Here is a 228215-nt window from a genome sequence, read left to right on the forward strand (position 1 = left end):
CGAGCTGGCGAAGCTCAAACAGTGGCATATTGAGTACTATCAGGACGAACCGTCGTTCTTCAACATGGTGCTCGATAGCCTGACCGGTTCTGTACGCGCAGCGCTGCCAGCCGCGATTCAGGCCGCCCTTCCGGCCCCGCTGGCTACGGCGGCAAATGCAGTGAAAGCGGAGAGCGACAAGCTTGCGGTCTTTAACGATCCGCAAAACCGCTATGCAATTTGCCTGACCTGCGCCAATATACGTTAATCCTTATCCCCTCCGAATGGAGGGGATTTTCTTTATGTCATAGCCTGATACCATGCAAAAGAAATCAATCTACGTTGCCTACACCGGCGGTACCATCGGTATGCAACGCTCCGAACACGGTTACATTCCTGTCTCTGGTCACCTGCAGCGCCAGCTGGCGCTGATGCCTGAATTCCATCGCCCGGAGATGCCCTCCTTCACCATTCACGAATACGCGCCGCTGATGGACTCTTCGGACATGACGCCGGAAGACTGGCAGCATATCGCCGACGATATTAAGGCCCATTACGACGAGTACGACGGTTTCGTGATCCTGCACGGCACCGACACTATGGCGTTCACCGCCTCGGCTCTCTCCTTCATGCTGGAGAACCTGGGCAAGCCGGTGATCGTGACCGGTTCGCAAATCCCGCTCGCGGAGCTGCGCTCTGACGGGCAGATCAACCTGCTGAACGCACTGTACGTGGCAGCAAACTACCCGATCAACGAAGTGACGCTGTTTTTCAACAACCGTCTGTTCCGGGGCAACCGCACCACTAAAGCCCACGCCGACGGCTTTGATGCCTTTGCCTCCCCTAACCTGCCGCCGCTGCTGGAGGCCGGGATCCATATCCGCCGCCTCAATACCCCAGCGGCCCCTCACGGCGAGGGTGAGCTGATCGTTCATCCGATTACCCCACAGCCGATTGGTGTGGTCACCATCTACCCGGGAATTTCCGCCGAAGTGGTGCGTAACTTCCTGCGCCAGCCGGTGAAAGCGCTGATCCTGCGCTCCTATGGCGTCGGCAATGCGCCTCAGAACGGTGAGTTTCTCCAGGAACTGGCGCAGGCCAGCCAGCGCGGCATTCTGGTGATTAATCTAACCCAGTGTATGTCTGGCAAGGTGAATATGGGCGGCTATGCCACCGGTAACGCGCTGGCGCATGCCGGGGTGATTGGCGGTGCCGACATGACCGTTGAGGCGACGCTGACTAAGCTTCACTATCTGTTAAGTCAGGATCTCGACGTGGAAGAGATGCGCATCGCGATGCAGCAGAACCTGCGCGGCGAGCTGACGCAGGATGATTAAGGAGTGACCATGAGCCATCGTGCATTGTTGCTGGTTGATCTACAAAACGATTTTTGCGCCGGCGGCGCGCTTGCCGTACCGGAAGGTGATAGCACTATCGATGTGGCAAATCAGCTTATCGGCTGGTGCAAGGCGCGCGGCGATGCGGTAGTGGCAAGCCAGGACTGGCACCCTGCCGATCACGGTAGTTTCGCCAGCCAGCATCAGGCAGAGCCCTACTCACAGGGTGTGCTGGACGGGCTGCCGCAAACCTGGTGGCCGGATCACTGCGTGCAGCACAGCGAAGGTGCCGCACTGCATCCGCTGTTGCAGCACCAGGCGATTGATGCGGTATTTACCAAAGGCGAGCATCGTAATATCGATAGCTATAGCGCGTTTTTCGACAACGGTCATCGGCAGAAAACCGGGCTCGATGAATGGCTTCGCCACCATGAAATCCGCGAACTGCTGGTGTCCGGTCTCGCCACGGACTACTGCGTGAAGTTTACCGTGCTCGACGCCCTGAAACTCGGATACGCGGTGAACGTCATCACCGACGGCTGCCGTGGAGTCAACATTGACCCGCAGGACAGCACCAGAGCGTTTATGGAAATGGCCGCCGCTGGCGCCACGTTATACACAGTGGCGGACTGGCTGGAGACACAGCAATAACGCATTACCTGATGGCGGCGGCATCGTCATCAGGTACTTTTCCCCCCACGCTTGAAATATCCTCAAGCGAAACCATCCGCGTTTCGATACCAAAGACAAACAGCACCAGCGAGCAGAGCAACAGCAACACACCCAGCACAATGAACACGGTGACAGAACCGTACCGCGTCAGCAGTACCGCCACGCCATAGGGAGTAAACGCTGCGACAATACGCCCTACCGCGTTGACGAAGCCAGATCCCCGCAACCGCAGATGGGTGGGCCACAGTTCCGGCACATAAACCGCAGATGCAAAGCAGACATACATATACAGGAAAAAAATCATTACCAGCCCGTAGGTCAGAATGGCCCACTCGGCGGTCTGAATCGCGTAGAAGTAACCCAGTATCGCAATAATTGCCAATATCGACGAACCGAATAATCTCCGGGGGAAGTAGTCAATAATCAGTGCGGCAACAAAGATCCCAACCGGTGCGCCAATCATGATAACGGCAGTCATTATGATTGACCGCGCGACATCAATACCTGAGTTCACAAAAATCGTTGGGATCCAGACGGTAATGGTATAGAGCGAGATATTCATGGCGATCAGTACCGTAATTGCCACCAGCGTCCGCCTGAGCATCTGCCCCTGAAATAACTGCCAAAAAGAGCCATTCTCTTCACACCCTGAACGCCTCCCATGCAATACGGATAACGGTGGCAGCGTCATGTTTTTCTCTTTTTCTATCTGAGTTTCAACATCTCGTAGGTGCTGCTCAGCGGCCCCATGATAGCCCTTGCTCGCCAGCCAGCGTGGAGACTCAATGAAGTATTTTCCCGACAGATACCAGGCTAAAAGAATGCCAGCCCCTCCGAGTAAAAACATCATCCGCCAGCTAAAATGCGCAATCACCACCACGCCAATCAACGCCGACAGCAAAGGAGACCAGTTGCCCACAAAAGAGAGCCGGGCAGACCATTTCCCCCGGACTCTGGCAGGAATAAATTCAGTAAACGAAGCGTAACCCACCATGATAAGTGCCCCCATTCCCGTCCCCATCAGGCAGCGGAAGAAAATGAGCCAGTACATATCAGGGACAAACGCTGCGGCAGCGGCGGCAATGCCGACAATCAGCAGGTTGATACGAAACGCTCGGCGTCTGCCGAAATAATCACCAATAAAACCGCCCGCCAGGGAACCGATGAAATAACCAAACATCAACGCCGAGGTAAAAGCGGCATTGAGAAAATTATTTGACCATCCGATGCTCACTAGTTTTGCCACCACCACATTGCCGGAATAGCTGAGAAACCCGGTCAGTAGTAGGCTAAAACTGATAATACCGAAAATACGATAATGAAAGCGGGCTAAGGGTAATTGATCCAGTCTGCTGCCAATATTGTCGTGATGTTCCATCTGGATGCCTCAAAGACTCCGGTCTCCCGATAAGAGAGAAAGAGCATAATGTAGAGTTTTTAAATAATGACTATCGCGGTAAATTTAATTTACCGCGTCATCTATCATCATGTTATTTAACATCACCAGTGAGGAACAAACGCGTAGCCGTCATTAATAAACAAGCTGGATGCTATTATTTTTGCAATATGCGATCCATTCTGCACTGGGTGCTTTATTCGTTATAATGTAATTAATATGGCTTAAATCAATTAACTGGACAAAGGCTTTACGATCAAACTTAGAATGATCGACCAGCAAGGCGACTTCTGTTGCCTGAGCGATCATGGTCTTCTTGATTTCAGCTTCCGCCTCATTCGAGTCAAGCGCCCCACTGTCTCTGTCCAGACCTTTACAGCTCATCACCATGATGTCCACATGGTATCGACTAATGATCTCTTTGGTGATGCGTCCCTGCAAAGAGAGAGTACTTTTGTTTAACTCGCCGCCGGTGGAAACAACATTAATCTCCGACAAAGCGAGCTCGTGAAAAGCTTCGGCTGAATTCGTTAATAAAGTGAGATCGCCTCGCTCCTTCAGCAGTTTTAGTAATTCCATTGCCGTACTACTGGAGTCTGCGGCCATAGTGGTTTTATTTTTAATCAATGGCAACGCATTACGGGCAATCGTCTGTTTCTCTTCATAGAACGATTTCGCCCTCTTATAAAAATGAATATTTTCAGACAGCACGGTATTATTTAATACCGCACCACCATAAGTACGGGTCAAAAATCCTTCATCTTCGAGTTTTTCCAGGTCGCGGCGAATCGTCTCTTCAGTTACCTGAAAAATTGAGCTCAAATTTGAGACAACCACTTTCTTGTCATTGGCAACCATTTGTTTAATTGCCTGAATTCTGTCTTTTGCCGCCACAATTACACCTCTGTTCCCTTCAACATCATGATAAGTTCTCAGTATCTCACAGGCTATGTTTATCTTCAAAAGAACACGTCTGAATCACAGATTTTCATGTGTTTTACACAGAAACAGAGGTGATGATTACTGCCGTTATACGTGGTCCAGAGCCTCAGCCATTCTTCTCATCATTAACGCATCTTCATCCGTTAATGCGATGCTCAAGGCCTGCACATTTTCGCGAACCTGCTCTGGCGCTGTTGCCCCACTGAGGATAGAAATCAAATCGCTTTGTTTCAAAATCCACGCCAGCGCCAGTCCTGGAACCGTAGTGCGGTATTTGTCGCAAAGCGGCCGCCACTGCTCAAGCATGTCGATAACCCGCAGCATATTGTCACGCTGGAACCAAACCTTATTCGCCCGCGCCCCGCCCGGCACATAGTCACGAGCAATTGTGCCGGTTAATAATCCCTGCTCCAGCGGCGAGTAAACCTGAACAACAATCCCGTGCTCGCGGCACAATGGCAGAAGATCGCTTTCCAGCGCCCGGTCAAGGATGCTGTATTTCGCCTGCACGATATCCAGTTCACCATGCTTAAGATACTCACGGATATGGCTGGCATCGACGTTCGCCGCACCAATCGCACGAATTTTACCTTCGGCCTTCAGCGCATTAAGCGTTTCCATAGTTTCGGATATCGGCGTGAAGAACGGGGGAACGGATTGCCAGTGCGTCATGTAAATATCAATACAATCAATATTCAAACGCTGCAGACTTGTTTCAACCTCTTCACGAACAGAATCCGCAGAAAGGTTTTTATACAACTGGCGGTCGCCGACTTTATTGAACAGGCTGCCTTCTCGCTCCCAGACAATCCCACATTTAGTTTCTACTACCATCTCATCACGGGGTAGTTGTTTTAGCGCCTGCCCGACAATGGTTTCACTATTGCCAAAATTATATCCCGGCGCGGTATCAATCAGGTTAATGCCGCAGCGATGTGCTTCGACAATGGTATCGATGCAAATCTGCAGGTCGAGATCGCCATTCCATGCCGGACCGCCGCCAATGGCCCAGGTGCCCAGCCCCATACGGGAAAGTTTGATATCCGTACTACCTAAAGGAATCATATTCATCTGACGTTATTACCCTTCATATTCTTCAAGAAGTTGTTCCACCAGCATTCTATTCTTCACGCCCGTGGTCGCCCCCACGCTGAGTACCGATATCGCGGCGGTGACGTTGGCAAACAGCGCACAGTCACGCAATGTTTTCCCTTCAAGCAGCGCGGAGATAAATCCCGAGGCGAAGTTGTCGCCAGCACCGATGGTGTCGATGGCGGTAATCCCTGATACCGCAGGCACAGCCATGCGCGTCTCATGATTTTTGATAAAGCAGCCTTGCTTACCAGTTTTAATCACCACCGTTTTGACGCCGCACTGAAGAAAGCTATCGGCAATTTCATCGAGCGATGTTTTCCCGGTGAGTTGCTTTGCCTCTTCAAAGTTAGGAAACAGATAATCGACATAGCTCAGTGCTTCGCGAATATCCTCCAGCGTTTCATTCAGCCGCGGCTTTATCATGTCGGCGCAAATAATCAGCTGCTGCGCCCTGGCCCGCGCAAAGATTTCAGTTAATGCTTTACCGTCGAGTAAAGGGCTATTAAAAATGCTCGCCAACGAGAGCAATTTCACCTGCGAGAAACGGCTGAAATCAATATCATTAATATTCAACCGCCACAGGCTACCATTGCGATTGGTCACAAAAGTACGCTCTCCATCCGCGGTAACCAGCCCGACATTAATTGAGGTATCAATATCAGGGTCCTGTTTTATGCTGCGGATATCGATACTCTCTTTGCGGCAGTGTTCAAGAATAAAATGTCCTGCGGCATCATCACCCACTCGACTCATTAATGCAGTACGATGCCCCAGCCGGGAAATAATTGTTGCTTCGTTGATGGCATCCCCACCGGTGGTCATGGCAATTCTTTCCAGGGGATAAGAGTCTACATCAAAAATATTCTTACTGACCGGCTGCAAGGGAATATCGACTATTGCCGCACCGATGCAGAGAACCTCAATATCATCCATATTGTCATTCCGCTTTGCCGTCTGAGCCGAAAAGTTTGATTTTTTCCAGCGCACGCGCTTTGACCGCTTTACGCACCTCACGCTGCAAGTGCAGGAAAGGTTGATCCTGGTTCTCATCAACCGCCACCATCGCCGCCTGGCACAGTTCGGTATGAATATTGATTTTCGCTATGCCGAGCGAAATGGCAGTTTTAATATCGGCATCGCTGATACCAGAAGCTCCATGCAGAACTAGCGGTACGGACACGGCTTCACGTACCCGCTTCACCACGTCAAAATTCAGTTTCGGCTCCGAGGTATAAACACCATGCTGGTTGCCGATAGCGACCGCCAGCGAGTCGCAGCCGGTACGTTCAACAAATTCGGCTGCCTGGTCCGGATCGGTATAGTGATATCCCGCCAGCGCCTCTTCGTATACGGTTTCATTCCCTACGTGCCCCAGCTCAGCCTCTACTGGGATCCCCAGCGGATGGAAGAAATCGACCGCTTCTTTGGTCAGGCGAATGTTCTCTTCGAAGTCTGAAGCCGAGGCATCACGCATCAACGAGTTCATACCATGTGTCCATGCATTATGGATAATTTCCATGCTACGCCCGTGATCCCAGTGAGTAATAACGGGTACTGAAGCTCTCTCTGCCATTGAGACCATCATATGTGAAAAGTCTTCAAAGGAAGTATTACCAACAAAGCCGGTACCAAAGGAAATAATCACTGGCGATTTGGCCTCTTCTGCCGCATCAATAACCCCCATCAGCATTTCTGCATTCCACACGTTAAAGTGCGCAATCGCATAATGCTTGTTCTGAGCATCATTTTCCCAGTATTTAATATCTGCCAGCATGTTCTTTCTCCCGTTTCAATTAACCAACAATTTTAATAACGCCTTTAATAATGTCGCGTTTGTTATTTACTGACTCATCAAATGCGCGTTGCACTTCTTCGTAATCGTAAATATGCGTGACCATCGACTTCACATCGAATCGACCCGAGGAGATGGCCTCAATAGTAACCGGGTAGCGATTGGCGTAGCGGAAAACGGTCTGAATTGACACTTCGCGATTAATTTTGAGGAAATTAATCGCCGAATCTCCCGGCACGGTACCTACAATCATAATTTTGCCGCCACGCATCACCAGGTACGGCGCCTGTTTTACGGTGACAGCAGATCCTGCCGTTTCGAAGACAATATCAGCCCCCATCTCACCAGAGAACTGCAGACAACTCTCCTGAGTATCTTCTGTTGCGCCGTTGATAACGGTAGTTGCCCCAAGTTTCTCTGCCATGGCCAGGCGCTTTTCCAGCACATCCACAACGGCAATCTCGGTGGCTCCCAGACACTGGCACGCCTGCAGCGTCATCAGGCCAATACAGCCCGCTCCCAGGATGACGATTTTCTTACCCGGTTTTACTTCCGCGAGCATAGCGGCATGCATCCCAACGGCCGCAGGTTCGACCAACGCACCTTCCATGGTGTCCATGTTGTCCGGTAGCTTGTAAGTAAAGCTCTCCGGGTGGCACAGGTAGTGGGTTAATGCACCGCGGTAATTCGGCTGCGTCGCCATAAAATCAACATCCGGGCAGATGTTGTATTTCCCCTCCAGGCAGTACCGACAGTGGCCGCAAGGTACGCCAGGCTCGATATTCACTCTGTCACCCGCTTTGAACTTCGTCACCAGGCGCCCTGTCGCTACGACCGTCCCCGCACATTCATGCCCCAGGCCTATCTCCTGGTCAGGATCTTTCGGTGGAATAAACGGCCCGGACTCGAAGCCGTGAACATCAGAACCACAGATACCAACATATTCGACTTTAATTAATACTTCATGATCCTGCGGCACCGGAATATCAGCAGCGATGATATTCATGGTCCCCGGCGTTTTTAATATCGCTTTTGAGTTTTTCATTCTCTTTTCCATCAATATTATTTAGTGATTGCGGTATCAATACTTAAACTCTCGACTGAAACTCCTTTTGTTTCTATGCCGATAGTCGCGATCGCGACGGCGACAATTATCGAAACCACACCTAACAGGATGAACACGCCGGTTACGCCGTAGCTGTTAAGTAACACGGCGACGGCATAGGGAGCGGCAATACCGCTAATTCGGCCTACCGCGTTTGCCAGCCCTGAGCCCCGAAGTTTCGCTTCTGTCGGCCAGATCTCCGGCACATACACCGCCGAGGCATAGCAAACGTACATGTAAACGAAAGTAATAAGGAAAAAGCCAATCAGAGTAATAAGCAGCATGCTGGTCTGCAGTGAGTAGATATATCCCAGTACAGCAATGAGTATTAATAAACCAACCCCCATTGTTTTTCGCTGAATTTTATCCATCACCAGCATCGCAATAAATATGCCAAACGGTGCACCAAACATACTCATGGTGTTTAAGACGATGGAGTCTTTCAGGTTTATTCCCTGAGTCATAAAGATGGTCGGCAACCAGTTAATTAAGGTGTATTGCACCACATTCATGGCAATCAGCACGCAGGAACCCAAAATGACGCGCTTCAATAAAACCCCGGTGAGTAAGGCGGAATATGGAACGCTGCGCGGCGGCGTTTTGTCCTCTTCAGCCACCACAGGTGGTAGCGGTTTGCCGGTCTGGCGCATTACGCCCTCTTCGATAGCCCGCATGACCTTTTCAGCTTCCTGGTAACGCCCACGAGACTCCAGCCAACGTGGAGACTCCGGGAACCAGCGCCAGGCGAAGACAGTGGCAATGAGGGACAGTACGGCCGGGATCAGCAATTGCACGCGCCAGTTCCAGTCCGCGCTGAGTAACGGCGTTAATCCCATCGCAATCAGCGAGCACAGCGGATACGACCAGTTACCGATAAACGACACCCGACTCGACCAGGTTCCCCGATTTCTGCCCGGAACATACTCCGTAAATCCGGCAAAAAGGGTCACCAGTAGGGCCCCCAGGCCAACTCCCATCACAAACCGGCAGGCGATAAGGAAGGTCATATCCGGCGAGAATGCCCCAACGACCATGGCGGCGATGTGGATCCCCTCAAAAAGGATAAAAGCGTTTCGTCGCCCGGTAATATCGCCAATAATGCCGCCGACCAGGGCACCAAGAAACATCCCTGCGGTGGTTAACGCCGAGAAGGTGGCGGTCGCCGAATTATCTGCCCAACCCAGATCTTTAAGCTGCGCAAGAATTAACCCACCAACGGCGTTACTCCAGCAGACAAGTAATCCAAAGGCGACAATGGCAAACATTGATGAATGCCAGCGGCAATCCGGCAGACGATCCAGCCGGGCGCCACAGTGCGGTTTTGTTATCTGTTCCATGCTAACCACCCTGAGTGTCGAGGCTTACTCATCGAAGTCGTAGGTCATAATGACTTTGATAGCGCTTTTATCGGCCATGGCGTCAAAACCTTCCCGCCACTGCGACAAGCCAATACGGTGGGTAATCATCGGCTTCACGGTAATCGCACCGCTAGCGAGCAGGCGAATCGCATTGCGCCATGAGGTTGCGTCGTAGGCCATATGGCCAATAATGCTTTTGTTCCATGCGGTAATATCATTGATTGAGAAATCAAGTGGTTTGAAGCCCATCCCCACTCGCACCACTTCACCGTTCGGGCGCAACATCTCGATAGACTGTTTGAGTGCAATGTTGGCTCCTGAGCATTCGATAACCAGACCCAGATTGTCTTTGCCGCAGATCTCCTGGCAGCGCGCGACAACATCCTCGGTGGATCCGTTGATAACCGCGGTTGCACCCAGCGCTTTGGCTATCGGGAAACGCACCCGAACATCTTCCTCCAGGCCAACCATCACAATATTCACAGCGCCCATGATGCGGGCCATCTGGACGCTAAACAGTCCCAACGGTCCTGTACCAATCACAACCACATCCTGACCTGGTAAAAATTTGGATTGCTGCGCGATAGATTTGTAGGCGTTACAGATAGGATCCAGAACGGCGGCCTCTTCATAGTCGATACCTTCCGGGATCTCCCATAGCGCATGGCGATGAATATTAAGGATTTCGCCAGGAACCAGACAATACTTCGAGAACCCACCGCCCCAGGTGTTATTATCCAACCCCAGATTCACTTTTTCTGTACAACACAGAAAATCGCCCTGCTCACAAGCGGGACAAACGCCACAAACATGCCCCGTGTTATCGGACACCACTCGTTGACCAACGGTCCAGTGTTTGACCTTTTCCCCGACCTGGACGATACGCCCGGCAAACTCATGACCACGAATTGAGTTAAACTGGTCGGAACCGTTATCTACCTCGTAGTGCTTCATGTCCGCACCGCAGATAGCTGCGGCTTTCACTTCAATCACTACATCCTCCGGGCCACAAACCGGTACCGGAACGTCAATCAGTTTGTAGCCACCAAAGGCCTTACCAAATCTCGCCAGTGCTTTCATTACGACTTCCTGTGTGTAGTTTTGCATCAATGGCGCTCATCATTATCCATACTATTTTTGAGGTCAACACAAAATCTTTAAAACACAGATTTTAGATCTTCTTTTCACAACGCAGATCACAATTAGCGTGTTTTGGCTGGATCCGATGTTGTTGGCTTTAACGAAGACGCCGTGAACACCTTCGCAGTTTTCCTCTGCTGAAGGTGCTAGCTTCATCTGGTTGTTATTTCGCCACGTTATAACCGTGGCCTGTTTTTATTCATGTCAAAGAGGAAAAAGAATGAAACTATTGCCAGTTGTGGCAGCTTTACCCCTGCTCTGCGCTTCCGGCGCGTTCGCAACATCTCTTATGTCAGTCGGTTATTTCAACGGTGGTGGCGACGTCACGGCCGGGCCGGGTGGCGATATCAATAAGCTCGACGTTCGTCAGATAACCCATCTCAACTACTCTTTTGGCCTTATCTACAACGACGAAGCCGGGGAGACGAACTCCGCGCTTAAAGATCCGGCAAAACGGCATCAGATCTGGCTGTCGCCGAAGGTGATGGACGATCTGCAAAAGATCCCGGCACTGCGTAAGCAAAACCCGAATCTGAAAGTGCTGCTATCGGTGGGGGGCTGGGGCGCTCGCGGCTTCTCCGGTGCGGCGGATAACAAAGAGAGCCGCGCGGTCTTTATCCGCTCGGTGCAGGAAATCATCAATCGTTACGGTCTGGACGGTATCGATCTCGACTGGGAGTATCCGGTAAACGGCGCCTGGGGTCTGGTGGATAAACAACCGGCAGACCGCGATAACTTTACCGCGCTGCTGAAAGAGCTGCGCCAGGCGCTGGGAGCGAAAAAACTGGTGACCATCGCCGTGGGGGCAAATGCGGAAAGTCCGAAAAGCTGGGTGGATGTGAAAGCGATCGCCCCGCTGCTGAACTATATCAACCTGATGACCTACGACATGGCCTACGGGACGCAGTACTTCAACTCCAACCTGTATGACTCCACCCACTGGCCGACGGTAGCGCCAGCGGATAAGTACAGCACCGACTTCGTGGTGAATAACTACCTCGCCGCCGGGCTTAAGCCTTCGCAGATGAACCTGGGTATCGGTTTTTATGGCCGGGTTCCGAAACGCGCCGTGGAACCGGGCATTGACTGGAGCAAATCGGATGCGCAAAACAACCCGGTGACGAAGCCCTACTTTGGCCCGGCTGAAAAAGCGCTGTTCACTTCCCTTGGCTACGACCTCGATAAAGATACCTACGTGAAGTACAACGATATCGTCAGCAAATTGCTGAACGATCCGCACAAACGCTTTACCGAGCACTGGGACGACCAGGCGAAGGTGCCGTGGCTGTCGGTGAAATCAGCCAGCGGCGAGCCGCTGTTTGCCCTCTCATACGAAAACCCGCGCTCGGTGGATCTCAAAGCACAGTACATCAAGGAGAAGGGATTAGCCGGGGCGATGTTCTGGGAATATGGTGCCGACGATCATAACCAGCTGGCAAAGCAGCTCGCGACGTCGCTTGGGATTAAACACTAACGACGAGTATCAGCCCCTCTCCCACAGGAGAGGGGTATACGTCACTGCATTTTAAGCGTTGCGATAGGCTTCGGCACGATGCCGAAATCCTCTTTCAGCTGTTGCTTACTCTTCATCACCATCTGACCCTGGGTGTCGATAGTCATGTGCTGTGCGTCGCTGTTGTTGCGCGCCTGCCACAGCATCACCAGCTGTAAACTGTTCTCTTTCTGGGCGGGCGTCAGCGCCACGCCGTCCGGCCATTTACCCAGTTCAACCGCTGTCACCAGCCGCTGATACACTTCCGGCGTCATGCCATTTATCATTTCATCAACATTCATCACAGCCCACTCCGGTGGAATAATTTGCTGAATCGTTTTTTCAACCTTTGGTTTGCTCACCGTTCTGGTCGTCGGTGAAGCTCATTGAGGCAGAGTTAACGCAGTAACGCTCGCCGGTAGGCTGCGGACCATCGGGGAATACATGCCCCAGATGCGCATCACAATTGCCGCAGCGAATTTCTGTGCGCTGCATCCCGTGCGAGTAGTCATTGAGATAGCGGATAGCCTCTTCGCTCACCGGCTCGTAGAAGCTGGGCCAGCCGCAGCCTGAGTCGTACTTGCTCTGCGCATTGAACAGCGGCGCATCGCACACCAGACAGTGGTATACCCCGTCGCGTTTGTTGTGCAGCAGACGGCCGGTAAACGGCGGTTCAGTCCCGTGCTTTTGCGTCACGTAGAACTGCATTTCGGTGAGATTTTTTTGCAGTTCTTCAGGGTTATTTTGCTTTGTCATGCCTTCGCATCTCGCTGTAAAAAACCGACATTCTCTGCGGTCGATTCTAACAAATAATTAACACCGGGGCGTAGACTTTTGTTCTAAACTTACTCGTTGCGAATACGCAGTCGGTCATTTGTGATTTAACTCACGTTTTTATCCAAATTGCTCTTTAAAATTCCGTGCGCAGCCCCCATATGCTTGCAAGCCCATAGGAAGAGTGAGGCGAGTCAGTCGGACAAAGGTTGTCCATTAGGATTGATTTGTCGCAATGATTGACACGATTCCGCTTGACGCTGCGTAAGGTTTTTGTAATTTTACAGGCAACCTTTTATTCACTAACAAATAGCTGGTGGAATATATGACTATCAAAGTAGGTATCAACGGTTTTGGCCGTATCGGTCGCATTGTTTTCCGTGCTGCTCAGGAACGTTCTGACATCGAGATCGTTGCAATCAACGACCTGTTAGACGCTGACTACATGGCATACATGCTGAAATATGACTCCACTCACGGCCGTTTCAACGGTACCGTTGAAGTGAAAGACGGTCATCTGATCGTAAACGGTAAAAAAATCCGTGTTACCGCTGAGCGCGATCCGGCTAACCTGAAGTGGAACGAAGCGGGCGTTGACATCGTTGCTGAAGCAACTGGTCTGTTCCTGACTGACGAAACCGCTCGTAAGCACATCACTGCTGGCGCGAAAAAAGTCGTTCTGACTGGCCCGTCCAAAGACGACACCCCGATGTTCGTTAAAGGTGCCAACTTTGAGAAATACGCTGGCCAGGACATCGTTTCCAACGCATCCTGCACCACCAACTGCCTGGCTCCGCTGGCTAAAGTTATCAACGACAACTTCGGCATCATCGAAGGTCTGATGACCACCGTTCACGCAACCACCGCAACTCAGAAAACCGTTGATGGCCCGTCTCACAAAGACTGGCGCGGCGGCCGCGGCGCAGCTCAGAACATCATCCCGTCCTCTACCGGTGCTGCTAAAGCAGTAGGTAAAGTACTGCCAGAACTGAACGGCAAACTGACCGGTATGGCGTTCCGCGTTCCAACTCCGAACGTATCCGTTGTTGACCTGACCGTTCGTCTGGAAAAAGCAGCGTCTTACGAAGAAATCAAGAAAGCTATCAAAGCCGCTTCTGAAGGCGCAATGAAAGGCGTTCTGGGTTACACCGAAGACGACGTTGTATCTACCGATTTCAACGGCGAAGTTTGCACTTCCGTATTCGATGCTAAAGCAGGTATCGCACTGAACGACAACTTCGTGAAACTGGTTTCCTGGTACGACAACGAAACTGGCTACTCCAACAAAGTTCTGGACCTGATCGCTCACATCTCCAAATAAGTTGAGATGAACGATTAAGACAAAAAGGCGACCTCGGTCGCCTTTTTTTATACCTGACGAAGGATTGCACCATGATTAACAAAATTTTTGCTCTCCCGGTTGTTGAACAGCTTACCCCTGTACTTTCCCGCCGCCAGCTCGACGAGCTGGAGCTGATTGTAGTTGATCATCCGCAGGTGAAAGCCTCGCTTGCCCTGCAGGGTGCTCACCTGCTCTCCTGGAAACCAGCCGGTGAAGAAGAAGTGCTGTGGCTTAGCAACAACACCGCGTTCAAAGATGGTGTGGCGATTCGCGGCGGTGTGCCTGTCTGCTGGCCATGGTTTGGTCCGGCGGCGCAACAGGGTCTGCCAGCGCACGGCTTTGCCCGCAACCTGCCATGGGTACTGAAAGCCCACAATGAAGACGAGAATGGCGTAGCGCTGACTTTTGAGCTGCAGACCACCGAGGCAAGCCGCAAACTGTGGCCACACGATTTCACCCTCTACGCCCGCTTCAAGCTGGGTAAAACGTGTGAAATTGAGCTCGAAGCGCACGGCGAGTTCGAAACCACCTCGGCCCTGCACACCTATTTCAACGTTGGCGACATTGCGTCCGTGAAAGTGAGCGGCCTGGGCTCCCGCTATATTGATAAAGTGAATAATGCCGAAGAAGGCAAACTGGCTGACGGCGTACAGACCTTCCCGGATCGTACCGACCGCGTATACCTTGATGCAGAAGGGTGCAGCGTGATCCACGATGGGGCACTAAAACGGGGCATCGAAGTCACCCATCACCATAACAGCGATGTGGTAGGCTGGAACCCGGGCCCGGCGCTGTCGGTGAGCATGGGCGATATGCCGGATGATGGTTATAAAACCTTCGTGTGCGTTGAGACGGCCTGCGTCAGCGTACCGCAGAAAGCCAGAGAAGAGAAAGCCTCACGCCTGGGTCAAACCATTCGCGTGAATAAATAACCGTAAACAGAAGCGACCAGCCGGAGTGCCCGGCTGGTATAGAACCATCAGAAGGTGTAGGTGATCCCGGTAGAAACCAGGCCGCTCCACGAAGTGGATACCATTGGGCTGTCGGTTACTTCACTGGTCAGACGGGTATAGCGCGCTGCGCCATAGATGCTCCAGTCACCCGCAAAGCGGTAGTTCGCAGACAGTTCCAGGTACGGCGACCAGCTGCTGTTCGGGTTATAGCGATCAAGGCCACTGCGGCGCGATTCGTCGCCAGAAATCCCGTAGTAGTAGTCATTCTGGTTTTCACTGCTCCACTCGATACCAATACCCGGCGTCAGGGTGAATGCGCCGTTGGTGTAGCGATAAAGCCACGCGGTATCCCAGGTGATGCCGTTGCTGTTGCCGAGCGTGTCACCGGCAAGCGTGGTACGCAGGAAGCCATATGGCGTGTTGTGGACGTAAGAGAGCCCCGCCATCATGGTGGATTTACGGCGATCGAGCTGGCGCAGCTGATTGTTATCGCTGTCACCCGGCTTAAAGTACATGGGTGACCAGTAAGCGGTAATCGACAGCTTGTCAGACTGGTCGTTCCACAGATAGTAACCACCGCCAAAACCACGGAACCAGAAATCATCGCTTTCGTAGCTGATGACCGGAACCGGATAAACATCGGCACTGTACTGCTTATAAGGACTTTCGAAAACCGCTACCCCGGCACCCAGGGTAAATTTCCCCTCTGCATGCGCTGCGGTGGCTGACGTCGCGATGAGCACACCCAGTGCTAATAACTTAAATTTATTCACAATCCATTATCCCGTTATCTGTTACAAGCGGCAGAAGTGTAACGCCCTGACACTCGTACCTCAAATTCTTTACCCGTCATTACATTATTTAACTTCTTAAAATCTCAGTTTCAAATGACATCCTGCTGACAGTTCAATGACTGCTGGATGAATGCAGGTGCTATCGCACAAATTGTCATGAACTATTTTTGGATGAGTTATTGATATGTCATTGAAATTAGTTTTTTGCAGCATGCAAGTTTCGCAATTGCCATCTACGCTTAAATTCAGAAGGTGTAATCGCCGGGCACGTTATCTCTGGTTTGAGCACAACCTGGCACATGGGTTGCTGGTTGTGACCAGGGCGAACGACAGCACAGCGCCGTGTACCCCTTCCGGGAGCCTACATTATTCATAGAACGGCTCTTAACATGTGCTAAAAAACGAAAGGACGGCATGCCATGAATATATTCGATCACTATCGCCAGCGTTATGAAGCTGCCAAGGACGAAGAGTTCACACTGCAGGAGTTTCTTACCATTTGTCGGCAAGATCGCAGTGCCTATGCCAACGCGGCAGAGCGTCTATTGACCGCAATTGGTGATCCAGTGATGGTCGATACCGCCACCGAGCCACGGCTGTCCCGTCTCTTTTCGAACCGGGTGGTCGCACGCTACCCGGCGTTTGAAGAATTCTATGGCATGGAAGATGCCATCGAACAGATTGTTTCTTACCTCAAGCATGCTGCACAGGGTCTTGAAGAGAAGAAACAGATCCTTTATCTGCTGGGTCCGGTAGGTGGCGGTAAGTCATCGCTGGCTGAACGCCTGAAATCGCTGATGCAGCTCGTGCCGATTTATGTTCTGAGCGCCAACGGCGAGCGCAGCCCGGTGAATGACCACCCGCTGTGCCTGTTTAACCCGCAGGAAGATGCGCAGATCCTCGATAAGGAATTTGGCATCCCCCACCGCTACCTCGGCACCATTATGTCTCCGTGGGCGGCGAAGCGCCTGCATGATTTTGGCGGCGACATTACCAAATTCCGCGTCGTGAAGGTGTGGCCATCGATTCTTGAACAGATTGCCATCGCCAAAACCGAGCCCGGTGATGAGAACAACCAGGATATCTCTGCGCTGGTCGGTAAGGTTGATATCCGTAAACTGGAGCACTATGCGCAGAACGACCCGGATGCCTACGGCTATTCCGGCGCCCTGTGCCGCTCTAACCAGGGGATCATGGAGTTCGTCGAGATGTTTAAAGCGCCAATTAAGGTGCTGCATCCGCTGCTGACCGCAACCCAGGAAGGCAACTACAACGGGACCGAGGGGATCTCTGCCCTGCCGTTCAACGGGATCATTCTTGCTCACTCGAACGAATCTGAGTGGGTCACCTTCCGTAACAACAAAAACAACGAGGCCTTCCTCGACCGTGTTTATATCGTCAAGGTGCCGTACTGCCTGCGTATCTCGGAAGAGATCAAAATCTACGAGAAACTGCTTAACCACAGTGAGCTGACCCATGCTCCGTGCGCCCCGGGGACGCTGGAAACGCTGTCGCGTTTCTCCATCCTCTCGCGCCTGAAAGAGCCGGAAAACTCGAGCATCTACTCGAAAATGCGCGTCTATGACGGTGAGAGCCTGAAAGATACCGACCCGAAAGCCAAATCGTACCAGGAGTACCGTGATTATGCGGGCGTCGATGAGGGCATGAACGGTCTGTCCACGCGTTTCGCCTTTAAAATCCTCTCCCGCGTGTTCAACTTTGACCACGCCGAAGTGGCGGCAAACCCGGTGCACCTGTTCTATGTGCTGGAGCAGCAAATCGAGCGTGAGCAGTTCCCGCAGGAGCAGGCGGAACGTTATCTTGAGTTCCTGAAAGGCTATCTGATCCCGAAATACGCCGAGTTCATCGGCAAAGAGATCCAGACCGCTTACCTGGAATCCTACTCCGAGTACGGGCAGAACATTTTCGATCGTTATGTCACCTACGCGGATTTCTGGATCCAGGATCAGGAGTATCGCGATCCGGATACCGGACAACTGTTCGATCGCGAATCGTTGAATGCTGAACTGGAGAAAATTGAGAAGCCGGCCGGGATCAGTAACCCGAAAGACTTCCGTAACGAAATCGTCAACTTCGTGCTGCGCGCCAGAGCGCATAACAGCGGCCGTAACCCGAACTGGACCAGCTACGAAAAACTGCGCACGGTCATTGAGAAGAAAATGTTCTCCAATACCGAAGAGCTGTTGCCGGTGATTTCATTCAATGCCAAAACCTCAACCGATGAGCAGAAAAAGCACGACGACTTTGTCGACAGGATGATGGAGAAAGGTTACACCCGCAAACAGGTGCGCCTGCTGTGCGAATGGTATCTCCGCGTGCGTAAATCATCATAACCGTAGCGCCCGGCGGCATAACACCGCCGGGCCTACAGCAGCAACGAGCCTGTAGGCCGGATTCGCGGAGCGCCATCCGGCATAACTGTGCAGCGTAAGGTTGGCAAATGCAGTACGGGAGGGGCATATGACCTGGTTCATAGACCGGCGCCTGAACGGTAAAAATAAAAGCGCGGTAAACCGCCAGCGCTTTCTGCGTCGCTACAAAGCGCAGATAAAACAGTCGATCTCTGAGGCCATTAACAAGCGCTCGGTGACCGACATCGACAGCGGCGAGTCCGTTTCTATTCCGACGGACGACATCAGCGAACCGATGTTTCATCAGGGGCGTGGCGGGCTGCGCCATCGCGTTCATCCCGGCAACGACCATTTTGTACAAAACGACCGTATCGAACGCCCTCAGGGAGGCGGCGGTGGCGGCGGGAGTGGACAAGGCCAGGCCAGCGCCGATGGCGAAGGTCAGGATGAGTTCGTCTTTCAGATATCCAAAGACGAGTATCTGGATCTGCTGTTTGAGGATTTGGCGTTACCTAATCTTCGCAAGAACCAGCACCGTCAGCTCAACGAGTTTAAAACTCACCGTGCGGGATTCACCGCCAACGGTGTTCCGGCCAACATCAGCGTAGTACGTTCGCTGCAGAATTCGCTCGCCCGCCGTACCGCGATGACTGCCGGTAAACGCCGTGCACTGCATGAGCTGGAAGCCAGTCTTGAGATCGTCAGTCAAAGTGAACCGGCGCAACTGCTGGAAGAGGAGCGTCTGCGTAAAGAGATTGCTGAGCTGCGCGCCAAAATCGAGCGAGTGCCATTTATTGACACCTTCGATCTGCGTTACAAGAACTACGAAAAACGGCCAGAGCCCTCCAGCCAGGCGGTGATGTTCTGCCTGATGGACGTCTCCGGCTCAATGGATCAGGCCACCAAAGACATGGCGAAACGCTTTTATATCCTGCTGTATCTCTTCCTCAGCAGAACCTATAAGAACGTAGAAGTGGTCTATATCCGCCACCACACTCAGGCGAAAGAAGTCGATGAACATGAGTTCTTCTATTCGCAGGAAACCGGTGGGACCATCGTCTCCAGCGCCCTGAAGCTGATGGACGAGGTAGTGAAAGAACGCTACGACCCGGCGCAGTGGAATATCTACGCCGCCCAGGCGTCTGATGGTGACAACTGGGCCGATGATTCACCGCTGTGTCATGAAATTCTGGCGAAGAAACTGCTGCCGGTTGTGCGGTACTACAGCTATATCGAAATCACCCGCCGGGCGCACCAGACCCTGTGGCGGGAGTATGAACACCTGCAGGCAACATTTGACAACTTTGCCATGCAGCATATCCGCGATCAGGACGATATCTACCCGGTATTCCGCGAGCTGTTCCACAAGCAGGGTGCAGAAAAATAACACCTTCATCGCTGCCTTTCCCCAGGGCAGCGATGTTGTTCCCACCGCTTTCCTGCAGTAGAGTAACGGCGACTATCTTCCCACCGTCATTCAATGACCGTTCGTTATCCCTACGAGGAGGAACACGTGTCCGAAATTACAGACCGCAATATTCATGAGCAACTCGTCGCCCTGCTGGAACAGGAAGGCGCACGCTTTCGCGTGGTTGAACATGAAGCGGTAGGAAAATGTGAAGCCGTTTCTGAAATTCGCGGTACCGCACTGGGTCAGGGCGCGAAAGCACTGGTCTGCAAAGTGAAGGGAAACGGTGTGAGCCAGCATGTGCTGGCCATTCTGGCAGGAGATTTACAGGCAGATCTGGGCAAGCTCGCGAAACAGGAAGGCGGATTACGCGCGTCGCTGGCAAGCCCGGTAGAAGTGGATACCCTCACCGCCTGCGTGTTTGGCGCCATCCCCCCGTTCAGCTTTCACCCACAGCTGAAGCTGGTTGCCGATCCCCTGCTCTTCAGCCGCTTTGATGAAATAGCTTTCAACGCCGGGCTGCTGGAGAAATCGGTTATCATGAACACCGCCGACTACCTGCGTATCGCAAAGCCGGAACTGGTCGAGTTTCACCGCGTGGACAGCTAACCGTCCATTCTCTCCAGAACAAGAACCGACATGACGAGGATCATCACAATGCCCAGAAACACGGCCGTGATGGTCACCGTTTCTACCCACATTGTATCGTTCATGTCACACGCTCCGCACCTGATGCCGTCACGGTTAATTTTCATACAATAAAATGACAACATCATGACAGCATAGTGTTTTTTTACTGCAGCGAGTTCATTTTTCCGGCAAAGTAAGCAGGCTTACTATTTTGCAAGGAAATTCAGAATGTTCGACACCACGTTACTCATTCTTCTGGGACTTGCCGCGCTGGGATTTATTAGCCACAACACCACCGTGGCAGTCTCTATCCTGGTGCTGATTATTATCCGCGTCACTCCGCTGAACACGTTCTTTCCGTGGGTGGAAAAGCAGGGATTATCAATAGGGATAATCATCCTGACTATCGGCGTGATGGCCCCCATTGCCAGCGGTACGCTTCCCCCCTCCACGTTGCTGCACTCTTTCGCTAACTGGAAGTCACTGGTGGCTATCGCCATTGGCGTGTTCGTCTCGTGGCTTGGCGGCCGCGGCGTCACGCTGATGAGCTCTCAGCCGCATCTGGTGGCGGGGTTGCTGGTAGGAACCGTGCTGGGCGTGGCGCTGTTCCGCGGCGTTCCGGTGGGGCCGTTAATTGCCGCGGGGCTGGTCTCCCTGGTGGTCGGCAAAACCTGACTGTTGGTTGAGCTCACTAATCCAGGCTTTTGGCGTCTGCCCGACGGCTTTCCTGAACATGGTAATAAATGCCGTGGTCGAGTCGTAGCCCAGGGCATGCGCCGCCTGCTGCACCGTCTGCCCGCGAATAAGCAGCTGCATCGCAAGGATCACCTGTAGCTGGTGCCGCCAGCGGCGAAAGCTCATCCCGGTCTCTTTCACCACCAGACGGGCCAGATTGCGTTCGCTCATGGCAAACCGGTCTGCCCACTGCGTCAGCGTTTGTCCGTTGCCCGGCTCGCTGGCCATGGTATCGACCATCTGGCGAATTTTTGGGTGCGTGGAGACCGGTAGCTGCAGGTGCTCCTGCGGCTGCCGGGGCAGCTCGTCGAACAGCACGCTGATAAGCCGCCCCGTTTCGGGACTATGCAGCGCCTTACCGCGGCGCTCTGCAAGCGTCAGGATAAGCTCCCGCACCAGCGGCTGGATTTTGAGCGTACAGCAGTGCGCAGGCATCTGTGCCGCATGCGGCTCGATAAACAAAAAACAGACGCGTCCGCCCGGTGTCGCCCGGTTGCTGTGGGGCATTAGCCCCGGCACCCATAGGGCAAAATGCGGAGGTACCACCCACATCGCGTTTTCCACTTCGCAGGTCAGTGCGCCGTGCAGCACCAGAATCAGCTGCCCCTTGCGGTGCTGATGCACCGGGATCACCTGCTCATCTGCCTGCACCTGAATATGAAACGCCACGGCCGCATCATGCTGGCTATCAGCGTCGTAACCATCGAGCCCGAGTCCGTGCATCATCTTGTCCGAATTTAGCGATTATTTGTCATTTTAGCTTGATTTAAACAGAGGTGAAAACCGCTATTGTGTCGCCACTGTTATGGAGAAGAAAAATGCGTACTGTCGTTTCTACATCAGGTCGCCAGAACCTGATGCTTATTATTGGCATTCTGGCTATCGCTGCCACCCTGCGGGTGGCGTTCACCGGCGCGGCTCCCCTTCTGGACAGCATTCGTGCCGATTATGGTTTAACCACCGCACAGACGGGATTACTGACCACTCTGCCACTGCTGGCATTTGCGCTGGTGTCGCCGCTTGCAGCGGGCGTTGCCCGCCGCTTCGGTATAGAACGCTGCCTGCTGGCGGCTATGCTGCTGATATGCGCCGGTATCGCTCTGCGCTCGCTGCCATCGCCGGTTTGGCTGTATAGCGGTACGGCGGTAATTGGCTGCGGTATCGCCATCGGTAACGTCCTGCTGCCGGGTTTAATCAAGCGCAACTATGCGCACAGCGTGGCGAAGATGACCGGCGCCTACTCGGTGACCATGGGCGGTGCGGCGGCGCTTGGCTCAGCGCTGATGGTGCCCCTGGCGCTAAACGGCTTCGGCTGGCGCGGTGCTTTGCTGATGCTGATTGTCTTCCCGCTGCTGGCGTTTCTGCTGTGGCTGCCGCAGTGGCGGCAACATGCCGCCGCGCCGCTCACCAACTCGGGGGCGCTACACAGCAAAGGCATCTGGCGCTCGGCGCTCGCCTGGCAGGTTACGCTGTTTCTCGGCATCAACTCGCTGGTTTACTACGTGATTGTCGGCTGGTTGCCAGCAATCCTGATAAGCCAGGGTTACAGCGAGGCGCAGGCAGGTTCTCTGCATGGTCTGCTGCAGCTGGCCACCGCGGCGCCAGGTATTGCGATTCCGCTGGTGCTGCATAAGCTTCGCGATCAGCGCGGGATAGCCATTCTGGTGTCGCTGATGTGCGTCCTGAGCGCCTTCGGATTCTGGCTGGTGCCCTCTCAGGCTCTGCTGTGGACGCTTATCTACGGCTTTGGCTCGGGCGCGACAATTATTCTCGGGCTGACGTTCATTAGCCTGCGCACCCATTCTGCCCATCAGGCAGCCGCGCTTTCGGGCATGGCGCAGTCGGTGGGGTATCTGCTGGCCGCCGGTGGGCCGCCGTTAATGGGGAAAATTCACGATCTGACCGGTGACTGGCACATACCGCTGATGATTATCGCCGTCATTGCCCTGCTGATGGCGGTCTTCGGCGCCCTCGCCGGGCGTGACCGGGCCATTCACCCCCGTTAATCCCTTCTGCCCGCCGCGAGCTTTCCCGGCGGGCATTCACGGTTACTGGCGGGCGGCGTGTAAAAACGCCTGGACCAGCGGTGCCGGACGCCCCGCCAGCGCGTTGCGCTCGTGCTGGAACAGCGTGGCAACAAAGAACGGATGCGTCGTCAGCTCAACGGCGCGGATCTCCCCCTCATCATCCCAGCCGGTCACCCGCAGCGGCTGATTATCGAGCTCGGCGGCAAACAGCGGTGAAATACCGTAGTTGCAGTGGTACCCCTCCTGAATGCTGTCACGGCCATAGCTGCGATGAATCAGCGTGTTGGCGCGCAGCTCGATGGTGTCTGATGTCTCCACCAGCGAACAGGTCAGCGGTGCAATCACCATCCGCCCTTCGTGGTCGGTTTCCGCATGGGCCGCATCCTCCCAGCCCATCACATTACGGGCATATTCAATAATCGCGTGCTGAAAACCGCCGCAGGTGCCCAGAAACGGGATGGCGTTCTCACGCGCATAGCGAATCGCCGTCAACGCCCCTTCCACACTCTGATACGGGCTTGCCGGTACCAGCCAGATGGCGTCGTAACCGACCAGGTTATCTTCACTCTGAATTTCCTGCGTCATCAGCCAGTCGTAATCGGCGTCAAGCCCCAGCACGGCAGCGGCATCATCGATAGCAAGCGGGATCGCCTGATGGGCGAGAACTTCAGCGTTGTAGTCGCCAACGAGGGCGATGCGAAGAGCGGATTTGGGTGTCACATTTTCCATGAGGGGATCCTTATGCCTGACAATTTTTTCGGACAACATAAGGAACCTCAGACTAGCGGTCTTTGCGCAGAATAACAATACCTGGTAAACAGGGGGTATTCGGCTGTTAACTCTTTGACCATTGGCCTATGCTGGAGGCTGGAATGAGGAAAAAGGGAGACACCATGATCCAGTGTAAACGCGTGTATGACGACGCCTGCGAAGCCGATGGCTATCGGGTGCTGGTTGACAGGCTCTGGCCGCGTGGCGTGAAGAAAGAGGCGTTGCAGTACGATGAGTGGTGCAAAGACCTGACCCCGTCGGCGGAGTTGCGTAAAGCGTTTCACGGTGAAGTTATCGATTTTGCCAGCTTCTGCCAGCACTACCGGGAGGAACTTAATCAGCAGCGCGGCGAGGGTCTTCGCTTAGCGACGATTGCCCGGGAAAAGGGCCTGACCCTGCTGTATGCCGCTAAAAACACCCAGCAAAACCACGCGCTGGTGCTGGCAGACTGGTTAGCACACCTCGAGTGATCGCATCGCTTCAGGCTGCGCGTCCGGTATCAGCGGCATCAGATACTCCGGACGCACAAAAGCAAAACCGTGCTGGCCGTCAGTTGCGCGAACGTTTCCCGTTACCAGCCATAGGGCACGCGGCGCCTGCGCCGGTAATTCCGTCATGACGCCGTTAACCGGGTTCAGCACCCTTTCGCCCGGCTGGCACAGCGCAAACAGCTCAACCGATTTGCCAATATTTGCGCGTCCGGAAACGGTACGCGCACCAATTATCATCGCCGTGGCTCCCGGCTTTAGCTGGAACATACTTCTCCCGAACGCGCCTCTGAATCTAAGAAAATTCTGAACGAGAAGTGTATCGCAGGAGCCGATGGAAGTCACTTAGGTTGCGGGTGATCGCGACGCCACAGCGCCCACTCATCGAGGGTTTCACCGCCCGGCAGTTTACAGTCGCTGCGCACCCCTTGCGGCGTCTGTACCGGTACCAGCGTACCGCCCTTCTGTTGGCAGTAAACCGATGCCGGGTTCGCCATACCGATATTCGGCGGCGGCGGTGCATCCTGCATTACCGGCTTCGGTGAAGACGGCGCGCAGCCTGCCAGTATCAGCGGCAGTAAAAGGTAGATATATTTCATTGCAACTCCTGTGTCATTATTCGGTACCTGCATAATCAGATAACCAGGGTTCTGTCGACCGTTCGCAGCGTCGTTTCTCTGTGGGCGATAATCACCCGGGTAATGTTCAGGCGTTTTATCGCGCCGTTCACATACCGTTCGCTGTCGGTATCCAGGGAACTGGTGGCTTCGTCCATAAACAAAATGCCAGGCTTGCGGTACAGTGCGCGAGCAATAAAAATACGCTGCTTTTGTCCACCGGACAGCCCTTCCCCCAGTTCGCCAATCAGGGTTTCATACCCCATTGGCATCTTCATGATAACATCATGAATATAACTGGCTTTAGCGCACTCTATCATCCAGTCTTCATCAACATCCTCGGTGAAGCTACAAATATTCTCCCTGATTGAACCTGAAAATAATCGGTCGTCCTGCATCACGCAGGCAATCATTTTGTGATAGTTATTGATGCCCAGTTGACGAATGTCGGTACCATCCACCAGCACTTTACCGCAGTCCGGTTCAAACAAACCGCAGAGAACTTTGAGTAAGGTCGTTTTCCCGGCTCCCGATGCACCGCTGATGGCAACGCTTTCCCCTCGGGCGATAGACATCGTTAACCCACTGAACACAGGTGCTGACTGACTGTCGTAGCGGAAGCTCAGATCAGAAATATCCAGTGATACTGGCTGCATGGTTGCGGCTATCATAAGGTCTGGTTTGTTCGTCTCTTTCTCGTGAAGGGCAATATCCGCAATACGTTCGTTATGCAGGCTCATCATCCGTAACTGCAAAAGGAAGTTGGTCAGAGAGGTTACCCTGTCGGAGAACTGGCTTCGGAAAGCGGCAAATGCGACAAACATACCGATGGTCATTTGATTGTCGATAACCAGACTGGTACCGAGCCATAGAATAGCCACCTGATCGCAGGCGATGACAAAAGTATTAATTCCGCCAAACAGCAAATCCATTTTTGTTAGCTTAATGGCCGAGTTGATAGTATCAATATTCAGGTTAAGCCAGTGACATCCGCGCCGCTCAGCCATTCCCTGCATCTTTATCGTCGCAATTCCGTACAACGTCTCCATAAAATAAGAGCTGGCTCGTGCACCGCGGACCAATGTTTCTTCTGATAACTGCCGGTAATATCCATAAGTCACCAGACGCAACAGCACATATATTGCGGTAAACCCCAGCACCACCCAGGAAAGGTATCCGCCATAAAGCACCATCATGATTAGCACACCAGGCACCATAATGCTGTCCATGATGGCGCCTGGTACGCTCGTGGTAAAAGTTGTGCGCAATGTGTCGAGTGAACCAAAGCGTGACTGGATATCGCCAAGTTTGCGCCGTTCGAAATAGCTAAGGGGAAGTCTCAACAGATGGTTAAATAAGCCGGATTGCCATTGCACATCAATCAATGTTCCCATCACTAACGATGACCAGGCCCGGAGCACACCGGTAGCTGCACGAAGCAGAATAAAAAACATCAGCCCGGCACAGATGAGCGACAGCAGTCCTCGATCCCCTGCGGGAATGGCGTGGTCCATGACCAGCTGCGTTCCAACTGGCATCACCAGATTGATAGTTTCAATCACCACTGACAGACAGAAGATTTTCGCCAGCGTACTTTTAATGCCATAAATACTGTTGAAGAGCGTACGCAGGCTAAGGCGGTTATTCACCTTTTCAGCGGTAAACTCACTGCCTGGCCATACTTCAAGCGCCACACCGGTAAAATAGCGCCCCATCTCTTGCTGGCACACCTGTCGCCGGCCACGGGCCGGATCGTGCAGGATAAAGTGATTTCTTTTTATCCCCACCAGCACCACAAAATGATTAAAGTCCCAGTGAAGAATACACGGCGTTTTTAGCGCGCTAAGTTCGTGCAACTCGAGTGATAGCGCCCGGGTTGCCATACCAAGCTCCTCGGCAATCCCCTTCATGCCTGCAAGATTAGCGCCGCGTGCCGAGAGATTGAACTGCCGCCGCAGCGAGATTAAATCAATATTCTTGCCATAGTGCCCACACACCATCGCCAGGCAGGCAAGGCCGCATTCTGCCGCCTCGGTCTGGTGAATCACCGGCATCCGCGGTCGCCAGTGCATATCCAGCTGGCTTACCATGTTTCTGAATCTTCCGTTAATCATTGAGCGGACCTGTAGCGCTGTGTTTCATGTCGTAGAAGGGAGAAAGCATCCACTGGTATATTTTCCGTTTCTCGAGAAAGAGTGTGCTTTTCGCCTTCATACCATTTTCCAGTGGTAGCGATTTTCCAGCGTATACAATGGATTGCTGCTCCGGCTTTACAATGACTTTGTACCAGGGGACTGAGGCATCGAGCGTATTTTTGGGGGCTCCGTGATAGGTGAGCATTTCCTGTGTGGAAGCCGGCGTTCGGGTCACGGTGGTCACTGTTGCCTGAAATTGACCGAATTTCTCCGCCGGGAACGCTTCGTAGCGGAGATTAACGCGGTCACCCGACTTCAGGTATGGCACCACATCATTTGGCACCCAGAGGATCAGATAGTAATTCTCGATATTCTTCGGGATTACCTGCAAAAGACTGTCACCGGGATTTACCATCTGCCCGATGGTCACGCTCATGGAATCGATTCTCCCATCCGACAATGCGCGAACCACAATTTCGCCGCCAACGTCGGTCTCCACCAGCTCTTTTTGTAATTCGTAGCGCTGCAGCTCCATCTGATAAATCCGGTTATCAAAATCCGCGGCCTGGGTCTGGATCTGGCTTTCCAGGCTGGTTAACTGCAGAGCGTTTTGTTCATTTTGCCCACTTAACCCAAGCAGGTTGTTCTGCTGCTGGTAATACAAGGCAACCTGATTCGTTAGCTGATCTTTGTTGATAAGCCCCCGCGCCTGGTAATGCCGGTAATTTTCCATATTGCTTTGCATAATGTTGATGCCTTCCTGTGCCCGGCGAATAATATCCGAGGAGCGCTGGAAGGCTTCACTGTATTGCAAACGTTGCTTTTCCAGAGAGTCGAGGGTTATTTTTTTGCTTTCTTCCAGCCGCTGGATGATGTTATCAACGCGAACCAGTTGGCTCTCAATATCTCTGCGCTGATTTTCGCTCACTACGCCGCTACGCGTACTTTTACTGACATCAATCTGATAGACAGGCTCTCCTTTGTGGATCATCTGCCCTTCGTGAACGAACTGATTCACTACAAAGCCCTGAACTCCTGAGTAAATATTCACCGCCCGCGGCCAGGTCGTAACCTCACCCACCACATTCACCCGGCGGGTATAAGTTCCTTCGATGATAAACAGCAGGAACGCAGCGATAAAAAGCAGGCTACCGGTAGCGACCGTCCAAAATGGAATTCCCGGCAGCAATATTGCTCGCCCTCGCCATTTCATTTTCCTGTTGGCAATAGCATCCTTACGAAACAAAATAGAGTCCCTTGAAGATTGAATATTTATCGAATAAAGGTCATGACACGTTTATTACGGCTCAGCCAGTGCACGTTGCCTTCTCCCCATGGGCGAAGTTCGATAAAACGGCGTAATGCTTCTCGCCCATAACCCGGAAAGCAGCAAAAATCGAGGATCCAGATCCTACCGTCTTCATTCCATTCTGAAGGATGTAACCTGAATTCGGGGTCGTTAAGTAATCGCTCCTCGGTATCGGGTCCAGGATATGCCCAGGTGATATATGCCAGCGGCAGCCCGCGCGCATCGAAGAGAAATTTAATCTGCTGATGTTGAATGGCATATTCTGTCCATTGCTGGATGGTCAGTACCGGATAAAGGCTGTAATGACGGTTATGGAGCATACAACTGACCGCGAAACCAAGCTGCTCCTGCGCTGACCAGAGGCCATTGCCCCTGACCGTTTCACGTAACGGTGATTTCATGGTATTAACCTACCAGCTGAGAGCAGTAGTGAGCGGATGGCAGTGTGCCGAGTGCCTCTTTGGCCCAGGTCAACATCCTGGTACCCATGTCAGAAAAGGCCTGCTGCAGATATTCAGGGGAGTCGCCATATTCATCAATCAGGCTGGTAATCTCTGCAAAAAGACGTGCTTTCGCCATCGAATCACGCGGCTGTAAGCGGCATCGCACCTGCTGTTCCATCGACTGAAGAAATGACGCAGTGTTGCTTTCCCGAACCTTCCCAGCCTGGTGAAGCCAGTGGATCCCCCCGCTAAAGCATTGCAACGCTTCCTGATAATATCCCTCGCGATGCCAGTGTTCGCGCGGGGCAGCAGTTTCGTTCCGAAGGCCACGAATGAGCGCCACTGCGGCATGTTGCAACGGCGAATCCCCTTTTTCGCTGCATCCCGGCTTCCTGAGCCTGGCTGATAGCATTAGAAAGCCATGAACAAGCTGTTTCAGAGGAGGCGTAACAACCGCCCCGGTCAGTGGGATACCCAGCTGCTCCAGATAACCGTGATAGCAGGCTTCTTCGAAAGTCGTACGGAAAACCTCCGTAACCTGCCGTTGTGCCTGCTCTGTGAAACCAGTGTCAAAAAGATATTTCCCAAGATAGAGGCAAAGATCGCAGAGCCCCTGCAGTAGCACCGCAGGCTCTTTCTCAAGCTCGGTTATCCTGAGCCGATAGCCAAAATCGTCGGGATAGTCTCCCGGAAATAAACTGCTTAACCCATTAAAATCCATCAGCCTGCCGTCCATCGCCAGGTTTGAGGGGGACGTGGTCAGCCGGAGATAGCGGGTTCGACAATAGGCCATCTGCCAGGCCTCCCGTCGGGCCAGCTCGCATAGCCCTTCCAGGCAGCGCTGCTGCTGACTAACACGACCTGCGTCTCGGGCACCTTGCTCTGGTCCAGGCAAGTAGTCAGGTAATTTTTGGATGACGGCGCTTACCCGCCGGGCATCGTGCAGCAAACGGCTGGCGAACTCCGGCTGCGGCCGGAAATAAGGAGCCCTTTCAAAATGAGCCGGACGAACAACCGGGTCGCGTACAAGCAGAGCGCGCCGGGACGCACCATCGGTACGATCCCAGGCCTCAGAAGTGTACAGGTCAGTGAGCAGGACTGCCCTCGCCCGCACAGCCCCATAGGGTAGGAGTCGGGATAATACTTCCCCCCACAAGGCTTCATAAACCGCATGGATTGCGCCGAGCGCACCATTGGAATGGCGCCCATCCGTTCCCTGACCTACCAGTGGATTAGCACCAATCCCTTTAACCTGATAGCAACCATCAAAACCACACCTGGCGCCACCCCCGTTTCGCTGGATCCCACTACCGCCATACCGTTCAGCAAAGAACGTTTTACCTGGCGCAAAACATGTTGAGTCAATCACATAGCTGCATGCATGCTGCATCGCCTGCGAGTCTTCAACATCCGGAGCGCACCATATCAATGATGAAGACACCGGATGTGCCATAAAAGGTACGAGATTTTCTTTTAGCTTATAAAGTGAATGTTCATGACTCATCTGCTATGCCCCGGAGTTCACAGACAGCCACTAGCAATATCGACAATACGATATACAAAGCCTTCATATATTCTGCCGCTGTTGTCCATTTATATTAAGAAACTCACCCTGCGTGAAGGGTTAAAACATAGATAATGAATATTCCAGCATAGTGGCAGTGATGATTAATGCTAAAAGCGTTGCCGGCGCAATAGTCTGAAGGTCGTTCCCGGTATCTACCGAGGGGGGCGTAAATTCCATCTTACGTGGCTCCATTTAAAAGAGAATGATTGCTATTTACTTTTAATTACAAAGCTGACATAGTAGACACATAAAGTCAAATGTTAACTAAAGCTAATACAATCAAAGAATGGCTTGCATACGCTAAATACCCAACCGCAGCCGAATAGTGCTGCAAGAGAATAGCTAACGCCATGATTTAACGAACTACCATTAATGGTAGTGGAGACAGGGAGGTATATAATGAGTTGTGATAAAAATCACAAAAAAGGAATAATCATAAATTTTACTAAAGTCATCATTCTTCCCCTGCCGACAGGCTGTTGCCCTGTCACGCATATTTTTTCATGGTAACGCTTCGCCACTATCCGTGATAGCCATGATCAAAACTACCCGGTTTTTACTGTTATTTGATTGTTTCATTTAAAGCTGAGGAATAATGAAAGCCACTCTGAGTATTTTAATTGTTTTTATTGTCGCACTCGCTGTTGGCATGGCAGGAGACTACTTCGAAGTTAACCGCTACATCAAATATGTACTGATGATCGCGGCTATCATCGTGACGCAAAAACTGTTACGGAAATAACGTCACAGTTGGCATGACAATAGTTAAAAATCACTTATCATTGGAGGATAAATATGCGTAATCTGACAGAGAATGAGTATTCCTTTATCAGCGGCGGAGGGTCGGACAAGGGGAGCTTCGGCGTCTCTAAAGAGACCTTTGGCGGCGCTATCGGGGGTGCCATCGGCGGTGCGGTGGGCGGGATCCCCGGCGCAGCGATCGGTACTATTGCGGGAGCGGCTATTGCCAACGGCTCCCGCGGAACCGGCAGCGTTGGCCCCTCAGGCATTCCTTGGGGTGGTTCTAATGGTGGCGGCGTAATGTGGGGAGGCAGCTCCAGCTCCAGCGCAGGATCTGGCAGCTAATCGTCTCTCACCCGACGAATAAAAAATCCCACAGCAGACCCATTTCTATGGGCCTGCTGAGCTCCCTGCACTGCCGCCAGGCAATTTCGCTTAAATCTCCATGATTTCTTCATTTTAACTGCACTATTTCTGCTTAGAGTGGCTCTCGTTCTCTCTGACCAGGGAACACATCATTCCATAATCAATGAGTTTTCCCCGCCTCCCCCGGCGGGGCTTTTTTTGTCACAAATTTCAGAGCTTGCCCACACTCAGAATGTAGGAAATTTGTGACATTCATGTTTTACTATAACTATGCAGTCTACAGTTTCAGCAACACGTACACTGGCAGGTAGCCGTACGTGGGAGTTATAGCGGTAATGTCCGATCATATTCTTGCCCGCGTTTCTCAAACGCTATCAACGGAACAGTCTCTGGAAAGTCTGGTGCGTCAGCTTCTGGAGATGCTGGCGATGGTCACCGATATGGAGTCCACCTACCTGACCCGCATTGATGAGGGGATGGAGTTCCAGCATGTACTGTTTGCCCGCAACAGCGGTGATATGCAGATCCCGGAAGGGTTGTCAGTACCGTGGGATAAATCACTGTGTAAACGGGCTTTCGACGATCGTTGTTTCTTCTCCGATGATGTTGATACCCGCTGGCACGACTGCGAAGCAGCCCAGGCACTGGGTATTAAAACGTTCTTCAGCACCCCCATTCATCTGACCGACGGCTCGTTGTACGGTACCCTTTGCGCCACCAGCTCAGAACGCCATTCGATTACGCTTCGCGGCGATCACGTGCTGCACCTGTTTGCCGGGATGATTGCCAGACATATCGAACGAGAGTCGCTGGTCAAGCAGCTGCGCGAGGCGAACGCCGCCCTCACAGCCCACTCCTATACCGACGAGCTGACCAGCCTGCCAAACCGTCGTGCGCTGTTTGAGCATCTCCCTACCCTGTTCTCGCTGGCTCGCCATCTTAAACGTCACCTGTATATCGCCTTTATCGATCTCGATAACTTCAAAGCGATTAACGACCTTTATGGTCATCAGGCCGGCGATGAGTTTCTGCGCCAGGTAAGTACGAGGCTTACCGCTTGCTGTTGCGAAAACGACATTCTGGCACGTCTTGGCGGCGATGAGTTTCTCTTCGCCAGCCTCTGCGCTGAAACGCCGCATGATCTGGCTCAGTTCTGTGAAACCCTGCGTGAGCGCATTCGCGGGGAGTACCAGCTCACTCGCTTAAAATTTGACTATCCCGGTGCCAGCATTGGTCTGGTGGATATCGATCCAAATGAATCCAGCGCCGACGACGCGGTACGCGCGGCGGATGACGCCATGTATCTGGATAAAAAAAATCGCCGTCAGATGCACTTTTCAGCCGCCTCAAAGTGACATTTTCGGTATGATAAGCGCCGCGTTTTACACAAAGGATTAAAACAATGCGATTAGGCGTGATTTTTCCGGTAGCTATTTTTATTGCCGCCGTAGTCTTTCTGGCGTGGTTCTTTATCGGTGGCTACGCTGCCCCCGGTGGCGCGTAATGCGTAAAACGACCATTATCATGCTCATCGTGGCAGTGATTGCGGTGGCAGGCTCACAGCTGGGCTGGTGGTAGCGGCCTTTCGTCGCTGCTTCATACGATACATATCGGCATCGGCCTGCTGTATCGCGGCATCCAGATTATTGCCCTCACAAGGGGCAATCCCCCAGGATACCGACAGATGGATCCGCTGCTGATTCATGATGAACTCATAAGCCGCAATCTGTTCTGCCACCCGCTGGGCAATTCGCGCCACCTGAGCTTCATTGCTACTGCTCAGGATCACAAACTCATCCCCCCCGGATCGAATAACAATGTCTTTCGCCGTTCTGACATTCGTCATCAGGCACAGGGCTATGACCTGTAGGGCCTTGTCCCCCACGCTGTGACCCCAGGTGTCGTTGATCGCCTTAAACTGATTACAGTCAAAAAGCACCACCGCGTTAAAATGCATCTCGCGGCGATAAATCACTTCCAGAATTTTGCGCGTATAGCAGCCGGTCAGTTGATCTGTATAAAGCCGGGTATCGCCGTCATTAAGCTGCCCACGAATAATCCGGTACAGCCCCCACAACAGCAGCGGTGCCAGCAGGACCACTATCCATGCCAGCGGATCGTAGATGGCGAACAGGTAGAGCGGCAGCCCGTATCGAAATTCGTATTTCGCCGACAACGGCTCAACCTGTAGCGGGCTTAGCGCCTGACAACTTTTCGTCAGGCATAAGCTGGCACCGGTTTTGCGCTCCACCAGTTCAACGATTAACCCGGTGGGTAATTTCTGATTAAACGCATTGTTCAGCGAAGTGACCAGTTCGGGCCGGGAATGATCGTAAATCAGATAAGCCACAATCTGATTGCTGATATCCCCTTTCGACAGGTCGTAAATATAGCTGACGACGCTGTAAGCACGCTCCCCGGTGATCTTGTCCTGATACAGATCCGTTGAGCTGCGCGATTTACTGATCGCGTCTTTTTGCAGTAAACGGTCATAAAAACTTTCCGGGGCCGGGAAAAACGTCTGTGCCGAATTCGCCATCATGGAATCGGAGAACTGAAAACGCACCGAATCCTCAGGCGAGAACCAGTAAAACCAGGAAGCATCGCGGGCAATGATGTAACGCTGAGGATCATAAGAGCCGGGGTTTAACGCATTAATCTTATAACGGATAAATTCTGCCGCCGTGTACAGGCACAGCGCATCCCGACTCTGCTCGCGGGAGATAAGCGTTCCGAATGCAGGATTCAGATTCGCCGGGTCGCCGTTGATAGCCCAGGCCGAGCCCCCGCGAGGCAGATATTGCGCAGGGCTTGCACACTCACCGGTGGACTGAATCTGATGAAAACGCACGCCGGTCGCATCGGCAATCAGCTCGTTATCGTTAAATACGCGGGTCATTTCACTCACCAGCGTATTCATGCCGTCGTTCAGGTCGACAAGGCGTTTCTGATGAACAAAAACAACCCACAGTGCGGTAAAAAGGAAGGTAATCATTGCCGAAATCAGCAATGCCTGGCGGGATCTCAGGCTGTCCTGAACAATTCTCATTCATGCACCACTGGCAGCGTCGACACATTAAAACGTATCACACTTTCGCAGTTTTAGCTTTTCAGGCAGTTGTTTTAACAGCGTTTTTGATGCGGATTTTTAAGCAATGGAGAAGAGGCAGCCCGCGCAGAGCTGCCCTTATATTCAGGCTTTACCGTGTTTTTGCTCATCGCTGCCAAGCAGGATGAAACCAAACGGAATAGAAATAAGAATGGTAAAAACAACACTGTAAATGAAGACCATGGCACCCTGCAGGGCGAACATGCCGGTGGTCCATTCTGAATACGGCAGATTATACTCTCTGACCACACCACCAAAGGTGGCGCGCCCGACAACCGCAACGGCGGCAATAAAGGCAATGGCTACAACGCATAAAAAACGTTTGCCGTTCCTGGTCTGCAATTTTTCCCGGATCATCGCTCCTCCTTCCTCTTCGACTGGCGATAGGGTATTCCGCGGCTATTTGTAACATTAATGCAAAAGATTTTGAAGGCTTAATGTTAAACCTTGCGACAACAGGAACATGCTGTTGCCCCGAAGGCATAGGCTGTGATAGCGTAACTCCATGAACATAAATCCTGTTGTGTCCGTTTTCGCTAACACATACTGGTGGCTGCCTTTCTCAGGCGGCTGAAATCGTTCATCTCTTTTTCATTAAGCCGCCGGAAGGCGGCTTAATATTCACATCGTCCTCCGGCGTCAGCAATTTTCCACTTCGGAGGCACCATGAGTACTGATTCACAACCACAAACCATTCTGACCGGCGACCGCCCTACCGGCGCGCTGCATCTGGGACACTACGTAGGTTCTTTACAGCAGCGTGTGGCGCTCCAGCATCACCATCGGCAGTTCGTGTTGATAGCCGATCTTCAGGGACTCACCGACAACGGTAGCGATCCGGCAAAAATTGCCCGCAACATTCCGCAGGTGATGGCCGATTATCTGGCGGTGGGTCTTGACCCGGAAAAAACCACATTCTGCCTGCAATCCGCGCTCCCGGCGCTGGCCGAACTTACCATGCTGTATATGAATATCGTCACCGTTTCCCGCGTGGAGCGTAATCCGACGGTCAAAAACGAGATTGCCCAAAAAGGTTTTTCCCGTTCACTCCCGGTGGGATTTATGGTTTACCCCATCAGCCAGGCTGCCGATATTACCGCCTTCAACGCCACGCTGGTGCCTGTCGGAGGTGACCAACTGCCGATGATTGAACAAACCAATGAAATAGTGCACAAGATGAACAGCCTGCTTGGGAAACCGCTGCTTCACTCGTGCCAGGCGCTGACAGGCAGCACCGACCGCCTCCCCGGCATTGACGGACAGGCGAAAATGTCTAAATCGCTGGGTAATACGCTGTTACTCTCCGCCAGCGACGAAGAGATATGTCGTGCAGTGCACGCGATGTATACCGATCCTGGGCATCTGCGGGTTAGCGATCCCGGCAAAGTGGAAGGCAACGTGGTGTTCAGCTGGTTAGATGCTTTTCATCCGGACAAGTCTCTTGTCGCTGAGATGAAAGCGCATTATCAACGCGGCGGGCTGGGCGACCGGTTGTGCAAAAAAGAGCTGGAAGCGTGTCTGATTGCGTTGTTAACCCCTGTTCGCGAGCGCCGGGCTACCCTGATAGCCGAGCCAGACTATCTGATGCAGACGCTCAAAGCGGGAACGCAGCGCGCACGGGAAGTCACGCAACGAACCGTAGATACGCTGAAGCGCGAACTGGGATTACCGATAATGGGTTAAAGTACTTTTATTTGTCATACAAATAAAACATAATAACTGCCGACATTCGATGTAAACATTTTTGAGTTCGCCTGCTGCGTGACGTAGCAGGCTTTTTTTTGCCTCTGACTAGCGGCTGACGCTCTGGATCTCATCAATATATTCGCCAGCAAAACTACAGCTACTGATACCGGTGAGGATAGAGCCCTGGCACTGGGCATCCCGCGAGCCAGTTACGATGGTACTGGATGATTCAGTTGCCGCAGGCGGGAGCTCCCGTGCCTGCACGGCTAAAGGATCCGGCATGAAGACATCACTGTTCACGTTCATCAGCATTAAAGCGAGCCCCACAAGGGAAAAGACAATGCCCGGCATGGAGCGTTTGAGGATCAGTCGGCGGTTATTACCCCAGGCAGTAATAATATTAGGCTCGCCATCGAACAGCCCCTTCACCAGCAGACGATAACCAAACCACAAACACAGCATGGCTGGCAGAAAAATAATCGCCTGATAAGCAATCCAGATAGTTACCATGCTGTCCATAAGCCACCCCCGCATTGAGATCAGTGTGATTATATGGCGCGGGCGCAAGAGACTGATTGATACGAAATAGTGAAAAAAAAACGCCGTTTTCCTCAGGAATACGGCGTAGCAACAACGGCGGGTCACCCGTTTGTATGAAAGCGTCCCGGGCCCACAAACAGCCTGTGGGATTACCCTTTACGGATCTGGATCCGCCAGCAGGCATCACCGGTCTGTTCAAATTCGGTGACCTGGTGCCCACATTCAGCGGCCCAGCGAGGTAGATTTTCGGTGGCCTGCCCGCAGTCATAATCAATGACCAGCACATCACCGCTTGTCATTAACGCCATCTGTTTTTTGGCCTCCACCAGAGGAAAAGGACAGAGTTTCCCGCGAGTATCGAGTTCTATTGTTTTCATCGCATTATCCATTATTGACGGTATTGAGGTTCATCGGACGTATCAGCGTGAAATAGCTGATAAACCAGCTCCCCACGAAAATGGCAGGAATAAATACCCATCCCTGCCACGAAAACCAGGCGGTGTTAACCAGCGTGTTGCCAAGCATGCAGCCACCGGCAAGGCCGCTGCCGACGCCCATCAGCAGACCACCCGCGAGGCTTTTCACTGCCGTCAGGTGTCCCGGATAGCGGAACTTAAGCTCCCGGCTACCGGCTGCGGCCAGTAATGCTCCCAGCACGATACCCATCAGCAAATACCCGGCCCAGCCGAAGAAGCCGCTTTTGCCCTCAAAGATGAGCGAAAAGAGCTGCGCGCTTGGTCCGCTGATTCCGAGGCCTCCCGGCCTGCCCGACGCCAGGCTCGAGACCCAGGCGAGCAGCGCCACTACGCCAATCAGCGCCGCCGAAACAAAAGGATGCCAGCGTGCCTCAAACAACAGATGGGCCATTCCGGTTCTTCTCGCCTTGAGTTTCGCTACCGGCAGCGCCGGTTTGTTAAGATGTCGCCATGCGAGGTACAGCGTTAACAGGCACAAAGCCAGCGCTGCGAGCCAGGGAGCAATATGCAGGGTATCGGTAATAGCACCGGTTTCGGTGCGATAATCTTTGAGGGGTTTAATCAGTGGTTTGACGGCGGTATGCCGTATGAACCAGCTTGAAATGATAAAGCCGACCACGGCAAGCAGACTGCCCGCGAGCCCTTCCGCCGCCCGGTAGTAGGCTCCCGTCGAGCAGGAACCCGCAAAACTCATTCCCGCCCCGAACAATACGCCACCAACCACCGTTGCCAGCCAAAAGAACGGCCCCGTCGGCAGCGCCGCTAAACCCTGTGGAACAAAAATGAGGAGACCTGCACTTTGAATCGAGATGGCGATAAGTATGGCGATCACCATCCGGTAGTCTTTGAAGAGATAAACATCGCGTAGCCCACCTGCCATGCAGAAACGGCCACGTTGCATGATAAAACCAAGTAAAAAACCCAAGATCAGACCTGTCATCGGGATATTCCTTTTTACATAAGGGACTGAAACGTAACACAATGGCCGCTGGAAAAATTTGGCCGAGAGCAAAAAATAGGGTTTTAAAACAAAAAACCCGCCGTAGCGGGTTTTCAGTGAATAAGTGAGTTTTGTCGATCCTGCGCTGTCGCGAGTGTCAGACATAAAAAAAAACCGCCCGCGGGCGGTTAACGGCTATGCTCTCAGCATCTGTTCGAGATTGGGCGGGAAAGGCACACCCGGCTGCTGTTTAAGCTTGTTAAGCTTATCGAGGATAAACCTTCTGTCCTCGTTGCTGCCGTTTTGGTAGTACGGTTTAACCACGTTCAGGATCTGGTTCGCAGTGACAGAAGAACTGACGCCAGCGCCAGCCTCACTTTTTCTCATTGCATCACAGATCAGCGTCTCAATATCATGCTGCATTGAATGAAGATCCCTGTCATGAACGACGAAGTGTCGCTCATTGGTTATATGTCCTATCACAAAAATGGTCAACACCACCCCAGTCGGGGCACAAGAAATACGGGTAGCAAATACCACTTGACAACTGATTCTGGGTTCCCCGGGACGGGGCCGGAGATAAGTAACAAAATCAAACAATATTGCGAGGATTTTCTTAGCAAACATGCTTAGAATCGGCCTGTCGCCTTTATTTATTAACCGGGTATAAGAGCATATTGTGATCATTGTCTCCGTTCTTAAAGTCAGCAAAGAATTCACTCCCAGACATGCACAATGGCTCCATAAACAGCTCAAGGGCGTCCGCTCCGTTTGTCTGACTAACGCAGGGAACATTCCTGGGGTTAATACCATACCATTATTGCATGACTGGCCAGGATGGTGGTCTAAGCTGGAATTATTCAACCCTGAGCATCCTGATATCGGTAAAGAAGATTTACTGTATATTGATATTGATACCGTCATAACGGGTGATGTCAGTACATTATGTCACCTTCAGGAAATGACGATGTTGAGTGACTTCTCCTGTAAAGACCCGAGCGAAGCGCCGCCTGCATCCGGGCTCATGTTTATTCCGGCAAAAGAAAAGCATAAAGCATGGGAAGCATTTACCCGGAATTCACAAGAGATTATCTCTCGTCCCCGAACGCCCCCTTTCCATGGCGATCAAGGATTTATTGGCGAAGTCTATCCTGATGCACAGCGTTTCCAGCTGTTATTCCCGGGTAAAATTTTGAGCTATAAAGCCGATATCGCCAATAAAACGATGTTCTGCCACGACCCAGATTTATATCGGGGTGATAATAGCGGGCGTCTTCCGACTGAAGCACTGATTGTCTGTTTTCATGGTTACCCACGACCATGGAAAACGGGTTTAAAATGGATACCGGAATTTTCTAAACTGCAAACGGCGAAAATAAAATTTCGCGTAATGAAAAAGAAACTCGCAGCGGTGCTGAGAAAAAAATAGCTTAGCTTGCTTTAAACACGACGCCGCTGTCTACTTTTTCAAATATGTCATTGTCGATGGCACTTTCCAGAGACAAGTTTTTCACGGTGATGTTTTTGCTTTTCATGATATTACTGGCATGTCTGAAAGCAGGAATAACAACCGATGAGACTTTGTCTGGTAACGTAGTTGGTTGCTTATCGTTATCCGTCTCATAAAATCTTGGCATATGGAAGTTGCTCATATCAAGACCGGCTATATATAAACATTCAAAACCGAGATATGCGATGACCTGTAACGCCCAATACACTACCGTCTCCGCATCGAATACCCCAAGACGGATATCCTTACTAAAAGCGACACATTTGTTGTGCTCGAAAAATGCGACGCCATCATGTTCCCCGTAATACTCGTAGAGATATTGCCGTTCTATTTTTGAGTGATAAATCTTACAGGTAGCATCCTCAACAATAGAGAACTGGCATCTAACGGCACTCATAGAAAATCTGTCAATAATCTTCGCCACACCATGCATGGTAGTGAATAGAATCAATCCATTATCACTAATGATATCAAAAACAATATCATCCCGATTATCAATAAACCCCATATCGACTATCAAATAGAAACGAAAATCTACTTTCTCATTCAAAAAGTAGGCGCCGTTCACCCCGATAGCGGGCATGTCGGGGATGCTGTCAAAGCATAGTTTGCTCACTGACGGCCCCGTTGCCACCAGCAAAGCATCTCCGGTACAGGTTCCACGAAACACGCTCAGAGGAATAATCGGTATTGATTCTTTTTTATAGCATAAGGATGCTATCTCCCCACTTTCTGCGCGTGAGATCTTCACATGTGGCCATAAACTCTCGTTATGTCGATAACTCCGGGGATGGGTGTATCGGTATAACTGCTTAAAAAAAGAGCTCACATCGCGACTCCAGCCATTTTATATTATGGTTTGTATAATACCTTCTGATGTGCCCTGCATCGATGCTAAATAACTAACTAAAACAATTCATAATCCTTAGTTACAAAATACCTCCCTTAACCAATGAAATGCGTGTCCTAAAACGGGAAAACTGTCGAATCAATCACAAAACGAATACTTTGATTTATTATCATAATTTTTAGTGATAAATGCATCTTCCATCAATGTTTGAAATTGTCAGGTTGTAAACTTTCGTATCATATAATAATTTTTGGCATAAGACGTTTGTAAATCTGCTGTGTTCAGTGCATATTCCCTCTCGTTTCAACAAGCAGTATTTAGCGAGGGTTAACATGAGTGATATTATCTTAAGCATCATAATTTCGACACATAATCATGACCAGTATATTTACTCATCCTTAAACTCCGCATTGAAACAATGTGATGAAAGAATGGAGATTATCATTATTGATAATAACTCCTCCGACGGCACAATCCATGAGATACAAAGAGCACTCAAAAACAATAAAGGCAGCATTATAAAATTAACGGCCATTAATAAAGCATCAAGCACGGCCAAAATAAGAAATATTGGAATAGACAATGCCTCAGGAAAGTACCTGACTTTTCTTAACGGTGATGATTTGTGGCTTGATAACTTTATTGAAGTTATCATGCCTATTATGGAGCATGATGCTCCTGATCTGATTGATTTTGACTATATCAATTTTCGTAGTGAAGATACTGGATTACCTGCGCGAGCCTATATAACAGATTTACAGCAGAGCATCCATCATAATAACCCATTTATCTTACACCAACGCGTTGGCCATCCGCACAGGAATATATGGGGTCGAGTATTCAGAAAAGAAATGCTCGACAACTATCAAATGCATTCAGCAAACAGTTATGAAGATGTATTCCTTATCCTTTGGATATATCTAAAGTCCTGCAACACGATATCAATTAATTTTTCATTGTATTTGCACAGACTCAGTGAAAGTGACATCAAGCAAATAAGTCATATTGATACGATAACAATACTGACAGAGGCTATTGAGTATACGATGCGTGAGTTTGAATCACATAAAAACCATGTGGTCAGAGAGAAATTGCTAAGATTACTAATAGCCACCTATTTTATGGAAATCAAATCCGCACATAAAGAAATCAACGGATTTTATAACTATAATCCAAAAACATGTGACATTATTAAAAAATCATCAACCCTGGTCACGCATAACGAAGCTACACTCCCCCTTCGCCTGCACATGAAATATCCTGAGCTAGTGAAAACAACATCTGGTTTATTAAAATTATTAAAGATGCGGCATCGCTGATGATTTATTCTACTAACTGCGTTTTTCGTGGTGTAAACCGCTGCACATTGCCGCCGCCAATGCGTTAAATGCTGCACAGTGGTAACAATCAATAGAAAAATCCTTTCAACAACTCTAAAATCAATCGCTAATACTTAGTCAGAATCGTACACATCTCACAAGTGACAAGCCGCACTCAGAGCGCAATAATTACCCAATAACCCACACATGATGTCTGGGATAACTTATAGGGTTTGTTCGTGCTTAAAAACTTCTCTCGTCTTCGGATGGCTACGTTGTATACGGCCATGGGTTTATCTATTGTTTTTGCTGTCGTGTGGTTGGCATTACCGGGTATTGAGCTCAATGGCAGCTCACTTGATGCTATTCATCCTAAATGGGGTTTGTGGGGCGTATTTGTCATTCTGCTTTTTAAGCTGGACTGGGTGTGTGACAGGTTGGTCGCCGCACAGCAGAAAATTGATCAGTTGATAAAAGAACAATAGGTTCCTGCCAGCTAATTCCTTTCATTTCAGAAGCAAGCATAGCCATCGAAACTACACGCTGCTTACGGCTTATCATCAGGCTTATGGCAGACGGCTTCAATATTGTGGCCGTCAGGACCAATGACAAACGCAGCATAGTAGTGCTGATGGTATGCCGGGCGATAGCCAGGCTTACCATTGTCTGTTCCTCCCGCGGAAATTGCCGCACGCCAGAAATCATCCACCTGCTGATGGCTTTCAGCCACAAAGGCCAGATGCAGGTGTGCTGGTTTTTCGTCGCTGAGAAACAAACAAAGTGAAACATCACCCGCCGAACTGAGTTCGATACCATAAGAAGGATCACCTTCGGAAACAACGCTGATGCCCAACGGCGACAGTGAATTGATATAAAACTGCTTGCTGGCTTCGTAGTCACTGACACCCAGCTTTACATGATCAAACATACGCGCCCTCACGTGAATGCTACAGACGTGGTGGACCTCACGTTGAAATCACACCGCTTCGAAATCATTCTGCCCTGTCATTTTGGCAACGCTCAGACACCGCTAATGGCGAGGCAAGTCAAAGAATAATAGACGCATTATGGAAAATTCGTCACAGAGGGTTCAGGTGAGACTTTACTATATTCATCAAGAATATTTTCGAGTGTTCTGTGCGCCTGATTGGCTTCAACCGCGTTAGTCTGGTCAGACTTTAGCATAACGATCAATGCCTTCCATAGCGCCCATGACCGCGCCCGCGCCCATGTCCCGGGCTCGGGTGACAGCACATCGTGGAACACTTTCCTGCTATCAGAATCGAATAATGTCCAGGCAATAACGAGATCGCATGCAGGATCGCCAATACATAGTTGGCCAAAATCAATAACAGCATCCAGTCTATTATTGTTAACTAACAAGTTCCCTGCACTTATATCGCCATGAACCCAAACCGGCTGCCCCTCCCAGGGTTGAGAGCAGCCCAATTTCCATATTTCTGTTACCAGATTCGCATCGACCCTGTCTTTTAATGCTATGACCGCCTGCATTGTTTCAGAATCGTATACCGTGACAGGGCCGCCACGATAGAAGTTTTGGGGCCCTGCAGCAGGTCCCCCCTTTGGATCAATGGCCTGGAATGCAATAAGAAAATTTGCTAAATCTTTAGCAAGAATCTGGAGGTCTAATTCAGGCGAAGAGGCGACGGTTTCTCCCTCTATCCAGCGATAAATTGACCATTTCCAGGGATAATTCTCATCCGGCATCCCCATTGCCAAAGGGACAGGTATTTTGTTAGGTACCTGTGACGCAAGCTTTGGCAGCCACTTCTGCTCTTTCTCCACTTGATTCGCATAGTGTGCCGCACTCGGTAAACGCACGAGCATATCGGCGCCTAAATGGAAAGTCCTATTATCCCACCCACTCTTATCTACCGGACGAACAACGAGGTTTCGCCACTGTGGAAACTGGCTCGAGATAAGTTGGCAAACAAGCTTATGATTAATATCCATTTTGTCATATTCCAGATTGAACACTATTACATCAATTACCTTGAATTTTATTCCCGCTATCATAAACCATACGACAGGTTATTAACTCAAAACCCCAAGAATTAAACGGTATTTTAAAGCAGTGCCTGTCCGGCAAGATGACCGATTCCCATCGATAAAAGCATTGCCATGGTGCTCCAGAAAGTAATTCTGATAATCGCCCTGACGGGAGAGGCTTTGCTCACAACCGAAGATATATAGCCAAGTACAGCCAGTGAAACTAGTGTGGAAAGGATAATCAACAAAAGAACCAGTTTTGCAGGAGCCAGCCATGCAACGAGTAAAGGTAGCACCGCGCCGGCAGAGAAACTCAGTGCCGAAAAGATAGCCGCCTGCAGGGGTTGTGCCGAATTTGTCCCCGTTAGCCCCAGCTCTTCCCGGGCATGAGCGTCCAGGGCATCTTTCGCCATAAGCTGCTCAGCCACCTGCCGGGCAAGCGCTGGCTCCAGTCCACGTTGCATATAAAGTGAAGTCAGCTCACGCACTTCTCCCTGATAATCTGTTTCCAGTTCCCTCTTTTCCTGCGCGAGTGAAGCGCTTTCGGTATCAGCCTGAGATGAGACTGAAACATATTCCCCGGTTGCCATCGACATCGCGCCAGCAACGAGTCCGGCAACGCCTGCAAGTAACACACCCGAAGGGCCAGTATTCGCAGACGCAACGCCGAGTACAAGGCTCGCTGTCGACACAATACCGTCATTCGCCCCCAGCACGGCGGCTCTAAGCCACCCCACTCTTTCAATGCTGTGTCGTTCAAGATGCATGTTTTTATTTCCTTATGAGAATTAAGTCTATTTATTAATAGAACCTTAACGTCTCACCTGTAAACATACCGCGTGAAAGGAAGGAACATTTCTGAGGGAGATTTTGCTAACTCATTGTGATGACAGTGAATAAGAGAATAAAAAAACGGGAACCAACTGGTTCCCGTTCTTGTTTAACCCAGAATCTGGATTACATGTTTTCGATGATCGCGTCGCCAAACTCTGAACATTTCAGCAGCTTAGCGCCTTCCATCAGGCGTTCGAAATCGTAGGTTACGGTTTTCGCGTTGATGGCGCCGCTCATACCTTTAACGATGAGGTCAGCCGCTTCGGTCCAGCCCATGTGACGCAGCAGTAGATATTGACTCGTGAGGATTATCTTTCATACCTGACTGACGAAGCCGATCGATACATCGCCTACGACTCAGAGCCGATCGGTTGTTACAACGTTGCCCTGGCACCAAAGTTCTGATCCTGAGTAAACGTGACGAGCGGCTGCATATTGACCCTGAGTTCTGGGGGTATGCTCCAGGTTGGTGGGACAAGCCCGCTTTGATAAACGCATGAGTCGAAACCGCGGCAACAAGCCGCATGTTTAAACCGCTTTGGCAGCATGGCCGCGCTATTTGTTTTGCCGATTGCTGGTTTGAGTAGAAGAAGGAAGGCGACAAAAAACAGCCCTACTTCATATACCGAGCCGACGGTAGAGCTAATGGGCAGAAACCCCAGCGTCAGCCTCGCGAAGGATACTGATGATCTGTTCGTCGGAAAAACGCTTCTTCATGGGGATGTCCTCATGTGGCTTATGAAGACATTACTAACATTGCGGTGTATTAATCAACGGGGAGCAGGTCAGCAGGACGCCCACGAAGTAGCCGCCCGGGGCATATGAAGGCTGGGATGATTCGCAGGAAACAAAAAGCGCCCATAGGACGCTTCGCTCTTTAAAAGTGACGAACTAAAAGGACACTATTTAACCGCTATTTCTTTCTTAGCTATTGAGAAACTACTGAAGAGAAACAGGCAAACAAAAAGAAGCAGTCCTGATATTAAAAAACCCACATAAGCCTGCTGTACTTCAGCAACACTTTTTACCGAACCATGCCCTACAGTTAGATTGTCGTACAAAAGCGCACAAAACGTGCCCAATATTATATAACACAGGACTTCAAATGTTTTGGACAACCATGGGATATAGAGATTTGCCCCTACATCTAAAACAATCCTATTAGGCCTTATATATGAAAGCGCCCATATAGTGCAACTCATAAAAAACCATAGCCCAATAGTTAATAGCATTGGCATATCATGCGATTCGAAATTAAGTTTACCTAGCAGGAATGCATAAAAAATCACGCCTATTGTAGAGTAAATTGAACTAGACATGATGTTTCGCAGGCCGTTGTAATACCGCTCATTACTTTCAAATGGTATTTCTATTTTTTGTTTTCGCAACCAGAGCTCCTTAATTAAAATTTAGATTAAAATCCGGCTTAACTTAAAAACTGTAGATTATTGAAACAATTCAACACTTACATAATCACAAATAAATGTCTATCAAATGATGAATGTTACCGTTTTACTAAGCTCCTAACACCACGTATTTACTGAAAAGATACCCCAAATTTCAATCACCATCGGTTGAGGTATTTGTACACTCAAAATTTAGTGCCGTGCAGGGTGCAATAACATGGAGAAACTAATGATGACTAACCAGACAGCTTTTGCAGTAATGCAACCACGCATGACCAAGGATCAACTGCTTGATGCTGCCCGTAAGACCGCCCCACTTCTGCCAGTGGCTTCTTAATGTCTGATTAATGAACTGGCCAACCGCTTCGACGTAACCAGTGCTGCGCTGTGTAAATCAATGGAACAGCGTAAAACGCTGGCTACAGAGAATGCTCAGATGCTTCGCTTGCTGACTGATGTCAGTGAAAACCACGGTGAGTTCATTGGTGAAGCGGACGAGTACCTATACGCATCAGTGCCGATAGATTGCATGTCCGAAATTAACACGTACGTTTTCCGCGATGTGAATGCTGAAAATCCATTTATCGCAACGGATCGCTTCGTTGCCGAGATGAAAGCTCAGGGTGTGGACATGGCTATCGAGCACTTAACCAGTAAATTCATAGCCACAGGAAATATTGGCGTCCCACTTATGTCACTGGAGTGGTTGGCTAAGCAGCTACGCGAGGCGATAGAGGAACTAAAAAAGTAGATCGCTGAGAGGTCTGTGTTGAAGGCGCTCGTGGCGGGTATGGGACATGTATCTATAATTTTTAAGTCCGGGTGCAGCCGGGCCGTATGGTGATCAACCATGCTTCAGATGTTAGCCCTTGAAGAATGGCGAGCAGAGAAATACCGGAGCAATCCACCAAGTATGGAGACATTGCGCTGGTATGCGAAGCAAAGCATGTTCACCCCACCAGCTCGTAAAGAAGGACGATTCTGGCGAGTTAGAGAGGATGCCGAGTTAACCGAAAATATTGCTCAACCAGTGATCTGCAAGTCAGACTCACCTACACTTCAGAGGATATTATCTGATGGCTGCCAGACCACGTAAAAACAACGTTAGCATTCCTAACCTTTACCCGCTGTACAGCCGAAAGGTTAATAAAATTTATTAGCGTTACAAACACCCTGTTACCGGAAAATTTCATTCCTTGGGTACAGATGAGAAAGAAGCCATGGAAATCGCTACTGAGGCTAATTCTCGCCTTGCAGAGCAACGAACCCGCCAAATTCCGGCGGTTAGCGATCGTATAGCTACTAACAAGGACAAAGCAATAACGGCGAGTACATGGCTTGATCGTTACTGGAACATTCAGGAAGAAATGTTTGCATCTGGTGATATAAAGCTGAACACGTTTAAGCAGAAAGCAAAACCTGCTGCATTGCTGAGAGAGCGTGTAGGCATGAAGCCACTTCCTTCAGTAAACGTTCGCGACATTGCAGTAATTCAGGAAGAATATGTTTCCGCAGGCCAGGCGCGAATGGCTCAGGTTATCTGTTCAGTTCTGATCGACGTGTTCAAAGAAGCGCAGCATTATGGCGAAGTCCCTCCTGGTTATAATCCGGCCCTTGCGACCAAGCAACCACGGCGCCGTATCGAACGCCAGCGTCTTAACCTTGAGGAATGGCAGAAGATCTTCGACATTGCTGATGCTAATCAAAGGTACATGGGGAACGCAATGCTACTTGCTCTTGTTACAGGTCAGCGTCTTGGTGACATTTCGGACATGAAGTTCAGCGATATATGGGACGATCATCTGCATATTGAGCAGGAGAAAACGGGAAGTAAAATTGCGATCCCTCTATCTCTCAGACTAAATGCCATTAATTGGAGTCTGCGGGATGTTGTAGCTCGGTACCGTGATTATGCAGTAAGTCCTAACCTAGTTCACTTCTTCCAGGCTACTTCGCAAGCGGAACGTGGTGCACAGGTAAAATCCAACACCCTCACTACAAACTTCAGCAAGGCACGTGATAAAGCAGAGATCAATTGGGGGGATGGAACACCAGCTACATTCCACGAACAGCGTTCCTTGGCGGAACGCCTTTATGAGGTTCAAGGTGTATATACCCAGAAATTACTGGGACATAAATCACCGAATCAGACAGCTTGATACCATCATGACCGAGGGAAAGGATGGACAACCATTGTAATTTAGTTAAAAAAGCACTTATGCTTCATCTCGAGATTGACATGAATAATTTCACTCTGACAATAACTATCGGATTTAGAAATTTCGATATTGTTAATTTAAGCGGAACACACTATGAAAGATAAAAATTTACTACACACGGATGTTGTAAGACAGCATACGGTTCCTAAATTCCTCCTTCAAAACTTTATCATACACAATGAGAAACGGAAAAAAGACGGGCAAGTATTTTCATTCAATAAGCAATCTCGTAGAATTATGAAAATGAGCATTAACGATGCAACAGTTCATAAAAAATTTTACAATCTTCACGAGCATCCAACTATAGTAAGCATTGAGTCATTACTGGCTATTTATGAAACCAAAGCTGGTTCAGTAATTAAAAATATTATATCGACCAAGGACGTTAATACACTATCAAAAGAAGAACGGAAATATTTATCAAGGTTTGTTGCAGTACAATATCTTCGTTCCCGAGGTGAGTATGAAAATCAGAAACATATAGCTCAGGAATTATACTCCAAGTTAACATCAAGGGGCTTGACTAACGATAAACTGGAAAATTATTTTGATGAAGGTAGCTTCGAAAAAAATAGTAAAGGTAACTTTCTAAGTCAGATTGTAAATTGTGATTTAGAAACAGCCATAATTAATGAAAAAGATTGGATACTGTTCGAAACAACAGTAGATAATCCATTCTTCATATCTGACAACCCAGTTACGATGTACAACGACACTAACTTCAAAGATAGGAGCAATACTGGGATAGCGTTAGTTGGAGTACAGATTTACCTCCCATTATCACCAACATTAACAATTGCCATGGTTTGCCCATCCTTAAAAAAACCGTTACTTGATGAGCGAGATTTCATTTATAAATGTATTACGAACAAAATTGGTGGCAGTGATTTAAATATCTTTGATAGATTAGACTTCTTGAAATCCATTCTGGATACACGACTAGTAAAAATCGAAGATTGGCGGCTAAATCACTTGAATAATTTACAGCTCTGGCGAGCTGAGCAATTCATATTCAGTCAGAAGGATGATTTTGAAAGGATAAAAATTCTTGTTGATGATCATGCAGAATTGTCACGTGGCCCCCGTTCTGTTGTCATCTGAGTAACGATAAGTGTTTAGCCAAAAAGAATAGGTTTTTGATAATTTATTTTGATAACCGTTAGCAAGCTAAAATAAATCAACGGGAGTGTTGACCTCCCGTTGATTTTTTAACAATTACCGCAATTACATGTTTTCGATGATAGCGTCGCCAAACTCTGAACATTTCAGCAGTTTAGCGCCTTCCATCAGACGTTCGAAATCGTAGGTCACGGTTTTCGCGTTGATGGCGCCGCTCATGCCTTTAACGATGAGGTCTGCCGCTTCGGTCCAGCCCATGTGACGCAGCATTAGATTTGAGACCAGAGCATAACTAATTGACTCAATTGCACTTAAACTATTTTTTAGCTATTGAAAGTCCGTTTTCATCGCTCAGCTAACATCATGAATTTCAAAAATTATTTTTGAGTTTTGATAACCACTTTTTCCAGAAAAACACGCTTCTGGACTGGTTTTCGAGACCGCCCGCATTATTCAATAAATCAGCCATTTAGCCGTTTTACTTGGAATAAATGGTTAAAAACCATACACGAAAAATCAATAATATACGTTGAATTTTCGATGAATATTCCAAGGGTTTTTCAGTGTCTACATAACCGGACAGTCATCGAATTCAGCTGAACGGGTATCGTTGATGCTGTAGGTCACGACACCAAAAACACCATCGTCATCGCCTTCTGGTAATGGCTGACGAACTGCTGGATTATCCAGGCTTTCAAGACAGCGAAGTGGTGAAAGACGCAGTCGTTTTAAAACAAACTCCCCGGCAAGCGAGCACACCACAATCGAACCATCAAAGGCTGTTGCTGCGCGATCTACAACCAGTAAAGCGCCCTGCAGTATTCCAGCACGCCAGTACGTTTGTCCTGAGCGCATGAAGAACGTGGCCGCCGGTCGATGGATAAGTTCCTGATCAAGAGAAATTGAACGCTCGATGTAATCTGCAGCTGGTGATTGAAACGCCATCTTACAACCCCCCGTTTGGGTTAAACACCATGAAGATCCTGCTCTCCCCTTCCTGTTGTGAAATATCCCTGAATGTACACACGCTCGCTTCAATCCACTGATTTGCCTGTCTCAGTGAGTAGTTCCAGTTTCGTTTTGCCAGTTCCTCGACAAAACGCTCAGTGGTCACCGTCTGACGTCCGTTAGGTTCCCGCTCAATAGCTGCACGGAATGCGGTCTCGATTTCATAGTAACGCGGCATGGGATGCTCTCCACATTAACTGTATGTATATACAGCATGACTATCTTGTGATCGATTCAAGCTACCGCCCTGATGGATGGCTATTGCCTTACCTTAAAAATGGGGTAATCACCTAACAAGGAAGGAGAAAAAAATCCAAGATTTAATGCTAATATTTTCCGGGTTGCCTATGGCATGAACACCTAGCAACTGCCGCAGCCCTTTCTTGCATACGAAGGGCTGCGGCTTTTAACTCCCTGGCTGAGACGGCATAGTTTCCACGACTGGATCATCCTGTTTAACTAAAGACTTAATTTCCGCGATGCGCTTACGGCATGCTGTCGGATCATCAAGAGCTAACTCAACCAAGCTGAAAAGCTCCTTAATCGCCTCGGTGTGGTACGCCGCAGAAACGCCAGTGGTGTCCAGGTACTTAAAGTCTGTAATCACCTCGCCGTCGCTGAACTCGCGATCACCATAGGTTTTGATTGCCTCCGGACACCACAGCTCAACGTCCTGGGCGATAAGACCAACGGCACGCCCACCATCTTTAATGTCATAGGCCATACCGCGAAAACTCAGCACTGCTGATAACGGATTCTCTACAGTGACCAGCTTTGATTTGTGTCGAATATCAGAACCATTAATCCACTGGCCACCGGAGGCGTTACCGTCATTATTGAAATTCCACTCTTTAGATGCCCCGGTGCTGGAACCATTAAAATAGATGCCATAGGAGATAGTCCCATAGCCAGCGTTACGTTTAACCCCCACCAGCCAGCCGTCGGCATACCACTGATAAAGCGTATAGTTAGCGTAGCCTCCAGATTGCGGATTTTCTGCTGTGATGATAACAACATCATTACTGTTGGAACCATCTGGCCTGGAGGGGTCTCTGAATCCCTTGACCCTGACAGCCTTCATGCCGTTTAACGAGGTAATCCCCGTAAAATCAAAATTCCCCGACGCTGTTCCGCCTGACTTATCCAGTTTTTTACTTAACTCTGAAGCGTCTGCTTTTTTCGCCAGTTCCGTTGCATCAGCCTTTTTCGACAACGCATCGTTTACGTCTTGTGTATTCGCCTTCCCATTCAGCGCAGTGGTCAGATACATCCAGCTCGGGCCGGAATATTTCGAACCGTCCGGAAGGGTCACGGTGATGTTGCCAGCGGCACTGAATACCTGCTGCCAGTTCTGCTTATCATAGTTCAGGCCACGCAGCGCCTCTGCGCTCTGTGCCACCAGCGCAGCGGTGACCATGTTCAGCGCCACGCGAGGAATCGCGGACCAGGCTGCACCGGTCTGTGACGGTCCGGTGAAGTTACTGACCAGCGTCAGAGCATTATTGCTGTCGACCAACTTCACCGGCAGCGTATAGGGGATACCGCCAACGGTGACCAGAATAAAGTCCCCTCCCGCCAGCTCCGTGGAAAATGTGGTTCCCTGCCCCGCTACTGAGGCCGAATTATTTGTCAGGGTTAACGTTCCTGCAGACATGATCACTCCTGCTCTCAGGCAATAAAAAACCCCGCCGGAGCAGGGTTTATCTGTGGATATGGATACGATTGATGCGAATGAATCAGTAAAAGTTGGATATCAGTGGGAGAGGAATTGCTGTGGTCGTGTTTTTATACATAGGGTATTTATCCGGCCAGTTAGAATGGAGGGTTGAATTTAGCGCCCGAACGCTGTTGCCGATCCTCTCAATGCCCTTCACCCGGACATTACAATAACCACCGCCAATCGTCGTCTGTACGCCAGTCGATGCCAGAGCAACCATATTGTTGCCGATATCGGTGTACCCGTCGGAGACGTTCCAGTTTCCGCTGATAATGAACGGTTTTCGTGACGTCGAGAATGTACACTGACCGGAAGCATTGAAGAAGTTCAGACCGGTACCGGGAACCGGCGGCGACTGCTGGAAAATCGCAATCCTCAGATTGATATTTGCCGGGTTGTTGGCGTTGTTATCCATCGGATAGTAAGCATGAATCTGGCCACCGTCATAGTAAACCGCCACGTTCGCGGCATTCCATGTTGCAAATATGAGTCCCTGTGCCGGAGGCGTCACCGAGCCGTTCACGTTAATATCCCCGGAGTAAACACACGTCATTACGTTGGCGTTTGATCTGATTGACGCAAAGTCCGTTGAGTTTTCGATGAGAAGGCCAACGTTATTGCCAGCCGACGCCGCCGGGAGCATTTCAAAGATGTAGGAACGATAGGTCACCGTTCGTCGATCAGTGGTTTCGCTAAGAAATCTCAGCGTGCCGTCTCCGTTATCAACAAACCCGCTCATTGCCCACCAGTAAGGAAGATACGTCCCCCCCACCCATGATACGACCACCGGCGTCAACGGGATAACAAACACCTGAGAACCCGGCGTTTTGTTGATACTCACCGTGTCGTAGGCGATGACTTCATTAGTGGCACCGGAGTAAGACGGGCAGCGCATACCGGCGACAATATGCATTGGCCGCCCGTCATTGAGGTCAATAAGTAATCCTGCTGGCATAAATCCTCTTGTTTACCAGACGCCAAGAACAATCCTTCCTCCGCCCGGCAGAGCAAGGTTGAAGCCATTCCCGTTAATGGTGACGCCTGCACCGGCGTTGGTTAGGCCGAATTTACCGTCTACGGCGTACAGGCTCCCCCTTGCCACAATATTATTGAATTCAGAGTTACCACCTTTATCTACCCGCCATCCAGCAGAACCAGCCACATAGTTATTCGACTGAATAAAATTCCCGATTTTGGCATTGGTGATCGTGCCATCCTGGATAAAGGCAGAACTCATGAAGACCTGGCCGTTGATGACAGCAAACGGTGAGTACTGTGTATCACCGCTGCCGCTCATCAGCACAAACTGGTTAGCATTGAACCCGACGCGGGTGACGACGGGTTTCCCGGCCTCGGCCAGCACCGCAATACTCATCCCGGCGTTGTACATTATGCCGTTAATGCGCACGCCTGCTTTCAGAGTATGAATAGCCGTAACGCCAGTGGCATCCACCGTGGCGGTCAGCTTGTCTTCCAGCGTGGCGGTCACGTCCTCGATTTGCGCCTGTACCGTCGTTGACAGCTCGGCCAGCGCTTTATCAACCTCCGCGACGGTGGTTTTAACCACCAGAATATCTGCCCTGACCTCGCCATACTGCTGGTACTGGTGTTCAACGGTCCCGTGGTTGGCCAGCGCGTTCTGCAGGATCCCTTCAATGTTGGTATCGATATCGCCCGTCAGGCGGTCACCGTCAGCCGACGTCAGGAAGTCATCAGCCAGATCGCCCAGGTAATCATCCGCGTTATCGTTCGCCATGCCCCGGATCCAGTCTGTGAAACCAGACTCGTTGCCCGACTTATCGACCAGCTGCGCGCGGTACCAGAACTCCTGCCCCGCTTTCAGCCCGAACTGGATGTACTCGGATGAGGGATAAGGAACGTCGCTGAGCAGCATAGGGGATGAAAAATCCGCGTTCGCCGAATACTGGATCTCCGTTTTCAGCGTGTCACCGGTGTTCGCCGGGAAATCCCAGTTCAGGCGGATCCCCCAGTTAATGCCGGTCGTGGCAAAGCCTACCGGTTTCGGCGGATTACCCACCTTGCCCGTCAGCGTTTTTTCCGGTGAGTATCCCCAGCCGCTGGAAATCTCCGCCGCGTTTATCGCCCGCACCCGCACCAGATATCGTCCAGAGTAAATTGATGGCACCTCAAACGACGTGGTGGAGCTGCGCGGCACGTTTACCCAGTTGCCGTCATTGCGGCGCCACTGCGCCTCGTAGGAGATGGCGTTCGCCGCGCTGTCCCAGGTCACCCGCATCGTTTCTAAGCTCATCCCCTGACTGATGACGGAATAGCTGTCGATAACGATATTCGCCGGAGCCAGCTGGCTGCCGGGCGGCACAACCGAAATCGGCCGCTGGTCGATAATGGCGCCGGTATCAATGCGGGCGTATTTATCGGGATCGTGAAACGCCCCGGAAATGGTAAAAGTCGCGTCGCCGTTATCCGTCACGCTGATCACCCGATACTGCTGCGCGTACAGCTCATCGGACTCCACCACCCAGACACATTCTGATTCCGGCGTTTCCGTGTAGGTGGTCGTCAGCGTGACCTTCTCGCCGTTCACTGCCTGAATCGTCCGGCTCTGCGCGGCGCCGGAGGGCAGATTGACAATCAGCCTGTCCCCGGGCTTCGCATCTGCCACCCGGTCAAGCTCGATCACCCTGCCATTCACGGCGTGGATACGGCCGCCGGTGACCTTCCCGGAGAGCATTTCATCCGCCACGGCGATGATGTAGCCCGGCTGCGGGATATTGCCATCGAGCCCCACGGAGAACGTCACCACCCGGTCCTTGTTGTTGGTGAAAATACCCCAGCGCCCTTTGCGGTTCGCCTCGGACTGCCGGGTGCAGCCGATGGCGGTCACCTCAAGCTGGTTAAACCCAAAGCGTGCCACCAGCGGCTGCTCAAATACCGGCTCCATCGCATCCGCATAGGCGTTACCCGGATCTGACCAGGACACCAGCGCCGTGGTATAGCGCGTTTTTGTGGTGCTGCTGGAATAGGTAAATTTCCCGTCGACGGCGTTGGCGCGGGTGTAGCTGTAATCGATATCCCGCGGCATATCCGCAAGACATACAATTTGATCGCCGCCCCAGTAGGTCATCCCCCGGAATATTGCGGCGAAGTCGCGCAGTACGGTGTAGGCATCGTTCCGGCTCTGCACGTAGACGTTGCAGATATAGCGCGGCTCCGTACCGCTGCCGCCACGGCCGTCGGGTACCAGTTGATCACAATACTGCGCCACCTGATAAAGCGACCATTTGTCGATGTTAGCGGCCGTAAGGCGATTACCCAGGCCAAACCGATCGCTGATAACCAGATCGTAAAAAACCCACGCCGGGTTATCCGTCCACGCCCATTTAAACGCGCCGGTCCAGGTTCCGGAGTAGGTACGCGTCTCCGGGTCGTAGGTATCAGGAACGCGGATCACCCGACCGCGCGGCTCGCAGGATATCTGCGGGATGGAGCCATTAAACTGACTCGAGTCAAACTCAATGTAGAGCAGCGCGGTATTGGGATAACGTAATTTGGCGTCAATCACCTCGGTATAGCTTTCCAGAGTCATCCGATCGCCAATCTTCGCGCTGTTGGCGTCCTGCGTGAGTTTACGAAGACGAAGGGTCCAGGTGCTGGCCGCCTGCGGCAAATCAATACGGTGGCTGCGCTCATAGCCCGAGGTCGTTTTGCCGGTCACGCTGGTGTTCAGCACCTGCAGCCACGTCCCGCCGTCCGTCTGCAGGTCGATGGCGTAGTTCACCGAGTACCCGACCAGATCGCCGTCGTCCTGCTGGTTGAACAGCTGCGGCCACTTGATACGCAGCCGCACCGCGGATATCTGCGTATTGGTATAGGTATGGGTCCAGGCGGTACTGCTCTTAATTTCGGTGCCCACGCTGATTTCGTTTTCAGAACCCGGTATCCCCTGGATGTATGTCTGAGCCTGCGTACCGGCACGAAACTCCCACGCTACCCCACTGAAATTTTGAGAGCCGTCGGCATTCTCCAGCGGGGTGCCATCCAGATAAATATCCTTACCCGTCAGACCACCGCTTAACTCTCCCTCAGCCAGGGCAATCAGCAGTTTTGCTTTGGCAATCGACTGCAGGTCGTCGGGTTGTTCAGTAGGTGTGCGGGCGCTGGAGCCACCGCCCTTGTTTCCTTTGATATCGCTGGTCATATTTCACCCATAAAAAAACCACCCGAAGGTGGCTATGGCGATAGATGAGAAGATTATTGCTGGTCTTCGACGTAGATCCCGGCGGAAATAATTGCACCACCGATGCGCCGCTTACCGTAAAGCAGAGGTACCGGATAACCCTGCGCTGCGGTGTTTGTTACTCCACCGAACGCGTAGGATGCGCGGTTATCGGAATCTTGCTTACTGGAAAGACCGGCTGGTTGTGGAGAAAGCATCTGGATTACGCCGCCAGCCATAAGAGCAACACCAGGGGCAACTAAGGCCAAACTTGCACCACCAGTAAATCCAGACAATGCATAACCTGCAACTACTAAAACAGCACCCAAAATAGTTTGCAGCAACCCTGCTTTTTTACTTCCAATAATCAAAGGGACTATACGAATGACTTCACCAGTGACGGGGAACCCTAAATCATCTTCACCTATGTTTTTCTTTCCCTTGAAAACGGCATAAGTTAAACCTCGCCGCTGGCTGGATATCATGTATTTTTCGAACCCCTGGACTGTCGCAGCTAAAGCTCTGGTTGCTTCATACGTTTTACTGATTAAACGATGATGGACTTTTCCAAATAATTTACCAAGTTCCCCACCAAGCTCGATACGAGTCATAATTTCTTTCATACAATCTCCAAATAAAAAACCTCCCGAAGGAGGCTCTTTTAAGTTGAATAATTACATTGTTGTTGGTCGTATATCCAACCCTGAATTTGTATCACCTGTAATTCTAAACCTCTGTGTTTCATTAGCATTCAAATCGGTTGATGTCTCTTTAAGTGGTTGCCCTACCTTAAAACCACACAATCCTTTCCCTTGAGAATCACCAGAAATTCCAAGAATATGTCTCCCAGCATCAACCTTTATACTCACTGTTTCACCAGTATCAATTCTGGCATATGGTTTCCCATCAACAGTCAATTCGACGAAACAACCACCACCAGCAAACCAACCATTATCTCTAGTAACTGTGATTGTTGAGCTACCATTTCCAGAATATAGGATTCGCTCAGCTGGTACGGGATGTGCGTTTTGCGTCGTAACAGCCTGAGTTGAACAACCAACTAACACAATTACCCCTAAAGCCAGAAATATTGTTTTCATATTCCATTCCCTTTGTCGATTTATCACAAAGGTTAGCACAGAGATTTATACCGTAGAACCTTCATTGTTCTTTCCTGCCAGTAGCCACCATATGGCACTCGCTGGCTCAGGTACCCGTACAAATGGTGGAGCAGCATATTTCCATCCAGCAGGATCCCGGCGTGGTTCCACTTGTTCGCCTGCACCTGCATGATGACCATATCCCCTGTCTGCGGTGGTCCGCTAAACTCACGAAATCCGCAGTCATACCAGCAGTCCTGGTAAAAATTATCCGCATAGTTGTCTTCCCACCAGGGATAATCAACCCGGTAATCGGTCAGCTCGATACCATGAGTTTGCCGGAAATAGCTCATAATAAGCCCCCAGCAGTCGAAATGGCCGAGGACAAACGGACGCTCCAGCAGCGGTAGCTCGCCGCGCGGCTGTATCGTTCGCAGGTCGCCATCCGGCCAGCTGACGATATGCCAGGGTAAGAGCGTCGCATCACATTGCGCCCTGTCCAGTTCGCTGGGCTGCGTGGTGGCGTCAGGGTGGCTGTGAGCGATGGCTGTCACCGTGCCCCAGTCCTCCGCCGCGGCGTAATCTTCCGGCGACAGGTGAAAATGTTCCGTCGGCGTGGCCGCCAGATTCCGGCACGGGAAATAACGCTCTACCCGGCTTTTCTGCGCCACCACGCCGCAGCACTCGCGGGGATACTCAGCGGCGGCGTGGGCCAGCATAGCTTCAATCGTTTTCTGCCGCATGTCAGCTCCTGATTAACGACGTTCCCGGGAATCCACCAAACGGCAGATCGTTGTTTTCCCCGTGTCGGAGTTTGCACGCCGTCAGCGTGCCGTTGCACTCATCGAGCGACGGATCGTCTACGGGATTATTGTGTTTATCGAAATAGCGCGTTCCGGCATAGTCGCACCCGTCGCCGGAGCGGTATTTGTTCCGAATACACCAGGTGCAAAGAGAGTGCAGCTGCCGCGTGGGGATCATCAGCCCCTGCAGGTCCATCGGGCTGGAAAGCGTGAACTCAACCACCTCGTTGGTTTCCGCGCTTTTTGAGTCGATGTAGAACACCTTCAGTTTTTCCTGCGTCGGGTCTGCAGAAGGATTGCCCGCGGGAAAGTTTTGCGCATCCAGATACTGCGCCAGCGTATCGTGAATGGTGACCTTCGCCTGCAGCAGGTCATCGTAGGCCAGACACAGCGCCGTGATGGAGCTGTCCAGGTTTGCGACCGACAGCTTTGGCTGGGCGCTGGTACCGTCGGTTGACGTTTCGATCCCTTCAATCTGGCAGGGCCAGGCCTTATATTCCCGTCCCTGCCACCAGATGGATTTTGCGGGCAGCTTCATCTCATCGCCGCCCGCTGCCGCAATCTCCTCCGGCGTATGAGCAATATTATGCGCGTGAAAATGCAGCACGTCGCCGACGCCGAAGCCGGTGCCATCCACATCAAAAAGCCGGACGCTGTTGCCCGTCTCCAGCTTCTGATAATCACTATTAAGACTCATGGTGCGAATGCCTGTTCAAACGTGGCGGTGACGGTTTCCACCTTTTTGCTGTTCGTAACGCGCTGCAGGCTGTCAGCCTCAACGCGCCACAGCGCCAGCTCACCGCCGGGTGGGGTAAAGGTAAAAGATTTCGTTTTATGCCTGCGCAGGAAAGCGTAAATATCCCTGGCCGTATCCGGGTTGCCGGTAAACGAAAACGCGTAGTTCAGCTCTTCGTCGTGCAACCCCGACCCGCTCACCTGCTTGTATCCGTCGCCAAACCCGGCCGCTCTGACGGTATCCTTACTCTTCAGCGTCGGCTGGCTGGCGGCCTGAATACGCCAGGGAAAATGCTCTATCGCCATCGGTTACCTCTGCTTGTTGGCGTTCCAGATAATGCCGCCCGGCCGGACTTCTTTGGCGATACCGTCGCGGATGGAGCTGTCGATCACCTTCTGATAGGCTTTCACCAGGGCATCGCCGCTCCCCTGCTGTTTCGTATCACCGGACTGCCCGGTGGTGACCGAAACGGGCGCGTAGACGTTAACCCCCATGGGTGAAGTCAGCGCGCTACCGCCGCCGACCAGACCACCCGTCGCATAGCCACGCATCACCCGGTACAGGTTGGCCACGCCGATCCGGCTGGTTGACTCTTTGGTGAACACGAACTCGCCGCGATGCACTATCCCTGCGGGCTCATATTTTCCACCGTGCCCGGTAAAGCCACCGACGTCGTATCCCTTAGGACGAAAAGACGGCACGCCGAAGGACTGCCCCGAAGAGGGCGTTTTAATGTCACCGCTGACCCACCCCATGGCTTGCTGTACCGCATAGGCCACCAGCAACTGGTTAATCACCTCGACGATCATTTTCAGGATCGAGCTGGTGAAATCTTTGAAACTGGATTTTCCGGTGGTCATCAGGCTGGTCAGCTGTCCTGCCAGACCGCTGAAGGTCGCCTGCGAAATCTGCTGGACGGAGGTAAACACGTTCGTCGCCGAATCCTGATATTCCGCCCAGCCCTGCTTCGCCCCCGCCAGCCAGTTAGCGCGCAGCGCATCTTCCGCTTCATAGGTCGCCCGCTGCGCGTCCAGCACCTTCTGCTGCGCCTGCGGGTTGGTGGCATAGGTTTCGCGCAGGCGCTGCAGCGTGGCTTCCCGCCCGGCCTCACGACCGGAAACGCCTTCCGCCTGTGCCTGCAGCCCTGCCCGCGCGGCGCGCTGCTGCTGTTCAAACTTCACCGCCTGATCCGCCAGACCGTTCAGCTTCTGCTGGAGGGCAATCTTGTCGCCCATATCCGCCAGCTGCCGTTTGTACTCCAGCGTTTCATCCTTGTGTGCCAGCAGCGATTTTTCCTGTACTGACAGCTGGCGACGTCTGGAGGCCTCTTCCAGCACCGCATACTGGTTTTCGGTCTGCCAGAGGTCCTTTCGCTGCTGGCTGATAACGTCGTTAACGCTGGTATGCTGCTGCAGGGTTTTCAGCTGCGCCTGCAGCGTCAGCAGCTCAGACTGCGCCTTCTCTTCGGCCCGGTCCCCGGCGGGTGTGGTGTAGGCTTTCGCTTTTGCCGTTTTTGGGTCTTTATAGAGTTTTTCTATTCCAGACTTGGCTTTATCTATATCCTCTTTCGTCCATAGCGTTGCTTTCCCCGCCTTTGCAGCTTTTGCATTATCAGCAATAGCTTTATTCAGCTCCTTTTGCGCTACAGCTCTTTTTTCTGCTGCTGTCGTTCCGGCATCCAGATATTGATTAAGTAGACTCTGAGCCTTAACGCCTTTCTCATTAATTTCATTAGAACGAGCCTGAGCTTCTGCATATCCATCCTGTGATTTTTTGACAAACTCCAGCTCTTTCTTCTGACTAATTAACTTCTGCAGGCCGCGCTCAAATAAATCGCTTTTACCTGATTTTTCCCTGTCAGCATAAATTTGGGCAATCGTTGCGTTTACCTGATCCAGCTGAGACTGCTCCGTCATGGGCCTGCCAACATTCATGGCTGCATCCCAGAACGCTTTCCAGCGATTTGTTGCGGATCGAATAGCACTTTCTATCAGGCCGAGATTATCCAGAACCTGCTGGCTTCGCAGTTGTTCAGCTTTTCCGTAAGCATCAGCAGCAACCTGACCTGCTGCCTCTTTGTCTCCACGCCGTTCAAGCGCTGAAATGTACTCAAACTGTGATGCGGTAAGATAATGAAGCTGCTTATTCAGTTCTTCAGAGGCTTTAGTGGGAGAGTCGTACAGCTTTTCAAAGTTACTTATCGTCTTTTCGACACTCTGCCCCGTTGCCTTCTCCATCGCGGCTGCTGCACGAGTCACCATTTCTATCTGGGAGCTCGTGAACTTACCCGAACCTACAACCTGCGCCAGCGCACCGGCCGCATCGTGTTGTGTTACTCCTTTACCGGAAATATGACGCGCCAGCTCATTGAGCTGTGATGTGGTTCTTCCGGCATAATTACCGGTGAGGATCAGCTGTTTATTGAACTCCTCTGATTCCTTACTGCCTTCATACCACGCCTTACCCAACCCATAAATGGCCGCTGTAATCCCACCGACAAGCCCTGCCATACCCAGCCCGCGCAGCGTCATCAGCTGGTCAATCCACCCGGCGCGATTGGCCAGCGTGATACCAGAGCCGCGCAGAGCACCAAAGTTACCTCTTGCAACTTCGCCAACCAGGATACCAATCTCACGACGCGCCGCGGCGCTCTGCAGGCCCAGTCCGTGGGTGGCAACTTTGGCGGCTTCAAGTTTACGGATATACACCTCAGCCGCATCGCTGGCGCCAACCTGCGCCGCTTTGATGCGCAGCAGCTCGGTACCGGAGAGTTTCTGCTCGGTAACCTGCTGCTTTAGCTGCTGAAGAAATCGCGCACGCGCTACGGCCGATTTTTCCTCAACGACCTGCAGCTCCTTCTGCCTGGCCGTCGTCCGGGAAATCAGCGCCAGATAATCCTGCTGCGTGATGTTCCCCTGTGCCCGGGCGGCCCTGAACCTTGCCTGTACGTTCGTCAGGGACTGCGTTTCACCGTTCAGCTGGCGCACGCCGTCTATCTGGCGAAAGAAGGAGGCGGCAAGCTCATCCTGCCGCTGCGCCAGCGCGGCTGAATGGCTGCCGTTCTCCTGCAGACGCTGGCTCAGCTCGGCAACCCGTCGATGTGTCTCATCGACCGACTTCGACACGCTCTGCCAGTCCTTCGTCAACCCTTCCGCCGCGGCGGCCTGGCGGGATTTCATCTCAGTCGCGGCGGCGGCACCCGCATCGCCCACGCTTTTTAGTGCAGCACTCTGACCTGCGGCGGCACGCTGCATTCGCGTCTGAGCCTTATCAGACTCGTCGGCCATGCCGGTCAGCTGGTTCTTGATGCGGGCAATCTGCTCACTAAACGTGGAGCCATCAACGTCGAGGTTAATGACAAGGTCGCTAATCTGCTGGGCCATACCTGACGCCTCCTGTTATTCCCTCCGCTGCGGTCATCAGCGCTTCATCGTTCGGCTCCTCATCCGCAATGCGTTCCCCGGAGGGCGACAGCAGGCTGAAATGTGCCGGGGTCAGTTCCGGATCCCGGAAAAAGAGGGAGTTGATTGAATAGAGCAGCCCGGAGAAATGTGCGTCGAGCTGCGCGTCCTGAAATAAATGCGACTGATAAAAAAGATGCCAGTCGCCGAGCTCCGTTGAGGACATACCAGCCAGCATGGCGCGCCAGTCGGATCGCCCGAACTCGCGCGCCAGCTTCAGGACAAAATCACGCTCGCTGGTCAGGGCTTTTCCGCCGTGACGGGCTCATCGCTGGACGCGTCGGTGGCATCTTCTTCACTTTTCCCGTCATCAGGATCCGACACCGGCGGGAGCATGCCGGAGAGCAGCTTGATCTGCATTTCCGCCTTGCCTATCGCTTCCGCAGGCCACTCCATCATCACCTGCTGGTGCAGCTCATCGACCGTCGGACCGGTTTTATCGTTGTGCCACAGCGACTGGGCAATAACATACGCACCGGCGCTGATGCTTATCCCTACCAGCCGGGCCGTCATTTCCTGATCGCTCAGGTTTTCACGGTCGTTATCCAGCGCTTTTTCCTCGCGCGCCAGAAACTCCAGAAACTCAATGCGCTGGAGCGCCGACAGCTCAAACACGGTTACGGACTCACCGTTGAAGGTGAAAGGCTCTTTTTTCAGAAACATCGGGGGCTCCTCAGGATGCGGTCACGGTGACTTTGCAGGTGGCGATAAAATTGCCGTCGCTGGTCATGACGACGATATCCGCAGATCCCGCCGCCACGCCGATGACCGTAAGAGTGTTACCGCTGGCGGTCACCGTCGCTTTACTGCCGTCAGAGGTGGCAACACGGAACGAAGGATCGGAGGCGCTGGCAGGGCTAACGGTCACCTTAAGCGTGGTCGTCGCGCTGACCGCCACGCTTGCTGTGGTTTTGTCCAGCGTCACTCCCGTTACGCCGATAGCCGGGCTGCCGCTCTCCTCCGCCAGCTCAGGCTTGCCGGTGTTGGTGATTTTTGCCGTGCGGGTGATCACCTCTTTTGCCGGAATGGCCTTACCCAGGCTGCTGCACCACCCGCGGAACACATCAACGGTGCCGTTCGGGTATTTGATTTTATAAAAACGGACTGACCCGTCGTTGAACCAGACGACCAGGTCTTTCTGGCCCTGCTCTCCCGGCTTCCAGGCGAGCGTCAGGGAGGTATCACCGGCGGACTTTGCCCCCTGCGCGGTGGCGTTCCAGTCGGCATCTTCATCGTCCAGATAGGTGTCGTCGTAGGATTCCGCCGTCATTTCGCCCGGCGTCAGCTCCTTAATTTTTGCCAGACGGTTCCAGTCGGTGTCTGAAAGCGGATTAGCGAATCCATCACCGGAGCCGGTATAAAGCCAGAGTGTGGTTCCGGCCCCTTTTACGGGAGCCAGCGGATTTGGTGTTGGCATAGTCAGTTCCTTACATTGAATAAGTGAGGGTGTATGTCAGGTCAACGGAGCCCCACGTGGCCATCTCATCGTCACGCTGATAGTCATAGCCCTGCGGGAATATGGCTTCAATAAGCGCATCAAGGCCGGGGATCGCCGTCATTGCCGGATAAATCTTGTCTTCCATCCAGCTATCCAGCGCGCTGTCCGGGTTTGAGGCTTTGAGGAAAACTTCGACGTGAAGCACGGCCTGCCACGCATCTTCATCCAGCGTGGCGCCGGTGTATTCGGCATCAGAGAGATACACCGCCACCGCGGGCAGATCGTGCTCCTCCAGAAAGACGGGGCGTCCGTCGAACCAGGTCACTGAGTCCGTAATGTCAGATTTCAGTTTCGCCAGCACGGCGGCACGAATGGCGCTGTGTTTGTTCATCGCTTCAGGTGGATCCTCAGTTGGTTTTTCAGCGCGGCGGAAAGCTCTTTTGGCATGTCGCTCTGGATCAGGTTTTTCGACAGGGTGGTAAACGCCTCCGTCAGCGGCGCATCAAGCGGCACCTTCACCACATCGATGGGATAGCGGGCCCGCCCCACGCGCCGCATCACCTGCCAGCGACCGTTAGCCAGCTGCTGAATAAAGGCGTTGCGAAACGTGTACGGCCCCACTTTCAGGACGCTGCCCTGCCCGTGCTTTGCCCCCTTACGGCGGGACAGACGGACGCGGGCGGTGCCCAGCTTGATGGCGGGCAGGTTACCGCGGTTAATTTTGATGGAGGCGATCAGCCGGTCATGCCGGGCCTTGCGCAACCGGGATCGCTGGCGGACCAGCCGGACCGGGAGTCCCTTTTTCCGGTTATCGTCCACCGTCGCCTCCTTCGCCACCTTCCGGCTGCCCTGGGTAATGGTTCGCCCGGCCACCCGGTTCAGCGCTTTAGCCGTTGCGTCAGGAACAATCATCCGGCTCAGGCTGTTAAGATTCTGGATGGCCCTTTCGAGCCCTTTAACGGACATCTTCCCTCCCCCTATTCAAGGTGGATCCGGGGTTTACCGTTGAAACGGTCAAAACGGGTCACGGAAAACGACTCACCGCCGTAATCAACGCTGTCATTACGACGCGGCTGATACGATCCGGAGAAGACCACCAGCGAGGTACCGGTCCCGCTTAAGGGCCCCATGTCCTCGAGCAGCTCCGCCGGGACCACGTCATATTCCAGGCCGTTGATGGTGGCCGTTTTCCCCATTCGCTTTACGGTGGCCGCATCCATGCGGGCCGCCAGACGGTCAAAGGGATTAGGCATTAATTTTCACTTCAACGACGGTATCGCCGGTTCCGGCGTTCTCCCAGGCAACACCCGCCGGGACCGCATCCGTTTTATCGAGCTGGATATTTCCCGCCTTAATGAATACCGGGGTGCCCGCCGCAATATCATCAGCGGCCAGCTTGGGCAGCAGGAATACGCCGGTCGCGAAACCATCCCCCACGGCGCCCGCCGGAATATCCGTGATGGCCACCGCGACCCTCGCGCCGACGACGACGGGAACGCCGCTTTTTACAGCGTCCTTCCCGGTATTGCTGACGGAAATGGTGTTTCCGTTCTGTACAAAATTTTTAGCCATAACATGCTCCAGTCAGCCCCCTGCGGGGCTGATTTCAGATATAAAAAAAGCCCTGACGGGCGGGAGGAAACAGCGTCGGGCGATTACTGCCCCGAGGATTTGGCCAGGCCGCGGTAATCCAGCGGCGCCACGCCCGCATCGATGCGCACCTTGGTCGCGATGCCGTCGGTGTTGAAACCTTCCTGCTGGTCGATGTACGGCGTATCAATGCCGTTCAGGTAGGCCACCTCGATGGTGTCGGTCCCTTTTGCGGCGGCCAGATACCAGGCTTTAGCATCAGCCTCGTCCAGTCGAGGATCCGAGATAACCTCGGCGAAGTTCTGGATCGGGTTATTGATACCGGAGTTGATATCCGCCCCTTTGACGCTGGCAGACTTGATGGTCTGGTTAGCCAGCGTTTCCAGACCAACCGGCACCAGCATGTAGGCCGGACGGATATTCAGCGAACGCTCGCCCTCTTTCTGCAGGCGCATCATCTTGCGGGCATCGTCGATGCTGGCCACCGAAATAGCGCCGCTGCCCAGGTTCTTGTGGTCGGCATGGAACAGCGGCTTGCCGTCGGACAGTTTCGTGTTTTTGGTCAGAATGGCATAAACCAGATCGCCGATGGTCGCTTTGGCCGCGCTGCCCATTTTCATCGGCACGTCGGTCAGCTGGTTCAGGTCGTCGTTGATGATCGCCTGGCGGGTGATGGAGAAGATTTCGCCGTAGGTGGCCAGCGCAATAGTTTCGCCCTTATCGCCGGTGGTCACGTACTTGTACTCTGCGCCCTCACGGACCTTACGCAGCGAAGGGAAGACGCCCATACCGACGCGGTGCGCCGTTTTAAAGTCAGAAAGCTGGCCTTTTTTAGTCCACTGCTCGAAGGTCTCCGCCGCTTCATCCCAGCCCTGCAGCAGCGATTTATTCGCCACGTCCAGCAGGATATTGCCGAAGTCAGAGGTGCTGTGGGTCAGCGCCAGCCCCACCATCTGCATCGGGTTATAGCTGGACACGCCAATACCGCGCTCGGTCAGCGCCATGCGGGCATACTCGCGCAGCGTCATCCCATTGTAGATATTATCGTTTTCCCGCGACTCAAATCCGGCGCGCGCCATCAGCGCCTGGCGAATACCGTCACCGACGAAGTTACCGTTTCCGGCGTAAATGTGCGAATCGGTGGTTTTATTCGACGGTGTGGCATTTTTTCCCAGCGCAGCCAGTAATTCATCTTTAGCCTGAGAGACAGAACATTCTGGATCCGCAATGCATTTATTCTGCAGCTCATGATGCTTGCCGCCGAACATCGCAAAGAGATCGTTAATGGCATTCACGCGGTTCTTTTGCTCGGCAAGCACCTGAGCACGGATAGTCGCCTCATCTGATACTGCCGTCGTGATTGCCTGCGGCTGCGGTTGTTGCGGTTCGCGCGGGGTGGTGGTTCGCTTCGATGCCAGGGAAAACGCATCCCCCTCGCCGTCGATATCCTCGGGGAAACGATCGTAGTCGGTGAGCGCCACGCTTTTGTAATCCGACGATGACATGATGTTGACGGACGGCCAGCCAAGCTTCAGATAGTTACCGGCGCGGAAAGTGCGGTCATGGACGTTGTTATCGTTCCGCCGCGGGCTGAGCCGTGTTTTCACCTCAGAGCTGCTGCGGAATGTACGATCCAGACGCTTTTTCGAATGCTCGCGCGCCTTTTCCTCTGAGACCTGAATTACCAGCATATCTGCCGGATCGCAGACGATGTTATAGACAATCCAGCCGTCGATAAGAGCGATGGTTTTACCCGTTCGCGCCGGACCAACAAACACCACGGCATCATACTGGCGCGATGCCAGGCAGTTCATCGGCTCGATAACATAGGGAGCCAGATCCGGGTCCCACGGTACTGAGTTGCCCGCGCCCATCGGGACACGCATATAAGCGCTGACCGCATCGGCCACGTCCATTCGTCGCGGCGCGCGAAGGATGCCGGAAACATCCCGGCGAATACCGCATGCAGATGCACGCTTTGCCATCACTCCTCCTCGGTATCGGCCTCCTCTTGTTCGGCGTCCTGGACTTTCTGCGCCATCTGGTCACGTAAATCGTCAATGACGGTCTGGACGCGCGACACCGCCGCCGGTGGCAGCGCGCAGTCGCGTTCGAGAATGTCAGGAAGGGTTTCAAGCACCATGACGACGGCTTTCGCCATCAGTGAAAACTCTCTTGCGACCTCATCTGCAGGTATAAGCTGGCCGGTGTCCTGTTCGAACTTAAGCCGCTCATTCTCAGCCTTCCAGTGCGCCAGCCTGTCGGATGGCGGCATGTCTTCAAGGTTGGTGGAAACCGTAGGGATCATCAGTTCGGTCAGGATATCGGTGATGAGGTAGAGCTTGAGTTTGCTGTTGCTGCCCGCTGCGGGTTCGATATTTTTAAGCCTGGCGGCTACCGTTTGCCGGTGTACGTCGGTGATAGCCGCCAGCTGGTTGATATTCAGTTTGAGAGAGGCGATTTCCTGGTCCATGATGGTGAACACTTTTTAAACGATTAGACATCTTTGAAAAATGGCCCTCATAAAAAACAAAGACCTACCCACATGATGATGATGACCATGGATCCGAAAAACTAGCCGATTCCCGCGAGCCCGCCGCCCCGTGGTAGGCCACCCCGCCGGGAGTACCTTTTGATAATGGTTATCAATCTTAGATCTCCATTTATGTATCACTATCAGATGACTCCAGACCGCGTAAGAAAGCATCTCCTGAGAAAACATGTACAAATAGTAAAAAAAAACCCCGCGTAGCGGGGCTCAGGTCTTAGCAAATCAAAGCTACTGACTCAATAGTGTTTCTTTGCTGCTTCTTCTATATTTTCTGCCGAGAGCTCTCGGTCAGTTGCTACATATATAATTCTATGATCACCTGTCAGCGACGGAAATCCTGCAGACATGATTTGGAGACTCGTAGTCTCACCGCCAGGATATGTCCTGGAAATTGTGGTTGCATCCATCGCAACGGAAACCACTACGCTAGGTTCTGCGTTAAAAAAAACAATAACCTTTTTCATTTGTGTTCCTGGTCTGCAGGTTGCTGATGTCCGGAAGCACCAAAATGAATATCAACAATAATTATCTATAAAAACATGCTACTTGCGAAAATCGACAGGAAGTTGCCCTGATTTAATGTACAAAGCAGCATTATCAAATGAGATCATTGAGGATTTACAAAAAATGCACTTGGCTCCGAATGGATTGCTATCAGAAATATCAAAGTGCGACGTTCTGTACTGCGAACCATGACAGCAAGGGCAACGGAAATGAATATGTGATGTAATAATAATGTCCTTAGAGTACAACAACGCTTACAGCTGACGGTCCTTTAGGGCCTTCCTGAACGATAAACTCAACTTGTTGTGTTTCATAAAGAGTTCGAAACTCATCGTTTTGGATCGCACTAAAATGCACAAAAACGTCCTTTCCGCCATCTGCGGGAGTGATAAACCCAAACCCTTTAGCATGGTTAAACCATTTAACCTGCCCTATATTTTTTACAGTCATTAGAATACCTTTTAAACTAGCCGCATAGGCAACATGGTCTGAAACAAAAACTTATCAGATTAAAGAGAATACCCAAGAGGAGATCAAAAGATACAAGAGATGAGAATTGCTTAGGATAAATTCAGTGCCAAACCGACAACTCATTAACGCATGATTAACCATACTAAGCAAGCATTAACTACACCTCAGTCGAGTTTATTGTTAGGTTACATTTTGACATTGAAAACTTTAAAAATAGTAGCGAGCAATTTTTGTTTTCCATGCAATGCTGCACATGACCTTTAATCGCTTTAACCCCTGAGAAACACTGGGTATTTTGACTCAAGGATGAGTCATCTTAGTGCCTAAAAATAGTTTACAAACAGACTATTTATTTCTTTCTCTGTTCAATCTTGCGGATTCCCGCCAATTGATTATTCCCTTTCTCTAACTCCCCCAGCAACGGCTTTATCCAGAGAACTGCCTGGCAGTAAGTCAGCCCTGTGGCGGGAATGGAACGATCATCGGTTTTGTCAGGTCTGTTGGTATCGGGGGGCATTTCGCGGGAACGTAAACGGTACGCGTATTCGAGCAGCCCACCAGCGACATCAGCAGGAACAGGCAGATCACATGTTTTTTCACGGCGAAGAATCTCTCTGTATTCGATCACAGTCCTGTCCGTACCTACATCAATGAGCGAGTTAAGCTGTCTGGTGTGATCGGATACCTGGTTAAACAGATTAAAGTTGAATGCCTGGGTAGCGATAACCTCTCCCTGTAGCGCGTTATTGCTACGCAGGATTTGATTATCGCTTTCAGAAGCAGCAAGGTCAGCGCGGCTGAAAGCCAGCTGCACGCACAATAAGGCGATAACACCGGCAGTGATACCGACCGCGACCGCTTTTGTTTTACCGATCACTGGTCTATCCCCCAGCACGTCAGCGCGCTTTCCTGGTCACGTCGTGACACTTGCCCGTAACAGTTATTGGAACGAATACGGCAGTCTTTCCCGCCGTCTTTTATCCACCAGCGAATGGCCTCACATGCTCCCTTTGTGTCACCGGTATTCATGCGCTTGTAGAACGTTGAAGGAAAGCATTTACCCGGGCCGATGTTATAGGGGCAAAATGACGCAATCCCCGCTTTCTGTGGTTCAGTTAGTGGCACTTTGATATTGCGGTCTACCCACGCCAGCGCTTTGTCGCGCTCAATAGCATTCACCTGGTCGCATTTGGCCTGCGTCAGCTTCATGCCCTGAACCACCGGTTTTCCGTCCACCAGCGTGGCTCCACGGCAAATGGTCCAGGTCCCTCCTCCATCCTGGTAAGCCTTATGGCTATTACCTTCCTTCTCGTCCAGAAACTGATCGAGAATAACCGGAGCGGAAGCACCAGCGAGAATTAGGCCAATCACTGCGGCGCTGAGCTTACTTCTCTGTCCCGTAGACATTGCCATTCAGCCTGTCCTCCCTCTCCTTGCGACGGTAATACCAGTTCACTGCGCAGGTGATGACGGTGCAGGCAATACCGACAATAATCGCCCAGTCACTCAGACTGAGCCCTGCTATTTTGTCGGCCAACATCCACGATGCCTCTTTTGTTGTGTCGGCATACGCCTTGGCTGAAAGTCCGCACCCCGTCAACGTTGTGCCCGTTCCATATGAGAGTCTGCTGTAAATAGTGCTCATTCTGGTCATAGCCTCACCTCCGAAAGCTCGGATGGCGTTGTTAAAGTCATAAAAAAAGACCCTTATAGGGTCTTTTTACGAAGGATTTTATTTATGGTGGAAATTAACGAAGTTCGTTTTAACTCATCCCTGACAACTCTATCGAGCTTAATGATAATTCCTTCTGCCTGTTTCTCATCAAGTCCGATATCAAATCCCTTTTCTATGCTTAGACTTTTCCATAGACAGATTTAGCCAACGAAAATCTTTCCTGTTGGACTGAGACATGAAAGGTTGCGAAAATACCCCTCCCCAGATACGACAAAACCCGCCAATAGCAGGTTTTATATATCTGAATGTTAGGTACTTTCTAAGTCCGCCTGACCTCTTACGCACTTTATTTTTCCGAGCAGGATTAGCCTCTGCTCTGAACTACTTCGTGCAGCAATCATGCACCTTACCACAAAAGCCAACATACTTTTCCCTGGGGGATATGAGAAAACATGCTGGCCTACTGTGTTGAACATCATCCCAGTAAAGTAACCCAGTACTGGCAATCCGTATCACTCACTTCTGTCAATCTGGCTACTCAGGAAAACCGTCATCGTTATCGCAAATGGACAGAGGTCAGTATAATTTACTCAGCTACAACAACGTTTCCCGCTGCCGGGCCTTTAGGACCGCTCTCAATAGAGAACTGGACTTTCTGACCTTCAAACAGGGTCCGGAAGTTATCGCTCTGAATAGCAGAAAAGTGCACAAATACATCTTTGCTGCCATCTGTTGGGGAGATAAAACCAAAGCCTTTATCAGCGTTAAACCATTTTACTAAACCAGTCATTTTATTAAACATATCATAATTCCTTAATTTGAGCCGCAATGGCAATATGGTCTGCGTTACAGAAAATACTTAGTACTTAATGGAGAGGCTCAAAAGGAGGAATATTCGAAATAACGCCTGGTGATGAGGACTGCTTTAGTAAACTACTTTGTATGTGGTCTGTTTTTCAAACCTAGGAAGCCATTAACGCATGGCTAAAATAATTAAGCAACAATTATTTTAGCCGTCTGGCAGCCTCTGCCGCTAAAAATTAATAAATCTGGCTTTATTGTCATTCATACGTATAGTATGGCCCCGTTATCACCATGAAGGAAATTGTTTGTCCCGTAAAATGACAGGTATTGTCAAATCGTTTGACAGAAAAAGCGGAAAAGGTTTTATCACCCCATCCGATGGCAGAAAGGACGTCCTGGTCCACGTTTCAGCCGTTAGTCCCAATGAATCAAAAACACTAATCCCCGGTATCCGAGTAGAGTTCTGTCGCATCAATGGTCTCAGAGGTCCTACCGCGGCTAACGTCTACCTCTCTTAGTTTCAGCACGCTAACATCATCAGGAGTCCGTAATGTCAGTTCGTAAAGCCGTTAAAACTCGCCAGAATTACTTGGTTAAATGCACCTGCCCTAAGTGTTCTAATCTGTCCGAGCATAGTTTTTCACGCGTACAAAAAGGGTTAAATCTTATCTGCCCTTCCTGCAGTACCCTTTTTCAGTCCAACAGTAAACCAAACACTTAAAATTAATAATCATCCCCGCTTTCGGGGATAGGTTCAGATTCCAGAACAGACTATTAACAAAACACCGTCTCAGATAAATATAACATCGCTTTCAAGGCCGTATTCTCACTGCGGTCAGGTTATTCACCCGAAAACGACCTGCCACATAGGTAGGACTCATCGTAGCTCCATCATATCCATGGGTAATACGTGCCTGCAATGACGATGCCAAGGGAAAGGAAACCAAGGCATTACAGCAGTAATGTCAATACTATGGTTTAGTTATTACAGTGGCTCTTGTAGGGGCCCGCTTATCACCTCAACCTCACCATTGTTGCAGAGATCATCACCTCGCGTGACGTACCAGGCACCGATGATAGTTTTACCGGAATCCAAATCATGGATAACCTCCGGGACGTAGTAAGCAATCTGCCTTCCGCCGTTGTACTGAATCCAGTAATACCCTTCTCTCATAGATACCTCTCATTCATCATTTGAATGAGTATAGGCAGGTGAGATTTAAATGGGTTTAGAAAAACTTAATTCAGTGTTAAGTGGTTTTGTGGGCATCTGGAGCGGTCAGCGGGAATCGAACCCGCATCATCAGCTTGGAAGGCTGAGGTAATAGCCATTATACGATGACCGCAATTGGCGTGTGGTGCCGGGTGCCTCCCAGTGGTTTATGCAAATCAACATAATCCGCGCTGCACGATCTGATCGAGAACTGATTTAAACGCCCTGCCGCATAGGCAGGATTCACCACCTGCTCATAGTAGAAAATACGGTGAACGTATGCAATTCACAAAAAACAAGGGTCGTGATGAGTGTATGGTGCCGACTACCGGAATCGAACTGGTGACCTACTGATTACAAGTCAGTTGCTCTACCTACTGAGCTAAGTCGGCATTGGTCCGCCACCGGGGCCTCGAACCTCGTACTACAACACTGTGGTTGCCGCTCTTCCTGATGAGCTAGTGGCGGTTGCTGGCCCTTGCTGGACTTGAACCAGCGACCGGGGGATTATGAGTCGCCGCTCTAACCAACTGAGCTAAAGGGCCAAGGAGCGAATAATACATAACCGAAACTAACCATGCAAACCCAAAGGACTTTTAGGTCAGCTCATTTTTGCGTGGCAAGGTTGGTTGACGCTCAAAAATACAATACGGCGATATGACAGGGGTACTGATGCAATGCATCTTCGCGAATACCCCTGTCGTATCGCCGGAAAGCAAAAACCCCGCACTGGCGGGGCTCTCGAATATATTAGATTGTCGCTTTTTGTCGCTGCCGAGTGGCGCAGCTCTGCCAAGCATGAACGGATTATCTGATTTTTTGGGTAGATTTCAATAGTAAAGACGGAAAACAGCATTTTTTGTTCATTTACAATCATCAATCGCTTTATGTGCAGATAAAAACACCTTCGCCCTGAATATCTCCAGGCACCATTTCACCCTTTCTCTTGCCTTTTGCGGCGTCAGCCAGGGCGCTATCTGCTGCAGGTCACGCGTCAGAACAGATATCTGTTTTCTCGTGGTGTAGTAATTCATCCCAATTACATATACCGGGTCATCTGAGGTAAAAGCATCCAGCACGCACTGCTCAACAAAATCTACATCATCATCATGCATTGCTGCGTCGATTAGGCTGACGGGAGCCTTCGGCCAGAGAATAGCGTGTGCCCGGTTCAATGCCTGCTGCCCTCTGAAACCTTCCTTGCGCGCCTGCTCAATGGCGACAGTAAATTTCTCCAGGGCCTTGTCTGACCAGTGCATACCTTTAAGCATCTTCCAACAAGCATGGCTTCTCGGCACTTTAGGCGTTGTTTCACCTCGAACTCCGTCCCCCCAAACAGTAAGCAACGATTTGATCCAGCCAGACTGAATACTGGTCAACGGTGTAAACCTTCCCAGATAACTTTTGCGAGGTGCCGCAGCGGCCTTTTCCATGGCAGAACGTTGGATTCTTTTTTGACGTGGTGTCATTGCTCTCTCCTTATGCCAGCACGCCAAGCGCAAAGGCCCGGTCCAGCACTTGAATGATTAATACCGGTTGCGGACCGAACTCTTTTCAAACTTGACCGGATCTCGGTGTAACTGGTCATGGTGTTTCCGACACAGTGGGAGGGTGAAAATGTCGTGGGCTTTGGTCCCCATGCCACCCTGCCCCCAGCCGATGAGGTGATGGGGATCATCAGAGAGCTGTCCGCAGCACACGCAAGGTTGCGTCTTAACCCATTGCAGAAATGATTTGTTTTCCCAGCGAATACGCTTTGGACGCGCAAAAAATGTTGCTGGCGACTCCGGATCAACGGTGACAGCAACTACCACTTTTTCGAGAGGGCTGTCCTGCCATTCCTTTTCAATGCTGTACCCCTCCAGCCTGTCAACCAGAATGCTGGTGGCCGGGACCGATGGCACAATGTCACTATCCCGATAAACTGACTTAAATGGCTCACAGGGTAACAGCAGCGCCTTTTCTGCCATGCTCTCGGTGATAGCATCAGCAATGCCGGAATAAACCGCCCACCAGCAAAGCTCAGCCAGTGATAGCTCACGATCCTTATCGAATCGCAGACGCATCAGAACAGTGTCGATGATCCAGTCGACTACATTACGCCTGGCCATGTCAGAGAGTTGCGCGGTGGTCTGCTCACGCAGCTGGTTCTCGCAATGCCAGCACAGCATCATCGCGCCAGGCGGATGACGCATGGTCACCAGCTCTTTGTGGTGATAGTCAGAATATGGATACTGGCAGCTGGTCACATTACGCTCAAGCCAGCTTTCAAGGGCGGGAATGCCACCAGCCGCGTTGATCACACGTTCATCGGTAAAGAATTTATTCAACGTGCTATCGGTGGCCAGCGGCTGTCGGGCATCAGGAATACGTCCGGATGGTAAGTGCGCCATGTTTGACGGAGCTTCTTCCACCAGCACCCGTCCCTGAGCAAAAACACTCATAAGCCCGTTGCCGGGCTTCAGCAGAACAACCCCCATCTGCCTTGCGATTTCTGGTCTCAGGAGTAAGCGCACGGGCATGCCTCCCGGATGATGATCTGCCCGGTCTGTCCCCAGACTTTCGACACACGCCCGTCCCAGATATGGCTATCCTCACCGAAAATAGCATCCAACAATGCCTTTTCCAGATTGTCTTTGTCGGGCTTGCTCTGGTGCGGTTTCCCGTCATATTCAGCGCGCTTTTTCTTGCTCCAGCTCTGCGGCATAGGAAGTACAAAAATGACGTGGTAACCACTGGCCGGCAGCGTGATTTTATGCAGCCGGACTTCATCGCAAAACGCCCTATACCTAAGGACCCCCGGACGCTTTTTCCACTTATCAGCCCGAGTCTGGCGTGGTTTACCCAACGGCGTGATGCTGTAGACCGTCATGCCTGCCCCCAACAACGTTGCTGCCACCGCTTATCCTGCCGCGGTGCTTTCCTGTACTCCGGGAGGTAAGCGCTCACCGTCCAGTGGATAAAGTCGGCATCAAGGCTTTTCTCTGTCCGGACGTTCTTCTCTCGATAACGTTCCAGCAGCTCTTCGGCCTGTTCAGTTGTGAGTCTTTCATGCAGGAACCAGCTTCGTTTCATCGCTGTTCCTCTGTCATTCCAAGGAAAGCCAGTGCGCGCTGTTTTGCCCCGGTATGTCATCCACCAGCTCTCTGAGCGTTAACATCGCCTGCGCGGGTTCGCATCTGTTATTGATGGATATGCCTCGCGAGGCACCAGGGGTAAGGGTTATGTACTTTTTCCGTTGCAAAGCTCGAAGATGCTCAGATACGGCATTGGGCGATGAGATGCCGAGCAGATCTGCCAGCTCCTGCACCGTTGGAGGGTAGCCATGCTGACCGATAAAGCGCTCAAGGAGGCTTAACGTTTCACGCTGGCGGGATGATAGTGGTTGTCTGTCTTTGGGATACGACAACGGGCCAGCGCTCTGTTGCAAGCTGCCGACCAGAAGTGTTTCGTTTTTACTTTTTCGTGTTCGCGCCATGGTTTCTCTCCGTGGCGCAGCAGGTGTAGGTTGTTCAGGCCTACGAGGGGAGTGTAACAGAATTCATGGTAACCCGGTAACCAGCCTTTTCAAGCATCTGTGTGAAGAGAGTTGGCGTACCTACAATCTCATCATCCTGCAACGGCACAAACGAAGCTTCATCACCCCGTCGGTACATCAAAGCACGGTCGCTTTCAGGAAATGAACTCAGTCTGGCGACGATAACCCCATCGTGGCATCTGATGACTGCATAACCTTTCGTCAATTTTTGTTCTTTTTTATCCACTTCAAATCCCCTTTTAAAACCCGATTCACATGGTTGCATTGACGATTTAAAGCAACCAGCTATTTGCCATTTCACAGGTATCCAGAAGGTTCTATTCAACGGCATTCTTATCGTTTATCTATACAGACAGCGGTTAGACTGCTCCCTACAACGCGGATCTCATGAGGCTAGCATCTGGATTCAGCACATAAGACATCTCAGGCACTTTTTTATCCAAATAGGCATCAATTTCTACAAGAAAGTACCCTTTATGAACTATAGATAGTACCGCCTTCATGAACCTCCCAAGAACAATAATACTGTATATAAAAACAGCATTATTCCTTCTCCACTAACTGATTGCAATCTGTTTAATGACCCCATTTGCTAACCACACCTATCTGAAATGATTAGAAAACTAGGTCTTTCGAGTTTTAACTTCTCGACTACCCAAAGATTATGCTCATCAACAGGTTAGTTATCATCAGTAACAGTGTTTAAAAACCCAATGATAAGCAGGTATTTTTAGTAAAAAGGGCCAATTTTTATATTTTTATGCCTAAAAGGGTAAGAAATTATAAAAAACTCAAGGTAATATACAGCCATTACTATTTATTAAATCAGCAAGGCCACTAAGCAATGAGTAAAAAGACGCTATCCGAAATGTTGGAATGGATTGAGGAGAGAATCGTATCGAATATCACGATCGATGACCTGACTCAATTTACCGGATATTCTCGTCGTTTTATTCATGACATATTTCGTCGTTATTTAGACATATCTCCAGGACAGTATATTAAGCAAAGGAAGCTGTGTATGGCAGCAAACTTGTTTAAACTTACATCGCAAAGTGGGTGTCAAATTGCGCTAGAGCTTGGATTTAGCTCCCAGCAATCTCTCTGTCGAGAGTTTAAAAAAGCTTTTGGAGTAACTCCTGGAGAGTATAGAAAAAGAGAGTACTGGGATACTTCCCAGTTATTGCCACCAGTTAAAGCAACAGAAAGCTTCAATGGATTTATTTCCAAAGCAGAAGTTGTCAACCTGCTAGATATTATTCTTGAGGGTTTTGAAACATCTCATGTCGAAGCGTTGCCATATAAAGCTACTAATCGCCAACAGCCTCGGGGGAAAAACATCTTAAAAAAAATCAAAGAAAAAAAACAGAGCGTATATGTTGCATCAGAGTATAAAAAAACAAATAACAATACCAATATGGTCCATGTTGTCACATTTACAGGAGTGAGATTCAATTTCGGGAATACTCAACAAATTGAAAGAAGAAAGATAATTAGTGGCGGTGTATTTGCAAAGTTTATGTTTTGTGGCGACTGGGAAGCATACCAACGCCTTCCTGATTACATATACAGATTAAAACTTACAGAAGCAAACCTGGTAAGACGAGATGGCCCTGATATAGAGTTATTTAAATTTAACAAGAAAGAAGTTGTTTGTGAAGATTATGTCGAGTGTTCTTATTACGTACCGATAATATCATCAAACTGAATCCATTGCAGTCTATAGATGGAGAATAGGCTCAATAATTTCAGTTTACTACCACTCCCAATAAAAGGATTTTTAATAAATGAACCATAAGGTTTTTATAACATTAATTGGCATCACGTTAAGCAATTATTCATTTGCAAAAAATATCACAGAAGATGCAAACCTACGTAACAATAGTCATTGCGAAAACAAACAGTTAATATCCATAAGTGAGAAGCCATTGCTATCACCTCAGAAGGAAGAAAACACAGCCAAAGAAACAGGTGCAGATAAGGTATTTGTGGCAAAAATTAGGGAATTTGTTTCTTCCACGAACGGAGGTTTTCTCGCAACTCGGGCTGATGGTCAAGCACTAATATTGTATAAAGGAAAAGGAAAGTCATCAATAATCATCCAAGTACTAGGGTCTTTGCGAAAGGATGATAGCGGAAAATCATTAGTAACAGCTATTAGTGAAGACATGAACACAATCATTGGCCTAAGCCAGCATGATGGTAATCGTAACGATTATATACCATTCATGGTCAACCGTAACCCAGATGGTACTTATGGGAAAATGGTACCTCTAGAGGCTACAACCTCTTCGGGTAATTTGCTTATAGAAACCCCATAAAGGACAATATTATTAGAACATGACTTTACCCAGCGAAATGGAAAAAATAACTTTAGTTGTTACTGCCATTAGTAAAAACCAGCGAGTAATTATTGGTAAAAAACGTCATGGCAATATTAATCTTGAGCATGTAGTTATAATACGCAACTCAGATGGCTCATTTGGTGAGTTACTCCCACTTATCACAGATATTAATGAAGATGAACTGGATGATAAGATGGAATACTTGATAATAGATATAGGATTCCTTAGTGATGGCTTGAATCCAAATACCTGATGATACTCGCGAGTTATGCATCATACCATTATTTTATTCAGATAATTCATCATATCATCAATCTTTACCAAAAGAAAACCTCAACTCCTTAATAAAACATAACGTCTTCTATAAAACCAAAATCACTGGATTTTCAACAAAATGGAAAAAAAACTTCTTACATTATTGATAGGTGCTGTGCTGAGTAACCAATCAATAGCAAAACAAAACACCACTGAAAACAACAAAAACTATTCCACAAGTCACATATTAGTATCTATTGAGGATGTCTCATCCCCTTGGTTGTTAGATGGTGACTCTTCAGCCATAACGGGATTAGCATATCCAAACTACTGGAGCAGCCCTAACAATTTAATTATTGCTGGCAACCTAAACAAACGAGCTTCTGTTATTTACCTAGGTAGTGATGGCACTCTTCACAAACAGGATTTAGGCACTTTACGTAGCGATAATAGTGGTGAATCAAATGTTTCAGCTATTAGTAATGACGGTACGACAATTGTTGGTTCAAGTGATCATGACAATTCCCGCCTCAAAACAGGTTATGTCTCCTTACGTAACGCCGATGGTTCATATGGAAAAATGACTCCCCTCGGGTCATTGACCTCAGGGGGGCCAGGAGTCAATCCTTATGCTGTATCGAGCTCTGGAAATTTAATAGTAGGTAGCGGATTTTCTAGACAAGGAGTCGAGCACTTAGGTGACTATATCAATCATGCATTTTATTCTTTCAGAAATGATGACGGTAGTTATCAGGCTCCTCAAGAGGTAGCAGGGTTTGGCGGGTTCACTGGGGAGAGAAGTTCAACTGCTTACGGCGTTGGGAAGTTAGTGTTCGGAGGTAGTAATGAATTTTTGGTAGGGGGAATGAATCACTTGATGGAGAAAGACTCAAAGGAGCAAGCTTTTATTGCTTACAAGATAAAAGATAAAAATGAGTTCTATCATGCATACAGTCTTGGATCTCTTATAGGTTCCTCAGGATGGTCTGAAGCCAGAGGAACTGATGGTTCGAGTGCAATCGTTGGTGCTTCTGATAACATCAGAGGAGGAAAGAGTGCCTTTGTTTCTTTGTTACAAGCAACAATTAAAGAGAACTCTATGTCTTCTAACCCTAATGGAATGGATGATTCAGGTAATTCTTATAAGTGGCACATGATTGATCTTGGCACTGCCAAGATCAATAATACAGGATCATCTACTGCTCTTGCTATTTCACCAGATGCAGAAGTCATTGTTGGTGAAAGTGCAAATGATAAAACAACAGAAAACCAGGCCTTCTTCACTTATAGAATTGGGGTTAAGGATAGGATTGCTGATTTTGAAACAAAAGACTTCTCCAAGCCTGTAACTCTTGGAAGTCTTAAAAGTGATGGTGGCGGATGGTCTACAGCAACATCTATTACTCGGAGTGTCGACGGTTTTATCGTTGGTGGGCAGTCAGATACAGACTCTGGTAATAAACACTCATTTCTAGTCAGGCTCAAGGCCAATGACTATTTTGAGCCGCTCCCCCCTCCTGTTGTGGAAAGCACGGATACAGTACCCCCATTAATTCCGGATCCGCCTGCACCTGAGCCAGTTCCGCCTGCACCTGAGCCAGTTCCGCCTGTGCCTGAGCCAGTTCCGCCTGTGCCTGAGCCAGTTCCGCCTGCGCCTGAGCCAGTTCCGCCTGTGCCTGAGCCAGTTCCGCCTGCGCCTGAGCCAGTTCCGCCTGCGCCTGAGCCAGTTCCGCCTGCGCCTGAGCCAGTTCCGCCTGCGCCTGAGCCAGTTCCGCCTGCGCCTGCGCCTGACGTCACGCCATCAAAACTGGTCGATATCGATAATACGTTCAACTCTATAGAGAAAAACGCTAAAAATTTAAATACCCTTTTATCACTTAAGCAATATCAGCTGCGTGATTTAATGGACAGAGACTGCTCATCTGAGTTTGGTAATTATTGTGTTGGTGTGGGTTCATACTTCAATAATGTCGGACATACTGACTCAACAGGGGCGTGGGCAACATTTGCGTATAAACCCACCCCAAAATTCAGAGCTGGCATCTCAATTGACAGCAACATTAATGAACAGAATAAGTATGGATATGACCTGCAAAACAGAAAACCTACGGTAGGCGTTTTTGCTGTATACAGCCCTTCCGATGATTTTAGCTTAAGACTTTCTGCTGCATATGGTAATGACAAGTATGAAGTTACCCGGAAGGGATTCAGTAACATCGAGAATGGGAAAGGCACTTCCCGTATGGAATCCTTCGCACTTGGACTTTCTGGAAAGTACGTGCTTCTTGAGTCTAAAAACTATGATCTGAGTATTCTCAGTGGTGTTAACTATACTTCAATTAAAAGTTCAGGGTATAAAGAAAGTGCTGATCTCGACTTCCCTCTGGAGTATGGGAAAGTTGACTTAAACACAACTACCATCCATGCAGGGTTAAAAACCAGCTACATAATAAATGATTCAGTAATAATGGGTTTAAAAACATCTATTGAGCAAAATCTGAACTACAAGCAGGATAGCTATTCTGCATCGAATAAATATCTTGGTTCATATATCAACAATGATGTTGACGCAACAAAGACTAGATTAAGTGCTAGACCTTACCTGAATATCTCTTTTAACAAGCAACATTCTTTGCATGCTGACCTGTCATGGGAGAGGAGTCGTGTAGGTGGTGGCAGTGATTTAAATACAAGTCTGAACTATAATTATAATTTCTGACAAATAACGAAGCGCAGTTTTTCTGCGCTTCGTTATTCCTTTCACCCCAACCATCATCGTTTTAACAAAGCTATTTTACGCAATCCTTCCCTTCCTCAAGCATTCTTCACGACGCTGTACAATACGCTGTACCTCAAGGGAATTAGCCGCAAGGCTTAGGATATCGGTGTAAACTGTTGCGGCCCGGCGCCAAAGTCCTCGCGACTCCAGCTCTTTAGCAATGCGCTCGGCGTTCTGTAGCTGTTCCGGATCCTGCTTTTCCAGCATGTACGGCAACACCACATCGGGGATATTGGCGCCCGGCGCCACGGTGTAGGTATATTGCGTACCATTGTGATTCCGGATAACACGCCCGCTGGTTGCCAGCTTGCGCAGAAGGTTTCCTGCAGAGCTGGAAGTAATATCCAGCGCCTCGCAAATATCCTGCAGCACACAGCCCGGCGTATGGCGTACAACTACCGCCACCTGGTCTATCTGATTAATACGTTCATTGGTCATTGGTCAAAACTCGCTGTTGTTACTTCACAACCCGTAAATGGGTCACATTCTTTCGGTAACTACCCCAGGTGAAATTCACCCATATACCGCCATCCATCGTCAGGCGATCCATTACTCGCTCGCCGAGAGTTTTTGTTAATTCCTGGTGATTCAGGTTTGTAAGCACCCCCACTGGTTTCAGTGCCGCCAAGCGGCGATCTATAATCTGGTTTAGTAAAACCCACTCTCCGCGAGTCTCCCGCTGTACACCGACCTCATCGAGCACCAGAAGGTCAACACGGCATAAATCATCCAGCAACGCAGCCTCTGACTTGCCCCCGTCATAGCACTCACGAATTCGTAGCATCAGGTCAGGAACTGTTACCACCAGAACGCTGTGCCCTTGCTGCAGCAAGTAGTTTCCTACCGCCGCCGCGAGGTGATTTTTCCCGGTACCGCATCCGCCACTGAACACGAAGCTGGCAAAGCCACTACCGAAGTTATGCGCATAGCTTTTGGCGAGAGAAAGCGCCTGTTTCTGACCATCATTACCGACCTGGTAACTGGCAAAAGTACAATTCCGGTGAAGATCACAGATCCCGGAGCGCCCGAGAATTTTTTGGGAACGGGTCAGTCGGTTCTCTTTTTCGACTTCCTCAGCACGCTTCATGCCCTCGGTTCGCTGCCATTCCATCAATTCAGCGGCGTTGTTGAATCTCGGCTGAACACCAGGTGGCATAAGTTTCTGTAGACGACTAAACAGGTCTATCGTTGATTTCACGGTTACCCCCTGAACCCTGGCGGGATCGTTGTATCAGGTTGAGATATCCCTAATGCGGATGGCTTGCGCGAAGCAGAGGTCTGCTGGCGTGAACGCGAAGTTCTCAAGCTTTGTGCGAAAGTTTGTTCCCACTGCTGCTGGTGTTTAACCTTCCCTTCGCAGCTCCAGTAGTCACGGAACTGCTGGAGCTCTTCGGCGGTGTATCCAGGCTCGTCACCAAGATTTATTCCCCAAAGTGCGGCCTGGCGTGAGAAATCAGTTCCAGGCAACCAGTCGGTGGTAATCTGAAATTTTCCAATCGGAGTAAAACTATCCAGTTCTGGACAAGCTCCTGAAGCCTTTTCAGTTTCCTCACGTGTATCTCTCTCTGGGTTTATATCTTCTCTTCTCTTCTCTTCTCTGGTCCGCTTTTTGTCCGCATCAGATGCGGACGATTTGCGCGCATTTCGCTTTCTGTCAGCTTCTTGTGCCCGTCGTTTTGCTGACTGCCCGTTGTGCTCTGAAAACCTTGGCATACATAGACATGTGCCATTTTCTTCAAGCCAGCCGACAGCAATCATTGCCTGCGAAAACCCATCAAATCCGATCATGTCGTTAAGGGTTTTTGACGTGTATCCATCAAGCTCACCATCTACAGAATGAGCATCAAACAGACACCATGTCGCATGCAGTGCGCCAACGACGCGCAACCTGTCCGCATCCAATGCGGACGCGATGCGGACGACTTTCGGATGCGTGTGCAAATCAGCTCGCATCTTGATCCAGTCTCCAGCCATTACAGGTCTCCCGCTGCGGGTGATTTATTGGTCATTGGTCAAAACTCGATTAAAAACACTGTGGCGCCACGGCACCGACACTTGCCAGAAGCGGCCCTGCAACATCTGCGGGCAACAGATTAAACAGTGCAATAGCAGCCTCACGGATCTCTTTTTCCAGATTTTGCAGCGGCGCTCCGAGCAACTTTGCCTGGTGTGCTTCGCTGCACTCCTTCACCGCGCTTGCCACCAGCTCAACGTCTGATTTTTCACTCATCCTCCAGCCATGTTTCTGAGCAATTTTTAGAGGCATAGCCTCCACAATTGCTGGCGCCAGCTGCATGACGTAGGCGGTGTATTTGTCCGAGAACGTTTCGTTCTTCAGATATCGGAACAGGTTCTGTTTATTAACCGTGATCCCACGCCCGCCCACCGCACTCCATTTCTCAGCCACCAGCAGAGCTATTTGCTCCTGGGCCTGACCGGGTAAACTGGTTTCCCATTCGCGAACGGCATCATGGAGGACACGACGACGCATAGAATCACGTCGACGCGGTACATTCTGATTTTGTGATTTCATAGGGACAGACATTCTCTGGCTAAACTTGTCCGTAACTATTGATTGCATAATTAACAATCCTTCTGCGGCATACCGTCTGTAGGGTTTGGGTACAAATCAGGACGCAACTCGTGAGGAGTTATTCTCCAATCCAGGGCCCTACATGCATTGAGTACCTCAGTGCTGGCGACCTGGGTACGAAACCAGACAGATACTGTTTGAGAGTTTTTACCTATGCGGCGGGCCAGCTCTGACTGACTACCACAAAGCGCGATTATTTTTTTTTGGGTGTTTTCGTTCATTGTTTCTCCCTATTTACGAATCATATATTTGATAAATAATTTGTCAGTGTCAAGAAACTTAATCAGTCACAACTGAAAAGAAACTTTGTATGCTTGCGGATAGGTTTGATTTGGATACGAATATGAACTTCGAAGAAAGACTGTTAAGGGCTCTTGAGGAAGCTGGCATATCTCAATCTGAGTTAGGCCGCAGAGTTGGCGTGAATTCACAGACGGTTAGCAACTGGTGCAATACAGGTAACTTTCCTCGTAAGGAAAAACTTGCATTATTCCCGCAAGCCCTTGGAAAACCTCTCTATTGGTTCTTCATGACAGATGAAGAAGAAGAGTTTCTCCAAACAATAACTGATAGCAAAACAGTCTTAAGTGAAAAGCAGGCTGCTTTACTAGAAGTGTTTGATCAGCTTCCAGACGTAGAGCAAACACGTTTTATACAGCAGGCACGTACCCGGCTGGATGAGCTCGATGAGTTTATGGCCGAGTTCATAAGTAAAAGAAAAATAGAACCGCCCACAGAAAACGACTGATACTAGAAAAAAAGCCGCTTAAAGCGGCTTTTTTTTCGTCCTCAAGATGCCACCACAACTCCCCAAAAAGAAATCACTGATATAAAATATGTCAAATACGAGTTGACCAATGACATATTTATTTGTAGCCTGATTTTAGAAAATCAGTCATCCAGGCAGGACGCCCACGAAGTAGCTGCCGGCGGCATACGAAACACCGGATGAGATGACCAGTCAGCAATGCGCAGCAGGTTTAAACGTTCAGGCAGCCTGCCTTTAAGGGCAAAACGAGGATCAAACCATGACCGATTTCGCACGCAAACCAGCGCGATGCCAGGCCGTACACCTTCCCTTTTTCTGGGTTATTGTACGCCGCATCTGTTACATCCTGGCCCAGAAGGGCAACCCGGCTGCCGACCAACAGCCTGTACAGTTTTAATCGAGTTTTGAGCAATGGCCGGTACGGCCTGGGAAGGTATTCATGGAATTTGGAATGAAGCGAGTGATGGCATCCGTTCAGGCTGTTGCTGTCCTGAATCGAATTTATGACGGCGCACCCGTGTCGCTGACAACTATCAGTAAAGAATCGAAGTTATCCACGTCATATCTTGAGCAGATCTTTAAAAAGCTGCGCACCGGAAACGTCGCTATCTCTCAGCGCGGCCCTGGCGGTGGATATACACCGCGTGAGGGTGATATTTCGGTATCAGATGTAATCCGTGCCGTGAGCAGAATGCCTGAAAACAGAACGTTTGAACCTGTACTTACAGCGCTTGAAACTGTCCTGGTGAAACAGCTGGCATGACCCCATAAAGCACAAAACCCGCGCAAGGCGGGTTAAGTACCCGGTTAGCCGACCAAAGCCTTCCGGAATCGAGTTTTGAACAATGACCACTACCCGTAGGGAGCTATCAAAGTCCCGGGTATCTTACAGCCTAAAGGAACCCGAACGCAATGAACAACTATGCGTATCTCATTAAAGCCAAAGCGAAATCAACTGATGCCAAAAGCCAGTTTTGCCAGTTCCCTGCAAAATCAGATTCACGTGCAGAACGAGAAATTCTGAATATTCTGGAAGATGCTGGTATTCAGGTGGGCCGCGGTGCCGACCACCAACTGCCAATCCGAACCAATTTTCCTGTATTCGATGATCTACCTGAAGATGGCGTGCTGGACGCCACTTGGTGTGACCGTTACGAGCTTGGCGGTGTGGACGGTTTAACCTGGCAAAAAATAGTTGTAGCCGAAGCAGCACCAGCACCAGCATCTACCGTACTGGACACAACCGCACAACCTGCAGATGATTCTGCACCACTACCAGCCACAATAGAACAGCCGCTGCCTTCTGCCAACGAGGACGAAGACCTTGTTATCGATCCCGACGATGATGATCGCACAGAGTACCCAGTAGCGCAGATGACATTCAGCCGTCGCCTGCTCTCACAATTTATTTGTGACTCCACCGCACATCATATTAATCAGGCGCAGCGTGTTCAGGTTATCGAATTATCTATAGATACCGACAACCACTACGTTCAGAATTTATTGCTGACCACCAGAAATATTCCTGAGCTGGAAAATCTCACCACCGCACTGCTGTGGAAATATACCAACGCAGTTAAAACAGTATTTGACCCAGCGTTACGACATGAGCTGACACGAGTAATTCAATTCTCAAAACTTTGGCTCGCAACAGAACACCCAGATCGCGGGATACTCGTTCGTGAGTGGGCGAAGGGAAATCGTATTACATCTGTTATGCGTACCCCAAGTGGTGCTGATGCTGGCGGCTACAACAATACCGATCGCCTGACTCCGCAAACAAAAATCGGGCTGGAGTATGAAATTTCGCTCGGACTGCTAGCTCGCGAGCACGAATTTGATATTTATAACGTCCCTTTCGAGATTGACGCTCAGGCCAGCGCCATGATGAACCGAGTCGATAATCACGAGTTTCTGGCTACCTGTTCGCTTTTCACCTCTATGCCAGGTGGTCTCGATTATTCCCGTGCCTGTAACATCGCCACGGTCAAAACCACACCCGAAGGACTCTGGAAGGATCCACCTCGCCATCGCGAGCACCTGAACCGTGTAATGACGGAAACAGACCACGCACACCCTGATCAGCTTATTGTTGATATTGCCTGCGGGTGTTCCTCTTCGCCTATGCCAATGACTTCAAAAGAACCCCAGCCATCCGAAGAAGAAATCAACAAACAACTGGCTGCCGAGCGTGGTGAACCTGTTCCAGGTATCAGTGACTCAAACGATCCCAATTGGATACATGAGGACCTAACCAAGATGCCTCCGGCACATGGAGAAACAGAGGAGTCAGGAAATGTCAGCGCTGATGTAGAAGACGATAAGCCAAGGAAGAAGACATATGACGATTTGCGGAACGACCTGCACGAAGCGATAGCATCCATTAAACCGAAAAATCCCCCTATTCCGGAGACCACCAGCGATGTGCAGATGGAAGAGACTGGCAACATCGAGGACAAGGCTACAGCACCGATACCAGAAAGCCCGGCAACAGATCTGCCAGTTGAAAGCGATGCTTCAGCTGTTGAGCAAGCAACTGTCCTGAATACCGGTACCAGTCACCATAATAATGATGCCGAAGAGTGCCAGGACTTCCCGCATTTGATGGTTGACGTCGAATCATTGGGGAATAACCCGGATGCTCCCATCGTATCCATCGGCGCTGTGTTCTTTAACCCATCAGTTGGTGCATACGGCCCAGAGTTCTACAAAGTAATCAGCCTCGAGTCGGCAATGGCCTCAGGAGGTATCACGGATGCCAGCACAATTATCTGGTGGCTAAAGCAATCATCTGAAGCGCGATCGGCAATTGTCGTGGACGACGCTATCCCGTTGGATGATGCCCTGCTGCAGTTAAACGACTTTATCAGCGAAAACACTACCAGCGGCGATTTATCAGTTCAGGTATGGGGTAACGGCGCAACGTTCGACAACGTACTAATGCGGCGCTCCTACAAGCGCAGTGGAATCACCTGCCCTTGGAAAATCGTTAATGACCGTGATGTGAGAACCATAGTGGAGCTGGGTAATGCTGTCGGTATCGATCCTCGCTATTCCATCCCGTTCGAAGGTGACATGCATAACGCACTGGCAGATGCACGCCATCAGGCTAAGTACGTATCGGCAATCTGGCAGCGGCTGACTGCAAACTGATTTTTGAAAATCAACATATGGCCCAGTAATGGGCCAAGATGAGGTAATTTCAATGCTTCAGATGTTAACCCTTGAGGAATGGGCTGCAGATAAATACCGCAGTAATCCTCCAAGTCTGAATACTTTACGTCGATACGCTAAAGAGAGCATGTTCACTCCCCCAGCCACTAAAGAAGGACGATATTGGCGGGTCAGAGAAGATGCTGAGATTACAGGTAATTTGACCAAACCCGTAATGAAGAAATCTGATTCACCAATGTTACAAAGGATATTGTCTGATGGCTGCTCGTCCACGTAAAAACAAGGTAAAAGTACCTAACCTCTATCCACTCTACAGTCGGAAGGTCAATAAAGTTTATTGGCGGTACAAGCACCCTGTAACGGGAAAATTTCACGCTCTTGGAACTAATGAGGAAGAGGCTACTGCTATAGCAATTGAAGCTAACGCTCGGTTTGCTGAACAAAGGTCGCGACAGCTGCTTGCATTAAGCGATCGGATCGCCACCAGTAAAGGTAAGGCAATTACTACAACAACATGGCTCGATCGGTACTGGAAGATTCAGGAGGAACGCTTAACAGCTGGTGATATAAAGCAGAATACCTTTAAACAGAAGGCTAAACCCATCGCACTGCTAAAAGAACGAGTTGGAATGAAGCAGATCTCATCAGTCGACGTTCGAGACATAGCAGTGATTCTTGAAGAGTATATTACTGCAGGCCAGCCAAGGATGGCACAGGTTATCAGGTCGGTGTTAATCGATGTGTTCAAGGAAGCTCAGCACTATGGTGAAGTGCTCCCCGGATACAACCCAGCACTTGCTACTAAGCAACCCAGACTCAAGATCACCAGGCAGCGACTCAATCTGGAAGAATGGCAGAAGATTTTCGATATTGCTGACACCAATCACCAGTACATGGGTAATGCAATGCTGCTCGCTCTTGTTACTGGCCAGCGCCTGGGAGACATTTCAAATATGAAATTCAGCGATATCTGGGATGATCAGTTGCATATCGTGCAGGAAAAAACAGGAAGTAAGATTGCGATTCCCCTTTCGCTTCGACTGGACGCCATTAACTTGAGCCTGCGCGATGTAGTCACCCGCTGCCGGGACTATGTAGTTAGCCCTTATCTGATCCATTATTTCCGCTCAACATCCCAGGCTGAGCGTGGCGCTAAGGTAAGCTCGAATACACTCACCACTAACTTCAGTAAAGCACGCGACAAAGCAGAGATTGATTGGGGTGGTGATGGTACCCCAGCAAGCTTCCACGAGCAGCGCTCTTTGGCAGAACGTCTTTATAAGGATCAAGGAATCAACACCCAGAAACTACTGGGGCATAAATCACCAAACCAGACAGCTCGTTATCATGATAATCGGGGTAAGGATTGGATCAGAGTAGCTGTCGAAAAATGAAGCAAACTAGCACCGCCCTCTAAAGTAAAAGGCACCCTTCTGACGACAAAGTGAATAACTGGCTTCCGGCACCTAACGGCAACTTGTCTGTACAAGGCGCTATTTATCAATGGTATATATAATGAACGCTACTCGCTTACAGCTGACCCTACACCTACTTGCCCCTAAGGAGATAGATTCTTAACTAAATGGTTTTAACAACCCCATTTGTGTTAATGATTTAATTAATGTTGTTTTATCAACCAAAGCGCCCCATGCAATGAATATGAGAAGAACAATATGTGCACTAAATAATTTAAGAAAACTCCGTGACATTTCGAAGAAACAAACAACTACAGTTTCTAAAAGTGTTACTAAAAAGAGTACACCCAAACATAGGCTCATCACTAATTCATACGATCTTGTCGTTTCTGCTAGATCTGTCATAGCTGATGAAAACGGTACTAAAGCCAGACCCATAGGAACAAACAATTCTGGGAAGTGAGGTAAATCCCCTACACCATTTGTGATTCTTGCCAGCAATTTATACTGTATGAATCTTTGTTTGAAAGTAATGAAAAGGACAACGCTTGTGATCAGCACATTAAGAAACGCCCTGCAGCGAACCACAAATGCATCCTCGGTCATATTGGTGAATGTCGATAATAAGTGACAAAAAAGGTAAAGTCCTAGCCATAGGATAATTAACAAAAAGAAAAAAACATTACGATATTCATAAATTCTTTGCCATGTAAGCCGATCTTCTTTTGAGCAATCCATCGCATCTTCCTCAGTTAATTATGTATTGATCAAGTTGGTATCTTCAGATTAACCACAGTATTATGGCATAAAAATCATTTTTCACTAGCTTTGAAATTCCACTTATTATTAATAATCCACGTCAACATGCAGAATGAGTACTATGGCATAACTATCTTTGAAGCAATACCCGGTTACCAACTATTAGGTGTGAGCGCGTCTAATAAGCTCAAAACTGAGCGAACAAAAACGACGTTCCTAGTGGGGTTTTGATAACTTATTTTGATAAAATTTTGATAACCGTTCGAATCCTAATAATAAAAAACGGGAACCAACTGGTTCCCGTTCTTATTTAACCCAGTAACTGGATTACATGTTTTCGATGATCGCGTCGCCAAACTCTGAACATTTCAGCAGTTTAGCGCCTTCCATCAGACGTTCGAAATCGTAGGTCACGGTCTTCGCGTTGATGGCACCGCTCATGCCTTTAACGATGAGGTCAGCCGCTTCGGTCCAGCCCATGTGACGCAGCATCATTTCAGCAGAGAGGATAACGGAACCCGGGTTCACTTTATCCTGGCCTGCGTACTTCGGTGCAGTCCCGTGGGTGGCTTCGAACAGTGCGCATTCGTCACCGATGTTGGCACCCGGAGCGATACCGATACCGCCAACCTGCGCCGCCAGGGCGTCAGAGATGTAGTCACCGTTAAGGTTCATACAGGCGATAACGTCGTATTCAGCCGGACGCAGCAGGATCTGCTGCAGGAAGGCATCAGCGATAACGTCTTTGATGATGATCTCTTTGCCGGTTTTCGGGTTCTTCACTTTCTGCCACGGACCGCCGTCAATCAACTCGCCACCGAATTCGGTACGGGCCAGTTCGTAGCCCCAGTCTTTGAACGCACCTTCGGTGAACTTCATGATATTACCCTTGTGTACCAGGGTTACAGAATCACGGTTGTTGTCGATAGCGTACTGGATAGCCGCGCGTACCAGGCGTTTGGTACCTTCTTCTGAACACGGCTTGATGCCGATGCCGCAATGTTCCGGGAAGCGGATTTTCTTCACGCCCATCTCTTCGCGCAGGAACTTGATGACTTTTTCTGCATCAGCGGAGTCAGCTTTCCATTCAATACCGGCGTAGATGTCTTCAGAGTTTTCGCGGAAGATAACCATGTCGGTCAGCTCCGGGTGTTTAACCGGGCTCGGAGTACCGTCGTAGTAACGTACCGGACGCAGGCAGACGTACAGATCCAGCTCCTGGCGCAGGGCAACGTTCAGGGAACGAATGCCGCCGCCGACCGGAGTGGTCAGAGGGCCTTTGATGGCAACACGATATTCACGAATCAGATCGAGCGTTTCAGCAGGCAGCCAGACGTCCTGGCCGTAAACGTGGGTGGATTTCTCACCGGTGTAAATTTCCATCCAGGAAATTTTACGCTCACCTTTGTAGGCTTTTTCAACAGCGGCATCAACCACTTTCAGCATCGGGGGGGTAACGTCAACGCCGATACCATCGCCTTCAATGAACGGGATAATCGGGTTGTGAGGGACGTTCAGTTTGCCGTTTTGCAGGGTGATCTTTTGGCCTTCCGCCGGAACTACTACTTTGCTTTCCATTAACCTCTCCTTCGAGCGCTTCTGGGTTTGCTCTTCCTTTCCACACTGCGGGCGCGAATCAGTTTGAGCAATATAATTTTTTGTTAATGATTTGTAATGAGCGGGTCAATACTACCTGAATGTTGACCGCCATGAAAGGCATTCGTAATTAGGCTATAATGCGGCAATTGACAACGTCTGAAAATACCATGCAGAAAACTTCTAATAGAAATCACCGGGTTGAGCGATTCAGCTCACGACAAAACACTAAAGCGCGTAAACCAACCCAGCCCCGCCGCGTTATTCTGTTCAATAAACCCTACGATGTGCTGCCGCAGTTTACCGATGAAGCAGGACGCAGCACGCTGAAGGATTTTATCCCCGTTCAGGGGGTGTATGCGGCCGGTCGCCTGGACCGTGATAGTGAAGGCCTGCTGGTGTTAACCAACGATGGCGCACTGCAGGCACAGCTCACCCAGCCGGGCAAGCGCACGGGGAAAATTTACTACGTGCAGGTGGAAGGTGAACCCAGCGCTGAGGCGATAGCGGCGCTGCGTAACGGCGTGACGCTGAACGATGGCCCCACCCTGCCTGCTGGGGTTGAGGCAGTAGCGGAGCCCGAATGGCTATGGCCGCGCAACCCGCCTATTCGCGAGCGTAAATCCATTCCCACCGGTTGGTTAAAAATCACCCTTTATGAGGGCCGTAACCGTCAGGTCAGACGCATGACGGCACACGTTGGTCTTCCAACCCTGCGCCTCATTCGTTACGCAATGGGCGGTTATACCCTTGATGATCTCGCCAACGGTGAATGGCGGGATGCCTGACTAAGGAGCCAGAATGTTCAAGCCGCACGTTACCGTTGCCTGCGTGGTTCACGCCGAAGGCAAATTCCTCGTGGTGGAGGAGACCATTAACGGCAAAGCGCTGTGGAACCAGCCTGCCGGGCACCTGGAGGCGGACGAAACCCTGCTGCAGGCCGCCAGTCGCGAACTGTGGGAAGAGACCGGGATCCGCGCTACGCCGCAGCATTTTATTCGTATGCACCAGTGGCTGGCCCCCGATCACACGCCCTTTCTGCGCTTTCTGTTTGCCATCGATCTTAACGAAACGTGCGCGACTGAACCGCACGACAGCGATATCGACCGCTGCCTGTGGCTCACCGCGGAGGAGATCCTGAACGCCAAAAACCTGCGTTCCGCGCTGGTTGCCGAAAGTATTCGCTGCTGGCAGAGCGGCGAGCGGCACCCGCTGTCGCTTGTCGGTGAATTTAACTGGCCATTCACAGAGGGTGTCAAGCCCGGGACTGCGTGATAGAATACGCCGCCTTAAAGTTTAATGTCGTGAGTATTCCATGTCAGATAACAGCCAGAAAAAAGTAATCGTCGGCATGTCCGGCGGTGTCGATTCCTCCGTTTCCGCCTACCTGTTACAACAACAGGGCTATAAGGTGGAGGGCCTGTTCATGAAGAACTGGGAGGAAGATGACGGCGAGGAATACTGCACCGCAGCGGCGGATCTGGCCGACGCTCAGGCCGTTTGCGATAAGCTCGGCATTGAACTGCACACCGTCAACTTTGCTGCAGAATACTGGGATAACGTGTTCGAGCTGTTCCTTGCGGAATATAAAGCCGGACGCACGCCAAACCCGGATATTCTGTGCAACAAAGAAATCAAATTTAAAGCCTTCCTGGAATTTGCCGCAGAAGATCTGGGTGCCGACTACATCGCCACCGGCCACTACGTGCGCCGCGCCGATGTTGACGGCAAAAGCCAGCTGCTGCGCGGCCTTGATGGCAACAAAGACCAGAGCTATTTCCTCTACACCCTGAGCCATGAGCAGATTGCCCAGAGCCTGTTCCCGGTGGGTGAGCTGGAAAAACCTGAGGTCCGTAAAATCGCCGAAGCACTCGACCTCATCACCGCGAAGAAAAAAGATTCTACCGGTATCTGCTTCATCGGTGAGCGTAAATTCCGTGAATTCCTTGGCCGCTACCTGCCGGCGCAGCCGGGTAAAATCCTGACCGTTGATGGTGAAGAGATTGGCCAGCACCAGGGCCTGATGTACCACACCCTCGGTCAGCGTAAAGGGCTCGGCATCGGTGGCACCAAAGAAGGTAGCGAAGATCCGTGGTACGTGGTCGATAAGGACGTTGAAAACAACATCCTTATCGTTGCCCAGGGTCACGAGCACCCGCGTCTGATGTCCGTAGGACTGATTGCCCAACAGCTGCACTGGGTCAACCGCGAGCCGCTGACCGGCACACTGCGCTGCACCGTGAAAACCCGCTACCGCCAGACCGATATTCCGTGCACCGTCACCGCCATCGACGATGAGCGTATCGAAGTACGGTTTGACGAGCCGGTTGCGGCAGTAACGCCGGGACAGTCTGCGGTCTTTTACAGCGGTGAAGTCTGCCTTGGCGGCGGTATTATTGAACAACGTTTGCCGCTGCCGGTTTAATGCGTTTATTGCACACGAGCTAAGGAGTTTGCGTGGCCAAAAATTATTATGACATCACGCTGGCGCTGGCCGGGATCTGCCAGTCCGCCCGACTCGTACAACAGCTCGCGCATCAGGGGCATTGCGACAGCGATGCCCTGCACGTTTCGCTGAACAGCGTCATCGATCTGAACCCTTCTTCCACCCTCGGCGTGTTTGGCGGCAGCGAAGCCAACCTGCGCCTGGGTCTGGAAACCCTGCTCGCCGTGCTGAACGCCAGCAGCCGCCAGGGACTGAACGCCGAACTCACACGTTATACCCTAAGCATGATGGTGCTGGAGCGTAAACTTGCCGCCGCGAAAGGCGCGATGGATACCCTCGGCAACCGCATCGGTGGGCTACAGCGCCAGCTCGACCATTTTGATTTACAATCTGAAACGCTGCTGAGCGCCATGGCGGGCATTTACGTCGACGTCATCAGCCCGCTTGGTCCGCGTATTCAGGTTACCGGCTCCCCTGCGGTACTGCAAAGTCCTCAGGTTCAGGCCAAAGTTCGTGCTGCACTGCTGGCAGGCATTCGCGCCGCCGTACTGTGGCAGCAGGTTGGCGGTGGCCGCCTGCAACTGATGTTCTCTCGTAGTCGCCTGACCACCCAGGCCAAACACATTCTCGCTCATTTAACCCCGGAGTTGTGATTTATGGAATTATCCTCACTGACCGCCGTTTCCCCTGTCGATGGACGCTACGGCGATAAAGTCAGCGCGCTGCGCGGGATCTTCAGCGAATACGGTTTGCTGAAATTCCGTGTACAGGTTGAAGTACGCTGGCTGCAAAAACTGGCCGCGCACGCAGCGATCAAGGAAGTTCCTGCTTTTGCTGCCGACGCAAACGGTTACCTCGATACTATCGTCGCCAACTTTAATGAAGAAGATGCCGCTCGCATTAAGACCATCGAGCGCACCACCAACCACGACGTGAAAGCGGTTGAGTACTTCCTCAAAGAGAAAGTGGCAGCGATCCCGGAACTGCACGCGGTGTCTGAATTCATCCACTTCGCCTGCACCTCCGAAGACATCAACAACCTCTCCCACGCGCTGATGCTGAAAACCGCCCGCGATGAAGTGGTGCTGCCATACTGGCGCAAGCTCATCGACGCGGTGAAAGATCTCGCGGTGCAGTACCGTGATATCCCGCTGCTCTCCCGTACCCACGGCCAGCCGGCAACCCCATCCACCATGGGTAAAGAGATGGCGAACGTCGCATACCGTATGGAGCGTCAGTACCGTCAGCTGAACCAGGTGGAGATCCTCGGCAAAATCAACGGTGCCGTGGGTAACTATAACGCCCACATCGCCGCGTACCCGGAAGTTGACTGGCACCAGTTCAGCGAAGAGTTTGTATCTTCTCTCGGTATTCAATGGAACCCGTACACCACTCAGATTGAGCCGCACGACTATATCGCAGAGCTGTTCGACTGCATCGCCCGTTTCAACACCATCCTCATCGATTTCGATCGTGACGTCTGGGGCTACGTGGCGCTGAACCACTTCAAGCAAAAAACCGTGGCGGGCGAAATCGGCTCCTCCACCATGCCGCATAAAGTGAACCCGATTGACTTCGAAAACTCCGAAGGCAACCTGGGCCTGGCTAACGCCGTACTGCAGCACCTGGCGAGCAAACTGCCGGTCTCCCGCTGGCAGCGTGACCTGACCGACTCCACCGTGCTGCGTAACCTCGGCGTGGGTATTGGCTATGCGCTCATCGCGTATCAGTCCACCCTGAAAGGCGTAAGTAAGCTCGAAGTGAACCGCGATCGTCTGCTGGCAGAACTCGACAGCAACTGGGAAGTCCTGGCTGAGCCAATTCAGACCGTGATGCGCCGCTACGGCATTGAGAAGCCGTATGAAAAACTGAAAGAACTGACCCGCGGCAAGCGCGTGGATGCCGAAGGCATGAAGCAGTTCATCGACAGCCTGGCGCTGCCGGAAGAAGAAAAAACCCGTCTGAAGGCGATGACCCCGGCTAACTACCTGGGCCGTGCTATTCAGATGGTTGACGATCTGAAGTAAGCTTCTCTCCCCTCTCTGCGCCCGCGCAGAGAGGTTTTCCCCCGGTTTAATAAATGTTTATCTCCGAAATCCCATAATGAGCGTTAAACTAGTCTCATCATAATGTAGTGAGGAACAGACTATGCGCGTACTCGTTGTTGAAGATAATGCTCTGTTACGTCATCACCTGAAAGTACAGCTCCAGGAAATGGGGCATCAGGTCGATGCGGCAGAGGATGCCAGGGAAGCAGATTATTATCTGGGCGAGCATGTTCCTGATATCGCGCTGGTTGACCTCGGCTTACCCGATGAAGACGGTCTTTCGCTTATCCGTCGTTGGCGCAGCCATGACATTTCACTGCCGGTGCTGGTGCTGACCGCGCGTGAAGGCTGGCAGGATAAGGTTGAAGTGCTGAGCGCAGGCGCTGACGACTACGTGACTAAACCGTTCCATATTGAAGAAGTTGCTGCCCGAATGCAGGCGCTGATGCGCCGTAACAGCGGCCTGGCCTCTCAGGTTATCTCGATGCCACCGTTCCAGGTGGATCTTTCGCGCCGCGAGCTCTCCATCAGCGATGAAGTAATTAAGCTTACCGCGTTTGAATACACCATCATGGAAACGCTTATCCGCAACAGCGGCAAAGTGGTCAGCAAAGACTCGCTGATGCTGCAGCTGTATCCGGATGCTGAGCTGCGTGAGAGTCATACGATTGATGTGCTGATGGGACGCCTGCGTAAAAAAATTCAGGCACAGTATCCGCATGACGTGATCACGACAGTCCGCGGTCAGGGCTACTTATTCGAACTTCGCTGATGAAAAGAATTACCCGGCACTTCCTGCCGCTCTCGCTACGGATCCGCTTTTTACTCGCCACCGCCGCCGTTGTTCTGGTGCTGTCGCTGGCCTATGGCGTAGTCGCCCTGGTGGGCTACAGCGTCAGCTTCGATAAAACCACCTTCCGCCTGCTGCGTGGAGAGAGCAACCTGTTCTACACCCTTGCCAAATCAGAGAACGGGAAAATCAGCGTCGAAATGCCGGAGGGCCTCAACCAGCAAAGCCCGACGATGGCGCTCATCTATAACCATCAGGGGAAACTGCTCTGGCAACAGCGCGATGTGCCGTGGCTGACGCAGCGTATTCGTCCCGACTGGCTCAACGAGAATGGCTTCCACGAAATTGAAGCCGATATGGACTCCAGTAGCATGCTGATGCGTAACGATCACAAGGTCCAGCAGCGGTTGAGTGAGTTTCGTGCCGACAACGAAGACTCCGAGATGACCCACTCGGTGGCGGTCAATATTTACCCCGCCAGGGGCAATATGCCGGATCTGACCATCGTGGTGGTCGATACCATTCCCGTCGAGCTTAAACGCTCGTACATGGTGTGGAGCTGGTTTATCTATGTGCTCGCCGCCAATTTACTGCTGGTTATTCCGCTCCTGTGGATAGCCGCCTGGTGGAGTCTGCGCCCTATCGAATCGCTGGCGGGCGAAGTCCGCGAGCTGGAAGAGCATCACCGCGAACAGCTCAACCCGGAAACCACCCGCGAGCTGACAAGCCTGGTGCGTAACCTCAACCGCCTGCTGAAAAGCGAGCGCGAGCGCTACGACAAATATCGCACCACCCTCACCGACCTGACGCACAGCCTGAAAACACCGCTGGCGGTGCTGCAAAGCACGCTGCGCTCTATGCGCAGCGAGAAGCTCAGCGTGACCGACGCAGAGCCGATTATGCTTGAGCAAATTAGCCGTATTTCGCAGCAGATTGGCTACTATCTCCATCGCGCCAGCATGCGCGGCGGCAGTGCACTGCTGAGCCGGGAACTGCACCCGGTTGCCTCGCTGCTCGATAACCTGACCTCCGCGCTGAACAAGGTTTATCAGCGTAAAGGGGTGAACATCTCTCTCGATATTTCGCCTGAGATTAGCTTTGTCGGTGAGCAGAACGACTTCATGGAAGTGATGGGTAACGTACTCGATAACGCCTGTAAGTACTGCCTTGAATTCGTCGAGGTTTCCGCCCGCCAGACCGACGAACATCTGCATATCATCGTTGAAGACGATGGCCCAGGGATCCCACAAAGTAAACGCAGACTGGTGTTCGATCGCGGTCAGCGGGCGGATACTCTGCGTCCAGGGCAAGGCGTTGGCCTCTCCGTCGCCCGCGAAATTGTCGATCAGTATGAAGGGAAAATACTCGCCGGAGATAGCCTGCTCGGCGGTGCCCGAATGGAGGTGATTTTCGGGCGTCAACAGGTTGACAGCAAAGACGGTGCGTCCTGAGAGAAATTCGCCGGGACTGCATCGTTATCAAACGGATTCCGTTATAATCCGTGTAGAACCTGCCTGCGAGAAATACTATGGACTACCATCTCACACTTAACTGGCCCGAATTCATCGAACGCTACTGGCAAAAACGCCCGGTCGTGTTGAAACGGGGCATCAATAATTTCGTCGACCCTATCAGCCCTGACGAGCTTGCCGGGCTGGCAATGGAAAACGAAGTCGACAGTCGGCTGGTCAGCCACCTCGACGGTAAATGGCAGGTCAGCCATGGGCCGTTCGACAGCTACGATCACCTTGGCGAAAGCAACTGGTCGCTGCTGGTCCAGGCGGTGAACAACTGGCACGAACCCACGGCCGCGCTGATGCGCCCGTTCCGCGCGCTGCCGGACTGGCGCATGGACGATCTGATGATCTCCTTCTCCGTCCCCGGCGGCGGCGTTGGCCCGCACCTCGATCAGTATGACGTGTTTATTATTCAGGGTACCGGCCGCCGTCGCTGGCGCGTAGGTGAAAAGATCCCGATGAAGCAGCACTGCCCGCATCCGGACCTCCTGCAGGTAGACCCGTTTGATGCCATCATCGATGAAGAGATGGAACCAGGCGATATCCTCTATATTCCGCCAGGCTTCCCGCACGAAGGCTATTCGCTGGAAAACTCGCTGAACTACTCGGTGGGTTTCCGTGCGCCAAACGGGCGTGAACTCATCAGCGGCTTTGCCGATTATGTGCTGCAGCGCGAACTGGGTAGCCTGCGTTATACCGATCCCGACGTCCCCTCCCGCGAGCATCCGGCCGATATCCTGCCCGTCGAGCGTGACCGTCTGCGGGCGATGATGGTTGATCTGATGAATCAGCCGGAGCACTTTGACCAGTGGCTTGGCGAGTTTATCACCCAGTCTCGCCACGAGCTGGACATCTCTCCGCCGGAGCCGCCGTATCAGCCGGATGAAATCTACGATGCGCTGCAACAGGGCGATAAACTGGTTCGTCTGGGTGGCCTGCGCGTCGTGCGTATTGGTGAAGAGGTGTACGTCAACGGCGAGAAGGTTGACTCCCCGCACCGTCCGGCCCTCGCCGCGCTCGCCAGCCATATCGTGCTGACTCATGAGCACTTCGGCGCTGCGCTTGAAGACGCACCGTTCCTCGCGATGCTGGCCGCGCTGGTCAACAGCGGGTACTGGTTCTTCGAGGACTAAGTTCTAAAAAATCCTGCAAAAGGATCGTAGGCCGGGTAAGGCGTAGTCCTACCCGGCAGTGTTGCCTGATGCGCTACGCTTATCAGGCCTACGGAGTTATGTCGGCTCGCCAGCATTCATCTCAATAACATCCCCACCCCAGTCCCGCTGATACAATCCGGAGCGGACATCACGATGAAAACTGGAAAAGGGCCAATCTTGTACACGTTGCACCCAACCATGTTTGACCGGGTTAAAGTAGGTGTAATCCACGTGACGACGGTAATCGGTTTCATCACAAATGGTATGCTCCCAGAACCGCGGTTGCCAGAGCCCACCGACGCCCAACGAACGGGTAAACGACTTTTTAATTTCTCGCCAACGACCTGAGTAATCACTTTCAGTTGGCGGCAGCGTCCGGATACAGTGCATATGTTCAGGCAGAACAACCCAGGCATCAATGGTGAACGGCATCCGTTGCATCACAGTTTTGACGCAAAGCCGTAGGGTCTGGATGTTGTGGGTAAGCAATTCGGTTTGACGGTTTTTCAGGTTGACGGTGAAAAACCAGGTTCCACCGTTAATGTAAGAACGACGATAGTCAGACACGAAGCAGATCCTTTGCTGTTCTGCCCGGTGCGCTGCGCTTACCGGGCCTACCGTTTTGTAGGCCGGATAAGCGCAGCGCATCCGGCACGGGCGAACAACTTATCCCTTCGCCGTTAGCTGCGCGATACGCACAATAACCTGCACCGCTTTCTCCATCCCTTCGAGCGTGACGAACTCATGCTTGCCATGATAGTTGTAGCCACCGGTAAACAGATTCGGGCACGGCAGGCCCATGAAGGAGAGCTGCGCGCCGTCGGTACCACCGCGAATCGGCTTCAACTGCGGCTCGATGTCGCAATCCTGCATCGCCTTGCGGGCGATTTCCAGGATATGCGGATGCTCCATCACCTTCTCGCGCATGTTGTAGTAGCTGTCTTCGATAACCAGCTCGATGTAGCAATCCGGGTGCAGACCTTTACCTACCTTCTTCGCAATCTCCATCATCTTGCGCTTACGGGCTTCAAACTTTTTACGGTCGAAGTCACGAATGATGTAGTGCATTTCAGCGCGATCGACGGTGCCCTTCATGTTCGCCAGGTGGTAGAAGCCCTCGTAGCCTTCGGTGGTTTCCGGCGTCTCATCGGCCGGGATTTCGGCATGAATACGGCTGGCAAGCGTCAGCGCGTTCACCATTACCCCTTTGGCAGTACCTGGGTGCACATTGTTACCCACGATTTTGATGGTCACTGATGCCGCGTTGAAGTTCTCATACTCAAGCTCACCCACGCCGCCGCCGTCGACGGTATAGGCCCACTTCGCGCCAAAGGCGGCAACGTCAAAATGCTTCGCCCCTTTTCCCACTTCTTCATCGGGCGTAAACGCCACGCGGATATCACCGTGTGGGATGTTTTTCTCTTTCAGGGTGGCAAGCGCGGTCATTATCTCAGCCACGCCGGCTTTATCATCAGCGCCGAGCAGCGTTTTGCCGTCGGTGGTGATGAGCGTCTGGCCCAGCAGCTGATGCAGAACCGGGAACATCACCGGTGACAGTACTTCATCACCGATACCGAGGGCGATATCTCCCCCACGATAGTTTTCCACAATCTGCGGATTGACGTTTTTACCGCTGAAATCGGGTGCGGTATCCACATGCGAAATGAATCCGATGGCCGGGATATTGCCTGCCGTATTGGCCGGCATAGTCCCCATCACGGTCCCTTTTTCGCTCAGAGTGACGTTAACCAGCCCCATCTCTTCAAGCTGTTCTTTGAGCAAACGTAACAGTTTCCACTGCCCCTCGGTGCTCGGTACCTGACGGACGCCAGGCTTCGACTGCGTATCCAGAGAAACATAGTGCAAAAAACGCTCAAGTAATTTATCCATGTAGTCACCCCCACTAATTGTGCAAACATTATCAGGAAGCACGAAAACACAAATATTGCGTCAGGTCACTTTTACCCCGCAGATACCCATTTTTTTTCACCCCCCGACCTGCTGAAATAAAGGTAGCTTATCAATACGTAACAAGGATTGGCGATTGCAGCGGTTTGCCGTAGAATGTCCGCCCTCATTAAGATTCACCAAGGTGGTCAACCACAAACCCCGCACCGGTCGCGTTCCGCTGCGTTTACATGGGACAGAGTAAAAAATTGAATACACAACCGCGTTCGCTTTCACCGTTGGTGCAACTGGCGGGGATAAGCAAAAGCTTTGATGGTAAAACGGTCATCTCCGATCTCAATTTGACCATCAAAAATGGTGAGTTTCTCACCCTGCTTGGCCCTTCTGGCTGCGGTAAAACCACCGTTCTTCGCCTGATTGCCGGACTGGAAAACGTCGACACTGGCCGGATCCATCTTGAAGACCATGACATCACCGATGTCCCCGCTGAAGACCGGCATGTCAATACCGTGTTTCAGAGCTACGCGCTGTTCCCCCATATGACGGTCTTTGAAAACGTCGCCTTCGGCCTGCGGATGCAGAAAACGCCGGAAGCGGAGCTGACACCCCGCGTGAACGACGCGCTGCGAATGGTTCAGCTCGAAGAGTTTGCTCAGCGCAAGCCGCACCAGCTCTCCGGCGGCCAACAGCAGCGCGTCGCCATCGCCCGCGCCGTCGTCAATAAGCCGCGCCTGCTGCTGCTCGATGAATCCCTCTCGGCCCTCGATTACAAACTGCGTAAGCAGATGCAGAACGAACTTAAAGCGCTGCAACGTAAGCTCGGCATTACTTTCGTGTTCGTTACCCACGATCAGGAAGAAGCGTTAACCATGTCGGATCGCATCGTGGTAATGCGTGATGGTCGCATTGAGCAGGACGGAACGCCGCGCGAAATCTATGAAGAGCCGAAGAACCTGTTCGTGGCAAGCTTCATTGGTGAGATCAATATTTTTACCGCCACGGTGATTGAACGCATCGACGAGAAGCGGGTTCGCGCTAACGTCGAAGGTCGTGAAGGTAATATCTACGTCGACTTCGCGGTTCAGCCAGGCCAGACGCTGAACGTACTGCTGCGCCCGGAAGATTTGCGCGTAGATGAAATCAACGACGATAAGCCTTTTGAAGGGCTGGTCGGCTATGTGCGCGAACGTAACTACAAGGGCATGACCCTTGAGTCGGTGGTCGAGCTTGAAAACGGCAAGATGGTGATGGTCAGTGAGTTCTTCAACGAAGACGACCCTGACTTTGACCACTCTCTGGACCAGAAAATGGCCATCAAATGGGTCGAAAGCTGGGAGGTTGTGCTGGCCGATGAAGAACACCAGTAAATTTCAAAAGGTGGTGATTGCCACCATTGTCGCCTGGCTGGTGCTGTTCGTCTTTCTGCCCAACCTGATGATCATCGTCACCAGTTTCCTGACCCGCGATGACGCAAGCTTCGTCAAGATGGTGTTTACACTTGATAACTATGCGCGTCTGATGGATCCGCTCTATTTTCAGGTGCTGCTGCATTCCCTGAACATGGCGGTGATCGCTACGCTCGCCTGTCTGCTGCTGGGCTATCCGTTTGCCTGGTTCCTGGCCCGCCTGCCGAAAAAGGTGCGCCCGCTGCTGCTGTTTTTGCTGATTGTTCCTTTCTGGACCAACTCACTTATTCGTATCTACGGTCTGAAGATATTCCTCAGTACCAAAGGGTACCTGAATGAGTTTCTGCTCTGGCTTGGGGTTATTGATACACCGATACGTATTATGTACACCCCCGGGGCCGTCATTATTGGCCTGGTCTATATCCTGCTGCCGTTTATGGTGATGCCGCTGTACTCCAGTATTGAGAAGCTGGATAAACCGCTGCTGGAAGCCGCGCGGGATCTCGGTGCCAATAAAATGCAGACGTTTATCCGCATCATCATTCCACTGACTATGCCGGGCATTGTCGCGGGCTGTCTGCTGGTGATGCTGCCGGCGATGGGGCTGTTCTACGTCTCGGATCTGATGGGCGGTGCGAAAAACCTGCTTATCGGTAACGTGATTAAGAGTCAGTTCCTCAATATCCGCGACTGGCCGTTCGGCGCCGCCACCAGCATTACGCTGACGGTGGTGATGGGATTAATGCTGCTGGTGTACTGGCGCGCATCTCGCCTGCTGAATAAAAAGGTGTCCGAAATAGATAGCTAAATTATCCCAGTCGATATAATAAGCAAGGCTAAATTAATATTTAGCCTTGCTTACCAATGGGACAAAGAAAATAATTTAATCCCCTGTTATACAATCAATATATCCCGCAAGAATATATCCCCTAACCTGCTTACAAAATAAACATTTTTGCCTGATGGATAATTAATCAAGGCGGAATAATACTCATCAATGGCGGATATTCTCTGCCGTCCTACACCAGCTGTGCTTGTTTCCAAAATCATCTGATTTATCCCGGAGGTAAGCCGTGAAAAAACATCAAACCTACGATCAGTTCGAAGTTCTGCCCTATCCCAGCAGCCTGCGTACCGGCTGGCTTCCATCCCGTGAAAGTAACGCCTGGCAGGCCTTCCATGAACAAATAGCTGAGCGTATTGCCAGTGCCACAGGAGGTTTCTCTCCGGTGGTACAGGATTTACTTAATTTCCTGAAAAACGATCCTATTGCCACCTGGCTCATGCAGGACGCTTGTCGGCAGAATCTTACAATGCTCAATACGCAGGGGCTGGATACTGATGGCGTACCACTGCCACGTATTTCGGATGCGGAATACTTCGCCGCCGTCTGTAATACGCTGCTCACCTGGTGGCCGCGCTTTATTAATAACGATCTGGTTGGTCTGCCATTTTCCGCCTTTACCGTCGGTATTGATCCAACGCTTTCAGGCTCCGCGCTGTTTGGTTTGCCGCAATTTAATGCCAAAATGCGGGCCGTACTCAATGAATGGCACAAATATCTGGGTACGCCGGCGTCTGGTGCTGGTTTCAGCGTGGACGGCCAGCAGTGGCTCTCACCCGATGCCAAAAAAATGTACCAGTTCGATTTGTGGAAAAAAGACAGCGAGAAGCTCCCCTACTGGACCTCGTGGAACTCCTTCTTCACCCGGCAGTTTAAAGATCCGGCTCAAGCACGACCGGTTGCTGCCCCATCCTCTAACCAGATAGTCAATTGCCCCAACGATGGCTCACTCTTCCGTTGGGACTGGAATGTAGCTAAAAACGATACCTTCTGGTTCAAGGACATGAACTACTCCCTGAAGGATATTCTGAGCTCAGCCGATCCGAAGCAGCAGGCGGTTATCGACAAATATGGCCTGGTGGATATGTTTACCGGCGGGTACATCTTCCAGACCTACCTCAACCCCTATAACTTCCACCGCTGGTGGGTGCCGGTGAACGGTGAAGTTCTCTTCGATCCGATTGCTGTTCCGGGGGCGTTCTTCAACAAGTTGGTGCTGCCAGATTTTGGCGGCGCAACCACGGCCTCGCTCCCCTATCTCTGCGAGGTCAACGCGCGCGGGATTATCGTCTTCAAAACCCCCGACTACGGCTACGTCTGCTGCATTCCGCTCGGCATGAGCGAGGTCTCAACCATCGCGTTTGACCCGGCGATGAAGCAAGGCGCGAAGGTGAAAAAAGGCCAGGAAATGGGCATGTTCAACTACGGCGGTTCCTCCTTCGCCATCATCTACCAGAACCTTCCCAACAAGCAGCTGGTGTTTATGAACGACCAGGGCCAGCACTTCCCGCAGCGCCCAGTTCTGCCCACCAGCAGCGCAGGTACCGGCGGTATTGTCACCAACATTGGCGCGCAGATTGGCGTCTGGTATTCACGCTGAGCGAAAATGGGGCAACCGCATGTGTACAACCATGATCTTTACCCGGAGCGCCTGTGCGGATGGCGCTATGCGCGTTACGCATTCCGATGACAACGAGCTGTCTGACCAGAGGCTTATCTATGTGCCAGCACAGGACCATCCGCCGGGGGCAGAACGCGGCGTGGTCGACGGCAGCGCTGACCCTTACCCGCGACTGGTGAGTTATGCCAGAGGGCCAAATTATGCACTGCCGGGCTATCCTGAAACGCCGCTCATTGGTCTGATCCCGCAGGTCGCGCATACCTGGGCCTATTATGACGGTAGCTACGGGGTGATGAACGAGCACAACCTGATGTTTGGTGAATGCACCAACGGCGCGAAATTCCAGCCGAACCACGTCTCGCAGGAGGAGGCTTCCCGGGAAGGGAAGCAGTGCCGCCTGTTTTACAGCGCCGAACTGTCGCGCATTGCGCTGGAGCGCTGCACCCGTGCGCGAGAGGCCGTTGAGCTGATGGGCAGCCTTATTGACGAATACGGCTATTTCTCCACCGGAGAAACGCTGCTGGTGGGGGATGAAAACGAGGCCTGGGTCTTTGAAATGTGTGCGCTTCCGGACGAAAAATATCACTCTGCCTGGGCCGCACAGCGCGTCCCCGACGGCGAGGTATTCGTCGCCGCCAACGAATTTCGCATTCGGGTACTGGAGAAGGGCAATCCCGATCAGCTATGGTCGCCATTACTGGAGCCGGGGGTGGAAAAAATCGGCTGGTGGAAACCTGCCGACGGTCCTCTCGACTGGCTGCCCACGGTGAGCGAGGGGGAGTATTCTCACCCCTATTACTCACTGCGGCGCGTGTGGCGGGTATTCGATCGGGTAAATCCGGATCTGGCACTCAGCCCATGGGTCAACGGGAAAGGCTACACCACCGACTATCCGTTCTCTATTCCTCCCTCCCGACCGCTTTCGCGGCACGATATTTTCAGTCTCTATCGCGATCACTATGAAGGTACCGAGTTTGACCTGACGCAGGGCATTGCCGCCGGGCCCTATGGCGATCCGAACCGCTTTATTGGCCCTTACGACGGCGCGCAGAATAATATCTCCAGCGAAGTTCTGTATGGCGCCTGGGAGCGCGCCATCTCTATCTTCTATCAGGGATATATTTCAGTGTGCGAAGTCCGCCCCACGGCGCCGGATTTGACGAAAGGTGTCTGCTGGTTTGGCCCGGACGTAGCTTATACCACCTGCTTTACCCCTTTTCCGGCCAAAATGACAGATTTGCCGAAAAGCTATCAGACCGGGGACCCGCAGGTTTTCAGCCGGGACGTTGCCTGGTGGGCGTTCGACTTTGTCGCCAACTGGGCGCGACTCAACTACCAACGGATGTGCAAGGTGGATATTCGCCCTCTTCAACAACAGCTTGAGGCCCAGGGTGAAGCGGTACTTGCCGCCTGGGAGGCCGACGCGGCATCCGGGAAGCTTGATGTGAACGGTTTAACCCGCCTGGCCGCTGCAGAAGCAGGTAACGTGGTCACGCAGTGGTGGCAGCTTGCCGACCGATTAATCGCCAAGTATTCCGACGGTTACGTTAACGGCACGCCGGAAAAACCGCAGAACCCGGCGCCGGTGGCTGTCGGTTACTCATCAGACTGGCTAGGGAAAACCAACTACGCCCAGGGACCGGTCAGCTACGCCATGCATTTCAGGAACAATGAGTAGGTTGTGAGGCGGTAAACGTGAAAAAAGGCGCCTTCTGGCGTCTTTTTCTTATGTGCGACATCGGCTTCTCCAGGAGGGTCAGAGGATATTCCGCTTGTAAAAATGGGATTTTTGGTCCCGTTTACCCGGCATTTTGTTGTAAAATGCGCGGCCTGAACATCAACGGCGGATTTTCTTTGTTTTCCGTGTGGTGAAAAGTTTTGGAGATATTTTGGAGAAAAGCAAAAAATTGAAGTATTTCAGCACTCTAAAACTGAATTCTCAGCTTCGTTACCAGGCGGTACTGGCATGATCGGTCGCCTGCTTCGCGGCAGCTTCATGACTGCCATTTACGCCTACCTGTATATCCCGATCATCATTCTGATCGTTAACTCCTTTAACAGCTCGCGTTTTGGTATCAACTGGCAGGGATTTTCCACCCAGTGGTACAGCCTGCTGATGAACAACGACAGTCTGCTACAGGCGGCACAGCACTCGCTGACCATGGCGGTGTTCTCCGCCACTTTTGCCACGCTAATTGGTTCACTCACCGCCGTGGCGCTGTATCGGTACCGTTTCCGCGGTAAACCGTTCGTCAGCGGCATGCTGTTTGTGGTGATGATGTCACCGGACATCGTCATGGCAATCTCTCTGCTGGTGCTGTTTATGCTGCTGGGTGTACAGCTCGGCTTCTGGTCGCTGCTGTTCTCGCATATCACCTTCTGCCTGCCGTTTGTGGTAGTTACCGTCTACTCTCGCCTGAAAGGTTTTGACGTGCGTATGCTGGAAGCGGCGAAGGATTTAGGTGCCAGCGAGCTCACTATCCTGCGTAAAATCATTCTGCCGTTGGCAATGCCCGCCGTTGCCGCCGGGTGGTTACTGAGCTTTACCCTGTCGATGGACGACGTGGTGGTCTCCTCGTTCGTCACCGGCCCGGGTTATGAAATTCTGCCATTGAAGATTTACTCGATGGTGAAAGTCGGCGTCTCGCCTGAGGTGAACGCGCTGGCGACTATTCTGTTGGTGTTATCGCTGGTGATGGTTATCCTCAGCCAGCTTATTGCACGTGATAAAACTCAGGGGACGTTAAAATGAAAAAATGGTCACGCCACCTGCTCGCGGCGGGTGCTCTTGCCTTCGGCATGAACGCAGCGCACGCGGACGACAGCAAAACGCTCTACTTCTACAACTGGACGGAGTATGTACCGCCTGGATTGCTGGAGCAGTTCACCAAAGAGACCGGCATTAAGGTCATTTATTCGACCTACGAGTCGAATGAAACCATGTATGCCAAACTCAAAACCTATAAAGAAGGCGCCTACGATCTGGTGGTTCCGTCCACCTACTACGTCGCCAAAATGCGCAAAGAAGGCATGCTGCAGCAGATCGATAAAACGAAGTTGACCAACTTCCATAACCTCGATCCCGCAATGCTGAACAAATCGTTCGATCCTAACAACGACTACTCGATCCCTTACATCTGGGGTGCGACGGCGATTGGCGTCAACAGCGATGCGATTGACCCGAAGACCGTGACCAGCTGGGCTGATCTGTGGAAGCCGGAATACAAAGGTAGCCTGCTGCTGACCGACGACGCCCGTGAAGTGTTCCAGATGGCGCTGCGTAAGCTCGGTTACTCCGGCAATACGACTGACCCGAAAGAAATTGAAGCAGCGTATAACGAGTTGAAAAAACTGATGCCAAACGTGGCGGCGTTCAACTCTGATAACCCGGCTAACCCGTATATGGAAGGGGAAGTAAATCTGGGGATGGTGTGGAACGGTTCAGCGTTTGTGGCCCGTCAGGCCGGCACACCGCTGGAGATCGTCTGGCCGAAAGAAGGTGGCATCTTCTGGATGGATAGCCTCGCTATCCCGGCCAACGCGAAGAACGTTGATGGCGCCCTGAAGCTGATTAACTTCCTGCTGCGCCCGGAAGTGGCAAAACAGGTAGCAGAAACCATTGGCTACCCAACGCCGAACCTGGCAGCGCGCAAGCTCCTGAGCCCGCAGGTTGCCAACGACAAGTCACTGTATCCGGATGCGGACACCGTTAAGAAAGGTGAATGGCAGGACGACGTCGGCGATGCCAGCCGTCTTTATGAAGAGTATTACCAGAAGCTGAAAGCCGGTCGGTAATAAAAAACGGAGCCTGCGGGCTCCGTTTTTTTTATCATAAGCCTTTCAGAAGTTTATCAACAAACTCCGGTACGACCTGGCTTGCCAGTCCATAGTGCTTTTCTTCGAACTCGCTGCCCACCTGGCTTGGCTCAAGGTTGAGTTCAACCGTATGCGCCCCGTGCAGTTTTGCCTCATGAACAAACCCGGCCGCCGGATACACGTGCCCCGAGGTGCCGATGGCGATAAACACATCCGCCATTGCCAGCGCGCTGTAGATGTCATCCATCCCCAGCGGCATTTCGCCAAACCACACCACGTGCGGACGCAGCGGTGCCGGAAACTGGCAGCAATGGCATTTGTCTTCCGCCGTGACGTCACCCGTCCATTCCAGCACCTGACCGCTCCAGGAGCAGCGCACCTTCAGCAGTTCCCCGTGCATATGAATAATATGCTGGTTCCCTGCCCGTTCGTGCAGATTATCGATGTTCTGGGTGATCAGCAAGAAACGGGAGCCCAGCGCCGCTTCCAGACGCGCCAGCGCCTGGTGAGCCGCATTAGGCACTATCTCTGGCTGCTGGAGCTCTGCGCGGCGTGCGTTGTAAAACGCCTGCACCAGCGCCGGATCGCGCGCAAACCCCTCGGGGGTAGCGACATCCTCAACCCGATGTTCTTCCCACAGGCCGTCTGCCGCCCGAAAGGTACGAATGCCTGACTCCGCCGAAATTCCGGCACCGGTCAGGACCACCACTCTCGGTTTCTCTACTGCTTCCGGTACCATGCTGTCTCTGAAGAAAATCCGCTGACGCAGGCGATCGCGCAGCCGACGTTTGTTAAGGCGAAAGCGAGTGAGTCGATGTAAACGGCGCGACTGCATAACAACCCCTGTCTTAGTCGGTAAGATGGAGGAACGCGGCACCGCGCATTCCTCCCGCATCCCCATGACGCGCCTGCTCTATGCGCGGCACGCGGGCGACGGGTAACAGATGGCGCGGCAACCGCGCCGCCAGCCCGTCGGTTATGGCACTAAAGTTAGACAATCCACCGCCAATCACCAGTAAATCAGGATCGACAATGGTCAGAATATTGCCAAGACACACGGCAAGCAAATCAAGATAGCGTTCTACGTGCTCCTGCGCGCAGGCATCGCCCTGCGACCACAGGGCCACAATCTCAGGTGAGGTTAACGGCTGCTGGTAGTAGTGCTCATACAGCCAGGCAAAACCACGGCCAGAGAGGTAGTTTTCAATACAGCCGAGCTGACCGCAGCCACAGCGGGTTAACGGGAAATCACGCCCGACCACCTCCAGTGCATCCACCGGCAGACGAATGTGGCCGAACTCCCCGGTAATGTAGCTATGCCCGGTTATCGATTTACCGTGATGCACAATACCGCCACCGACGCCGGTGCCCAGAATAAGTCCCATCACCAGCGGATACTGGGTGAACTCGTCGTCCCAGGCTTCGGAAAGCGCAAAACAGTTGGCGTCGTTGTCGAGCCGCACGTCGCGGTCCAGCCGTTTGCTTAAGTCGGCGCGCAGCGGGCGACCGCTGGCGGCAGGTACGTTAGCGGCATACAGGGTACCATCTGCCGTTTCCGGCATGCCGGGAATACCAATCCCGACGGAGCCCTTCACACCGAACTGCGCGTCGGCTTCGGCCACAAGGCCAGCTACCACATTCAGAAAGGATTCATAGCTGTCTTTTGGGGTGGCGATGCGTTTTTCCCACTGCAATCGCCGCTGCCCGTCAAATACACCCAGCGCTATCTTGCTACCGCCAATGTCAAATCCGTAGAACATGGTTCATTCCTCTTGTTGACCCTGGCGGTAACCCGCCGGATCATGACAAATTACTGGCCACTTAGCACCCTCGCCGGGTCAATTCGGCTGGCGCGGCGGGCGGGATACCAGCTTGCCAGCAGACTCAGCAACAGTGCCGTTACCAGCACATAAATGACGTCCAGCCAGTGCAGCTCGGACGGCAGAAAATCAATAAAGTAAATATCGCCAGACAGGAACTGGTGTCCGGTCAGCTTCTGAATGCCGTTGATAATTGAGGTCAGATTCAGGGCGCAAATCACACCGATGGCCACGCCTATCAGGCTGCCCAGCAGCCCGGCTAATAAACCATACCACACGAAAATCGCGCGGATCAGGCCATCCTTCGCCCCGAGCGTACGCAACACCGCAATATCGCCGCTCTTGTCTTTTACCGCCATCACCAGCGTTGAAACGATGTTAAAGCAGGCGACGCCAATCACCAGCACCATCGCCAGATACATGATGGCGCGGATCATCTGGATGTCGCGATACATATAGCCATAGGTGCCTATCCAGCTCTTGATATAGACATAGCTGTTGGTCACCTCGCCGGCATCACGCACCAGTTTGGCGGCGTTAAACACGTCGTTGACCTTAATCGCGATACCGGTGACGCTGCTGCCCATCTCCAGATACTGCTGCGCGTCTGCGAGCGGTACCATGGCATAGCTGTGATCGAGCTGGCCACTCAGTTGCAGAATGCCAGTCACGTGCAGACGCACGCGCTTTGGCTGCAGAAGTTTGTGGTCTGAGTCGGCGTTCGGGATCATGATGGAAACCCAGTCACCCTGCTTCACCTTGAGGGAGTCCGCCACCCCTTTACCCAGGATTATCTGCTGCTCACCGGCCTTGAAGCTGGCCCAGGCGTTATTCAGTACGAACGACGGCAAAGCGCTGAGATGACTCTCCTGAGCGGGATCCACGCCCTTCACCTGAATAGCGCGCATGTTACTGCCGCTCTCAATCAGCCCGGTGAAGTTGATATAAGGCGCGGCAGCCTCGATCCCCTTCACCTTCTCGACTTTCTCAAGCGCCGTATTCCAGTTGTTCCACGGCTGGTTCACCGGCTCGATTTCACCGTGTGGCACCACCGCCAGAACGCGGTTGTTCAGTTCACGCTCGAAACCGTTCATGGCGCTGAGGCCCACAATCAGCACCGCGACACCGAGGGCAATACCGACGGTAGAAATCACCGAGATAAGCGACACCATGCCGCTGCGGCGACGCCCTCGGCTAAAGCGTAGGCCAATCAGTAACGATAACGGGGAGGCCATTACAGAGCTCCCATCAGGGTCGTTTCTTCCGTCAGGCGACCGTCGCGCATTTCCAGTTGACGGTTCATGCGTTTCGCCAGCTGAAGGTCGTGCGTCACCACCAGGAATGCGGTGCCCTGCGAAACGTTCAGTTCACCCAGCAGCTGGAAGATGCTGTCGGCGTTGCGGGCATCGAGGTTACCGGTCGGCTCATCCGCCAGGACCAGACGGGGGTTATTGACCAGCGCGCGGGCAATCGCCACACGCTGGCGCTCGCCGCCGGAGAGCTCCGACGGGCGATGATGAGCGCGATGCCCAAGCCCCACCGCCTGCAGCATCTCCAGCGCGCGCTTTTCAATTTCTGCCGGTTTTTTCTTGCCAATCAGCAGCGGCATCGCCACGTTTTCCTGGGCGGTAAAGTCCGGCAGCAGATGGTGGAACTGGTAGATAAACCCGAGATCGCGGTTACGCAGCTCGGCCTTCGCCGCGGATGAGAGCTGGCTCAGCGGCTGACCGCTAAAAATGACATCGCCAGAGGTCGGGGTATCAAGACCGCCCAGCAGGTGCAGCAGGGTACTTTTCCCCGAGCCGGAGCTGCCGACGATCGCCATCATCTCGCCTTCTTTCACGCTGAAGCTCACGTTGTGCAGTACGTCAGTCTGGACACTGCCTTCCTGATAGCGTTTGCACAGGTTGTCGCATTGCAACAGGATCTTATTCATAACGTAAAGCCTCAGCGGGTTGTGTGGCGGCAGCGCGCCATGAAGGATACAGCGTAGAAAGTAAAGCCAGCACCATAGCAATCAGCGCAATCAGCACCACCTGTAGCGGCTCAATTGCCACAGGCAGCGCCGCACCGTCAAGGAAGGCACCGATTATCGGCATCAGGTTGTTCAACTGGCTGGCAAGCAATGCTCCCAGCACCGCGCCGAGCAGCGCGCCGATGATCCCGGCACTTGCGCCCTGCACCATAAACACCATCATAATTTGTCGCGGCGTCAGCCCCTGGGTTTGCAGGATAGCGACTTCCCCCTGCTTCTCCATGACCATCAGACCCAGCGAGGTAATGATATTGAAGGCTGCCACGGCGACGATAAGGCTCAGCAGCAGCCCCATCATATTCTTCTCCATCCGCACGGCCTGGAACAGTTCGCCTTTACGCTCGCGCCAGTCCTGCCATTTGGTTCCCGCCGGCAGTTTTTGCTCGCTCAGGGTATCGACCTGCAGCGGCTTGTCGAGCCACAGGCGCCAGCCGGTGATGTTACCAATGGGGTAGCGCAGCAGGCGGGAAGCATCCTGAATATTCACCAGCATCTGGTAGCCATCGACTTCGCTATTGGCGGCGAAAGTCCCGATAACGGTAAACAGACGCTGGCTCGGTACGCGGCCCATCGGGGTAAACTGGCTGGCAGACGGCACCATCACGCGGATTTCGTCACCACGGTTCACGCCGAGTTGCCCGGCCAGTTGCTCGCCAAGAATAACGTTGTATTTACCCGGCTCCAGCGCGGTTTGCTTCACGTTCACCAGAAACGGCGTCAACGGATCTTTCTGTGCAGGATCAATGCCAAGCATTACCCCAACCGCCACGCTGCGGGCACTTTGCAGCACCACATCGCCGGTGGAGAGCGGGGCCACGCGCGTGACACCCTGTAACTTAACTTCGCTTGCCGGCAGCTGCTGTGGATTCAAGGAACCCTGCTCCGCGCTCAGCACCGCCTGCGGCATCAGCCCCAGAATGTTGTTTTGCAGCTCGCGTTCAAAACCGTTCATCACCGACAGCACGGTCACCAGCGCCATCACGCCAAGCGTGATGCCGATAGTCGACAGCCAGGAGACAAAGCGACCGAAGCGGTCCGCTGCGCGCCCACGCATGTAGCGCAGGCCAATGAATAAAGCGACAGGTTGGTACATGTAATCCGTCTGGTTACTGATTTAGAAGCACGAGTATATAAGCGAAAGCGCAGAGCGTAAATGCGAGAAGTCAGATAGCCACCCACTGATACTTATCTGAAAATGAACCAAATACAGAACGTTACTGGTTACATCACCGGCATGACGCGTCAGGATCGGCCATTCGTTTATGGTAATAAAAGGCGCTTAGCGTGATGAAGCAAAAAGCATTATGGATTAATCAAATCAAGGGGCTATGTATCTGCCTGGTGGTCGTCTACCACTCGGTGATCACTTTCTATCCCCACCTCAGCGGCTTTCAGCACCCGTGGTCCCAGACGCTCTCTAAGTGCTGGGTTTATTTCAATTTGTATCTGGCGCCGTTTCGTATGCCGGTCTTTTTCTTTATCTCTGGTTTTCTGATCCGCCGCTACATCGATGACGTCTCATGGCGCGATTGCTATCGCAAGCGTATCTGGGCGATTGCCTATGTTCTGCTGCTCTGGGGCGTGCTGCAGTGGCTGGCGTTAAGCCACCTCAATCTGTGGCTGGCACCGGAACGTGAACTGAGCAACAGCAGCAACGCCGCCTATGCCGGCAGCGTTGGGCAGTTCCTCTACGGCATGCTGACCGCCGGCACCAGCCTGTGGTATCTGTACGCACTGGTGGTCTACTTTACGCTCTGCAAGCTCACCAGCCGCTTTAAACTGCCCATGCTGCTGGCGCTGGCCCTGCTCAGTATCGCCATTAACTTTATCCCGACCCCATGGTGGGGGATGAACAGCGTCCTGCGCAATGTTATCTATTACGCGCTCGGTTCGTGGTACGGCGCTGCGCTGATGGAGTGGATGAAAGGCTTCAATATTCGTCGCTACTGGCTCCCACTCGCCGCGTTTGCCGCCGTGGCAGTCGTCACCTGGCTTGCCCGCACGCCGCTGTTTTTATCGCTGCTGTCGATTTTCATCATCATGAAGCTGTTTTATGCCGTCAGCCGCCGTGTCGAATCCCGGGAAAATAGCCTGCTGAACGTGGTCGGCTCGAACACCCTCGCCATTTACACCACTCATCGTATTGTGGTGGAGGCACTCAGTCTGCTGATGCTGGGCTATCTGGCGGAAGGCATGCACAGCGGAGCCTTTGAGCTGGCGGTGCTGCTGGTCTATCCGTTTGCCAGCCTGGGGCTGTGTATCCTGCTGGGGCTGGTGGCACGAACCCTTTCGCAGAAAGTCTCCGGCGATCTCTTTTTCACCCCTCCTTCGCGAAGGTTGGCGAATGCCTGACGATCGGGGATAATATGCAGCATTGAATATCAGCGATTTGCCCCCATTACTGGGGGCTAGTCCTTAAGAGATACCGATGCCCTTTATGCCTGAAAAACAACGATACGCCCTGCCCGTCAAAGCAGGCGAGCAGCGTCTTCTGGGTGAACTCACCGGTGCGGCCTGCGCCACAGAAGTTGCCGAAATCATTGAACGTCACAGCGGTCCGGTGGTGCTGATTGCCCCCGATATGCAAAATGCACTTCGCCTGCACGACGAAATCAGGCAGTTTACCGATCAGATGGTGGAGAATCTGGCAGACTGGGAAACCCTCCCCTACGACAGCTTCTCTCCGCATCAGGAAATCATCTCTTCCCGTCTGTCTACGCTCTATCGTCTGCCCACCATGCAGCGCGGTGTGCTAATTGTCCCGGTGAGCACGCTGATGCAGCGCGTCTGCCCGCACAGCTTCCTGCACGGTCATGCGCTGGTAATGAAAAAAGGGCAGCGTCTCTCGCGCGACGCCCTGCGGGATCAGCTTGAAGGTGCAGGCTATCGCCATGTCGATCAGGTGATGGCTCACGGCGAGTATGCCACCCGTGGTGCACTGCTCGACCTCTATCCGATGGGAAGCGAACAACCCTACCGTCTCGATTTCTTTGACGATGAAATAGACAGCCTGCGGTTGTTTGACGTCGATTCACAGCGCACGCTGGAAGAGGTCGACGCCATTAACCTGTTACCCGCGCATGAGTTCCCGACCGACAAGGCCGCCATCGAACTGTTCCGAAGCTCATGGCGCGATCGCTTCGACGTAAAACGCGAAGCCGAGCATATTTATCAGCAGGTGAGCAAAGGCACCCTGCCCGCCGGGATTGAGTACTGGCAGCCGCTGTTCTTCAGCGAGCCGTTACCCCCGCTCTTTAGCTACTTCCCGGCCAATACGCTGCTGGTCAGCACCGGCGATCCTGAAGCCAGCGCCGAGCGCTTCCAGAATGAAGCCCAGGCGCGCTTTGAAAACCGTGGCGTTGACCCGATGCGCCCGCTGCTGCCGCCAGAGCTGCTGTGGCTGCGCACCGATGCCCTGTTCAGCGAGCTGAAAAAATGGCCGCGCGTCCAGCTCAAAACCGAGCATCTGCCTGCGAAAGCCGCCAACCAGAACCTGGGCTACCAGAAGCTGCCGGATCTCGCGGTGCAGGCACAGCAAAAAGCCCCGCTCGACAGCCTGCGCCAGTTCCTTGAGTCATTCAGCGGCCCGGTGATTTTCTCGGTAGAGAGCGAAGGTCGTCGTGAGGCGCTCGGTGAGCTGTTGGCGCGCATTAAGCTCGCCCCGAAACGCATTCTGCGGCTCGAAGAGGCCACCGGCAACGGGCGCTACCTGCTGCTGGGCTCCGCCGAGCATGGCTACATCGATACCCAACGCCAGCGGGCGCTTATCTGCGAAAGCGACCTGCTGGGCGAACGCGTGGCGCGTCGTCGTCAGGACAGCCGCCGTACCATCAACCCGGATACCCTGATCCGTAACCTGGCCGAGCTGCACACTGGACAGCCGGTGGTGCATCTGGAGCACGGCGTCGGGCGCTATGCCGGGCTGACCACGTTAGAAGCGGGCGGTATCAAGGGTGAGTATCTGATGCTGACCTACGCCGGCGATGCCAAACTGTACGTGCCGGTGTCGTCGCTGCACCTGATAAGCCGCTACGCCGGTGGCGCGGAAGACAACGCGCCGCTGCACAAACTTGGCAGCGACGCCTGGTCGCGGGCGCGGCAGAAAGCCGCCGAGAAAGTGCGTGACGTTGCCGCCGAGCTGCTCGACATCTATGCCCAACGCGCCGCCAAAACCGGTTTTGGCTTTAAGCACGATCGCGAACAGTACCAGCTTTTCTGCGACAGCTTCCCGTTTGAAACCACCCCGGATCAGGCCCAGGCCATTAACGCCGTGCTGAGCGACATGTGTCAGCCGCTGGCGATGGACAGACTGGTCTGTGGCGATGTGGGCTTCGGTAAAACCGAAGTGGCGATGCGCGCCGCCTTCCTCGCCGTGGAAAACAACAAACAGGTGGCAGTACTGGTGCCCACGACCCTGCTGGCACAGCAGCACTTTGACAACTTCCGTGACCGCTTCGCCAACTGGCCGGTGCGCATCGAAATGCTGTCGCGTTTTCGCAGTGCAAAAGAGCAAACCCAGATTCTGGAGCAGGCGTCCGTTGGCAAAATCGATATTCTGATTGGTACCCACAAACTCCTGCAAAGCGACGTGAAGTGGAAAGATCTCGGCCTGCTGATTGTCGACGAAGAGCACCGCTTCGGCGTGCGCCATAAAGAGCGTATTAAAGCGATGCGTTCTGACGTGGATATCCTGACTCTCACCGCCACGCCAATTCCGCGAACCCTCAATATGGCGATGAGTGGTATGCGTGACCTTTCCATCATTGCTACGCCACCGGCGCGTCGTCTGGCGGTAAAAACCTTTGTTCGCGAGTACGACAATCTGGTAGTACGCGAGGCCATTCTGCGTGAAGTGCTGCGCGGTGGTCAGGTCTATTACCTGTTCAACGATGTGGAAAACATCCAGAAAGCGGCGGACCGGCTGGCCGAACTGGTGCCAGAGGCGCGAATTGCCATCGGTCACGGCCAGATGCGCGAACGCGAGCTGGAGCGGGTGATGAACGATTTCCACCACCAGCGTTTCAACGTACTGGTGTGTACCACCATCATTGAAACCGGGATCGACATCCCTACCGCCAACACCATTATCATCGAGCGTGCCGACCACTTCGGTTTGGCGCAGCTCCACCAGCTGCGCGGACGCGTGGGCCGTTCGCACCACCAGGCCTACGCCTGGCTGCTGACCCCGCATCCGAAAGCGATGACCACCGATGCGCAAAAACGTCTTGAGGCCATTGCCTCACTGGAAGATTTAGGCGCCGGTTTTGCTCTCGCGACCCATGACCTTGAAATTCGCGGAGCCGGGGAACTGCTCGGCGAAGATCAAAGTGGTTCCATGGAGACCATCGGCTTCTCGCTGTATATGGAACTGCTCGAAAACGCCGTTGACGCACTGAAGGCGGGACGCGAGCCGTCGCTCGAAGATCTCACCAGCCAGCAAACTGAAGTGGAACTGCGTATGCCGTCGCTGCTGCCGGACGACTTCATTCCGGACGTTAACACCCGTCTGTCGTTTTATAAGCGCATCGCCAGCGCCAAAAGTGAGAACGAGCTGGAAGAGATAAAAGTGGAGCTTATCGATCGCTTCGGCCTGCTGCCGGATGCTGCGCGCAATCTGCTCGACATCGCCCACTTGCGCCAACAGGCGCAGAAGCTTGGGATCCGTAAGCTCGAAGGTAACGAAAAAGGCGGCGTGATTGAGTTCAACGAGAAGAACCACGTCAACCCGGCGTGGCTGATTGGCCTGCTGCAGAAACAGCCGCAGCATTTCCGCCTCGATGGCCCGACGCGTCTTAAATTTATTCAGGAACTTGCTGAACGTAAAACCCGCATGGACTGGGTGCGCCAGTTCATGCGGCAGTTAGAAGAAAACGCCATCGCCTGACCCCTGCCCGGCGGCCATCCGCCGCCGGGTAGCGTTTCGCGCAATACTTTACAAACTCTTTGCAATCCCTCGAAACATAAAGACACGTGCTGACGCCATAATGGTGCTTTAACTTTAATCACCGCATGGATATTCAGTGATGATCAATATTTCGCGTTATTCGCGCTGGTTTAGCGGATTTGCGCTCGCCGCAACCGTGGCGCTCGCACTTCCTGCGCAGGCGAACACCTGGCCTCTCCCCCCTTCCGGCAGCCGTCTGGTCGGTGAAAACCGCATTCATGTCGTCGAGAATAACGGCGGCTCACTGGAGTCCATCGCCAAGAAATACAACGTAGGATTCCTTGCCCTGCTGCAGGCGAACCCGGGCGTTGACCCTTACGTCCCCCGTGCCGGGAGCGTGCTGACCATTCCGCTGCAAACGATCCTTCCCGACGAGCCGCGTCAGGGTATCGTTATTAACCTCGCGGAGCTGCGTCTGTACTACTACCCGCCGGGGAAAAATGAGGTCACCGTTTACCCGATTGGTATCGGCCAGCTGGGTGGCGACACGTTGACACCAACGATGGTGACAACGGTCTCTGACAAACGCGCCAACCCAACCTGGACGCCAACCGCCAACATCCGTGCCCGTTATAAAGCCCAGGGCATTGACCTGCCGGTGGTTGTGCCGGCCGGGCCGGACAACCCGATGGGCCACCATGCCATTCGCCTGGCAGCGTTCGGCGGCGTGTATCTGCTGCACGGTACCAACGCCGATTTCGGCATCGGTATGCGCGTAAGCTCCGGCTGTATCCGCCTGCGCGACGGCGATATCGAGACGTTATTCCGCGTTATTCAGCCGGGCACTAAGGTCAACATCATCAACACCCCGATTAAGGCCACAATAGAGCCCGGCGGTGAACGCCTGGTTGAAGTGCACCAGCCGCTGTCAAAACAGATTAATGACGATCCGCAGGTGCTGCCTATCACCCTCAACGGCGGGATGCAGCAATTTAAGGACAGCCCGCAGACCAACGCCGAGGTCATGAGCAAAGTGATGGAAGCACGTTCCGGCATGCCGGTTAACGTCACGCGTCATGCGGTGGCCACTGCGCAGCAAATGTAATCCTGATCTTAAGCCATGAAAAAAGCCCCGCTTCACTGAAGCGGGGCTTTTCCCGTTTTATAGCAGTGGCAGTGCTATAGCATAAACAACGGGTAAAACTTATTTGTAGATAACCGCAGTCCCGTGCAGGTTGTTAGGACCGGTTACAGAGGTAATACGGAACGATTTTGCGCCCATCGCGTCAGCCTGCTGTGCCAGCTGATCTTCCAGAGAACCCAGGTTAGTCCCGGCAGTGGCGGAAATAGTACCCACTTTATGTTGGTCAGCCGGAGTAGACTGAACTTCCACCGCAGCGAAGCTTGCGAATGACAGTGAACTCAGAACAGCAGCAGCGATAAGAGTTTTAACGTTTTTCATGATTTTATGACCTGTGCAGATGAATTTATTGGGTCGTTATGATTAACTTAACGATCGATAGACAAATCATAATGTGATCTACATCACACGTCAATATTATTTTATAACGATCGTTATAATAAATAAATTATCTATAATTTTCATGAGGATATGTTTTTATTTTTTTATGCAAAACAGCGCTGGTGACTGTTAAGAAATATTTTTATAATGGTCTCTCACCACACCACCCACGAGGTACAACGGCACCATGACAACTGACGTTCAAAGTTGCACAAAAAAAAGCCGTGGCCGTCCGAAAGTGTTCGACAGGGAAGCGGCGCTCGACAAGGCCATGACACTCTTCTGGCAGCACGGCTATGAAGCCACATCGCTTGCCGATCTGGTTGAAGCGACCGGAGCGAAAGCCCCGACGCTGTACGCCGAATTTGTAAATAAAGAAGGGTTATTCCGCGCAGTACTCGACCGCTACATTTCGCGCTTTGCCGCGAAGCATGAAGCGCAGCTGTTTTGCGAAGAAAAATCGGTTGAACTGGCGTTGAGAGATTACTTCACCGCCGTCGCCACCTGCTTTAGCAGCAAAGAGACGCCAGCGGGCTGTTTTATGATTAACACCTCCGCGTCACTGGCAGCTTCCTCAAATGAGATTGCCAGAACGCTGAAATCGCGCCATGCGATGCAGGAGCAGACGCTGCAGCAGTTCCTGACCCAACGTCAGCAGCGTGGAGAGATCCCGGCTGAAAAGGATATCAATGCCCTGGCGCAGTTCCTGAGCTGTATTCTGCAGGGGATGTCTATCAGCGCGCGTGAAGGTGCAAGCCTTGAGGTATTGATGCAAATCACCAACACCACCCTGCGCCTGTGGCCGGAAATGCTGAAGCTCTGAGTATAAAAAAAGCCCCTCAGCCTGAGCGATTGAGGGGCTAAATATAAGAAAACTACTTTTTTAGACTTTGTTATTCAGAACCAGCTGACCATTCCCATCGAGCGGAATTTGCGTGCCAGGATCTTTATCCATACGGATTTTCCCCTGCTGGTCGCCAATCTTGTAGGTCACATCGTAACCCAGCATTTTTTCTGACTTGTCATATACCGTCTTGCAGCGCTGCTGCGTCGTGGTATAGGTGTCGTTGTCCTGCATCGCGCCCTGCACCTGGTTACCGGCATATCCGCCACCCAGTGCACCGACTACGGTTGCAACATCACGACCACGACCACCGCCGAACTGGTGACCAATCACCCCACCCGCCACGGCACCCAGCACAGAGCCGGCGATACGGTTCTCATCCTGCACCGGGCGACGATGGGTCACCGCTACGTTGCGGCACTCCTGGCGCGGCGTTTTCACGGTTTCTTTAATCGGTTTTGATGAAACTACCTGTGCGTACTGCGGACCACGTTCAAAAACGTTCAGACTGGCAACGGCGGCCACGCCCAACGCGGCTGCTACGCCAATCCCTATACCCGCTAACATTGATTTATTCACGGGAGTTCCTCCTTCTGTTGCTGTTATAAACAATTTTGCAGGCAGAAGTGGGGACAGGCAAATCAGACAGGGGATGAAAAGTGCGGGATCGTCCGGCAAATCGCGCTGATTCGGAAGACTCTTAAGCGATAACGCCATTAATCCGACGGATATGCTGCGAAGAAGCGGACCCGGGAAATCCCGGATCCGCCCTGAGAGGTCAAACTTAGTGCAGTTTCAGACGCGGACGGATCACACGGTTGATACTGCCAACCAGCATCATCAGGCCGGTTTTGAAGTAGCCATGCAGCGCAATCTGGTGCATACGGTACAAAGAGATGTACACCATACGCGCGATACGCCCTTCCACCATCATCGAGCCGCGCATCAGGTTACCCATCAGGCTACCAACGGTGGAGTAGTTAGAGAGCGATACCAGAGAGCCGTGGTCTTTATATGCATACGGCTTCAGTGCTTTGCCCTTCATCTGCGCCAGAATATTGTTCAGCGCGCAGGTCGCCATCTGGTGGGCTGCCTGAGCACGCGGAGGCACAAAACCGCCTTCCGGACGCGCGCAGGAGGCGCAGTCGCCGATGGCGTAAATATCCGCATCGCGGGTGGTCTGCAGCGTTGGCTCCACCACCAGCTGGTTGATACGGTTGGTCTCAAGACCGCCTATCTCTTTCATGAAGTCTGGCGCTTTGATCCCTGCCGCCCAGACCATCAGATCCGCTTTGATGTATTCGCCGTCTTTGGTATGCAGACCGCCTTCGTCGGCGCTGGTCACCATGGTCTGAGTCAGTACGCGAACGCCCATTTTGGTGAGTTCGTTATGCGCTGCGCCGGAAATACGCGGCGGCAGTGCAGGTAAAATACGTTCCCCGGCTTCCACCAGCGTGACGTTCAGCGCTTCGTTGGTCAGCCCTTTGTAACCGTAGCTGTGCAGCTGTTTTACCGCGTTATGCAGTTCAGCAGACAGCTCGACGCCGGTCGCCCCACCGCCAACGATGGCAATATTCACTTTGCCGTTGGCCCCCAGATTACTGGAGTGTTTCAGGAACAGATTCAGCATTTCCTGGTGGAAACGGCGCGCCTGATGCGGGTTATCGAGGAAGATGCAGTTCTCTTTCACGCCCGGGGTGTTGAAATCGTTTGAGGTACTGCCCAGCGCCATCACCAGCGTGTCGTACGGCAGCTTACGCTCCGGTACCAGCAGCTCACCTTTACTGTCGCGGATCTCTGCCAGGGTGATCGTTTTGCTTTCGCGGTTGATGTCCATCACGGAACCCAGCTGGAACTGGAAGTGATGGTTGCGCGCATGCGCCAGATAGCTTAACGCGTCTACACCTTCGTCCAGTGAACCGGTTGCCACTTCATGCAGCAATGGTTTCCACAGATGACTGTGGTTGCGATCTACCAGCGTAATCTTCGCCTTTTTGCCACGGCCGAGCTTTCTTCCCAGTTGGGTAGCAAGCTCCAGTCCACCAGCACCGCCGCCGACAATCACTATTTTTTTCAATGGCGTAGTCACGTGACCCCCTCAAAATATTAACCAATTGTTAATTAAAAGTTATTAAAATAGCCTTTAATTAACAACAAGTTACCTACGCGAAACCATTCAGCAGCACGGAGAATAACACGCCAGGTGCATTGGTCATACCAAAATTGATGTGAATCAAGTTTTACCGCTGCAAAGTTGAGCAAGTATAGCGTTTTGAGGGAGAAAACGAGGGCCCGGCAGATGACGTCTACCGGGCGGAGGGCCTGTCAGCCCAGGGTTTTGAAGGCTTTAATGCGTTGCAGGTGCGGCGAGATATTCTTGAATTTATGGGTCTGCTCTTCGTCCCAGATTATCTCGTAGTAGTGATGCAGCAGTTCTGCCGAACGTTGGCTGTTGAGCGCTTCATCCTGACGGGAGAGGATCACCAGGCAGCGATCACGATTTTTCTCGCGAAAGTTGTTCACGCACTTGGTGGCAATATCCGCATACTCTTCCGGACGATCGATTTTGCCTTCCATATTTTCATTCGGGTACAGGTTTGGGTTAAACATCACCTGGCGAATGTCACAGAGAAAACCGATGCGTTCTGCCCAATAGCCGCCTAAGCCAACGCCGCAGATCAACGGGCGATCGTCCACGTTAAGCTGGAGCATTTTGTCGACTTCTTTCAGAAGGTGTTGCATATCATGCTTAGGATGGCGCGTGCTGTAGCTTATCAGGCGCACATCCGGGTCGATAAACTGCAGTTGCAGCACTTTCTCATGATTGCCCGGGCTGTTTGAATCAAAACCGTGTAAATAAATAATCATCACGTCCTCACAACACTTCCGATCCCGATGCGGGAGAATTAACGATCCGCTTTTTGCTCCTGCCAGCGTTCGTGCAGCTGCTCCAGCTGAGCGTTGACCGTCTTCCAGCGCGCTGACTCCATGAGCGTCTGACGCGTCAATGAACCGCTATGATACAATTTCGTAACACGCTCAGCTTTGATCGGCGACAGATTATCCAGCACACTCACGGCACCTTTACGATTATTGCAGACCAGAATCATATCGCAACCTGCGTCCAGCGATGCCTGGCCACGCTCAGCGTAGCTGCCCATAATCGCCGCCCCTTCCATCGACAAGTCGTCAGAGAAAATCACACCGTTAAAGCCCAGCTCTCCACGCAGCACCGTTTTCAGCCAGTGGGCTGAACCGCTGGCCGGACGTGGGTCAACGTCGCTGTAAATAACGTGCGCCGGCATGATGGCATCAAGACGATGCTCGTCGACCAGGGTGCGGAAGACCGACATATCTTTGGCGCGAATTTCTGCCTCAGGCCGCGGGTCGCGAGGGGTCTCTTTGTGCGAATCCGCCGTTACCGCACCGTGCCCAGGGAAATGTTTCCCGGTGGTTTTCATCCCCGCCTGGTGCATACCGTCAATCACCTGACGTGCCATTGCCAGCGCCTTAGCCGGGTCTGCATGGTATGAGCGCTCACCAATTGCGGCGCTGATATGGCCGACGTCAAGCACCGGTGCAAAGCTGATATCAATATCCATGGCAATCATCTCGCTTGCCATCAGCCAGCCCGCCTCGTGAGCGAGCTTGCCACCCTCTTCCATTCCAAGCAGTGCGGCAAACGACTGGGCCGCCGGTAAACGGGTAAACCCTTCGCGGAAACGCTGTACGCGTCCGCCTTCCTGATCAACCGCCACCACCAGCCGGTGGTGTGAGGCAGCACGGATCTGGCGGACCAGCTCACGCAGCTGCTCGGGGTCATGATAGTTGCGGGCAAACAGAATCAGGCCGCCTACCAGCGGATGCGCCAGGATCTCGCGCTCTTCCGCATCCAGTTCATAGCCTTCCACATCCAACATTACTGGACCCACACTGACCTCTCTTATCCATTTTTCTTAAGCTGGCACCAGGTTTCATTGGCCAGCGTGATAAATTGTTGTTCGCCGGTTTGCTGCCAGCGGCATTCGAACCAGCCGGCCATCAGCATCAGCACCCAGGGGCGCCAGCGCCGTACCTGCAGCCACAAACCGTCAACGTCCATTTTTGCCTGCCGGGCGTATTCGTTCACCAGACTTTGGCGTTGGGCTTCGTCTTCCAGCCAGACGGCTGCGAGCTCAAGCGCCACGTCGCCGTCCCCGGCGTACTCCCAGTCAATCAAACGCAGCCCGTTTTGGGTGTGCACCAGATTTCCGGCATGAATATCCATGTGCAGCGGCGCAAGGCGCAACGGCACCGGCTCGCCATGACGGGAAAGCCTCTGTAGCCGGGAGAGCCAGAACGGCGTGCGCCGTGACGGTGAACTGTGCTGCCAGTACCGTTGCAGCAAGGGCGTTAGCGCTATCCGCCAGCCAAACCGCGGCTGCTGATGCAGATAATACAGCAATGCTGCCAGTTTACGCTCTTCCGGCAGCTCGGTTTTCATTTCGCCGTCGATGTAGTCCACCGCCATCCAGCCCGGCGTGTAAAAACGCGGCGGCGGGGCCAGGTCGACAGGAAGCTGATTGAGGGCATGATACTGCCTGAGAAAGTGCGATTCAGCGTCGTGGGGATCGTGATGCTGGCGCAGCACCAGACGTTGTGCGCCGTTTTCAATGATGCAGCTGCTGCCGCTGAGCCCGGTTACGGTGAGCTCTGCGGCAGGCTGATAGTCGGGGAAATAGCGTGACAGTACTTCGTCACGCGTCAGTTTACTGTTGTTGAACCGCACCTTTGCCCGACCAGATAATCTCGCCAGTCTGGACCAGCATCAGTTGCATTTGCAGCAGCGGTGAATTGACGTTACCGGTAGCGCTGGAGTACAGCACAAACTGTGCCCCCACGTTGCGGGCAATACCCATCGCTTTGCTGCGGGAACCCAGGCTGTCCTGCGGAGAAAGACCCAGCTGTTGTTTCGCAACGGCAAGCTGCTGTGAAGAAACCAGGGTGAACTTACCGTTGCCTGCCAGCGCATTGCGCAGCGCCGTGGTGGCCTCGCCCGCGTTCAGAGAGCCGTTAGTACGATTGTTCACGCTGTCGACCAGCAGAATGCTTCCGGCGGTAACCCCTTCAGACTGCAGCATCTTGCCCACCATCGGCTGCACGGCGCCGTTCCAGTCATAATGACGAACGCGCGGCGCGGGCTGGCTGGTTTGATCCGGCGTTTCAATCGGACCTGGCTGTTGCGGAACGGTCGGTACCGTAGGAACCGTCGGCACCGGCTGCGGCTGCGCCGGTTGCTCGGTACCCGGTTTTGCCTCTTCGACCGGAGCCGGTTGTTCTCGTTGCCCCACACACCCTGACAGGAAGACTGCCAGAGCCGCGAGTAACGCATAACGACTCAATTTAAGCATTGCGGTTTACCCCTTAAGATAAAGATAAAGTCGGACCTTATGGGCACCCAGGCTGTTTGCCGTACCGTACAGCGTGACCGAACTGTTTGCCGGTACGGTTACGCTACGCGGGGCTTCCAGCGGATGCATTTCCAGTCCTCTGGCGTCATACCAGTAAAAACGATAATAAAGCGTGACCGGGACGCGACGTTCGTTGAACAGAACGGATGACGCCGTCGCCTGAATTTCTGAGGTAGTCAGTTCCGGTTTTTCTGCGCTGATCCCCGCCGCCAGGACGTTCGATTCCATCACCAGCGTTTGCTGTTCGCCGAACGGAATTTCCGGGTGTGAACCACAGCCCGCCAGCACCAGCGCCGCCAGTAAAAGGGTAAAACGCCCTGCTCGCATCTTAGTGTTCCTTGTGTGCCAGCATCGGACCTAAAGGACGACCGCCCAGCAGGTGCATATGGATATGATAGACCTCCTGACCGCCATGGCGATTACAGTTGACGATCAGACGGTAGCCATCCTGCGCAATGCCTTCCTGCTCTGCGATTTTTGCCGCCACGGTGAGCATGCGGCCCAGCGCCAGCTCGTGCTCGGCGGTCACGTCGTTGACGGTCGGGATCAGGATGTTAGGGATTATCAGAATGTGGGTCGGTGCCTGGGGAGAGATATCACGAAATGCGGTAACCAGTTCGTCCTGATAAACAATATCCGAGGGGATTTCGCGACGGATGATTTTGCTGAAAATCGTTTCTTCTGCCATGACCCATTCCTTTTCTAATTTCTTTTTACCGTACGGTAAGTTGTGCACAGAATTCAACGTAAGAGTATGAGCGACTACCCCCCTGCGTTTCAACCCACTTACCGCATTTCTTATCCGTGCCGACCGCAAACGTAAAAAAGGCAGCCATTCGGCTGCCTTAGTCTCCCCACACTATCTTGCTTAGTGGTTGCGGATGTACTCATCCATTTCGGTTTTCAGGTTATCGGATTTAGTCCCGAAAATTGCCTGAACGCCAGAACCTGCAACCACCACGCCCGCCGCACCCAGTTTCTTCAGGCCAGCCTGATCCACTTTCGCCACATCGGCAACGCTTACGCGCAGACGAGTGATACATGCGTCGAGGTTAGTGATGTTCTCTTTACCACCGAACGCTGCCACCAGGGACGGCGCCATTTCGCTGGTCGCGCCCGCTTTGGTGTCTTCGGTCGCATCTTCACGACCCGGCGTTTTCAGGTCCAGCGCTTTGATAAGCACGCGGAAGATGGTGTAGTAAACCACGGCATAGCACGCACCGACGATCGGGAACAGCCACAGTTTGCTGCTGTTACCGGACAGCACGATGAAGTCGATCAGGCCGTGAGAGAAGGACGTACCGTCACGCATACCCAGCAGAATACAGATTGGGAATGCCAGACCTGCCAGAATCGCGTGGATGATGTACAGGATCGGTGCCACGAACATGAAGGAGAATTCGATTGGCTCGGTGATACCGGTCAGGAACGAGGTCAGCGCTGCGGAGATCATGATCCCGCCCACTTTCGCGCGGTTTTCCGGTTTTGCAGAGTGCCAGATAGCAATCGCTGCAGCCGGCAGACCGTACATTTTGAACAGGAAGCCGCCAGACAGTTTACCTGCAGTCGGGTCACCCGCCATGTAACGTGGGATATCGCCGTGGAATACCTGACCTGCGGCGTTGGTGTATTCACCAATCTGCATCTGGAAAGGAACGTTCCAGATGTGGTGCAGACCAAACGGTACCAGGCAGCGTTCAATGAAGCCGTAGATACCGAACGCGACAACCGGGTTCTGGTATGCAGCCCACTGAGAGAAGGTCTGGATAGCGGTACCAATCGGTGGCCAGATGAAGGACAGGATCACACCCGTGAAGATTGCCGCCAGACCTGAGATGATCGGTACAAAGCGCTTGCCCGCGAAGAAGCCCAGGTATTCTGGCAGCTTAATGCGATAGAAGCGGTTGAACATGTAGGCTGCGATGGCACCAGAGATGATACCGCCGAGAACACCGGTATCAGCCAGGTGCTTTGCAGCGATCTCTTCTGCAGGTAAATGCAGTACCAGCGGTGCGACAACCGCCATGGTTTTCACCATGATGCCATAGGCAACCACGGCTGCCAGCGCAGAAACGCCGTCGTTATTGGTAAAGCCAAGTGCGACACCAATAGCGAAGATAAGCGGCATGTTAGCAAAAACAGAACCGCCCGCTTCTGCCATCACGTGGGAAACCACGGTTGGCAGCCAGCTGAAGTTTGCAGAACCGACGCCCAGCAGGATACCTGCGATAGGCAGTACGGATACTGGCAGCATCAGCGATTTACCGACCTTCTGCAGGTTAGCAAATGCATTCTTAAACATAATTGAGAGTGCTCCTGAGTATTTAGATCTTTTTTTACGTTTTCACGCATTGGCGAGGGGGGAGAACCCCGCCGTGGACAGGACATCTAAGCGCCCTTTATTTATTACACAGAGTAAAATAAATCAGTTTCCGTTTGTTTGACGGCTATCACGTTTCAATCAGCAACTAGCGAGAAACTTGCGTTTCTTTACATAAGTGGTGTCAATTTGTTTCAAAAAGACCATTCACCGCCACTTATGTGGCGGGGAACTGTACTCGGTTTGAGTATTAATTACGAGCTTTAAAATAAGCTGCGAAATCAGGCGTCTTGCAGGCGGGAGGGGTTGATATGGAACAGGCGGGCGAAGTTTTCGGTGGTCTGCTGCGCCAGCTGTTCAACCGATACACCTTTCAGAACGGCCATATACTCAGCAACATCCCGCGTCATTGCAGGCTGGTTCTCTTTACCGCGATGCGGCACCGGCGCCAGGTACGGGGAGTCCGTTTCCACCAGGATCCTGTCGAGCGGTACATAGCGCGCGGCATCACGCAATTGTTCCGCATTACGGAAGGTCACAATGCCGGAAAAAGAGATATAAAACCCAAGATCCAGCAGTTTACCCGCCGTTTCTTTGTCCTCTGTGAAACAGTGTAGTACGCCGCCACAATCCGTCACCTTTTCTTCCCGCAGGATAGCCAGCGTATCTTCACGGGCGTCACGGGTATGCACGATCACCGGCTTGTTAAGCTCGCGACCAATGCGGATGTGATGACGGAAGGACTCCTGCTGCTGCGCTTTAGTTTCCGGGGTGTAAAAATAGTCCAGCCCGGTTTCGCCCAGGGCAACGACGCCCTCTTCTGCCGCCACGCGGCGCAGATCTTCCACGGCGTAGGTTTCATCCTGATTCAGCGGATGAACCCCGCAGGAAAAGACGACGTTATCGCGAACGCCAACCAGCTCGCGCATGCTCCGGTAGCCAGGAAGCGTAGTCGCAACGGCAAGACAGAATTTCACATCGCGGGCGGCGGCTTTTGCCAGCACGTCATCGACGTTTTTATGCAGGGATTGATAATCCAGGCCATCGAGATGGCAGTGTGAGTCGACTAAAAACATTGAGCTCTCTCTCAGAAGTGAGATACGGGAAGCGGTGTTCCCGGTTGCAGGTAGTGCTCCCAGCGCAGCAGGCGCTCGGTCAGCATCAGTTCCCGGTTAAGTCCGGTTACGCTAAGAAGCTGCTCGCGGCACTCGCAGGCGTCGTGAGCGATGGCCTGAAGCCGGGCGGCAGACCACGTGCGGGCCAGCCTTTCGCACAGCGTCCAGGCGTCCACGTTGGTCACGATGGTGATTCGCTGTTGGATTTTCAGCGCATCGAGTAACAGCGTCGCGAACCAGTGCAGGCGCATGGTCGCATCGTCATGATTGAGGGCCGGTAGCAGCGATAGCCAGTCATGGCTGTTAAGCGCCGCATCAAGCTGCTGACACAGTTGCTGACGAGCGCTCCAGTGCTGTTGCAGTAACTCCAGCGCCGCCGCTGGGGCGCTGGCGCTCAGACGCAGCGCAGTGAGGATCGCATCATGTGACACCGTCACTTCCCGTTCAAGCCAGCTCGCCGCCCAGTTTTCAGCGGGTGGTGCCAGATGATGTAACCGGCAACGGCTTCTTAATGTTGCCAGTAAACGCTCCGGCTCTTCACAGGCGAGGAAGAACCAGGTGTTCTCCGGCGGCTCCTCCAGCGTTTTAAGCAGCGCATTGGCCGCCGCATCGGTAAGCCAGGCGGCATTGCCTATCCAGACAACCTTCGCCCCGCCGAGACGGGCGTGTTCATATAGCTTTTCCGTGACGCTGCGCACGGCATCAATGCCCAGCGAGCTTTTGCCCTTCTCCGGCAGCAGATGATAATAGTCAGGATGCGTTCCCGCCTGCATCAGCTGACAGCTGTGGCACTGGCCGCAGCTTTTATGACCGTCCGGCTGGCGGCACATCAGCCAGCGAGTCAGCGCATAGATAAGCGCATCTTCCCCCATTCCGGGCAGCGCCTGAACCAGTAACGCATGGTGTCCACGACCGGCCTGATAGCTGGTAATCAGCTGCTCAAAGTGCGGACGTAACCACGGATACCATTTCATGCGCGCTGCTCCTCCACCCAAAGGGTGACGGTATCGCGAATATCCTGCATTACTTTTTCCAGCGGCTGGGTCGCGTCGATGGTGCGAATGCTGTTGTCCTGCGCGGCAAGCTCAAGGTAACGGGCGCGGGTACGGTTGAAGAAGTCCAGCGACTCCTGTTCAATGCGATCCAGATCGCCACGCGCCCGGGCACGTTTGAGACCCACTTCTGGCGTCACGTCGAGATACAGGGTCAGGTTTGGGCGAAAATCCCCCAGCACGGCGTCGCGCAGGGTGGCAAGCATATGCTGGTCGATACCCCGTCCGCCGCCCTGATAGGCCTGAGTCGAGAGGTCGTGGCGATCGCCAATAACCCACTGGCCGTTGGCCAGCGCCGGTTTGATGACGGTTTCGACCAGCTGTACGCGCGCGGCGTAAAACATCAGGACTTCGGCCTTATCGCTAATCACTTCATCGCCCACCGAGCGGATGTCGAGCACCAGGCTGCGCAACTTCTCGGCCAGAATGGTGCCGCCCGGCTCACGGGTGAATACCAGATCGCGAATACCCAGCTGCTCAAGCGTCGCCACGACCGTATCACGTGCCGTAGTTTTACCTGCCCCTTCCAGTCCCTCGATGACGATGTAGTTACTGCCCATTTTTTTCCTTAAGTACTTTCAGGTAATCCTGCACTGACCGGTTATGGCTGGCGAGATTGGTGTTAAACGTGTGGCCGCCTTTACCGTCAGCCACAAAATAAAGATACGGCGTCTTCGCCGGATGCGCTGCCGCGTTCAATGAGGCCTCGCCTGGCGTGGCGATAGGTCCTGGCGGCAGCCCGGTTATCGAATAGGTATTGTACTTCGTCGGCGTTTCCAGATCCTTGCGCGACAGCTTGCCATTATAGCTTGTCCCCATGCCGTAAATCACGGTGGGATCGGTCTGCAGACGCATGCCGATGCGCAGGCGGTTAATAAACACCGACGCAACCCGGTCACGTTCGCTGGCAACGGCGGTCTCTTTTTCAATGATCGACGCCATCGCGACCAGCTGGTTTTGGTCCTGATATGGCAGGTTATCCATCCGCCCTTCCCAGGCCTGGTCTACCGCTTTGACCATCTTCTGGTGCGCGCGTTTGAGGATCGCCACATCGCTGGTGTTGGCGGTATACATCCAGGTATCAGGCCAGAACCAGCCTTCCACCCAGTCAGGATGTTCAAGCTTCAGCGCTTGCGCAACCGTCGCATAGCTGTCGTCTTTCAGGGTGTGCTTAATGTAAGGCGCTTCTCTCAGCTGCTTCAGATAATCACTAAGACGCATACCCTCGACAAAGCGCAGCGGGAACTGAGCTTCTTTACCGCTGGCCAGCAGTTGCAGCATGTCGCGCACGGTCATCTCAGGCGTAAAACGGTAGGTCCCGGCCTTGAAATGCGACAGATCTGGTTCAATACGCAGCAGCCACTGGAACACGCGCGGACGGTTAATAACCTTATCCTGATACAGCTGTTCACCCAGCGCCATGCGCCCGGTGCCCGCTTTAAGGGTAAAAATCGTCTCTTCTTTAATCAGTATCGGACTGTCCGCCAGTTTGCGAACCTTCCACATCCCCACGCCTGCGGCAATCGCCAGGACCAGCAGCACTAACAGGACGAAACGTAACATTTTTTTCATGACTAAACGGATGACTCACAACGTGGGGCCAAAAATTCAAACAGTTCATGCGACAGATAGCGAACGTCACCAAACGTATTCACCGGAACAATGGGCATCAATGCATTGCAGATACAGACCTCATCTGCCTGCCTGACCGCCTCAATACGTGCATGAACTTCGACAACGCGGTAACGACTTTGTGCCAGCAGCGCCAGACAATGCTGACGCATGATACCGTTAACGCCCGCCTGATCGAGACGCGGCGTAAATACCGTATCGCCCGCTCGCCAGAACACATTAGCGGCACAGCATTCCGTAACCCACCCGTCGCTGTCAAGAACCAGCGCTTCGTCGGCGTCCGTCTGTTCAAGATGCGCGCGGATCAACACCTGCTCAAGACGATTGAGATGCTTAAGACCTGCTAGTAGCGGATTGCGGCCAACCTGCACCGGGCTTAACGCAAGCGTAATCCCCTCCTCCTGCCAGCGGGAATAGTGCGCAGGTGCCGGAGAGGTAGACAGAATACGGGAAGGTAACAGACACGAGGATGGGCTGTAGCCCCGCCCACCGCTGCCGCGGGTAATAATGACTTTGAGCACGCCATCACGCTGGTGTAACGCCAGTTCGCGCATCTCCTGACGCAGAATTGCGTTATCGGTGAAGGGGATCATGAGCGCACGGCAGGTGTTCTCCAGTCGCTGCAAATGCATTTCGAGGAATTCGACGCTGCCGTTGTGGATCTTCGCGGTGGTAAAGCAGCCGTCGCCGAACTGAACGGCGCGATCGTTTGCCGCAAGAGAGTCCTGTTCCGTACCATTAATCAAGAACATAGGGGCTCCTTATCTCTGGTCTTTTAGTCTGGCAGCAGGCAGAACGCCTGACAAGAGGAATACGCCTAAAGAAAAAGGCCTGCAGAGCAGGCCTTTTTGCATTTCGGACGTCGACTCAGATCTTTTTGAAGATCAGGGAGCCGTTAGTACCGCCAAAGCCGAAGGAGTTACACAGGGTGTACTCCATACCGCTCACCTGACGCGCTTCGTGCGGAACGAAATCCAGGTCACAACCTTCATCCGGGTTATCCAGGTTGATGGTTGGCGGAACGGCCTGGTCACGCAGCGCAAGGATAGAGTAGATAGACTCTACTGCACCCGCAGCACCCAGCAGGTGGCCGGTCATGGATTTGGTGGAGCTGACCATCACACGGCTCGCGTATTCACCAAAGATAGACTTCACGGCCTGCGCTTCGGCTTTATCGCCTGCGTTGGTAGAAGTACCGTGGGCGTTGACGTAGCCAATCTGGCTTACGGCAATACCGGCATCGCGAATGGCGTTAGCCATCGCCAGCGCTGCACCCGCACCGTCTTCCGGCGGTGACGTCATATGGTAAGCATCGCTGCTCATACCAAAGCCGACAACTTCAGCATAAATTTTGGCACCGCGTTTTTTCGCGTGCTCGTACTCTTCCAGTACGATCATGCCCGCACCGTCACCCAGCACGAAACCATCACGGTCTTTATCCCACGGGCGGCTTGCGGCCTGCGGGTTGTCGTTACGGGTAGAGAGCGCACGCGCTGCACCGAAACCGCCGACACCCAGTGGGGTACTGGCTTTTTCCGCACCGCCCGCGACCATAGCATCCGCATCGCCGTACGCGATGATACGCGCGGCATGGCCGATGTTATGCACGCCAGAAGTACAGGCAGTCGCGATCGAAATGCTTGGGCCACGGAGGCCGAACATGATGGTCAGGTGACCTGCCACCATGTTAACAATCGTGGACGGAACGAAGAACGGGCTGATCTTACGCGGGCCGCCATTCATCAGAGATGTATGGTTTTCCTCGATCAGGCCAAGGCCGCCAATCCCGGAGCCGATAGCAGCGCCAATACGGGTTGCGTTCTCTTCCGTAATTTCAAGTCCAGAATCCTGCATGGCCTGAATGCCAGCGACAATTCCATATTGAATGAAGGCATCCATCTTGCGCTGTTCTTTGCGCGAAATGAACTCTTCACAGTTAAAATCCTTTACTAAGCCAGCAAATTTCGTTGCATAGGCGCTAGTATCGAAATGGTCGATTAGGCTGATGCCGCTCTGACCGGCAAGGAGAGCTTTCCAGGTGGACTCTACGGTATTGCCGACAGGAGACAACATGCCAAGTCCGGTCACAACTACACGACGCTTAGACACGTTTGTCCTCCAGGGAGGGATTGATAATGAGATTCGTGGGACTAAAAAAGATAAAACTCAGGCGGTCGAATGACCGCCTGGAGATGTTCACTTACGCCTGGTGGCCGTTGATGTAATCAATGGCAGCCTGAACGGTGGTGATTTTCTCAGCTTCTTCGTCCGGAATCTCAGTATCAAACTCTTCTTCCAGAGCCATTACCAGCTCAACGGTGTCAAGAGAATCAGCGCCCAGGTCTTCAACGAAGGAAGCATTGTTGGTAACTTCTTCCTGCTTAACGCCCAGCTGCTCGCCGATAATTTTCTTAACGCGTTCTTCGATAGTGCTCATACTCTTAAATTTCCTATCAAAACTCGCTTTCGCGATGGTTTTCGTAGTGTATAAAATGTTGAAAAATTTGCAACTAAATCCCGGCAGGTCTTACCACGATTTTACGCTATTTTGCGGGTGTTTGCCCTAATAACGCAAATTATTTTGCACGATTTCGTCCTGAGAACCGCACGAGATGCGCGGTTCCTGAGCGTTTTGTGCAAATCGCGATCAAACCATGTACATCCCGCCGTTGACGTGCAGAGTCTCACCAGAGATGTAACCCGCTTCGTCAGAAGCTAAGAATGCAACCGCGCTGGCGATTTCTTTTGCGTCGCCGAGGCGACCCGCAGGAACTTGCGCCAGAATACCCGCACGCTGCTCGTCAGAGAGCGCACGCGTCATGTCCGTTTCAATAAAGCCCGGAGCAACAACGTTCACCGTAATACCGCGGGACGCAACTTCACGCGCCAGCGACTTACTGAAACCGATAAGGCCCGCTTTTGCCGCAGCATAGTTGGCCTGACCAGCATTTCCCATGGTACCAACCACGGAACCAATAGTGATAATACGACCGTGACGCTTTTTCATCATAGCGCGCATTACCGCTTTTGACAGACGGAAAACAGATGACAGGTTGGTTTCGAGAATGTCGTTCCACTCGTCATCTTTCATTCGCATTAACAGGTTATCACGAGTAATCCCGGCATTATTGACCAGAATGTCGACTTCGCCAAACTCTGCACGAATATTTTCCAGCACAGATTCGATAGATGCAGGATCGGTCACATTCAGCATCAGACCTTTACCGTTAGCACCCAGGTATTCGCTGATGGCTTTCGCGCCGCTTTCACTGGTGGCAGTACCGATGACTTTCGCGCCACGAGCGACGAGAGTTTCAGCGATTGCACGGCCAATACCGCGACTTGCACCGGTAACCAGCGCGATTTTTCCTTCAAAACTCATGATATCCTCTTTTAACTCTCAAGCGCCGCGGTCATCGCCGCCGGCTCATTAATAGCCGACGCCGTCAGGGTGTCAACAATACGTTTTGTCAGACCGGTGAGAACTTTACCTGGTCCAACTTCGTACAGGTGTTCAACACCCTGCGCCGCCATGAATTCCACGCTCTTCGTCCACTGGACCGGGCTATACAGCTGGCGGACCAGGGCGTCACGAATGGCGTCAGCAGACGTTTCACACTTCACGTCAACGTTGTTGACTACCGCGATTTGCGGCGCATTAAAGGTCAGTTTCTGCAACTCAACGGCCAGTTTCTCTGCGGCAGGTTTCATCAGCGCACAGTGAGACGGTACGCTGACCGGCAGCGGCAGCGCACGCTTAGCGCCCGCGGCTTTACAGGCAGCGCCTGCACGTTCAACGGCTTCTTTATGACCCGCGATAACCACCTGGCCCGGCGAGTTGAAGTTGACCGGTGAAACCACCTGCCCTTCAGCCGCTTCTTCACAGGCTTTCGCAATAGAAGCATCATCAAGACCGATGATGGCGGACATGCCGCCGGTGCCTTCCGGAACCGCTTCCTGCATGAACTTACCGCGCAGCTCAACGAGGCGCACGGCATCAGCAAAATCAATAACGCCTGCACATACCAGAGCAGAATATTCGCCCAGGCTATGGCCAGCCATCATCGCCGGTGCTTTACCGCCCTGCTGTACCCATACACGGTACAGCGCGACGGATGCCGTCAGCAGCGCAGGCTGGGTCTGCCAGGTTTTGTTCAGTTCTTCCGCCGGACCCTGCTGAGACAGCGCCCACAGATCGTAACCTAAAGCAGCAGAAGCTTCAGCAAAAGTCTCTTCGATCACCGGGAAGTTAGCTGCCATTTCAGACAACATCCCAACGCTTTGAGAACCTTGTCCAGGAAAGACAAAAGCAAATTGCGTCATGTTATTAGTCCTTATACTAGAAACGAACCAGCGCAGAGCCCCAGGTAAATCCGCCACCGAAGGCCTCAAGCAGAATCAGCTGGCCACGTTTGATACGGCCATCGCGTACCGCTTCGTCCAGCGCACACGGCACGGACGCCGCCGAGGTGTTGCCATGACGGTCAAGCGTCACCACGACGTTGTCCATCGACATCCCCAGCTTTTTCGCGGTTGCGCTGATAATGCGCAGGTTAGCCTGATGCGGTACCAGCCAGTCCAGTTCAGAACGGTCCATATTGTTCGCCGCCAGCGTCTCATCAACGATGTGCGCAAGCTCGGTGACCGCCACTTTAAAGACTTCGTTACCCGCCATGGTCAGGAAAATTGGGTTCTCCGGCTGCACGCGGTCAGCGTTTGGCAGCGTCAACAGCTCACCATAACGACCGTCAGCATGGAGGTGGGTAGAGATAATACCCGGCTCTTCAGATGCACTGAGAACGACAGCGCCCGCGCCGTCGCCAAAAATAATGATGGTGCCACGGTCTTCCGGGTTGCAGGTGCGTGCCAGCACGTCGGAACCGATAACCAGCGCTTTTTTCACCGCGCCGGATTTCACATACAGATCGGCAACGCTCAGCGCATAGGTAAACCCGGCGCAGGCAGCTGCAACGTCAAATGCCGGGCAGCCTTTAATCTCGAGCATGCTCTGGATCTGGCAGGCGGCGCTCGGGAAGGAGTGCGTGGAAGACGTAGTGGCGACGACGATAAGACCGATCTCTTCTTTATCAATGCCCGCCATTTCCAGCGCGCGCTTCGCCGCTTCGAAACCCATGGTTGCCACGGTTTCTTCAGGACCCGCGATACGACGTTCACGGATACCTGTGCGTGAGACAATCCACTCGTCAGAAGTATCTACCATCTTTTCTAAATCGGCGTTGGTACGCACCTGTGCTGGCAGGAAACTGCCGGTACCTATAATCTTCGTATGCATGTACGCTCAGTCTTTTTTTGGTAATACAGATTCCAGGCAAGCCGAGATCCGCTGAGGAACCTCCCGCTGTACCGCCTGCACTGCCTGTTCTATGGCGACGCTAAATGCGCGCTGGTTTGCAGCACCATGACTCTTAATCACCGTGCCGCGCAATCCTAACAGACAGGCGCCATTATACTGGTCGGGGTTGAGGTGACTGAATCGCCTTGCCAGGCTCTTTTGTAACCAACGCTTCAACAAAATCAGCCACCACGACCTTTTTTTGCCATCTCCCTGCGATTTCAGCAGCGAAAGGAACATGCGAACAACGCCTTCCATGGTCTTCAAGGTGACGTTGCCCGTGAAACCATCGCAAACCAGTACGTCAGTTTTTCCCGTTAACAACTCGTTGGCTTCAAGATATCCAATATAGTTGATAGATGGCACGGTTTTAAGCATTGCTGAAGCATCACGAATATTTTCGTGGCCCTTGCTCTCTTCTTCACCGATATTCAGTAGCGCCACGCGGGGGTTGTCAATGCCGACCACTTCTTTCGCCAGCACGGAACCCATCACGGCAAACTGCACCAGCATGGTACTGTCGCAATCAACGTTGGCGCCGAGATCGAGCACCACCGTTTTCCCCTTCTGCTGATGCGGAAGAACCGTCACCAGCGCCGGGCGCTCAATGCCTTCAATCGGTTTAAGTAGTAATTTCGCGAGCCCCATCAGCGCACCGGTATTTCCGGCGCTGACGCACGCCTGAGCGCGCCCTTCTTTCACCAGCTCAAGCGCCACACGCATTGAGCTGCCCCGACTCTGGCGAATCGCCTGCGCCGGACGAGCATCACTGGCAATAACTGACTGTGCAGGGATAATCTGCAGACGTGAACGTTGTTCGAAGTCAGCTTTGGCGAGTAATGGCGTGATTGTGTCGGGATCGCCGACAAGAAGAAGTGAGAGTTGCGAATTAAAACCCAGTGCCTGCAAAGCTGCAGGCACCGTCACGGAAGGGCCAAAATCGCCTCCCATGACATCTAACGCTATGGTCAGACGTGTCAAGGTATCGTCACTGCCCGGTTTGGTATATCCCCGCTTGCACGGGGAAATCCTCACTAAGCCTCATCACGCGTGAGCGTGATTACTTAGTGATAACCTTGCGACCACGGTAGAAACCGTCAGCGGTCATGTGGTGACGCAGGTGAGTTTCACCAGAAGTCTTGTCTACAGACAGGCTGGTAACTGCGGTCAGAGCGTCATGGGAACGACGCATGCCACGTTTGGAACGGGTTGGTTTGTTTTGTTGTACGGCCATGGACCTTACTCCTCGATATTACTTACGCTTTAAGCTGGCTAATACGGCAAATGGATTTGGCTTTTGCGCTTCTTCAGGCAATTCACCAAAGACCATGTCCGCCTCGGACACTTCACAGTGTTCAGAATCATGCACCGGAACTACAGGTAAGGCGAGAATGACTTCATCCTCGACCAGTGCCTGCAGGTCGATTTCACCGAATTCGTTAACCTCAATCGGTTCATACGCTTCCGGGAGTGCTTCAGCCTGTTCGTCGGAACGGACCGGACTGAAACAATATGTTGTGTGAACATGAAATGGGAACGGTTTCCCGCAGCGTTGACACTCGAGCGTGACCGACACCTTTGCATCACCGGTTAAAACCGCGAGGCGCTGGTTGTCGATGGCGAACGACATCGAACATTCCACATCAGTGTCCACACTGACTACAGACTCGGCGATACGCTCCACCTGATCAGCAGCATAAATGCCCTGGTAATCGAGGCGTTTTTGAGCCGTACGGACCGGATCAAGAGTCAGGGGTAATTTTACCTTTTGCATAGGGCGCGCATATTAACTTTGTAACGTCGTATAGTCAAAGAAAAAGGCACCCGAAGACGCCTTTTGCCATTTATTCGCACACATTGCGGCCTGTAGTTTAAAATGCTGTCATCCGTTGCGCCAGAGCTTAAAGAAAAAATATGCCAAAGATTATTCTTGCTTCAACCTCACCCTATCGTCGACTGCTGCTGGAAAAGCTCGGTATCGACTTCGAATGCGCCGCGCCAGAGGTAGATGAAACGCCGCTGGCGGATGAATCTCCGCGCCACCTGGTACAGCGCCTGGCGCAGGCAAAAGCCCAGGCGCTGGCATCGCGCTTCCCCGAGCATTTGATTATTGGCTCGGATCAGGTGTGCGTTCTCGACGGCGAAATCACCGGTAAACCGCATACCGAAGAGCATGCGCGCCTGCAGTTAAAGAAAGCCAGCGGTTCCGTGGTCTCTTTTTATACCGGGCTTGCATTATATAACTCAGCCACCGGTCATTTGCAGACGGAATGCGAACCCTTCGATGTCCATTTTCGCCATCTGAATGAGAAAGAGATCCGCAATTACATCCGCATAGAAAGCCCGCTCAACTGCGCAGGCAGTTTTAAAAGTGAAGGGCTGGGGATTACGCTCTTTGAGCGTCTTGAAGGCCGGGACCCGAACACCCTGGTTGGCCTGCCGTTGATTGCGCTGTGTCAGATGCTACGGCGTGAAAAGGTGGATCCGCTGGGGTGATGTGATTTTCCCTCTCCTTGTGAGAGAGGGACGGATGAGGGCATCAACCGCCCTCACCTTTTACTTCTGGCTGCGCAGCACCTGCAGGCAGTGTTTCAGTCCGTCATCCATCGGTGCTTCAATACGCAGCGTTTCGCCGGTACCCGGATGCGTGAACTTCAGCGCTGCCGCGTGCAGGAACAGGCGATTTAACCCGGTTGACGCCAGCTGCTTATCGAACTCACGATCGCCATAGCGATCGTCAAAGGCAATGGGATGCCCGGCATGCAGCGTGTGCACACGGATCTGGTGCGTACGTCCGGTGACCGGGCTACAACGTACCAGCGTCGCAAACGCAAAGCGCTCTTCCACTTTGAAGCGCGTCTCCGACGGTTTCCCTTCCTGGCTCACGCGAACAATACGTTCACCGCTTTGCAAAATGTTTTTCAGAAGCGGTGCCTGCACCACTTTGGTATGCGAAGACCACTGACCGCGCACCAGCGCCAGGTAATCTTTCTGCATTCCCTTCTCGCGCAGCTGCTCATGCAGCGAACGCAGGGCCGAGCGTTTTTTCGCCACGAGCAGCACGCCGGAGGTGTCGCGATCGAGACGATGCACCAGCTCAAGGAAGCGCGCTTCCGGGCGCAGCGCCCGCAGGCCTTCAATCACCCCGAAGCTCAGACCGCTACCGCCGTGAACCGCAGTACCGGATGGTTTATTCAGCACCAGAATGTGGTCATCCTCATAAAGGATAACGTCGCTCAGCGCCGCGACTTTCTGCAGATGCGGTGACACCGCCTCTTCGTCACGTTCCGCTACGCGTACCGGCGGAATACGGATTTCATCGCCGGCTTCCAGTTTGTATTCTGGTTTAATGCGTTTTTTGTTAACCCGCACTTCCCCTTTACGCAGGATGCGGTAAATCATACTTTTCGGCACGCCTTTCAGCTGGGTGCGCAAAAAGTTATCGATACGTTGCCCGGCTTCATCAGCGGCAATCGTGACATGTCTTACAGATGGCGTCTCAGTTTTCATGGTCGGCGATTCTAAATAGCAAGGCGCATTCGCGCCACTCATTTTTCTGTGCTTATATATATTACTAACTGGTTACAACGAGCGCTTCTGACAGCAGATTGTTTGTTATTAGAACAATCCTGCCAAAGAAGTGAAAAAACTGTGAGTAACCGGGTAGCAAATGGTGAAAGTCATCTTGCTATAACAAGGTTAGCAATGGAATAATGATGCGGTTTTCCGTGTTGAATCTTGTTAAAACAAGCAAAGTAACGGAATGACCCATTTTGTCTGACCGATCGACCACGCGGCAATGGCGTAAGACGTATTGATCTTTCAGACAGTTAGCGGGCTGCGGGTTGCAGTCCTTACCGGTAGACGGAATCTTCTCTGGTGATAATTTCCCAGACAGTTCCCCAGTTAATTGCACTGTTTTTCCGTTTGAAATACAGGCAGCCGACACTCTGCGCCTCTTAAGCGTACGACAACCGTGAGGTTGGCGACGTCAATAGTCACGAGGCCATCGGTACATCCCCGGAAAGGCATTACTCTGCCCGCAGCTTAGTCGTCAATGCAAGAATAATGAGTAAGTTACGATGAAAAGAATGTTAATCAACGCAACTCAGCAGGAAGAGTTGCGTGTCGCCCTTGTTGATGGGCAGCGCCTGTACGACCTGGACATTGAAAGTCCTGGCCACGAACAGAAAAAAGCGAACATCTACAAAGGCAAAATCACCCGTATTGAACCGAGTCTGGAAGCGGCATTTGTTGATTACGGCGCTGAACGTCACGGTTTCCTCCCCCTCAAAGAAATTGCCCGCGAGTACTTCCCTGCTAGTTATAACTCCCATGGCCGTCCCAACATCAAAGATGTTCTGCGTGAAGGTCAGGAAGTTATCGTTCAGATTGATAAAGAAGAGCGCGGTAATAAAGGCGCGGCATTAACCACCTTTATCAGCCTTGCGGGGAGTTATCTGGTACTGATGCCAAACAACCCGCGTGCGGGTGGTATCTCTCGCCGTATCGAAGGTGATGACCGTACTGAACTGAAAGAAGCGCTGGCAAGCCTCGAGCTGCCGGATGGCATGGGTCTGATTGTCCGTACCGCAGGCGTTGGCAAATCTGCCGAAGCGCTGCAGTGGGACTTAAGTTTCCGCCTGAAGCACTGGGAAGCCATTAAGAAAGCCGCAGAAAGCCGTCCGGCACCGTTCCTTATCCATCAGGAAAGTAACGTTATCGTTCGCGCCTTCCGTGACTACCTGCGCCAGGACATCGGTGAAATCCTGATTGATAATCCGAAAGTGCTTGAGCTGGCTCGCCAGCACATCGCGGCGCTCGGTCGTCCGGATTTCAGCAGCAAAATCAAACTGTACACCGGTGAAATCCCGCTGTTCAGCCACTACCAAATCGAATCGCAGATCGAATCCGCTTTCCAGCGTGAAGTCCGTCTGCCGTCCGGTGGTTCTATTGTTATCGACTCCACCGAGGCGCTGACCGCCATCGATATCAACTCCGCCCGCGCGACTCGCGGCGGCGACATCGAAGAAACGGCGTTTAACACCAACCTCGAAGCGGCCGATGAAATCGCCCGCCAGCTGCGTCTGCGTGACCTCGGCGGCCTTATCGTTATCGACTTCATCGACATGACCCCGGTACGCCATCAGCGTGCAGTGGAAAACCGTCTGCGTGAAGCGGTGCGCCAGGACCGTGCGCGTATCCAGATTAGCCATATCTCCCGCTTCGGTCTGCTGGAGATGTCCCGTCAGCGTCTGAGCCCGTCGCTTGGCGAGTCCAGCCATCACGTCTGCCCGCGCTGCTCCGGTACTGGTACCGTACGTGATAACGAATCATTGTCGCTCTCTATTCTGCGTCTGATTGAAGAAGAAGCGCTGAAAGAGAACACCAAAGAAGTTCACGCCATTGTGCCGGTGCCGATTGCCTCTTACCTGCTGAACGAAAAACGTGCAGCGGTTAGCGAAATCGAATCCCGTCAGGGCGGCGTTCGCTGCATCATCGTGCCGAACGATCAGATGGAAACGCCGCACTACTCGGTGCTGCGCGTGCGTAAGGGTGAAGAAACCACCACCCTGAGCTACCTGCTGCCGAAACTGCACGAAGAAGAGATGGCGCTACCGGCTGACGAAGAGCCTGCTGAGCGTAAGCGTCCGGAACAACCGGCGCTGGCCACCTTCACCATGCCGGACGTACCGCCTGCACCAGAAGCCGAGGCGGCACCGAAAGCCCCTGCTGCTGCGGCAAAAGCGGCTCCTGCCGTGGCAACCCCGGCGGCACCTGGTCTGGTGAGCCGCTTCTTCGGCGCGCTGAAAAACCTGTTTGCTGGCAGCGAGCCGGCGAAAGAAGTTGAACAGGCTCCGGCGAAGAAAGAAGAGAAGCAGGAACGTCAACAGGATCGTCGTAAACCGCGTCAGAACAACCGCCGCGACCGCAACGATCGCCGTGACCGCAATGAAAACCGCGATAACCGCGACCGTGACAACCGTGATAATCGCGACAACCGTAGCGAGAACGCGGAAGGTCGTGAAGAGAACCGTCGTAACCGCCGCGATAAGCAGCAGAACGGCGAACCGCGCGAACAGCGTCAGCCGCTGGCGCAGGAAGACGGTGAAAAAGCGAAAGGTCGTGACGATCAGCAGCAGTCACGCCGCGAGCGTAACCGTCGCCGTAACGACGACAAGCGTCAGGCACAGCAGGAAGTCAAAGCGCTGAACCGCGAAGAACAACCGGCTCAGGAAACCGAGCAGGAAGAAAGCGTTCAGCAGACCATGCCGCGTCGTAAGCCGCGTCAGCTGACCCAGAAAGTGCGCTACGAGTCTGCAGAAGAGACCCGTACAGAGTCTGCACCGGTAGAAGCGCAGGCTGAAACCGAAGCACCGGCTCGCGCTCCGCGTACCGAACTCGCGAAGCTCGATCTGCCAGCCGTCGTGGAAGCACCGACCGAGCAGGATGACAACGCAGAAGCCCGTGATGCTGCCGGTATGCCGCGCCGCTCACGCCGCTCTCCGCGCCACCTGCGCGTCAGCGGTCAGCGCCGTCGTCGTTATCGTGATGAGCGTTACCCGCTGCAGTCTCCGATGCCGCTGACCGTAGCGTGCATGTCTCCGGAAATGGCCTCTGGTAAAGTCTGGATCCGCTACCCGGTTGCGCGCCCGCAGGATCAGGTTGCTGAAGAGCAGCGTGAAGCTGAGATGACGCAGCAGGTTGCACCAGTGGTCGTTGAAGAACAACCTCAGGCACCGGCTGTCGTTGAAACTGCCCCGGTTGTTGCAGCAGAAGTGGTTGCTGAAGCGGTGAAAGACGTTGAAGTCGCTGAACCGCAGACCGCCACCGAAGCCCCTCAGGCACCGGTGGTAGAGACCAGCCATCCTGAAGTCATTGCCACTGCCGTAAGCGAGCAGCCGCATTTCATCGCTGAGCAGGATGAAGTGGTTGCAGAAGAAGTTGCCGAGGAAGTAGAACCGGCTGCTGAAGTGGAAATGGCCGTCCAGCCTGTTGTCGCCCCTGTTACAGCGCCGGAAGCGGTTGCCGTTCAGGAGACCGTGGTTGTCGCAGCGCCGGTAGAAGCCGCGAAACCGGTGGAAATCAAAGCACCGGCTGCAAGCGATGATAATCATCATGCCACTGCACCGATGACTCGCGCTCCGGCACCGGACTACGTACCAGAAGCCGCGCGTCACAGCGACTGGGTTCGCCCGGCCTTCGCTTTCGACGGTAAAGGTGCTGCCGGTGGTCATAGCGCCACTCAGCAGGCAAGCGCTGCCCCAACCCGCCCTCAGCCGGTTGAGTAAGCCAGTCTCTCTGCGGGCGGTATCTCACCGCCCCTGAGTAAAGATAAAAGGGCCCATGTTTAACATGGGCCCTTTTTTATTGTGCGGTGCAAAGACGGTTAGCAGGATCGCAGATAAAAAAAGGCCCGCCCCGGGGTGAATGGGGCGGGCAGAGAAAGCGGCCCAGTTTCCAGACCAGCTTTAAAAACGAGAGCTTATCGGTTCAGCTGGAACAGGGACATTCCCTGCATATCGCTGAAAGTCTTGTAGGATGCCTGCAAAGCAGCCTGCTGCATCACGTAGTTAGAGATAGTGGCGTTCCAGTCAACGTCGACTAAATCGCTCATCTGCGCGGTCTGGCTCAGCGTACGGTCAGCCCCCAGCGCATCCAGTTGCGTCAGCTCGTTCATCTGCGTGCCAAGTTCGGCACGAACGCTCAGAACGTTGTTCAGAGAGTTACGCAGGCCACGGTTGGTTTTCTCAATTGCCGCCAGCGCAACTTCACCTTTAGCATCATCACCTTCAACCGGTGTTTTCAGTGCGGCAATCGCCGTATCGAGCATTTTGAACACGTTGGTCTCAGACGGGCTACCGTCTGGCTCAGGTACGGCATTGCTGGTCAGGGCATCAAAAATCTTGTTACCGGTATGGCCGATGACCATGGTACGAGAGTAATCCACCTGCTGTTCGATGTTGTTGGTGCCACCAACATAGTTACCGTTAGCATCAAACGGTGGCTTGTCCGTGTTATAACCGCCAAACATGTAACGACCGTTGCCGTCCTGACCGTTAGCCAGGTTTAACAACTGATCGCGGATCCCCTGCAGGTCAGTTGCCATGGAGGCGCGGTCATCATCACTCAGCGTCCCTTTTGCGGCACTGATGATTTTCTCCTGGGCGGAGGTGATGGCAGAACCGACCTGGTTAAGCACGCTGTCCTCGAGCGAAACGCGCTGGTTGGCAAACTGACGCGCGGTGCTGAACTGCGCGTTTTGCGCCTGCGCCTGTGACAAAACCACCGCCTGGGAGGCTGCGATCGGGTCATCAGACGGACGGTTAACACGTTTACCGGTAGACATCTGCTCACCGTAACCAAGCCAGGTTGACTGGGAATCGGTGATACCACGCATATTCTGTTGGTACATCATTAAAGTACTGACACGCATGACTTTATGTCTCCTTAGCGAATATTAATTAACGCATCAAACAGCGTGTTTGCCGTTTGCAGTACCTGCGCATTCGCCAGGTAATACTGCTGGAAAAGCTGCAGCTTGCCGTACTCTTCATCGAGGCTCACCCCGGAGATAGTCTGCTGTTCACGGGTCAGCTGGGTCACCACATTGCCCTGCGTCGTGCTGCTGACTTTAAGCGTGGCGGTGGTGTTACCGACATCGCTCACCAGCGAGGCGTAGGCATCGTTAAACGACTTTGAGCCACCTACCAGCTTCTTGTTCTGCAGATCGAGCAGCGCCTGACCGTTACGGTTGTCGCTCTCGCCGCTGGTCGGGTCGTTTTTACCCATTGCCAGCTGTGAAGCATCGGTTATCTTCATGCCCATGTTGACGATGGCGTCGCTCACAGGTTTAACGGTGAAGCTGTTGTTTTCAGTCGCGGCGGTACCACCGACGCTTACTTTCAGGCCATCAAAGCTCAGCGTGTTGGTCGCCGGGTCGAAGTTACCGTTTACCGTGGTGTCATCGGCCGTGCGCGTAACGAGCCACTGACCGCCTTTGTATTCCACTTTGTAATCAGTCGCCTGAACTTTGCTGCTGTCGGTCATATCAACCGTCATCGTCGCGCCAGCGCTGTTTTTGCTGTTGCCTACGACGGAAGGCTTACCGAAGGAGAACACCTCTTTGCCCGGATCGCCGTTGGCATCCAGACCCTGAGTATGCTGCTGGTTGAACGAGTCGGCAAAAACCATCGCCAGCTGGTTCAGGTTATTACGTGCTTTATCCAGATCCTCAGTGCGGAAGGTCAACAGACCACCGAGTGAACCACTGGTCAGCAGTTTTTCCGGAATCTCAACGTTTCCGGCAACATCATCAACATAAGCAACCGTGGTACGGGATGGATCCGCGCTGCTCGGTACGGCGGCCAGCTGACGGGCAGACGTTCCCTGCACCAGGTTATAGCCGTTCGCCATGGTGATGTTGTAAGTGCCGCCGTCCTGCACGTTCACTTCAACGCCCACCAGCTGGTTCAGCTGAGTCACCAGCTGATCGCGCTGATCGAGCAGATCGTTCGGTGACGCCCCTGCGCCAACGCCGGTCATGCGGGCAATCTTGTCGTTCAGGCTGGCAATCTGTTTGGCATAGTTGTTGATCTGATCAACGCTTGAGGCAATAGACTGGTTAACCTGCTTGTCCTGGTCACGCAGATACTGATCGGTCACCTTAAACTGGTTTACCAGTCCGTTGGCTTTACCCAGCACCGCCTGACGCGCTGCCGGATCTTCGGCGTTGCTCACCAGCGTCTGCATACTTTTGAAAAAATCCTGCAGCGTGGCGGAGAGCGAGTTGGTGGTATCGGAGAGCACGTTGTCGATTTTCGACATCTGCTGGTAGCGCGTGGTCAGGCCGCTGCCCTGGTTTTGTGCGGCGCGCAGCTGGTTGGTGATGAACGCGTCATATTCGCGCTGAACGCCAGTCACGTTCACCCCGTTTCCGGTCCAGCCACCGGCGCCCAGCGAGCTGTTCGCAGCCGCAAGAATTGTTGTCTGACGGGTGTAGCCGGCGACGTTGTAGCTGGAGATGTTATTACTGACGGTGTTCAGCGCTGCCTGAGCGGCGCTGAGTCCGCTCATTGCGCTGTTAAACAAACTGGACATGGCTGTTCCTTATCTCTTCTTTTATAGCGTTGTTATCGACCACAGCACGACAAACTTGAGTGATTTCAGAACAGATTTTCAATATCGTTGCTGTAGGCTTTGCTCACTTTTTCGCCCATGGATTTCAGCTGTTGGATCATGCTGGTGAGCTTACGGGCATAGTTCGGATCGGTGGCGTATCCGGCGCTCTGCAGCGCCTGTGCGCCCTGCTCCGCCGTCGCGGCGTTGGTCACTGCGGCATAGCGCGGGTTGCGGGTCAACAGACCCACATAATCGGATAACGCTTCCAGATACGAGCTGTAAACGCGGAATTTGGCTTTCACTTTCTTCGCTTCGCCATTTTCAAATTCCGTGGTGGTGATTTCCGCCACCTTGCCCTTCCAGTCGGATGAGGCCTTTACCCCGAAGAGGTTGAAGCTTGGCTCGCCGTTTTCACGACGGATCTGCCGCTGGCCCCAGCCGGATTCCAGCGCGGCCTGCGCCAGAATCAGATGGTGTGGAATACCACTTTGCTGGCTCGCAAGTTTTGCCGGAAGCGAGAGCTGCGCCAGGAAGTCTTTGCTGTCACCGGAAAGCGCAGCATCACTGCCCGACGGCGCCTGAGGAATGGCTTTACGTACCATCTGGCGCAGGGTGTCATTCTGGTAAGTCGTCACCGTTTGCAGATCGAACTTCAGCGGTACCTGGGCGGCAGGCGCGGCGTCGCCCTGCGCACCGCCCATCTGTTTCACCATCTCCTCGGCAAGACCCAGCCCTTTACCGGCGGTCATCTGCTGGGCAATTTGCTGATCGTACATACTGGTATAAAGACGCGTCTGATCGGTACTGAGCGCCCCGTCTTTCGGCAGGGCTTCTCGCATACTTTTCAACATCATCTGCACGAACATCCCTTCGACCTGCCGGGCGACAGATCGAAGGTTGGCCTGCGGGTCCTGACCCGCTTTGGCCTTCAGTTCGTTGAGTGATTGTGCGTCCCAGGCCGCACCGCTCAGCAGTTTGCTATCACTCAGCATTAGATAATCTCAACTTTGGCACGCAGGCAGCCCGCGCTTTGCATCGACTGGAGGATCGACATCAGCTCGATAGGCGATGCCCCCAGCGCGTTGAGCGCCCGGACGACGTTGTTGAGATTCGCACTGGAACGAACGCTCTGAATCGCACCACCACTCTGACGCATATCAATCTGCGTTTGCGGTGTGACCACCGTCCGCCCACCGCCAAATGGCGTATCCGGCTGGCTCACCTGCTGGGAACGGTTCACCGTCACCGAGAGGTTACCCTGCGCAACGGCACAGCTGTCGAGCGTCACTTCGCGGTTCATCACCACGGAGCCGGTACGGGAGTTGATAATCACCCTCGCATCCTGCGGCGTGACGTTCACTTCCATATTCTGGATATCGGCCAGCAAACGCACCTGGCTGCTGTTACCGGTCGGTGCATGCACCTGAACGGTACGCGCATCAAGCGCGGTAGCATTGCCGTAACCGCTGCGGCGGTTAATGGTGTCGGCAATTTGCTGCGCCAGGGTAAAGTCTTCCTGATTCAGCTGCAGATTGATGGTATTGCTGGAGCCAAACTGGTTCGGCAGCTCACGTTCAACCACCGCACCGTTGGTAATGCGCCCGCCGTTAAGCTGGTTCACCTGCACACTGCTACCGCCCGCCGACGCCCCCGCGCCGCCGACCAGAATGTTCCCCTGCGCCAGCGCATAGACCTGGTTATCGACCCCTTTTAACGGCGTCATCACCAGCGTACCGCCGCGCAGGCTTTTAGCGTTACCCATGGAAGAGACCACCACGTCGATGGTCTGCCCCTGACGGGCGAACGCCGGGAACTGGGCGGTAACCATCACCGCCGCCACGTTTTTCAACTGCATGTTAGTCCCGGCCGGAACGGTGATCCCGAGCTGCGACAACATGTTATTCAGGCTCTGGGTGGTAAACGGCGTCTGCGTGGTCTGGTCACCTGTACCATCCAGCCCCACCACCAGGCCATAACCGATTAGGGAGTTTTCCCGCACGCCCTGAATGCTGGTGAGATCGCGAATACGCTCGGCATGTGCGAATCCTGTCACCAGTACCAGAACCATGCTAACCAGGGTTTTAAACATAATTCACCTCGTTTACATCGGCGATAAGTTAAGGAAGAAGCGCTGCAGCCAACCCATGTTCTGCGCCTCGTTGATATAACCATTACCCACGTACTCGATGCGGGCATCCGCCACCTGGGTGGAAGGTACGGTGTTGCTGCCGCTTATCGTGCGTGGGTTTACAACGCCGGAGAAGCGGATAAATTCGGTGCCCTGATTGATGGCTATCTGTTTCTCACCAACCACGTGCAGGTTACCGTTAGACAGGACCTGATCGACGGTGACGGTCAGCGTGCCGCTGAAGGTGTTGCTGGCATTCGCCCCACCCTTACCGTTAAAGCTGTTGCCGCCTGCGGCATCCACATCGGCACGTCCGTTGCCAAACAGACCCTGCAGATAACGCGGTACGGTACTGAAACCAAAGTTGGTTTTCCCGTCGCGGCTGGCATTCGCCGACGAGCTCTTACTGGCGCTGACGTTTTCCTGAAGCTGGATAGTCAGAGTGTCGCCAATGTTGCGAGGTCGTCGGTCCTCAAAGAGTGGCTGATAGCCGTAGTTAATCGGCTGCGCAGTCTGGAATATAGAACCGTTGACCACAGGAACCGGGCCAGGCGTGGGCTGTGCGGAGGTCGCGCCTTCCACCAGCGGCTTGGTCGGGATCAATGCGCATCCCGTCATGGATAGCACCATAACGGTAAGAAGCGGATAACAAAACGCAGCGGATTTTTGCATTGCTTTCATCTTCTGAATAAAAAATCCGGTGCGAGAAACTCGCACCGGTTACCTCTTACAGCTGCGTCAGTTTCTGCAGCATCTGGTCAGTGGTCGTAATCGCCTTACTGTTAATTTCGTAGGCGCGCTGAACCTGGATCATATTGACCAGTTCCTCTGCCACGTTAACGTTCGACGTTTCAACGTACCCCTGGTACAACAAACCGGCACCGTTCAGCCCCGGCGTGCTCTCGTTCGGCGCGCCGGAGGACTGGGTTTCGGTGTACAGGTTTTCACCAATGCTCTCCAGACCGGTATCGTTCATAAAGGTGGTCAGGTTAAGCTGACCGACCTGCACCGGGTTGGTTTGCCCCTGCTGGGTTACGCTGACCACACCATCACGACCGATGGTGATGCTCAGGGCGTTCGCAGGAATGGTAATAGCCGGCTGCACCTGGAAGCCGCCAGCGGTCACCAGTTGGCCGTTCTGATCTACCTGGAAGGAGCCATCGCGGGTATACGCCATGGTGCCGTCCGGCAGCATTACCTGGAAGAAGCCCTGGCCTTTGATCGCCACGTCTTTACTGTTGTTGGTCTGAGACAGGTTGCCCTGACTGTGCAGACGCTCAGTCGCCACCGGACGAACACCGGTACCAATCTGCAGACCAGACGGCAGCGTGGTTTGCTCAGAAGACTGAGCACCCGGCTGACGGATGGTCTGATATAACAAATCCTCAAACACGGCGCGCTGGCGCTTAAAACCATTGGTGCTGACGTTTGCCAGGTTGTTGGCAATCACGTCCATATTGGTTTGCTGCGCGTCCAGGCCAGTTTTGGCGATCCATAATGAACTGATCATAATCTTTAGCTCATAGACAAGAGTTGGTTAGCCTTCTGCGCGTTGCTATCGACGTTGCTGATAACCTTCATCTGCATTTCGAAACGACGCGCGCTGGCGATCATATCGGCCATTGCCGCCACAGGTTTAACGTTACTTCCTTCCAGTACGCCGGACTGCAGGCGAATACTCTGGTCAGCTTGTAACATTGGCCCACGGGTCGCCTGTGCGGCGGCGCTGAGACGGAACATACCGTCATCACCGCGCACCACTTCATTGTTCTGGGCTTTCACCAGTTTCAGTCGTCCCACCGGCGCAATGGTGTTCGGCGGATCGCCCGGGTTAAGCGCAGAAATGGTACCGTCGGCCGCGATAGTGACTTCGGAACCTTCCGGCACCACAATCGGGCCGCCTTCACCAATGACCGGATTTCCCTGAATGGTGAGCTGTCCGGTTGGGGTGACCTGGATGTTACCGTTACGGGTGTATCCTTCGCTGCCGTCTGCGGCCTGAACGGCTAACCAGCCGTCCTGCTGCAGCGCAACATCGAGCGGCCGTGCCGTATAGTCCAGCTGACCCGGCGTCATATCGGCACCCGGCGTGGAAGCAGTAACCAGCGTACGGGTCTGCACGGTTTCCCCGTTAACAGGCACCGCACGTAACGCCGTCAGCTGAGCGCGAAAACCAGGCGTCGAGCCGTTGGCGAGGTTGCTGGCAGTCACTGCCTGCTGATCCAGCGTCTGGCTGGCCGCGCCCATCGCGGTATATATTGCGTGATCCATTAAGCCATCCCTTCAGGCGCTTAGCGCAGGTTAACCAGGGTGTTGAGGATCTGATCCTGGGTTTTGATGGTCTGCGCGTTAGACTGATAGTTACGCTGCGCGACAATCATGTTCACCAGTTCTTTACTCAGATCGACGTTAGAGGCTTCCAGCGCACCGTTGGTGAGCTTACCGAAGTTACCTTCGCCCGCGGTGCCAAGCAGCGCCACGCCGGAAGACTGAGTGGCTGACCAGACGTTGTTGCCTTCGGACTGCAGACCTTCGTTGTTCGCGAAGTTGGCGAGAACAATCTGACCCAGAACCTGGCTCTGTTGGTTGGAGTAGTTACCGACTACCGTGCCGTCGTCGTTGATCTGATAGCTCACCAGGTCGCCCGGTTTGAAACCGTTCTGGTTGGTCGCCACGATGTTGTTAGAGCCGGTGTTCTGCTGCATGGAGTTCAGGAAGCTCAGGCTAAAGGTGCTCGCCTGAGAGCCGTTCAGAGAACCCATGGCGATGTCGATCTGCGGCTGAGCGTTAGCGGTCGGTGCCAGCGCGCCGGTTGCCGGATCGTAGTTACGTACTTCGGTCAGCGCACCGCTGTCGCTGTAGGTCATCTGCGCCTGTTTAATGGCGGTGGAACCCGCGATGCTGGAGTCCTGGGTGTAGACATCCCATTTGTTATCCGCGGTTTTGACGTAGTAAACGTTCATGTCGTGGGAGTTACCCAGACTGTCGTAAACGGTCACAGACCCTTTTTTGTTGTAGCTGTCAGCGTTAGCCGGATCGAACGGAGACACCTTCGGCAGTTTGTCGGTGGAGTTCAGGTTGATCTGCTGAGACGCGGTGGTGGTGGCTTTCGCCGCCATCAGCGTATTCGGGATATTCAGCGGAACCGGGTTTGCACCCTGCTGAACGGTCGGCGGAGTACCGGTTGCCGGGTAGCCGGTCAGCTGCATACCCTGCATGTTGGTCAGGTTACGGTTTTCATCGAGCTTGAACTGGCCGTTACGGCTGTAGTAAATGGTGCCGTTGCTGTCGACCATACGGAAGAAACCGTTCTGGCTGATAGCGACGTCCAGCGCACGGCCAGTACCGGTGGTGGTGCCGTCGGTGAAATCCTGAGTGATCCCGGCAACTTTTACACCAAGACCCACTTTGGAGCCGGCGAACATGTCAGCAAATGACGCTGAGCCGGATTTAAAGCCATAAGTGGCGGAGTTGGCAATGTTGTTGCCGATGACATCGAGATTAGTCGAAGCAGCATTCAGGCCGCTGACCGCTTGAGAAAAGGACATAACTTTCTCCTGATAAGGTTGAAGGCTTAGAGAATCTGGCGAACTTCACTGAGCGTGGTGGTGCCGAAGACACCGAGATCCAGCACGTTACCGTTGGCATTACGAGTCACCCCCTGAACCGGGGCAAACTTCAGCGGCTGGGCGACCAGCTGCGTACCGCCGTTGCTGGCTGTAATGGAAACGTTGTAAGCACCGTCCGGAACATTGCTGCCATCCGTCTGCGTACCATCCCAGGTAAAGGTATGAACACCGGCAGACAGACCGCCCAGTTCAAGGGTACGTACCACTTTGCCGGTATTGTCGGTAATGGTGACGGTGACTTTATCGGCAGGCTGCTGCAGCTCAACGCCAAACGGCGTGGTGCTGACCTTGCCGCCCTCGGTCGCCTCCTGCGTACTGACTTTGTCGCCATCGGAGGTTTTCTCAGAACCGGCCAGAATCACGTTACCCGGGATCATGACGCCACGACCAATCAGCGACGCTGCCTGCAGCGACTGATTGCTGTCTATCTGTCCGGAGATTGAACCCAGGGTGGTGTTGAGTTTTTCAATGCCGCTTACGGTACTGATCTGCGCCAACTGCGTGGTCAGTTCGTTGTTCTGCATCGGGTTGGTCGGATCCTGGTTTTTCAGCTGCGCCACCAGTAAGGTGAGAAAGCTGTTCTGCAGATCCGCAGAGTTACTGCCGGTGAGTGAGCCGGATCCGCCGGTTTTGGTCGTCGCTCCGGTATTCGTGGGATCGTTAACGTTAACCGCTATCGACATGGTTTCCTCCTTTATTGACCCAACGTCAGGGTTTTGAGCATCATGCTCTTCACGGTGTTCAGCACTTCAACGTTCGCCTGGTAGCTGCGGGACGCTGACATGGTGTTGACCATTTCCCCGACGACATCAACGTTCGGCATCCGCACATAGCCCTTTGCGTCCGCCAGCGGGTTACCCGGCTGGTACACGAGCTTGTCCGGTGCCTGGCTTTCCACCACATCGCTGACCTTCACACCCCCCGTCGCCGCACCCAGAGGGGCATCGACCTGGAACACCACCTGCTTGGCACGATACGGCTGGCCATCTGGCCCGGTCACACTGTCGGCGTTCGCCAGGTTGCTGGCCGCCACGTTCAGTCGCTTGGACTGTGCGGTAAGCGCAGAACCTGCAACATCAAAAATGTTAAGCAACGCCATCAGTTACCCCCCTGCAGTACGCTCATCATGCTTTTGATTTGTCCGCCAAGGACGGTCAACCCGGTTTGATACTGCAGGCTGTTATCCGCAAACTGCGTACGTTCCCGGTCCATATCGACGGTGTTGCCATCCATCGACGGTTGATCGGGAATGCGGTACAGCAGGTCGGTCTGCGGTGCAGTCATCGCCTGGGCGGGGATATGACGAGCAGAGGTCAACGACAGTGAAACACCATTGGTTTCTGCCCTACCACGCTCCATCACTTTTTTTAGTTCGCTGGCAAAGTCGATATCGCGCGCCTGGTACCCCGGGGTATCGGCGTTGGCAATATTGGCAGCCAGAATCTCCTGACGACCGGCACGCAGATTCAGCGCTTCCTGCTGAAAACGTAGCGCGGCGTCGAGTTTATCGAGCATGGCTCCTCCGCTAATGACAAAGATTCAGCGCACACTTTAATTCTCTATGCGCCAAGGTTATCGCCGGAATAAACGCAAAATGCGTCGCTATTTATTCCGTTGAACTCTTTGCACTACGGGTAGAATCCTGTCATTCCTGAACAGACTGGGGTGGCGATGCGTATCCTGAAAAGTACTCTGACACTTGGCTTGCTGTTGCTAAGCCCGCTGGCGTTGGCGCAGGATCTCAATGCGCAACTGACGACGTTTTTCACCCAACGGCTCGCCGGTTTCAGCGACGACGTGACGGTGAACGTTCGCAGCCCGGAAAACACTTTTCCGCAATGTGATGAACCTGCGCTGAGCGTGCCTTCCAGCGCTCGTCTGTGGGGGCACCTGAACGTGCTGGCACAATGTGGCCCGGAGAAGCGTTATCTGCAGGTCGATGTTCAGGCGGTAGGCAATTACGTTGTGGCGGCACAGGCCGTCACGCGTGGCAGCCTGCTACAGTCGGAGAGTGTGACGTTAAAACGTGGCAGACTGGATACCCTTCCGCCACGTACCATGCTGGATATTGCGCAGGCACAGGATGCTATCAGCCTGCGCGATCTGGCCCCTGGTCAGCCGGTTCAGCTGTCGATGCTGCGGCAGGCATGGCGGGTAAAAGCCGGTCAGAAGGTCCAGGTTATCGCCAGCGGTGAGGGCTTTAGCGTCAATGGAGAAGGTCAGGCATTAAACAACGCTGCGGTGGCGCAAAACGCCCGCGTGCGCATGTCATCGGGCCAGGTGGTCAGTGGCAGGGTCAATGCTGATGGGAATATTCTGATTAACCTATAATCTTTTTAAAGAATTTGCGCGGGCTGCCGATAAATTATCAACATATGATGATGGCAGGTTGGTATGCCACAAACCTCGATGAGGACAGAACAATGAGCATTGATCGTACATCGCCCCTGAAACCTGTTAGCGCGGTACAGCCTCGCGAAGCCAATGATGTCGGTACGCAGAAAAGTCGTCTGGAGAAATCGTCTGCCAGCAACAGCACCAGCGTGACGTTAAGCGACGCCCAGGCGCGCCTGACTCAGGCCGGTAACGGCGACATCAACGTTGAACGTGTTGAAGCATTGAAAACGGCGATTCGCAACGGCGAGCTTAAGATGGATACCGGCAAAATTGCCGATGCGCTGATTCAGGAAGCGCAGAGTTCGATTCAGAGTAAGTAACCGTATGAGTCGTCTGTCAGAACTTCTGGACCAAATGACAGTCATCCTGAACTCACTTAAAGAAGTGATGGATGCCGAACAGCAGCAGCTTTCCGTTGGCAGCATCAACGGCAGCACGTTGCAACGCATTACCGAAGAAAAAAGTTCGCTGCTGGCGGCGCTGGATTATCTTGAACAACAGCGCCGTATTGAGCAGGCGGCGCAGCGTTGCGCCAATGATGATATCGCTGGCCGCTGGCAAATTATTACGGAAAAGACGCAGCATCTGCGCGATCTCAACCAGCACAATGGCTGGCTGCTTGAAGGGCAAATCGCCATGAATCAGCAGGCGCTGGACGTACTGAAGCCGCATCAGGACCCGGGCCTGTATGGCAAAGACGGGCAAACCTTCAACGCCTCTCGCGGCGGTAAAAAGTTCTCGGTTTAATTCCTGCAAATACTATTTTATGTGGTGCCGGTTAGCGCTTTGCTAACCGGCAGCGCACTATTATGCCGTTCGGCGGGCAAACTCTTTCGCTTTAAAGCCCAATAGCATGAGCGTGGCAAAGTAGGTCACGATACCCACAACCACCACCGCAAACAGACGCATCAGACGTACAGGCATGGTTCCCTGCGACCACTCAGGCATCACGTACATCATGCCGAGAAGCGCTGCGGCCATCACCACCACCGCAACAATAAGGCGCAGTAAAAACATGCCCCAGCCCGCCTGCGGTGTGAAAATTTTCTGTTTCCGCAGCTGCCAGTAAAGCAGCGAGGCGTTAAGACAGGCGCCCAGACCAATCGAGAGCGCCAGCCCGGCGTGCTTCAGCGGCCCGATAAACGCCAGGTTCATTACCTGGGTCAGCACCAGGGTAACAATGGCAATTTTCACCGGCGTTTTGATGTCCTGGCGTGAATAGAAGCCAGGTGCCAGCACTTTCACCACGATAAGTCCCATCAGCCCCACCGAGTAGGCCACCAGCGCTCGCTGGGTCATCGCCGCATCAAAGGCGGTGAATTTGCCGTACTGGAATAAGGCCACCGTCAGCGGTTTAGCGAGGATGCCAATCGCGACGGCGCTTGGCAGTGCCAGCAGGAAGCACAGACGCAGCCCCCAGTCCATGAGACGGCAATATTCATCATGGTTGCCGCTGGCGAAGCTTTTCGACAGCGACGGCAGCAGAATAGTGCCCAACGCCACGCCCAGTACCCCGGACGGGAACTCCATCAGGCGGTCGGCGTAGTACATCCAGGAAACCGAGCCGGACACCAGGAATGAGGCAAAGATGGTGTTGATGATAAGCGAGACCTGGCTGACGGAAACGCCGAGGATAGCTGGCCCCATCTGTTTCACGACGCGCACTGCCCCGGCATCTTTCAGATTAATGCGCGGCAGAACCAGCATACCGATTTTTTTCAGGTGCGGCAGCTGGTAGAAAAGCTGCAGTACGCCGCCGACGGTCACTGCCCACGCCAGCGCCAGCACCGGCGGATGGAAATACGGCGCGGCAAACAGCGCAAAACCAATCATGCTGACGTTCAGAAAGGTTGGCGCAAAAGCGGGGACAGAGAAACGGTTCCAGGTATTCAGGATCGCCCCAACCAGGGAGGCCAGCGAGATAAGCAGAATATACGGGAAAGTAATGCGCAGCAGTTGGGTCGTTAAGGCGAATTTATCCGCCGTATCGGCAAAGCCCGGCGCGGTAATGGTGATAACCCAGGGCGCTGCCAGCATCCCCAAAATAGTCACCACCGCCAGCGCCAGCGTCAGCAAGCCTGAAACGTAAGAGACGAACACCCGGGTCGCGTCTTCACCCTGCTTGCTTTTATATTCGGCAAGGATCGGCACAAACGCCTGAGAGAAGGCCCCTTCGGCAAAAATGCGCCGCAGGAGGTTAGGCAACTTGAAGGCCACGAAAAAGGCGTCGGTCGCCATACCGGCACCGAACACGCGCGCAACAATCGCATCGCGCGCAAATCCCAGCACGCGGGAAAACATGGTCATTGAACTGACGGCCGCCAGCGACTTTAGTAAATTCATTGAAGTGTAATTCCACAACCCTGCAGCAAAACGCCTGCAAGGCAGGCGTAGAAAAGTGCCGATAGTCTACCGGGTTCCCGATGAATTACTACCAACAGATGTTACACGAGATTTATGCTGCTACTCATTCATCGCGTTCTGCCAGAGCTTCTCCACGATCCGCTGGGCAACCAGCGCCTGCTCACCAGACGTCTGGGGAACTGTCTGATTTTGCACACATTCGATAAAGTGACGCGCACAACCGGCAAAACCACGCTGCTCCAGCGTGCTTTCCCAGCCTGGCACCGGGCGCATGACGACGCCCGCTCCACGTTCTTCACGCCATTCGCGCATATCGGTCACTTCAAATACACCACCATCGGTTACCGCCTGCACGGTTTCACGCTGGCTACCCGCCCGACGGTGCATGCTGGTGGTGATTTGCAGCGACGACTGGCTGAAGTGATGTTCGGCGTAAAGCATCTCACCCTGATCGGTCGTCTGCAGCACGCCGCCCTGCAGCCTGGCACTGCCTCCCGCCAGCCACAGCGCGGTATCCACCACGTGCAGATAGTCGTCAAGCAGGGTGAAATGCAGATCATGAGGCCCTACGCTGTTGGTTCTGTGCTTATCCATACGCAATGATGACGCCGCAGAAAGCGTCGCTTTCAGCTCGTTATAACGTGGGGCAAAGCGACGATTAAAGCCAACCATCAGCGCCAGTTTGCGCCGCGCCGCCTGCTCCACCAGCCGCTCGGCATCAGCAAGCTTTTCAGCAAGCGGTTTGTCCACGCAGACATGCACCCCTGCTTTAAGCAGCTCGCTCACCACGTCGTAGTGCGTTGCGGTCGACGTGTGAACAAATACCGCATCGCACTGGGCAGCAAGCGCTGCCAGCGAGTCGGCGTAAGGAATGCGGTAGCTTTCGCAAACGGGCAGGGCTTTAGCTTTCGTCGGCGACCACGCCGCCTGCAGGGTCCAGTCAGTGGCGGCGCTGAGTACCGGTAACCACGCTTTTTGCGCAATACCGCCGAGCCCAACGACGCCTACGCGTAATTTTTGCGTCACGTTAATCTCCCAGGTGCGCCAGCAGTGAGTCAAGACGCAGCTTCAGCTCCGCCACTTCATCTTCAAGGGTTGCGACACGAGCGAGCAGACTTTCATCCTCTACCGGCGAGACTGCTTCAGCGACGGTTGCCAGGGTTTCCACATCACCGCTGAACAGGTGCATATATCGACTCTCACGCTTGCCTGGCTCTCTTGGCAGGCGCGCAACAAAAGGACCATCCTCACGGGCGGCAAGGCCTTCCAGCGTTGACTCAACCTCCGCCATATCACTGAACTCATACATCCGCTGGGCACGGCTTCGCAGCTCACCTGGCGTTTGCGCCCCGCGCAGCAGCAGGGTTGTGACGATAGCCACTTCGGCCGGGGTTAATTTCAGATCGCCAAATTCGGAATTGCAAAAGCGCTGCTCGTATTTTGTTACCCGGTTGCCAAAACCGCTGACCGTGCGCAGGTAATGGCGCTTCACCAGCATATCAAGATGCTCCTGCACCTCGGACTCGCTGAGCGACAGCACCGGCTCGCGGTTGGTTTTCTGATTACAGGCGGTCACTACCGCATTGACCGACAGCGGGTACTGCTCAGGCGTCGTCACCTGCTTTTCCAGCAGGCAACCAATGACGCGCGCTTCATATGCTGATAACTGATAGTTCATCTTATCCCCTTCATCCCTTAACGACCTGCGGTCCATTCCCGGGTGGTTAATGCGGTCAGAACATGGTCGCGCCACTCCCCGTCAATCAACAGGTAATCTTTGGCGTAACCCTCTTTTTCGAATCCCAGACGCGCCAGCAGTGCCCCGCTGCGCTGATTGTGCGGCATGTAGTTTGCCATGATGCGATGAATGTGTTGTGTCCGTTGCATATAGCGAATAACGGCAACCAGCGCTTCGTACATCAGCCCCTGCCCCTGCCATTTCTGCCCGATGGAGTAACCCAGGTAGCAGGCATGAAATGAGCCGCGCACAACGTTGGAAAAATTAGCCACGCCGATTATCTCTTTCTCATCAGGATCGAGCAGAGCAAAGTAGAAGGCCGAACCCTGTTTGTGGAATTCGTTAATCATGCTGAGCCGGGCCTGCCAGCCGGAGGGGTAACAGTGGCTGTCATCTCTCACCGGCTCCCAGGGCTTCAAATACTGGCGATTTTCCGCGTAATAATCGGCAAGCCGCCAGGCATCACGTTCATAAACCAGGCGCACCACCAGGCGGTCTGTCGTTAAGCGCACTTTCGGCACATTACTGCGATAGCCAAACATTTCCCCACTCCTTCACACGACCTGTAACCGCAACCACTCTTCTCTTCACTATACCTGCCCATTTGCGCTCTGTGAAAACAGCAACATACCATTTTTCTGCGCCACTTCCGCTTTTCAATTAAAAACCTCAATCAATCTTGCCTTTTGATAAAAAAATATTGTCGCTGGCAGCATAGGAAAAGCCCGCAACTCCCCGCAGAATAAGGAAGCATCTCTTTTTTATTTTCCCAGGGGGGGAAATGTCCCGCGTATCGCAGGCGAGGAGCCTGGGTAAATATTTCCTGCTGGTCGACAACATGCTGGTCGTGCTCGGCTTTTTCGTTGTATTCCCACTCATTTCCATTCGCTTTGTCGATCAGATGGGCTGGGCTGCCCTGATGGTGGGTATTGCGCTGGGTCTGCGTCAGCTGGTTCAGCAGGGTCTTGGCATTTTTGGTGGCGCAATTGCCGACCGCTTTGGTGCTAAACCCATGATCGTCACCGGGATGTTGATGCGCGCGGCAGGATTTGCCACGATGGCGGTCGCTCATGAGCCGTGGCTGCTGTGGGTGTCGTGCTTTCTTTCCGGTCTTGGCGGCACCTTGTTCGATCCCCCCCGCGCCGCGCTGGTGGTCAAGCTCGTGCGCCCGCATCAGCGTGGACGCTTCTTCTCGATTCTGATGATGCAGGACAGCGCCGGCGCCGTTATCGGTGCACTGCTGGGCAGTTGGCTGCTGCAGTATGACTTCCGCCTGGTGTGCAGCGCCGGGGCGGTGCTGTTTATCCTTTGCGCGGCGTTTAATGCCTGGTATCTGCCGGCCTGGAAACTCTCTACGGTGAAAACCCCGGTTCGTGAAGGTCTCGCCCGCGTGCTGCGCGATAAGCGCTTCGTCACCTACGTGTTGACCCTCACTGGCTATTACATGCTGGCGGTACAGGTAATGCTAATGCTGCCGATTATGGTCAACGATATTGCGGGCTCTCCGGCGGCGGTGAAATGGATGTACGCCATTGAGGCCGCCATTTCCCTGACGCTGCTGTACCCTATCGCCCGCTGGAGCGAGAAACGTTTTCGCCTGGAGCAGCGTCTGATGGCCGGGCTGGTGGTGATGTCGCTGTCGATGCTGCCAATTGGTCTCACCAGCAACCTGTCGCAGCTGTTTACGCTTATCTGCACCTTCTATATTGGCTCCATCATCGCCGAGCCTGCACGTGAAACGCTGAGTGCACAACTGGCCGATTCACGCGCCCGCGGCAGCTATATGGGCTTCAGCCGTCTGGGGCTGGCCTTCGGTGGGGCCTTTGGTTACGCCGGTGGCGGCTGGTTGTTTGATACCGGCAAAGCCTTCAACCAGCCGGAGTTGCCGTGGCTGATGCTCGCCATCGTCGGGCTTATCACCTTCGTGGCGTTGTGGTGGCAGTTCAGCCAGAAGCGCGCGTCCTCGCGGATGCTCGAGCCGCGTCTTTAAGCCTCTCAGGGCGGTGGATCCCTCGAGTTCACCGTCCCTCCCCCTCGTTTTCAGCATTTTCCGCTAGTCATCGTTTTACTGACAGCCCATGCTGCTTTGTGTCAGGATAAGTGCCTGGCATCATGTAGAGGAACACCATGAAGAAGATTTTTGTCATTGCCGCCCTGATTGTGAGCGGTGTGCTGGTGGGATGTAATCAGCTCACCCAGTATTCGGTCAGCGAGCAGGAAATTAACCAGGCGCTGCAAAAGCGCAATAATTTCTCCAAAGACATCGGACTGCCAGGCGTGGCGGATGCCCATATTCAGCTCACTAACCTGGCGAGCGCCATTGGCCGCGAAGAGCCGAATAAAGTCACCCTCAGCGGTGTGGCGACGCTCGACATGAACTCGCTGTTTGGTAGCCAGAAAGCCACTATCGATCTGAAGCTGAAAGCGCTGCCGGTATTCAATAAAGAGAAAGGCGCTATCTATCTGCAGGAGATGGAAGTGGTAGATGCGAAGGTGGAGCCGGAGAAGATGCAATCGGTGGTGCAGACCCTGATGCCTTATCTGAACCAGTCGCTACGCAGCTACTTTAACGAGCAGCCTGCCTATGTGCTGCGCGAAGACGCCAGCCGTGGCGAATCGCTGGCGAAGAAATATGCCAAAGGCATTGAGGTCAAACCGGGAGAAATTATTATCCCGTTTACTGATTAATCGTTGCAGGGCGCTGAGGCGCCCTTTTTTTTCGCCGTAAGATAAAGAGTGCAAAGGAAAACGTTTCCGCTTATCCTTAGTGCCCGGCAAAAAGCAGCCCATTGACTGAAACGACGAGCCGGAGCCCTCCATGACTGTACAACCCCAGGTTTTAAAAATTCGCCGCCCTGATGACTGGCATATTCACCTGCGTGACGGTGAGATGTTGCAAACGGTTGTCCCTTATACCAGTGAAATCTACGGCCGTGCGATCGTCATGCCGAATCTGGCTCCGCCTGTCACCACGGTAGAAGCCGCCATTGCTTATCGCCAGCGCATCCTTGATGCCGTCCCTGCCGGGCATGACTTCACCCCGCTGATGACCTGCTATCTGACCGATACGCTGGATCCGAACGAACTCGAGCGCGGGTTTAATGAAGGCGTATTTACCGCCGCAAAACTGTACCCGGCGAATGCGACCACCAACTCAAGCCACGGTGTCACCAGTACCGATGCCATTATGCCGGTACTGGAGCGCATGGAGAAACTGGGCATGCCGCTGCTGGTGCATGGCGAAGTGACCCACGCTGAGATTGATATTTTCGACCGTGAAGCCCGCTTTATTGAAACCGTGATGGAGCCCCTGCGCCAGCGTCTTCCTGGACTGAAAGTGGTATTCGAGCACATCACCACCAAAGATGCCGCCGAATACGTCCGCGACGGTAACGAGCTGCTGGCCGCCACCATCACCCCTCAGCATCTGATGTTTAACCGTAATCACATGCTGGTTGGCGGCATTCGTCCTCATTTGTACTGCCTGCCTATTCTCAAGCGTAACGTTCATCAGCAGGCGCTGCGTGAGCTCGTCGCCAGCGGTTTCAGCCGCGCTTTCCTCGGCACCGACTCCGCCCCACATGCCCGCCATCGCAAAGAAGCAAGCTGTGGCTGTGCAGGCTGCTTCAACGCGCCAACGGCGCTGGCAAGCTACGCTCAGGTGTTTGAAGAGATGAATGCGCTTGAGCACTTCGAAGCCTTCTGTTCGCTTAACGGCCCGCAGTTCTACGGCCTGCCGGTAAACGAAGGGTTTGTTGAGCTTGAGCGCAAGACAACTCAGGTTTGCGAAAGTATCGCCCTGCCGGACGATACCCTGATCCCGTTCCTCGCGGGTGAAACCGTGGCCTGGACCGTAAAGGCATAAAAAAACGTGCTCCCTGTTGCAAGCGCTTGCGCTTAACTGTATAAATATACAGTATAACAAACAGGGGGCTACTATGCGTATTGAAGTCACGATTGCCAAAACCACTTCCCTGCCTGCTGGCGCGATAGACGCACTGGCAGGCGAGCTTTCCCGCCGTATCAGCCATCACTATCCCGATGCCGAAGGTAAAGTCAGCGTGCGTTATGCCGCGAACAATAACCTCTCGGTGATTGGCGGAATCAAAGAAGATAAAGACCGGATCAGCGAAATCCTGCAAGAGACGTGGGAAAGCGCGGATGACTGGTTCGTCACCGATTAAGCAGTACCCTTTTCCCTCATTGTGTTGCCTTGCCGGGTCGCCCCGGCTTTTTTATTCCTGCGACAGTTCGCTCTCCCCTTTCCCGTAACGCAAGAAGCATATACTGGGTAATTATTGCGCAACCGACGCGGTAAATTAGACATTTGTGTTGCAGATTATTTAATTTCTCGAGTATTTTTCCATCTGTTGATATACTTATTTTGCTTCAGACATAACATGCATTGAACCTCGAGAGTCGTTATCTTTTAACACGCAGATAAGGGGTTATGATGGAAAAGAATAATGAAGTCATCCAGACCCATCCGCTTGTAGGATGGGACATCAGCACCGTTGATAGCTACGATGCGCTGATGCTGCGCTTACACTACCAAAACCCCACTCACGCGAGCAGTAAAGAAGCGGAAATCGGCCAGACCCTGTGGCTGACCACGGATGTTGCACGTCAGTTTATTTCGATACTGGAAGCAGGGATTGCGAAAATAGAAGCTGGCGACTATCAGCCTGATGAGTATCAAAGACATTAATACCCACCGTAATACAGGCTTACAAGGCACCTCCGGGTGCCTTAATTATTTGCCATGTTGTATTGAAACTGATTATTAATTACCCTGCTTATAAAGAATATTCTGGAAAGAGCGATGCAATACGATTTAATTGTGGTAGGAAGTGGCTCCGTCGGCGCCGCTGCTGGATATTATGCCCGCCGCGCCGGGCTGAACGTGCTGATGCTGGATGCGCATCTGCCCCCTCACCAACAGGGTAGCCACCACGGCGACACTCGCCTGATTCGTCATGCCTATGGTGAAGGTGAGAAGTATGTGCCATTGGTACTTCGCGCCCAGGCACTGTGGGATGAGCTGGCAACGCTCAGCGGTGAAGAGATCTTCGCCAGAACCGGCGTGGTCAATCTCGGCCCTGCAGATTCCGGATTCCTGGCGAATGTGGCTAAAAGTGCCGAACAGTTTGGTCTGGCGGTGGAGCGCCTGGATGCTCAGGCGGTGATGGCACGCTGGCCAGAAATTCGTATACCGGATAATTACATCGGGCTTTTTGAATCGGCTTCCGGGGTGCTCAAAAGCGAACTGGCGGTCAAAACATGGATCCGTCTGGCCAATGAAAGCGGCTGCGCTCAGCAGTTTAACGCACCGGTCACCGCCATTCACCATGATGCCGACGGTGCGCTGGTGGAAACCACCGAAGGCAGCTTCCGCGGTAAAAAACTGCTGATCTGCGCCGGAACCTGGGTGACCAAACTGTTACCACAACTGCCGATCCAGCCGGTACGCAAAGTCTTTGCCTGGTTCCAGGCCGACGGCCGCTACAGTAGCAAAAACAACTTCCCGGCCTTTACCGGCGAGTTGCCGAACGGCGACCAGTACTACGGCTTCCCGGCGGAAGACAACGAGCTGAAAATTGGCAAGCACAACGGCGGCCAGCTTATCTCCAGCGAAGAAGAGCGTAAACCGTTCGCGGCCGTCGCCACCGACGGTTCTGAAGCATTTAACTTCCTGCGCCAGGTTCTGCCGGGGATCGGTGGCTGCCTGCATGGCGCCTCCTGCACCTATGACAATTCACCGGACGAAGACTTCATTATTGACACGCTGCCGGGCCTGCCGGATACGCTGGTTATCAGCGGACTTAGCGGTCACGGCTTCAAGTTTGCCTCCGTGCTCGGCGAAATTGCTGCTCAGTTCGCCCAGGGACAAACACCGGCATTTGATCTGAAGCCCTTCTCGCTTTCCCGTTTTCAGCAGTAAAATAAAAAAGCGGCCCTGGAGGCCGCTTTTCCTTTAACGCAGAGAAATTTATGCACCGAATCTGGCATTTCCTGGTGAACAACATTCGTGAACACCTGATGCTTTACATTGCCCTCTGGCTGCTGCTCGCGGCCCTCGATCTGGCTTATCTCTACTTTTTCTGACGTTTATTCCGGGTCCGGGATACCCAGTTTGGTATTCAGACGTCCACGCGATTTATTGAAGATCTTATTACCGTTCTCACGGCCCGCGCGCAGGCGGCGCTGCTCCTCTTCCGGCAGACGATGCTCTGTCTGGCACGCTTCGCTGCAGCAACCTTCGAACTTCTCAGCGCAGGCCGGGCACTGGATAAACAGCAGATGGCAGCCGTCGTTCAGACAGTTGGTGTGGCTGTCACACGGTGCGCCGCACTGATGGCAGTTGGCGATCACGTCTTCGCTAATACGCTCACCCATACGTTCATCGAAGACAAAGTTTTTGCCCACGAAACGTACTGGTAGCCCCTGCTCACGGGCGCGACGGGCGTACTCAATAATCCCGCCTTCAATGTGCGAGACTTTGTTAAAACCGTTGTGCTTCATCCACGCGCTGGCTTTTTCACAGCGGATCCCACCGGTGCAGTACATGACAATGTTCTTGTCTTTATGCTCCTGCATCATTTCCACCGCTTTTGGCAGCTGCTCACGGAAGGTATCAGCCGGGATCTCAAGCGCGTTCTCAAAGTGCCCCACTTCGTATTCGTAGTGGTTACGCATATCGATGAAAATAGCGTCTGGATCGTCGAGCATGGCGTTCACTTCTGCCGCTTTCAGGTACTCACCCACGTCCGCCGCGTTGAAGTTCGGATCGTCGATACCGTCGGCCACAATGCGCTCACGCACTTTCATGCGCAGTACCCAGAACGATTTTCCATCGTCATCTAACGCAATGTTAAGACGCAGGCCATCGAGCGCCGGGTCAAACCCATAGAGCATCGCACGTAGCGCTTCAACTTTGCTCTCCGGGACGCTGATTTGCGCGTTAATCCCTTCATGCGCCAGATACACGCGGCCAAACACCTTCAGCTCACTGAAAGCGATATACAGGGCATCACGGGTGGCTTTAGGATCGGTAATGGTGAAATATTTATAGAACGAAACGGTGGTGCGCGGCTCGGTTTCAGCCAGCATTTGCGCCTTCAACGCCTCGTTCGAAATGCGGTTATGCAACACTGGCATGGTGTTCGTTTCCTGCAATCGTCAAGGGAGAAAATTCATCGGACGGCATGATATAGCAATCATTCATAATTTACATCCATACATTTTGCGCTACATTTCTCACACCTTGCAGGGCATCGAACAACATTTGCTGATTTAACAGGCACTCTGCCCGCTGTAATTTTGGCTGAAGCGAAAAAAATGCGACAATAAGCCAGCGACTTGTGAATGACAGGAACGACATGACCGAATTACCACAATTTACCGTTAAGCTTTTGCATCCCCGCTACTGGCTCACCTGGCTGGGTATTGGTGTGCTGTGGTTGGTAGTGCAGCTACCGTATTCCGTGATATTCCGCCTCGGAAAAGCGATGGGACATCTCGCGATGCGTTTGATGAAACGCCGGGCGCGTATCGCTTATCGTAATCTTGAGCTGTGCTTTCCGGAAATGAGCGAAGAGCAGCGTCACCAGCTGGTGGTCAAAAACTTCGAATCCGTTGGTATGGGCGTACTGGAAACCGGGATGGCCTGGTTCTGGTCAAATCGCCGTATCTCTCGCTGGACGACGGTCATCAACTTTGAGCCGCTACGCGAACTGGAAGCGCAGAAAAAAGGCATCCTGCTTATCGGCGTGCATTTTCTGACCCTGGAGATGGGCGCACGCATGTTCGGGCTGAACTGGCCAGGAATTGGTGTATACCGCCCGAACGATAACCCGGTACTGGACTGGCTGCAGACCTGGGGTCGCCTGCGCTCAAACAAAGACATGCTGGATCGTAAAGACCTGAAAGGGATGGTCAGAGCACTGAAAAATGGTGAAGTGGTCTGGTATGCCCCCGATCACGACTACGGCCCGCGCAGCAGCGTGTTTGTCCCATTCTTTGCCGTTGAAGAAGCCGCGACGACCACCGGAACCTGGATGCTGGCAAAAATGTCGAAAGCCTGCCTCGTGCCGTTCGTACCGCGTCGCCGTGCCGATGGCAAAGGCTATGAGCTCATAATGCTGGATCCCGAGTGCAACCCACCGCTCGACGACGGTGAAACCACCGCCGCGTGGATGAACAGGATTGTTGAACAATGCATTATGATGGCGCCGGAGCAATATATGTGGCTGCACCGCCGCTTTAAGACCCGGCCGGAAGGAACCCCTTCCCGTTACTAGCAGAAGGCAGCCCGCGGGCTGCCTTTTAGCTTTTAAAGCTCCTCCCGATTGCGCTCTCCTGTGACCGGGCGCATAATTAGCCTGCTTATTATTTTTCATACCGTTGGCTACGAAGAATCACTATGTCCACCTCGACGACTCCCATTAACTGGAAACGCAACCTGACGGTTGTGTGGCTGGGCTGCTTCCTTACCGGCGCTGCCTTTAGCCTCGTCATGCCGTTTCTGCCACTGTATGTGGAGCAACTGGGGGTCACCGGCCATAGCGAGCTGAATTTGTGGTCAGGGCTGGTGTTCAGCATTACTTTTCTTTTCTCAGCCATCGCTTCACCGTTCTGGGGCGGTCTTGCCGACCGTAAGGGCCGTAAGATTATGCTGTTACGATCGGCGCTCGGAATGTCGATTGTGATGGTACTGATGGGCCTTGCGCAGAACGTCTGGCAGTTTTTAGTGCTACGCGCCCTGCTCGGCCTGTTGGGTGGTTTTATTCCTAACGCCAACGCGCTCATCGCCACCCAGATCCCACGACATAAAAGCGGCTGGGCGCTGGGGACGCTTTCTACCGGGGCCGTCAGCGGCGCGCTTCTTGGCCCGCTCGCCGGGGGATTCCTTGCAGATACCTGGGGTCTGCGTCCGGTCTTCTTCATGACCGCCAGCGTGCTATTCGTTTGCTTCGTCCTGACGCTATTTCTGGTCCGGGAGCAGTTTACCCCGGTGGCAAAGAAGGAGATGCTGCACTTTCGCGATGTTATCGGCTCGCTGAAAAATCCACGGCTGGTACTGAGCCTGTTTGTCACGACGCTTATCATTCAGGTCGCTACCGGCTCCATCGCCCCTATCCTGACGCTGTATGTACGCGAACTGGCGGGCAACGTCAGTAACATCGCCTTCATCAGCGGGATGATCGCCTCAGTGCCGGGCGTTGCGGCCCTCATCAGCGCCCCGCGTCTGGGCAAACTCGGAGACCGGATCGGCCCTGAGAAAATCCTGATTGCCGCGCTGGTGGTCTCGGTACTGCTTCTGTTGCCCATGTCTCTGGTTCACACGCCGTGGCAGCTCGCGGTTTTGCGCTTCCTGCTGGGAGCCGCCGACGGTGCGCTGTTGCCGGCGGTTCAGACGCTGCTGGTGTATAACTCCTCAAGCCAGATCGCCGGACGTATTTTTAGCTATAACCAGTCGTTCCGTGACATCGGTAACGTCACCGGCCCGCTTATCGGGGCGGCGGTTTCCGCAAACTACGGCTTCCGCGCCGTATTCTGCGTGACAGCAGGCGTGGTGCTGTTCAACGTTATCTACTCTTCCCTCTGCCTGCGCCGACCTCGCGAGCGATCCGAAGCGGTTTAACGACAGCCTCCCACAACTGGATGATTTTTCGCCAGACTGGCTTGCTGTCCGCGATATTCAGCTATTCTTTCCCTGAACACCACATCAACAAGCAGGGAAAAGGAGACGACTATGTACGCCACACTCGACGAAGCTATTGATGCGGCCCGTGAAGAATTTCTCGCCGCTAACCCGGCACTCGACGAAGAAACCGCCAGTGTCGAACAGTTTAATATCCAGAAATACGTCCTGCAGGACGGCGATATTATGTGGCAGGCCGAGTTTTTTGCCGAAGAAGGTGAAGAAGGCGAGTGCCTGCCGGTGCTGAGCGGTGAAGCCGCGCAGAGTGTTTTCGATGGCGATTATGACGAAATCGATATTCGCCAGGAGTGGATGGAAGAAAATACCCTGCACGAATGGGATGAGGGGGAATTCCAGCTGGAACCACCCCTTGATACCGAAGAAGGCCAGACGTCGGCAGACGAATGGGACGAGCGCTGATTACTCGTAAGGGCCGTGGCTGGCGTCAATCGGCAGCAACAGCGTATCGAAGACCAGGGAAAAAGGCAGATCCAATACCGTGACGTAGCGCCACGCCGAGTCACGGAGATCCCACTGTACCCCCGGGTAATATTGATTGCCGTGCCCCTGCCCGGGGATCGTGCGGCTGATGATGCTGCCGCAGCCGCTGAGCAGCATCGCCATGGCAACTGCCAGTAAAAATCTCACGTGATACCTCTGCTCGATGACAAAAAAATACCGGCGCGATGGCCGGTATTTTCCCTTACCTGCGATTTATTTCGCCTTCAACGCCAGCGGGTTAAGCGCTATCTGCTGATAGTAGCTCACCCAGGAGGAGTATTTCTCCGGAGCTGACCAGACGCGATAGTGCAGACGCGACAGCGTGACCGGGTCGCTCAACAGTACCAGACGACGGTCGCGGTTGAGTTTGTCCGGCGTTTCGTTCAACGCCTGTTCCACATGACGATCGCGGGCGATTTCGAGAATATGACTCTCGCGGTGACGCGCGGTCGCCATCGCCGTTGCCAGCGCGTTGAACGATGGGTTGAACACGGCGTGCATAAAGCCCTGCTCCAGCTCGCGGCTGCGGTTCATCTCCAGGAAGGTTTCCGTATCCTTCAGCACCTGCGGTGGGGAATACTCTTCCGGGATCAGGAACAGCTTGCAGCGCTTAGTGCGCAGACCCACCGTCGAACGGCTTGAAATCACCGACACGAACGGCGACAGGATCAGCGAAACCACGATCGGTGCCAGCCAGAACAGGAAGCGCAGATCCAGCCACGCCATGCCTGCGGCCCACACCAGGCCCAGCAACAGCTGCGAACCATGACGCATAAAGGCTTCGCTCCACGGGGTGGAGTCGTCGTCACGCTGCGGTGAGTTCCAGACCACTTCCCAGCCGAGGAACGCGCTGACCACAAACACGGTGTGGAACAGCATACGCACCGGCGCCAGCAGCACGGAGAACAGCACTTCCAGCAGCAGAGAAACCGTCACGCGGAAGAAGCCACCGTACTCTTTCGAGCCCTTGCACCACACCAGAATGATACTGAGCAGCTTCGGCAGGAACAGCAGCACCATGGTGGAGGCAAACAGCGCAATAGCCAGCTCGGGCCGCCACTGCGGCCAGACCGGGAACAGCTGCCGTGGCTGCAGGAAGTATTGCGGCTCAGTGAGCGCATGCACGACCTGCAGTGCCGTCGAGAGCACCAGGAACATAAACCACAGCGGAGCGGAGAGATACGACATGACGCCGGTCAGGAACACCGCACGGTGTACCGGGTGCATACCTTTCACCAGGAACAGGCGGAAGTTCATCAGGTTACCATGGCACCAGCGGCGATCGCGTTTCAGCTCATCCAGCAGGTTTGGCGGCAACTCTTCATAAGAACCCGGCAAATCGTAGGCTATCCAGACGCCCCATCCGGCACGGCGCATCAGCGCCGCCTCCACGAAGTCGTGAGAGAGAATGGAACCGGCAAACGAACCTTCACCCGGCAGCGGCGCCAGGGCGCAGTGCTCGATGAACGGCTTCACGCGGATGATGGCGTTGTGCCCCCAGTAGTGGGATTCACCCAACTGCCAGAAATGCAGACCAGCGGTAAACAGCGGACCATAGACGCGGGTCGCAAACTGCTGGCAGCGGGCGTACAGGGTGTCCATGCCGGAAGCGCGCGGTGAAGACTGGATAATACCGGCATTCGGGTTGGCTTCCATCAGGCGAACCAGCCCGGTCAGGCAATCTCCGGACATCACCGAGTCGGCGTCCAGCACCACCATGTAGCTGTACTGGTTACCCCAGCGACGGCAGAAGTCATCGATGTTACCGCTTTTACGCTTCACACGACGGCGGCGACGGCGGTAGAAGATCTGTCCTTCGCCCTGCACTTCCGCAATCAGCTCCATCCACGCCTTTTGCTCTGCCACGCAGATATCCGGGTTATAGCTGTCGCTCAGGATATACACGTCGAAGTGCTGCTGTTGACCGGTAGCCTTCACCGACTCCCAGGTTGCACGCAGGCCGGCGAACACGCGGTTCACGTCCTCGTTACAGATAGGCATGATAAGCGCGGTTCGGTGCTCAGGGTTCAGCGGCTCGTTGCCGGTGGTTGAGGCCGAAATACTGTACTTGTCTTTGCCAATCAGCAGTTGCAGGAAGCCCATCAGCGCGGTCCAGAAACCGGCAGATACCCAGCAGAACAGTACGGCAAACAGAATAAGGATCCCGGTTTGCAGCACATAAGGCAGGAGCTGCATAAAGGAAACCCACAGATCCTGACCGACCATGTCCGTTGGGTTAATCAGCGCCCATCCCTGATACGGCAGTATGGTTTTCATGTACCAGGTGGCAACCACCGTCTGCGCCAGCGTCAGGATAAGCAGAATGTAGCGACGGATTGAACCGACGGTACGCCACTTCTGCTCACGCTCCTGCTCTTCTTTTGTCAAACGGGACACATAGCGGGGGGGCACATCGCGTCCACGTAGTTTGTCCCAGAAGCGACCAATCGGGTTGGTGCGCCACGGATCGGGGAACATCGAAGAACGGGTTGCTTTCGGCATCGCCTGCAGCTGAGTGCGGCCTTCATCATCCTTAATCAGCTGACTGCCGGCCAGAGAATCTGGCCAGCTGTGCTCAAGGCGCGCTTTCACGGACGCCAGCGGCGTATCGTCATCACGAGCGAAATGTGGCTGCCCGTCACCCAGCGCTTCATGTACGGCACGAAGGCTGGTATCCGGGAGCGCGGCTTTCTCAGCATCAGAAAGCGCCAGCGCTTCAATGTACTTCGTTGTCTTATTCATTGGCAGGCAGCTGGTAGCTCCAGGTTTCACTTAGCGTCTGGTCAGCGTTGACCAGCGCCGCGCGCATTTCCGTGGTTTTCTTGGCGTCTTTCACTTTCACGCGCAGCGTTAAACGCCAGCCTTTAGTGACCGGGTTGTAACGCACGCTGTTTTCCACAATCTCACCGTTATCACCGATGCTTGCCTGCGCGGTCACCGGAGTGTCCTGCGGCATTTTTTTCATGTCAGCACCCATGAAATCAACCACAAACGCAATCGTGCCGTCCGGCTGGCGGATCAGGTTGGACTGCTTAACATCACCGGTAGAGCGACGAGTCTGCATGACGTAGGCGTTATCCGGCGCATGCAGTTTTTCTTCGTCACGGGTGTAAGTGATGGTGTATTTGTAATTCATCTCTTTCCCGGCTTCCGGCAGCTGGTCCGGCGTCCAGTAAGCGACGATATTATCGTTGGTTTCATCGTTGGTCGGGATTTCTACCAGCTCGATTTTACCTTTACCCCAGTCCCCTTTCGGGGTGACCCATGCACTCGGGCGCAGATCGTAACGGTCGTCGAGATCTTCATAACGAGAGAACTGACGGCCACGCTGCAGCAGACCAAAGCCCTGCGGGTTTTCGGTAGCGTAGCTGCTGACAGCAAGGTGTTTCGGGTTGTTCAGCGGACGCCAGATCCACTCACCGTTACCGGCGTGGATAGAAAGACCGTTGGAGTCATGCAGCTCCGGACGATAGTTTAAGGTCGGAGACGGCTGGTTTGGCCCAAACAGGAACATGCTGGTCAGTGGTGCGACGCCCAGTTTGCCCACTTTGTCGCGCAGATAAATTTTGGACTGCACGTCAATCACCGTGTCACGCCCCGGCATCACGACAAAACGATAAGCCCCGGCAGCGCGTGGGGAATCAAGCAGAGCATAAATAGTCAGACGTTTATCGGTAGGTTTTGGACGTTCAATCCAGAACTCGCGAAAACGCGGGAATTCTTCACCTGATGGCAATGCAGTGTCAATCGCAAGCCCACGCGCGGATACGCCGTAGGTCTGGCCCTGACCGATCACCCGGAAATAACTGGCTCCGAGCATGCTGACAATTTCATCATTCTTATCTTTGCTGTTGATCGGGTAGAGCACTTTGAAACCAGCGAAGCCCAGGTCTTTCACGGTATCTTTATCGTGCTGGACGTCACCGAAATTGAAGTAATCCGGGCTATATTTAATTTTGCGTACTGATGTTGCTGTCACTTCATTAATGGTGACCGGCGTATCGAAGTACATCCCCTGATGATAGAACTCAAGTTTGAACGGGGTCTTAATGTTGCTCCAGTACGCCTTATCGTGGTTGAACTGGATCTGTTGATAGTCCGCATACTTCATATCGCGGAATACGGAGGGCAGGTTACTTTTTGGCGCTTCGAAGCTTTTGCCAGCCAGTGTTTTTGCCTGCTTTGCAACGTCATCAATACTAAAAGCCCATGCAGATGAAGTACACAGGGATAACATTACGGCTGCGCCAATCCAGCGCAGTTTCATCATCTGTGGTGTATGTTTCATATAAGTAAGCACTTCCCCCTTTGTGTGCTTAAATCGATCCTTCCTATTTTAAAGGAAACTCAAGCATTCCGACAACTGAATCCCCGTCTTGTTCAGCTTGCTGGCTCATGGATTAAGCAATGGCCTGCAGCCTTTTTACACTTTGCGCATTTATCCGAGAGACAGGTTCCCGGACATGGTGTAGGGTTGCTTTCGAATGTAAACGTTATCGTCGCTGACGATAAGACGAAAAGTCTGAGATTGTACGTAAGTCTATGAATAAAGTGCCGCCACAACGTGAGTATTTCCTCGATTCCATCCGCGCCTGGCTGATGCTGCTTGGGATACCCTTCCATATCTCGCTCATTTACTCTACCCATAGCTGGCATGTTAACAGCGCGGAACCCTCCTGGGCGCTGACGCTGTTCAACGATTTTATTCACGCCTTTCGTATGCAGGTGTTTTTTGTCATTTCCGGATATTTTTCCTACATGCTGTTTCTGCGCTATCCGCTGAAAAAATGGTGGAAAGTGCGGGTCGAACGCGTAGGGATCCCGATGTTGACCGCGATTCCCCTGCTGACGCTACCGCAGTTCATCATGCTGCAGTACGTTAAGGGGAAAGCCGATGGCTGGAGCGACCTGTCGCACTATGAAAAATATAATACGCTGGTCTGGGAGCTCGTTTCGCACCTGTGGTTCCTGCTGGTGCTGGTGGTGTTAACCACCGTGGGCGTGCTGATCTTTAATCTGCTCCGAAAACGCCGCTCAACCCCCGAAGGACAATTTTTTGCGCATGCCACCATGGGGCAATTAACGCTGATTTTTCTGGGGATTGGCCTGCTGTATGCGGCTATTCGTCGCACTATTTTTATTCTCTATCCGCCGATTCTGAGCGATGGTCTGTTCAATTTTGTGGTGATGCAGACGCTGTTCTACGTGCCGTTCTTCTATCTGGGGGCGCAGGCGTTTATTCATTCGCGCTTAAAAACGCTCTTCACCACACCTTCGCCCTGGTGTATCGCCGGTGCTGTGCTGGGCTTTATCGCCTATCGCCTCAATCAAACCTACGGTTCAGGCGATGCCTGGATGTATGAAACCGAATCAGTTATTACGATGGTGCTCGGGCTCTGGATGGTGAACGTGGTGTTCTCTTTCGGCTATCGCCTGCTCAACTTCAAATCCTCCCGCGTCACCTACTTTGTCAACGCCTCACTGTTTATTTATCTGGTGCATCATCCATTAACGCTGCTGTATGGCGCGTGGATCACGCCACATATCAATTCAAATCTTCTTGGCTTTATCACCGGGCTTATTTTCGTGGTGGGTAGTGCCATAATTCTCTACGAAATCCATCTGCGGATCCCGCTGTTGCGCTTCCTGTTTTCCGGAAAACCTCAGCCGCAGGCGGAAAGAGCGACCTCCTCCGCCAGCTAAGCGATCCACGACCCCGCTCACTCGACGGGGTCATCTCCCTCCTGGGTTAACAGTCGGGTGTATAACCTGGCATTCTCATCGTCAATACAGACAAAGTAGATCTTAGCGGGCGTCGCGTGGAAGGTGGCGTACTGGCTGACCGTATTGACCGCAATCTCTGCCGCCGCCGCTTTGGGATAACCGTAAGCGCCGGTGCTGATAGCCGGAAAAGCAATCGACTGATAGCCGTTGGCCAACGCCAGCATCAAACTATTGCGATAGGCATCTTCCAGCAGGCGCGCTTCATGATGCTGACCGCCATGCCAGACGGGGCCGACAGTGTGGATCACCGCTTTCGCAGGCAGGTTTCCCGCGACGGTAATCACCGCATGCCCCGGCGGGCACTCGCCCTGCTGCTGGCGCACCACTTTGCAGGCTTCGAGCAATGCGGGTCCGGCAGCATGATGGATTGCACCATCAACACCGCCACCGCCCAATAACGACGGGTTCGCCGCATTGACAATGACATCCACCGCAAGGGTGGTGATGTCACCTTTGATGACTTCGATTCGGGAACGCATAACACCTCCTGTCTGAGCTTTCGCTCAGTGTACTCCAAACCGCGTCAGCATCCACGACATGTCGACAAGCGTTCCTGCCCTTCCTTATATGCGCTTAATTGTACGTAACGGTCAGTACTGCCATTGTCTTTTTCGGGTTGATATAGTCCATCTTCACGGCTGAAAGGTTAGCGTTATTCCGCACCCCCTGTTCGGCCTGGTGTAAAGAATAAACGGAGGTTTTCATCACGCCATCACGTAGACAGCGAAAGGAGATATTGTCAGTCGAGGGGGAGATATTGCAGGGATCTTCTACGATGGCACCACGAAAGTGGATAATCCCGCCTTGCGCGGCATTTGCCTGCAGGCTCCATGATGTAGCAACAATAAACAAGGCAGGCAGTGCTTTGCGAATAAATGCGTTCATGTCGAACCTCTCCAGTATGGCTCATCCCTGAGTGCGATTACCCAAACACCAGGCTATAGCGACTGCATCAACAACACGACACGGTATTGCAACATTTATTACAGCATATTAACGATTCTTACTTTCCGCCAGTGAACTCAATGTATTGATTTGGTGAATGTTTTGCTCAAACCTTACTTGCCGATACCCACTGCTGTGACAAGTGAAGTGACTGGCCGTCCGTAACGGTGACAACAATGCTTACCGTGTCTTCAGGGGTCAAATTTATACTAAGCTTCGGTAAATCAATCGCTTGATTAGCGGGCAAAGATACCTGCTTACTTTGTTGTATCTGGCTGGTGCCTCCCTGCCCTTGCCGTAAGGTCTGAATTTGTACCTGGCAATCACAGGGTTGCGATAGGGTCACCTGAGGGATGATGGTGTAGATTTCGCCCTGCTGATCCACGTTGAAGGTGATTTGATTGGTCAGTGCCACCAGCAGTAATAAACTGTGCATAATTTCAGCTCCTCAAATAAGAAAAACAGGGCCCGAGCCCTGTTTTCATTTTCTGAACGACTCAGATTTTAGTATTGGCTAGCTGACGCGTGGTTGCCAAACCCAACCTGATGAACAGTAACGCTGGAATCAGACGCAGTCTGATGCACTACGGCGCCGTTCAGAGCACCAAATTGTTGTACCTGGATATCAGAGTTTTTACTGTTCCACTGGCTGATAGTGGCATTGTTAGCAGTCCCTTTTTGCAGCAGATCGATGGTGCTGCTATCAGAGCCCTGTCCGACATCAGCACCGTTGCTGCTGCCAAACTGTTTAATGGTCAAATCGGATTTACGGGCATCGCTTTGCAGTGCAGTCGCATTGTTACCACTACCGTACTGGTAAATGGACATCGTAGAGTCGGGACCACTCTGATTGCCATTGCCATGATCGCCACCGTATTGCGGAAACATACCTGCCAGAGCACTGCCAGAAACCACAATTGCTGCTAATGCTGCTACTTTGAAAAGTTTCATGGTAAACCCCCATCGGATTGATTTTAATCGTCGTCAAACGCTAGCGTTGGATAACGCGCACTGCCATTTGCGACTGCTTTTGCACTACAACTGCCGTTTTTTGCGTACCATACTGGGTAATACTTGCTTTATTGCCAGAACCCTGCTGGATAATGGCCGCTGTATTTCCGTATCCACCTTGCTGAATATCGGCATCGTTGGCATTACCCGCCTGAGCGATATAAGCAAAGTTATAGGTTCCTGATTGGTCTATGTTTGCCCGGTTACCCACCCCATCCTGAGTAATAACCGATAACACTTTTGAACCGCCCTGCTGAATGTTGGCGTTATTATAACCGCCCTGCTGACCAATAATGGCTGCCTGATTATTTGAAGACTGATTTAATTCATTCACCGCAAAGTTATATTCTGAAACAGCTAAATCAGAATTTCCGGCGAAGACTAATCCAGGCGAACCCAGTATCGTTAACATCACAAATAACAATTTGTTTTTCATGCTGTCACCCTGGACCTGGCATTATCGTTAATGAATAACTCGTATTAACTGTAAACAACCAGCGTTAATTGTTAGCGCGGCGTTACGGTGAAGAGTATGTCCAGAGAAACAATTTAAATATCTCACCCGCCAGTGGTATTTTTATCCCTTTGCTCAACCCAAAGTATTAATTAGCACCATGCAGGGAATGATTATTTGATAAACAGAATGCACTGCCGTCTGGCTTACAAGCGACAACGCGGCGGGCTTACAGGGGCTACCGTCAAGAGAAGTTGACGCCCTGCTCCGGTGAACTCGCTATTTTGCGATCAGGCTGTCATCACTGAAAAAAGACTTAAGCTTTCCACGCGAGCGCATTATCCATATCCATCTTGCTAATAACTCACCCATTAGTATCATTTATAAAAACCAGAAAAGTGATATTTTTCAACAACAAATATTAATTTGTATGATTTTATAAAATTGTGCACGGTAATTTACATGTACAACTTTATTATCAAATTCAAACAGTATAAAAACTCATAATTCACAAATTAATATTGATTTTTACATTTGCTTACATCATTAACACTTGCTTTAAGAATGGTAATGACTAGATTGAAATCAGAAGTATCTATATTTCATTTTGTTTTTATTTGGCCTCCCTGGCGAGGCTTCTGATTCTTTCTACACACAGCAGTTCAGCATCTGTCAGTACTTCTGGTGTTTACATTTTAATTGTAAACAACTGCCAGGTGCGCTAAAACGTGGGGTCTCATCATGTTAAATGAAGTCCATAGTATTCATGATCATACATTATTGTTGATCACTAAGCCTTCATTGCAAGCCACGGCCTTGTTACAGCATTTAAAACAGGCACTGAGCTTATCAACAAAACTTCATAATATTCAGCGCTCTTTGGATGATATTACCGCTAACAGCATCATATTATTTGATATGATGGAAGCAGATAAAAAAGTCATTCATTACTGGCAAGATAACTTAAGTAGAAAAAACAACAATATCAGACTGCTACTTCTCAATACCCCCGATGAATATCCGTTTCGGGAAATTGAAAACTGGCCACATATCAATGGTGTATTTTATATCTCAGAAGATGAGTGCCGTCTGACAGAGGGTTTGCAGGGCGTACAGCGGGGTGAGTGCTACTTCTCCGGCAAGCTCGCCAGCTACCTCATCACCCAGTCTGGCAATTACCGCTTTAACGGAACGGACACCACCCTCCTTACCCATCGCGAGAAAGAGATCCTCAACAAACTAAGAATTGGTGCATCCAATAACGAGATAGCTCGCTCGCTGTTCATCAGCGAAAATACGGTGAAAACGCATCTTTATAATCTTTTCAAGAAGATATCCGTCAAAAACCGTACGCAGGCAGTCTCATGGGCCAACGATAACCTCAGGCGGTAACGCCATGAAACGTTATTTAATCTGGATAGTGGCTGCAGAACTTCTGCTGGCCGCCGGGGATCTGCACGCCGTTGAAGTCGAAATCCCCGGATTATTAACTGACCATACCGTTTCTCCTATTGGGCACGATTTTTACCGGGCTTTCAGTGACAAATGGGAAAGCGAGTACAAAGGGAATTTGACCATTAATGAAAGGCCCAGCGCGCGTTGGGGCAGCTGGATAACGATTTCGATTAACCAGGATGTTATTTTCCAGACTTTTCTATTCCCGACGAAACAGCAATTCGATAAGACGGTGGAGCAGGCACTGACGATGACCGATGAGGCGATTAGCCGCCGACAGATCGATAAGGCATTGCTCAGCACCAAAGATTTAGCACAAGACGAGTTTTAATAACGATCCTATTCTGGAGGCTTCTATGCGTAGTGCATTTGCCGTGATTCCACTCATCCTGGTGCCCACTCTCAGCTGGGGCGGGAATATGGTTTTCCAGTTCACAAACCCTAACTTCGGTGGCAACCCCGCTAACGGTGCGTTTCTGCTGAACAGCGCTCAGGCGCAAAACTCGTATAAAGATCCCAGCCTGAAAGATTATGGGGTTTCAACCCCGTCAGCGCTGGACAATTTTACGCAGGCTATTCAGTCACAAATTTTAGGTGGGCTATTAACCAATATTAATACTGGCAAACCAGGGCGTATGGTGACCAACGATTTTATCGTTGATATCGCTAATACTGACGGCCAGCTGCAACTTAACGTCACCGATCGCAAAACCGGCCAGGTATCAACTATTCAGGTTTCCGGTTTGCAATCTAATTCGACTGACTTCTAACGCTCATCACATACAGGATGATCATCATGCAGCGCTTACTTCTCCTTCTGGCGGTCAGTTTACTCAGCGGGTGCTTAACCGCCCCGCCTAAAGAAGCCGCAAAACCGACATTAATGCCGCGGGCGCAAAGCTATCGTGATTTAACTCACCTGCCGCTGCCCAGCGGAAAAGTATTCGTCTCGGTCTATAACATTCAGGATGAAACCGGACAATTTAAGCCCTATCCAGCCAGTAACTTCTCGACCGCCGTACCCCAGAGCGCCACCGCCATGCTGGTGACCGCTCTGAAAGATTCTCGCTGGTTCGTTCCGCTGGAACGCCAGGGCCTGCAGAATCTGTTGAACGAACGTAAGATAATTCGTGCAGCGCAGGAGAACGGAACGGTCGCGGATAACAACCGGATCCCGCTGCAGTCTCTGACTGCAGCGAACGTGATGATTGAAGGTTCGATCATTGGTTACGAGAGTAATGTGAAGTCCGGGGGCGTTGGCGCCCGCTACTTTGGCATTGGGGCTGATACCCAGTATCAGCTCGACCAGATAGCGGTTAACCTGCGGGTGGTCAACGTCAGTACCGGTGAGGTGCTCTCTTCGGTGAACACCAGCAAAACGATCCTGTCGTATGAAGTACAGGCCGGGGTGTTCCGCTTTGTCGACTACCAGCGACTGCTGGAGGGAGAGATTGGTTACACCTCAAACGAGCCGGTCATGCTCTGTCTGATGTCGGCTATCGAAACCGGGGTTATCTACCTGATTAACGATGGTATCGAACGCGGCCTTTGGGATTTGCAGCAGAAAGCGGATGTTGACAACCCTATCCTTGCGCGTTACCGCAATATGTCGGCACCTCCGGAATCCTGATGTAATGAGATGTACCTGAAATGGAGTAAAAAAAGCGTGACTCTGGGGTCACGCTTTTTCTTGTTTATTCATCAGCGGTGGAGCTGGAGATTTTGCTCTTCGCGCCGCAAGCCACAGGCCGCTATTTTTCATGGCGTAACCAAACACCAGCCCGACGAGTAAAGAAGGGACCACCAGGCGCCAGTCGGCCTGACCGGCAAACGTCGCACAGGCACCGATAAACGTACCCGGCACAAACGACAGCAGCAGCTGTTTTGCCTGGATACACATCAGAAATGCCACCACACCGGTCATCACGTAACCGACAATTTCCAGATGCGGTGCCAGCGCACTACCGTGGATGATCACCAGCGCCCAGAGCACCCCGCTCAAGACGGTACAGCTAGAGATAAGCAGCCCTTTCAGCCCGCCCTGTGGGCAAGCGAAATAGGCCGTGCAGCCGAGGAATCCGGCCCAGCTCAGCAGACCGAGTGATACCGCCACCCAGCCCCAGATGCCAGAGAGAATGCCCGTGGTGAGTGCAATCGCAAATAAAATGTTCATGGCGCGCATCATAGCAGAAGCGCGCCGACAAAATGAGACAATGAGCACATAAATTACACAATCGCCTCATTCATTACATTCAAAAAGTGACTCAGATCACTCTTCGTCTTCTTCCTGGAGTTCATCCCACATGGCGGCAATCGCATCACGGGTCAGCGGTGCCATGGTGCGCCAGAATGGACTGACGGCATGGGCCTCTACTTTGCCGAGGAAGCTGCCGCACCACGGCAACAGGTAGTCAGCAAACAGGGTCTCCAGCGCTTCACTTTCATCTTCCTGACTATGGTCTTCAAGCCACGAGGCTGCCAGCAGCAGCGTTCCGATATGATCCGCCGGCGCCTCGGTCAACGGCATACCGCGGGAAGATAAAAACGCGCGGACTTCGGCTTCCGTCGCCCCTTCCTGCCAGTGGCTTCTGTATGGCGGAACGCTGCAATCGTTACCGACAAACAGTGCGTTGTAATCGGCTGCAACGGGTTGCATATCGCAACTTTTTTGTAAGCGCGCCAGCAATTCATCCTGCTCCAGCGGCCAGCTCGCCGCCAGCTTCCCCTCGCGAATCAGGGTGATTAGCGGGACCAGCAGCGGATCCTGCGGCTGACGGTAGTACAAAGAACCCAGCACGCGGCAGAGGATTGAAAACTCGTTCATTCAGTTATTCCAGTTAATACATTAAAGGTCAGAAAATTCAGGAACAGGCGCCATACCGCGAGACTCCAGGAAGCTCAGCAGACGGCGTGGAGTCACATTAAGTATGCGGTCTTCCGGGAAATTTACCGCATCAAGAATTTTACGGCATTCCGTAAAATCACCGAGGGTAAAGGCGGTGTGCGAATCAGAGCCCAGAGCAACCCAGCCGCCCGCGTCACGTACCGCCTCGGCAATGGCACGACAGTTATCCTCACTCCCTTTACGCGAAGCCACGAACGAGGAGTTATTGATTTCGAGCGCCACCTGATACTTAGCCGCCGCCTGCGCGATGGCCGGAATATCGACAGGATACTTCGGGTTGCCCGGGTGGCTAATAATATGCACCGTCCCATTCGCCATAGCCGCGATCATTGCTTCGGTATGGGTAGCTTTATCCTGCGGAGGAAATACCGGCTCGTGAAAACCAGCAATGATGAGATCCAGTGAGGTTAGCATCGGCCCGGTGCAATCTATCTCGCCCTGGGTATTTTTGATGTTGGCCTCAATCCCCCGCAAAATGCCAATTCCATCCACCACGCGTGGCCAGATACGCATATTAATAAAGTGCCAGTGGTGTGGGGCATCCGCCATGTCCGGACCATGATCGGTTATCGCAAACAGCTTGATCCCCTTGCGCTTCGCCTCGGCGATATAGTCGTGAAGGGTACTGTAGGCGTGCGTACTGGCGACGGTATGCATGTGCAGGTCAACAGGATACATCATAATCTCCTCTGCGATTTTTAGGCCAAGGATAGCAGGAAAGCACCGTCTTTATTAGTAGCCGAGCTCGCGGTCAACCTGTCCGCCGGGGTTTATCCCCGCTTCCAGTTGAGCAATAGTACGCGCAATATAGTCAATGGCTTCCGCCGGACGGGTAACGGCCGCAATGTGTGGTGTCATCGCCACGCGCGGATGTTTCCACAGTGGGCTTTCTGCCGGTAAAGGTTCGCGGCTGAAAACGTCCAGCATCGCGCCTTTCAGCTTGCCGCTATCAAGCGCCGCCAGCAGATCGTCTTCAATCAGATGCACGCCGCGCGCCAGGTTCAGCACGTAGCCGCCGGTTTGCAGTTGCTCGAGCAGCTTCTTGTTAATGATACCAACTGTTTCTGCGGTGTTTGGCAGCAGGTTAATAAGCACCCGGGTACCACGCAGGAACGCGCCCAGCTCTTCGTGACCGGCAAAACTCTCTACGCCCGGCCACGATTTGCGGCTGCGGCTCCAGCAGCGAACCGGGAATCCCCAGGCCTGCAGGCTCTCAGCAACTTTGCTGCCCAGCACTCCTGCACCCAGCATGCCGATGGTGAAATCTTCACGGTGGTAGTCTGCCAGCGGCTCCCAGCAGGCGGCCTGCTTCTGCAGCTGATAATCATCAAAACGGCGGAACCAGTGCAGTACCTGACTGACCGCATACTCCTGCATTTGCAGTCCCATACCGGTATCTTCCAGGCGGAACAGCGGTGTAGTCATCGGCAACATCTCGGGGTGCGCATTCAGCTGGCTCAGAATCGAATCAACCCCCGCTCCGAGGGCGAATACAGCTTTCAGTTCGCGCCCCTGGAGCATTTCAACCGGCGGATGCCAGACCAGGGCGTAATCGGCAGGCTGATTGTCTCCTCGCTTCCACGCGCGAACGTTCGCGCCAGGGATCTGTTTGCTGAGCTCGTTCAGCCAGTAGGTGGTGTCGAAGGTGGGGTGATAGAAAATGATGTCCATAAAATCTCCTGACAAAAGCGCCCTTTGGTTTTTGCATTATCAGGCGCAGGGAAAAGTGATGATTTTGTTGCGAATCACCAGCATACCAAATTTCGTAAGCATTACGGCAAAAACGCGAATTGCTGGCAAAAAAAGCATTTCCGGTGTGATTAACCAACAACTTGCGTGAAGTTTGGCTAAACGCACGTTTTTTTGAAAAAGTTCATTGACGTTAGCGGGCGAATTCCCTAAATTAGCGCCCGTTCCAGCGATGCTGGAAAGACAATATGGTGAGGTGTCCGAGTGGCTGAAGGAGCACGCCTGGAAAGTGTGTATACGGCAACGTATCGGGGGTTCGAATCCCCCCCTCACCGCCATATTTAAAGAAGAGCTCGTACGCAAGTACGGGCTTTTTTTTCGCCTGTTGCCCCCCCGTGGGGGGATGAGAAGCTCCGACCGGGGTTCGACAACTGGCGACAGCCAGGTGGACAGACTGAGCGCGCAGCGAACAGGCTGCCCGCAGGGCGAGCGAAGCGAGTCAATCCCCCCCTCACCGCCATATTTGAAGAAGAGCTCGTACGCAAGTACGGGCTTTTTTTTCGCCTGGTAGCGAACAGGCTGCCCGCAGGGCGAGCGAAGCGAGTCAATCCCCCCCTCACCGCCATATTTGAAGAAGAGCTCGTACGCAAGTACGGGCTTTTTTTTCGCCTGTTGCAGCACCACTCAACACAAAGACTACACCAAAAGCAAAGCCCGGTTTCCCGGGCTTTGAAGACAGCACAACCACTATTAGCTATAGGCATGCAGCGTGCGCTGGCAGAGCGCTGAACGCACGCAGTCGTCCTTGCCAAAACGCACCACACCTATCATGTCATCTTCCTCGAAACGCGCCATCGCATCGCTCAGGCCAGACTTCACGCCAGAAGGCAAATCGCACTGGGTGATGTCACCGTTCACGATAACCGTCACGTTTTCCCCGAGGCGTGTAAGGAACATCTTCATTTGCGCGGCAGTCACGTTCTGGGCCTCGTCCAGAATCACAACGGCATTCTCAAAGGTACGTCCGCGCATATAGGCGAACGGCGCGATTTCCACCTTCCCAATCTCAGGTCGCAGGCAATATTGCATAAAAGAAGCCCCCAGCCGTTTCACCAGCACGTCGTAAACCGGGCGGAAATAAGGCGCGAACTTCTCAGATATGTCTCCGGGTAAGAAGCCGAGATCTTCATCGGCCTGCAGAACCGGACGGGTGACAATAATCCTGTCCACATCCTTATGAATCAGGGCTTCTGCTGCTTTCGCTGCGCTGATCCACGTTTTACCGCATCCGGCTTCCCCGGTGGCAAAGATCAGCTGTTTACTCTCGATAGCATTCAGGTAGTGCGCCTGAGCCTCATTGCGCGCTTCAATTGGAGAACTATCACGACCTTCCCGGGCCATGCCAATTGCTTCGACGCCACTCATCTGCACAAGCGAGGTGACCGATTCTTCTTCACGTTGCTTATGGCTACGTGAATCCCGTCTCAGCACACGTTTTGCTTCGCGACGAGCTTTGATCACTGCTTTTTGTCTTCCCATGGATAGCACCTTGAGTTGTTGGTATTCATCACACGCACCGGAACGGGCGCGATTATGCGTACGAACGTCTGAGGTTTGGCTTCCTTGTAAGCCATTGCTTGCTGCTGTATGAGATGCCATAGCAGGACAAAATGCATCCTGGCTAGCATCGGTGGATTTGCTAACTGGAGAGTTGAGGATAAATTCAGGGGTGAAGAAATCGCTGCCGGAGTTTGGGCCTCCGCGCTGGGTGATGCGGGTCATCGTTGTTCTGACTTGTCCAGTACAGGACGCTACCATTAGCGATCTCCATAGTGAAACACATCACTGCCGGGAACTACCGCTTAAGTAATAATTACACCAACTTCCGCTATTGATGCAACATTATTTTTACCAAAAGATAACAAAAAAATCTTATCGGCTGAACGCAGTGTCTGACATTCCTATGACAGTATTATTTCAGCGAACGGCGTAATGAAAAAAAGAAACCTGCCCGAAGGCAGGTTTTGCGTCAGGCCTCAAGCAGGGTTTGCCCGAGATAGTGCTGGCTGTCTTTCGCGGCCGGCAGAACGAAGAAATAGCCACCGCCAATCGGTTTGATGTATTCCTCCAGCGCCTCGCCGTTAAGCCGTTTTTGTACCGTCAGGAACCCCTTCTCCAGATCATGCTGATAGCAGACAAACAGCAGACCCATATCGAGCTGACCGGAGTTGGTCACCCCGAGCGAATAGCTGTAGCCACGGCGCATCATCAGGCTGGATTCGGTTTCTTTGGTGCGCGGGTTGGCCAGACGAATGTGGCTGTCGAGCGCAATAACCTCGCCGTTCGGATCTTTGCTGTAGTCCGGCACATCGTGCTCGCGCTGCATCCCAAGCGGTGCTCCGCTGTGCTTGTCGCGACCAAATATGGTTTGCTGCTCTTTAAGCGGGGTACGGTCCCAGAACTCAACGTGGAACTGAATAATACGCACCGCCTGATAAGAGCCGCCGACTGCCCAGGCTGGTTCCCCCTGATCCGCCGTCACCCACACCACTTTATCCATCAGCGGCTTGTCGGTGCCGTCCGGGTTTGCCGTCCCGTCTTTGAAGCCGAGCAGGTTAACCGGGGTTTCTTTGCCCTTACTGCGCGCGGCGTGGTCGGAAATAAATCCTTCCCGCTTCCAGCGCACGCTCAGGAGATCGGGCGTATGTTTGATGATGTCACGCAGCGCGTGGATCACCGTATCCTGCGTGTTGGCACAAATTTGCAGTAACAGGTCACCGTGGCACAGTGAGGCATCCAGCGCATCGTTCGGGAAACGCGTCATTTTCTGCAGTTTTTTCGGTGCCTTATCGCCAAGACCATAGCGATTATCGAACAACGACTGTCCGACAGAGAGCGTCATCGTCAGGTTGTCCGGCGCAATATAGGCCCCGAGAATGCCTGAATCCATCGGCGGCAGCCGTGGGTTTGGCGTTTCCGGCGCCGGACCACCTTTGGTCAGAAACGCGATACGCTGGGTCAACAGACGGAATAAGCGCTCAAGATCGGCTTTATCGCTCGCCAGCACATCAAACGCCACCACCATCATCGACGCCTGCTGTGGCGTCAGAACACCGGCCTGATGGGTGCCATAAAACGGCTGTACTTCCATCCGCCCGTTGGGTGACAGCGTTCCCGGTGCGCTCTGCGGTTTCGCCGCATGGGCAACCGGACATCCTCCACTGAGGGCCAGCGCGCCTCCCAGTGCGCCCATACTTTTTAGTAAGCGACGACGTGACGGCTCGTTCACGTCGTTGTGTTTCTCATCGGTCATGTTGCTTAATCCAGTCCCAGGATCCCACGAAGCTGAGACAAGTCTTCAGCCAGCGTCGTGATCGGCCCTTTCAGCGCATTACGATCGGCATCCGTCAGTTTGTCGTAGGTCTCGAAACCGTCTTTAGTACGGTACTTCGCAAGAATGGTGTCCACTTTCTTGAAGTTGGCATCAATTTTCGCCAGCAGAGCGCTGTTATCTTTCTGCAGTTCCGGACGCAGCAGATCCACGATTTTCTGTGCGCCATCGATGTTGGCCTGGAAATCCCACAGATCGGTGTGGCTGTAACGGTCTTCCTCACCGCTGATTTTGCTGGCGGCGACTTCTTCAATCAGCCCTGCGGCACCACCAACCACTTTAGACGGCGGGAACGCCAGCTCGCTGATGCGCTTTTGCAGCTCCAGCACGTCGGTGTTCAGCTGAGTGGCATACTTCTCCATCCCCTTGGTGCTGTTGTCACCAAACAGCGCTTTCTCCAGACGATGGAAGCCGGTGAATTTAGGATCGGCCGCTTTCTGCTCGAAATCATCTTCACGAGCGTCAATGCTGCCGTCGAGATCGGAGAACAGCTCGGCAATCGGTTCGATACGCTCGTAGTTCTGGCGAGTCGAGGCGTAGAGCGATTTCGCTTTGCCGAGATCCCCTGCTTTTACGGCATCGGTAAAGATTTTGGTATTTTTTACCAGCTCTGCGGTTTGTTCCGTCACATAAGCTTTATACGCCGTGATGGCTTCACCAAGGCTCAGCACGGCATCAGCTTTTGCCGCATCGGCAGACGCCGCGCCTTTGACAATCAGCTTGCCTTTCGGGTTGGTCAGCAGGCCGCAGGTCATCTCATATTCGCCAGGCTGCAGGTTGGCGGTCAGCTTTTGGGTGAAGCCTGGCGCAATGTTTTCGCGCTCTTCAACCACCATCACCCCTTTCAGAATTTCCCACTCCAGCGCTTTCTGGCTGTGGTTTTGAATAATGAACTGGGTTTTACCCGCGGCAACGGTGACGCTCATAGGCTCACACTGTTTGTCGTTTACTGTAACCTTTACCTGAGGAATATCGGCGGCCTGAGCTGCAAAAGCAGAGGTGAACAGCGCAGCGATGCCCAGCTGCAGCGCACTACGGCGGAAGTTAATCGTCATGACACATCCCTTAAAAAGTATGTTGTAACTATTCAACGTGTTTTATCGCGCCGCGCCCGATGCCGGGGAGGTGGCACGTGGCGGCAGTGCAAACAGCACCAGCGCCGGAATCAGATAGAGGAAATAAACCACCACTTCGCTGACGCTTGGCGCTTCCTGGTAGCCAAAAATGCCTTCCATCAGGGTGCCAAACAGCGAATGGTTGGTCAGCACGCCGCTAAAGTCGAATGCGACCTGCTGGAGGTTGTTCCAGAGACCGGCCTCGTGGAAAGCACGAATTGCGCCCGCGGCCAGGCCTGCCGCCACAAACAGAATAAACAGGCTGGTCCATTTAAAGAACGTACCAAGATTGAGACGGATCCCCCCCCAGTAGAGCATGAATCCGAGCGCCACGGCGGTTGCCAGCCCGAGCATCGCGCCGAGCGGTGGCCAGATACCCAGGTCTTGTTGAAAAGAGGCCAGCAGGAAGAAGACGGATTCCAGCCCTTCGCGGGCGACGGCGAAAAAGACCATCAGGATCAGCGCCCAGCCGTGGTTGCCACTGCGCTGCAGCGCATTATCCACCGCCTCTTCCAGTTGCTTTTTCACATTGCGTGAAACTTTACGCATCCAGAACACCATCCAGGTAAGGATGATGACGGCAATCACCGCCACCACGCCTTCAAAGATCTCCTGCTGCTTCTGCGGGAATTCACCGGTGGTTTCGTTGATGAAGACCCCAAGGCCCAGGCACAGTGCAGCGGCAAGGAACACGCCAATCCACATAACGCCAATCCAGCGCCCGCGCTGGGTACGCTTCAGGTAGCTGGCGATAAGGCTGACAATCAGCGCCGCCTCCAGCCCTTCACGCAACATAATGAGAAACGGTACAAACATGCCGACATCCTTAAATGTGAATCGCCGTCAACCGGTGCAAAGAAAAGTAAATTTAAGTGATTGTGATTATCATTACCGCAAAAAGAAACGCAAGCGATATGTATCGAGAATGATGACAGGATGTAAAAAGTTAGCAGGGGAAGGAATTGGGGGATTCAGACGGATTGCCTGAGCCCGAAACCGGGCTCAGACGGTACAGCAGAGCGTTATTCCGCCTGCAGACGAGACGGAGGCGCTGAGTGGTAATGTGCGTCTGCTTCTGCAAAGCGTTTCTGCATTGCGGTAGACGGCGCTTTACCCAGCAGGCTGAACACAACAATGCCCACGCTGCCGAAGATGAAGCCAGGAATGATTTCGTACAGGCCCAGCCACGCGAACTGTTTCCAGACGATAACGGTAACTGCACCGATAACCATCCCGGCCAGCGCGCCGTTACGGGTCATGCGTGACCACATCACGGAGAACAGCACGACTGGACCAAATGCAGCGCCGAAGCCTGCCCATGCGTAGCTCACAAGGCCCAGCACGCGGTTCTGTGGGTTAGCGGCAAGCGCAATCGCCACCAGCGCAACCACCAGTACCATCAGGCGACCAACCCATACCAGCTCTTTCTGACCAGCGTTTTTACGCAGGAAGGCCTTGTAGAGATCTTCCGTAATGGCGCTTGAACACACCAGCAGCTGGCAGCTCAGCGTTGACATTACCGCCGCCAGAATCGCCGACAGCAGGATCCCGGCAATCCACGGGTTAAAGAGGATCTGCGCCAGTTCAATGAACACGCGCTCGGCGTTCTGGTTCACGGCACCGGCAAGCTGTGGGTTGTTGTTGAAGTAAGCAATGCCGAAGAAGCCGACCGCTACCGCACCCGCCAGGCACAGGATCATCCAGGTCATGCTGATACGACGCGCATGCACGATGCTGTGGTGGGAGTCTGCCGCCATGAAGCGTGCCAGAATATGCGGCTGACCGAAGTAACCCAGACCCCAGCCCATCAGAGAGATGATGGCGACAAAGTTCAGGCCTTTCAGCATATCAACGTTTTCGATGCTCTTCTGTTTAATCACTTCCAGCGAGTCACCGAAACCACCGACCGACATAATCACGATAACCGGCGTCAGGATCAGCGCGAAAATCATCAGGCTCGCCTGCACGGTATCGGTCCAGCTTACCGCGAGGAAACCGCCGATGAAGGTATAAATGATGGTGGCAGCGGCCCCGGCCCACAGCGCGGTTTCATAGCTCATGCCGAAGGTGCTTTCGAACAGACGCGCTCCCGCCACGATGCCGGATGCACAATAGATGGTGAAGAACAGCAGGATGACCAGCGCCGAGATAATACGCAGCACGCGGCTGGAGTCGTCAAAACGGCCGGTAAAGTAGTCCGGCAGCGTCAGGGCGTTATTGTTGACTTCGGTATGCACGCGCAGACGACCGGCAACCAGCTTCCAGTTGATCCATGCCCCTGCGCACAGACCGATCGCAATCCAGCTTTCTGAAATACCGGAGATAAAAATCGCGCCCGGCAGCCCCATCAGCAACCAGCCGCTCATATCGGAAGCACCTGCAGACAGTGCCGTGACGAACGGGCCCAGGCTTCGCCCACCGAGAATGTAATCGTCAAAGTTCTTTGTCGACCGCCATGCAAAAAATCCAATCAGGATCATGCCCAATATATAGATACAAAACGTCACCAACATCGGTGTGCTAATAGCCATTAAAACTCTCCAGAATTATTGCCCGGCATTTTTTTATTCGCCGTTTTATTCCCTCACCGGAACGAGGTGCGGGTTCTGTGACTGTCCAGGGGGACAGTATCCTGACTGATACCCTGAATTTTCACAAACGATTTAACACAGCATTTACATCGATTGCACTCACCCTTGCGGACAAATATTGCATAGGTTGCACTCGCTCACGTTTTGACCGGTTGCACCTTTTAAATATGTTAACCGGCGCACGGTATCTCTCAGAGCATTATTCATCGCTACCTGTAAACTCGATTTTTTTATTAACAATTCATTCATTTTTAAAGTTGCTAGCCAGGTCGCATTTAACAAGGTTGCACAAAGTTGCAACATGGTGGATATTTCAGCGTAACTACGTAAAAGCGCGATAAAGAACATACACAGGAGCTAATGGCATGGGCACCACCACCATGGGGGTCAAACTTGATGACGCCACCCGCGAGCGGATCAAAACGGCAGCCACCCGCATTGACCGTACCCCACACTGGCTGATCAAACAGGCCATCTTTAACTATCTGGAGCGTCTGGAAACTGACGACGCGCTGCCGGAACTACCGGCACTGCTTTCCGGCGCCGCGAATGAAAGTGAAGAAGCCGGCGCGCCGGTTGACGAAAACCATCAACCGTTCCTCGAATTCGCTGAGCAAATTCTGCCGCAGTCGGTCACCCGTGCGAGCATTACCGCCGCCTGGCGCCGCCCGGAGACCGACGCCGTTCCGATGCTGATGGAGCAGGCTCGTCTGCCGCAGAATATTGCCACTCAGGCCCATAAGCTTGCCTATCAGCTCGCCGAGAAGCTGCGCAACCAGAAAACCGCCAGCGGTCGGGCCGGAATGGTGCAGAGCCTGCTGCAGGAGTTTTCCCTCTCCTCTCAGGAAGGCGTGGCGCTGATGTGCCTTGCGGAAGCGCTGCTGCGTATTCCGGACAAAGCCACCCGCGATGCGCTGATCCGCGACAAGATCAGCAACGGCAACTGGCAGTCGCACATTGGCCGTAGCCCGTCACTGTTCGTTAACGCCGCGACCTGGGGTCTGCTGTTTACCGGCAAACTGGTCTCTACCCATAACGAAGCCAGCCTGTCGCGTTCGCTGAACCGTATTATCGGTAAGAGCGGTGAGCCGCTGATCCGTAAAGGCGTGGATATGGCGATGCGCCTGATGGGCGAGCAGTTCGTCACCGGCGAAACCATCGCTGAGGCGTTAGCAAATGCCCGTAAGCTTGAAGAAAAAGGCTTCCGCTACTCTTACGATATGCTGGGTGAAGCGGCGCTGACCGCTGCCGATGCGCAGGCCTATATGGTCTCTTATCAGCAGGCTATCCACGCTATCGGGAAAGCCTCGAACGGCCGCGGTATCTATGAAGGCCCGGGGATCTCGATCAAGCTCTCGGCTCTGCATCCACGCTACAGCCGCGCGCAGTACGACCGCGTGATGGAAGAACTCTATCCACGCCTGAAGTCCCTGACCCTGCTGGCGCGTCAGTACGACATCGGTATCAATATCGATGCCGAAGAGGCCGACCGCCTGGAGATCTCCCTCGATCTGCTGGAAAAACTATGCTTTGAGCCAGAACTTGCCGGCTGGAACGGTATTGGCTTTGTCATTCAGGCTTATCAGAAGCGTTGCCCGTTCGTCATCGACTACCTGATCGATCTGGCCACCCGCAGCCGCCGTCGCCTGATGATCCGTCTGGTGAAAGGTGCCTACTGGGACAGCGAAATCAAACGTGCGCAGATGGACGGCCTGGAAGGTTATCCGGTCTATACCCGCAAGGTGTATACCGACGTTTCCTATATTGCCTGCGCGAAGAAGCTGCTCGGCGTACCGAACCTGATTTATCCGCAGTTTGCCACCCACAACGCCCATACGCTGGCGGCTATCTATCAGCTCGCCGGGCAGAACTACTATCCGGGACAGTATGAGTTCCAGTGCCTGCACGGCATGGGTGAGCCGCTGTACGAGCAGGTGGTTGGCAAAGTGGCGGAAGGCAAACTGAACCGTCCATGTCGCATCTATGCGCCGGTCGGTACCCATGAAACGCTGCTCGCCTACCTGGTGCGCCGTCTGCTGGAAAACGGCGCGAACACCTCGTTCGTCAACCGGATTGCCGACAACACTCTGCCGCTGGATGAACTGGTGGCAGATCCGGTTGAAGCGGTAGAAAAACTGGCCGCGCAGGAAGGCATGCCCGGGCTGCCGCATCCGAAGATCCCGCTGCCGCGCGATCTGTACGGCAAAGGCCGCGCTAACTCCGCCGGTCTTGATCTCGCCAACGAACACCGTCTGGCGTCCCTCTCCTCTTCACTGCTCAACAGCGCCCTGCAGAAATGGCAGGCCGCGCCGATGCTCGAGCATCCGGTCGCTGAAGGTGACATGGTGGCCGTTCACAACCCGGCCGAGCCGAAAGACGTGGTTGGCTATGTGCGTGAAGCCACAGAGCAGGAAGTCAGCCAGGCGCTGGAAAGCGCGGTCAACAATGCGCCTATCTGGTTTGCCACCCCGCCGCAGGAGCGTGCCGCGATTCTCGAGCGTGCCGCCGTGCTGATGGAAGGCCAGATGCAGCAGCTGATGGGCATCCTGGTGCGTGAAGCGGGTAAAACCTTTAGTAACGCCATCGCCGAAGTGCGCGAAGCCGTGGATTTCCTCCACTACTACGCGGGTCAGGTACGTGACGATTTTGATAACGACACCCACCGCCCGCTGGGTCCGGTGGTGTGTATCAGCCCGTGGAACTTCCCGCTGGCTATCTTCACCGGGCAGATTGCCGCAGCGCTTGCTGCCGGTAACAGCGTGCTGGCAAAACCCGCCGAGCAGACCCCGCTGATTGCCGCCCAGGGGATCGCTATCCTGCGTGAAGCCGGGGTTCCGGCAGGCGTTATCCAACTGCTGCCAGGCCGTGGTGAAACCGTGGGTGCGAAGCTCACCGCCGATAACCGCGTTCGTGGGGTGATGTTCACCGGCTCTACCGAAGTTGCTACCCTGCTGCAGCGCGGCATTGCCGGTCGCCTTGATGCCCAGGGTCGTCCGACGCCGCTGATTGCCGAAACCGGCGGTCTGAACGCGATGATTGTCGACTCCTCCGCCCTCACCGAACAGGTGGTGATTGATGTGCTGGCTTCCGCGTTCGACAGCGCCGGACAACGCTGCTCTGCCCTGCGCGTGCTCTGCCTGCAGGACGACATCGCCGAGCACACCCTGACCATGCTGCGCGGCGCAATGGCCGAATGCCGGATGGGCAACCCGGGTCGTCTCACCACTGACATTGGCCCGGTTATCGATGCAGAAGCAAAAACCAACATTGAGCAACACATTCAGGCTCTGCGCAGCAAAGGCCGCAATGTGTTCCAGGCGGTGCGTGAGAACAGCGAAGATGCCCGCGAGTGGAACAGCGGCACCTTCGTTCCGCCGACGCTGATTGAGCTTGATAGCTTCGACGAGATGAAAAAAGAGGTCTTCGGTCCGGTGCTGCACGTGGTGCGCTACCGCCGTAACGAGCTGGAAGGCCTGGTGGAGCAGATCAACGCCTCCGGCTATGGTCTGACGCTCGGCATTCACACCCGTATCGATGAAACCATCGCTCAGGTGACCGGCAGTGCACACGTCGGTAACCTGTACGTGAACCGTAACATGGTCGGCGCCGTGGTTGGCGTGCAGCCGTTCGGCGGCGAAGGCCTGTCAGGAACCGGACCAAAAGCCGGTGGGCCGCTGTATCTGTATCGCCTGCTGGCGAGCCGCCCGGAAGATGCGCTGCTGAAAACGCTGGCGCGTCAGGATGCCGAACGTCCGGTCGATACTCAGCTAAAAGCGATGCTGGAACAGCCGTTAACCGCGCTGACCCAGTGGGCTGCCGGCAATCCGGCGCTGAAGAGCCTGTGCCAGCAGTACGGCGAGCAGGCGCAGGCCGGTACGCAGCGCGTACTGCCGGGTCCAACAGGCGAGCGCAACACCCTGACCTTCATGCCGCGCGATCGCGTGCTGTGCGTGGCGGATAACGAAGAGGATGCGCTGACCCAGCTCGCGGCCGTCATGGCGGTCGGTAGCCAGGTTCTGTGGCCGGATGAGCCGCTGCAACGCGCACTCGGTAAGAAACTGCCGAAAGAAGTGACCGGACGGATCCGCTTCGCCAAAACCGATGCGCTGATGACCCAGTCCTTTGACGCGGTTATCTACCACGGGGATTCGGATCAGCTGCGCACCCTGTGTGAGCAGGTGGCGGGCCGCGACGGTGCCATTGTCTCGGTGCAGGGTTTTGCCCGCGGCGAAACCAACCTGCTGCTGGAGCGTTTGTACCATGAGCGTTCGCTCAGTATTAACACCGCAGCGGCAGGCGGTAACGCCAGCCTGATGACAATTGGCTAAGGCTGTGATTAATTAAGGCTCCGGAGACGGAGCCTTTTTTTATTCAGTCAGGAACACCAGAATGAAACGTTTACTTTTAACGCTTGGCGCACTGCTGCTGAGCACCAGCGCCCTGGCCGACGATTGCGCCAGCGCCAGCACGCAAACCGAAATGAATACCTGTTCGGCGACCCAGTATCAAACCGCCGATAAAAAACTGAACCACACTTACCAGAACGTGCTGAAACGCGCGACCCCGGCGCAGCAGGAGCTGCTGAAGAAAGCCCAGGTGGCATGGATTGCCCTGCGTGACGCCGACTGTGCGTTCATGGGCTCTGGCGTCACCGGCGGCAGCATGCAGCCGATGATTGAAAACCAGTGCAAGGCAGACAAGAGCACCGAGCGCGAAGCGTTTCTGGCTTCGCTGATGCAGTGCGATGAAGGCGACACCAGCTGCCCGCTGCCGCCGGCCAATTAACGAACGCGTACGCCTTCGATAATCATCCGCTGCACGTTTTCCACCGTACGCTGGAAGAAGACCGGATCTTTCAGCGTACGGCCGGTCACCGCCTCGACCTGGGTCGAGAAGTCGGCATAGTGCTGGGTGGTGGCCCAAATCATGAAAATCAGATGGTGCGGATCGACAGGTGCCAGCTTACCGTCGTAGATCCAGCCCGCAATAATGTCAGATTTATCATCAATCAGCGTTTTAACATCACCGGTTAGCACCTCCATCAGCAGCGGTGCGCCCTGCAGCATTTCAAGGCAAAACAGCCGTGACGCCTCCGGGTGATCGCGAGATACCTCAAGTTTCAGGCGGATATACTCTTTGATAGCCACCAGCGGTGCCTGGTCTTCGCGAAACGCCCGCAGCGGCGCCAGCCAGACGTCGAGGATCTGGCGCATCACTTCAACATACAGCACATTTTTAGAGGGGAAGTGGTAAAGCAAATTACTCTTCGACACGCCGGACATCTCCGCCACCTGGTCAAGACGGGTGCCATGAATGCCGAACTGCGAAAAAGTGGTTAACGCGGCGCTAAGAATCGCCTCACGACGGGCATTGACCGCCTGGCGGTGTTTGCTGAGGTGCTTCTCATTTTCCTTTTTCATGCGCTTCTCCTGTTATCCCTCAGGAATTCTGCTGAGCAGAGGTCTCCGGGGCGGTTTTTTTCTTCCTGAATTTCAGTTCGCTGACTAACACACCTAGTACGATAAAGGCGCCGCCAAGCAGCGCCAGCGCCGGTAAACGCTCACCGGCAATACGGCCAAAAATACCGGCCCATACCGGTTCTCCGGTGTAGATAACCGTGGCACGGGTCGGCGAAACGCTACGCTGTGCCCAGTTCATGGTGACCTGAATGATGGCACTGAAAATGCCAAGACCCAGCGCGACCATCAAAAGCCCGGAAGAGAGCGGCGGCACGCTTTCCCCGGCAGGGCCCATGGCGGCAAAAGCCACCACGGAAGCCGTCGCCAGCTGGACAATCGTTACCCGGCGGACATCGACTTTTCCCGCCCATTTACTGATAAGAATAATTTCCGCCGCAATCGCCAATGCGCTTGCGAGGGTGATGAGCTCCCCGGTACCCAATGCCAGCAGATCGTTCTCCGGCCCGGCGAGCAGGATAAGCCCGATAAATGCCAGCACGATCCCGACACAAGACATCATGCCGGGCATCCGCCGCAGGAACAGCCATTGCAGAAGCGGCACCAGCGGCACGTACATGGCGGTAATAAATGCCGATTTGCTGCTGGAAATATACTGCAGCCCCCAGGTTTGCAGGCTGTAGCCGAGCGCTATCGATACGCCGATTATTGCCCCGGCTTTAAACTCAGCAAAGGTGAGCCCGCGCAGGGTGCGTAATGAGAGCAGGGTTACCGCCAGCGCGGCGGTGGCAAAGCGCAATCCGACAAAGAAAAATGGTCCACTCATCGTTACCGCGTACTGCACCGCCAGAAAGGTTCCTCCCCAGAACATAGTAATGAGGATCAGAATGGCTTCCTGAGGTTTGATGGAAAACTGATAACGTGAAATGAGAGACATAGCGCCGCCTGCAGCCGGATAAGCGTTTTAGTGTGCAGATTCTGCGGCAGCAGTGCAAGAAAGTGCTATAAAAAAACCGCCGGGGAGCACCCGGCGGCGGGGGAGAGATATTGAGCATATCACTTATTCAATCAACATCTTCACGCAACCTGCCACGTCAGCTATTACGATTTCCGTGGCTGTTTTTACCCCCTTTCTTGCCTGCTTCAGAGGCTCGCTGCGGATCGTTCTTGAAGTTACCGCCGCTGTGCTGACCTCCTTTACGACCTGCTTCTGATGCTCTTTCACGGTCCTCGGCAAAGTTGCCGGAGCCGCCACGATGGTTTGCCATTACTGACCTCCAATGGTTCAGACATCATATTGCATTCGGTCATCGAGAATGCTTTCGCTGCACGGTTTGCGAATACGCTTCGCACCGTGGGACTAAGCTTAGTGGAGCCCACCCGGAGGACCACGAGATAGTAATATTCTGCAACAGGAAATCAGACTTTCGGGTGAGATGGCGGCGCGGCGAATGATAAGGTTCTCTTATGGTTGATAAAAATCGCACCGGCTAAATTGTTTCAATTTGCTACAAATAGAGTGAGTGATTATTTTGTTATAAATCAAAGAAATGGTGGCAAAAGTTGCACTCTCAGCCACACGGCATATCTTTAATTAAGTGCAGCTAAAGCTGCTTCCCATGAAAAACGAGGAGTCAGGTAAAATGGCAAAAGTTCTGGTGCTTTTTTATTCCATGTACGGACACATCGAGACCATGGCACAGGCGGTCGCCGAAGGCGCAAACAAAGTGGATGGCGTTGAGGTTATCGTTAAGCGCGTTCCGGAGACCATGTCGGCGGAAATATTTGCCAAAGCGGGCGGGAAAACGCACAACGCACCGGTTGCCACTCCGCAGGAGCTGGCAGATTACGATGCAATCATCTTCGGGACCCCTACCCGTTTTGGCAATATGTCCGGCCAGATGCGGACCTTCCTTGACCAGACAGGCGGCCTGTGGGCCTCTGGCGCGCTGTACGGTAAGCTCGCCAGCGTCTTCAGCTCAACCGGTACCGGCGGCGGCCAGGAGCAAACCATCACCTCCACCTGGACCACCCTCGCCCACCACGGGATGGTGATTGTCCCTATCGGCTATGCCGCTCAGGAACTGTTTGATGTCTCCCAGGTGCGCGGCGGCACGCCTTATGGTGCCACAACCATTGCCGGTGGCGATGGCTCACGTCAGCCAAGCCAGGAGGAGCTCTCCATCGCCCGCTATCAGGGTGAATATGTCGCCGGCCTGGCGAAGAAGTTACACGGTTAATACCGAAGAGGAGGATTACGATGCCTACACCAGAAGCCAAAGCTCATCGCGTCGGCGAGTGGGCCAGTCTTCGCAACACCTCAACTGAGATTGCGGAAGCCATTTTCGAAGTCGCCAACTATGATGAAAAGCTGGCGGAACAGATTTGGGAAGAAGGCAGCGACGACGTGCTCGTTCGCGCCTTTAAAAAAACCGACAAAGATGCGCTCTTCTGGGGCGAACAAACCATCGAACGCAAAAACGTCTGATCTTCACACGCTCTGACGATCCCCCCGCTACTGCGGGGGTTTTTTATGCCAGGCATTACTTCAATGACTGCGCCATCACCTCGTTAAACTTATCCATCGGGCAGAAACCGTTAGCATCGACCGGGCAGCCTTTCAGCGACAGCGTGACGCGCTGCGGCGGCGCCTGGAGTGACAGCACGTCGGCATTACGCAGTTGGTTAGTGCTCTGGTAAACGTACTCAATTTTCATCAGGTCGCGATTGGCATTGCTGTCGTGCCAGCGCTGGAACAAGATTTTGCCGCCGATAGGGGTGCGCTCATACTGATTTGGCAGCTGGTAGTCATTAAAATCCAGCGCCCGCAGCAGAGAAGCGATGTTGGAGTCGTGCCCTACCAGCACGGTGATTTTGGCGCTTTTCCCTGCATCGCCCACCAGCACGTTATCGATGTATTTCACCAGCGGTGCCGCCACGTTACGCGCCACTTCAGGCGAGGTGAACAGACTGTCCTGATAGCCATTTTTAAGCTCAGACAGGACCCGCCACTGCTTCTCGGATTTAATTTCGCCCCACGCCACTTTATCCTGCGGGAAGCCTTCGTAGTATTGCAGCGTAAAGGCATCGACCAGCGAGTTACCTACCTTCAGAGGCCCGTCAACGCCAGGCTCTTTTTGGTAATCAGCGCTGAAAGTGTCTTTTCCATCGGCGAGCGAGCAGACTTTTTTCTCTTTGCACGACGGTGAGTCGCTAAAGCGCGTCATCTGCTCCAGCAGCTTATAGCTATCCGCAAGATGCATTTTCTGCCGTTCGTTCTCCATCGCCTTCACCGCCGTTTCACGGAACGCAGCGGTATCGTTGGTGATAACCGGGTTGAAGGTGGGATCCATAGTGCCCATTTTTTCCTGATGGTGAACCGGCACATCACAGCCCGGGAATGCTCCCGTAATAAAGAACTGCGCGGTCGCTACCGTGCGCTGCAGGCTGTTTGCATAGACGTAGACATCGCTGGCCGGTGGGCATTCACCGGTGGTTACCATCCCCTGCGCCGCCAGCCATTCACGCAGATAGTGCCCCATATACACTTCAAGAACGCCACCTTTGGTGGTCAGCTGGCCGCCAGGAACATCCCATTCGGGCCATTGATTCGGCGTGGACTGCTCCAGCACGCTACCGTTGTTGGCAAGCGGTGCCCGCAGGTTATGACGGCTCATCATTAGCACCTGCTGTAGCTGGTAGCCGTCGGGTTCACTTTGCGCCTGCGCGCCGCCGGTCATCAGGAGAGAAGCGGCAACAACGCTTGCCAGTAGTGTCTTATACATCCCTATTTCCTCGCTCTTTTTGTGATGCTCTATTGTGGCAGATATATGAGATAATTCCGCGGTTCGCTTCGCAAAGCCGGGCGACGCTATACTCAGAGATACTTGTTAATCGCTTTCGCCGCGATTCGTTTTGTCATGGTAACAATACGATGTTATGGATAATTAACGATAATATTGAATTTAATCCAGAGAGGAATCGCCTGGCGTCATTATCCAGGCCAGACCTCAACGTTATTCTGACGACGCCCGCCAGCCGCTGTTTACGCCTATTGCTGGAAAATGCGCCCTCCGTTGTCGCGCAACAAACGTTCTTCCAAAAAGTATGGGAAGAAGACGGCATGGTGGTGCCGGCTAATACGCTTTATCAAAACATATCTATTATCCGTCGCGGATTACGTACCGTCGGTGAGACTGAAGATACGCTGATAACGACGGTTCCGCGCAAAGGCTTTCAGATTGAGCCTGGCGTGAACGTAATCACCATCAGCAAAGCCTCCGTGCGGGTGGAGGAGAAAAAAGCAGCCGAGCCAGGGCGCCCTCGATTACCCTGGCTGAAACGCTATGCACCCGTCCTCTGGATGACGGGGTCGCTGTTCATCGGTATTGCGCTGGGTAATATGGCCTGGCAGACCGTCGTTGATAAGAATTTTTACGACCAGTACACGCTGGTGGAAACCACCCACGGTTGTCACTTTTTCTCCAAAAATGAAGATATCGAAAGCGTTAATCGCTTTGAAAGCTACAAAACCATGATTTTAAAAACGGGTATGGATTGCCAGAAATATCCGTGGGTCTATTTCCCTTCCAGCAGTCGTACGCCCGCGGTCGCGGCACTAATTTGCCAGCAGCCTTATAAAACGCGTGGCGACACTGGCTGTGTAACACTTTTCTTCCGGGGGGCGGCACATGAGTAAAAAACTGCTGCTGGTAAGCTGCCTCGCCCTGCTCCTGCTTGGTCTTGGGATCGGCCATCTTATTCACCTGCGCGCAGAGCAGAACCGCGATCCGGAAAAATGCACGGCCCCCGTGGTGGTGTTTTATAACAACACTCAGGCCAATCTGACGCTGGATTTTATGTATTCACTGAAAAAACATACCGGGGTGGTTTCCGTGAGCGGCACCTACTACGTCGATAATAAAATCAGCGGGGTGATCCGCCGTGATGTCGCTTATGTCTGGAGCGAGAATAAAGACAGCGCCCATTTTATTTCGACGGATGTTAATAAAGTCACCCGTGATGAAACGCTACCCGACGCGGTTATCGAGACAATATTGCCTGACTTTTACGTTTATCCAGGTAAAAGCATCAGCTACACCATCCTGACCCAGGGCCATCGTGGTTTTATGTTTACTATCGGAAAACGCCCGGTGTTTCTCTGTACCCACTAATCTGATTTTCCCCTTCAGCCCCCGGAATGTCTCTCATCTATTACTATTAAGAGACAGACGGCTAAAGGGTAACGATGATGCAGAGCTACGTTGCGAGAGTTCGGGAAGAGTGGCTTGAACTGCTAAGAGACACCGATTCCGACGTGCAGGCCAGCGCTAAGGCGCTGGCTGATGCGCATGCGCGCGCATTAAGCGAAGTGTTTTATCAGCGCATGCTTGCCGACCCGCAGGCAGAGGAGTTTCTGAGTAACGATCAGGTAGAAACCCGGCTGAAGAAATCGCTGGCGCTCTGGATCCAGCGGGTGCTGGCATGTAAAGCCGACGAAGTGGATGCCCTTATTGCCCTCCAGCAGCACGTGGGTGAAATTCATGCCCGTATCGGCATTCCTATCCAACTGGTGGATATGGGTGCCAGAGTGATTAAAAAGAACCTTATCCCGATTATCATCGCCGAAGGCGGTCGCGAAGACGAAAAGATGAAGCTGTTAAGCTTCACCCTGTGTAGCATCGATCTGGCGATGGAAATCATGTCGCGCACCTTTACCTTTGGCGAGAGCAGCAGCCTGAAAGACGATGAGAACTATCGTATTTTCTCATTACTGGAGAACGCCGAAGAGGAAAAAGAGAGGCAGATAGGCAGCCTGCTCAGTTGGGAAATGGATGTCATGTATAAGGTGATGCTGGATTCCGAACTGGGCAGCACACCGCCTATCAGCCGCGCAGATTTCGGCATGTGGTTTACACACAAAGGCCGCCACTATTTCAGCGGCATTGCCGAAGTGGGTTATATTGCCAAACTGATTCAGGAAACCGACGAGCTGTTCTCCCGCTTCCGCGACCCGTCCCGTACCGCGAAACAGAAACATCAGCGCACCGAACTTCTCCTACAGATGAAAAGCAATACGGCGCAGATCAACACACTGCTGCGGGGCCTGTTTGACGATGTTGCCAAACACGAGGTCGGGATGGACGTGCTGACGAAGCTGCTTAACCGGCGATTCCTCGCCGCGATATTCAAGCGTGAGATTGCCCACGCTAACCGTTCCGGAACCCCACTTTCCGTTCTGCTTATCGACGTGGATAAATTTAAAGAGATTAACGACGGCTACGGACACGCGGCCGGCGATGAGATATTGCGCAAAATCTCCCAGGTATTTTACGACAACGTGCGCAGCAGCGATTTTGTGTTCCGCTACGGTGGTGATGAGTTTCTGATTGTGCTGACGGAGGCCAATCAGACGGAGACGCTGCGCATTGCCGAACGCATCCGCAGCAAAGCCTCCCGCCAGTCGATCACAACCCCTGACGGTAAGCTGCTCGCAACGACCCTTTCGATTGGTGCCGCGATGTTTGACGGCCATCCGGACTACGAGCGGCTGGTGCAGTCAGCCGATGCAGCACTGTATCGCTCAAAACGCCAGGGTCGCAACCGGATTGAAATGTACATCCTCGGAGATACCCCCTATTCCTGAGACATCTCCAGCCCGCTCCCGGGAAACCGGGAGCTACTCGACAATCACCGCCTCTTTGTTTTTCGATAGCAGAATTTTAATCAGGTTGATGTAGGTGACGGGTTTGAAGAAATAATAGCCCTGCAACAGGGTAATATGATTGCGATTCAGGTAATCCAGCTGTTCTTTGGTTTCCACTCCTTCCGCAATAATATGCAATGACAGCTTACGCGCCATTTCAATGACGCAGTCGATAAGCTTGCTTGACTCCTCAGTTCCATTAACCCGGCCGACAAAGCTCTTATCAATTTTAATATAATCAATGCTCAAATCATTCAGGTACGACAGCCCGGAATAGCCGGTACCAAAATCATCAAGCGCGATCGCAAAGCCTTTCTCATGCAAGCGGTTGAGATTTTCTACCAGCTGTTTGTTGATAAACAACGGTTCGCGTTCGGTCACTTCCAGCACCAGTTTTATATTCGCCCCGGCAAATTCCTGTTGATAGCGCAGGCAGTCGTCCATAAAGCTGGGAGCGTTCATATGGGAGGCACTCAGGTTAATCCCAATATGAAAGCCATCAGAAAGTTTGCTGAATATGGGCTTCATCTGTGCAGCCACCTGATTCATCAAACTCTGGGTTAAAGGCACAATTAATCCGGATTTCTCCGCAATCGGAATAAACGACACCGGCGAAATAAACCCCACCTTCGGATGCTTCCATCTCGCCAGCACTTCAACACCATAAATAGCCCCTGTCTGGCCGTTCACCACCGGCTGATAGAATGGGACAATCTCGCCGTTGGCGATGGCTTTGCGCAGATTGTCTTCCGGCGTGGTGGTTTTATTCAGATAACGTTTCGCCACATAAGCCGCCATAACTGACAGCACTAACATAAAAAACAGCAGCCCGGCACCCTGGCGCCACATTCGGCCGAGGCTAAAAAACGACGGCAGCTGCCAGTCAATGCTGAATGGATAAGTCTTCGAGGTGAATATCCCGTTGGTAGACTGGTTTTTCCCTACCGGCTGAACATCACCGGAACGGCTAATCATCTGTTGCCCAACCACCAGCGTATAGCCAGCATCATGAATACTCGTGCTCAGCGCCTCACGCACATGGCTGTCGCTGATAGTGACCATCACCCTGCCGTGCTGAATGGCGTTCTGATAGATAAGTATTGGCCGATCGTTCACCGTATCTTTGGCCGGAAGCAGCTTCAGCGGGTCGTCCGGTATTGATTCTGGCTCATTAATCAGCACCCGGTTTCCCGGCAACGAACTGCACCAGATGTCTCCATCTTTAAAGATAAGAATGGTGCGCAAATGAGGGTTCAAGGCCGCCTCTGTCCCCAGCGCGTAAGCGCCCTCTCCGGTACAGCCATCCGCCGCTACGCGCAGCGCCGTGGTCGTCGCATTCCTTGCTTCATCGAGAATAGCATTGATATTTGCTGCTGCATGACGTGCACCATCTGCGCTGTTTAAGCGTGCGGAATACCAGAGCTGAAGATTGATGATAAACACGCCAAAAATAAATAAGGAGATAGGGACCAGCTTAGACAACATGGCATTACGCATAGTCATTCCTTACCAGGAACTGTCGTTTTAAATGCTGTGCAAAGTAATTGGTGGAGCCTTCACCAGCAATAAAGTCTCTTACTGGTATGTAACGATTTTAGATAGCCAATGAGGGGTTTACCAGGTGATGTTTCTCGCAAAATGATTAACGTGACAGAGGTGACATACGGCGACAAATATCAGAATCAGCCATAAAAATAATTGCTCTGTCGATAACCCCCGGAGTTGTATTTACTCCATGAAACTCGCGGCGTATTACTTATCGCGTCCACCACAACACAGGGGTTAACGACATGAAAATATTAATTGTTGAAAGCGAGTTTCTGCACCAGGACACCTGGGTCGGCGCGGCGGTAGCGCGTCTGGCAGAAGCGCTGCGCCGTCAGAATATTGAAGTGCTGCAGTCCACTACACTCGACGATGGCTACGCTATCATTGCGGCGAATGAAGCCATAGATTGCCTGATGTTCAGTTATCAGATGGAAGAGAAAGATGAACATCAACGCGTTCGCCAACTACTCGATAAGCTTCATGAGCGTCAGCAAGAGGTGCCGGTATTTTTGCTGGGCGAGCGCGAAAAAGCCACTGCTCTGATTGATCAGCAGCTGATGGAGCTTATCGATGAGTTCGCCTGGATCCTCGAAGATTCTGCTGATTTCATCGCCGGACGCGCGGTTGCCGCCATGAACCGCTACCGTCAGCAAATGCTGCCGCCGCTGTTTTCTGCCCTCGTGAAATACAACGGCATCCATGAATACTCATGGGCGGCCCCCGGCCACCAGGGCGGCGTTGGCTTTACTAAAACGCCCGCCGGTCGGATGTATCACGACTATTACGGCGAAAACCTGTTCCGTACCGATATGGGGATTGAACGTGCCTCGCTGGGTTCATTACTGGATCACACCGGCGCCTTCGGTGAGAGTGAGAAAAATGCGGCGCGGGTATTTGGCGCTGACCGCTCATGGTCCGTTGTCGTCGGCACCTCCGGCTCCAACCGTACCATTATGCAGGCCTGCATGACCGATGATGACGTGGTGGTGATTGACCGCAACTGCCATAAGTCGATTGAACAGGGCCTTATTCTTACCGGTGCCAAACCGGTCTATATGGTGCCCAGCCGCAACCGCTACGGCATCATTGGGCCTATCTACCCGCAGGAGATGCAGCCAGAAGCGCTGCAGGACAAAATCCGCACCAGTTCGCTGACTCACGAATATGCGGCCCATAAACCCTCCTACAGCGTCATCACCAACTGTACTTACGATGGCGTGTGCTACAACGCCAAAAATGCCCAGGCGCTGCTGGAGCAGACCTGTGACCGCATTCATTTTGACGAGGCCTGGTACGGCTACGCACGCTTTAACCCGGTGTACGCCGACCATTTCGCGATGCGCGGCAACCCAGGCGATCACAGCGGCCCGACCATTTTCGCTACCCACTCCACGCATAAATTGTTGAATGCGCTTTCTCAGGCTTCCTACATTCATGTTCGCGAAGGGCGCGGCGCGGTGAACTTCTCCCGTTTCAATCAGGCCTACATGATGCACGCCACCACCTCGCCGCTGTACGCCATCTGCGCGTCCAATGATATTGCGGTCTCGATGATGGACGGCAACAGCGGGCTGTCGCTGACCCAGGAAGTGATCGACGAAGCCGTCGATTTCCGTCAGGCCATGGCACGTCTGTATCGCGAGTTTACCGACAGCAACGACTGGTTCTTCAAGCCGTGGAACAAAGAAACGGTTGTCGATCCGCAAACCGGTAAAGAGGTCGCGTTTGAGGATGCGCCGGCTGAACTGCTGAGCCGCGATCAAAACTGCTGGGTCATGCGCCCGGGAGAAAGCTGGCACGGTTTTAAAGATTTACCGGATAACTGGAGCATGCTGGATCCAATTAAGGTCAGCATTCTGGCGCCGGGTATGGGGGATGACGGTAATCTACTGGAAAGCGGTGTACCCGCCGCGCTGGTTACCGCCTGGCTTGGACGCCATGGTATCGTGCCAACCCGCACCACCGACTTCCAGATAATGTTCCTCTTCTCGATGGGTGTGACTCGCGGAAAATGGGGAACGCTTATCAATACCCTGTGCTCCTTTAAGCGCCATTACGACAATAATGCTCCCCTGTCACAGGTCATGCCGGAGCTGGCAAATCAGTACCCGGACGTTTACGGCGCTATGGGCGTTCATGATTTAGGCGACAAAATGTTCGCCTGGCTGAAAACCAACAATCCTGGTGCCAGCCTCAATGCCGCCTACGCCTCTTTACCGGAAGCCATGATGACCCCGCGTGATGCTTATCAGGCTATCGTGTCCGATAACGTTGAGATGGTGGCGATAGAAGGATTGCCGAACCGCGTGGCGGCGAACTCTGTCATCCCGTATCCACCAGGAATTCCGATGCTGTTATCCGGGGAAAACTTTGGTGATAGCACCAGCCCACAAATTGCCTACCTGCATGCCCTGCAGTCCTGGGACCACGAGTTCCCTGGTTTCGAGCATGAAACCGAAGGTACAGAAATTATTGATGGCATTTATCACGTCATGTGCATAAAGGCCTGAGGTAATCGACGGCTTTTAGCATAATACCGTTTGTTTAAAAGCCTGGAATATAGAGCAGTAGATTTAAATCCTGAGTCTTATTTTGCGCGGGGTCGCCCCGCGCCTTTTTTCAGATATGGAGCCTGATTATGATTTTAATGGTCACCAAAGATGAATTCCTTTTCCAGGGGGTGACACATTTACTGAGTAATGAAAAAGTCATCAGAGCAGAGGGCCTTTCGGATATCGGTAAACAGATAGCGGACCCTGCAAGCAAAGTGATTATCGACGTCTACCACAACAACGTTATCGACGATAATGCGGTCAGCATCATCCAGTCTCTCAACGTGGACAGAATTATCGTGCTGGCCCCCTTTCACATCAGTAAGATAAAATGCCGTTCGCCGATACTTTTCGTGAACAGAAGGATGTCACTGACAAAATGGCTATCGCTGCTAACCGCAAGCCAGGCCGCCTATTGCAAACCCAAAATGGGTTTCTCACACAATCAGTTTAAAATTGTCAGCCATTTTTTAAATGAAGAAGATAACGACGATATTGCATCAGCCTTGAATATTTCAGAGAAGACCTTGCGTAGCCAGAAATTTAATATCATGCTCAAACTAAAACTGCGCAGGATGAGCGATATCGTGACCCTCAATATCTCTTCCTACTTTTAAATATCCCTTATCTTGAATGATCTACCCGTCACCGGGTAGATCATTTTCATTACGTCCGTGATTTCTTGAAAGCGCTCGCCAGAACCCAGCAGCTAAACGCGCTCACAATAAGCTCAATCCCTACCACCAGAGAAACCATCATGATTGATGCCTGCGGCGCAGCGCTGATGAAGCACCAGGCAATCAACAGATCGAGCACGCCGATAACCAGCTGAAGCCAGCTTCCTTTGACCTGGCGATGGTTAAACCAGGCCGTAATACGGATGACCCCGCCAAGGGCAAACAGGCATGCGAGGAAAGTGGCTATCGCAAACAGGCCAAGTTCCGGCGCGGTGATAAACAGGTAGCCCATCACAACATACGCACAACAGACCAGGATACCTGACACCACTGGCCAAAAATTATGCACCCGATTTTTTATCATGATCGCCATATAGGCGATGCTGCTACAGATCAGCACCACGCCCAAAATCAAGGCAAGGATATCACCGGAGATAAAGGGAAACGCAATAAACAGAACGCCGGCAATAAGCATCAGAGCAGCAATCAGTCTGAGCAGATTTTTTTGTTTCTCAAGCACCTTCACATCAAGTTTAGAAATAATACTCTGATTGATATTTAACATATTACACCTTCATAACACTAAAAATAAAAACACGGCGTAAATCTACCGTAAACGCGTGCAAACCGATAAAGTAGATTTAATAATTTATTCTGATAACAAACTCCGAAAGCCACAACAACTCGTTGATTTATAGCCATTTATTGCAAACAGAGAAAGCCAATGAAATATCCCTGGAAACTGGTTCACAATGCTGAGAGTGATATAATAGCGACGTAACGTTAAATGTGTTATTGAGGATTTAAAAATGAAGAAAGTAACCGGTCTTATTCTTGGTAGCCTGCTGTTGATTCCTGCTCTTAGCCAGGCAGCTGAAACACAAAAACCAGTAAACAACTGGACCTGCGAAGACTTTCTGGCACTGGATTCCTCTTTCCAGCCAACGGCTGTCGGTTTTGCCGAAGCATTAAACAGTAAAGATAAACCGGAAGATGCCATTATGGATGTTAAAGGTATTGAAACTGTGACTCCAGCCGTGGTGCAGGCCTGTACAGAAAACCAAAAAGCCAGTTTTAAAGACAAAGTAAAAAGCGAGTGGGACAAATTTAAACAGCATATTTAGTCAAAGACATTCCCGTTAAGCCATTTTAGACTTAACGGGTCCCTCAGTGGGGGCGATCATGAGTAAACGATTACAACATCGCTCCTGCTGGCTATATTTAAAGCGTTCCTCTTCCTTCATTTTCTCTCATTGTCAACCCCGTCACAAAACACACCAGAATCTTGCCACTGCTGTCATAAAAAATTTACACCCGTGATTTCCTGACCCTAATTGAAATTATCATCTGGTAGTGTATTTTATGCCTGCTGTGATTTCATCATACAATTAACCTTATTAGCCTCAATACCCCCCCTTTTAATTGAGGTATTTCTTATTCGTATTCCCGGAGTGCGAGAATGAGACTTTGTAGTAGTGCCCCCTGCGTGGTAGTTTTGACTGGAAAAGACGTTGATGTAAAAATAAACGATACAACCTCGTTAATATTACCAGCAAACCATTTAAACGTAATTTCTTGCAATAATAACATTATCGATTTTTCCTACTTAGATAATGCACTGGTTGCGCATATGAGTCGCTCGATTTTGAATGATTATCTGCAGTTTTTGAATAGGGATCTGACGCAGATCACCCCATGGCCTCGGCAAGCCATTCCCGTTATTTCGCGCCACTGCCGAACGCCCGACGTATTCCGTGAAGCGGCGCTGCACAGCGTCCTTGAAACCAATGAGGCCTGTGAAATTGAGCGTACCCGCTCCTTATTGTTTACCGTCCTCTCTATCTTTCTTGAGAGTCCCGGGTTCATTGCCCTGATCATGCAAATGCTGCGTAATAGCGTTAAAGATAGTGTGTACCAGATTATCCAGAGTGATATTCACAAAGAGTGGAACTTAAGCCTGGTCGCCAGCGCACTCTGCCTGAGCCCCAGCTTGCTAAAGAAGAAACTAAAGTATGAAGACACCAGCTATAGCCAGATAATTACGGATTGCCGAATGCGCTATGCCGCGCAACAGTTATTAATTGCAGATAAGAATATCTCGCAGATTTCACAATTATGTGGATACCGAAGTACATCTTACTTTATTTCAGTATTTAAGACATTTTATGGCACGACTCCGTTACATTATGTCACACAACATCGCCAGGAGTGTCTGACTGCCTGACCAGATTATGACATCAGCCATAATTATATCGGCAACGGACATACCCCCCTGAGCCATCTAAAATAATGCCGGCAGTGCGCTATTATTTCCCCCGAATTACATTCAGGAGAAATACTATGTCGACCGACGCTGACGCGCACAAAGTGGGCCTTATCCCCGTCACTCTGATGGTTTCGGGGAATATCATGGGCTCAGGGGTTTTTCTGTTACCTGCCAATCTGGCAGCGACCGGCGGGATTGCAATCTACGGATGGCTTGTCACTATTATCGGCGCGCTGGCGCTGTCGATGGTGTACGCCAAAATGTCGTCTTTAGATCCCAGTCCCGGCGGTTCATATGCTTACGCCCGCCGCTGTTTTGGCCCGTTCCTGGGCTATCAGACTAACGTCCTCTACTGGCTCGCCTGCTGGGTGGGTAACATCGCCATGGTGGTGATTGGGGTTGGCTATCTGAGCTACTTCTTCCCCATTCTTAAAGATCCGATGGTATTGACTATCACCTGTGTGGTCGTGCTGTGGATTTTCGTTTTGCTGAACATCGTTGGGCCAAAGATGATCACCCGCGTACAGGCCGTCGCCACCGTGCTGGCGCTGATCCCCATCGTCGGGATTGCCGTGTTCGGCTGGTTCTGGTTTCGGGGTGAAACCTATATGTCGGCCTGGAACGTCAGCGGACTCAGCACCTTTGGCGCTATTCAAAGTACGCTCAGCGTGACGCTATGGTCTTTCATCGGCGTGGAGAGTGCCTCGGTTGCTGCAGGCGTGGTGAAAAATCCAAAACGTAACGTACCGATTGCCACCATCGGCGGGGTGTTAATTGCCGCCGTCTGCTATGTGCTCTCAACCACCGCGATTATGGGGATGATCCCGAATGCCGCTCTGCGCGTCTCAGCCTCTCCCTTTGGTGATGCCGCCCGCATGGCGCTGGGCAACACCGCCGGGGCAATCGTATCGTTTTGTGCTGCGGCCGGGTGTCTTGGCTCACTGGGCGGCTGGACGCTGCTGGCGGGTCAAACCGCAAAAGCTGCGGCGGACGACGGTCTGTTCCCGCCTATCTTTGCTCGCGTGAACAAAGCCGGAACCCCGGTCGCTGGGTTGCTTATCGTCGGTGTGCTGATGACCATCTTCCAGTTCAGCAGCATTTCGCCAAATGCGGCAAAAGAGTTTGGCCTGGTCTCTTCCGTCTCGGTTATCTTCACCCTCGTGCCTTATCTCTATACCTGCGCGGCGCTACTGCTCCTGGGCCACGGCCACTTTGGTAAAGCACGGCCGGTATATCTGCTGATCACCTTTATCGCCTTCGTCTATTGTATCTGGGCCGTCGTGGGTTCCGGGGCGAAAGAGGTCATGTGGTCATTCGTGACGCTCATGATCATCACCGCATTTTATGCCCTTAACTACAATCGCATTCATAAAAATCCCTACCCGCTGGATGCCCCGGTAGATAAGGCATAAAGTGACAGCAATTCATAAGAGACAAGTTAACCGTTAAAAAATAGCAATATCAGCGCCAAATAATATCAGTAATGGCTATTTTCACTTCACTGTCATCCATTTATTTTTTGGCGCGTTATTATCTGTTCATCCGACATATCAAGCATTGCCGGCCATATCAGTACCTCAATATGTATTTATGGAGTTTATCATGATTAACAAATTTACACTGTCAACCGTCGGTATTTTCGCCACTGCAATCCTTGCAACCGCAAGCGTGAGTGCTGTAGCCAAAGATGTGACGCCTAATAATATGAGTTGCCAGGAGTACATCGACCTCAACCCGCAGACCATGGCACCGGTGGCATTCTGGATGCTCAATAAAGATGTCGATTTTAAAGGCGGTGATTACGTCGATTTCAATGAGACAGAGACTACCGCCGTTCCTCTGACTTTAGAAATTTGTAAAAAACATCCGCAGAGCGCGCTGAAAGATATTAAAGACACCGTAAAAAACGAGCTAAAAAAGTAGCCGAAGAACACTGACGGCCACAAAGATATCCCCCTATATTTGTTTCCGGGAATTGAAACTCCCGGCACCGTCAAATTTACACCCTCTCGATTCAGGTGAGGGTGTAAACCTTCAACGTTAAGTCCGTATGTCATTCCCGGGCAGCCTTCAAGCAAAATGCATCAGAATATTTACCACCTTCCCCAGCGGATCGCGCACGTAGAACCGACGCACCTGCCAGGGCTCATTGGTGAGAGGATATAAAATCTCCAGCCCTTCCGCCTGCGCTCGCGCGTAAATTTCATCCACGTTATCCACTTCAATAGAGAGATCCGGTACCGGGGTACCCGAGCCACCTTCAGAAGCGATACCCAGCTGCGGTCGCATCTGGCTCTCACTGGCATAGGTCAAAAGCCAGCCATGATCCATGACGATTTTCAGGCCTAACAAACGTTCGTAAAACGACGCGGCGCTGTGGGGATCTTCTGCATGAAGATTGGTGACAATGCGAAGTACAGCCATGAGCTTACCTTTTCCTATGGCATGAAAATGCCATACCCACAAAAGTAAGTAGTGTAGTTCAGTTTCTGACAGGAGGAATGCTGCTGGGGTTCGCGGCGGATGCCGGTGATGCATGTTGACGAAAGAGAGATAAAAAAAGGGGTTACCTTTCGGTAACCCCTTTTTTCTTCCATCTGGCGGAAGCGCAGAGATTCGAACTCTGGAACCCTTTCGGGTCGCCGGTTTTCAAGACCGGTGCCTTCAACCGCTCGGCCACACTTCCGGAATGAGGCGCACTATAAACATCCCCGTGCGCCATGTAAAGCCTTGTTTTGTTCGTTTGCCTGAAAAATCAACAAAACGCAATTAATCGACTGAAATAACAGCGAATTGAGCACATTTCCAGCACAAACATCCCTTTCAGAACTAGTGTTTGATGATGTACATATCTTTCGTGTAGTAGAAGCCAAGCTTATCCGGCGTAAAGCCCCCCACCCACGGTTTCACCAGGTGTGTTCTTACATAGTGATAAATCGGGATAGCAGGTACATCCTGGCTCAGAATGTCTTCGGCCTGCTGGTAGTATTTCCCACGCTCGGCCACGTTCTTCGCTCTTGACGCTTTATCCATCGCCTCGTCGAAAGCGGGGTTGCTGTATTTCGTCGTATTCTGGCTGTCACCGGTGTAGAAGTTTTTCAGGAACGTTGAAGCGTCGTCGTAATCCGCAATCCATGCATAACGCACCACGTCGTAATTGCCGCTGTGCATATTGTCGAGCATGGTTTTCCACTCCTGGTTCTGCAGCTTCGCGGTCACGCCCAGATCTTTTTTCCACATCGAACTCGCCGCAATCGCAATGCGCTGATGGGCTTCCTGGGTGTTGTACAGCAGATTAAAGGTCAGCGGATGGTCCTGATTAAAGCCCGCCTCTTCCAGCAGCTTCTTCGCCTCCGCGACGCGTTTTTCCTGCGGCCAGCTGGCGTACTCCGGGTTTTTGAGCTTAACACCGCCAATATCAGGCTGGCTGACTAACCATGCCGCCCTCTGCCCCTGCCCCATCACCTTCTGGGCAATAATGTCCTTATCCAGCGCCATGTTCAGCGCCCGACGCACGCGTGGGTCGTTAAACGGCGCTTTGGTGGTGTTGAACTGGTAATAGTAAGTCGCGAGCTGCGGCGAGACGTTCACCTGCGTGCCCAGGGTTTTCTGCAGCTGAACAAACTGGTTAACCGGCACAGTGGAGGTAATATCAATCTCTCCCGCCCGGTAACGGTTAACGTCGGCCGTTTCTGAGGCAATTGGCAGATACGAGACTTTGTTAATTACCGTATGCTGGTCGTCCCAGTAACGCGGGTTGCGTACCGCTTCTATACGTTCGTTGACCACCCACTTCGAGAGTTTGTATGGGCCACTGGTGACAATATGCTCTGGTAGAGTCCATTTCTCGCCGAATCGTCCAATCAGCACCTTATCCACCGGCACCATCGACTGATGCGACAGCATGGCTAAAAACGCCGCGTTCGGCTGCGTCAGCGTTACCTGAAGCGTCGTGTCATCCAGCGCTTTAACTCCCAGTGCGTCCGGCGCGAGCTTACCTTCTGCAATTTCTGCGGCGTTGGCGATACGCATCGTGGCCGGGTAAGTGGCATAAGGGGAGATAGTTTTTGGATCGACCAACCGTTGCCAGCTCCAGACGACATCGTGGGCGGTAATCGCGGTGCCATCAGACCACGTGATTCCCGGACGCAGGTGGAACGTCCAGATGGTGTTATCCTTCTCTTCCCATTTCTCGGCGAGGCGCGGCTCCACTTCCCCTCGCACGTTAACGGACACCAGCCCTTCGAAAAGATCCCTGATGATATTGGCTTCTACGTCGCTCTCCACCTTGTGGGGGTCGAGTGAGGCCGGTTCACTGCCGTTATTTCTGACCAGCTCCTGCTTTTCAGCCAGCACCGTGCCGGCGGGAACGGTGGCGGCGAAAGTCATCGATGTTGCACCGAGCAGCCCGACGCTGAAGATAAGTTGCGTGATGTAATTATGTTTTTTCATATCCCTTGCCTGTTTGCGATTATTTATTGCGACACCGCTTCCAGTCTTAGACAGAGACTCTCAATAAAGCAATGTTTTTCAGTAACCTATAAGATGTCGATCTACCCCAACGCAGCAAAAAATCGTTCGTGCTATTTTCAGACAAAATGATGAAATAATATGCTACCCGTAGGGGCCGGAGGATCGGTAAAGTTGGGTAAAAGCGCTGGGGCTTTCGCGCGCGTTTTTTTATGCTTAGTTATTAATGATATCAGTCATAAGAGAGTGACTTATGGATCGTATAATTACATCTACACGCGATCGTTCATCGCTGCTGAGTACGCATAAAGTTCTGCGTAATACCTATTTTCTGCTGAGCCTGACGCTCGCGTTTTCAGCTATTACCGCCACCGCCAGCACCGTCCTGATGCTGCCGTCACCGGGGCTGATTCTGACGCTGGTCGGCATGTACGGCCTGATGTTCCTGACTTACAAAACGGCGGATAAACCGGTGGGTATTCTGTCCGCGTTCGCCTTTACTGGTTTCCTGGGGTACATCCTCGGCCCAATCCTGAACGCGTATCTGTCTGCGGGCATGGGCGATGTTATCGGAATGGCGCTCGGCGGTACCGCGCTGGTGTTCTTTAGCTGCTCCGCCTACGTGCTGACCACCCGCAAAGATATGTCGTTCCTCGGCGGTATGCTGATGGCCGGTATCGTGGTGGTACTGATTGGAATGGTGGCAAACATCTTCCTGCAGCTGCCTGCACTGCACCTGGCGATTAGCGCGGTGTTCATTCTGATCTCTTCCGGCGCCATTCTGTTTGAGACCAGCAACATCATCCGCGGCGGTGAAACCAACTACATCCGCGCCACCGTCAGCCTGTACGTGTCGCTGTACAACATCTTCGTCAGCCTGCTCAGCATCCTGGGCTTCGCCAGCAAAGACTAAGTACGTCAGCGCCATAAACGAAAAAGAGAATGCCGCGGCATTCTCTTTTTTTTAACCGTTATTCTCCCCGACAAATATAAGTGGGATAGAAGCGGTCCTGAATCAACCAGACCGCAGGCGCCACCTGTGAAATGGTGAGATAGTATCGTGCCCCGCTCTGGGCAAAACTGCCCCACACACCGTCCGGCGTATTGTCATTATGCCGTCGCGTTGTCTGCGTATAGGTGAGCGTCATCGCACCCGCATCGCTCAGCGGTTTCCAGACAAAATTAACATCGCGGTCGATCATCATTGGCTGCCCACGAGAGGACGCCGCGCCCTTATAGGTCGTGACACCAGTCCCGTTGCGATGAAAATAGAACTGCGCCACCGTATTCACTCTGACTTCGCTGGTTTTTCCTTGATTACGCGTGAAATTAAACTCAGTCGTACAGGCCAGTACATCCTGCTTTCGGCTCCACGAATGTGAGAAGTAGATAGCCAGCGCGCTCCCAAGAACAACCCCTCCTAAGCCAAACAGAAGTTTAATTTTCATTCTTCTGCCCCACTTTTGTAACGGATGGTTTTGCAGAGGCTGGATTTATTCACCGGACAGGCGCCAATAAAGACTTCATCTGCCGACGAAATCGAAAAACGTGCACTGAAATAGTAGAGGTTGTAATGCTCACGCTGGCAGTTGACCTTATTCTCCTCCAGCAGTGGCGCTAGCCTCGATAATACCAGCGGTCGCCCGTGGTCATTGATTAGCCAGATTTTGCACCCGGCAATACCCTCCTCGAAGGCTTTCAACTCCAGTGGCACGCTAATATCACGAGGTAAACACAAGTAGGCTCCCAGCCCTGCCACTGCCAGTAGTACGATGAGACTGTAATACCAGCGAGTTGAAAAACGGGCCTTCGTCGTCGTCCGTGAGACAACTTCAGGTTCCTTCAGCGTTTTTTCGGGCGCTTCACAACAGTGATGCTTCTCCGCTATCTGACACACCACCTCAGCCTCAAAACGAAATCCAAAGCGTGGCACAGTGACAATCAACGGCTCGCTCTCACCCAGCGACTGAAAGGCTTTGCGCAGCTCGCTGACCGCTTTGTTGAGATTGTTTCCAGAAGGGGTATAGCCAAAATCCTGCCAGACGCGAGTGATCAATTCCTCCCGACTCAGGTCACTGCCTTTATGGCGAATAAACTCCAACAATAAGCGCACCCCTGGTGCCGACAGAGTTAACGTAGATTCAGCCTGACCAACCAGGCTGATTTGCTGTGCTCCAGGATCAAATAACAACGAATTATTGCATATGAACAACATATAAAAATCTCTCGTTTACCGCGCACATTCTCTTTACGCCTCAACGGGCGCAGGCGATGAATGCCCCTGCATAAATCGCATATTTTTTAAGCAGAGGAATAACACTGCACAACCATGACGACGGTATTTTCGCTTAACTATACAGCTTTAGAGACAGGAAATCAGGATAAATAACTGTATAAACTCAGTTAACAAATACAAATATCCTTAAAACCCTGTTCTGGCTAAAGTTTCCCTGCCCTGAAGTTATGCGAAAGCCAATGACGAAATGGACGTCACTCATCACTACGAATGAACACAGGCAGGTGGAAGTTGAAACAAAATAAATTATTGAATAGCAGAAACACATTGCATGCCCTTGTATCGACATTGTCTCTTTTTAGCGGAGTGACAATGGCAAATATGAGCGTGTACCCAATGGAACTGAATATGGATAGTTCAGGTACCGCACAAATTAAAGTGGCATCAAAAAGTGATGATATTCAGTTCATTCGGGTGACGCAAAAGAAAATTCTTAACCCAGGGACACCACTGGAAAAAGAAGTGGATGTCGCCTCATGGAAAGAAGGTGGCATGGTCGCGACGCCGGCAAAATTTGCGCTTGCCGCCGGCTCGATGCGCGTCGTGCGTCTGGTATCACTGACGCCACCACCAGTGGAGAGCACCTGGCGCGTGTACTTTGAGGGCGTTAAACAGCCGGACAATATTCTTTTGGAAGATAAAAATCGCCCGGCAGCCACAGCAAAACTGGGGGTTAACGTTATCTGGGGAGCCCTGGTTCATCTGGCTCCACAGCACCCGGTTGTTTCGCTAAAAATTAATTCTCTGGAGGGGAAAATCATTAATGATGGAACGCTTCGGGTACCGCTAAAAGAAATTGCGGTCTGTCATTCTGGTGAGCAATGTCGATGGTTTAAAGAAGATACCACGATTTATCCAGATACCAGCCGAAAATTAAAAACCCTGACCAGTATGAAGGGAGATAAATATAAATTTCGCTACTTCAACTGGCTGACAAAAACCAGTGAAGAGGCTGATTTACCTGTCGTGAATTAGCACGACATATAAGTAATAACCACGACCGTGGTTGGTTTCAAGGGCTGTTGAGGCCCGTATATTAATATGGAGATATCAATGCGTCATTCAATTAAACCTCTGCTGATCGTTGCTGCAATGGCTTCCTCTTTCAGCGCCCTGGCTATTCAAAAAGACATCACCGTGAATGCGAGTGTCGATTCTCAACTGGATATGACTCAGGCAGACAACACGCCGCTGCCGGCCAGTATCGATATGCAGTACCTGCCGGGCCGTGGTCTGGACAGCTATCGGGTGAATACCAAAGTGTGGTCAAACTCCGCCACCAGCAACGTCAAAGTTCGTCTGGTCAGTGCCGCGCAACTGAGCAACGCCGATGGCGATCAAACCGTACCGATGACGGTCAAGCTGGGCGATAAAACCCTGACCACCACGGATGCTGAGTTCACCGGAGCTGAACTGTTCCCGGGCAGCATCGAGAACGGCTCTGCGGTTCTGCCGCTCATCATTTCCCAGACCACCAAAGGGATCCTCAAAACTGGCCAGTACAGTGGTGTGGTGAGCCTGATGCTGACCCAGGCGACCACCGCGGAAGGCGGCGCATAAATTCAGCAATACGTTAAAGGAATCAACATCAGAGGGTATTTCCCTCTGATGTCAGGACGACATCAGAGGCTTGTTCATGGCTTTTTACCGCAATACTCTCCTTTTTGCCGCGTTGTTACCCGCTTCCATATCGCTGGCTTGCGCTGAGATGGCGGTCCCGGCCGGGTTTGAGGAGTTAGCAAAAAGTCAGCACTTGTGGATTGAGGTGACGCTTTACGGTGACTCACTCGGTCTTTTTGAAACCGATATCACGCTTGAAAAGGTCAGTTTCAGACAGCCTGAATCACTTATTGCCGTCATCAAAAAACGCTTTAATGATGACCCTCGCCTGCTCTCTGCCATCGGTGCTGTACTTGCCGCTCCGCTACCTCGTAACGGTAATCTGGCCTGTAGCAGCAACGGCGACGCGCGTGGGTGCGATTATCTCGACACCGACAGTGCAGCCGTCATTTATGATGAAAATAACGCGCGCATTAGCCTGTTCCTCGACAAACATTTCCTGGCGAAACCCTCAGTGGACAGACAGTGGTATCAGCCCACGCGTGAAACCGAGAATGCGCTGGTGCATCAGCAAAATATAAACTTTGTCGCCGATCGCGATTATCAGTCGATCAATGTACAGGGCAATGGCGCGCTGGCAGTCACCCAGGACGGCTATTTCAATCTTGACTGGAACTGGCAGGGACAACGCTCGCGCCACCAACAAACGCAGGATGTGACGGTGAACAACGCCTGGTTTCGTCAGGACCTGTGGCGCCAGTACTACGTCCAGTTGGGGGAAATGGATACCCGCGATCTCTTCAGCAATGCCGGGGGTAACATTACGCTCAGCCAGCTGCCCGTGGGTAAAATTCGTGGCGTGCGCGCAGGCTCTACCCGCGCATGGCTGAACCCCGTTCAGCAATCTCAGGGAACCCCGGTCACGGTATTTCTGTCGCATGATGCGCGCATTGACGCTCGTCGCGGTAACCAACTGCTCGGTAGTTTTTACCTGAACGCAGGCGCTCAGGCACTCGACACCCGCGCGTTTCCCGACGGGAGCTATACGGTCTCGCTGGCTATTTATGAAAATAACCGCCTGCTGCGCACCGAAGAAGTCCCGTTTACGCGCACCGGCGTCACCCCTTTTGATCGTATCGAATGGTTTCTTCAGGCGGGAGAAACCGATAACGACACGCAGGACACCTCACGCTCTCCGGTGGTACAGGCGGGAATACGCCTGCCCGTAACCTCAACCGTCGCACTGACCAGCGGGGCAACGGTCATCCGCCAACACCGTTTTGCAGAAAATGCGCTCGACTGGAGCCATGGTTTTAACACCGGCCCCATCGACGGCGTGTTAAGTACGCGATTCAGCTACCTCTACGGCAGCCAGGGTGAGCGCGGCAACATCCAGCAGGTGAGCTATAACGACGGTTTTTCGCTGAGCTTCTACCGCAACGCGCTGACAGCGGAAAACTGCGACAACCGAAACTCAGGATTTTACGGCGTGAGCGGCTGTTATCGTTCGCTGTCGCTCATGCTCTCGGTTCCGGTAGGCGGGTGGTACGCCAGCCTCGGCTATTCCGATAACCACAATGAAGGCCGCTACATCGCCCGTCGCGATCTGCCCGATAGCGACGATCGGCATAATAGCGGGACACCCTGGGAGCAGGTCTACATGACCCGCTCGCATTCTCAATCCTGGCAGGGTGGACTGAGCAAAGCCTTCAGTACCAATGGTCTGAATATCAACAGCAGCATTAACCTGTTTATGCGTAGCGACAACGAGACTAGCGGGAAAGACAAAGGTGGCTACCTGAGCGTGAGTCTGTCGCTGGCACACCAGCGGCAGGGCGACGCTTCAAGCTATACCTCTCTGGGCGCCACCTGGCAACAGCAGCAGCACCAGGCCGGGAGCCTCAGCTATAACGTGGCGCACAACTGGTATGCCGACGCTGGTGGTGAAAACGAATATGGTCTGAGCGCCTCCGGCATCAACAGCGATTCCGTGAACACGTCGGCCTATACGCGGCTGGGCGGTCAATACGGTAACGGTAGCCTGACGGTGAGCGACAGCTGGGAGCGGCAAACCCAACGGCACACCTTCAGCAGTAGCGGGAACTACAGTTCAACCCTCGCTCTCGCACGTTCCGGGCTGTGGCTTGGGCGCTGGGGAGACGGACGACCGGCTTCCGCTATTGGCGTTGATGTCTCGGCTCCCGAGGAAGAGCAGGATAGCCGGATCGCGGTTTCACTCGACAGCGGCGGCAGCGCTGATATTGCGGCCAACCGCCGGGTGCTGTTTGCCGTTCCTGGCTACCAGCAAACCACGTTAACCGTCAACGAATCTCTGGATGTCTCCCGCGGTGCGAGCAGCGAAATTACGCAGGGTTCAGGCAGCCGCGCGGTCTTTATGGTGCCGGGCAAGATGCTGCGCCGCGAAGTTCGCACGATGGCCAACTACACCTGGCTCGGCCAGTTGACCGATGAGCAGCATGCTCCGCTATCGGGCAGCATCCCATTGAACGTCAACGGCTGGAACGATCTCGGCAACGGCGGTTTCAGCGCGCAGAGCGATGCGCTGTTGCAGGCATTGTATCTGGTACGCCAACAACAGTTTTACCAGTGCACACTGCAGGTTAAAAGCATGCACGACGTTGTGCGTTACGTCGGCACCGTGACCTGCCGTGAGCTCACCTTCTCAGCATTGCCGGAAAACGTTCAACACCAGGCACAGCTGATGCTGGCAGGACGTGCTCAGCCTTCGCGCCCAACGGCAATGAACACCAGGGACACCTCAGCAACAGGAAAATCTCATGAATAACCTCGTCACTATCCTCATGCTGCTGAGTTTGTGGGCCAGCCAGGCACTGGCCGGGGCTCCGGCTGGCAGAAATACCAGCGTCAGCATCAGCTACGATCGCCCGACGCCCCCCGCTCGCTTCGACATCTGGTTGCATGAACCAACGGGTTACGATCCGGTGGATCCGCAAAAATGGGGACGTAATACCCTGACCTGTTTGTCGCGCACCGATGCCACCAACGGCGCCTGCATGAACGCCCCCGTCTGGTTTTCCGCGAACCCGGCAGCGCCTTACCCCATCTCCCTGCGCTTTACGCATGACCTGAGTAAAAAAACGGTCGATCTCAAAGTGTACGGTGAGAAGCAGATGTTTATTAACGGGAAAGTGTTTAACTTCGCCAGCTATGTCACCGGCGGCTCAGCAGATCTTTCTGCCTGGAATAAAGAGCCCTATTTCGATTTCTATATCGTCAAAAGCGAGCTCGATAAGCTTACCCTGCCGGGCATCTGGAGCGCGACCCTGAAGCAAAACCTGCGCGAATGGGGAAGTGCTACCTGTGGCGGTGATTTCAACGACGCGAGCATCGGCTGCCCGGGCTATCTCACTATTGCCAACTGGCAGGCGAATATTCGTATTGAGGTTGTCGATCCCGCCAATCAGCAAATTTATCTCCCGGCCTTTCCGCACTCTACGCCGATAGTGAACCTTAATTTGAGCAACTATCCGGGTCGCCCTGGCGGAAGCGAAATCAAAGGGCAATCTTCGCTGGATATGTGTTTGTATGACGGAAAAAACGCCACCACCAGCCGGGTGATATTGCGCTTCGCGGACGTGGGGACAGCCGGCGCAGATCGTGCGGCGGGCGCCTTCTCGGTCTGGCGACGCGGCAGTAGCAAAACAGAAACGCGCGATCGCGTCGATTATCAGGTGTCTGTCACCAACCCGCTCACCGGTGCCACGCAAATCGCCAGTAACGGTACCGATATCATCTGGCAGGGTACCAATGACCGACGCATTCTGCGCCAGGTCGTGTTACCCGGCGGCAGCGAGAGCGTGCTGTGCGTTCCAGCGCCGATTACGCTCACCACGCCGGCATTTGCCGCCAGCAGTAAAAATGCCGGCGACTATACCGGCACGCTACGCATTATCTACACCCCCAGTACGTTATGAGGGGGAGAACACGATGAAATACGCCATTCTGGATAGCAATTCTTACTACGCTTTAGGGGTGCGCCATCTGGTATTGCGCAGCAGCGAGGCCGCTGAGACGACTACCGGCGATATTCGCTGGCGACGGGCGTTGCTTACGATGGACACCATTATCGTTCGTTGTCATTTTTCACTGACATCCAGCCAGCAGAGCCTGCTGGGGATCTTATCCAGGCTTGAGAAACAATGCTGGAACGGCAGATTGTATCTGGTGTGTAACGAGCAGGGCTGGGCGCTGGCAACCCACCTGCGTAAACGGTTTTCGGCTCTGGAGATCCACCTTCTGGACGTTAACTTCAGCGTACGCGACACCACTCGTCTGCTGACAAAAGCACCGCGTCGCTCTATGTATCGCAGTCTGGATTTCAGCCTTACCGACGTTGAATTTACGGTATTGAACTTGTTAGCCCGCGGTTTCTCAGTGCCTTGCGTCACTCGTTCTACCCGTCTGACAGGAAAACAGGTGTCTATGCATAAGTGTAATGCGCTGAGAAAGCTCAATGCTGACAGCCTGGTGCAGCTGCTGATTTGAGCGGTGCCTTATCCCCTGGCGGCTTTTTTGTTACACTGCCGCCAGTTTTTTCACGCGACAACGGCTCATGTTTATATTTGAAGGCAACGAAATTGACACCGATAGCGATGGCTATCTGAAAGACACCACTCTGTGGAGCGAGGCGATGGCGGCGGTTATCGCCGAAAACGAAGGTATTACGCTCTCCCCTGAGCACTGGGAAGTGGTGCGCTTCGTGCGCGAGTTTTATCTCGAGTTCAACACCTCACCGGCCATTCGTATGCTGGTTAAAGCGATGGCGAATAAATTCGGCGAGGAAAAAGGCAACAGTCGTTATCTGTATCGCCTGTTCCCGAAAGGCCCGGCAAAACAGGCCACCAAAATTGCCGGTCTGCCTAAACCGGTGAAGTGTATTTAATAGCGGATATCGAACTTATCCCAGCGTTTGGTGGGTTGATGCGGCTCGGTAAGTACCCGGTCGACCCGCGCGCTGCGCGGCCCTCCTGCTTTCAGCCATGCCACCAGCGCGTCAACCTGTTGCGCCTCGCCGCAGGCCAGCACTTCCACACTGCCGTCATCGAGATTACGCGCGTAACCGGTCAGCCCTAGCTTCAACGCCTCTCGCTGTGTGCTGTAGCGAAATCCGACGCCCTGGACCATGCCGTGAACCCAACACCTAACACAAATACAACCACTTTCATTGTTCATTTGTTCACCTGTCTATCGGCTAAAGTCTCTTCTCAATGGCATAAAAATCATGATAGTTATAATTATAAACATGTTTAATACATTCATGAATTTACGTAAGCATCTGTATTTTCTAATAATTATCATAAAGTTATAAACATTGCATTCCTAAACACGCCTGATTGAATCATGTTTTGGCCAAGACTAACTCTAAATTCATTATAAGCAATTGTTTTACAACAACTATATAGGGTTCAATCCTTTCAATATGGTCATGTATAATTTGATTAAAGAATGAAAATGGACTTTACCTGTATAAATTTACAGGTATAATATTCATATTGTTTTTCATAAAAACAAAATGGAGTATAGTGCCTTAACTCATTGATTAAGGGCTTTAAAATGGCAGATTCCTTTGGGATTAGGATTGATTACAAAGCAGGCAGAAATAGGCCCGAGAAAGTCTTTGAGGCAATGGCAATGTACATCAATGCCTACGAAGACCTCATACAATTACTGTCTCAAACTGTGGGTTGCAAAGAGGAATTCAGTTTTGTACTCGATACAGTCGAAAAAGGTTCCATAATCACTTATTTGAAAAAAAGACATGAGCAAGCTGTTGACTTAGTTACCGCAACAATTCTAAAAGAAGTTAAAGAGACCAGTAAAATTTTAAAAGGGATTTCAACCATTGAAGGCGAAAAACAGATCGATGAAATCGCTGAAAAAGTGGACGAAAGATTAACGAAGGCTTTTCCTGAAACTTTTTCTATAGCACAGTCTGAAATCGAAAGAAAAACTTTAGCGAGGATACTAAAACGCTTAGCCGATGCTAACTTAAATATGCGACAAGATGAGTCTGTCGACTTAATTTTGAATAAGAATAAAGATATGGCGGTAAAGCTAAATACTCATTTCAAATTTTCTGCAAACTTAGATGATTTATATGTTGAGGGTAAAATTCATAAGAATGGCATTACCGATAGATTGTTTATTGTAAAGCCTGTCAATGATGGAAATTCACGTTGGGATTGTAAAAGTTTGAATATGAATCAAAGGTTTGATGCTGTCATGATGGATAAAATCTGGTTGGAACGTTATCAAACAGGATTAATCCCTGCAATTGGTCCAAGTGATATCATGCTTGCAAAGATGAATTTAACTATTAAAACCAAAAAAGATAGCAAATTAAATAAAGTATTACATGCCGAAATTTTCGAGGTCATTGATATTATAAAGAACAGTGAGGGAATGAAAAATGAATCGCTTCATTTCTAACTTAGCAAATGGTGATAATGATAAGGCAATATATATAAAAAGACTTCTTTCGTCTTGGTACTTTGTATTTCTTCCGTTTGTATTGTTAATTATTACTAAAATATACTCATCGAGCCTCACTGATATTTTTTTGGTATCAGATTGGTCTGTAGCTTCTTTCATAATCTATGGGCAATTAATTAGTCAAATAACAGCAAATAGCATCAGTCTTAAAAATGTCTCCGATCACGGATTGGAATATTATGTAACAAAAAGAATAGTATTTGGACTGACTTCAAGCATCGTGGTTTATATATTAATATCTCTCAAACCCAATTTATCTTTAGGTATCGCACAAATAATTTTATTCATATTCTCTAACATTAGGTATTTTAGTGATAATATAGCTATTTATGACCTCAAGAATTCAAAGGCTAACTCCTGAGGTAGGAAATTTAATATTCTTGCATATATCTTAACAACGCCCGTATGCAATCACATCCAGGCGATGCTACCACTTCATCTCATAAATCATTAAAAATTTGTCGAGATATAAATAGCTTAGATATTAAATGAGTATAATCATCACCGCTCGCAACATCTCCAAAATATTCAATTAATTGAGAGGCATAATTCTCGTTAGGTACTAAAATGTATTTTATATCGCTTATTTCAAATTTTAACCGTGACGAGTCTGATTTCCACATTCTTTGGTTAGCTTTTGTTTTCCATTCCGGATCACTATCTCGTGCAATTTTTATTGGTACTATGTCTGCCTGAATGTCAGGAACATATCTCCATTCATTCTCATTAGCAAATCTATAATTTTCATTTACAAGCTCGCCTTTTCTTACAAGTGGCCCCTCATAATTCTTCATATATCGCAAAATATTTATAAGGTCGCGGTACTTTGCCTTCTCTAAAGAATAAACTTCCTCGTATGCTTTCAAACTGCGTAGTTCTCTATTCATTTCTCTAAGGCGTTCATTAAAGGCCGTGAACATAGAGCAATTTTTATTCAGATAGCTCACAGGGTTTAATCCATGTTTTATTGCCCACTCTTTTTTTAATCCAACCCCGAACCGCCCATACTTCTTAATATGCTCATACAGATGTGATAATCTAATATCACAGAATGAAACCATTGGTATACCAAACTCCCGTTTTGAATCAGGTCCTATAATAGATTCCTTCGCATAAGAGGCTCGAAAATAGCCACTGCTAAGTATACTTTTCAATGACTCGATCTCTTTAGTAAAATGTAATATTGTACTGGGATAAAGGCTTTTCTCGATCCGGCATGTTGTTTTCTTTGCTCTAAACTTCATAATAAACAACTCCTAAGTTACATCTTTACCAAATGAATAATCACAATCAATATTTCTTATCCCCAACTTCTTTTCGAAAATAGTGGCTATTTTCTTCTGTAGTTCAACAACTTGGGATTCAGCTTTTTTTACCTCGTCACACTCTATAAAATCTAT

At 52.7% G+C, this 228215-nt stretch carries 243 protein-coding genes, 5 tRNA genes and 5 pseudogenes (2 of these 253 cut by a window edge); 98 read left to right on the plus strand and 155 right to left on the minus strand.

Features of this window, described 5'->3' with window-relative positions; all coding sequences use genetic code 11:
• The 3 genes in view from sppA to pncA are tightly spaced (at most 52 nt apart) and all read left to right on the plus strand, a layout consistent with a single transcriptional unit that may run on beyond the window.
• Nucleotides 1-247 carry the 3' portion of a signal peptide peptidase SppA gene (gene sppA, locus C7387_RS07885; protein ID WP_120816434.1) on the plus strand. 1607 nt of this gene lie to the left of the window's left edge, so 247 of the gene's 1854 nt are visible here — the last part of the coding sequence; its start codon lies off the left edge, out of view; the stop codon is at nt 245-247.
• A gap of 52 nt (nt 248-299) precedes the next feature.
• Nucleotides 300-1316, plus strand: a complete 1017-nt coding sequence (gene ansA / locus C7387_RS07890) for an asparaginase (RefSeq protein ID WP_120816435.1) — start codon at nt 300-302, stop codon at nt 1314-1316.
• A gap of 9 nt (nt 1317-1325) precedes the next feature.
• Nucleotides 1326-1967, plus strand: a complete 642-nt coding sequence (pncA, locus tag C7387_RS07895) for a bifunctional nicotinamidase/pyrazinamidase (RefSeq protein ID WP_120816436.1) — start codon at nt 1326-1328, stop codon at nt 1965-1967.
• Between the two features lie 4 nt (nt 1968-1971).
• Here pncA and C7387_RS07900 read toward each other — a convergent pair whose 3' ends face one another.
• The 8 genes from C7387_RS07900 to C7387_RS07935 form a co-directional block, all read right to left on the minus strand.
• Nucleotides 1972-3366, minus strand: coding sequence for an MFS transporter (locus C7387_RS07900; protein WP_120816437.1), 1395 nt, complete (start codon nt 3364-3366; stop codon nt 1972-1974).
• Nucleotides 3367-3519: 153 nt separating this feature from the next.
• Nucleotides 3520-4278, minus strand: a complete 759-nt coding sequence (locus C7387_RS07905; protein ID WP_038258124.1) for a DeoR/GlpR family DNA-binding transcription regulator — start codon at nt 4276-4278, stop codon at nt 3520-3522.
• A gap of 135 nt (nt 4279-4413) precedes the next feature.
• A complete protein-coding gene (gene ydjG, locus C7387_RS07910) occupies nt 4414-5397 on the minus strand; it encodes an NADH-dependent methylglyoxal reductase (protein ID WP_038258051.1) in 984 nt (327 codons plus the stop codon).
• 9 nt (nt 5398-5406) lie between these two features.
• A complete protein-coding gene (locus C7387_RS07915; RefSeq protein WP_120816438.1) occupies nt 5407-6354 on the minus strand; it encodes a carbohydrate kinase family protein in 948 nt (315 codons plus the stop codon).
• A 4-nt stretch (nt 6355-6358) separates the two neighbouring features.
• Entirely contained in the window at nt 6359-7195 is an 837-nt protein-coding gene (locus C7387_RS07920; protein WP_006819580.1) for a ketose-bisphosphate aldolase, read from the minus strand.
• Nucleotides 7196-7214: 19 nt separating this feature from the next.
• Nucleotides 7215-8258: an NAD(P)-dependent alcohol dehydrogenase gene (locus tag C7387_RS07925; RefSeq protein WP_120816439.1), complete on the minus strand. Its 1044-nt coding sequence runs from the start codon at nt 8256-8258 to the stop codon at nt 7215-7217.
• Between the two features lie 17 nt (nt 8259-8275).
• Nucleotides 8276-9655: an MFS transporter gene (locus C7387_RS07930; protein ID WP_120816440.1), complete on the minus strand. Its 1380-nt coding sequence runs from the start codon at nt 9653-9655 to the stop codon at nt 8276-8278.
• A 24-nt stretch (nt 9656-9679) separates the two neighbouring features.
• Complete coding sequence (locus C7387_RS07935) at nt 9680-10756, minus strand: zinc-binding dehydrogenase (RefSeq protein WP_120816441.1); 1077 nt, start codon at nt 10754-10756, stop codon at nt 9680-9682.
• Between the two features lie 280 nt (nt 10757-11036).
• On the opposite strand from C7387_RS07935, the gene chiD reads away from it, so the two are divergent.
• Nucleotides 11037-12290, plus strand: coding sequence for a chitinase ChiD (gene chiD, locus C7387_RS07940; RefSeq protein ID WP_120816442.1), 1254 nt, complete (start codon nt 11037-11039; stop codon nt 12288-12290).
• 41 nt (nt 12291-12331) lie between these two features.
• On the opposite strand, the gene C7387_RS07945 is transcribed toward chiD, so the two are convergent.
• Both C7387_RS07945 and msrB read right to left on the minus strand, forming a co-directional pair.
• Nucleotides 12332-12610, minus strand: a complete 279-nt coding sequence (locus C7387_RS07945) for a YeaC family protein (RefSeq protein ID WP_006819575.1) — start codon at nt 12608-12610, stop codon at nt 12332-12334.
• 40 nt (nt 12611-12650) lie between these two features.
• The gene (gene msrB, locus C7387_RS07950; RefSeq protein ID WP_112471414.1) at nt 12651-13064 is read right to left on the minus strand and encodes a peptide-methionine (R)-S-oxide reductase MsrB; all 414 of its coding nucleotides are present in this window, start codon (nt 13062-13064) and stop codon (nt 12651-12653) included.
• A 343-nt stretch (nt 13065-13407) separates the two neighbouring features.
• On the opposite strand from msrB, the gene gapA reads away from it, so the two are divergent.
• Nucleotides 13408-14403, plus strand: a complete 996-nt coding sequence (gene gapA, locus C7387_RS07955; protein WP_006819573.1) for a glyceraldehyde-3-phosphate dehydrogenase — start codon at nt 13408-13410, stop codon at nt 14401-14403.
• Between the two features lie 71 nt (nt 14404-14474).
• Nucleotides 14475-15356, plus strand: a complete 882-nt coding sequence (locus tag C7387_RS07960; protein ID WP_006819572.1) for a D-hexose-6-phosphate mutarotase — start codon at nt 14475-14477, stop codon at nt 15354-15356.
• Nucleotides 15357-15403: 47 nt separating this feature from the next.
• Here the strand turns inward: C7387_RS07960 and C7387_RS07965 are convergent, their stop codons facing one another.
• On the minus strand, nt 15404-16150 hold the full coding sequence (locus C7387_RS07965; RefSeq protein WP_120816443.1) for a MipA/OmpV family protein: 747 nt from the start codon (nt 16148-16150) through the stop codon (nt 15404-15406).
• Nucleotides 16151-16590: 440 nt separating this feature from the next.
• On the opposite strand from C7387_RS07965, the gene yeaG reads away from it, so the two are divergent.
• The 3 genes from yeaG to C7387_RS07980 all read left to right on the plus strand — a co-directional run bounded on the left by yeaG (nt 16591) and on the right by C7387_RS07980 (nt 20560).
• Nucleotides 16591-18525 carry a protein kinase YeaG gene (yeaG, locus tag C7387_RS07970; protein WP_006819569.1) on the plus strand — a complete coding sequence of 645 codons (1935 nt, stop codon included), beginning with the start codon at nt 16591-16593 and terminating at the stop codon, nt 18523-18525.
• A gap of 127 nt (nt 18526-18652) precedes the next feature.
• Nucleotides 18653-19930, plus strand: coding sequence for a YeaH/YhbH family protein (locus C7387_RS07975; RefSeq protein WP_006819568.1), 1278 nt, complete (start codon nt 18653-18655; stop codon nt 19928-19930).
• A gap of 93 nt (nt 19931-20023) precedes the next feature.
• Nucleotides 20024-20560 (plus strand): YbaK/prolyl-tRNA synthetase associated domain-containing protein, encoded by a 537-nt coding sequence (locus C7387_RS07980; protein ID WP_112471415.1) that lies wholly within the window; start codon nt 20024-20026, stop codon nt 20558-20560.
• Here the strand turns inward: C7387_RS07980 and yoaI are convergent.
• On the minus strand, nt 20557-20664 hold the full coding sequence (gene yoaI / locus C7387_RS23255; protein ID WP_272953340.1) for a small membrane protein YoaI: 108 nt from the start codon (nt 20662-20664) through the stop codon (nt 20557-20559). The two genes, C7387_RS07980 and yoaI, sit on opposite strands and share 4 nt — an antisense overlap.
• Nucleotides 20665-20809: 145 nt before the next feature.
• Here yoaI and C7387_RS07985 point away from each other — a divergent pair, with 145 nt between their 5' ends.
• Complete coding sequence (locus C7387_RS07985) at nt 20810-21256, plus strand: DUF441 domain-containing protein (protein ID WP_038258070.1); 447 nt, start codon at nt 20810-20812, stop codon at nt 21254-21256.
• Here the strand turns inward: C7387_RS07985 and C7387_RS07990 are convergent.
• Nucleotides 21212-22042, minus strand: a complete 831-nt coding sequence (locus C7387_RS07990) for an AraC family transcriptional regulator (protein WP_006819564.1) — start codon at nt 22040-22042, stop codon at nt 21212-21214. The genes C7387_RS07985 and C7387_RS07990 overlap by 45 nt on opposite strands.
• Nucleotides 22043-22173: 131 nt before the next feature.
• Between C7387_RS07990 and C7387_RS07995 the strand changes: the two genes are divergently transcribed.
• Nucleotides 22174-23322: a CynX/NimT family MFS transporter gene (locus C7387_RS07995; RefSeq protein ID WP_006819563.1), complete on the plus strand. Its 1149-nt coding sequence runs from the start codon at nt 22174-22176 to the stop codon at nt 23320-23322.
• 42 nt (nt 23323-23364) lie between these two features.
• Here the strand turns inward: C7387_RS07995 and C7387_RS08000 are convergent, their stop codons facing one another.
• A complete protein-coding gene (locus tag C7387_RS08000) occupies nt 23365-24072 on the minus strand; it encodes a CTP synthase C-terminal region-related (seleno)protein (RefSeq protein ID WP_040903480.1) in 708 nt (235 codons plus the stop codon).
• Between the two features lie 164 nt (nt 24073-24236).
• Here C7387_RS08000 and C7387_RS08005 point away from each other — a divergent pair, with 164 nt between their 5' ends.
• Nucleotides 24237-24584: a DUF488 domain-containing protein gene (locus C7387_RS08005; RefSeq protein ID WP_120816444.1), complete on the plus strand. Its 348-nt coding sequence runs from the start codon at nt 24237-24239 to the stop codon at nt 24582-24584.
• On the opposite strand, the gene C7387_RS08010 is transcribed toward C7387_RS08005, so the two are convergent.
• From C7387_RS08010 to C7387_RS08035, 6 genes are all read right to left on the minus strand, one after another.
• The gene (locus tag C7387_RS08010; RefSeq protein ID WP_120816445.1) at nt 24567-24872 is read right to left on the minus strand and encodes a hypothetical protein; all 306 of its coding nucleotides are present in this window, start codon (nt 24870-24872) and stop codon (nt 24567-24569) included. The genes C7387_RS08005 and C7387_RS08010 overlap by 18 nt on opposite strands.
• Before the next feature lie 71 nt (nt 24873-24943).
• Nucleotides 24944-25201: a putative hemolysin gene (locus C7387_RS08015; protein WP_038258084.1), complete on the minus strand. Its 258-nt coding sequence runs from the start codon at nt 25199-25201 to the stop codon at nt 24944-24946.
• A 35-nt stretch (nt 25202-25236) separates the two neighbouring features.
• Entirely contained in the window at nt 25237-27333 is a 2097-nt protein-coding gene (locus tag C7387_RS08020) for a peptidase domain-containing ABC transporter (protein WP_120816446.1), read from the minus strand.
• Complete coding sequence (locus tag C7387_RS08025) at nt 27326-28600, minus strand: HlyD family secretion protein (protein WP_166791111.1); 1275 nt, start codon at nt 28598-28600, stop codon at nt 27326-27328. The genes C7387_RS08020 and C7387_RS08025 overlap by 8 nt, the downstream gene beginning before the upstream one ends.
• A 26-nt stretch (nt 28601-28626) precedes the next feature.
• Nucleotides 28627-29064 carry a toxin-activating lysine-acyltransferase gene (locus C7387_RS08030; RefSeq protein WP_006819556.1) on the minus strand — a complete coding sequence of 146 codons (438 nt, stop codon included), beginning with the start codon at nt 29062-29064 and terminating at the stop codon, nt 28627-28629.
• A gap of 4 nt (nt 29065-29068) precedes the next feature.
• Nucleotides 29069-30610 carry an MchC protein gene (locus C7387_RS08035; protein WP_166791112.1) on the minus strand — a complete coding sequence of 514 codons (1542 nt, stop codon included), beginning with the start codon at nt 30608-30610 and terminating at the stop codon, nt 29069-29071.
• A 658-nt stretch (nt 30611-31268) separates the two neighbouring features.
• Here C7387_RS08035 and C7387_RS23005 point away from each other — a divergent pair.
• The 4 genes from C7387_RS23005 (at nt 31269) to C7387_RS08050 (ending at nt 33284) form a co-directional block, all read left to right on the plus strand.
• A complete protein-coding gene (locus C7387_RS23005) occupies nt 31269-31415 on the plus strand; it encodes a hypothetical protein (RefSeq protein WP_006819552.1) in 147 nt (48 codons plus the stop codon).
• A gap of 53 nt (nt 31416-31468) precedes the next feature.
• On the plus strand, nt 31469-31759 hold the full coding sequence (locus C7387_RS08040) for a hypothetical protein (RefSeq protein WP_006819551.1): 291 nt from the start codon (nt 31469-31471) through the stop codon (nt 31757-31759).
• Nucleotides 31760-32115: 356 nt separating this feature from the next.
• A complete protein-coding gene (locus C7387_RS08045) occupies nt 32116-33135 on the plus strand; it encodes a sensor domain-containing diguanylate cyclase (RefSeq protein WP_006819550.1) in 1020 nt (339 codons plus the stop codon).
• 47 nt (nt 33136-33182) lie between these two features.
• Nucleotides 33183-33284 carry a YoaK family small membrane protein gene (locus tag C7387_RS08050; RefSeq protein WP_038258101.1) on the plus strand — a complete coding sequence of 34 codons (102 nt, stop codon included), beginning with the start codon at nt 33183-33185 and terminating at the stop codon, nt 33282-33284.
• A 24-nt stretch (nt 33285-33308) separates the two neighbouring features.
• Here C7387_RS08050 and C7387_RS08055 read toward each other — a convergent pair whose 3' ends face one another.
• The gene (locus C7387_RS08055; protein ID WP_120816449.1) at nt 33309-34829 is read right to left on the minus strand and encodes a GGDEF domain-containing protein; all 1521 of its coding nucleotides are present in this window, start codon (nt 34827-34829) and stop codon (nt 33309-33311) included.
• A gap of 144 nt (nt 34830-34973) precedes the next feature.
• The gene (locus C7387_RS08060) at nt 34974-35246 is read right to left on the minus strand and encodes a DUF2534 family protein (protein WP_006819548.1); all 273 of its coding nucleotides are present in this window, start codon (nt 35244-35246) and stop codon (nt 34974-34976) included.
• Between the two features lie 309 nt (nt 35247-35555).
• Here C7387_RS08060 and trpS point away from each other — a divergent pair, with 309 nt between their 5' ends.
• Complete coding sequence (gene trpS, locus C7387_RS08065; RefSeq protein WP_120816450.1) at nt 35556-36572, plus strand: tryptophan--tRNA ligase; 1017 nt, start codon at nt 35556-35558, stop codon at nt 36570-36572.
• Nucleotides 36573-36680: 108 nt separating this feature from the next.
• Here trpS and C7387_RS08070 read toward each other — a convergent pair whose 3' ends face one another.
• The 4 genes from C7387_RS08070 to C7387_RS08085 form a co-directional block, all read right to left on the minus strand.
• Nucleotides 36681-37094 (minus strand): hypothetical protein, encoded by a 414-nt coding sequence (locus C7387_RS08070; RefSeq protein WP_038258107.1) that lies wholly within the window; start codon nt 37092-37094, stop codon nt 36681-36683.
• A 170-nt stretch (nt 37095-37264) separates the two neighbouring features.
• The gene (locus C7387_RS08075) at nt 37265-37492 is read right to left on the minus strand and encodes a sulfurtransferase TusA family protein (protein ID WP_038258108.1); all 228 of its coding nucleotides are present in this window, start codon (nt 37490-37492) and stop codon (nt 37265-37267) included.
• A gap of 4 nt (nt 37493-37496) precedes the next feature.
• The gene (locus C7387_RS08080; RefSeq protein WP_120816451.1) at nt 37497-38531 is read right to left on the minus strand and encodes a YeeE/YedE family protein; all 1035 of its coding nucleotides are present in this window, start codon (nt 38529-38531) and stop codon (nt 37497-37499) included.
• 195 nt (nt 38532-38726) lie between these two features.
• Nucleotides 38727-38954, minus strand: a complete 228-nt coding sequence (locus C7387_RS08085; protein WP_038258134.1) for a hypothetical protein — start codon at nt 38952-38954, stop codon at nt 38727-38729.
• Between the two features lie 256 nt (nt 38955-39210).
• Here C7387_RS08085 and C7387_RS08090 point away from each other — a divergent pair, with 256 nt between their 5' ends.
• Nucleotides 39211-39960, plus strand: a complete 750-nt coding sequence (locus C7387_RS08090; protein ID WP_120816452.1) for a hypothetical protein — start codon at nt 39211-39213, stop codon at nt 39958-39960.
• A 1-nt stretch (nt 39961) separates the two neighbouring features.
• Here C7387_RS08090 and C7387_RS08095 read toward each other — a convergent pair whose 3' ends face one another.
• Nucleotides 39962-40870, minus strand: a complete 909-nt coding sequence (locus tag C7387_RS08095; protein ID WP_120816453.1) for a sugar glycosyltransferase — start codon at nt 40868-40870, stop codon at nt 39962-39964.
• Between the two features lie 353 nt (nt 40871-41223).
• Here C7387_RS08095 and C7387_RS08100 point away from each other — a divergent pair, with 353 nt between their 5' ends.
• Both C7387_RS08100 and C7387_RS08105 read left to right on the plus strand, forming a co-directional pair.
• Nucleotides 41224-42210 (plus strand): glycosyltransferase family 2 protein, encoded by a 987-nt coding sequence (locus C7387_RS08100; RefSeq protein ID WP_120816454.1) that lies wholly within the window; start codon nt 41224-41226, stop codon nt 42208-42210.
• A 239-nt stretch (nt 42211-42449) separates the two neighbouring features.
• On the plus strand, nt 42450-42695 hold the full coding sequence (locus tag C7387_RS08105) for a hypothetical protein (RefSeq protein WP_134436728.1): 246 nt from the start codon (nt 42450-42452) through the stop codon (nt 42693-42695).
• Nucleotides 42696-42757: 62 nt separating this feature from the next.
• Here C7387_RS08105 and C7387_RS08110 read toward each other — a convergent pair whose 3' ends face one another.
• The 4 genes and pseudogenes from C7387_RS08110 to C7387_RS08125 form a co-directional block, all read right to left on the minus strand.
• Complete coding sequence (locus tag C7387_RS08110; RefSeq protein WP_120816456.1) at nt 42758-43138, minus strand: VOC family protein; 381 nt, start codon at nt 43136-43138, stop codon at nt 42758-42760.
• Between the two features lie 137 nt (nt 43139-43275).
• A complete protein-coding gene (locus tag C7387_RS08115) occupies nt 43276-44208 on the minus strand; it encodes an aminoglycoside phosphotransferase family protein (RefSeq protein WP_244922354.1) in 933 nt (310 codons plus the stop codon).
• A gap of 89 nt (nt 44209-44297) precedes the next feature.
• The gene (locus tag C7387_RS08120; protein WP_120816458.1) at nt 44298-44987 is read right to left on the minus strand and encodes a VIT1/CCC1 transporter family protein; all 690 of its coding nucleotides are present in this window, start codon (nt 44985-44987) and stop codon (nt 44298-44300) included.
• Between the two features lie 190 nt (nt 44988-45177).
• Nucleotides 45178-45345 (minus strand): annotated as a pseudogene (locus C7387_RS08125) (isocitrate/isopropylmalate family dehydrogenase); the annotation flags it as partial.
• Here C7387_RS08125 and C7387_RS08130 point away from each other — a divergent pair.
• A pseudogene (locus C7387_RS08130) lies at nt 45346-45638 on the plus strand (SOS response-associated peptidase family protein); the annotation flags it as partial. It abuts the pseudogene before it with no gap.
• Nucleotides 45639-45956: 318 nt separating this feature from the next.
• On the opposite strand, the gene C7387_RS08140 reads toward C7387_RS08130, so the two are convergent.
• Nucleotides 45957-46442: a hypothetical protein gene (locus C7387_RS08140; RefSeq protein WP_120816461.1), complete on the minus strand. Its 486-nt coding sequence runs from the start codon at nt 46440-46442 to the stop codon at nt 45957-45959.
• 415 nt (nt 46443-46857) lie between these two features.
• Between C7387_RS08140 and C7387_RS08145 the strand changes: the two genes are divergently transcribed.
• From C7387_RS08145 to C7387_RS08160, 4 genes and pseudogenes are all read left to right on the plus strand, one after another.
• On the plus strand, nt 46858-47211 hold the full coding sequence (locus C7387_RS08145) for a hypothetical protein (protein ID WP_134436730.1): 354 nt from the start codon (nt 46858-46860) through the stop codon (nt 47209-47211).
• 99 nt (nt 47212-47310) lie between these two features.
• Complete coding sequence (locus C7387_RS08150) at nt 47311-47556, plus strand: excisionase (RefSeq protein ID WP_120816463.1); 246 nt, start codon at nt 47311-47313, stop codon at nt 47554-47556.
• Nucleotides 47537-48619, plus strand: a pseudogene (locus C7387_RS08155) (phage integrase Arm DNA-binding domain-containing protein). Before C7387_RS08150 ends, C7387_RS08155 begins: the two are co-directional and overlap by 20 nt.
• Nucleotides 48620-48772: 153 nt before the next feature.
• Complete coding sequence (locus C7387_RS08160; RefSeq protein ID WP_120816464.1) at nt 48773-49780, plus strand: DUF4238 domain-containing protein; 1008 nt, start codon at nt 48773-48775, stop codon at nt 49778-49780.
• Nucleotides 49781-49903: 123 nt separating this feature from the next.
• Here C7387_RS08160 and C7387_RS08165 read toward each other — a convergent pair whose 3' ends face one another.
• The 28 genes and pseudogenes from C7387_RS08165 to cspE form a co-directional block, all read right to left on the minus strand.
• Nucleotides 49904-50104 carry an isocitrate/isopropylmalate family dehydrogenase gene (locus tag C7387_RS08165; RefSeq protein ID WP_276329985.1) on the minus strand — a complete coding sequence of 67 codons (201 nt, stop codon included), beginning with the start codon at nt 50102-50104 and terminating at the stop codon, nt 49904-49906.
• A gap of 261 nt (nt 50105-50365) precedes the next feature.
• Nucleotides 50366-50743: a HumD family translesion DNA polymerase gene (locus C7387_RS08170; protein WP_120816465.1), complete on the minus strand. Its 378-nt coding sequence runs from the start codon at nt 50741-50743 to the stop codon at nt 50366-50368.
• 1 nt (nt 50744) lies between these two features.
• Nucleotides 50745-50984: a DNA polymerase V gene (locus C7387_RS08175; RefSeq protein WP_120816466.1), complete on the minus strand. Its 240-nt coding sequence runs from the start codon at nt 50982-50984 to the stop codon at nt 50745-50747.
• Nucleotides 50985-51212: 228 nt separating this feature from the next.
• Nucleotides 51213-52460 carry a tail fiber domain-containing protein gene (locus C7387_RS08180; RefSeq protein WP_120816467.1) on the minus strand — a complete coding sequence of 416 codons (1248 nt, stop codon included), beginning with the start codon at nt 52458-52460 and terminating at the stop codon, nt 51213-51215.
• Between the two features lie 82 nt (nt 52461-52542).
• Complete coding sequence (locus tag C7387_RS08185; RefSeq protein WP_134436732.1) at nt 52543-53478, minus strand: DUF6453 family protein; 936 nt, start codon at nt 53476-53478, stop codon at nt 52543-52545.
• Between the two features lie 12 nt (nt 53479-53490).
• Nucleotides 53491-56703 carry a TipJ family phage tail tip protein gene (locus C7387_RS08190; RefSeq protein WP_120816469.1) on the minus strand — a complete coding sequence of 1071 codons (3213 nt, stop codon included), beginning with the start codon at nt 56701-56703 and terminating at the stop codon, nt 53491-53493.
• A gap of 53 nt (nt 56704-56756) precedes the next feature.
• Nucleotides 56757-57344, minus strand: coding sequence for a tail assembly protein (locus C7387_RS08195; protein WP_120816470.1), 588 nt, complete (start codon nt 57342-57344; stop codon nt 56757-56759).
• 51 nt (nt 57345-57395) lie between these two features.
• The gene (locus C7387_RS08200; RefSeq protein ID WP_120816471.1) at nt 57396-57821 is read right to left on the minus strand and encodes a YajG family lipoprotein; all 426 of its coding nucleotides are present in this window, start codon (nt 57819-57821) and stop codon (nt 57396-57398) included.
• A 32-nt stretch (nt 57822-57853) separates the two neighbouring features.
• The gene (locus C7387_RS08205; protein WP_120816472.1) at nt 57854-58564 is read right to left on the minus strand and encodes a C40 family peptidase; all 711 of its coding nucleotides are present in this window, start codon (nt 58562-58564) and stop codon (nt 57854-57856) included.
• A gap of 1 nt (nt 58565) precedes the next feature.
• Nucleotides 58566-59321, minus strand: a complete 756-nt coding sequence (locus tag C7387_RS08210; protein ID WP_120816473.1) for a phage minor tail protein L — start codon at nt 59319-59321, stop codon at nt 58566-58568.
• On the minus strand, nt 59318-59665 hold the full coding sequence (locus C7387_RS08215) for a phage tail protein (RefSeq protein WP_120816474.1): 348 nt from the start codon (nt 59663-59665) through the stop codon (nt 59318-59320). Before C7387_RS08215 ends, C7387_RS08210 begins: the two co-directional genes overlap by 4 nt.
• 3 nt (nt 59666-59668) lie before the next feature.
• The gene (locus tag C7387_RS08220) at nt 59669-62743 is read right to left on the minus strand and encodes a phage tail tape measure protein (protein ID WP_120816475.1); all 3075 of its coding nucleotides are present in this window, start codon (nt 62741-62743) and stop codon (nt 59669-59671) included.
• Nucleotides 62736-63065: pseudogene (locus C7387_RS08225) on the minus strand (phage tail assembly protein T); the annotation flags it as partial. The pseudogene C7387_RS08225 and the gene C7387_RS08220, both read right to left, overlap by 8 nt.
• Complete coding sequence (gene gpG, locus C7387_RS08230; protein ID WP_120816477.1) at nt 63062-63484, minus strand: phage tail assembly chaperone G; 423 nt, start codon at nt 63482-63484, stop codon at nt 63062-63064. The pseudogene C7387_RS08225 and the gene gpG, both read right to left, overlap by 4 nt.
• A 10-nt stretch (nt 63485-63494) precedes the next feature.
• Nucleotides 63495-64238 (minus strand): phage tail protein, encoded by a 744-nt coding sequence (locus tag C7387_RS08235; protein ID WP_120816478.1) that lies wholly within the window; start codon nt 64236-64238, stop codon nt 63495-63497.
• Between the two features lie 10 nt (nt 64239-64248).
• Nucleotides 64249-64650 carry a phage minor tail U family protein gene (locus C7387_RS08240; RefSeq protein WP_120816479.1) on the minus strand — a complete coding sequence of 134 codons (402 nt, stop codon included), beginning with the start codon at nt 64648-64650 and terminating at the stop codon, nt 64249-64251.
• Complete coding sequence (locus C7387_RS08245) at nt 64647-65225, minus strand: phage tail protein (RefSeq protein ID WP_120816480.1); 579 nt, start codon at nt 65223-65225, stop codon at nt 64647-64649. The genes C7387_RS08240 and C7387_RS08245 overlap by 4 nt, the downstream gene beginning before the upstream one ends.
• Nucleotides 65226-65236: 11 nt before the next feature.
• The gene (locus tag C7387_RS08250) at nt 65237-65512 is read right to left on the minus strand and encodes a DNA breaking-rejoining protein (RefSeq protein ID WP_120816481.1); all 276 of its coding nucleotides are present in this window, start codon (nt 65510-65512) and stop codon (nt 65237-65239) included.
• Nucleotides 65505-65831, minus strand: coding sequence for a DUF2190 family protein (locus C7387_RS08255; RefSeq protein ID WP_038254501.1), 327 nt, complete (start codon nt 65829-65831; stop codon nt 65505-65507). The genes C7387_RS08250 and C7387_RS08255 overlap by 8 nt, the downstream gene beginning before the upstream one ends.
• A gap of 83 nt (nt 65832-65914) precedes the next feature.
• Nucleotides 65915-67834 (minus strand): ClpP-like prohead protease/major capsid protein fusion protein, encoded by a 1920-nt coding sequence (locus C7387_RS08260; RefSeq protein ID WP_120816482.1) that lies wholly within the window; start codon nt 67832-67834, stop codon nt 65915-65917.
• The gene (locus C7387_RS08265; protein WP_120816483.1) at nt 67834-68322 is read right to left on the minus strand and encodes a DUF1441 family protein; all 489 of its coding nucleotides are present in this window, start codon (nt 68320-68322) and stop codon (nt 67834-67836) included. Before C7387_RS08265 ends, C7387_RS08260 begins: the two co-directional genes overlap by 1 nt.
• Before the next feature lie 314 nt (nt 68323-68636).
• Nucleotides 68637-68864 (minus strand): hypothetical protein, encoded by a 228-nt coding sequence (locus C7387_RS08270; protein ID WP_038254489.1) that lies wholly within the window; start codon nt 68862-68864, stop codon nt 68637-68639.
• Nucleotides 68865-68942: 78 nt separating this feature from the next.
• Nucleotides 68943-69131, minus strand: a complete 189-nt coding sequence (gene ymcF, locus C7387_RS23140) for a cold shock small protein YmcF (protein WP_072009057.1) — start codon at nt 69129-69131, stop codon at nt 68943-68945.
• Between the two features lie 10 nt (nt 69132-69141).
• Nucleotides 69142-69354, minus strand: a complete 213-nt coding sequence (locus C7387_RS08280) for a cold-shock protein (protein WP_120816484.1) — start codon at nt 69352-69354, stop codon at nt 69142-69144.
• A gap of 370 nt (nt 69355-69724) precedes the next feature.
• Complete coding sequence (locus C7387_RS08285; protein ID WP_244922356.1) at nt 69725-70252, minus strand: hypothetical protein; 528 nt, start codon at nt 70250-70252, stop codon at nt 69725-69727.
• Nucleotides 70249-70788, minus strand: a complete 540-nt coding sequence (locus tag C7387_RS08290) for a lysozyme (protein ID WP_120816485.1) — start codon at nt 70786-70788, stop codon at nt 70249-70251. The genes C7387_RS08285 and C7387_RS08290 overlap by 4 nt, the downstream gene beginning before the upstream one ends.
• Entirely contained in the window at nt 70760-71029 is a 270-nt protein-coding gene (locus tag C7387_RS08295) for a phage holin (RefSeq protein ID WP_120816486.1), read from the minus strand. The genes C7387_RS08290 and C7387_RS08295 overlap by 29 nt, the downstream gene beginning before the upstream one ends.
• A 607-nt stretch (nt 71030-71636) precedes the next feature.
• The gene (cspE, locus tag C7387_RS08300; protein WP_120816487.1) at nt 71637-71852 is read right to left on the minus strand and encodes a transcription antiterminator/RNA stability regulator CspE; all 216 of its coding nucleotides are present in this window, start codon (nt 71850-71852) and stop codon (nt 71637-71639) included.
• Between the two features lie 307 nt (nt 71853-72159).
• On the opposite strand from cspE, the gene cspH reads away from it, so the two are divergent.
• Nucleotides 72160-72372, plus strand: coding sequence for a cold shock-like protein CspH (gene cspH, locus C7387_RS08305; protein ID WP_072009054.1), 213 nt, complete (start codon nt 72160-72162; stop codon nt 72370-72372).
• Nucleotides 72373-72404: 32 nt separating this feature from the next.
• Entirely contained in the window at nt 72405-72575 is a 171-nt protein-coding gene (locus C7387_RS23145) for a YnfU family zinc-binding protein (protein WP_217283991.1), read from the plus strand.
• A 264-nt stretch (nt 72576-72839) separates the two neighbouring features.
• Here C7387_RS23145 and C7387_RS08310 read toward each other — a convergent pair whose 3' ends face one another.
• The 10 genes and pseudogenes from C7387_RS08310 to C7387_RS08355 all read right to left on the minus strand — a co-directional run bounded on the left by C7387_RS08310 (nt 72840) and on the right by C7387_RS08355 (nt 76831).
• The gene (locus C7387_RS08310; protein WP_120816488.1) at nt 72840-73028 is read right to left on the minus strand and encodes a hypothetical protein; all 189 of its coding nucleotides are present in this window, start codon (nt 73026-73028) and stop codon (nt 72840-72842) included.
• A 97-nt stretch (nt 73029-73125) separates the two neighbouring features.
• Nucleotides 73126-73200: transfer RNA gene (locus C7387_RS08315), tRNA-Gly, on the minus strand.
• 183 nt (nt 73201-73383) lie between these two features.
• Nucleotides 73384-73459: transfer RNA gene (locus C7387_RS08320), tRNA-Thr, on the minus strand.
• Between the two features lie 80 nt (nt 73460-73539).
• A tRNA-Ile gene (locus C7387_RS08325) sits at nt 73540-73612 on the minus strand.
• A gap of 318 nt (nt 73613-73930) precedes the next feature.
• Nucleotides 73931-74536 (minus strand): hypothetical protein, encoded by a 606-nt coding sequence (locus C7387_RS08330; RefSeq protein ID WP_120816489.1) that lies wholly within the window; start codon nt 74534-74536, stop codon nt 73931-73933.
• Between the two features lie 10 nt (nt 74537-74546).
• Nucleotides 74547-75583, minus strand: a pseudogene (locus C7387_RS08335) (DUF968 domain-containing protein).
• Nucleotides 75568-75939, minus strand: a complete 372-nt coding sequence (locus C7387_RS08340) for a RusA family crossover junction endodeoxyribonuclease (RefSeq protein WP_120816490.1) — start codon at nt 75937-75939, stop codon at nt 75568-75570. Before C7387_RS08340 ends, C7387_RS08335 begins: the two are co-directional and overlap by 16 nt.
• Complete coding sequence (locus C7387_RS08345; RefSeq protein ID WP_120816491.1) at nt 75936-76142, minus strand: hypothetical protein; 207 nt, start codon at nt 76140-76142, stop codon at nt 75936-75938. Before C7387_RS08345 ends, C7387_RS08340 begins: the two co-directional genes overlap by 4 nt.
• A 13-nt stretch (nt 76143-76155) precedes the next feature.
• Complete coding sequence (locus tag C7387_RS08350) at nt 76156-76545, minus strand: LexA family protein (RefSeq protein ID WP_120816492.1); 390 nt, start codon at nt 76543-76545, stop codon at nt 76156-76158.
• Between the two features lie 40 nt (nt 76546-76585).
• Nucleotides 76586-76831, minus strand: a complete 246-nt coding sequence (locus C7387_RS08355) for a hypothetical protein (RefSeq protein WP_120816493.1) — start codon at nt 76829-76831, stop codon at nt 76586-76588.
• Nucleotides 76832-77449: 618 nt separating this feature from the next.
• Here C7387_RS08355 and C7387_RS08360 point away from each other — a divergent pair.
• The 4 genes from C7387_RS08360 (at nt 77450) to C7387_RS23055 (ending at nt 81924) form a co-directional block, all read left to right on the plus strand.
• Entirely contained in the window at nt 77450-78313 is an 864-nt protein-coding gene (locus tag C7387_RS08360) for a helix-turn-helix domain-containing protein (protein ID WP_120816494.1), read from the plus strand.
• A 79-nt stretch (nt 78314-78392) separates the two neighbouring features.
• A complete protein-coding gene (locus tag C7387_RS08365) occupies nt 78393-78926 on the plus strand; it encodes a hypothetical protein (RefSeq protein ID WP_120816495.1) in 534 nt (177 codons plus the stop codon).
• A 19-nt stretch (nt 78927-78945) separates the two neighbouring features.
• The gene (locus tag C7387_RS08370) at nt 78946-79203 is read left to right on the plus strand and encodes a hypothetical protein (RefSeq protein ID WP_134436737.1); all 258 of its coding nucleotides are present in this window, start codon (nt 78946-78948) and stop codon (nt 79201-79203) included.
• Between the two features lie 141 nt (nt 79204-79344).
• On the plus strand, nt 79345-81924 hold the full coding sequence (locus tag C7387_RS23055) for a hypothetical protein (protein WP_211326891.1): 2580 nt from the start codon (nt 79345-79347) through the stop codon (nt 81922-81924).
• A gap of 75 nt (nt 81925-81999) precedes the next feature.
• Here C7387_RS23055 and C7387_RS08380 read toward each other — a convergent pair whose 3' ends face one another.
• Genes C7387_RS08380 through C7387_RS08400 form a run of 5 tightly spaced genes read right to left on the minus strand, consistent with a single transcriptional unit; the run spans nt 82000 to nt 84798 of the window.
• Nucleotides 82000-82422, minus strand: coding sequence for a PerC family transcriptional regulator (locus C7387_RS08380; protein ID WP_120816497.1), 423 nt, complete (start codon nt 82420-82422; stop codon nt 82000-82002).
• A 19-nt stretch (nt 82423-82441) separates the two neighbouring features.
• Nucleotides 82442-83182, minus strand: a complete 741-nt coding sequence (locus C7387_RS08385) for an ATP-binding protein (protein ID WP_120816498.1) — start codon at nt 83180-83182, stop codon at nt 82442-82444.
• Nucleotides 83183-83184: 2 nt separating this feature from the next.
• The gene (locus C7387_RS08390) at nt 83185-83958 is read right to left on the minus strand and encodes a DnaT-like ssDNA-binding domain-containing protein (protein WP_120816499.1); all 774 of its coding nucleotides are present in this window, start codon (nt 83956-83958) and stop codon (nt 83185-83187) included.
• A 49-nt stretch (nt 83959-84007) separates the two neighbouring features.
• A complete protein-coding gene (locus C7387_RS08395) occupies nt 84008-84565 on the minus strand; it encodes a toxin YdaT family protein (RefSeq protein WP_120816500.1) in 558 nt (185 codons plus the stop codon).
• 2 nt (nt 84566-84567) lie between these two features.
• Complete coding sequence (locus C7387_RS08400) at nt 84568-84798, minus strand: transcriptional regulator (protein WP_120816501.1); 231 nt, start codon at nt 84796-84798, stop codon at nt 84568-84570.
• Between the two features lie 122 nt (nt 84799-84920).
• Between C7387_RS08400 and C7387_RS08405 the strand changes: the two genes are divergently transcribed.
• The 6 genes from C7387_RS08405 to C7387_RS08425 all read left to right on the plus strand — a co-directional run bounded on the left by C7387_RS08405 (nt 84921) and on the right by C7387_RS08425 (nt 89914).
• Nucleotides 84921-85325 (plus strand): helix-turn-helix domain-containing protein, encoded by a 405-nt coding sequence (locus tag C7387_RS08405; RefSeq protein ID WP_166791114.1) that lies wholly within the window; start codon nt 84921-84923, stop codon nt 85323-85325.
• A gap of 280 nt (nt 85326-85605) precedes the next feature.
• Nucleotides 85606-85743, plus strand: a complete 138-nt coding sequence (locus C7387_RS23010) for a hypothetical protein (protein ID WP_166791115.1) — start codon at nt 85606-85608, stop codon at nt 85741-85743.
• A 42-nt stretch (nt 85744-85785) separates the two neighbouring features.
• Nucleotides 85786-86109 (plus strand): Rrf2 family transcriptional regulator, encoded by a 324-nt coding sequence (locus C7387_RS08410; protein WP_120816503.1) that lies wholly within the window; start codon nt 85786-85788, stop codon nt 86107-86109.
• A gap of 149 nt (nt 86110-86258) precedes the next feature.
• On the plus strand, nt 86259-88499 hold the full coding sequence (locus C7387_RS08415) for a 3'-5' exonuclease (protein WP_120816504.1): 2241 nt from the start codon (nt 86259-86261) through the stop codon (nt 88497-88499).
• Nucleotides 88500-88551: 52 nt separating this feature from the next.
• The gene (locus tag C7387_RS08420) at nt 88552-88797 is read left to right on the plus strand and encodes an excisionase (protein WP_120816738.1); all 246 of its coding nucleotides are present in this window, start codon (nt 88552-88554) and stop codon (nt 88795-88797) included.
• A complete protein-coding gene (locus tag C7387_RS08425; RefSeq protein ID WP_120816505.1) occupies nt 88778-89914 on the plus strand; it encodes a site-specific integrase in 1137 nt (378 codons plus the stop codon). Before C7387_RS08420 ends, C7387_RS08425 begins: the two co-directional genes overlap by 20 nt.
• A 180-nt stretch (nt 89915-90094) precedes the next feature.
• On the opposite strand, the gene C7387_RS08430 is transcribed toward C7387_RS08425, so the two are convergent.
• On the minus strand, nt 90095-90673 hold the full coding sequence (locus C7387_RS08430; RefSeq protein ID WP_120816506.1) for a hypothetical protein: 579 nt from the start codon (nt 90671-90673) through the stop codon (nt 90095-90097).
• Nucleotides 90674-91021: 348 nt separating this feature from the next.
• Nucleotides 91022-92272, minus strand: a complete 1251-nt coding sequence (gene icd, locus C7387_RS08435; RefSeq protein WP_006819534.1) for an NADP-dependent isocitrate dehydrogenase — start codon at nt 92270-92272, stop codon at nt 91022-91024.
• A 158-nt stretch (nt 92273-92430) separates the two neighbouring features.
• Here icd and rluE point away from each other — a divergent pair, with 158 nt between their 5' ends.
• The 8 genes from rluE (at nt 92431) to C7387_RS08475 (ending at nt 100224) form a co-directional block, all read left to right on the plus strand.
• Complete coding sequence (gene rluE, locus C7387_RS08440; protein ID WP_120816507.1) at nt 92431-93078, plus strand: 23S rRNA pseudouridine(2457) synthase RluE; 648 nt, start codon at nt 92431-92433, stop codon at nt 93076-93078.
• A gap of 13 nt (nt 93079-93091) precedes the next feature.
• A complete protein-coding gene (locus tag C7387_RS08445) occupies nt 93092-93565 on the plus strand; it encodes an NUDIX hydrolase (RefSeq protein ID WP_006819532.1) in 474 nt (157 codons plus the stop codon).
• 40 nt (nt 93566-93605) lie between these two features.
• Nucleotides 93606-94715 carry a tRNA 2-thiouridine(34) synthase MnmA gene (gene mnmA, locus C7387_RS08450; protein ID WP_006819531.1) on the plus strand — a complete coding sequence of 370 codons (1110 nt, stop codon included), beginning with the start codon at nt 93606-93608 and terminating at the stop codon, nt 94713-94715.
• Between the two features lie 32 nt (nt 94716-94747).
• On the plus strand, nt 94748-95389 hold the full coding sequence (gene hflD / locus C7387_RS08455; protein ID WP_006819530.1) for a high frequency lysogenization protein HflD: 642 nt from the start codon (nt 94748-94750) through the stop codon (nt 95387-95389).
• 3 nt (nt 95390-95392) lie between these two features.
• Entirely contained in the window at nt 95393-96763 is a 1371-nt protein-coding gene (gene purB, locus C7387_RS08460) for an adenylosuccinate lyase (RefSeq protein ID WP_006819529.1), read from the plus strand.
• Between the two features lie 121 nt (nt 96764-96884).
• Entirely contained in the window at nt 96885-97556 is a 672-nt protein-coding gene (phoP, locus tag C7387_RS08465) for a two-component system response regulator PhoP (RefSeq protein ID WP_006819528.1), read from the plus strand.
• Nucleotides 97556-99025, plus strand: a complete 1470-nt coding sequence (gene phoQ / locus C7387_RS08470) for a two-component system sensor histidine kinase PhoQ (RefSeq protein WP_120816508.1) — start codon at nt 97556-97558, stop codon at nt 99023-99025. Before phoP ends, phoQ begins: the two co-directional genes overlap by 1 nt.
• Before the next feature lie 77 nt (nt 99026-99102).
• Nucleotides 99103-100224: a ribosomal protein uL16 3-hydroxylase gene (locus C7387_RS08475; RefSeq protein WP_120816509.1), complete on the plus strand. Its 1122-nt coding sequence runs from the start codon at nt 99103-99105 to the stop codon at nt 100222-100224.
• A gap of 96 nt (nt 100225-100320) precedes the next feature.
• Here the strand turns inward: C7387_RS08475 and C7387_RS08480 are convergent, their stop codons facing one another.
• Together C7387_RS08480 and pepT are read right to left on the minus strand one after the other, a co-directional pair.
• Entirely contained in the window at nt 100321-100812 is a 492-nt protein-coding gene (locus tag C7387_RS08480) for an REP-associated tyrosine transposase (RefSeq protein ID WP_120816739.1), read from the minus strand.
• Nucleotides 100813-100911: 99 nt separating this feature from the next.
• Complete coding sequence (pepT, locus tag C7387_RS08485; RefSeq protein WP_120816510.1) at nt 100912-102135, minus strand: peptidase T; 1224 nt, start codon at nt 102133-102135, stop codon at nt 100912-100914.
• Nucleotides 102136-102383: 248 nt separating this feature from the next.
• On the opposite strand from pepT, the gene potA reads away from it, so the two are divergent.
• The 6 genes from potA (at nt 102384) to potD (ending at nt 109819) form a co-directional block, all read left to right on the plus strand.
• Nucleotides 102384-103520, plus strand: a complete 1137-nt coding sequence (gene potA, locus C7387_RS08490; protein WP_038258160.1) for a spermidine/putrescine ABC transporter ATP-binding protein PotA — start codon at nt 102384-102386, stop codon at nt 103518-103520.
• On the plus strand, nt 103504-104367 hold the full coding sequence (gene potB / locus C7387_RS08495) for a spermidine/putrescine ABC transporter permease PotB (protein ID WP_006819520.1): 864 nt from the start codon (nt 103504-103506) through the stop codon (nt 104365-104367). The genes potA and potB overlap by 17 nt, the downstream gene beginning before the upstream one ends.
• 265 nt (nt 104368-104632) lie before the next feature.
• Nucleotides 104633-106003 (plus strand): phosphatidylserine decarboxylase family protein, encoded by a 1371-nt coding sequence (locus C7387_RS08500; protein ID WP_006819519.1) that lies wholly within the window; start codon nt 104633-104635, stop codon nt 106001-106003.
• A gap of 67 nt (nt 106004-106070) precedes the next feature.
• Nucleotides 106071-107702 (plus strand): dipeptidase, encoded by a 1632-nt coding sequence (locus C7387_RS08505; protein WP_244922357.1) that lies wholly within the window; start codon nt 106071-106073, stop codon nt 107700-107702.
• Nucleotides 107703-107990: 288 nt separating this feature from the next.
• Nucleotides 107991-108776 carry a spermidine/putrescine ABC transporter permease PotC gene (gene potC / locus C7387_RS08510; protein ID WP_006819516.1) on the plus strand — a complete coding sequence of 262 codons (786 nt, stop codon included), beginning with the start codon at nt 107991-107993 and terminating at the stop codon, nt 108774-108776.
• A complete protein-coding gene (potD, locus tag C7387_RS08515; RefSeq protein WP_006819515.1) occupies nt 108773-109819 on the plus strand; it encodes a spermidine/putrescine ABC transporter substrate-binding protein PotD in 1047 nt (348 codons plus the stop codon). The genes potC and potD overlap by 4 nt, the downstream gene beginning before the upstream one ends.
• A 34-nt stretch (nt 109820-109853) precedes the next feature.
• Here the strand turns inward: potD and cobB are convergent, their stop codons facing one another.
• Genes cobB through lolC form a run of 5 tightly spaced genes read right to left on the minus strand, consistent with a single transcriptional unit; the run spans nt 109854 to nt 114788 of the window.
• Nucleotides 109854-110675, minus strand: coding sequence for a Sir2 family NAD+-dependent deacetylase (gene cobB / locus C7387_RS08520; RefSeq protein WP_038258171.1), 822 nt, complete (start codon nt 110673-110675; stop codon nt 109854-109856).
• 13 nt (nt 110676-110688) lie between these two features.
• A complete protein-coding gene (gene nagK / locus C7387_RS08525; RefSeq protein ID WP_120816512.1) occupies nt 110689-111600 on the minus strand; it encodes an N-acetylglucosamine kinase in 912 nt (303 codons plus the stop codon).
• Nucleotides 111601-111650: 50 nt separating this feature from the next.
• Nucleotides 111651-112895: a lipoprotein-releasing ABC transporter permease subunit LolE gene (gene lolE / locus C7387_RS08530; protein WP_040903474.1), complete on the minus strand. Its 1245-nt coding sequence runs from the start codon at nt 112893-112895 to the stop codon at nt 111651-111653.
• The gene (gene lolD / locus C7387_RS08535) at nt 112895-113596 is read right to left on the minus strand and encodes a lipoprotein-releasing ABC transporter ATP-binding protein LolD (protein WP_006819511.1); all 702 of its coding nucleotides are present in this window, start codon (nt 113594-113596) and stop codon (nt 112895-112897) included. The genes lolE and lolD overlap by 1 nt, the downstream gene beginning before the upstream one ends.
• Nucleotides 113589-114788, minus strand: coding sequence for a lipoprotein-releasing ABC transporter permease subunit LolC (gene lolC / locus C7387_RS08540; RefSeq protein WP_038258177.1), 1200 nt, complete (start codon nt 114786-114788; stop codon nt 113589-113591). The genes lolD and lolC overlap by 8 nt, the downstream gene beginning before the upstream one ends.
• A gap of 194 nt (nt 114789-114982) precedes the next feature.
• Here lolC and C7387_RS08545 point away from each other — a divergent pair, with 194 nt between their 5' ends.
• From C7387_RS08545 to ldtC, 3 genes are all read left to right on the plus strand, one after another.
• Nucleotides 114983-116047 carry an acyltransferase family protein gene (locus C7387_RS08545; RefSeq protein ID WP_006819508.1) on the plus strand — a complete coding sequence of 355 codons (1065 nt, stop codon included), beginning with the start codon at nt 114983-114985 and terminating at the stop codon, nt 116045-116047.
• Between the two features lie 85 nt (nt 116048-116132).
• A complete protein-coding gene (gene mfd, locus C7387_RS08550) occupies nt 116133-119579 on the plus strand; it encodes a transcription-repair coupling factor (protein ID WP_120816740.1) in 3447 nt (1148 codons plus the stop codon).
• Nucleotides 119580-119718: 139 nt separating this feature from the next.
• Nucleotides 119719-120684: a L,D-transpeptidase LdtC gene (gene ldtC, locus C7387_RS08555; RefSeq protein WP_006819506.1), complete on the plus strand. Its 966-nt coding sequence runs from the start codon at nt 119719-119721 to the stop codon at nt 120682-120684.
• Nucleotides 120685-120783: 99 nt separating this feature from the next.
• Here the strand turns inward: ldtC and bhsA are convergent, their stop codons facing one another.
• On the minus strand, nt 120784-121041 hold the full coding sequence (bhsA, locus tag C7387_RS08560) for a multiple stress resistance protein BhsA (protein WP_006819505.1): 258 nt from the start codon (nt 121039-121041) through the stop codon (nt 120784-120786).
• A gap of 247 nt (nt 121042-121288) precedes the next feature.
• Between bhsA and C7387_RS08565 the strand changes: the two genes are divergently transcribed.
• Complete coding sequence (locus tag C7387_RS08565) at nt 121289-121924, plus strand: TetR/AcrR family transcriptional regulator (protein WP_120816513.1); 636 nt, start codon at nt 121289-121291, stop codon at nt 121922-121924.
• A 60-nt stretch (nt 121925-121984) separates the two neighbouring features.
• Here the strand turns inward: C7387_RS08565 and C7387_RS08570 are convergent, their stop codons facing one another.
• The 22 genes from C7387_RS08570 to yceD all read right to left on the minus strand — a co-directional run bounded on the left by C7387_RS08570 (nt 121985) and on the right by yceD (nt 140641).
• Nucleotides 121985-122524 (minus strand): glycine zipper 2TM domain-containing protein, encoded by a 540-nt coding sequence (locus tag C7387_RS08570; protein ID WP_038258201.1) that lies wholly within the window; start codon nt 122522-122524, stop codon nt 121985-121987.
• 205 nt (nt 122525-122729) lie between these two features.
• Nucleotides 122730-124034, minus strand: coding sequence for an NAD(P)/FAD-dependent oxidoreductase (locus tag C7387_RS08575; RefSeq protein ID WP_038258203.1), 1305 nt, complete (start codon nt 124032-124034; stop codon nt 122730-122732).
• A gap of 236 nt (nt 124035-124270) precedes the next feature.
• Nucleotides 124271-124813 carry an alpha/beta hydrolase YcfP gene (gene ycfP, locus C7387_RS08580; protein ID WP_006819499.1) on the minus strand — a complete coding sequence of 181 codons (543 nt, stop codon included), beginning with the start codon at nt 124811-124813 and terminating at the stop codon, nt 124271-124273.
• A 38-nt stretch (nt 124814-124851) separates the two neighbouring features.
• The gene (gene nagZ, locus C7387_RS08585; protein WP_120816514.1) at nt 124852-125877 is read right to left on the minus strand and encodes a beta-N-acetylhexosaminidase; all 1026 of its coding nucleotides are present in this window, start codon (nt 125875-125877) and stop codon (nt 124852-124854) included.
• A gap of 11 nt (nt 125878-125888) precedes the next feature.
• On the minus strand, nt 125889-126713 hold the full coding sequence (thiK, locus tag C7387_RS08590; protein ID WP_038258210.1) for a thiamine kinase: 825 nt from the start codon (nt 126711-126713) through the stop codon (nt 125889-125891).
• Complete coding sequence (lpoB, locus tag C7387_RS08595) at nt 126694-127326, minus strand: penicillin-binding protein activator LpoB (protein ID WP_161615882.1); 633 nt, start codon at nt 127324-127326, stop codon at nt 126694-126696. Before lpoB ends, thiK begins: the two co-directional genes overlap by 20 nt.
• Before the next feature lie 15 nt (nt 127327-127341).
• On the minus strand, nt 127342-127722 hold the full coding sequence (locus tag C7387_RS08600; protein ID WP_038258213.1) for a YcfL family putative periplasmic lipoprotein: 381 nt from the start codon (nt 127720-127722) through the stop codon (nt 127342-127344).
• A gap of 1 nt (nt 127723) precedes the next feature.
• Nucleotides 127724-128083: a purine nucleoside phosphoramidase gene (gene hinT, locus C7387_RS08605; protein ID WP_038258216.1), complete on the minus strand. Its 360-nt coding sequence runs from the start codon at nt 128081-128083 to the stop codon at nt 127724-127726.
• 180 nt (nt 128084-128263) lie between these two features.
• Nucleotides 128264-129697 (minus strand): PTS glucose transporter subunit IIBC, encoded by a 1434-nt coding sequence (gene ptsG, locus C7387_RS08610; RefSeq protein ID WP_006819493.1) that lies wholly within the window; start codon nt 129695-129697, stop codon nt 128264-128266.
• A gap of 299 nt (nt 129698-129996) precedes the next feature.
• Nucleotides 129997-130791 carry a metal-dependent hydrolase gene (locus C7387_RS08615; RefSeq protein WP_120816515.1) on the minus strand — a complete coding sequence of 265 codons (795 nt, stop codon included), beginning with the start codon at nt 130789-130791 and terminating at the stop codon, nt 129997-129999.
• Between the two features lie 11 nt (nt 130792-130802).
• Complete coding sequence (gene holB / locus C7387_RS08620) at nt 130803-131804, minus strand: DNA polymerase III subunit delta' (RefSeq protein ID WP_120816516.1); 1002 nt, start codon at nt 131802-131804, stop codon at nt 130803-130805.
• Nucleotides 131801-132442 carry a dTMP kinase gene (tmk, locus tag C7387_RS08625; RefSeq protein ID WP_006819489.1) on the minus strand — a complete coding sequence of 214 codons (642 nt, stop codon included), beginning with the start codon at nt 132440-132442 and terminating at the stop codon, nt 131801-131803. Before tmk ends, holB begins: the two co-directional genes overlap by 4 nt.
• Nucleotides 132432-133454 carry a cell division protein YceG gene (yceG, locus tag C7387_RS08630; protein WP_006819488.1) on the minus strand — a complete coding sequence of 341 codons (1023 nt, stop codon included), beginning with the start codon at nt 133452-133454 and terminating at the stop codon, nt 132432-132434. The genes tmk and yceG overlap by 11 nt, the downstream gene beginning before the upstream one ends.
• Nucleotides 133455-133456: 2 nt before the next feature.
• Nucleotides 133457-134266: an aminodeoxychorismate lyase gene (gene pabC / locus C7387_RS08635; RefSeq protein WP_006819487.1), complete on the minus strand. Its 810-nt coding sequence runs from the start codon at nt 134264-134266 to the stop codon at nt 133457-133459.
• Between the two features lie 115 nt (nt 134267-134381).
• Complete coding sequence (gene fabF / locus C7387_RS08640) at nt 134382-135623, minus strand: beta-ketoacyl-ACP synthase II (RefSeq protein ID WP_038258233.1); 1242 nt, start codon at nt 135621-135623, stop codon at nt 134382-134384.
• A gap of 91 nt (nt 135624-135714) precedes the next feature.
• Nucleotides 135715-135951 carry an acyl carrier protein gene (gene acpP, locus C7387_RS08645; protein ID WP_000103754.1) on the minus strand — a complete coding sequence of 79 codons (237 nt, stop codon included), beginning with the start codon at nt 135949-135951 and terminating at the stop codon, nt 135715-135717.
• A gap of 210 nt (nt 135952-136161) precedes the next feature.
• Nucleotides 136162-136896, minus strand: a complete 735-nt coding sequence (fabG, locus tag C7387_RS08650; protein ID WP_006819485.1) for a 3-oxoacyl-ACP reductase FabG — start codon at nt 136894-136896, stop codon at nt 136162-136164.
• An 11-nt stretch (nt 136897-136907) separates the two neighbouring features.
• On the minus strand, nt 136908-137837 hold the full coding sequence (fabD, locus tag C7387_RS08655; protein ID WP_006819484.1) for an ACP S-malonyltransferase: 930 nt from the start codon (nt 137835-137837) through the stop codon (nt 136908-136910).
• 16 nt (nt 137838-137853) lie between these two features.
• Complete coding sequence (locus C7387_RS08660; RefSeq protein WP_006819483.1) at nt 137854-138807, minus strand: beta-ketoacyl-ACP synthase III; 954 nt, start codon at nt 138805-138807, stop codon at nt 137854-137856.
• 6 nt (nt 138808-138813) lie between these two features.
• A complete protein-coding gene (gene plsX / locus C7387_RS08665) occupies nt 138814-139848 on the minus strand; it encodes a phosphate acyltransferase PlsX (RefSeq protein WP_202632185.1) in 1035 nt (344 codons plus the stop codon).
• Nucleotides 139849-139927: 79 nt separating this feature from the next.
• Complete coding sequence (gene rpmF, locus C7387_RS08670; RefSeq protein WP_006819481.1) at nt 139928-140101, minus strand: 50S ribosomal protein L32; 174 nt, start codon at nt 140099-140101, stop codon at nt 139928-139930.
• An 18-nt stretch (nt 140102-140119) separates the two neighbouring features.
• Nucleotides 140120-140641, minus strand: coding sequence for a 23S rRNA accumulation protein YceD (gene yceD, locus C7387_RS08675; protein ID WP_006819480.1), 522 nt, complete (start codon nt 140639-140641; stop codon nt 140120-140122).
• Nucleotides 140642-140781: 140 nt separating this feature from the next.
• Between yceD and C7387_RS08680 the strand changes: the two genes are divergently transcribed.
• Nucleotides 140782-141363 carry a Maf family protein gene (locus C7387_RS08680; protein ID WP_038258248.1) on the plus strand — a complete coding sequence of 194 codons (582 nt, stop codon included), beginning with the start codon at nt 140782-140784 and terminating at the stop codon, nt 141361-141363.
• Nucleotides 141364-141423: 60 nt separating this feature from the next.
• Here the strand turns inward: C7387_RS08680 and rluC are convergent, their stop codons facing one another.
• Nucleotides 141424-142377 carry a 23S rRNA pseudouridine(955/2504/2580) synthase RluC gene (rluC, locus tag C7387_RS08685; RefSeq protein ID WP_006819478.1) on the minus strand — a complete coding sequence of 318 codons (954 nt, stop codon included), beginning with the start codon at nt 142375-142377 and terminating at the stop codon, nt 141424-141426.
• Between the two features lie 572 nt (nt 142378-142949).
• Here rluC and rne point away from each other — a divergent pair.
• Nucleotides 142950-146159 (plus strand): ribonuclease E, encoded by a 3210-nt coding sequence (gene rne / locus C7387_RS08695; protein ID WP_120816517.1) that lies wholly within the window; start codon nt 142950-142952, stop codon nt 146157-146159.
• Between the two features lie 194 nt (nt 146160-146353).
• Here the strand turns inward: rne and flgL are convergent, their stop codons facing one another.
• The 11 genes from flgL to flgB all read right to left on the minus strand — a co-directional run bounded on the left by flgL (nt 146354) and on the right by flgB (nt 156261).
• Nucleotides 146354-147304, minus strand: coding sequence for a flagellar hook-associated protein FlgL (flgL, locus tag C7387_RS08700; protein WP_040903470.1), 951 nt, complete (start codon nt 147302-147304; stop codon nt 146354-146356).
• Between the two features lie 14 nt (nt 147305-147318).
• On the minus strand, nt 147319-148968 hold the full coding sequence (gene flgK, locus C7387_RS08705; RefSeq protein ID WP_006819473.1) for a flagellar hook-associated protein FlgK: 1650 nt from the start codon (nt 148966-148968) through the stop codon (nt 147319-147321).
• 65 nt (nt 148969-149033) lie between these two features.
• The gene (flgJ, locus tag C7387_RS08710; RefSeq protein ID WP_038258260.1) at nt 149034-149981 is read right to left on the minus strand and encodes a flagellar assembly peptidoglycan hydrolase FlgJ; all 948 of its coding nucleotides are present in this window, start codon (nt 149979-149981) and stop codon (nt 149034-149036) included.
• Nucleotides 149981-151078 carry a flagellar basal body P-ring protein FlgI gene (locus C7387_RS08715; RefSeq protein WP_006819469.1) on the minus strand — a complete coding sequence of 366 codons (1098 nt, stop codon included), beginning with the start codon at nt 151076-151078 and terminating at the stop codon, nt 149981-149983. Before C7387_RS08715 ends, flgJ begins: the two co-directional genes overlap by 1 nt.
• 12 nt (nt 151079-151090) lie before the next feature.
• A complete protein-coding gene (locus C7387_RS08720) occupies nt 151091-151789 on the minus strand; it encodes a flagellar basal body L-ring protein FlgH (protein WP_038258262.1) in 699 nt (232 codons plus the stop codon).
• A gap of 55 nt (nt 151790-151844) precedes the next feature.
• Nucleotides 151845-152627 carry a flagellar basal-body rod protein FlgG gene (flgG, locus tag C7387_RS08725; RefSeq protein WP_006819466.1) on the minus strand — a complete coding sequence of 261 codons (783 nt, stop codon included), beginning with the start codon at nt 152625-152627 and terminating at the stop codon, nt 151845-151847.
• Nucleotides 152628-152632: 5 nt separating this feature from the next.
• Entirely contained in the window at nt 152633-153388 is a 756-nt protein-coding gene (locus C7387_RS08730; RefSeq protein WP_006819464.1) for a flagellar basal body rod protein FlgF, read from the minus strand.
• A gap of 20 nt (nt 153389-153408) precedes the next feature.
• On the minus strand, nt 153409-154665 hold the full coding sequence (flgE, locus tag C7387_RS08735; RefSeq protein WP_006819462.1) for a flagellar hook protein FlgE: 1257 nt from the start codon (nt 154663-154665) through the stop codon (nt 153409-153411).
• Nucleotides 154666-154691: 26 nt separating this feature from the next.
• Nucleotides 154692-155429: a flagellar hook assembly protein FlgD gene (gene flgD, locus C7387_RS08740; protein ID WP_006819460.1), complete on the minus strand. Its 738-nt coding sequence runs from the start codon at nt 155427-155429 to the stop codon at nt 154692-154694.
• An 11-nt stretch (nt 155430-155440) separates the two neighbouring features.
• Nucleotides 155441-155845 carry a flagellar basal body rod protein FlgC gene (gene flgC, locus C7387_RS08745; RefSeq protein WP_006819458.1) on the minus strand — a complete coding sequence of 135 codons (405 nt, stop codon included), beginning with the start codon at nt 155843-155845 and terminating at the stop codon, nt 155441-155443.
• Nucleotides 155845-156261 (minus strand): flagellar basal body rod protein FlgB, encoded by a 417-nt coding sequence (flgB, locus tag C7387_RS08750; RefSeq protein ID WP_006819456.1) that lies wholly within the window; start codon nt 156259-156261, stop codon nt 155845-155847. Before flgB ends, flgC begins: the two co-directional genes overlap by 1 nt.
• A gap of 156 nt (nt 156262-156417) precedes the next feature.
• On the opposite strand from flgB, the gene flgA reads away from it, so the two are divergent.
• The 3 genes from flgA to flgN all read left to right on the plus strand — a co-directional run bounded on the left by flgA (nt 156418) and on the right by flgN (nt 157890).
• The gene (gene flgA / locus C7387_RS08755) at nt 156418-157077 is read left to right on the plus strand and encodes a flagellar basal body P-ring formation chaperone FlgA (RefSeq protein ID WP_120816518.1); all 660 of its coding nucleotides are present in this window, start codon (nt 156418-156420) and stop codon (nt 157075-157077) included.
• Nucleotides 157078-157169: 92 nt separating this feature from the next.
• A complete protein-coding gene (gene flgM, locus C7387_RS08760) occupies nt 157170-157463 on the plus strand; it encodes a flagellar biosynthesis anti-sigma factor FlgM (RefSeq protein ID WP_038258270.1) in 294 nt (97 codons plus the stop codon).
• 4 nt (nt 157464-157467) lie between these two features.
• Complete coding sequence (gene flgN / locus C7387_RS08765; RefSeq protein WP_006819453.1) at nt 157468-157890, plus strand: flagella biosynthesis chaperone FlgN; 423 nt, start codon at nt 157468-157470, stop codon at nt 157888-157890.
• A gap of 60 nt (nt 157891-157950) precedes the next feature.
• Here flgN and murJ read toward each other — a convergent pair whose 3' ends face one another.
• The 4 genes from murJ to rimJ form a co-directional block, all read right to left on the minus strand.
• On the minus strand, nt 157951-159486 hold the full coding sequence (murJ, locus tag C7387_RS08770) for a murein biosynthesis integral membrane protein MurJ (RefSeq protein ID WP_120816519.1): 1536 nt from the start codon (nt 159484-159486) through the stop codon (nt 157951-157953).
• 120 nt (nt 159487-159606) lie between these two features.
• On the minus strand, nt 159607-160533 hold the full coding sequence (locus C7387_RS08775; protein WP_006819451.1) for a Gfo/Idh/MocA family protein: 927 nt from the start codon (nt 160531-160533) through the stop codon (nt 159607-159609).
• A gap of 1 nt (nt 160534) precedes the next feature.
• Nucleotides 160535-161185 (minus strand): YceH family protein, encoded by a 651-nt coding sequence (locus tag C7387_RS08780; RefSeq protein WP_038258273.1) that lies wholly within the window; start codon nt 161183-161185, stop codon nt 160535-160537.
• A 17-nt stretch (nt 161186-161202) separates the two neighbouring features.
• Nucleotides 161203-161787, minus strand: coding sequence for a ribosomal protein S5-alanine N-acetyltransferase (rimJ, locus tag C7387_RS08785; protein WP_006819446.1), 585 nt, complete (start codon nt 161785-161787; stop codon nt 161203-161205).
• A 239-nt stretch (nt 161788-162026) separates the two neighbouring features.
• Between rimJ and mdtH the strand changes: the two genes are divergently transcribed.
• The 7 genes from mdtH (at nt 162027) to C7387_RS08820 (ending at nt 167350) form a co-directional block, all read left to right on the plus strand.
• Nucleotides 162027-163235, plus strand: a complete 1209-nt coding sequence (mdtH, locus tag C7387_RS08790) for a multidrug efflux MFS transporter MdtH (protein ID WP_006819444.1) — start codon at nt 162027-162029, stop codon at nt 163233-163235.
• Between the two features lie 137 nt (nt 163236-163372).
• The gene (locus C7387_RS08795) at nt 163373-163933 is read left to right on the plus strand and encodes a lipoprotein (protein WP_006819443.1); all 561 of its coding nucleotides are present in this window, start codon (nt 163373-163375) and stop codon (nt 163931-163933) included.
• Between the two features lie 130 nt (nt 163934-164063).
• On the plus strand, nt 164064-165110 hold the full coding sequence (gene pyrC, locus C7387_RS08800; protein ID WP_006819442.1) for a dihydroorotase: 1047 nt from the start codon (nt 164064-164066) through the stop codon (nt 165108-165110).
• A gap of 73 nt (nt 165111-165183) precedes the next feature.
• Nucleotides 165184-165429 carry a DNA damage-inducible protein I gene (dinI, locus tag C7387_RS08805; RefSeq protein ID WP_120816520.1) on the plus strand — a complete coding sequence of 82 codons (246 nt, stop codon included), beginning with the start codon at nt 165184-165186 and terminating at the stop codon, nt 165427-165429.
• A 269-nt stretch (nt 165430-165698) separates the two neighbouring features.
• Nucleotides 165699-165953 (plus strand): biofilm formation regulator BssS, encoded by a 255-nt coding sequence (bssS, locus tag C7387_RS08810; RefSeq protein WP_038258277.1) that lies wholly within the window; start codon nt 165699-165701, stop codon nt 165951-165953.
• Between the two features lie 114 nt (nt 165954-166067).
• Complete coding sequence (gene solA / locus C7387_RS08815; RefSeq protein WP_006819439.1) at nt 166068-167186, plus strand: N-methyl-L-tryptophan oxidase; 1119 nt, start codon at nt 166068-166070, stop codon at nt 167184-167186.
• Between the two features lie 50 nt (nt 167187-167236).
• The gene (locus tag C7387_RS08820; RefSeq protein ID WP_006819438.1) at nt 167237-167350 is read left to right on the plus strand and encodes a DUF2770 family protein; all 114 of its coding nucleotides are present in this window, start codon (nt 167237-167239) and stop codon (nt 167348-167350) included.
• A gap of 3 nt (nt 167351-167353) precedes the next feature.
• On the opposite strand, the gene trhO is transcribed toward C7387_RS08820, so the two are convergent.
• On the minus strand, nt 167354-168403 hold the full coding sequence (gene trhO, locus C7387_RS08825) for an oxygen-dependent tRNA uridine(34) hydroxylase TrhO (RefSeq protein WP_006819437.1): 1050 nt from the start codon (nt 168401-168403) through the stop codon (nt 167354-167356).
• Between the two features lie 221 nt (nt 168404-168624).
• Between trhO and C7387_RS08830 the strand changes: the two genes are divergently transcribed.
• From C7387_RS08830 to C7387_RS08840, 3 genes are all read left to right on the plus strand, one after another.
• Entirely contained in the window at nt 168625-169545 is a 921-nt protein-coding gene (locus C7387_RS08830; protein ID WP_038258284.1) for a Kdo(2)-lipid IV(A) acyltransferase, read from the plus strand.
• A gap of 122 nt (nt 169546-169667) precedes the next feature.
• Entirely contained in the window at nt 169668-170888 is a 1221-nt protein-coding gene (gene mdtG / locus C7387_RS08835; protein WP_006819434.1) for a multidrug efflux MFS transporter MdtG, read from the plus strand.
• A gap of 111 nt (nt 170889-170999) precedes the next feature.
• Nucleotides 171000-171368 (plus strand): MysB family protein, encoded by a 369-nt coding sequence (locus C7387_RS08840; protein ID WP_006819433.1) that lies wholly within the window; start codon nt 171000-171002, stop codon nt 171366-171368.
• Here the strand turns inward: C7387_RS08840 and C7387_RS08845 are convergent, their stop codons facing one another.
• The 3 genes from C7387_RS08845 to mdoG all read right to left on the minus strand — a co-directional run bounded on the left by C7387_RS08845 (nt 171369) and on the right by mdoG (nt 175737).
• Nucleotides 171369-171596, minus strand: coding sequence for a YceK/YidQ family lipoprotein (locus C7387_RS08845; RefSeq protein ID WP_038258287.1), 228 nt, complete (start codon nt 171594-171596; stop codon nt 171369-171371).
• Nucleotides 171597-171662: 66 nt separating this feature from the next.
• Nucleotides 171663-174191 carry a glucans biosynthesis glucosyltransferase MdoH gene (gene mdoH, locus C7387_RS08850; RefSeq protein WP_006819431.1) on the minus strand — a complete coding sequence of 843 codons (2529 nt, stop codon included), beginning with the start codon at nt 174189-174191 and terminating at the stop codon, nt 171663-171665.
• Nucleotides 174184-175737 (minus strand): glucans biosynthesis protein MdoG, encoded by a 1554-nt coding sequence (mdoG, locus tag C7387_RS08855; RefSeq protein ID WP_006819430.1) that lies wholly within the window; start codon nt 175735-175737, stop codon nt 174184-174186. Before mdoG ends, mdoH begins: the two co-directional genes overlap by 8 nt.
• A gap of 254 nt (nt 175738-175991) precedes the next feature.
• Between mdoG and mdoC the strand changes: the two genes are divergently transcribed.
• Nucleotides 175992-177152, plus strand: coding sequence for a glucans biosynthesis protein MdoC (mdoC, locus tag C7387_RS08865; RefSeq protein WP_006819428.1), 1161 nt, complete (start codon nt 175992-175994; stop codon nt 177150-177152).
• 17 nt (nt 177153-177169) lie between these two features.
• Here mdoC and ymdB read toward each other — a convergent pair whose 3' ends face one another.
• The 5 genes from ymdB to csgB all read right to left on the minus strand — a co-directional run bounded on the left by ymdB (nt 177170) and on the right by csgB (nt 179625).
• The gene (ymdB, locus tag C7387_RS08870) at nt 177170-177712 is read right to left on the minus strand and encodes an O-acetyl-ADP-ribose deacetylase (protein ID WP_006819427.1); all 543 of its coding nucleotides are present in this window, start codon (nt 177710-177712) and stop codon (nt 177170-177172) included.
• 94 nt (nt 177713-177806) lie between these two features.
• Nucleotides 177807-178118: a hypothetical protein gene (locus C7387_RS08875; RefSeq protein ID WP_051861013.1), complete on the minus strand. Its 312-nt coding sequence runs from the start codon at nt 178116-178118 to the stop codon at nt 177807-177809.
• A 166-nt stretch (nt 178119-178284) separates the two neighbouring features.
• Nucleotides 178285-178614: a curli assembly chaperone CsgC gene (gene csgC / locus C7387_RS08880; protein WP_120816521.1), complete on the minus strand. Its 330-nt coding sequence runs from the start codon at nt 178612-178614 to the stop codon at nt 178285-178287.
• A 68-nt stretch (nt 178615-178682) separates the two neighbouring features.
• A complete protein-coding gene (gene csgA, locus C7387_RS08885; protein ID WP_006819424.1) occupies nt 178683-179129 on the minus strand; it encodes a curli major subunit CsgA in 447 nt (148 codons plus the stop codon).
• A 40-nt stretch (nt 179130-179169) separates the two neighbouring features.
• Nucleotides 179170-179625, minus strand: a complete 456-nt coding sequence (csgB, locus tag C7387_RS08890; protein ID WP_038258309.1) for a curli minor subunit CsgB — start codon at nt 179623-179625, stop codon at nt 179170-179172.
• Nucleotides 179626-180384: 759 nt separating this feature from the next.
• Here csgB and csgD point away from each other — a divergent pair.
• From csgD to csgG, 4 genes are read left to right on the plus strand one after another with little or no spacing between them, the layout of a single operon-like run.
• Nucleotides 180385-181035, plus strand: a complete 651-nt coding sequence (gene csgD / locus C7387_RS08895; protein WP_006819421.1) for a biofilm master transcriptional regulator CsgD — start codon at nt 180385-180387, stop codon at nt 181033-181035.
• A 4-nt stretch (nt 181036-181039) separates the two neighbouring features.
• Entirely contained in the window at nt 181040-181429 is a 390-nt protein-coding gene (csgE, locus tag C7387_RS08900; protein ID WP_006819420.1) for a curli production assembly/transport protein CsgE, read from the plus strand.
• Between the two features lie 25 nt (nt 181430-181454).
• Nucleotides 181455-181868, plus strand: a complete 414-nt coding sequence (gene csgF, locus C7387_RS08905; RefSeq protein WP_006819419.1) for a curli production assembly/transport protein CsgF — start codon at nt 181455-181457, stop codon at nt 181866-181868.
• A 26-nt stretch (nt 181869-181894) separates the two neighbouring features.
• Nucleotides 181895-182728 (plus strand): curli production assembly/transport protein CsgG, encoded by an 834-nt coding sequence (gene csgG, locus C7387_RS08910; protein ID WP_038258312.1) that lies wholly within the window; start codon nt 181895-181897, stop codon nt 182726-182728.
• Between the two features lie 48 nt (nt 182729-182776).
• Here csgG and C7387_RS08915 read toward each other — a convergent pair whose 3' ends face one another.
• The 4 genes from C7387_RS08915 to ghrA form a co-directional block, all read right to left on the minus strand.
• The gene (locus tag C7387_RS08915) at nt 182777-183271 is read right to left on the minus strand and encodes a DUF1097 domain-containing protein (protein ID WP_211326892.1); all 495 of its coding nucleotides are present in this window, start codon (nt 183269-183271) and stop codon (nt 182777-182779) included.
• A 96-nt stretch (nt 183272-183367) separates the two neighbouring features.
• The gene (locus C7387_RS08920) at nt 183368-183922 is read right to left on the minus strand and encodes a TorD/DmsD family molecular chaperone (RefSeq protein WP_006819416.1); all 555 of its coding nucleotides are present in this window, start codon (nt 183920-183922) and stop codon (nt 183368-183370) included.
• Between the two features lie 21 nt (nt 183923-183943).
• Nucleotides 183944-184681, minus strand: coding sequence for a phosphatase (locus C7387_RS08925; protein ID WP_038258317.1), 738 nt, complete (start codon nt 184679-184681; stop codon nt 183944-183946).
• A 54-nt stretch (nt 184682-184735) separates the two neighbouring features.
• Nucleotides 184736-185674, minus strand: coding sequence for a glyoxylate/hydroxypyruvate reductase GhrA (gene ghrA / locus C7387_RS08930; RefSeq protein ID WP_120816523.1), 939 nt, complete (start codon nt 185672-185674; stop codon nt 184736-184738).
• On the opposite strand from ghrA, the gene C7387_RS22875 reads away from it, so the two are divergent.
• Nucleotides 185664-185843 (plus strand): hypothetical protein, encoded by a 180-nt coding sequence (locus C7387_RS22875; RefSeq protein WP_134436754.1) that lies wholly within the window; start codon nt 185664-185666, stop codon nt 185841-185843. The genes ghrA and C7387_RS22875 overlap by 11 nt on opposite strands.
• Nucleotides 185844-185942: 99 nt before the next feature.
• Nucleotides 185943-186030: transfer RNA gene (locus C7387_RS08935), tRNA-Ser, on the plus strand.
• Nucleotides 186031-186442: 412 nt separating this feature from the next.
• Here C7387_RS08935 and phoH read toward each other — a convergent pair.
• The 5 genes from phoH to putP form a co-directional block, all read right to left on the minus strand.
• Complete coding sequence (phoH, locus tag C7387_RS08940) at nt 186443-187231, minus strand: phosphate starvation-inducible protein PhoH (protein ID WP_038258398.1); 789 nt, start codon at nt 187229-187231, stop codon at nt 186443-186445.
• A gap of 490 nt (nt 187232-187721) precedes the next feature.
• A complete protein-coding gene (gene efeB / locus C7387_RS08945; protein ID WP_006819409.1) occupies nt 187722-189005 on the minus strand; it encodes an iron uptake transporter deferrochelatase/peroxidase subunit in 1284 nt (427 codons plus the stop codon).
• Between the two features lie 5 nt (nt 189006-189010).
• Complete coding sequence (gene efeO / locus C7387_RS08950; RefSeq protein WP_120816524.1) at nt 189011-190138, minus strand: iron uptake system protein EfeO; 1128 nt, start codon at nt 190136-190138, stop codon at nt 189011-189013.
• Nucleotides 190139-190180: 42 nt separating this feature from the next.
• Complete coding sequence (efeU, locus tag C7387_RS08955; RefSeq protein WP_006819407.1) at nt 190181-191014, minus strand: iron uptake transporter permease EfeU; 834 nt, start codon at nt 191012-191014, stop codon at nt 190181-190183.
• A gap of 206 nt (nt 191015-191220) precedes the next feature.
• On the minus strand, nt 191221-192729 hold the full coding sequence (gene putP, locus C7387_RS08960; protein WP_006819405.1) for a sodium/proline symporter PutP: 1509 nt from the start codon (nt 192727-192729) through the stop codon (nt 191221-191223).
• Between the two features lie 425 nt (nt 192730-193154).
• Here putP and putA point away from each other — a divergent pair, with 425 nt between their 5' ends.
• Nucleotides 193155-197117, plus strand: a complete 3963-nt coding sequence (gene putA / locus C7387_RS08965; RefSeq protein ID WP_120816525.1) for a trifunctional transcriptional regulator/proline dehydrogenase/L-glutamate gamma-semialdehyde dehydrogenase — start codon at nt 193155-193157, stop codon at nt 197115-197117.
• Between the two features lie 61 nt (nt 197118-197178).
• Entirely contained in the window at nt 197179-197574 is a 396-nt protein-coding gene (locus C7387_RS08970) for a lysozyme inhibitor LprI family protein (RefSeq protein WP_006819402.1), read from the plus strand.
• Here the strand turns inward: C7387_RS08970 and rutR are convergent.
• From rutR to C7387_RS08985, 3 genes are all read right to left on the minus strand, one after another.
• Nucleotides 197571-198209, minus strand: a complete 639-nt coding sequence (gene rutR / locus C7387_RS08975) for an HTH-type transcriptional regulator RutR (protein ID WP_006819401.1) — start codon at nt 198207-198209, stop codon at nt 197571-197573. The genes C7387_RS08970 and rutR overlap by 4 nt on opposite strands.
• A gap of 19 nt (nt 198210-198228) precedes the next feature.
• Nucleotides 198229-199143, minus strand: coding sequence for a DMT family transporter (locus tag C7387_RS08980; protein ID WP_120816526.1), 915 nt, complete (start codon nt 199141-199143; stop codon nt 198229-198231).
• A gap of 157 nt (nt 199144-199300) precedes the next feature.
• Complete coding sequence (locus C7387_RS08985; RefSeq protein ID WP_006819399.1) at nt 199301-199474, minus strand: con-10 family general stress protein; 174 nt, start codon at nt 199472-199474, stop codon at nt 199301-199303.
• A 375-nt stretch (nt 199475-199849) separates the two neighbouring features.
• Here C7387_RS08985 and wrbA point away from each other — a divergent pair, with 375 nt between their 5' ends.
• Together wrbA and C7387_RS08995 are read left to right on the plus strand one after the other, a co-directional pair.
• Nucleotides 199850-200446: an NAD(P)H:quinone oxidoreductase gene (wrbA, locus tag C7387_RS08990; protein WP_038258412.1), complete on the plus strand. Its 597-nt coding sequence runs from the start codon at nt 199850-199852 to the stop codon at nt 200444-200446.
• A 20-nt stretch (nt 200447-200466) separates the two neighbouring features.
• Entirely contained in the window at nt 200467-200694 is a 228-nt protein-coding gene (locus C7387_RS08995; protein ID WP_006819397.1) for a YccJ family protein, read from the plus strand.
• A 55-nt stretch (nt 200695-200749) separates the two neighbouring features.
• Here the strand turns inward: C7387_RS08995 and agp are convergent, their stop codons facing one another.
• Complete coding sequence (gene agp, locus C7387_RS09000) at nt 200750-201991, minus strand: bifunctional glucose-1-phosphatase/inositol phosphatase (protein WP_006819396.1); 1242 nt, start codon at nt 201989-201991, stop codon at nt 200750-200752.
• 149 nt (nt 201992-202140) lie between these two features.
• On the opposite strand from agp, the gene C7387_RS09005 reads away from it, so the two are divergent.
• The 3 genes from C7387_RS09005 (at nt 202141) to C7387_RS09015 (ending at nt 204852) form a co-directional block, all read left to right on the plus strand.
• Nucleotides 202141-202905, plus strand: coding sequence for a winged helix-turn-helix domain-containing protein (locus C7387_RS09005; RefSeq protein ID WP_120816527.1), 765 nt, complete (start codon nt 202141-202143; stop codon nt 202903-202905).
• Nucleotides 202898-203380 (plus strand): hypothetical protein, encoded by a 483-nt coding sequence (locus C7387_RS09010; protein ID WP_006819394.1) that lies wholly within the window; start codon nt 202898-202900, stop codon nt 203378-203380. Before C7387_RS09005 ends, C7387_RS09010 begins: the two co-directional genes overlap by 8 nt.
• A 77-nt stretch (nt 203381-203457) precedes the next feature.
• Nucleotides 203458-204852: a diguanylate cyclase gene (locus C7387_RS09015; RefSeq protein ID WP_040903461.1), complete on the plus strand. Its 1395-nt coding sequence runs from the start codon at nt 203458-203460 to the stop codon at nt 204850-204852.
• A gap of 33 nt (nt 204853-204885) precedes the next feature.
• On the opposite strand, the gene C7387_RS09020 is transcribed toward C7387_RS09015, so the two are convergent.
• Nucleotides 204886-206409 carry an EAL domain-containing protein gene (locus C7387_RS09020; RefSeq protein WP_040903459.1) on the minus strand — a complete coding sequence of 508 codons (1524 nt, stop codon included), beginning with the start codon at nt 206407-206409 and terminating at the stop codon, nt 204886-204888.
• Nucleotides 206410-206702: 293 nt separating this feature from the next.
• Here C7387_RS09020 and adiA point away from each other — a divergent pair, with 293 nt between their 5' ends.
• Both adiA and C7387_RS09030 read left to right on the plus strand, forming a co-directional pair.
• The gene (gene adiA / locus C7387_RS09025) at nt 206703-208970 is read left to right on the plus strand and encodes an arginine decarboxylase (RefSeq protein WP_038258420.1); all 2268 of its coding nucleotides are present in this window, start codon (nt 206703-206705) and stop codon (nt 208968-208970) included.
• Between the two features lie 128 nt (nt 208971-209098).
• A complete protein-coding gene (locus C7387_RS09030) occupies nt 209099-209629 on the plus strand; it encodes a helix-turn-helix transcriptional regulator (protein WP_120816528.1) in 531 nt (176 codons plus the stop codon).
• Nucleotides 209630-209678: 49 nt separating this feature from the next.
• Here the strand turns inward: C7387_RS09030 and C7387_RS09035 are convergent, their stop codons facing one another.
• Nucleotides 209679-210254: an HdeD family acid-resistance protein gene (locus C7387_RS09035; protein WP_120816529.1), complete on the minus strand. Its 576-nt coding sequence runs from the start codon at nt 210252-210254 to the stop codon at nt 209679-209681.
• Between the two features lie 244 nt (nt 210255-210498).
• Between C7387_RS09035 and hdeA the strand changes: the two genes are divergently transcribed.
• The 4 genes from hdeA to hdeB all read left to right on the plus strand — a co-directional run bounded on the left by hdeA (nt 210499) and on the right by hdeB (nt 213878).
• Complete coding sequence (gene hdeA / locus C7387_RS09040; protein ID WP_006819388.1) at nt 210499-210813, plus strand: acid-activated periplasmic chaperone HdeA; 315 nt, start codon at nt 210499-210501, stop codon at nt 210811-210813.
• Nucleotides 210814-211148: 335 nt separating this feature from the next.
• Nucleotides 211149-211913 carry an AraC family transcriptional regulator gene (locus C7387_RS09045; protein WP_120816530.1) on the plus strand — a complete coding sequence of 255 codons (765 nt, stop codon included), beginning with the start codon at nt 211149-211151 and terminating at the stop codon, nt 211911-211913.
• A gap of 116 nt (nt 211914-212029) precedes the next feature.
• Nucleotides 212030-213367: an arginine/agmatine antiporter gene (gene adiC, locus C7387_RS09050; RefSeq protein ID WP_038258436.1), complete on the plus strand. Its 1338-nt coding sequence runs from the start codon at nt 212030-212032 to the stop codon at nt 213365-213367.
• A gap of 193 nt (nt 213368-213560) precedes the next feature.
• Entirely contained in the window at nt 213561-213878 is a 318-nt protein-coding gene (hdeB, locus tag C7387_RS09055; RefSeq protein ID WP_038258468.1) for an acid-activated periplasmic chaperone HdeB, read from the plus strand.
• A 147-nt stretch (nt 213879-214025) separates the two neighbouring features.
• On the opposite strand, the gene C7387_RS09060 is transcribed toward hdeB, so the two are convergent.
• The 3 genes from C7387_RS09060 to C7387_RS09070 all read right to left on the minus strand — a co-directional run bounded on the left by C7387_RS09060 (nt 214026) and on the right by C7387_RS09070 (nt 216407).
• The gene (locus tag C7387_RS09060) at nt 214026-214379 is read right to left on the minus strand and encodes a VOC family protein (RefSeq protein WP_006819383.1); all 354 of its coding nucleotides are present in this window, start codon (nt 214377-214379) and stop codon (nt 214026-214028) included.
• Between the two features lie 174 nt (nt 214380-214553).
• Nucleotides 214554-214641 (minus strand) — tRNA-Ser (locus tag C7387_RS09065).
• Nucleotides 214642-214784: 143 nt separating this feature from the next.
• On the minus strand, nt 214785-216407 hold the full coding sequence (locus tag C7387_RS09070) for an ABC transporter substrate-binding protein (protein WP_006819382.1): 1623 nt from the start codon (nt 216405-216407) through the stop codon (nt 214785-214787).
• Nucleotides 216408-216678: 271 nt separating this feature from the next.
• On the opposite strand from C7387_RS09070, the gene yccA reads away from it, so the two are divergent.
• Nucleotides 216679-217338: an FtsH protease modulator YccA gene (yccA, locus tag C7387_RS09075; protein ID WP_006819381.1), complete on the plus strand. Its 660-nt coding sequence runs from the start codon at nt 216679-216681 to the stop codon at nt 217336-217338.
• A 58-nt stretch (nt 217339-217396) separates the two neighbouring features.
• Here yccA and C7387_RS09080 read toward each other — a convergent pair whose 3' ends face one another.
• A complete protein-coding gene (locus tag C7387_RS09080; protein ID WP_006819380.1) occupies nt 217397-217873 on the minus strand; it encodes a hypothetical protein in 477 nt (158 codons plus the stop codon).
• Nucleotides 217870-218640, minus strand: a complete 771-nt coding sequence (locus C7387_RS09085; protein ID WP_120816531.1) for a winged helix-turn-helix domain-containing protein — start codon at nt 218638-218640, stop codon at nt 217870-217872. The genes C7387_RS09080 and C7387_RS09085 overlap by 4 nt, the downstream gene beginning before the upstream one ends.
• A 312-nt stretch (nt 218641-218952) precedes the next feature.
• On the opposite strand from C7387_RS09085, the gene C7387_RS09090 reads away from it, so the two are divergent.
• From C7387_RS09090 to tusE, 6 genes are all read left to right on the plus strand, one after another.
• Nucleotides 218953-219696: a fimbrial protein gene (locus C7387_RS09090; RefSeq protein ID WP_158592520.1), complete on the plus strand. Its 744-nt coding sequence runs from the start codon at nt 218953-218955 to the stop codon at nt 219694-219696.
• Between the two features lie 78 nt (nt 219697-219774).
• Nucleotides 219775-220281 carry a CS1 type fimbrial major subunit gene (locus tag C7387_RS09095; RefSeq protein WP_038258445.1) on the plus strand — a complete coding sequence of 169 codons (507 nt, stop codon included), beginning with the start codon at nt 219775-219777 and terminating at the stop codon, nt 220279-220281.
• 76 nt (nt 220282-220357) lie between these two features.
• Nucleotides 220358-223087 (plus strand): TcfC E-set like domain-containing protein, encoded by a 2730-nt coding sequence (locus C7387_RS09100; RefSeq protein ID WP_120816533.1) that lies wholly within the window; start codon nt 220358-220360, stop codon nt 223085-223087.
• The gene (locus C7387_RS09105; protein ID WP_120816534.1) at nt 223080-224237 is read left to right on the plus strand and encodes a CfaE/CblD family pilus tip adhesin; all 1158 of its coding nucleotides are present in this window, start codon (nt 223080-223082) and stop codon (nt 224235-224237) included. Before C7387_RS09100 ends, C7387_RS09105 begins: the two co-directional genes overlap by 8 nt.
• Nucleotides 224238-224250: 13 nt before the next feature.
• A complete protein-coding gene (locus tag C7387_RS09110; RefSeq protein WP_120816535.1) occupies nt 224251-224808 on the plus strand; it encodes a LuxR C-terminal-related transcriptional regulator in 558 nt (185 codons plus the stop codon).
• Nucleotides 224809-224875: 67 nt separating this feature from the next.
• Nucleotides 224876-225205 (plus strand): sulfurtransferase TusE, encoded by a 330-nt coding sequence (tusE, locus tag C7387_RS09115; protein ID WP_038258457.1) that lies wholly within the window; start codon nt 224876-224878, stop codon nt 225203-225205.
• Here the strand turns inward: tusE and yccX are convergent.
• The gene (gene yccX, locus C7387_RS09120; protein WP_038258460.1) at nt 225202-225495 is read right to left on the minus strand and encodes an acylphosphatase; all 294 of its coding nucleotides are present in this window, start codon (nt 225493-225495) and stop codon (nt 225202-225204) included. The two genes, tusE and yccX, sit on opposite strands and share 4 nt — an antisense overlap.
• 381 nt (nt 225496-225876) lie before the next feature.
• Between yccX and C7387_RS09125 the strand changes: the two genes are divergently transcribed.
• On the plus strand, nt 225877-226752 hold the full coding sequence (locus tag C7387_RS09125) for a hypothetical protein (protein WP_038258463.1): 876 nt from the start codon (nt 225877-225879) through the stop codon (nt 226750-226752).
• Between the two features lie 503 nt (nt 226753-227255).
• Here C7387_RS09125 and C7387_RS09130 read toward each other — a convergent pair.
• Together C7387_RS09130 and C7387_RS09135 are read right to left on the minus strand one after the other, a co-directional pair.
• Nucleotides 227256-228059, minus strand: a complete 804-nt coding sequence (locus C7387_RS09130; RefSeq protein ID WP_120816536.1) for an abortive infection system antitoxin AbiGi family protein — start codon at nt 228057-228059, stop codon at nt 227256-227258.
• Between the two features lie 12 nt (nt 228060-228071).
• Nucleotides 228072-228215, minus strand: partial view of a hypothetical protein gene (locus C7387_RS09135; protein WP_120816537.1) — the 3' portion only. It continues 567 nt past the right edge of the window; 144 of the gene's 711 nt are visible here — the last part of the coding sequence; its start codon lies beyond the right edge, outside the window; the stop codon is at nt 228072-228074.

The sequence above is a fragment of the Yokenella regensburgei genome (assembly GCF_003634235.1).
GTDB lineage: Bacteria > Pseudomonadota > Gammaproteobacteria > Enterobacterales > Enterobacteriaceae > Yokenella > Yokenella regensburgei.

Coding starts and splice junctions, on each gene's coding strand:
- ansA (WP_120816435.1), top strand. CDS start 300: ATGCAAAAGAAATCAATCTACGTTGCCTACACCGGCGGTACCATCGGT.
- pncA (WP_120816436.1), top strand. CDS start 1,326: ATGAGCCATCGTGCATTGTTGCTGGTTGATCTACAAAACGATTTTTGC.
- C7387_RS07900 (WP_120816437.1), bottom strand. CDS start 3,366: ATGGAACATCACGACAATATTGGCAGCAGACTGGATCAATTACCCTTA.
- ydjG (WP_038258051.1), bottom strand. CDS start 5,397: ATGAATATGATTCCTTTAGGTAGTACGGATATCAAACTTTCCCGTATG.
- C7387_RS07915 (WP_120816438.1), bottom strand. CDS start 6,354: ATGGATGATATTGAGGTTCTCTGCATCGGTGCGGCAATAGTCGATATT.
- C7387_RS07920 (WP_006819580.1), bottom strand. CDS start 7,195: ATGCTGGCAGATATTAAATACTGGGAAAATGATGCTCAGAACAAGCAT.
- C7387_RS07925 (WP_120816439.1), bottom strand. CDS start 8,258: ATGAAAAACTCAAAAGCGATATTAAAAACGCCGGGGACCATGAATATC.
- C7387_RS07930 (WP_120816440.1), bottom strand. CDS start 9,655: ATGGAACAGATAACAAAACCGCACTGTGGCGCCCGGCTGGATCGTCTG.
- C7387_RS07935 (WP_120816441.1), bottom strand. CDS start 10,756: ATGAAAGCACTGGCGAGATTTGGTAAGGCCTTTGGTGGCTACAAACTG.
- chiD (WP_120816442.1), top strand. CDS start 11,037: ATGAAACTATTGCCAGTTGTGGCAGCTTTACCCCTGCTCTGCGCTTCC.
- C7387_RS07945 (WP_006819575.1), bottom strand. CDS start 12,610: ATGAATGTTGATGAAATGATAAATGGCATGACGCCGGAAGTGTATCAG.
- msrB (WP_112471414.1), bottom strand. CDS start 13,064: ATGACAAAGCAAAATAACCCTGAAGAACTGCAAAAAAATCTCACCGAA.
- gapA (WP_006819573.1), top strand. CDS start 13,408: ATGACTATCAAAGTAGGTATCAACGGTTTTGGCCGTATCGGTCGCATT.
- C7387_RS07960 (WP_006819572.1), top strand. CDS start 14,475: ATGATTAACAAAATTTTTGCTCTCCCGGTTGTTGAACAGCTTACCCCT.
- yeaG (WP_006819569.1), top strand. CDS start 16,591: ATGAATATATTCGATCACTATCGCCAGCGTTATGAAGCTGCCAAGGAC.
- C7387_RS07975 (WP_006819568.1), top strand. CDS start 18,653: ATGACCTGGTTCATAGACCGGCGCCTGAACGGTAAAAATAAAAGCGCG.
- C7387_RS07980 (WP_112471415.1), top strand. CDS start 20,024: ATGACCGTTCGTTATCCCTACGAGGAGGAACACGTGTCCGAAATTACA.
- yoaI (WP_272953340.1), bottom strand. CDS start 20,664: ATGAACGATACAATGTGGGTAGAAACGGTGACCATCACGGCCGTGTTT.
- C7387_RS07985 (WP_038258070.1), top strand. CDS start 20,810: ATGTTCGACACCACGTTACTCATTCTTCTGGGACTTGCCGCGCTGGGA.
- C7387_RS07990 (WP_006819564.1), bottom strand. CDS start 22,042: ATGATGCACGGACTCGGGCTCGATGGTTACGACGCTGATAGCCAGCAT.
- C7387_RS07995 (WP_006819563.1), top strand. CDS start 22,174: ATGCTTATTATTGGCATTCTGGCTATCGCTGCCACCCTGCGGGTGGCG.
- C7387_RS08000 (WP_040903480.1), bottom strand. CDS start 24,072: ATGGAAAATGTGACACCCAAATCCGCTCTTCGCATCGCCCTCGTTGGC.
- C7387_RS08005 (WP_120816444.1), top strand. CDS start 24,237: ATGATCCAGTGTAAACGCGTGTATGACGACGCCTGCGAAGCCGATGGC.
- C7387_RS08010 (WP_120816445.1), bottom strand. CDS start 24,872: ATGTTCCAGCTAAAGCCGGGAGCCACGGCGATGATAATTGGTGCGCGT.
- C7387_RS08015 (WP_038258084.1), bottom strand. CDS start 25,201: ATGAAATATATCTACCTTTTACTGCCGCTGATACTGGCAGGCTGCGCG.
- C7387_RS08020 (WP_120816446.1), bottom strand. CDS start 27,333: ATGATTAACGGAAGATTCAGAAACATGGTAAGCCAGCTGGATATGCAC.
- C7387_RS08030 (WP_006819556.1), bottom strand. CDS start 29,064: ATGAAATCACCGTTACGTGAAACGGTCAGGGGCAATGGCCTCTGGTCA.
- C7387_RS08035 (WP_166791112.1), bottom strand. CDS start 30,610: ATGAGTCATGAACATTCACTTTATAAGCTAAAAGAAAATCTCGTACCT.
- C7387_RS23005 (WP_006819552.1), top strand. CDS start 31,269: ATGAAAGCCACTCTGAGTATTTTAATTGTTTTTATTGTCGCACTCGCT.
- C7387_RS08040 (WP_006819551.1), top strand. CDS start 31,469: ATGCGTAATCTGACAGAGAATGAGTATTCCTTTATCAGCGGCGGAGGG.
- C7387_RS08045 (WP_006819550.1), top strand. CDS start 32,116: ATGTCCGATCATATTCTTGCCCGCGTTTCTCAAACGCTATCAACGGAA.
- C7387_RS08050 (WP_038258101.1), top strand. CDS start 33,183: ATGCGATTAGGCGTGATTTTTCCGGTAGCTATTTTTATTGCCGCCGTA.
- C7387_RS08055 (WP_120816449.1), bottom strand. CDS start 34,829: ATGAGAATTGTTCAGGACAGCCTGAGATCCCGCCAGGCATTGCTGATT.
- C7387_RS08060 (WP_006819548.1), bottom strand. CDS start 35,246: ATGATCCGGGAAAAATTGCAGACCAGGAACGGCAAACGTTTTTTATGC.
- trpS (WP_120816450.1), top strand. CDS start 35,556: ATGAGTACTGATTCACAACCACAAACCATTCTGACCGGCGACCGCCCT.
- C7387_RS08070 (WP_038258107.1), bottom strand. CDS start 37,094: ATGGACAGCATGGTAACTATCTGGATTGCTTATCAGGCGATTATTTTT.
- C7387_RS08075 (WP_038258108.1), bottom strand. CDS start 37,492: ATGAAAACAATAGAACTCGATACTCGCGGGAAACTCTGTCCTTTTCCT.
- C7387_RS08080 (WP_120816451.1), bottom strand. CDS start 38,531: ATGACAGGTCTGATCTTGGGTTTTTTACTTGGTTTTATCATGCAACGT.
- C7387_RS08085 (WP_038258134.1), bottom strand. CDS start 38,954: ATGCAGCATGATATTGAGACGCTGATCTGTGATGCAATGAGAAAAAGT.
- C7387_RS08100 (WP_120816454.1), top strand. CDS start 41,224: ATGAGTGATATTATCTTAAGCATCATAATTTCGACACATAATCATGAC.
- C7387_RS08110 (WP_120816456.1), bottom strand. CDS start 43,138: ATGTTTGATCATGTAAAGCTGGGTGTCAGTGACTACGAAGCCAGCAAG.
- C7387_RS08120 (WP_120816458.1), bottom strand. CDS start 44,987: ATGCATCTTGAACGACACAGCATTGAAAGAGTGGGGTGGCTTAGAGCC.
- C7387_RS08145 (WP_134436730.1), top strand. CDS start 46,858: ATGGAACAGCGTAAAACGCTGGCTACAGAGAATGCTCAGATGCTTCGC.
- C7387_RS08150 (WP_120816463.1), top strand. CDS start 47,311: ATGCTTCAGATGTTAGCCCTTGAAGAATGGCGAGCAGAGAAATACCGG.
- C7387_RS08160 (WP_120816464.1), top strand. CDS start 48,773: ATGAAAGATAAAAATTTACTACACACGGATGTTGTAAGACAGCATACG.
- C7387_RS08170 (WP_120816465.1), bottom strand. CDS start 50,743: ATGGCGTTTCAATCACCAGCTGCAGATTACATCGAGCGTTCAATTTCT.
- C7387_RS08175 (WP_120816466.1), bottom strand. CDS start 50,984: ATGCCGCGTTACTATGAAATCGAGACCGCATTCCGTGCAGCTATTGAG.
- C7387_RS08180 (WP_120816467.1), bottom strand. CDS start 52,460: ATGTCTGCAGGAACGTTAACCCTGACAAATAATTCGGCCTCAGTAGCG.
- C7387_RS08185 (WP_134436732.1), bottom strand. CDS start 53,478: ATGCCAGCAGGATTACTTATTGACCTCAATGACGGGCGGCCAATGCAT.
- C7387_RS08190 (WP_120816469.1), bottom strand. CDS start 56,703: ATGACCAGCGATATCAAAGGAAACAAGGGCGGTGGCTCCAGCGCCCGC.
- C7387_RS08195 (WP_120816470.1), bottom strand. CDS start 57,344: ATGAAAGAAATTATGACTCGTATCGAGCTTGGTGGGGAACTTGGTAAA.
- C7387_RS08200 (WP_120816471.1), bottom strand. CDS start 57,821: ATGAAAACAATATTTCTGGCTTTAGGGGTAATTGTGTTAGTTGGTTGT.
- C7387_RS08205 (WP_120816472.1), bottom strand. CDS start 58,564: ATGCGGCAGAAAACGATTGAAGCTATGCTGGCCCACGCCGCCGCTGAG.
- C7387_RS08210 (WP_120816473.1), bottom strand. CDS start 59,321: ATGAGTCTTAATAGTGATTATCAGAAGCTGGAGACGGGCAACAGCGTC.
- C7387_RS08215 (WP_120816474.1), bottom strand. CDS start 59,665: ATGGCGATAGAGCATTTTCCCTGGCGTATTCAGGCCGCCAGCCAGCCG.
- C7387_RS08220 (WP_120816475.1), bottom strand. CDS start 62,743: ATGGCCCAGCAGATTAGCGACCTTGTCATTAACCTCGACGTTGATGGC.
- gpG (WP_120816477.1), bottom strand. CDS start 63,484: ATGTTTCTGAAAAAAGAGCCTTTCACCTTCAACGGTGAGTCCGTAACC.
- C7387_RS08235 (WP_120816478.1), bottom strand. CDS start 64,238: ATGCCAACACCAAATCCGCTGGCTCCCGTAAAAGGGGCCGGAACCACA.
- C7387_RS08240 (WP_120816479.1), bottom strand. CDS start 64,650: ATGAACAAACACAGCGCCATTCGTGCCGCCGTGCTGGCGAAACTGAAA.
- C7387_RS08245 (WP_120816480.1), bottom strand. CDS start 65,225: ATGTCCGTTAAAGGGCTCGAAAGGGCCATCCAGAATCTTAACAGCCTG.
- C7387_RS08250 (WP_120816481.1), bottom strand. CDS start 65,512: ATGCCTAATCCCTTTGACCGTCTGGCGGCCCGCATGGATGCGGCCACC.
- C7387_RS08255 (WP_038254501.1), bottom strand. CDS start 65,831: ATGGCTAAAAATTTTGTACAGAACGGAAACACCATTTCCGTCAGCAAT.
- C7387_RS08260 (WP_120816482.1), bottom strand. CDS start 67,834: ATGGCAAAGCGTGCATCTGCATGCGGTATTCGCCGGGATGTTTCCGGC.
- C7387_RS08265 (WP_120816483.1), bottom strand. CDS start 68,322: ATGGACCAGGAAATCGCCTCTCTCAAACTGAATATCAACCAGCTGGCG.
- C7387_RS08270 (WP_038254489.1), bottom strand. CDS start 68,864: ATGAAAAAGGTTATTGTTTTTTTTAACGCAGAACCTAGCGTAGTGGTT.
- C7387_RS08280 (WP_120816484.1), bottom strand. CDS start 69,354: ATGACTGTAAAAAATATAGGGCAGGTTAAATGGTTTAACCATGCTAAA.
- C7387_RS08290 (WP_120816485.1), bottom strand. CDS start 70,788: ATGGCAATGTCTACGGGACAGAGAAGTAAGCTCAGCGCCGCAGTGATT.
- C7387_RS08295 (WP_120816486.1), bottom strand. CDS start 71,029: ATGACCAGAATGAGCACTATTTACAGCAGACTCTCATATGGAACGGGC.
- cspE (WP_120816487.1), bottom strand. CDS start 71,852: ATGTTTAATAAAATGACTGGTTTAGTAAAATGGTTTAACGCTGATAAA.
- C7387_RS23145 (WP_217283991.1), top strand. CDS start 72,405: ATGTCAGTTCGTAAAGCCGTTAAAACTCGCCAGAATTACTTGGTTAAA.
- C7387_RS08310 (WP_120816488.1), bottom strand. CDS start 73,028: ATGAGAGAAGGGTATTACTGGATTCAGTACAACGGCGGAAGGCAGATT.
- C7387_RS08330 (WP_120816489.1), bottom strand. CDS start 74,536: ATGACACCACGTCAAAAAAGAATCCAACGTTCTGCCATGGAAAAGGCC.
- C7387_RS08340 (WP_120816490.1), bottom strand. CDS start 75,939: ATGACGGTCTACAGCATCACGCCGTTGGGTAAACCACGCCAGACTCGG.
- C7387_RS08345 (WP_120816491.1), bottom strand. CDS start 76,142: ATGAAACGAAGCTGGTTCCTGCATGAAAGACTCACAACTGAACAGGCC.
- C7387_RS08350 (WP_120816492.1), bottom strand. CDS start 76,545: ATGGCGCGAACACGAAAAAGTAAAAACGAAACACTTCTGGTCGGCAGC.
- C7387_RS08360 (WP_120816494.1), top strand. CDS start 77,450: ATGAGTAAAAAGACGCTATCCGAAATGTTGGAATGGATTGAGGAGAGA.
- C7387_RS08365 (WP_120816495.1), top strand. CDS start 78,393: ATGAACCATAAGGTTTTTATAACATTAATTGGCATCACGTTAAGCAAT.
- C7387_RS08370 (WP_134436737.1), top strand. CDS start 78,946: ATGACTTTACCCAGCGAAATGGAAAAAATAACTTTAGTTGTTACTGCC.
- C7387_RS23055 (WP_211326891.1), top strand. CDS start 79,345: ATGGAAAAAAAACTTCTTACATTATTGATAGGTGCTGTGCTGAGTAAC.
- C7387_RS08380 (WP_120816497.1), bottom strand. CDS start 82,422: ATGACCAATGAACGTATTAATCAGATAGACCAGGTGGCGGTAGTTGTA.
- C7387_RS08390 (WP_120816499.1), bottom strand. CDS start 83,958: ATGGCTGGAGACTGGATCAAGATGCGAGCTGATTTGCACACGCATCCG.
- C7387_RS08395 (WP_120816500.1), bottom strand. CDS start 84,565: ATGCAATCAATAGTTACGGACAAGTTTAGCCAGAGAATGTCTGTCCCT.
- C7387_RS08400 (WP_120816501.1), bottom strand. CDS start 84,798: ATGAACGAAAACACCCAAAAAAAAATAATCGCGCTTTGTGGTAGTCAG.
- C7387_RS08405 (WP_166791114.1), top strand. CDS start 84,921: ATGAACTTCGAAGAAAGACTGTTAAGGGCTCTTGAGGAAGCTGGCATA.
- C7387_RS23010 (WP_166791115.1), top strand. CDS start 85,606: ATGACCGATTTCGCACGCAAACCAGCGCGATGCCAGGCCGTACACCTT.
- C7387_RS08410 (WP_120816503.1), top strand. CDS start 85,786: ATGGAATTTGGAATGAAGCGAGTGATGGCATCCGTTCAGGCTGTTGCT.
- C7387_RS08415 (WP_120816504.1), top strand. CDS start 86,259: ATGAACAACTATGCGTATCTCATTAAAGCCAAAGCGAAATCAACTGAT.
- C7387_RS08420 (WP_120816738.1), top strand. CDS start 88,552: ATGCTTCAGATGTTAACCCTTGAGGAATGGGCTGCAGATAAATACCGC.
- C7387_RS08425 (WP_120816505.1), top strand. CDS start 88,778: ATGGCTGCTCGTCCACGTAAAAACAAGGTAAAAGTACCTAACCTCTAT.
- C7387_RS08430 (WP_120816506.1), bottom strand. CDS start 90,673: ATGGATTGCTCAAAAGAAGATCGGCTTACATGGCAAAGAATTTATGAA.
- icd (WP_006819534.1), bottom strand. CDS start 92,272: ATGGAAAGCAAAGTAGTAGTTCCGGCGGAAGGCCAAAAGATCACCCTG.
- rluE (WP_120816507.1), top strand. CDS start 92,431: ATGCGGCAATTGACAACGTCTGAAAATACCATGCAGAAAACTTCTAAT.
- C7387_RS08445 (WP_006819532.1), top strand. CDS start 93,092: ATGTTCAAGCCGCACGTTACCGTTGCCTGCGTGGTTCACGCCGAAGGC.
- mnmA (WP_006819531.1), top strand. CDS start 93,606: ATGTCAGATAACAGCCAGAAAAAAGTAATCGTCGGCATGTCCGGCGGT.
- purB (WP_006819529.1), top strand. CDS start 95,393: ATGGAATTATCCTCACTGACCGCCGTTTCCCCTGTCGATGGACGCTAC.
- phoP (WP_006819528.1), top strand. CDS start 96,885: ATGCGCGTACTCGTTGTTGAAGATAATGCTCTGTTACGTCATCACCTG.
- phoQ (WP_120816508.1), top strand. CDS start 97,556: ATGAAAAGAATTACCCGGCACTTCCTGCCGCTCTCGCTACGGATCCGC.
- C7387_RS08475 (WP_120816509.1), top strand. CDS start 99,103: ATGGACTACCATCTCACACTTAACTGGCCCGAATTCATCGAACGCTAC.
- pepT (WP_120816510.1), bottom strand. CDS start 102,135: ATGGATAAATTACTTGAGCGTTTTTTGCACTATGTTTCTCTGGATACG.
- potA (WP_038258160.1), top strand. CDS start 102,384: ATGGGACAGAGTAAAAAATTGAATACACAACCGCGTTCGCTTTCACCG.
- potB (WP_006819520.1), top strand. CDS start 103,504: ATGAAGAACACCAGTAAATTTCAAAAGGTGGTGATTGCCACCATTGTC.
- C7387_RS08505 (WP_244922357.1), top strand. CDS start 106,071: ATGCGCGTTACGCATTCCGATGACAACGAGCTGTCTGACCAGAGGCTT.
- potC (WP_006819516.1), top strand. CDS start 107,991: ATGATCGGTCGCCTGCTTCGCGGCAGCTTCATGACTGCCATTTACGCC.
- potD (WP_006819515.1), top strand. CDS start 108,773: ATGAAAAAATGGTCACGCCACCTGCTCGCGGCGGGTGCTCTTGCCTTC.
- cobB (WP_038258171.1), bottom strand. CDS start 110,675: ATGCAGTCGCGCCGTTTACATCGACTCACTCGCTTTCGCCTTAACAAA.
- nagK (WP_120816512.1), bottom strand. CDS start 111,600: ATGTTCTACGGATTTGACATTGGCGGTAGCAAGATAGCGCTGGGTGTA.
- lolE (WP_040903474.1), bottom strand. CDS start 112,895: ATGGCCTCCCCGTTATCGTTACTGATTGGCCTACGCTTTAGCCGAGGG.
- lolD (WP_006819511.1), bottom strand. CDS start 113,596: ATGAATAAGATCCTGTTGCAATGCGACAACCTGTGCAAACGCTATCAG.
- lolC (WP_038258177.1), bottom strand. CDS start 114,788: ATGTACCAACCTGTCGCTTTATTCATTGGCCTGCGCTACATGCGTGGG.
- C7387_RS08545 (WP_006819508.1), top strand. CDS start 114,983: ATGAAGCAAAAAGCATTATGGATTAATCAAATCAAGGGGCTATGTATC.
- mfd (WP_120816740.1), top strand. CDS start 116,133: ATGCCTGAAAAACAACGATACGCCCTGCCCGTCAAAGCAGGCGAGCAG.
- ldtC (WP_006819506.1), top strand. CDS start 119,719: ATGATCAATATTTCGCGTTATTCGCGCTGGTTTAGCGGATTTGCGCTC.
- bhsA (WP_006819505.1), bottom strand. CDS start 121,041: ATGAAAAACGTTAAAACTCTTATCGCTGCTGCTGTTCTGAGTTCACTG.
- C7387_RS08565 (WP_120816513.1), top strand. CDS start 121,289: ATGACAACTGACGTTCAAAGTTGCACAAAAAAAAGCCGTGGCCGTCCG.
- ycfP (WP_006819499.1), bottom strand. CDS start 124,813: ATGATTATTTATTTACACGGTTTTGATTCAAACAGCCCGGGCAATCAT.
- C7387_RS08600 (WP_038258213.1), bottom strand. CDS start 127,722: ATGCGAGCAGGGCGTTTTACCCTTTTACTGGCGGCGCTGGTGCTGGCG.
- hinT (WP_038258216.1), bottom strand. CDS start 128,083: ATGGCAGAAGAAACGATTTTCAGCAAAATCATCCGTCGCGAAATCCCC.
- ptsG (WP_006819493.1), bottom strand. CDS start 129,697: ATGTTTAAGAATGCATTTGCTAACCTGCAGAAGGTCGGTAAATCGCTG.
- C7387_RS08615 (WP_120816515.1), bottom strand. CDS start 130,791: ATGTTTTTAGTCGACTCACACTGCCATCTCGATGGCCTGGATTATCAA.
- holB (WP_120816516.1), bottom strand. CDS start 131,804: ATGAAATGGTATCCGTGGTTACGTCCGCACTTTGAGCAGCTGATTACC.
- tmk (WP_006819489.1), bottom strand. CDS start 132,442: ATGGGCAGTAACTACATCGTCATCGAGGGACTGGAAGGGGCAGGTAAA.
- yceG (WP_006819488.1), bottom strand. CDS start 133,454: ATGAAAAAAATGTTACGTTTCGTCCTGTTAGTGCTGCTGGTCCTGGCG.
- pabC (WP_006819487.1), bottom strand. CDS start 134,266: ATGTTCTTGATTAATGGTACGGAACAGGACTCTCTTGCGGCAAACGAT.
- acpP (WP_000103754.1), bottom strand. CDS start 135,951: ATGAGCACTATCGAAGAACGCGTTAAGAAAATTATCGGCGAGCAGCTG.
- fabG (WP_006819485.1), bottom strand. CDS start 136,896: ATGAGTTTTGAAGGAAAAATCGCGCTGGTTACCGGTGCAAGTCGCGGT.
- fabD (WP_006819484.1), bottom strand. CDS start 137,837: ATGACGCAATTTGCTTTTGTCTTTCCTGGACAAGGTTCTCAAAGCGTT.
- C7387_RS08660 (WP_006819483.1), bottom strand. CDS start 138,807: ATGCATACGAAGATTATAGGTACCGGCAGTTTCCTGCCAGCACAGGTG.
- rpmF (WP_006819481.1), bottom strand. CDS start 140,101: ATGGCCGTACAACAAAACAAACCAACCCGTTCCAAACGTGGCATGCGT.
- yceD (WP_006819480.1), bottom strand. CDS start 140,641: ATGCAAAAGGTAAAATTACCCCTGACTCTTGATCCGGTCCGTACGGCT.
- C7387_RS08680 (WP_038258248.1), top strand. CDS start 140,782: ATGCCAAAGATTATTCTTGCTTCAACCTCACCCTATCGTCGACTGCTG.
- rluC (WP_006819478.1), bottom strand. CDS start 142,377: ATGAAAACTGAGACGCCATCTGTAAGACATGTCACGATTGCCGCTGAT.
- rne (WP_120816517.1), top strand. CDS start 142,950: ATGAAAAGAATGTTAATCAACGCAACTCAGCAGGAAGAGTTGCGTGTC.
- flgL (WP_040903470.1), bottom strand. CDS start 147,304: ATGCGTGTCAGTACTTTAATGATGTACCAACAGAATATGCGTGGTATC.
- flgK (WP_006819473.1), bottom strand. CDS start 148,968: ATGTCCAGTTTGTTTAACAGCGCAATGAGCGGACTCAGCGCCGCTCAG.
- flgJ (WP_038258260.1), bottom strand. CDS start 149,981: ATGCTGAGTGATAGCAAACTGCTGAGCGGTGCGGCCTGGGACGCACAA.
- C7387_RS08715 (WP_006819469.1), bottom strand. CDS start 151,078: ATGTTTAAAACCCTGGTTAGCATGGTTCTGGTACTGGTGACAGGATTC.
- C7387_RS08720 (WP_038258262.1), bottom strand. CDS start 151,789: ATGCAAAAATCCGCTGCGTTTTGTTATCCGCTTCTTACCGTTATGGTG.
- flgG (WP_006819466.1), bottom strand. CDS start 152,627: ATGATCAGTTCATTATGGATCGCCAAAACTGGCCTGGACGCGCAGCAA.
- C7387_RS08730 (WP_006819464.1), bottom strand. CDS start 153,388: ATGGATCACGCAATATATACCGCGATGGGCGCGGCCAGCCAGACGCTG.
- flgE (WP_006819462.1), bottom strand. CDS start 154,665: ATGTCCTTTTCTCAAGCGGTCAGCGGCCTGAATGCTGCTTCGACTAAT.
- flgD (WP_006819460.1), bottom strand. CDS start 155,429: ATGTCGATAGCGGTTAACGTTAACGATCCCACGAATACCGGAGCGACG.
- flgC (WP_006819458.1), bottom strand. CDS start 155,845: ATGGCGTTGCTTAACATTTTTGATGTTGCAGGTTCTGCGCTTACCGCA.
- flgB (WP_006819456.1), bottom strand. CDS start 156,261: ATGCTCGATAAACTCGACGCCGCGCTACGTTTTCAGCAGGAAGCGCTG.
- flgA (WP_120816518.1), top strand. CDS start 156,418: ATGCGTATCCTGAAAAGTACTCTGACACTTGGCTTGCTGTTGCTAAGC.
- flgM (WP_038258270.1), top strand. CDS start 157,170: ATGAGCATTGATCGTACATCGCCCCTGAAACCTGTTAGCGCGGTACAG.
- flgN (WP_006819453.1), top strand. CDS start 157,468: ATGAGTCGTCTGTCAGAACTTCTGGACCAAATGACAGTCATCCTGAAC.
- murJ (WP_120816519.1), bottom strand. CDS start 159,486: ATGAATTTACTAAAGTCGCTGGCGGCCGTCAGTTCAATGACCATGTTT.
- C7387_RS08780 (WP_038258273.1), bottom strand. CDS start 161,185: ATGAACTATCAGTTATCAGCATATGAAGCGCGCGTCATTGGTTGCCTG.
- rimJ (WP_006819446.1), bottom strand. CDS start 161,787: ATGTTTGGCTATCGCAGTAATGTGCCGAAAGTGCGCTTAACGACAGAC.
- mdtH (WP_006819444.1), top strand. CDS start 162,027: ATGTCCCGCGTATCGCAGGCGAGGAGCCTGGGTAAATATTTCCTGCTG.
- C7387_RS08795 (WP_006819443.1), top strand. CDS start 163,373: ATGAAGAAGATTTTTGTCATTGCCGCCCTGATTGTGAGCGGTGTGCTG.
- pyrC (WP_006819442.1), top strand. CDS start 164,064: ATGACTGTACAACCCCAGGTTTTAAAAATTCGCCGCCCTGATGACTGG.
- dinI (WP_120816520.1), top strand. CDS start 165,184: ATGCGTATTGAAGTCACGATTGCCAAAACCACTTCCCTGCCTGCTGGC.
- bssS (WP_038258277.1), top strand. CDS start 165,699: ATGGAAAAGAATAATGAAGTCATCCAGACCCATCCGCTTGTAGGATGG.
- solA (WP_006819439.1), top strand. CDS start 166,068: ATGCAATACGATTTAATTGTGGTAGGAAGTGGCTCCGTCGGCGCCGCT.
- C7387_RS08820 (WP_006819438.1), top strand. CDS start 167,237: ATGCACCGAATCTGGCATTTCCTGGTGAACAACATTCGTGAACACCTG.
- trhO (WP_006819437.1), bottom strand. CDS start 168,403: ATGCCAGTGTTGCATAACCGCATTTCGAACGAGGCGTTGAAGGCGCAA.
- C7387_RS08830 (WP_038258284.1), top strand. CDS start 168,625: ATGACCGAATTACCACAATTTACCGTTAAGCTTTTGCATCCCCGCTAC.
- mdtG (WP_006819434.1), top strand. CDS start 169,668: ATGTCCACCTCGACGACTCCCATTAACTGGAAACGCAACCTGACGGTT.
- C7387_RS08840 (WP_006819433.1), top strand. CDS start 171,000: ATGTACGCCACACTCGACGAAGCTATTGATGCGGCCCGTGAAGAATTT.
- mdoH (WP_006819431.1), bottom strand. CDS start 174,191: ATGAATAAGACAACGAAGTACATTGAAGCGCTGGCGCTTTCTGATGCT.
- mdoG (WP_006819430.1), bottom strand. CDS start 175,737: ATGAAACATACACCACAGATGATGAAACTGCGCTGGATTGGCGCAGCC.
- mdoC (WP_006819428.1), top strand. CDS start 175,992: ATGAATAAAGTGCCGCCACAACGTGAGTATTTCCTCGATTCCATCCGC.
- ymdB (WP_006819427.1), bottom strand. CDS start 177,712: ATGCGTTCCCGAATCGAAGTCATCAAAGGTGACATCACCACCCTTGCG.
- C7387_RS08875 (WP_051861013.1), bottom strand. CDS start 178,118: ATGAACGCATTTATTCGCAAAGCACTGCCTGCCTTGTTTATTGTTGCT.
- csgC (WP_120816521.1), bottom strand. CDS start 178,614: ATGCACAGTTTATTACTGCTGGTGGCACTGACCAATCAAATCACCTTC.
- csgA (WP_006819424.1), bottom strand. CDS start 179,129: ATGAAACTTTTCAAAGTAGCAGCATTAGCAGCAATTGTGGTTTCTGGC.
- csgB (WP_038258309.1), bottom strand. CDS start 179,625: ATGAAAAACAAATTGTTATTTGTGATGTTAACGATACTGGGTTCGCCT.
- csgD (WP_006819421.1), top strand. CDS start 180,385: ATGTTAAATGAAGTCCATAGTATTCATGATCATACATTATTGTTGATC.
- csgE (WP_006819420.1), top strand. CDS start 181,040: ATGAAACGTTATTTAATCTGGATAGTGGCTGCAGAACTTCTGCTGGCC.
- csgF (WP_006819419.1), top strand. CDS start 181,455: ATGCGTAGTGCATTTGCCGTGATTCCACTCATCCTGGTGCCCACTCTC.
- csgG (WP_038258312.1), top strand. CDS start 181,895: ATGCAGCGCTTACTTCTCCTTCTGGCGGTCAGTTTACTCAGCGGGTGC.
- C7387_RS08915 (WP_211326892.1), bottom strand. CDS start 183,271: ATGAACATTTTATTTGCGATTGCACTCACCACGGGCATTCTCTCTGGC.
- C7387_RS08920 (WP_006819416.1), bottom strand. CDS start 183,922: ATGAACGAGTTTTCAATCCTCTGCCGCGTGCTGGGTTCTTTGTACTAC.
- C7387_RS08925 (WP_038258317.1), bottom strand. CDS start 184,681: ATGTATCCTGTTGACCTGCACATGCATACCGTCGCCAGTACGCACGCC.
- C7387_RS22875 (WP_134436754.1), top strand. CDS start 185,664: ATGATGTCCATAAAATCTCCTGACAAAAGCGCCCTTTGGTTTTTGCAT.
- ghrA (WP_120816523.1), bottom strand. CDS start 185,674: ATGGACATCATTTTCTATCACCCCACCTTCGACACCACCTACTGGCTG.
- phoH (WP_038258398.1), bottom strand. CDS start 187,231: ATGGGAAGACAAAAAGCAGTGATCAAAGCTCGTCGCGAAGCAAAACGT.
- efeB (WP_006819409.1), bottom strand. CDS start 189,005: ATGACCGATGAGAAACACAACGACGTGAACGAGCCGTCACGTCGTCGC.
- efeO (WP_120816524.1), bottom strand. CDS start 190,138: ATGACGATTAACTTCCGCCGTAGTGCGCTGCAGCTGGGCATCGCTGCG.
- efeU (WP_006819407.1), bottom strand. CDS start 191,014: ATGTTTGTACCGTTTCTCATTATGTTGCGTGAAGGGCTGGAGGCGGCG.
- putP (WP_006819405.1), bottom strand. CDS start 192,729: ATGGCTATTAGCACACCGATGTTGGTGACGTTTTGTATCTATATATTG.
- putA (WP_120816525.1), top strand. CDS start 193,155: ATGGGCACCACCACCATGGGGGTCAAACTTGATGACGCCACCCGCGAG.
- C7387_RS08970 (WP_006819402.1), top strand. CDS start 197,179: ATGAAACGTTTACTTTTAACGCTTGGCGCACTGCTGCTGAGCACCAGC.
- rutR (WP_006819401.1), bottom strand. CDS start 198,209: ATGAAAAAGGAAAATGAGAAGCACCTCAGCAAACACCGCCAGGCGGTC.
- C7387_RS08980 (WP_120816526.1), bottom strand. CDS start 199,143: ATGTCTCTCATTTCACGTTATCAGTTTTCCATCAAACCTCAGGAAGCC.
- C7387_RS08985 (WP_006819399.1), bottom strand. CDS start 199,474: ATGGCAAACCATCGTGGCGGCTCCGGCAACTTTGCCGAGGACCGTGAA.
- wrbA (WP_038258412.1), top strand. CDS start 199,850: ATGGCAAAAGTTCTGGTGCTTTTTTATTCCATGTACGGACACATCGAG.
- C7387_RS08995 (WP_006819397.1), top strand. CDS start 200,467: ATGCCTACACCAGAAGCCAAAGCTCATCGCGTCGGCGAGTGGGCCAGT.
- agp (WP_006819396.1), bottom strand. CDS start 201,991: ATGTATAAGACACTACTGGCAAGCGTTGTTGCCGCTTCTCTCCTGATG.
- C7387_RS09005 (WP_120816527.1), top strand. CDS start 202,141: ATGTTATGGATAATTAACGATAATATTGAATTTAATCCAGAGAGGAAT.
- C7387_RS09010 (WP_006819394.1), top strand. CDS start 202,898: ATGAGTAAAAAACTGCTGCTGGTAAGCTGCCTCGCCCTGCTCCTGCTT.
- C7387_RS09015 (WP_040903461.1), top strand. CDS start 203,458: ATGCAGAGCTACGTTGCGAGAGTTCGGGAAGAGTGGCTTGAACTGCTA.
- C7387_RS09020 (WP_040903459.1), bottom strand. CDS start 206,409: ATGCGTAATGCCATGTTGTCTAAGCTGGTCCCTATCTCCTTATTTATT.
- adiA (WP_038258420.1), top strand. CDS start 206,703: ATGAAAATATTAATTGTTGAAAGCGAGTTTCTGCACCAGGACACCTGG.
- C7387_RS09030 (WP_120816528.1), top strand. CDS start 209,099: ATGATTTTAATGGTCACCAAAGATGAATTCCTTTTCCAGGGGGTGACA.
- C7387_RS09035 (WP_120816529.1), bottom strand. CDS start 210,254: ATGTTAAATATCAATCAGAGTATTATTTCTAAACTTGATGTGAAGGTG.
- hdeA (WP_006819388.1), top strand. CDS start 210,499: ATGAAGAAAGTAACCGGTCTTATTCTTGGTAGCCTGCTGTTGATTCCT.
- C7387_RS09045 (WP_120816530.1), top strand. CDS start 211,149: ATGAGACTTTGTAGTAGTGCCCCCTGCGTGGTAGTTTTGACTGGAAAA.
- adiC (WP_038258436.1), top strand. CDS start 212,030: ATGTCGACCGACGCTGACGCGCACAAAGTGGGCCTTATCCCCGTCACT.
- C7387_RS09060 (WP_006819383.1), bottom strand. CDS start 214,379: ATGGCTGTACTTCGCATTGTCACCAATCTTCATGCAGAAGATCCCCAC.
- C7387_RS09070 (WP_006819382.1), bottom strand. CDS start 216,407: ATGAAAAAACATAATTACATCACGCAACTTATCTTCAGCGTCGGGCTG.
- yccA (WP_006819381.1), top strand. CDS start 216,679: ATGGATCGTATAATTACATCTACACGCGATCGTTCATCGCTGCTGAGT.
- C7387_RS09080 (WP_006819380.1), bottom strand. CDS start 217,873: ATGAAAATTAAACTTCTGTTTGGCTTAGGAGGGGTTGTTCTTGGGAGC.
- C7387_RS09085 (WP_120816531.1), bottom strand. CDS start 218,640: ATGTTGTTCATATGCAATAATTCGTTGTTATTTGATCCTGGAGCACAG.
- C7387_RS09095 (WP_038258445.1), top strand. CDS start 219,775: ATGCGTCATTCAATTAAACCTCTGCTGATCGTTGCTGCAATGGCTTCC.
- C7387_RS09100 (WP_120816533.1), top strand. CDS start 220,358: ATGGCTTTTTACCGCAATACTCTCCTTTTTGCCGCGTTGTTACCCGCT.
- C7387_RS09105 (WP_120816534.1), top strand. CDS start 223,080: ATGAATAACCTCGTCACTATCCTCATGCTGCTGAGTTTGTGGGCCAGC.
- C7387_RS09110 (WP_120816535.1), top strand. CDS start 224,251: ATGAAATACGCCATTCTGGATAGCAATTCTTACTACGCTTTAGGGGTG.
- tusE (WP_038258457.1), top strand. CDS start 224,876: ATGTTTATATTTGAAGGCAACGAAATTGACACCGATAGCGATGGCTAT.
- yccX (WP_038258460.1), bottom strand. CDS start 225,495: ATGAACAATGAAAGTGGTTGTATTTGTGTTAGGTGTTGGGTTCACGGC.
- C7387_RS09125 (WP_038258463.1), top strand. CDS start 225,877: ATGGCAGATTCCTTTGGGATTAGGATTGATTACAAAGCAGGCAGAAAT.
- C7387_RS09130 (WP_120816536.1), bottom strand. CDS start 228,059: ATGAAGTTTAGAGCAAAGAAAACAACATGCCGGATCGAGAAAAGCCTT.